The 222,660-nt window shown below is 67.0% G+C and carries 217 protein-coding genes, 2 tRNA genes and 2 pseudogenes (1 of these 221 only partly in view); 123 read left to right on the top strand and 98 right to left on the bottom strand.

The genetic code is table 11. The features are described 5' to 3' along the window. From AC1DF3_RS01105 to ygfZ, 5 genes are all read right to left on the bottom strand, one after another. Positions 1–40, bottom strand: the 5' end (the start) of a protein-coding gene (locus AC1DF3_RS01105; RefSeq protein WP_478138598.1) for a competence protein CoiA. Its footprint begins 722 nt before the window's first position; 40 of the gene's 762 nt are visible here — the first part of the coding sequence; it begins with the start codon at positions 38–40; its stop codon lies beyond the left edge, outside the window. Positions 41–102: 62 nt separating this feature from the next. Beyond that, positions 103–432, bottom strand: a complete 330-nt coding sequence (locus tag AC1DF3_RS01100) for a CcdB family protein (RefSeq protein ID WP_478138597.1) — start codon at positions 430–432, stop codon at positions 103–105. Between the two features lie 8 nt (positions 433–440). After that, positions 441–704, bottom strand: a complete 264-nt coding sequence (locus AC1DF3_RS01095) for a type II toxin-antitoxin system Phd/YefM family antitoxin (RefSeq protein WP_286531875.1) — start codon at positions 702–704, stop codon at positions 441–443. An 81-nt stretch (positions 705–785) separates the two neighbouring features. Then, the gene (locus AC1DF3_RS01090) at positions 786–1,301 is read right to left on the bottom strand and encodes a DUF1697 domain-containing protein (RefSeq protein ID WP_478138596.1); all 516 of its coding nucleotides are present in this window, start codon (positions 1,299–1,301) and stop codon (positions 786–788) included. 1 nt (position 1,302) lies between these two features. Next, positions 1,303–2,226, bottom strand: coding sequence for a CAF17-like 4Fe-4S cluster assembly/insertion protein YgfZ (gene ygfZ / locus AC1DF3_RS01085; RefSeq protein WP_286531873.1), 924 nt, complete (start codon positions 2,224–2,226; stop codon positions 1,303–1,305). Positions 2,227–2,319: 93 nt separating this feature from the next. On the opposite strand from ygfZ, the gene mltG reads away from it, so the two are divergent. From mltG to AC1DF3_RS01055, 6 genes are all read left to right on the top strand, one after another. Then, entirely contained in the window at positions 2,320–3,345 is a 1,026-nt protein-coding gene (mltG, locus tag AC1DF3_RS01080) for an endolytic transglycosylase MltG (protein WP_286528958.1), read from the top strand. Then, positions 3,342–3,989: a dTMP kinase gene (tmk, locus tag AC1DF3_RS01075; RefSeq protein ID WP_478138595.1), complete on the top strand. Its 648-nt coding sequence runs from the start codon at positions 3,342–3,344 to the stop codon at positions 3,987–3,989. Before mltG ends, tmk begins: the two co-directional genes overlap by 4 nt. Then, complete coding sequence (locus AC1DF3_RS01070) at positions 3,986–5,005, top strand: DNA polymerase III subunit delta' (protein ID WP_286531871.1); 1,020 nt, start codon at positions 3,986–3,988, stop codon at positions 5,003–5,005. Before tmk ends, AC1DF3_RS01070 begins: the two co-directional genes overlap by 4 nt. Continuing rightward, the gene (locus tag AC1DF3_RS01065; RefSeq protein WP_286528963.1) at positions 5,002–5,376 is read left to right on the top strand and encodes a PilZ domain-containing protein; all 375 of its coding nucleotides are present in this window, start codon (positions 5,002–5,004) and stop codon (positions 5,374–5,376) included. Before AC1DF3_RS01070 ends, AC1DF3_RS01065 begins: the two co-directional genes overlap by 4 nt. 66 nt (positions 5,377–5,442) lie before the next feature. Beyond that, positions 5,443–6,249 (top strand): TatD family hydrolase, encoded by an 807-nt coding sequence (locus tag AC1DF3_RS01060; protein WP_286531870.1) that lies wholly within the window; start codon positions 5,443–5,445, stop codon positions 6,247–6,249. After that, positions 6,246–6,908, top strand: coding sequence for an ankyrin repeat domain-containing protein (locus tag AC1DF3_RS01055; RefSeq protein WP_286531869.1), 663 nt, complete (start codon positions 6,246–6,248; stop codon positions 6,906–6,908). The genes AC1DF3_RS01060 and AC1DF3_RS01055 overlap by 4 nt, the downstream gene beginning before the upstream one ends. Before the next feature lie 6 nt (positions 6,909–6,914). Here AC1DF3_RS01055 and AC1DF3_RS01050 read toward each other — a convergent pair whose 3' ends face one another. Together AC1DF3_RS01050 and AC1DF3_RS01045 are read right to left on the bottom strand one after the other, a co-directional pair. Next, on the bottom strand, positions 6,915–8,969 hold the full coding sequence (locus tag AC1DF3_RS01050; protein ID WP_478138594.1) for an AsmA family protein: 2,055 nt from the start codon (positions 8,967–8,969) through the stop codon (positions 6,915–6,917). Between the two features lie 81 nt (positions 8,970–9,050). Beyond that, positions 9,051–9,242, bottom strand: a complete 192-nt coding sequence (locus tag AC1DF3_RS01045; RefSeq protein ID WP_478138593.1) for a hypothetical protein — start codon at positions 9,240–9,242, stop codon at positions 9,051–9,053. Positions 9,243–9,514: 272 nt separating this feature from the next. On the opposite strand from AC1DF3_RS01045, the gene AC1DF3_RS01040 reads away from it, so the two are divergent. From AC1DF3_RS01040 to AC1DF3_RS01030, 3 genes are all read left to right on the top strand, one after another. Beyond that, the gene (locus tag AC1DF3_RS01040) at positions 9,515–9,796 is read left to right on the top strand and encodes a hypothetical protein (RefSeq protein WP_286531866.1); all 282 of its coding nucleotides are present in this window, start codon (positions 9,515–9,517) and stop codon (positions 9,794–9,796) included. Positions 9,797–9,996: 200 nt separating this feature from the next. Further along, complete coding sequence (locus tag AC1DF3_RS01035) at positions 9,997–10,410, top strand: hypothetical protein (protein ID WP_478138592.1); 414 nt, start codon at positions 9,997–9,999, stop codon at positions 10,408–10,410. 208 nt (positions 10,411–10,618) lie between these two features. Beyond that, on the top strand, positions 10,619–11,431 hold the full coding sequence (locus tag AC1DF3_RS01030; protein ID WP_478138591.1) for a methyltransferase, TIGR04325 family: 813 nt from the start codon (positions 10,619–10,621) through the stop codon (positions 11,429–11,431). Between the two features lie 45 nt (positions 11,432–11,476). On the opposite strand, the gene AC1DF3_RS01025 is transcribed toward AC1DF3_RS01030, so the two are convergent. Then, complete coding sequence (locus AC1DF3_RS01025; RefSeq protein ID WP_286531863.1) at positions 11,477–12,508, bottom strand: isocitrate/isopropylmalate dehydrogenase family protein; 1,032 nt, start codon at positions 12,506–12,508, stop codon at positions 11,477–11,479. A 166-nt stretch (positions 12,509–12,674) separates the two neighbouring features. On the opposite strand from AC1DF3_RS01025, the gene tkt reads away from it, so the two are divergent. Continuing rightward, positions 12,675–14,741 carry a transketolase gene (gene tkt / locus AC1DF3_RS01020; RefSeq protein WP_478138590.1) on the top strand — a complete coding sequence of 689 codons (2,067 nt, stop codon included), beginning with the start codon at positions 12,675–12,677 and terminating at the stop codon, positions 14,739–14,741. Between the two features lie 19 nt (positions 14,742–14,760). Here tkt and AC1DF3_RS01015 read toward each other — a convergent pair whose 3' ends face one another. Together AC1DF3_RS01015 and AC1DF3_RS01010 are read right to left on the bottom strand one after the other, a co-directional pair. Next, a complete protein-coding gene (locus tag AC1DF3_RS01015) occupies positions 14,761–15,066 on the bottom strand; it encodes a hypothetical protein (RefSeq protein WP_478138589.1) in 306 nt (101 codons plus the stop codon). 105 nt (positions 15,067–15,171) lie between these two features. Continuing rightward, a complete protein-coding gene (locus tag AC1DF3_RS01010) occupies positions 15,172–16,620 on the bottom strand; it encodes a sensor histidine kinase (protein ID WP_478138588.1) in 1,449 nt (482 codons plus the stop codon). Positions 16,621–16,844: 224 nt separating this feature from the next. Here AC1DF3_RS01010 and AC1DF3_RS01005 point away from each other — a divergent pair, with 224 nt between their 5' ends. From AC1DF3_RS01005 to AC1DF3_RS00985, 5 genes are all read left to right on the top strand, one after another. Then, positions 16,845–17,342: a hypothetical protein gene (locus tag AC1DF3_RS01005; RefSeq protein WP_478138587.1), complete on the top strand. Its 498-nt coding sequence runs from the start codon at positions 16,845–16,847 to the stop codon at positions 17,340–17,342. 158 nt (positions 17,343–17,500) lie between these two features. Continuing rightward, positions 17,501–18,133, top strand: coding sequence for a response regulator (locus AC1DF3_RS01000; protein WP_286504479.1), 633 nt, complete (start codon positions 17,501–17,503; stop codon positions 18,131–18,133). Between the two features lie 85 nt (positions 18,134–18,218). Further along, positions 18,219–18,689 (top strand): MarR family winged helix-turn-helix transcriptional regulator, encoded by a 471-nt coding sequence (locus AC1DF3_RS00995; protein ID WP_478138586.1) that lies wholly within the window; start codon positions 18,219–18,221, stop codon positions 18,687–18,689. Continuing rightward, positions 18,686–19,696 carry an FUSC family protein gene (locus AC1DF3_RS00990; protein ID WP_478138585.1) on the top strand — a complete coding sequence of 337 codons (1,011 nt, stop codon included), beginning with the start codon at positions 18,686–18,688 and terminating at the stop codon, positions 19,694–19,696. The genes AC1DF3_RS00995 and AC1DF3_RS00990 overlap by 4 nt, the downstream gene beginning before the upstream one ends. A gap of 116 nt (positions 19,697–19,812) precedes the next feature. After that, entirely contained in the window at positions 19,813–20,352 is a 540-nt protein-coding gene (locus tag AC1DF3_RS00985) for a hypothetical protein (protein ID WP_478138584.1), read from the top strand. On the opposite strand, the gene AC1DF3_RS00980 is transcribed toward AC1DF3_RS00985, so the two are convergent. Then, a complete protein-coding gene (locus AC1DF3_RS00980; RefSeq protein ID WP_286531855.1) occupies positions 20,349–21,296 on the bottom strand; it encodes an adenylate/guanylate cyclase domain-containing protein in 948 nt (315 codons plus the stop codon). The genes AC1DF3_RS00985 and AC1DF3_RS00980 overlap by 4 nt on opposite strands. A gap of 376 nt (positions 21,297–21,672) precedes the next feature. Between AC1DF3_RS00980 and AC1DF3_RS00975 the strand changes: the two genes are divergently transcribed. Further along, the gene (locus AC1DF3_RS00975; RefSeq protein WP_286504476.1) at positions 21,673–21,930 is read left to right on the top strand and encodes a hypothetical protein; all 258 of its coding nucleotides are present in this window, start codon (positions 21,673–21,675) and stop codon (positions 21,928–21,930) included. Between the two features lie 41 nt (positions 21,931–21,971). On the opposite strand, the gene AC1DF3_RS00970 is transcribed toward AC1DF3_RS00975, so the two are convergent. The 8 genes from AC1DF3_RS00970 to AC1DF3_RS00935 form a co-directional block, all read right to left on the bottom strand. Beyond that, the gene (locus AC1DF3_RS00970) at positions 21,972–22,907 is read right to left on the bottom strand and encodes an LD-carboxypeptidase (protein ID WP_286531854.1); all 936 of its coding nucleotides are present in this window, start codon (positions 22,905–22,907) and stop codon (positions 21,972–21,974) included. Beyond that, complete coding sequence (gene tadA, locus AC1DF3_RS00965) at positions 22,904–24,007, bottom strand: tRNA adenosine(34) deaminase TadA (protein WP_286531853.1); 1,104 nt, start codon at positions 24,005–24,007, stop codon at positions 22,904–22,906. The genes AC1DF3_RS00970 and tadA overlap by 4 nt, the downstream gene beginning before the upstream one ends. Next, positions 23,997–24,206, bottom strand: coding sequence for a hypothetical protein (locus AC1DF3_RS00960; protein ID WP_436411617.1), 210 nt, complete (start codon positions 24,204–24,206; stop codon positions 23,997–23,999). Before AC1DF3_RS00960 ends, tadA begins: the two co-directional genes overlap by 11 nt. 7 nt (positions 24,207–24,213) lie before the next feature. Continuing rightward, entirely contained in the window at positions 24,214–24,840 is a 627-nt protein-coding gene (locus tag AC1DF3_RS00955) for an FMN-binding negative transcriptional regulator (RefSeq protein WP_478138583.1), read from the bottom strand. 55 nt (positions 24,841–24,895) lie between these two features. Further along, positions 24,896–25,582 carry an ankyrin repeat domain-containing protein gene (locus AC1DF3_RS00950; protein ID WP_478138582.1) on the bottom strand — a complete coding sequence of 229 codons (687 nt, stop codon included), beginning with the start codon at positions 25,580–25,582 and terminating at the stop codon, positions 24,896–24,898. A 5-nt stretch (positions 25,583–25,587) separates the two neighbouring features. After that, positions 25,588–26,115, bottom strand: a complete 528-nt coding sequence (locus tag AC1DF3_RS00945; RefSeq protein ID WP_286528996.1) for a GlcG/HbpS family heme-binding protein — start codon at positions 26,113–26,115, stop codon at positions 25,588–25,590. 140 nt (positions 26,116–26,255) lie between these two features. Continuing rightward, positions 26,256–26,879, bottom strand: a complete 624-nt coding sequence (locus tag AC1DF3_RS00940) for a response regulator transcription factor (protein ID WP_286531849.1) — start codon at positions 26,877–26,879, stop codon at positions 26,256–26,258. Further along, positions 26,876–28,360: a sensor histidine kinase gene (locus AC1DF3_RS00935; protein ID WP_478138581.1), complete on the bottom strand. Its 1,485-nt coding sequence runs from the start codon at positions 28,358–28,360 to the stop codon at positions 26,876–26,878. The genes AC1DF3_RS00940 and AC1DF3_RS00935 overlap by 4 nt, the downstream gene beginning before the upstream one ends. A gap of 102 nt (positions 28,361–28,462) precedes the next feature. Between AC1DF3_RS00935 and AC1DF3_RS00930 the strand changes: the two genes are divergently transcribed. From AC1DF3_RS00930 to AC1DF3_RS00920, 3 genes are read left to right on the top strand one after another with little or no spacing between them, the layout of a single operon-like run. Further along, positions 28,463–30,361: an ABC transporter ATP-binding protein gene (locus AC1DF3_RS00930; protein ID WP_478138580.1), complete on the top strand. Its 1,899-nt coding sequence runs from the start codon at positions 28,463–28,465 to the stop codon at positions 30,359–30,361. 7 nt (positions 30,362–30,368) lie between these two features. Beyond that, positions 30,369–31,397: a phospholipase D-like domain-containing protein gene (locus tag AC1DF3_RS00925; protein WP_286531846.1), complete on the top strand. Its 1,029-nt coding sequence runs from the start codon at positions 30,369–30,371 to the stop codon at positions 31,395–31,397. Positions 31,398–31,404: 7 nt separating this feature from the next. After that, positions 31,405–31,878, top strand: a complete 474-nt coding sequence (locus tag AC1DF3_RS00920; RefSeq protein ID WP_286531845.1) for a tetratricopeptide repeat protein — start codon at positions 31,405–31,407, stop codon at positions 31,876–31,878. Here AC1DF3_RS00920 and AC1DF3_RS00915 read toward each other — a convergent pair. After that, entirely contained in the window at positions 31,869–32,816 is a 948-nt protein-coding gene (locus AC1DF3_RS00915; RefSeq protein WP_478138579.1) for a LysR family transcriptional regulator, read from the bottom strand. The two genes, AC1DF3_RS00920 and AC1DF3_RS00915, sit on opposite strands and share 10 nt — an antisense overlap. Positions 32,817–32,932: 116 nt before the next feature. On the opposite strand from AC1DF3_RS00915, the gene AC1DF3_RS00910 reads away from it, so the two are divergent. Genes AC1DF3_RS00910 through AC1DF3_RS00900 form a run of 3 tightly spaced genes read left to right on the top strand, consistent with a single transcriptional unit; the run spans position 32,933 to position 36,860 of the window. Then, positions 32,933–34,267, top strand: coding sequence for a DUF3100 domain-containing protein (locus AC1DF3_RS00910; RefSeq protein WP_478138578.1), 1,335 nt, complete (start codon positions 32,933–32,935; stop codon positions 34,265–34,267). A 21-nt stretch (positions 34,268–34,288) separates the two neighbouring features. Continuing rightward, a complete protein-coding gene (locus AC1DF3_RS00905) occupies positions 34,289–35,458 on the top strand; it encodes a M20 aminoacylase family protein (RefSeq protein WP_478138577.1) in 1,170 nt (389 codons plus the stop codon). A gap of 4 nt (positions 35,459–35,462) precedes the next feature. Beyond that, a complete protein-coding gene (locus AC1DF3_RS00900; RefSeq protein ID WP_478138711.1) occupies positions 35,463–36,860 on the top strand; it encodes an L-serine ammonia-lyase in 1,398 nt (465 codons plus the stop codon). 13 nt (positions 36,861–36,873) lie between these two features. Here the strand turns inward: AC1DF3_RS00900 and thpR are convergent, their stop codons facing one another. Further along, complete coding sequence (thpR, locus tag AC1DF3_RS00895; protein ID WP_286531841.1) at positions 36,874–37,398, bottom strand: RNA 2',3'-cyclic phosphodiesterase; 525 nt, start codon at positions 37,396–37,398, stop codon at positions 36,874–36,876. Between the two features lie 293 nt (positions 37,399–37,691). After that, positions 37,692–38,498: a hypothetical protein gene (locus AC1DF3_RS00890; protein WP_478138576.1), complete on the bottom strand. Its 807-nt coding sequence runs from the start codon at positions 38,496–38,498 to the stop codon at positions 37,692–37,694. Between the two features lie 212 nt (positions 38,499–38,710). On the opposite strand from AC1DF3_RS00890, the gene AC1DF3_RS00885 reads away from it, so the two are divergent. Both AC1DF3_RS00885 and AC1DF3_RS00880 read left to right on the top strand, forming a co-directional pair. Continuing rightward, positions 38,711–40,288 carry a Shedu immune nuclease family protein gene (locus AC1DF3_RS00885; protein ID WP_478138575.1) on the top strand — a complete coding sequence of 526 codons (1,578 nt, stop codon included), beginning with the start codon at positions 38,711–38,713 and terminating at the stop codon, positions 40,286–40,288. Positions 40,289–40,313: 25 nt separating this feature from the next. Then, positions 40,314–41,195 (top strand): peptide arginase family protein, encoded by an 882-nt coding sequence (locus AC1DF3_RS00880; RefSeq protein WP_478138574.1) that lies wholly within the window; start codon positions 40,314–40,316, stop codon positions 41,193–41,195. A 185-nt stretch (positions 41,196–41,380) separates the two neighbouring features. Here AC1DF3_RS00880 and AC1DF3_RS00875 read toward each other — a convergent pair whose 3' ends face one another. The 5 genes from AC1DF3_RS00875 to AC1DF3_RS00855 are packed head-to-tail and all read right to left on the bottom strand — an operon-like array spanning position 41,381 to position 53,588. Beyond that, positions 41,381–43,360: an ATP-binding protein gene (locus tag AC1DF3_RS00875; RefSeq protein WP_478138573.1), complete on the bottom strand. Its 1,980-nt coding sequence runs from the start codon at positions 43,358–43,360 to the stop codon at positions 41,381–41,383. 50 nt (positions 43,361–43,410) lie between these two features. Beyond that, entirely contained in the window at positions 43,411–46,296 is a 2,886-nt protein-coding gene (locus tag AC1DF3_RS00870; protein WP_478138572.1) for an ATP-binding protein, read from the bottom strand. 10 nt (positions 46,297–46,306) lie between these two features. Then, positions 46,307–49,147, bottom strand: coding sequence for a DUF1156 domain-containing protein (locus tag AC1DF3_RS00865; protein WP_478138571.1), 2,841 nt, complete (start codon positions 49,145–49,147; stop codon positions 46,307–46,309). Continuing rightward, a complete protein-coding gene (locus AC1DF3_RS00860; protein ID WP_478138570.1) occupies positions 49,144–52,665 on the bottom strand; it encodes a helicase-related protein in 3,522 nt (1,173 codons plus the stop codon). Before AC1DF3_RS00860 ends, AC1DF3_RS00865 begins: the two co-directional genes overlap by 4 nt. Before the next feature lie 29 nt (positions 52,666–52,694). After that, a complete protein-coding gene (locus AC1DF3_RS00855; RefSeq protein ID WP_478138569.1) occupies positions 52,695–53,588 on the bottom strand; it encodes a BrxR family transcriptional regulator in 894 nt (297 codons plus the stop codon). A 124-nt stretch (positions 53,589–53,712) separates the two neighbouring features. Between AC1DF3_RS00855 and AC1DF3_RS00850 the strand changes: the two genes are divergently transcribed. The 7 genes from AC1DF3_RS00850 to AC1DF3_RS00820 all read left to right on the top strand — a co-directional run bounded on the left by AC1DF3_RS00850 (position 53,713) and on the right by AC1DF3_RS00820 (position 63,775). Continuing rightward, the gene (locus AC1DF3_RS00850) at positions 53,713–55,530 is read left to right on the top strand and encodes an ATP-dependent nuclease (RefSeq protein WP_478138568.1); all 1,818 of its coding nucleotides are present in this window, start codon (positions 53,713–53,715) and stop codon (positions 55,528–55,530) included. Continuing rightward, positions 55,527–57,290, top strand: a complete 1,764-nt coding sequence (locus tag AC1DF3_RS00845; RefSeq protein WP_478138567.1) for a UvrD-helicase domain-containing protein — start codon at positions 55,527–55,529, stop codon at positions 57,288–57,290. Before AC1DF3_RS00850 ends, AC1DF3_RS00845 begins: the two co-directional genes overlap by 4 nt. Before the next feature lie 74 nt (positions 57,291–57,364). Further along, positions 57,365–58,324: an IS5 family transposase gene (locus tag AC1DF3_RS00840; RefSeq protein ID WP_478138566.1), complete on the top strand. Its 960-nt coding sequence runs from the start codon at positions 57,365–57,367 to the stop codon at positions 58,322–58,324. A 711-nt stretch (positions 58,325–59,035) separates the two neighbouring features. Next, on the top strand, positions 59,036–59,545 hold the full coding sequence (gene radC, locus AC1DF3_RS00835) for a RadC family protein (protein WP_478138565.1): 510 nt from the start codon (positions 59,036–59,038) through the stop codon (positions 59,543–59,545). Positions 59,546–60,185: 640 nt separating this feature from the next. Next, positions 60,186–62,192, top strand: coding sequence for a ParB/RepB/Spo0J family partition protein (locus AC1DF3_RS00830; RefSeq protein ID WP_478138564.1), 2,007 nt, complete (start codon positions 60,186–60,188; stop codon positions 62,190–62,192). Positions 62,193–62,431: 239 nt separating this feature from the next. Then, positions 62,432–62,881 (top strand): thioesterase family protein, encoded by a 450-nt coding sequence (locus tag AC1DF3_RS00825; RefSeq protein ID WP_478138563.1) that lies wholly within the window; start codon positions 62,432–62,434, stop codon positions 62,879–62,881. Between the two features lie 588 nt (positions 62,882–63,469). Continuing rightward, positions 63,470–63,775 carry a DUF736 domain-containing protein gene (locus AC1DF3_RS00820; RefSeq protein ID WP_478138562.1) on the top strand — a complete coding sequence of 102 codons (306 nt, stop codon included), beginning with the start codon at positions 63,470–63,472 and terminating at the stop codon, positions 63,773–63,775. A 53-nt stretch (positions 63,776–63,828) separates the two neighbouring features. Here AC1DF3_RS00820 and AC1DF3_RS00815 read toward each other — a convergent pair whose 3' ends face one another. Then, positions 63,829–64,497, bottom strand: coding sequence for a DUF6988 family protein (locus AC1DF3_RS00815; protein WP_478138561.1), 669 nt, complete (start codon positions 64,495–64,497; stop codon positions 63,829–63,831). A gap of 585 nt (positions 64,498–65,082) precedes the next feature. On the opposite strand from AC1DF3_RS00815, the gene AC1DF3_RS00810 reads away from it, so the two are divergent. Further along, positions 65,083–65,430: a DUF2958 domain-containing protein gene (locus AC1DF3_RS00810; protein WP_478138560.1), complete on the top strand. Its 348-nt coding sequence runs from the start codon at positions 65,083–65,085 to the stop codon at positions 65,428–65,430. Here the strand turns inward: AC1DF3_RS00810 and AC1DF3_RS00805 are convergent, their stop codons facing one another. Further along, positions 65,431–65,760 carry a helix-turn-helix domain-containing protein gene (locus AC1DF3_RS00805; RefSeq protein WP_478138559.1) on the bottom strand — a complete coding sequence of 110 codons (330 nt, stop codon included), beginning with the start codon at positions 65,758–65,760 and terminating at the stop codon, positions 65,431–65,433. 56 nt (positions 65,761–65,816) lie between these two features. On the opposite strand from AC1DF3_RS00805, the gene AC1DF3_RS00800 reads away from it, so the two are divergent. From AC1DF3_RS00800 to AC1DF3_RS00635, 34 genes and pseudogenes are all read left to right on the top strand, one after another. Further along, entirely contained in the window at positions 65,817–66,278 is a 462-nt protein-coding gene (locus AC1DF3_RS00800) for a DUF2958 domain-containing protein (RefSeq protein ID WP_478138558.1), read from the top strand. A gap of 20 nt (positions 66,279–66,298) precedes the next feature. After that, a complete protein-coding gene (locus AC1DF3_RS00795) occupies positions 66,299–66,721 on the top strand; it encodes a transcriptional regulator domain-containing protein (RefSeq protein ID WP_478138557.1) in 423 nt (140 codons plus the stop codon). Beyond that, a complete protein-coding gene (locus AC1DF3_RS00790; protein ID WP_478138710.1) occupies positions 66,639–67,178 on the top strand; it encodes a DNA -binding domain-containing protein in 540 nt (179 codons plus the stop codon). The genes AC1DF3_RS00795 and AC1DF3_RS00790 overlap by 83 nt, the downstream gene beginning before the upstream one ends. Positions 67,179–67,270: 92 nt before the next feature. After that, positions 67,271–67,567, top strand: coding sequence for a helix-turn-helix transcriptional regulator (locus AC1DF3_RS00785; protein WP_478138556.1), 297 nt, complete (start codon positions 67,271–67,273; stop codon positions 67,565–67,567). A gap of 20 nt (positions 67,568–67,587) precedes the next feature. Beyond that, a pseudogene (locus AC1DF3_RS00780) lies at positions 67,588–68,406 on the top strand (replication initiator protein A); the annotation flags it as partial. Positions 68,407–68,639: 233 nt separating this feature from the next. Beyond that, positions 68,640–69,389, top strand: coding sequence for a ParA family partition ATPase (gene parA / locus AC1DF3_RS00775; RefSeq protein WP_478138555.1), 750 nt, complete (start codon positions 68,640–68,642; stop codon positions 69,387–69,389). Then, positions 69,386–69,649, top strand: coding sequence for a chromosome partitioning protein ParB (locus tag AC1DF3_RS00770; RefSeq protein WP_478138554.1), 264 nt, complete (start codon positions 69,386–69,388; stop codon positions 69,647–69,649). The genes parA and AC1DF3_RS00770 overlap by 4 nt, the downstream gene beginning before the upstream one ends. Continuing rightward, complete coding sequence (locus AC1DF3_RS00765) at positions 69,646–70,164, top strand: DUF2840 domain-containing protein (protein WP_478138553.1); 519 nt, start codon at positions 69,646–69,648, stop codon at positions 70,162–70,164. The genes AC1DF3_RS00770 and AC1DF3_RS00765 overlap by 4 nt, the downstream gene beginning before the upstream one ends. Before the next feature lie 23 nt (positions 70,165–70,187). Next, a complete protein-coding gene (locus AC1DF3_RS00760; RefSeq protein ID WP_478138552.1) occupies positions 70,188–70,694 on the top strand; it encodes a S26 family signal peptidase in 507 nt (168 codons plus the stop codon). A gap of 372 nt (positions 70,695–71,066) precedes the next feature. Continuing rightward, positions 71,067–73,016: a DUF3363 domain-containing protein gene (locus AC1DF3_RS00755; RefSeq protein WP_478138551.1), complete on the top strand. Its 1,950-nt coding sequence runs from the start codon at positions 71,067–71,069 to the stop codon at positions 73,014–73,016. A gap of 3 nt (positions 73,017–73,019) precedes the next feature. After that, positions 73,020–73,484: an ATP-binding protein gene (locus AC1DF3_RS00750; protein WP_478138550.1), complete on the top strand. Its 465-nt coding sequence runs from the start codon at positions 73,020–73,022 to the stop codon at positions 73,482–73,484. A gap of 186 nt (positions 73,485–73,670) precedes the next feature. Further along, on the top strand, positions 73,671–74,510 hold the full coding sequence (locus tag AC1DF3_RS00745; protein WP_478138549.1) for an IclR family transcriptional regulator: 840 nt from the start codon (positions 73,671–73,673) through the stop codon (positions 74,508–74,510). Between the two features lie 121 nt (positions 74,511–74,631). After that, positions 74,632–75,612 carry a tripartite tricarboxylate transporter substrate binding protein gene (locus AC1DF3_RS00740; protein ID WP_478138548.1) on the top strand — a complete coding sequence of 327 codons (981 nt, stop codon included), beginning with the start codon at positions 74,632–74,634 and terminating at the stop codon, positions 75,610–75,612. 10 nt (positions 75,613–75,622) lie between these two features. Next, positions 75,623–76,660 (top strand): cyclase family protein, encoded by a 1,038-nt coding sequence (locus AC1DF3_RS00735; RefSeq protein ID WP_478138547.1) that lies wholly within the window; start codon positions 75,623–75,625, stop codon positions 76,658–76,660. A gap of 48 nt (positions 76,661–76,708) precedes the next feature. Beyond that, positions 76,709–77,674 carry a Bug family tripartite tricarboxylate transporter substrate binding protein gene (locus AC1DF3_RS00730; protein ID WP_478138546.1) on the top strand — a complete coding sequence of 322 codons (966 nt, stop codon included), beginning with the start codon at positions 76,709–76,711 and terminating at the stop codon, positions 77,672–77,674. A 4-nt stretch (positions 77,675–77,678) separates the two neighbouring features. Then, complete coding sequence (locus AC1DF3_RS00725) at positions 77,679–78,617, top strand: SMP-30/gluconolactonase/LRE family protein (RefSeq protein ID WP_478138545.1); 939 nt, start codon at positions 77,679–77,681, stop codon at positions 78,615–78,617. Then, a complete protein-coding gene (locus AC1DF3_RS00720; RefSeq protein WP_478138544.1) occupies positions 78,614–79,513 on the top strand; it encodes an isocitrate lyase/PEP mutase family protein in 900 nt (299 codons plus the stop codon). The genes AC1DF3_RS00725 and AC1DF3_RS00720 overlap by 4 nt, the downstream gene beginning before the upstream one ends. Positions 79,514–79,538: 25 nt before the next feature. Further along, complete coding sequence (locus tag AC1DF3_RS00715) at positions 79,539–80,513, top strand: Bug family tripartite tricarboxylate transporter substrate binding protein (protein ID WP_478138543.1); 975 nt, start codon at positions 79,539–79,541, stop codon at positions 80,511–80,513. 8 nt (positions 80,514–80,521) lie between these two features. Continuing rightward, positions 80,522–81,319 carry an HpcH/HpaI aldolase family protein gene (locus AC1DF3_RS00710; RefSeq protein ID WP_478138542.1) on the top strand — a complete coding sequence of 266 codons (798 nt, stop codon included), beginning with the start codon at positions 80,522–80,524 and terminating at the stop codon, positions 81,317–81,319. A 381-nt stretch (positions 81,320–81,700) separates the two neighbouring features. After that, a complete protein-coding gene (locus AC1DF3_RS00705; protein WP_478138541.1) occupies positions 81,701–82,645 on the top strand; it encodes a LysR family transcriptional regulator in 945 nt (314 codons plus the stop codon). Positions 82,646–82,926: 281 nt separating this feature from the next. Next, complete coding sequence (locus AC1DF3_RS00700; RefSeq protein ID WP_478138540.1) at positions 82,927–84,918, top strand: conjugal transfer protein TraG; 1,992 nt, start codon at positions 82,927–82,929, stop codon at positions 84,916–84,918. Further along, the gene (locus tag AC1DF3_RS00695; protein WP_478138539.1) at positions 84,915–85,424 is read left to right on the top strand and encodes a CopG family transcriptional regulator; all 510 of its coding nucleotides are present in this window, start codon (positions 84,915–84,917) and stop codon (positions 85,422–85,424) included. The genes AC1DF3_RS00700 and AC1DF3_RS00695 overlap by 4 nt, the downstream gene beginning before the upstream one ends. Further along, the gene (gene trbB / locus AC1DF3_RS00690; RefSeq protein ID WP_478138538.1) at positions 85,421–86,455 is read left to right on the top strand and encodes a P-type conjugative transfer ATPase TrbB; all 1,035 of its coding nucleotides are present in this window, start codon (positions 85,421–85,423) and stop codon (positions 86,453–86,455) included. The genes AC1DF3_RS00695 and trbB overlap by 4 nt, the downstream gene beginning before the upstream one ends. A gap of 47 nt (positions 86,456–86,502) precedes the next feature. Then, positions 86,503–86,784: pseudogene (locus tag AC1DF3_RS00685) on the top strand (TrbC/VirB2 family type IV secretion system protein); the annotation flags it as partial. Positions 86,785–86,798: 14 nt separating this feature from the next. Then, a complete protein-coding gene (locus AC1DF3_RS00680; protein WP_478138709.1) occupies positions 86,799–87,062 on the top strand; it encodes a VirB3 family type IV secretion system protein in 264 nt (87 codons plus the stop codon). 10 nt (positions 87,063–87,072) lie between these two features. Beyond that, on the top strand, positions 87,073–89,520 hold the full coding sequence (trbE, locus tag AC1DF3_RS00675; protein WP_478138537.1) for a conjugal transfer protein TrbE: 2,448 nt from the start codon (positions 87,073–87,075) through the stop codon (positions 89,518–89,520). Further along, the gene (trbJ, locus tag AC1DF3_RS00670; protein WP_478138536.1) at positions 89,517–90,245 is read left to right on the top strand and encodes a P-type conjugative transfer protein TrbJ; all 729 of its coding nucleotides are present in this window, start codon (positions 89,517–89,519) and stop codon (positions 90,243–90,245) included. The genes trbE and trbJ overlap by 4 nt, the downstream gene beginning before the upstream one ends. 10 nt (positions 90,246–90,255) lie before the next feature. Next, positions 90,256–90,528 (top strand): EexN family lipoprotein, encoded by a 273-nt coding sequence (locus AC1DF3_RS00665; RefSeq protein WP_478138535.1) that lies wholly within the window; start codon positions 90,256–90,258, stop codon positions 90,526–90,528. Between the two features lie 2 nt (positions 90,529–90,530). Then, positions 90,531–91,913, top strand: coding sequence for a P-type conjugative transfer protein TrbL (gene trbL / locus AC1DF3_RS00660; RefSeq protein ID WP_478138534.1), 1,383 nt, complete (start codon positions 90,531–90,533; stop codon positions 91,911–91,913). A 23-nt stretch (positions 91,914–91,936) separates the two neighbouring features. Further along, entirely contained in the window at positions 91,937–92,641 is a 705-nt protein-coding gene (gene trbF / locus AC1DF3_RS00655) for a conjugal transfer protein TrbF (protein ID WP_478138533.1), read from the top strand. Beyond that, positions 92,638–93,663: a P-type conjugative transfer protein TrbG gene (gene trbG / locus AC1DF3_RS00650; protein WP_478138532.1), complete on the top strand. Its 1,026-nt coding sequence runs from the start codon at positions 92,638–92,640 to the stop codon at positions 93,661–93,663. The genes trbF and trbG overlap by 4 nt, the downstream gene beginning before the upstream one ends. Next, complete coding sequence (locus tag AC1DF3_RS00645) at positions 93,660–94,946, top strand: TraB/TrbI/VirB10 family type IV secretion system protein (RefSeq protein ID WP_478138531.1); 1,287 nt, start codon at positions 93,660–93,662, stop codon at positions 94,944–94,946. Before trbG ends, AC1DF3_RS00645 begins: the two co-directional genes overlap by 4 nt. Then, positions 94,943–95,206: a DUF2274 domain-containing protein gene (locus AC1DF3_RS00640; RefSeq protein ID WP_478138530.1), complete on the top strand. Its 264-nt coding sequence runs from the start codon at positions 94,943–94,945 to the stop codon at positions 95,204–95,206. The genes AC1DF3_RS00645 and AC1DF3_RS00640 overlap by 4 nt, the downstream gene beginning before the upstream one ends. 95 nt (positions 95,207–95,301) lie before the next feature. Next, entirely contained in the window at positions 95,302–95,673 is a 372-nt protein-coding gene (locus AC1DF3_RS00635; RefSeq protein ID WP_478138529.1) for a helix-turn-helix transcriptional regulator, read from the top strand. Here the strand turns inward: AC1DF3_RS00635 and AC1DF3_RS00630 are convergent. From AC1DF3_RS00630 to guaB, 5 genes are all read right to left on the bottom strand, one after another. Beyond that, the gene (locus AC1DF3_RS00630; protein ID WP_478138528.1) at positions 95,651–96,907 is read right to left on the bottom strand and encodes a tyrosine-type recombinase/integrase; all 1,257 of its coding nucleotides are present in this window, start codon (positions 96,905–96,907) and stop codon (positions 95,651–95,653) included. The two genes, AC1DF3_RS00635 and AC1DF3_RS00630, sit on opposite strands and share 23 nt — an antisense overlap. Positions 96,908–97,200: 293 nt before the next feature. Then, complete coding sequence (gene guaA / locus AC1DF3_RS00625) at positions 97,201–98,814, bottom strand: glutamine-hydrolyzing GMP synthase (protein ID WP_478138527.1); 1,614 nt, start codon at positions 98,812–98,814, stop codon at positions 97,201–97,203. A 9-nt stretch (positions 98,815–98,823) separates the two neighbouring features. Beyond that, a complete protein-coding gene (locus AC1DF3_RS00620; protein ID WP_478138526.1) occupies positions 98,824–99,258 on the bottom strand; it encodes a type II toxin-antitoxin system VapC family toxin in 435 nt (144 codons plus the stop codon). Then, positions 99,255–99,503 carry a type II toxin-antitoxin system Phd/YefM family antitoxin gene (locus AC1DF3_RS00615; RefSeq protein ID WP_286531838.1) on the bottom strand — a complete coding sequence of 83 codons (249 nt, stop codon included), beginning with the start codon at positions 99,501–99,503 and terminating at the stop codon, positions 99,255–99,257. Before AC1DF3_RS00615 ends, AC1DF3_RS00620 begins: the two co-directional genes overlap by 4 nt. Before the next feature lie 75 nt (positions 99,504–99,578). Further along, on the bottom strand, positions 99,579–101,048 hold the full coding sequence (guaB, locus tag AC1DF3_RS00610; protein WP_286529019.1) for an IMP dehydrogenase: 1,470 nt from the start codon (positions 101,046–101,048) through the stop codon (positions 99,579–99,581). Positions 101,049–101,218: 170 nt separating this feature from the next. On the opposite strand from guaB, the gene AC1DF3_RS00605 reads away from it, so the two are divergent. Further along, a complete protein-coding gene (locus AC1DF3_RS00605; RefSeq protein WP_478138525.1) occupies positions 101,219–101,755 on the top strand; it encodes a DUF4124 domain-containing protein in 537 nt (178 codons plus the stop codon). A gap of 24 nt (positions 101,756–101,779) precedes the next feature. Here AC1DF3_RS00605 and AC1DF3_RS00600 read toward each other — a convergent pair whose 3' ends face one another. Further along, a complete protein-coding gene (locus AC1DF3_RS00600) occupies positions 101,780–102,112 on the bottom strand; it encodes an RnfH family protein (RefSeq protein WP_286531836.1) in 333 nt (110 codons plus the stop codon). Beyond that, on the bottom strand, positions 102,112–102,558 hold the full coding sequence (locus AC1DF3_RS00595; RefSeq protein ID WP_478138524.1) for a type II toxin-antitoxin system RatA family toxin: 447 nt from the start codon (positions 102,556–102,558) through the stop codon (positions 102,112–102,114). The genes AC1DF3_RS00600 and AC1DF3_RS00595 overlap by 1 nt, the downstream gene beginning before the upstream one ends. A gap of 62 nt (positions 102,559–102,620) precedes the next feature. On the opposite strand from AC1DF3_RS00595, the gene smpB reads away from it, so the two are divergent. The 4 genes from smpB to AC1DF3_RS00575 all read left to right on the top strand — a co-directional run bounded on the left by smpB (position 102,621) and on the right by AC1DF3_RS00575 (position 104,864). Then, the gene (gene smpB / locus AC1DF3_RS00590) at positions 102,621–103,100 is read left to right on the top strand and encodes an SsrA-binding protein SmpB (RefSeq protein WP_286504454.1); all 480 of its coding nucleotides are present in this window, start codon (positions 102,621–102,623) and stop codon (positions 103,098–103,100) included. 72 nt (positions 103,101–103,172) lie between these two features. Further along, on the top strand, positions 103,173–103,679 hold the full coding sequence (locus tag AC1DF3_RS00585; protein ID WP_286531834.1) for an RNA polymerase sigma factor: 507 nt from the start codon (positions 103,173–103,175) through the stop codon (positions 103,677–103,679). Between the two features lie 13 nt (positions 103,680–103,692). Further along, the gene (locus tag AC1DF3_RS00580; RefSeq protein WP_286531833.1) at positions 103,693–104,433 is read left to right on the top strand and encodes an anti-sigma factor family protein; all 741 of its coding nucleotides are present in this window, start codon (positions 103,693–103,695) and stop codon (positions 104,431–104,433) included. Between the two features lie 47 nt (positions 104,434–104,480). Then, positions 104,481–104,864, top strand: a complete 384-nt coding sequence (locus AC1DF3_RS00575) for a COG4315 family predicted lipoprotein (protein ID WP_286531832.1) — start codon at positions 104,481–104,483, stop codon at positions 104,862–104,864. A 72-nt stretch (positions 104,865–104,936) separates the two neighbouring features. On the opposite strand, the gene AC1DF3_RS00570 is transcribed toward AC1DF3_RS00575, so the two are convergent. The 12 genes from AC1DF3_RS00570 to AC1DF3_RS00515 form a co-directional block, all read right to left on the bottom strand. Beyond that, positions 104,937–105,851 carry a DMT family transporter gene (locus tag AC1DF3_RS00570; protein WP_301812660.1) on the bottom strand — a complete coding sequence of 305 codons (915 nt, stop codon included), beginning with the start codon at positions 105,849–105,851 and terminating at the stop codon, positions 104,937–104,939. A 13-nt stretch (positions 105,852–105,864) separates the two neighbouring features. Then, a complete protein-coding gene (gene typA, locus AC1DF3_RS00565) occupies positions 105,865–107,688 on the bottom strand; it encodes a translational GTPase TypA (protein ID WP_286531830.1) in 1,824 nt (607 codons plus the stop codon). Beyond that, entirely contained in the window at positions 107,685–108,632 is a 948-nt protein-coding gene (gene truB / locus AC1DF3_RS00560; protein ID WP_478138523.1) for a tRNA pseudouridine(55) synthase TruB, read from the bottom strand. The genes typA and truB overlap by 4 nt, the downstream gene beginning before the upstream one ends. A 2-nt stretch (positions 108,633–108,634) precedes the next feature. Continuing rightward, positions 108,635–109,006: a 30S ribosome-binding factor RbfA gene (rbfA, locus tag AC1DF3_RS00555; RefSeq protein WP_093107543.1), complete on the bottom strand. Its 372-nt coding sequence runs from the start codon at positions 109,004–109,006 to the stop codon at positions 108,635–108,637. A gap of 21 nt (positions 109,007–109,027) precedes the next feature. Continuing rightward, entirely contained in the window at positions 109,028–111,943 is a 2,916-nt protein-coding gene (gene infB / locus AC1DF3_RS00550) for a translation initiation factor IF-2 (RefSeq protein ID WP_286529046.1), read from the bottom strand. A 24-nt stretch (positions 111,944–111,967) separates the two neighbouring features. Then, positions 111,968–113,452 carry a transcription termination factor NusA gene (gene nusA / locus AC1DF3_RS00545; RefSeq protein ID WP_286531828.1) on the bottom strand — a complete coding sequence of 495 codons (1,485 nt, stop codon included), beginning with the start codon at positions 113,450–113,452 and terminating at the stop codon, positions 111,968–111,970. A 17-nt stretch (positions 113,453–113,469) separates the two neighbouring features. Next, positions 113,470–114,081 (bottom strand): ribosome maturation factor RimP, encoded by a 612-nt coding sequence (gene rimP, locus AC1DF3_RS00540; protein ID WP_286531827.1) that lies wholly within the window; start codon positions 114,079–114,081, stop codon positions 113,470–113,472. Between the two features lie 170 nt (positions 114,082–114,251). Continuing rightward, positions 114,252–115,451 carry a YbfB/YjiJ family MFS transporter gene (locus AC1DF3_RS00535; protein ID WP_286531826.1) on the bottom strand — a complete coding sequence of 400 codons (1,200 nt, stop codon included), beginning with the start codon at positions 115,449–115,451 and terminating at the stop codon, positions 114,252–114,254. Between the two features lie 71 nt (positions 115,452–115,522). Beyond that, complete coding sequence (locus tag AC1DF3_RS00530; RefSeq protein WP_286531825.1) at positions 115,523–117,139, bottom strand: ABC transporter ATP-binding protein; 1,617 nt, start codon at positions 117,137–117,139, stop codon at positions 115,523–115,525. Continuing rightward, positions 117,136–118,176 carry an ABC transporter permease gene (locus AC1DF3_RS00525; protein WP_286529057.1) on the bottom strand — a complete coding sequence of 347 codons (1,041 nt, stop codon included), beginning with the start codon at positions 118,174–118,176 and terminating at the stop codon, positions 117,136–117,138. The genes AC1DF3_RS00530 and AC1DF3_RS00525 overlap by 4 nt, the downstream gene beginning before the upstream one ends. Continuing rightward, positions 118,169–119,203, bottom strand: coding sequence for a microcin C ABC transporter permease YejB (locus tag AC1DF3_RS00520; RefSeq protein ID WP_478138522.1), 1,035 nt, complete (start codon positions 119,201–119,203; stop codon positions 118,169–118,171). Before AC1DF3_RS00520 ends, AC1DF3_RS00525 begins: the two co-directional genes overlap by 8 nt. A gap of 7 nt (positions 119,204–119,210) precedes the next feature. Beyond that, positions 119,211–121,007, bottom strand: coding sequence for an extracellular solute-binding protein (locus tag AC1DF3_RS00515; protein ID WP_478138521.1), 1,797 nt, complete (start codon positions 121,005–121,007; stop codon positions 119,211–119,213). 37 nt (positions 121,008–121,044) lie between these two features. Here AC1DF3_RS00515 and fabI point away from each other — a divergent pair, with 37 nt between their 5' ends. The 5 genes from fabI (at position 121,045) to AC1DF3_RS00490 (ending at position 124,909) form a co-directional block, all read left to right on the top strand. Beyond that, complete coding sequence (gene fabI, locus AC1DF3_RS00510) at positions 121,045–121,830, top strand: enoyl-ACP reductase FabI (protein WP_286529062.1); 786 nt, start codon at positions 121,045–121,047, stop codon at positions 121,828–121,830. A gap of 26 nt (positions 121,831–121,856) precedes the next feature. Beyond that, entirely contained in the window at positions 121,857–122,699 is an 843-nt protein-coding gene (locus AC1DF3_RS00505; protein WP_478138520.1) for a DNA ligase, read from the top strand. A gap of 93 nt (positions 122,700–122,792) precedes the next feature. After that, complete coding sequence (locus AC1DF3_RS00500) at positions 122,793–123,485, top strand: phosphonate utilization associated transcriptional regulator (protein WP_478138519.1); 693 nt, start codon at positions 122,793–122,795, stop codon at positions 123,483–123,485. Positions 123,486–123,494: 9 nt separating this feature from the next. Further along, positions 123,495–124,043: a phosphonate degradation HD-domain oxygenase gene (locus AC1DF3_RS00495; RefSeq protein WP_286531819.1), complete on the top strand. Its 549-nt coding sequence runs from the start codon at positions 123,495–123,497 to the stop codon at positions 124,041–124,043. Then, positions 124,040–124,909, top strand: coding sequence for an EamA family transporter (locus tag AC1DF3_RS00490; RefSeq protein ID WP_478138518.1), 870 nt, complete (start codon positions 124,040–124,042; stop codon positions 124,907–124,909). Before AC1DF3_RS00495 ends, AC1DF3_RS00490 begins: the two co-directional genes overlap by 4 nt. Here AC1DF3_RS00490 and AC1DF3_RS00485 read toward each other — a convergent pair. Then, positions 124,872–127,202 (bottom strand): Orn/Lys/Arg family decarboxylase, encoded by a 2,331-nt coding sequence (locus AC1DF3_RS00485; protein ID WP_478138517.1) that lies wholly within the window; start codon positions 127,200–127,202, stop codon positions 124,872–124,874. The two genes, AC1DF3_RS00490 and AC1DF3_RS00485, sit on opposite strands and share 38 nt — an antisense overlap. Before the next feature lie 163 nt (positions 127,203–127,365). On the opposite strand from AC1DF3_RS00485, the gene AC1DF3_RS00480 reads away from it, so the two are divergent. Then, positions 127,366–127,456: transfer RNA gene (locus AC1DF3_RS00480), tRNA-Ser, on the top strand. 203 nt (positions 127,457–127,659) lie between these two features. Next, positions 127,660–128,034, top strand: a complete 375-nt coding sequence (locus tag AC1DF3_RS00475; protein WP_286531816.1) for a response regulator — start codon at positions 127,660–127,662, stop codon at positions 128,032–128,034. A gap of 56 nt (positions 128,035–128,090) precedes the next feature. On the opposite strand, the gene AC1DF3_RS00470 is transcribed toward AC1DF3_RS00475, so the two are convergent. The 4 genes from AC1DF3_RS00470 to AC1DF3_RS00455 all read right to left on the bottom strand — a co-directional run bounded on the left by AC1DF3_RS00470 (position 128,091) and on the right by AC1DF3_RS00455 (position 131,831). Continuing rightward, positions 128,091–129,296 carry a branched-chain amino acid ABC transporter substrate-binding protein gene (locus AC1DF3_RS00470; RefSeq protein ID WP_286531815.1) on the bottom strand — a complete coding sequence of 402 codons (1,206 nt, stop codon included), beginning with the start codon at positions 129,294–129,296 and terminating at the stop codon, positions 128,091–128,093. 126 nt (positions 129,297–129,422) lie between these two features. Further along, positions 129,423–129,842, bottom strand: a complete 420-nt coding sequence (locus AC1DF3_RS00465) for an RAD23 family protein (protein WP_286531814.1) — start codon at positions 129,840–129,842, stop codon at positions 129,423–129,425. Between the two features lie 61 nt (positions 129,843–129,903). Further along, positions 129,904–130,344 (bottom strand): DNA polymerase III subunit chi, encoded by a 441-nt coding sequence (locus tag AC1DF3_RS00460; RefSeq protein WP_286531813.1) that lies wholly within the window; start codon positions 130,342–130,344, stop codon positions 129,904–129,906. Then, positions 130,341–131,831: a leucyl aminopeptidase gene (locus AC1DF3_RS00455; RefSeq protein ID WP_286531812.1), complete on the bottom strand. Its 1,491-nt coding sequence runs from the start codon at positions 131,829–131,831 to the stop codon at positions 130,341–130,343. Before AC1DF3_RS00455 ends, AC1DF3_RS00460 begins: the two co-directional genes overlap by 4 nt. Before the next feature lie 21 nt (positions 131,832–131,852). Between AC1DF3_RS00455 and lptF the strand changes: the two genes are divergently transcribed. The 6 genes from lptF (at position 131,853) to AC1DF3_RS00425 (ending at position 136,884) form a co-directional block, all read left to right on the top strand. Continuing rightward, on the top strand, positions 131,853–132,962 hold the full coding sequence (gene lptF, locus AC1DF3_RS00450; RefSeq protein WP_478138516.1) for an LPS export ABC transporter permease LptF: 1,110 nt from the start codon (positions 131,853–131,855) through the stop codon (positions 132,960–132,962). Further along, complete coding sequence (gene lptG, locus AC1DF3_RS00445) at positions 132,959–134,065, top strand: LPS export ABC transporter permease LptG (protein WP_286531810.1); 1,107 nt, start codon at positions 132,959–132,961, stop codon at positions 134,063–134,065. Before lptF ends, lptG begins: the two co-directional genes overlap by 4 nt. A 13-nt stretch (positions 134,066–134,078) precedes the next feature. Continuing rightward, positions 134,079–134,447 carry a sirohydrochlorin chelatase gene (locus AC1DF3_RS00440; RefSeq protein WP_478138515.1) on the top strand — a complete coding sequence of 123 codons (369 nt, stop codon included), beginning with the start codon at positions 134,079–134,081 and terminating at the stop codon, positions 134,445–134,447. A gap of 63 nt (positions 134,448–134,510) precedes the next feature. Then, positions 134,511–135,452 carry a CysB family HTH-type transcriptional regulator gene (locus AC1DF3_RS00435; RefSeq protein ID WP_286529087.1) on the top strand — a complete coding sequence of 314 codons (942 nt, stop codon included), beginning with the start codon at positions 134,511–134,513 and terminating at the stop codon, positions 135,450–135,452. A gap of 26 nt (positions 135,453–135,478) precedes the next feature. Further along, complete coding sequence (locus AC1DF3_RS00430) at positions 135,479–136,615, top strand: pyridoxal phosphate-dependent aminotransferase (protein WP_478138514.1); 1,137 nt, start codon at positions 135,479–135,481, stop codon at positions 136,613–136,615. Between the two features lie 110 nt (positions 136,616–136,725). Continuing rightward, positions 136,726–136,884 (top strand): DUF3309 family protein, encoded by a 159-nt coding sequence (locus AC1DF3_RS00425; protein WP_214685614.1) that lies wholly within the window; start codon positions 136,726–136,728, stop codon positions 136,882–136,884. A gap of 64 nt (positions 136,885–136,948) precedes the next feature. Here the strand turns inward: AC1DF3_RS00425 and hrpA are convergent, their stop codons facing one another. Further along, positions 136,949–140,827 (bottom strand): ATP-dependent RNA helicase HrpA, encoded by a 3,879-nt coding sequence (gene hrpA, locus AC1DF3_RS00420; RefSeq protein WP_478138513.1) that lies wholly within the window; start codon positions 140,825–140,827, stop codon positions 136,949–136,951. Between the two features lie 75 nt (positions 140,828–140,902). Between hrpA and AC1DF3_RS00415 the strand changes: the two genes are divergently transcribed. The 11 genes from AC1DF3_RS00415 to AC1DF3_RS00365 all read left to right on the top strand — a co-directional run bounded on the left by AC1DF3_RS00415 (position 140,903) and on the right by AC1DF3_RS00365 (position 151,496). Then, positions 140,903–141,148 (top strand): hypothetical protein, encoded by a 246-nt coding sequence (locus tag AC1DF3_RS00415; protein ID WP_286531806.1) that lies wholly within the window; start codon positions 140,903–140,905, stop codon positions 141,146–141,148. After that, entirely contained in the window at positions 141,145–141,564 is a 420-nt protein-coding gene (locus AC1DF3_RS00410; protein ID WP_286531805.1) for a PIN domain-containing protein, read from the top strand. Before AC1DF3_RS00415 ends, AC1DF3_RS00410 begins: the two co-directional genes overlap by 4 nt. Positions 141,565–141,589: 25 nt before the next feature. Beyond that, positions 141,590–142,936, top strand: coding sequence for an amino-acid N-acetyltransferase (gene argA, locus AC1DF3_RS00405; protein WP_286531804.1), 1,347 nt, complete (start codon positions 141,590–141,592; stop codon positions 142,934–142,936). A 58-nt stretch (positions 142,937–142,994) separates the two neighbouring features. Further along, positions 142,995–144,194, top strand: a complete 1,200-nt coding sequence (gene dapC, locus AC1DF3_RS00400) for a succinyldiaminopimelate transaminase (protein ID WP_478138512.1) — start codon at positions 142,995–142,997, stop codon at positions 144,192–144,194. An 8-nt stretch (positions 144,195–144,202) separates the two neighbouring features. Further along, positions 144,203–145,027 (top strand): 2,3,4,5-tetrahydropyridine-2,6-dicarboxylate N-succinyltransferase, encoded by an 825-nt coding sequence (gene dapD / locus AC1DF3_RS00395; protein ID WP_286529099.1) that lies wholly within the window; start codon positions 144,203–144,205, stop codon positions 145,025–145,027. Positions 145,028–145,102: 75 nt separating this feature from the next. Beyond that, positions 145,103–146,251, top strand: coding sequence for a PilT/PilU family type 4a pilus ATPase (locus tag AC1DF3_RS00390; protein WP_286531802.1), 1,149 nt, complete (start codon positions 145,103–145,105; stop codon positions 146,249–146,251). Between the two features lie 17 nt (positions 146,252–146,268). Next, the gene (gene dapE / locus AC1DF3_RS00385) at positions 146,269–147,438 is read left to right on the top strand and encodes a succinyl-diaminopimelate desuccinylase (RefSeq protein ID WP_478138511.1); all 1,170 of its coding nucleotides are present in this window, start codon (positions 146,269–146,271) and stop codon (positions 147,436–147,438) included. Then, entirely contained in the window at positions 147,435–148,316 is an 882-nt protein-coding gene (prmB, locus tag AC1DF3_RS00380; RefSeq protein ID WP_478138510.1) for a 50S ribosomal protein L3 N(5)-glutamine methyltransferase, read from the top strand. The genes dapE and prmB overlap by 4 nt, the downstream gene beginning before the upstream one ends. Positions 148,317–148,448: 132 nt before the next feature. Beyond that, positions 148,449–150,479: an ABC-F family ATP-binding cassette domain-containing protein gene (locus tag AC1DF3_RS00375; RefSeq protein WP_286531799.1), complete on the top strand. Its 2,031-nt coding sequence runs from the start codon at positions 148,449–148,451 to the stop codon at positions 150,477–150,479. 9 nt (positions 150,480–150,488) lie between these two features. Further along, positions 150,489–151,052: a hypothetical protein gene (locus tag AC1DF3_RS00370; RefSeq protein WP_286531798.1), complete on the top strand. Its 564-nt coding sequence runs from the start codon at positions 150,489–150,491 to the stop codon at positions 151,050–151,052. A 213-nt stretch (positions 151,053–151,265) separates the two neighbouring features. Further along, positions 151,266–151,496 carry a hypothetical protein gene (locus AC1DF3_RS00365; RefSeq protein ID WP_286529111.1) on the top strand — a complete coding sequence of 77 codons (231 nt, stop codon included), beginning with the start codon at positions 151,266–151,268 and terminating at the stop codon, positions 151,494–151,496. Positions 151,497–151,561: 65 nt separating this feature from the next. Here the strand turns inward: AC1DF3_RS00365 and AC1DF3_RS00360 are convergent, their stop codons facing one another. Next, positions 151,562–151,957: a hypothetical protein gene (locus AC1DF3_RS00360; RefSeq protein ID WP_286531797.1), complete on the bottom strand. Its 396-nt coding sequence runs from the start codon at positions 151,955–151,957 to the stop codon at positions 151,562–151,564. A 195-nt stretch (positions 151,958–152,152) separates the two neighbouring features. Here AC1DF3_RS00360 and AC1DF3_RS00355 point away from each other — a divergent pair, with 195 nt between their 5' ends. After that, entirely contained in the window at positions 152,153–152,497 is a 345-nt protein-coding gene (locus AC1DF3_RS00355) for a hypothetical protein (RefSeq protein WP_286531796.1), read from the top strand. After that, the gene (locus AC1DF3_RS00350) at positions 152,494–153,339 is read left to right on the top strand and encodes a PA4780 family RIO1-like protein kinase (RefSeq protein WP_286531795.1); all 846 of its coding nucleotides are present in this window, start codon (positions 152,494–152,496) and stop codon (positions 153,337–153,339) included. Before AC1DF3_RS00355 ends, AC1DF3_RS00350 begins: the two co-directional genes overlap by 4 nt. Before the next feature lie 10 nt (positions 153,340–153,349). On the opposite strand, the gene AC1DF3_RS00345 is transcribed toward AC1DF3_RS00350, so the two are convergent. The 6 genes from AC1DF3_RS00345 to tolB all read right to left on the bottom strand — a co-directional run bounded on the left by AC1DF3_RS00345 (position 153,350) and on the right by tolB (position 157,644). Next, a complete protein-coding gene (locus AC1DF3_RS00345) occupies positions 153,350–153,991 on the bottom strand; it encodes a glutathione S-transferase family protein (RefSeq protein WP_286531794.1) in 642 nt (213 codons plus the stop codon). A 113-nt stretch (positions 153,992–154,104) separates the two neighbouring features. Then, positions 154,105–154,180: transfer RNA gene (locus AC1DF3_RS00340), tRNA-Lys, on the bottom strand. Positions 154,181–154,225: 45 nt separating this feature from the next. After that, positions 154,226–155,035: a tRNA threonylcarbamoyladenosine dehydratase gene (locus AC1DF3_RS00335; protein WP_286531793.1), complete on the bottom strand. Its 810-nt coding sequence runs from the start codon at positions 155,033–155,035 to the stop codon at positions 154,226–154,228. 4 nt (positions 155,036–155,039) lie between these two features. Then, complete coding sequence (gene ybgF / locus AC1DF3_RS00330; RefSeq protein WP_478138708.1) at positions 155,040–155,792, bottom strand: tol-pal system protein YbgF; 753 nt, start codon at positions 155,790–155,792, stop codon at positions 155,040–155,042. 2 nt (positions 155,793–155,794) lie between these two features. Beyond that, positions 155,795–156,307, bottom strand: coding sequence for a peptidoglycan-associated lipoprotein Pal (pal, locus tag AC1DF3_RS00325; RefSeq protein WP_286531791.1), 513 nt, complete (start codon positions 156,305–156,307; stop codon positions 155,795–155,797). Between the two features lie 20 nt (positions 156,308–156,327). Continuing rightward, complete coding sequence (gene tolB / locus AC1DF3_RS00320) at positions 156,328–157,644, bottom strand: Tol-Pal system beta propeller repeat protein TolB (protein WP_478138509.1); 1,317 nt, start codon at positions 157,642–157,644, stop codon at positions 156,328–156,330. Between the two features lie 144 nt (positions 157,645–157,788). Here tolB and msbA point away from each other — a divergent pair, with 144 nt between their 5' ends. Further along, on the top strand, positions 157,789–159,573 hold the full coding sequence (gene msbA, locus AC1DF3_RS00315; protein ID WP_478138508.1) for a lipid A export permease/ATP-binding protein MsbA: 1,785 nt from the start codon (positions 157,789–157,791) through the stop codon (positions 159,571–159,573). A 7-nt stretch (positions 159,574–159,580) separates the two neighbouring features. Here msbA and rng read toward each other — a convergent pair whose 3' ends face one another. From rng to AC1DF3_RS00275, 8 genes are all read right to left on the bottom strand, one after another. Next, positions 159,581–161,107 (bottom strand): ribonuclease G, encoded by a 1,527-nt coding sequence (gene rng, locus AC1DF3_RS00310; RefSeq protein ID WP_478138507.1) that lies wholly within the window; start codon positions 161,105–161,107, stop codon positions 159,581–159,583. Positions 161,108–161,173: 66 nt separating this feature from the next. Continuing rightward, positions 161,174–161,788, bottom strand: coding sequence for a Maf family protein (locus AC1DF3_RS00305; protein WP_478138506.1), 615 nt, complete (start codon positions 161,786–161,788; stop codon positions 161,174–161,176). After that, positions 161,785–162,252: a 23S rRNA (pseudouridine(1915)-N(3))-methyltransferase RlmH gene (gene rlmH, locus AC1DF3_RS00300; RefSeq protein ID WP_286609558.1), complete on the bottom strand. Its 468-nt coding sequence runs from the start codon at positions 162,250–162,252 to the stop codon at positions 161,785–161,787. Before rlmH ends, AC1DF3_RS00305 begins: the two co-directional genes overlap by 4 nt. Beyond that, complete coding sequence (rsfS, locus tag AC1DF3_RS00295) at positions 162,249–162,914, bottom strand: ribosome silencing factor (protein WP_286529147.1); 666 nt, start codon at positions 162,912–162,914, stop codon at positions 162,249–162,251. Before rsfS ends, rlmH begins: the two co-directional genes overlap by 4 nt. Continuing rightward, a complete protein-coding gene (gene nadD, locus AC1DF3_RS00290) occupies positions 162,914–163,534 on the bottom strand; it encodes a nicotinate (nicotinamide) nucleotide adenylyltransferase (protein WP_286531787.1) in 621 nt (206 codons plus the stop codon). Before nadD ends, rsfS begins: the two co-directional genes overlap by 1 nt. Beyond that, entirely contained in the window at positions 163,525–164,451 is a 927-nt protein-coding gene (gene hemF / locus AC1DF3_RS00285; protein WP_478138505.1) for an oxygen-dependent coproporphyrinogen oxidase, read from the bottom strand. The genes nadD and hemF overlap by 10 nt, the downstream gene beginning before the upstream one ends. Then, positions 164,451–165,746, bottom strand: coding sequence for a phosphoribosylamine--glycine ligase (gene purD, locus AC1DF3_RS00280; RefSeq protein ID WP_286531785.1), 1,296 nt, complete (start codon positions 165,744–165,746; stop codon positions 164,451–164,453). Before purD ends, hemF begins: the two co-directional genes overlap by 1 nt. 25 nt (positions 165,747–165,771) lie before the next feature. After that, on the bottom strand, positions 165,772–166,497 hold the full coding sequence (locus tag AC1DF3_RS00275; protein WP_286531784.1) for a YebC/PmpR family DNA-binding transcriptional regulator: 726 nt from the start codon (positions 166,495–166,497) through the stop codon (positions 165,772–165,774). 166 nt (positions 166,498–166,663) lie between these two features. On the opposite strand from AC1DF3_RS00275, the gene AC1DF3_RS00270 reads away from it, so the two are divergent. Genes AC1DF3_RS00270 through AC1DF3_RS00255 form a run of 4 tightly spaced genes read left to right on the top strand, consistent with a single transcriptional unit; the run spans position 166,664 to position 170,607 of the window. Next, complete coding sequence (locus AC1DF3_RS00270) at positions 166,664–168,022, top strand: NAD(P)/FAD-dependent oxidoreductase (RefSeq protein ID WP_478138504.1); 1,359 nt, start codon at positions 166,664–166,666, stop codon at positions 168,020–168,022. Then, positions 168,019–169,050, top strand: coding sequence for a chorismate transformation FkbO/Hyg5 family protein (locus AC1DF3_RS00265; protein ID WP_286531782.1), 1,032 nt, complete (start codon positions 168,019–168,021; stop codon positions 169,048–169,050). Before AC1DF3_RS00270 ends, AC1DF3_RS00265 begins: the two co-directional genes overlap by 4 nt. Before the next feature lie 16 nt (positions 169,051–169,066). Then, positions 169,067–169,864, top strand: a complete 798-nt coding sequence (locus AC1DF3_RS00260; protein WP_286529154.1) for a lysophospholipid acyltransferase family protein — start codon at positions 169,067–169,069, stop codon at positions 169,862–169,864. Beyond that, positions 169,831–170,607, top strand: coding sequence for a glycosyltransferase family 2 protein (locus AC1DF3_RS00255; protein WP_286531781.1), 777 nt, complete (start codon positions 169,831–169,833; stop codon positions 170,605–170,607). The genes AC1DF3_RS00260 and AC1DF3_RS00255 overlap by 34 nt, the downstream gene beginning before the upstream one ends. Before the next feature lie 352 nt (positions 170,608–170,959). Here the strand turns inward: AC1DF3_RS00255 and fabG are convergent, their stop codons facing one another. The 10 genes from fabG to AC1DF3_RS00205 are packed head-to-tail and all read right to left on the bottom strand — an operon-like array spanning position 170,960 to position 180,400. Next, on the bottom strand, positions 170,960–171,691 hold the full coding sequence (gene fabG / locus AC1DF3_RS00250) for a 3-oxoacyl-ACP reductase FabG (RefSeq protein ID WP_286531780.1): 732 nt from the start codon (positions 171,689–171,691) through the stop codon (positions 170,960–170,962). Next, complete coding sequence (locus AC1DF3_RS00245) at positions 171,688–172,155, bottom strand: hotdog family protein (RefSeq protein ID WP_478138503.1); 468 nt, start codon at positions 172,153–172,155, stop codon at positions 171,688–171,690. The genes fabG and AC1DF3_RS00245 overlap by 4 nt, the downstream gene beginning before the upstream one ends. Further along, positions 172,152–172,898 (bottom strand): class I SAM-dependent methyltransferase, encoded by a 747-nt coding sequence (locus AC1DF3_RS00240; RefSeq protein ID WP_286531778.1) that lies wholly within the window; start codon positions 172,896–172,898, stop codon positions 172,152–172,154. The genes AC1DF3_RS00245 and AC1DF3_RS00240 overlap by 4 nt, the downstream gene beginning before the upstream one ends. Continuing rightward, positions 172,895–173,746: a polysaccharide deacetylase family protein gene (locus tag AC1DF3_RS00235; RefSeq protein ID WP_478138502.1), complete on the bottom strand. Its 852-nt coding sequence runs from the start codon at positions 173,744–173,746 to the stop codon at positions 172,895–172,897. Before AC1DF3_RS00235 ends, AC1DF3_RS00240 begins: the two co-directional genes overlap by 4 nt. Continuing rightward, positions 173,746–176,136 carry an MMPL family transporter gene (locus tag AC1DF3_RS00230; RefSeq protein ID WP_286531776.1) on the bottom strand — a complete coding sequence of 797 codons (2,391 nt, stop codon included), beginning with the start codon at positions 176,134–176,136 and terminating at the stop codon, positions 173,746–173,748. The genes AC1DF3_RS00235 and AC1DF3_RS00230 overlap by 1 nt, the downstream gene beginning before the upstream one ends. Beyond that, positions 176,133–176,786, bottom strand: a complete 654-nt coding sequence (locus AC1DF3_RS00225; protein WP_301812122.1) for a LolA-related protein — start codon at positions 176,784–176,786, stop codon at positions 176,133–176,135. The genes AC1DF3_RS00230 and AC1DF3_RS00225 overlap by 4 nt, the downstream gene beginning before the upstream one ends. After that, the gene (locus AC1DF3_RS00220) at positions 176,758–177,738 is read right to left on the bottom strand and encodes an acyl-CoA synthetase (RefSeq protein ID WP_478138501.1); all 981 of its coding nucleotides are present in this window, start codon (positions 177,736–177,738) and stop codon (positions 176,758–176,760) included. Before AC1DF3_RS00220 ends, AC1DF3_RS00225 begins: the two co-directional genes overlap by 29 nt. Next, complete coding sequence (locus AC1DF3_RS00215; protein WP_478138500.1) at positions 177,735–179,432, bottom strand: AMP-binding protein; 1,698 nt, start codon at positions 179,430–179,432, stop codon at positions 177,735–177,737. Before AC1DF3_RS00215 ends, AC1DF3_RS00220 begins: the two co-directional genes overlap by 4 nt. A 14-nt stretch (positions 179,433–179,446) precedes the next feature. After that, a complete protein-coding gene (locus AC1DF3_RS00210) occupies positions 179,447–180,085 on the bottom strand; it encodes a COG4648 family protein (RefSeq protein WP_286531772.1) in 639 nt (212 codons plus the stop codon). 3 nt (positions 180,086–180,088) lie between these two features. After that, positions 180,089–180,400 (bottom strand): phosphopantetheine-binding protein, encoded by a 312-nt coding sequence (locus AC1DF3_RS00205; protein ID WP_286504364.1) that lies wholly within the window; start codon positions 180,398–180,400, stop codon positions 180,089–180,091. Positions 180,401–180,544: 144 nt separating this feature from the next. On the opposite strand from AC1DF3_RS00205, the gene AC1DF3_RS00200 reads away from it, so the two are divergent. Continuing rightward, entirely contained in the window at positions 180,545–182,062 is a 1,518-nt protein-coding gene (locus AC1DF3_RS00200) for a helicase HerA-like domain-containing protein (RefSeq protein ID WP_478138499.1), read from the top strand. Between the two features lie 12 nt (positions 182,063–182,074). Here AC1DF3_RS00200 and AC1DF3_RS00195 read toward each other — a convergent pair whose 3' ends face one another. Together AC1DF3_RS00195 and AC1DF3_RS00190 are read right to left on the bottom strand one after the other, a co-directional pair. Further along, complete coding sequence (locus tag AC1DF3_RS00195; protein WP_286531770.1) at positions 182,075–182,716, bottom strand: DUF1109 domain-containing protein; 642 nt, start codon at positions 182,714–182,716, stop codon at positions 182,075–182,077. Next, complete coding sequence (locus tag AC1DF3_RS00190; protein WP_286531769.1) at positions 182,713–183,264, bottom strand: sigma-70 family RNA polymerase sigma factor; 552 nt, start codon at positions 183,262–183,264, stop codon at positions 182,713–182,715. The genes AC1DF3_RS00195 and AC1DF3_RS00190 overlap by 4 nt, the downstream gene beginning before the upstream one ends. Positions 183,265–183,452: 188 nt before the next feature. On the opposite strand from AC1DF3_RS00190, the gene AC1DF3_RS00185 reads away from it, so the two are divergent. From AC1DF3_RS00185 to AC1DF3_RS00150, 8 genes are read left to right on the top strand one after another with little or no spacing between them, the layout of a single operon-like run. Continuing rightward, positions 183,453–184,811 (top strand): GTP cyclohydrolase II, encoded by a 1,359-nt coding sequence (locus tag AC1DF3_RS00185; protein WP_286531768.1) that lies wholly within the window; start codon positions 183,453–183,455, stop codon positions 184,809–184,811. After that, positions 184,808–186,211, top strand: a complete 1,404-nt coding sequence (locus tag AC1DF3_RS00180; protein WP_478138498.1) for a DUF1688 family protein — start codon at positions 184,808–184,810, stop codon at positions 186,209–186,211. Before AC1DF3_RS00185 ends, AC1DF3_RS00180 begins: the two co-directional genes overlap by 4 nt. 56 nt (positions 186,212–186,267) lie before the next feature. Next, positions 186,268–186,897, top strand: a complete 630-nt coding sequence (upp, locus tag AC1DF3_RS00175) for a uracil phosphoribosyltransferase (RefSeq protein ID WP_286367663.1) — start codon at positions 186,268–186,270, stop codon at positions 186,895–186,897. Positions 186,898–186,924: 27 nt separating this feature from the next. Further along, the gene (locus AC1DF3_RS00170) at positions 186,925–187,926 is read left to right on the top strand and encodes a BMP family protein (RefSeq protein ID WP_301812143.1); all 1,002 of its coding nucleotides are present in this window, start codon (positions 186,925–186,927) and stop codon (positions 187,924–187,926) included. Next, positions 187,923–189,464, top strand: a complete 1,542-nt coding sequence (locus tag AC1DF3_RS00165; protein ID WP_478138497.1) for an ABC transporter ATP-binding protein — start codon at positions 187,923–187,925, stop codon at positions 189,462–189,464. The genes AC1DF3_RS00170 and AC1DF3_RS00165 overlap by 4 nt, the downstream gene beginning before the upstream one ends. Beyond that, complete coding sequence (locus tag AC1DF3_RS00160; protein WP_286531764.1) at positions 189,461–190,522, top strand: ABC transporter permease; 1,062 nt, start codon at positions 189,461–189,463, stop codon at positions 190,520–190,522. The genes AC1DF3_RS00165 and AC1DF3_RS00160 overlap by 4 nt, the downstream gene beginning before the upstream one ends. After that, on the top strand, positions 190,519–191,442 hold the full coding sequence (locus AC1DF3_RS00155; protein WP_478138496.1) for an ABC transporter permease: 924 nt from the start codon (positions 190,519–190,521) through the stop codon (positions 191,440–191,442). The genes AC1DF3_RS00160 and AC1DF3_RS00155 overlap by 4 nt, the downstream gene beginning before the upstream one ends. Further along, the gene (locus AC1DF3_RS00150; RefSeq protein WP_478138495.1) at positions 191,442–192,722 is read left to right on the top strand and encodes an amidohydrolase family protein; all 1,281 of its coding nucleotides are present in this window, start codon (positions 191,442–191,444) and stop codon (positions 192,720–192,722) included. The genes AC1DF3_RS00155 and AC1DF3_RS00150 overlap by 1 nt, the downstream gene beginning before the upstream one ends. Before the next feature lie 6 nt (positions 192,723–192,728). On the opposite strand, the gene AC1DF3_RS00145 is transcribed toward AC1DF3_RS00150, so the two are convergent. From AC1DF3_RS00145 to icd, 11 genes are all read right to left on the bottom strand, one after another. Further along, positions 192,729–194,102: a heavy metal sensor histidine kinase gene (locus AC1DF3_RS00145; RefSeq protein WP_478138494.1), complete on the bottom strand. Its 1,374-nt coding sequence runs from the start codon at positions 194,100–194,102 to the stop codon at positions 192,729–192,731. Further along, entirely contained in the window at positions 194,099–194,785 is a 687-nt protein-coding gene (locus AC1DF3_RS00140; RefSeq protein ID WP_286531760.1) for a heavy metal response regulator transcription factor, read from the bottom strand. The genes AC1DF3_RS00145 and AC1DF3_RS00140 overlap by 4 nt, the downstream gene beginning before the upstream one ends. Beyond that, the gene (locus AC1DF3_RS00135; protein WP_478138493.1) at positions 194,782–197,946 is read right to left on the bottom strand and encodes an efflux RND transporter permease subunit; all 3,165 of its coding nucleotides are present in this window, start codon (positions 197,944–197,946) and stop codon (positions 194,782–194,784) included. The genes AC1DF3_RS00140 and AC1DF3_RS00135 overlap by 4 nt, the downstream gene beginning before the upstream one ends. Then, positions 197,943–199,127, bottom strand: coding sequence for an efflux RND transporter periplasmic adaptor subunit (locus tag AC1DF3_RS00130; RefSeq protein ID WP_478138492.1), 1,185 nt, complete (start codon positions 199,125–199,127; stop codon positions 197,943–197,945). The genes AC1DF3_RS00135 and AC1DF3_RS00130 overlap by 4 nt, the downstream gene beginning before the upstream one ends. Before the next feature lie 5 nt (positions 199,128–199,132). Then, positions 199,133–200,584 (bottom strand): efflux transporter outer membrane subunit, encoded by a 1,452-nt coding sequence (locus AC1DF3_RS00125; protein WP_478138491.1) that lies wholly within the window; start codon positions 200,582–200,584, stop codon positions 199,133–199,135. A 58-nt stretch (positions 200,585–200,642) separates the two neighbouring features. After that, on the bottom strand, positions 200,643–201,164 hold the full coding sequence (locus AC1DF3_RS00120) for an N-acetyltransferase family protein (protein ID WP_478138490.1): 522 nt from the start codon (positions 201,162–201,164) through the stop codon (positions 200,643–200,645). Between the two features lie 6 nt (positions 201,165–201,170). Further along, entirely contained in the window at positions 201,171–202,613 is a 1,443-nt protein-coding gene (gene sbcB, locus AC1DF3_RS00115; protein ID WP_286531754.1) for an exodeoxyribonuclease I, read from the bottom strand. Positions 202,614–202,615: 2 nt separating this feature from the next. Next, positions 202,616–204,073: a cardiolipin synthase gene (gene cls / locus AC1DF3_RS00110; RefSeq protein WP_286531752.1), complete on the bottom strand. Its 1,458-nt coding sequence runs from the start codon at positions 204,071–204,073 to the stop codon at positions 202,616–202,618. A gap of 91 nt (positions 204,074–204,164) precedes the next feature. Continuing rightward, on the bottom strand, positions 204,165–206,486 hold the full coding sequence (clpA, locus tag AC1DF3_RS00105; protein ID WP_286504343.1) for an ATP-dependent Clp protease ATP-binding subunit ClpA: 2,322 nt from the start codon (positions 206,484–206,486) through the stop codon (positions 204,165–204,167). 67 nt (positions 206,487–206,553) lie between these two features. Continuing rightward, positions 206,554–206,913 (bottom strand): ATP-dependent Clp protease adapter ClpS, encoded by a 360-nt coding sequence (clpS, locus tag AC1DF3_RS00100; RefSeq protein WP_286504342.1) that lies wholly within the window; start codon positions 206,911–206,913, stop codon positions 206,554–206,556. A gap of 244 nt (positions 206,914–207,157) precedes the next feature. Next, the gene (gene icd / locus AC1DF3_RS00095) at positions 207,158–208,417 is read right to left on the bottom strand and encodes an NADP-dependent isocitrate dehydrogenase (RefSeq protein ID WP_286522317.1); all 1,260 of its coding nucleotides are present in this window, start codon (positions 208,415–208,417) and stop codon (positions 207,158–207,160) included. Positions 208,418–208,518: 101 nt separating this feature from the next. Here icd and AC1DF3_RS00090 point away from each other — a divergent pair, with 101 nt between their 5' ends. Together AC1DF3_RS00090 and AC1DF3_RS00085 are read left to right on the top strand one after the other, a co-directional pair. After that, the gene (locus AC1DF3_RS00090; protein WP_286531751.1) at positions 208,519–208,935 is read left to right on the top strand and encodes a cell envelope biogenesis protein TolA; all 417 of its coding nucleotides are present in this window, start codon (positions 208,519–208,521) and stop codon (positions 208,933–208,935) included. A gap of 179 nt (positions 208,936–209,114) precedes the next feature. After that, the gene (locus AC1DF3_RS00085; RefSeq protein ID WP_286532155.1) at positions 209,115–209,567 is read left to right on the top strand and encodes a DUF192 domain-containing protein; all 453 of its coding nucleotides are present in this window, start codon (positions 209,115–209,117) and stop codon (positions 209,565–209,567) included. Between the two features lie 67 nt (positions 209,568–209,634). Here AC1DF3_RS00085 and AC1DF3_RS00080 read toward each other — a convergent pair whose 3' ends face one another. Then, positions 209,635–210,216, bottom strand: a complete 582-nt coding sequence (locus tag AC1DF3_RS00080; RefSeq protein ID WP_286522320.1) for a superoxide dismutase — start codon at positions 210,214–210,216, stop codon at positions 209,635–209,637. 98 nt (positions 210,217–210,314) lie between these two features. Continuing rightward, positions 210,315–211,592, bottom strand: coding sequence for an exodeoxyribonuclease VII large subunit (xseA, locus tag AC1DF3_RS00075; protein WP_301812172.1), 1,278 nt, complete (start codon positions 211,590–211,592; stop codon positions 210,315–210,317). A 312-nt stretch (positions 211,593–211,904) separates the two neighbouring features. On the opposite strand from xseA, the gene AC1DF3_RS00070 reads away from it, so the two are divergent. From AC1DF3_RS00070 to adk, 6 genes are all read left to right on the top strand, one after another. Next, entirely contained in the window at positions 211,905–212,537 is a 633-nt protein-coding gene (locus tag AC1DF3_RS00070) for a MotA/TolQ/ExbB proton channel family protein (protein WP_286531749.1), read from the top strand. Positions 212,538–212,539: 2 nt separating this feature from the next. Then, positions 212,540–212,965, top strand: coding sequence for an ExbD/TolR family protein (locus tag AC1DF3_RS00065; RefSeq protein ID WP_478138707.1), 426 nt, complete (start codon positions 212,540–212,542; stop codon positions 212,963–212,965). Then, positions 212,966–213,940, top strand: coding sequence for a tetraacyldisaccharide 4'-kinase (gene lpxK, locus AC1DF3_RS00060; protein ID WP_286531748.1), 975 nt, complete (start codon positions 212,966–212,968; stop codon positions 213,938–213,940). Continuing rightward, positions 213,921–214,103: a Trm112 family protein gene (locus AC1DF3_RS00055; RefSeq protein WP_286504333.1), complete on the top strand. Its 183-nt coding sequence runs from the start codon at positions 213,921–213,923 to the stop codon at positions 214,101–214,103. Before lpxK ends, AC1DF3_RS00055 begins: the two co-directional genes overlap by 20 nt. A 7-nt stretch (positions 214,104–214,110) precedes the next feature. After that, the gene (gene kdsB, locus AC1DF3_RS00050; protein ID WP_286531747.1) at positions 214,111–214,878 is read left to right on the top strand and encodes a 3-deoxy-manno-octulosonate cytidylyltransferase; all 768 of its coding nucleotides are present in this window, start codon (positions 214,111–214,113) and stop codon (positions 214,876–214,878) included. Positions 214,879–215,004: 126 nt separating this feature from the next. Continuing rightward, positions 215,005–215,661, top strand: a complete 657-nt coding sequence (gene adk / locus AC1DF3_RS00045) for an adenylate kinase (protein ID WP_286522326.1) — start codon at positions 215,005–215,007, stop codon at positions 215,659–215,661. Here adk and AC1DF3_RS00040 read toward each other — a convergent pair whose 3' ends face one another. From AC1DF3_RS00040 to AC1DF3_RS00030, 3 genes are read right to left on the bottom strand one after another with little or no spacing between them, the layout of a single operon-like run. Then, the gene (locus tag AC1DF3_RS00040; protein ID WP_286531746.1) at positions 215,662–216,135 is read right to left on the bottom strand and encodes a DUF6152 family protein; all 474 of its coding nucleotides are present in this window, start codon (positions 216,133–216,135) and stop codon (positions 215,662–215,664) included. A 31-nt stretch (positions 216,136–216,166) separates the two neighbouring features. After that, on the bottom strand, positions 216,167–216,583 hold the full coding sequence (locus tag AC1DF3_RS00035) for a hypothetical protein (protein WP_286531745.1): 417 nt from the start codon (positions 216,581–216,583) through the stop codon (positions 216,167–216,169). 4 nt (positions 216,584–216,587) lie between these two features. Then, a complete protein-coding gene (locus AC1DF3_RS00030) occupies positions 216,588–217,577 on the bottom strand; it encodes an asparaginase (protein ID WP_478138489.1) in 990 nt (329 codons plus the stop codon). A 74-nt stretch (positions 217,578–217,651) separates the two neighbouring features. Here AC1DF3_RS00030 and lexA point away from each other — a divergent pair, with 74 nt between their 5' ends. From lexA to AC1DF3_RS00010, 4 genes are all read left to right on the top strand, one after another. Continuing rightward, positions 217,652–218,326 carry a transcriptional repressor LexA gene (gene lexA, locus AC1DF3_RS00025; RefSeq protein ID WP_286504326.1) on the top strand — a complete coding sequence of 225 codons (675 nt, stop codon included), beginning with the start codon at positions 217,652–217,654 and terminating at the stop codon, positions 218,324–218,326. 149 nt (positions 218,327–218,475) lie between these two features. Beyond that, on the top strand, positions 218,476–218,823 hold the full coding sequence (locus AC1DF3_RS00020; protein ID WP_301812185.1) for a hypothetical protein: 348 nt from the start codon (positions 218,476–218,478) through the stop codon (positions 218,821–218,823). 83 nt (positions 218,824–218,906) lie between these two features. After that, complete coding sequence (locus tag AC1DF3_RS00015) at positions 218,907–219,914, top strand: D-2-hydroxyacid dehydrogenase family protein (RefSeq protein WP_286531742.1); 1,008 nt, start codon at positions 218,907–218,909, stop codon at positions 219,912–219,914. Then, a complete protein-coding gene (locus tag AC1DF3_RS00010) occupies positions 219,911–221,083 on the top strand; it encodes an MFS transporter (RefSeq protein ID WP_286531741.1) in 1,173 nt (390 codons plus the stop codon). The genes AC1DF3_RS00015 and AC1DF3_RS00010 overlap by 4 nt, the downstream gene beginning before the upstream one ends. On the opposite strand, the gene AC1DF3_RS00005 is transcribed toward AC1DF3_RS00010, so the two are convergent. Continuing rightward, on the bottom strand, positions 221,073–222,660 hold a 1,588-nt coding region (locus AC1DF3_RS00005; RefSeq protein ID WP_478138488.1), incomplete at its 5' end, for a hypothetical protein. The two genes, AC1DF3_RS00010 and AC1DF3_RS00005, sit on opposite strands and share 11 nt — an antisense overlap.

The raw sequence follows: 222,660 nt of genomic DNA, 5'->3' as shown, positions 1-222,660 counted from the left end.
GGACTTTTTCGTTGTCCGAGGTGCGCAGGGCGGTGAGCATGGTGTTCAGGACTCCGGCAACGTTCGCGACGACCCCATCCGATCATCCCGCTCCCGAGCGCTTCATCCCCACGACCGGGTCAGCAACTCGTCCATGGCGTCAGTGATCTGCTGGCCATGTGCGGCCAGCGACCCGACGCGAGGGCCCAGTTCATCGATGGCCACTGAAACCGTGTCCAGCGGATGCAGCACGAGATCCGAGCCATCGAGCACGAAGATCGGGTTCATGCGGGTGCCAGCCACCTGCGCTCCCGCGGGCAACGCGGTGCGCAGGACCAGTGGGACCACGACACGACGGCGGTAACGGTCGAACTGGGCCGACTGAACCACCACGACAAAGGGGATGCTGCCGCTCTGCCTGCCCTTGTTGCGATGGATGTCGAACTGCGGCACGTCTTCGCCTACAGCGTGGAATGCTCGTCGGCGAAAGACCCCAGTTCCTCGTCCACCCTGTTCCATGCCTCCGCGCAGACGGCGGCCCATTCCGGTTTGCTTGGAACTTCGCGAAGGGCGGCTTGCGCTCGTTGAAGCGCTTCCATGTCCTGCGGAGAAATCAGATAGGCCGCAGGGCGCCCGTGGCGGGTAATGATGATCGGCTCGCGCTGGGCCTTGTCGAGCAGTTGCCCGAAACGGTTCTGAGCCTCCACCGACGATACTTGCATCATGATCTGCTTCGGGAGTAGCTAACCTGAACAGTTTATGCGATGACTCTCGGTGCTTGCACAAAAATCCCGGGCCTCGCGGGCTCATGCCGCCGCGCACTTCTTCACCGTCTCCCAAGTCCGCGTCGTCAACTCCGTCCCGAAGGTCTTCTCGATCAGCGTCATGAACACCGGCCCGCGCGGCCCCGGGACATAAGCCGAGAACACCTGCATCTCGTCCATCGCCAGAATCCGCGCCGCTTCGAACTCGATCGGCAGCGCCAGCCGGGTGGCTCGCGGTTCGCGCAGGAAGGTCACGACCCGCTTCGCGCCGGCGGGCAGTTCGTGCGCCGCACAGGGGTCGGCTGCCAGCAGGTCGCGCAGGGCGTCGGACGAACGCACGATGGTGAGAAAGCGCCGTCCGAGCGCCGCTTCCATGGCCGCCTCGGCCTTGCGTTCGAGCGTCGTCCGCGCCGCGGCACGCGCATCGAACGCCACGTTGCCGCTCGACAGCAGGGTCTTCACCTCCGTGAAGCCTGCGCTTTCGAAGCAGCGCTTGAGCTCCGGCATCTTGGCGTTCATCGGACTGACGCCACGAAGAAAGGCGACGTAGCGCGGCACTTCAGATGTCTTCGAGCAGCGGGTAGGGCAATGGCTCCACCGTCAGCGCCGGCCCATCGACCGCCCGCGCATGCAGCCCGCCGGCATCGATCGCCGCGATCTGGATGGAGATCAAGGCCGCCCAGCCGCCACCCGGCGCCGGCGCGGCCTGCGCCACGGTGCCGACCGGCTGCGCCGGATCGTTGACAGCGAAGACTTCCTGGCCGGCCGCCACCTCGCCGTCGGCCTGCACCAGGTAGGTCCGGCGCTTCAGGGTGCCGCGGAACTGGCTGCGGGCCACGATCTCCTGGCCCGGGTAGCAGCCCTTCTTGAAGTTCACGCCGCCGACCGACTCGTAGTTGATCATCTGCGGCACGAAGGCCTCGACCACCGGGCTGGTCAGGGTCACGATGCCGCTGCGCACCTCGCTCCATTCCCAGATCGCCGGATCGAGTTCGGCGCCCTGGGGCGCGGGGCTGGCGGCCGGTGCGATCCACAGGGCGCGAGGCACGCCGTCGGACGGGTAGAGCGACACCACGTGCGCCGCGCCGACCGTGCTGGCGCGCCCCGGGAGCGCCCCGGCATCGACCCCATTGGCGGCCAGGGCGGTGCCGGTCAACCCGTAAAGCGAGAAATCGGCGCTGGCGTCGCTGAGCTTGGCCTTGGACCGCAGCACGTACATTGACAGGCGCTTGAGCGTCGCGGCCAGGATGTCGCTGCTGCAGACCAGCAGGATGCGATCGGGTTCGGGCCGGATGCCGACGAAGCTCGCGATCGCGCGGCCCTTGGCCGTGCAAAGCGCCGCCAGCCGCGCCTCGGAGGCATCGAGCAAGACGAAATCCTGGGTCAGCTGGCCATGCAGGAAGCTCGCTGCATCGGGGCCCTCGGCACGGATCACGCCGAGGTGGGGGAGGGCGGTGACGCCATTCGGAACGACAGAGGTCATCGCTGAATTATCATGGGCGTCTGCGTTCCGTTCGGCCCACAGGGCTTAGCCGTTCTTGCTACCGTCATCCGTCCGCCTCCCTTCCCGGAACCCGTGCGTCGCTTCTTCCTCACACTTTTCCTGCTGGCTGCCCTGATCGTGCTCGGCGCCGGGGCAGCCGGGCTCTGGTGGGTCAACCAGCCCCTCAAGCTGCCGGCCCCCAACGTCGACCTGTCCGTCGAGCCCGGCACCACGCCGCGCGGCATCGCGCAGGCAGTGGCCGATGCCGGCGTCGACGTGCCGCCGCAATTGCTCTACCTGTGGTTTCGCTTCTCCGGCCAGGACCGCCAGATGCGCGCCGGCAGCTACGAGCTCGACCGCGGCGTGACGCCGCGCCTGCTGCTCAACATCCTTGTGCGCGGCGAGGAAGCCACCCGCAGCCTGGTGCTGGTCGAAGGCTGGAACTTCCGCCAGGTGCGCGCGGCGCTGGCCAAGGCCGAGCAGCTCAAGCCCGAGACCGCCGGGCGCAGCGACGAGGAAATCATGGCGCTGGTCGGACGGCCTGGCGTGCATCCCGAAGGGCGCTTCTTTCCCGACACCTACACCTACTCCAAGGGCTCGACCGATATCGCCCTGCTGCAGCGCGCGATGCGCGCCATGGACAAGAAGCTGGACGCCGCCTGGGCCGCCCGGGCCTCCGACCTGCCCCTGAAAACGCCCGATGAGGCGCTGATTCTGGCCAGCATTGTCGAAAAGGAGACAGGCAAGGCGCAGGACCGGGCCGAGATCGCCGCCGTCTTCACCAACCGCCTGCGTCTGGGCATGCCCTTGCAGACCGACCCGACCGTGATCTACGGGCTCGGCACGCGTTTTGACGGCAACCTGCGCAAGCGCGATCTCCAGGCCGACACGCCGTGGAACACCTACACCCGCAACGGGCTGCCGCCGACGCCGATCGCGATGCCCGGCAAGGCGGCCTTGCTGGCGGCGGTGCAGCCGGCACAAAGCAAGTCGCTCTATTTCGTTTCCCGAGGCGACGGCACCAGCCAGTTCAGCAGTTCGCTGGACGACCACAACCGGGCAGTGAACCGCTACCAGCGCGGCGGCAACACCGACCCCAACCAGCGGAGCGGGCAATGAAAGGGCTTTTCCTGACCCTCGAGGGCATCGACGGCGCCGGCAAGTCGAGCCACATCGATGCGCTCGAGGCGTTGTTCAAGGCCCAGGGCCGCGCGGTCACGCGCACCCGCGAGCCCGGCGGCACGCCGCTGGCCGAGAGCCTGCGCACGATGATCCTCGAACAGCCGATGGACCCGCTGACCGAGTCGCTGCTGGTCTTCGCCGCCCGCCGCGACCACGTGGTGCGGGTGATCGATCCGGCGCTGGCACGCGGCGACGTGGTGCTCTGCGACCGTTTCACCGACGCCACCTTCGCCTACCAGGGCGCCGGCCGCGGTTTCGATCCGGCCGTGCTGTCGACGCTCGAAGCCTGGGTGCAGGCGGCACCGCAGGCCCTGCTGCAGCCCGACATCACCCTGTGGTTCGACCTGCCGCCCGAGACCGCGGCCGAGCGCCTGGCCGGGGCCCGGCTGCCGGACAAGTTCGAATCGCAACCGGTCGAGTTCTTTCGCCGGGTGGCGGCCGGCTACGCGGCGCGCGCCGCGGCGGCCCCGCGCTTCGCCCGCATCGACGCCAGCCGCTCGCGCGAGCAGGTCTGGCAGCAGGTCGAGGCCGTGCTGGGCCAGCGCGGGCTGGTTCCGGCCGATTCGGGAGCCAGCGCATGACCGCCGATTCGCTGCCGCCCTGGCTGCGCCAGCCGCTGGTCGAACTGCTGCGCCAGCGCGGCCATGCCTGGCTGCTCCAGGGCCCCTCGGGCCTGGGCCAGTACGAGCTCGGGCTGGCGCTGGCGGCCGCCTGGCTCTGCGAGCAGCCCGAGGAAGCCAAGGCGCAGGGCGCCTGCGGCCATTGCCCGAGCTGCCACGCGATCCAGGTGCGCACCCACGCCGACCTCTGCGTGCTGATGCCCGAGGTCGCGATGCAGGCGCTGGGCTGGCCGCTGGATGAAAAATCGCAGGCCGACATCGACGACAAGAAGCGCAAGCCCAGCCGCGAGATCCGGGTCGAGGCGATGCGCGACGCCATCGGCTTCGCCCAGCGCACCAGCGCCCGCGGCCGCGGCAAAGCGGTGCTGGTCTACCCGGCCGAGCGCATGAACAACATCACGGCCAACGCCCTGCTCAAGACGCTCGAGGAGCCGGTGGGCGAGGTCCGTTTCGTGCTGGCCAGCGAAGCCGCCTGGCAGCTGCTGCCCACCATCCGCAGCCGTTGCCTGGGCTTCACGCTGCCTTGGCCCGACAGCGGCCAGGCGCAGGACTGGCTGGTCGGGCAGGGCGTGCCCGCGGCCGACGCGCCCGGCCTGCTGCGCGCGGCCGGCGGCCGGCCCAGCGACGCCTTGCGGCTGGCCAGCCAGGGCCAATCGCCCAAGGCCTGGTCGCTGCTGCCCAAGGCAATGTCGCGCGGCGAGGTCGGGGCACTGTCCGACCATGCGCCGGCCCAGGCCATCGGTGCGCTGCAGAAGCTCTGCCACGACCTGATGGCAGTCGATTGCGGCGCGCTGCCACGCTTCTTCGAGCCCGCCGACCTGCCGCCGGCGCCGCCGCGGGCTGCATTGGCTCGCTGGTCGCGGTCGCTCGCCAGTGCGGCAAAAACCGCAGAACACCCGTTCAATGCGGGCCTGATGCTCGAAGCGCTTGTGAGCGAGGCGCGAACCACCCTAAACTCGGCACGCCGCCGCCCATGAACACACCTGTCGCCCCCACCCCCTCCGCGCCCGTCCGGCCCAGCGTCATCCAGTTGGCGATCAAGGAAAAGGGCGCGCTCTACGCGGCGTACATCCCGCTGTTCGCCGAAGGCGGGATCTTCATCCCGACCGCGCGCGAGTACCGGCTGGGCGACGACGTCTACGTGCTGCTGACCCTGCCCGACGACCCGCAGCGCTATCCGGTCGCCGGCAAGGTCGCCTGGATCACGCCGGCCCGCGCCGCCGGCAACCGGGCGCCCGGGGTCGGCATCCGTTTTCCTTCCGACGACAAGTCGCGCCAGCTCAAGGCGCGCATCGAAGAGGCTTTGGGCGCCACTCTGGCCTCCGACCGCCCGACCCAAACAATCTGAATTCCGCTCCCAGGGCGCGCAGCCGCTTGCCGCGGCGGCCGCGCCGTTCCGACGACGTTTGCCGAGATGTTCACCGACTCCCACTGCCACCTGACCTTTCCCGAGTTCGCGGACCAGATGCCGCAGATCCGCGCCGCGATGGCAGCCGCCCAGGTCGACCGGGCGCTGTGCATCTGCACCACGCTGGAGGAGTTCCCCGAGGTCCAGGCGCTGGCCGAGCGGCACGACAATTTCTGGGCCAGCGTCGGCGTCCATCCCGACAACGAAGACATCCTCGAGCCCACGGTCGAGGGCCTGGTGCAGCGTGCCGCACTGCCCAAGGTGATCGCCATCGGCGAGACCGGGCTCGACTACTACCAGATGGAAGAACGCAAGGGCGGCCGCAGCATCGCCGACATGGAGTGGCAGCGCGACCGCTTCCGGGTCCATATCCGGGCCGCCCAGCAGACCCGCAAGCCGCTGGTCATCCATACCCGTGAAGCCTCGGCCGACACGCTGGCCATCCTGAAGGAGGAGGGCGAGACCGGCGGCGGCCAGGCCGCCGGCGGCGTCTTCCATTGCTTCACCGAGACCGCCGAGGTGGCGCGAGCAGCGCTCGACCTCGGCTTCTATATTTCGTTCTCGGGCATCCTGACCTTCAAGAAGGCGCAGGACCTTCGCGACGTGGCGGCCTTCGTGCCGCTCGACCGGATGCTGATCGAGACCGACAGCCCCTACCTGGCGCCCGTGCCCTATCGCGGCAAGACCAACAATCCGTCCTACGTGCCCTTCGTCGCGCAGCAGATCGCCCAACTGCGCCAATTGCCGATCGAGGCGATCGCAAAGGCCACCAGCGACAATTTCGAGACCCTGTTCAGCGGGGCCAAGACATGACAAATTACTTTAAAAAATTCATTTATCTCGTTGTCATTGCTTCATCTTTTGCTGCGCACGCCAGCGACTATGACGATTTCTTCCGGGCCGCCCGGGCCGACAACGCCAGCGGCATGAAGCGCCTGCTGGCCAAGGGCTTCGACCCCAACACGCGCGACGACAAGGGCCAGACCGCCTTGCTGATCGCGATGCGCGAGCCCTCGCCGGAGGTGATCGACGTGCTGATCGCCTTCCCGAAGACCAACGTCGAGGCCCGCAACGCGAAGGACGAGAGCCCGCTGATGCTGGCGGCCATCAAGGGCCAGCAGGACCTGGTGACCAAGCTGATCGCGCGCGATGCCGACATCAACAAGCCGGGCTGGACGCCGCTGCACTACGCGGCGACCAGCGGCCAGGTCGCGATCATGAAGCAGTTGCTCGACAAGGATGCCTTCATCAATGCCCAGTCGCCGAACGGCACCACGCCGTTGATGATGGCCGCGATGTACGGTTCGGCGGCCGCGGTGCAGTTGCTGCTCGACGAAGGCGCCGATGTCGCGATGAAGAACGAACAGGGCATGACCGCCGCCGACTTCGCCGAGCGCGCCAAGCGGCCGGACGCCGTCCGGCTGCTCGGCGCAGCCGCCGCGCCGAAGCGGCCGGCCGACGGCAAGTGGTGACGCGACTCAACGCTTCGTTCCTCCCTGCCGCCTCGGCACAGACCCCGCCGCTTGCTTCGCCGCGCCGGCGACCTGCCGTTCGACGCTCGCGCAGTTCGTCTCTTCCCCCGGACCGGTCTCGACCAGGGGAACGAGTGCCGCCAGCGGGTTGACCGCTGCAAGTCCGAGCGCGGCGCCGAGGCGGGTGGCCAGCGGGCCCTTCACGATCTCGAATTCCGGCTGCTTGAACGACCCGTGCAGCCGCACCGGCGTGCGCAGCGACAGCAGGCCGACCTCCTTGGGCTTGGGCGCCACCGTGAGGTCGAAGCGCTCGTGCGCGAGGTCGAAGCTGCCGCTGCCCAAGACCTGCGTCTGCTCGGTATCGATCACGAAGAGGGTCGACTTGCCGCGTCCGCCGGCGACGTCGAAATTCACGCCGCCGCAGCGGATCACGATGTCCTTGTCGCCGCCGAGCAGAAGCGCCAGCACCTTGCCGCCGTTGAGCCCGCTCGCGGCATCCAGCAGGTTCGAGATCCTGCCGTTCACCACCGTCGCGGCGATCCGCCCGTCGGCCTTGGCCGCCGCGTCCGCGATCGAATTGCCCGTGCCCTTGAGCCGCAGCGTGGCGCCGACCCGGCCCGCACCCTTGGCCACGGTCGCCGGCATGGCGGGGAACAATTGGCCGATGCGCACGCGCTGCAGGTCGATCTGCACGTCGGACCGGATCGTCGGCTCGCGGGCGTCGAGGGCGACCTTGGCTGCCAGGGTGCCGCCGGCAAAGGCGAAGTCAAGCGGATCAATCTTCAGCCGCGCGTCCTGCAGGCGCAGCGAGGCCTTGAGACTTTGCAGCGGCAGGGCCTCGGGCACGACGAGTTGGGTGGCGACCAGGTCGACCTCGGCGTCGATCTTCTGCAACCGGCTGCCGTCGAAGCTGCCCGCCGGCAGCAGGTGGTCGGGGTCGATCGCCTTCTCCTTGGACTTGGCGACCGGCCGACTGCTGCTCTCGGCTTGCGACACCGCAGGCTTGCCACCGCTCTCCTGGGTCTGGACACCGATCAGCGGGCCCAGGTCGGCCAGGTTGAGCCGCTTGCTGTGGAGGTCGGCCGTGAGCAGGGGACGCGGCTTGCGCGCCACGTAGGCGCCCTTGCCGCTGACGTCGCTCGAGCCGATGTGGCCGGCCAGGTCGTCCATCGTGTAGCGGTTGCCCTTGAGCACCAGGTGGCCCTGCAGCCGGTACGGCGGCGATGCCGGCAGCGGGAGCAGCAGGAACGGATAGAGGTTGGCCAGCGTCTGGCCTTCGATGCGCAGGTGCACGTCGATGCCCGAGATGTCTGCGGCGTCGGCGATCGTGCCCTCGACCGCCGCGCGCGTGGTTCCGGCGTCGAGCCGGCCTTGCAACGGGAAGGGCACACCGGATTCCTGGAAGCTCAGCACGTCGCCCGTCAGTGCACGGCCCGAGAAGCTGGCGTGGTGGTAGCTGCCCTTGAAGTCGTATTGCGTGGTGTAGCGGTTGTTGTCCGGCCTCGCGTCTGCGTCCTTGGCCTTTTCCTGGGCCGCCGGATCGAAGGTCGTGCCCCGGACTTCGAGCTCGAAGGGCTCGCCGTGGTCGATGTAGCGCAGCCGGCCGTGGTCCACCGAGAGCGTGCTGATGCGCAGCTTGCTCGGCGAGGTGTCGGCGGGATCGGAGAGGATCCAGTTCTTGCGGTTGTCGGGCAGGCGTTCGAAGACCAGGTCGGGACGCGTGAGCGCCACCCGGGGCACCAGGATCTTCTCGGGCAGCTCGCGCAGCGACACCGAGAACTCCACCATCTCGACCTGGGCCATGGCCGGCTCGTCCTTCGCCCAGGCGGCATTGCCGAAGTAGACGTCGCGCATCCGGATGGTCGGTGTCAGGCCGAGCTTCACATGCAAGTCGGAGGTCCGGAACTCACGCTCGGTCTTGTTCGAGATGTAGCGCTCGAGCGAAGGCCGCACCCAGTTCCAGTCGAAGAGTGCGACGAAAACGACGGCCGCAGCGACCAGCAGGGCCAGCCCCATCCAGATCGGATGTCGGCGCAGCAGGGTGCGGCGCGATGGGTTCATGGCGAGCTCGACGCTCGGGCTTTCGCCGCCGACGCGGGTTGGCCGGGCGCCGCTGGGTCTCGGCGAGGATCGGCGGACGAATCAACTGGCCGGAAACTGCTCGGGCAGTGGCCCCGGATCGTCTTCTTCTTTCGCGTCGGCGCGCTTGCCGGAATCGCGGCCCAGCTCCTTCATCATCTGCTCGCCCACCGGGTCCTTCCCGTCGAGCGGAATCGACTCTTCGGCGCCGAGCTCCGGCTCTTCGTTGCTTGCGTCTCTTCGGGGTGTATTCATGGCAATGCTCCTGTGAACGAGCACGTTGACGCCCGGTGAATCCGTGCGGCCTAGGGAGAAAGCCGAAACCCCTGTCAGCGTTGGCCGATCATTGGCATCCGAAGGACCTCGACGTGCCCAAGAGAGGCGACCGCCCGCACAGCCCGGTATCGCCCCCGGAGTCGGAGCTGCGCGGGCGTGCGCGAGGCCGGCATCAGGACAGCGCATTGGCTGACGTTCAGTAACGTCGCGTACAAGAAAAATCAGGCGACAGATCCTTCAGGGGAGCCGCCATGTTCGAAAGGTACAAGGTCAGGATTCAAGCCTATTGCGAGGAAGCGGGCATCGAGGTGCCGGTCGGTTTCGGCCGCCACGCGGCCGCCCGCTACGCGGCCATCGACGAGGAATGTTCGCCACCCAAACTCGTGGCGACGACCTGGCCGACCCGCAAGGAGGCGGTGAACTACCTGGTCAACCTGGCTGCAGGCAAGAGGACCCGGATTCTGGATTTCGAGGATCGGTGCGAACTCAGCTTCGACGGCAAGGCGAGCTTGCTCAGGGGCGCCACGTTCTGAGACCCGCCCGGAACGCGTGCGCGAAGCGGCTTGCTCTCAGATCAGAAAATAACACAATGTTGATTATGTTAAATCAACGAGCAGCAAGAACTCCGGGTGCAAAGCAGCATCTGCAGAAATCTGTTCGCCACCTCATCCCCCTCCCGCCAGTCCCAGGCAATTCGTTGGCAAAGGCCAGGCAAGCTCCTACAATTTTCTCGATGGCCAGTCTCCGCGCATTTCTGCTGTGGTTTGTGGTGCTCGCAGTGCCCTTTCAGGGCTACGCGGCGGCTGCCATGACGTTTTGCACGCCTCAGCCGGCGCACGCGAACTCGGGAGCCGTCCACGACCACAATCGGCACGATCAAGGCGCACAAGGCGTTGAGCATCACCATGCAAAGGTGACCAGCGATAACAGCTCGGGCCACCATGATGCCCTGGGTTCGCAGCACGACGATTCCTCGGACGCGCCTCACCACAAATGCGGCAATTGCGCCGCGTGTCATTCGGTCGGAATGACGCCGACCCTCGGCACGGCCATTCTTCGCGGTCTGCCTCAGGCCGATTTCGCCGAGCCCTTGCGCGCTTTGGCGACCGTGTCACCTAGCGTTCCCCACAAACCACCTCGCGTCTGACCGCGTCTGAACCGTCAGCGATCATCGGTTGCTGACGCGTCGACGCGCATGTACCCGCCGCCGAAGCTGCGTCCCCATCTTCCTTGCGATCGGTGATGGACGGCCTCAGGCCCTGCGCCGACGAAACCCTGAGGAGAAACCGCAAAGCGGCTGCACAACACGTGTCGATCACGCGCGCTGTACAGGCTCTGAGAACTAGGAGGCGAGGATGACGATCCTCAATTGGGCGAGACGGTTGCAGCAGCTGCCGAATGCCCCGGTGCTTCGCTCGGCAATCCTCCGGTTGAAAGCCCGGGAGTTCCTCACGCCGGAAGGATTCTGCAAGTATTTTGGCGTCTTCGAGAGTTTCGACGCGGCACGTGCCTGGCTGCCCCGAAATGATGGATTCGATCATGCTGCATTGGCCCAAGGCTACGATGAGCATGTCCGTCACGTGTTTGCCTATGACTATCCCGCCATGTGGTGGCTTCAGCACGCTTTTGGCGATGGCTTCAGAAAGTTGCTGGACATCGGAGGCGCCTATGGCGTGCACTACTATGCCTATCGGCGCTATATCGAAATGCCGGATGACCTGATATGGGAGGTAGCCGAGTTGCCGGCAATGATCGCCATCGGCAAGGAATATGCCGCTCAGAAGGAAACCGCGCTTCGTTTCACTGGCGATGTCCAGGAGGCCGGAAGGCGCGCCAGCATCTGGCTCTCGTCTGGCACCCTCCAGTACATGGACGGAGGTCGAATAAGTCGCTTGCTCGGGGTGTCCGGGGCGCGACCGTCTCACATCCTTCTAAACAAACTTCCAATTTATGAAGGAAGCGACTTCGTCACGGCTCAGAACATCGGCTATGGCTGCTACTCGCCGGTGCAGGTCTACAACCGCGCTAGCTTCATCCGCGAGGTCGAGGACCTTGGCTACACGCTGAGGGACGAATGGAAGGTTCATGAGAGAAGCATGTGGATTCCAGGACACCCGGAGTGCACCATACAGGCCTTCTCCGGATTCTATTTTTTGCTGGCAGGCTAGTTTCTCTCGTTGCACGGGTCGAATCCTGTCGGCGGCCCCTTGCGCTCACCCGCCAGAAATCCGGCTCACCAGCGCCTTGGCGTAGGCCGCGGTCCCCGCGCTGCCGCCGAGGTCCCCGGTGCGCACCTTGTCGATGTTGAGCGTCTCGTCGATCGCGCGCCGCAGGCGCGCCGCGAGTTCGGGCAGCTTGCAGTGGTCGAGCATCAGTGCGGCCGCGAGCATCAGCGCGGTCGGATTGGCGATGCCCTTGCCCGCGATATCGGGCGCCGACCCATGGACCGCCTCGAAGATCGCCGCGTCGGCGCCGATGTTGGCGCCCGGCGCCATCCCCAGCCCGCCGACCAGCCCGGCCACCAGGTCCGACAGGATGTCGCCGAACAGATTGGTCGTCACCAGCACGTCGAACTGCCACGGGTTCAGCACCAGCTTCATGGCACAGGCGTCGATGATGACCGTGTCGAGTTCGAACTTGCCCTTGTACTTGCGTTCGTAGAGCTCGAGCCCGGTCTCCAGGAAGATGCCGGTCAGGGCCTTCATGATGTTGGCCTTGTGGACGATCGTGACCTTCTTGCGGCCGGTCGCGATCGCGGTCTCGAAGGCGAACTCGAGCAGCCGCCGGCTGCCCTGGCGCGTGTTGATGCCGGTGGCCATGGCGACCGCATGCGGGTCGCCGTCGATCGGCACGTAGTGCTCGTGCCCGATGTAGAGGCCCTCCAGGTTCTCGCGCACCACCACGAGGTCGATGTCGTCGAAGCGGCCGCCAGGAATCAGGGTGCGCGCCGGCCGCAGGTTGGCATAGAGCCCGAACTCTTCGCGCAGGCGCACGTTCGAGGATCGATAGCCGCCGCCGGATGGCGTCTCCAGCGGCCCCTTGAGCGCCAGGCGCGTGCGACGGATGCTGGCCAGCGTGGCGGCGGGCAATGGGTCGCCGGCGGCTTGCACGCCGGCCAGGCCGCCGAGCTGGCGATCCCATTCGAAAGGCGCGCCCAGGGCGTCGAGGACGGCGAGCGTGGCATCCACGATCTCGGGGCCGATGCCGTCGCCGGGGATCAGGGTGGCAGGGATGGGAGTGGACATTCGCGTGGATCCCGAAAAGTGAGTGAGGGCCGAGGACCGGACGGACGATTATGGGATGACCGGCGGCAGCAGGCCATCCCGGTTCGGTGCATGATGACTCCCCTCGTCCCATGCCTTGCTTCTCGTTCGTCCGCGCCCTCGAAAGGCACACCCCACGGAGCCCCCGATGACCGACGCCGAGCTCGACACCCTGTGCATCAACACCATCCGCACGCTGTCGATCGACGCCGTGCAGGCCGCCAACTCCGGCCATCCGGGCACACCGATGGCCCTTGCGCCGCTGGTCTACACCCTGTGGAACCGGGTGATGCGCTTCGACCCGAAGGACCCGATCTGGCCCGGTCGCGACCGCTTCGTGCTGTCGAACGGCCATGCCTCGATGCTGCTCTGGTCGGCGCTGCACCTCAGCGGCACGGTGGCCGTCAACGCCGAGTACGAACTGCTCGGCGCGCCCGCCGTGACGCTGGACGACATCCGGCGTTTTCGCCAGTTCGGCAGCAAGGCGCCCGGCCACCCTGAATACCACTGGGTGTCGGGCGTCGAGACCACTACCGGCCCGCTCGGCCAGGGGATCGCCACCAGTGTCGGCATGGCGATGGCGCAGCGCTGGCTGGCCAACCGCTACGACCAGGACGGCCCTGCCCTGTTCGACTACAACGTCTATGCGGTCTGCGGCGACGGTTGTCTGATGGAAGGTGTCGGCTCCGAAGCCGCGTCGCTGGCCGGCCACCTCGGGCTCGACCGGCTGTGCTGGATTTACGACAACAACCACATCACGATCGAAGGGCGCACCGAGATCACCTTCACCGAGGACGTGGCGATGCGCTTCGCCGCCTATGGCTGGAAGGTGCTGCGGGTCGGCGACGCCAACGACATCGCGCTGATCGAGGCGGCGCTGGCCACCTTCAGGCAAACGCGCGGCCAGCCGACGCTGATCATCCTCGACAGCCATATCGGCTGGGGCTCTCCGCACCGCCAGGACACGGCCGCCGCGCACGGCGAGCCGCTCGGCGAGGACGAGGTCCGGCTGGTCAAGCGCGCCTACGGTTGGCCGGAGGACGCGAAGTTCCTGGTGCCCGACGGCGTGCGTGCGCATTTCGATGCCGGCATCGGCGCCCGGGGCGCCGCAGCGCGCGCGGCCTGGAACGAGGCCGCCGCCGCCTTGCGCGCGCGCTCCCCTGCCCTGGCGCTCGAGATCGACCAGATGCAGCGCCGCGAGCTGCCAGCCGGCTGGGACAGCCAGCTGCCGGTCTTTGCGGCCGACCCGAAGGGCCTGGCAGGGCGCGACGCCTCGGGCCAGGTGCTCAACCTTCTTGCACAGAGCGTGCCCTGGCTGATCGGTGGCTCGGCCGACCTCGGCTCGTCGAACAAGACCACGCTCAAGTACCCGGGCGCCGGCGATTTCCAGCCCGGCAACCCGGGCGGCAAGAACCTCCACTTCGGCATTCGCGAGCATGCGATGGCGGCGGCCGTCAACGGCATGGCGCTGTCCAAGCTGCGTCCTTTCGGCGCCACCTTCTTCATCTTCAGCGACTACGCGCGGCCGGCGATCCGGCTGGCGGCGCTGATGGAGCTGCCATCGCTGTTCGTCTTCACCCACGATGCGATGGGCGACGGCGAGGATGGGCCGACCCACCAGCCGATCGAGCAGCTGGCCTCGCTGCGCGCGATGCCCGGCCTCACGGTGCTGCGCCCGGGCGATGCCAACGAGGTGGTGGAAGCCTGGCGCGTGGCGCTTCAGTCGCCGCACCGCCCGACCGCACTTGTGCTGTCGCGCCAGGCCCTGCCGACCCTCGACCGCAGCCGGCTCGCGCCCGCCGCCGGCGTCTCCAGAGGCGCCTATGTGCTGGCCGACGCCGCGGACGACGCCGAGCCCGAGCTGATCCTCATCGCGAGCGGCAGCGAAGTCTCGCTGGCGCTGGAGGCGCACGATCAGCTCGTGGCCCAGGGCGTGCGTGCGCGACTGGTGTCGATGCCTTCGTGGGACCTGTTCGAGCAGCAGACGCCCGACTATCGGAACAGCGTTCTGCCGCCTGGCGCGAGGGCGCGGGTGGCCATCGAACAGGCATCGGCCTTCGGCTGGGAGCGCTACGTCGGCGCGATCGGCAAGGTCGTGGGCATGCAGACCTTCGGCGCCTCGGCACCGCTGGCGGCGTTGCAGCGGGAGTTCGGCTTCACGGTCGACAACGTTGTGGCCGTGGCCTTGTCGGTGCGCGCGGCGGCCAGTCCATAGGCCGCGCGCGGCGGAGCTTTCAGCGCCGGCTGCCACGCAGCGCGGCGAGCATCAAGGTGGTCACGGCGGCACCGCCCGCGGCTGCCATCACCATCGAGCGGACCGGCCGATCCGAGACATAGTGGCCGCCCTGCTCCCGCCACTCACGGCCCCGGGCCCGGAGATCGTCCATCACCTGCCGGGCCCGGCGTCTTGAAGGCCCGGCCGCATGCGCGACGCCCGCGGTATAGGCGTCTGCCCCGTCGGCGGTCTCGCGCACGGCCTGGCGCGTCGCCTCGGCGATCTGTTCGGGGCTCTTGTAGTCGGTGAAATTCGTGCTCTGCATGGAAGTCCTTTCAAGAAGTGCAACGCGACCACGTCGCACTGCATTCATTGAAGGTTCCTGCTCGGCCCAGGCGTGTCGGCACCGTTGTCCAGGCGGCGTAGGTCGTCACCCACCCGGCGGGTTCGCAGTGCCGCCGCCGCGCAGGTCGCCCAGGCGGATCGAGCAGCGGGTGCCGCGCCCCGCCACCGAGTCGAGCCGGACCTCCGACTTGAGCGCCTTCGCCAGCCGCGCGACCAGCGACAAGCCGAGCCCGACACCGTCGGCTGCCGGCGTGGCCGCGTCATTGACGCGATAGAACTCCTCGAACACCTTCTCGATCTGGTCGGCCGGGATGCCGATGCCCTGGTCGAAGACCTCGACCACGACATCGCCCCGCTGCAGCCGCGCGGCCAGCAGGATCTTCTTGCCGGGCGGGCTGTACTTGATCGCGTTCGACAGCACGTTGCCGACCATGCGCCGCAGCCGCACCGGGTCCGACTGGATCGTCGCCTGCCCGGTGCGCACGCGCAGCCGGATGTTCTTCGCCTCCGCCAGCGGCTCGTACTGCAGCTGCAGGTCGCGCACCACATCGGCGATCTGCACCGGCTCGACCGACAGCTGGACCTTGCCGCTGTCGAGCACCGACAGGTCGAACAGCGAATCGAACAGATGGCTCACAGCGGCCGTGGCCTTGGCGATCTTGGGCGCCAGTTCGGCATGCGTCTCCGGGTTCTCCTTCAGGAAGTCGGCATAGAGCGCCAGCGCCGACACCGGCTGGCGCAGGTCGTGGGTCGCGGCGGCAAGAAAACGGTTCTTGGTGCTGACCGCCTCGGTCGCTTGGCGTTCCCTGAGGGCGAGGTCGTATTGAAGACCGAAGTGCTCTTCCTGGTTGGCGTGGATCGCCCTGCCGAGGCCGAGGATCACGACCCAGTGCAGCAAGGTGAGCCCCACGAACCAGTAGTTGAGCGATCCCTGCATCGGCCCGAGGAACACGCCATACAGCACGCAGACCAGCATCACGACGAAGAATCCGTTCATCGACCAGTAGAGCAGGAAGGGCACCAGCGCCAGGCGGGTGATCGGTCCGTAGACCACCAGCGTCAGGACCAGCCAGCAGCCGAGCTGGTTCGCCTCCGGAATGCGAGCGAAGAACAGCAGCACCGAGACGCCCCAGAACGGGGCCTCGAGGATGAAGACCGGCGCCGCCCGGGCGAGAAAGAGATTGAGCGATTCGGAACTGGCGCCCTGGTGGTCGCGGGCATGGAGGTTCACCACGCGACGGCGCATCGCGGCGATCAGCAAGCCGACCGCCAGCCAGGCCGACACGGCCAGATGGCTGCCGCTGCCCCAGCACAGTGCGGCCATGGTCAGGATCAGCAGCAGCCCCAGCGGCTGGCGCGCGCGCGATTGGCGCATGAAGCTGCGCGTCAGCTGGCCCTGGATCCAGCGGGCGCGCAGGCCGGGCGCATCGTCCTCGATGTCACCGGGGGCCGGGTCGTGAGCGGATCGGGCGTGCGCGGAGACCTGGGCGCGTGCGAATGCCGGGCTTGGGTGGAGCGACGCCTCGGAGGCCATCCCGGAGTCCAGAGTTTCAGAGTCTTGAAGACTCCCTGTTTGTCAACGAGATCGCAACTCGGGATCACCCCGGGTTGTGTGCGTTATTACCGCAATCGCCGGCGGAGCGAAGGCCATTCGATGGCCGCCTGCGCCGTCAAATCGCCACCACACGACAAATCCGCCGCAGATGAGGGCTTGTTCCTCTCGCGCTGGCGCCTGTTCGCGGGAATAATTTGATCGCCATGGGACAAGCGCTTTCAGACCACGAGACCGTTGCCGGCGTGTTGATGATGCTGGTTCGCCAACGGGCGGCCGCGTCGGGGGGTGGCAAGACCTCGCGCACCGGCCTGCAGGCCAGCGTGCCTGTCAACGAGCGGCCCGGCGTGCGACGCGGACTCGACGCCCTGATCGAGCACGGACTGCTCGCGATGAGCGGCGAAGATATCGGCGTGACCGCCAAGGGCAAGCTCTTCCTGGCCCACGTGCAGCGGGCGCGCGGCGAGACCCCGACCGCCTACGAGCACGACGACAAGAGCCCTGCCTTGCTGGCGGCGACCCTGCAAGCGATCAATGCCGAGGACCGCCTGGGCCCCCAGGGCCCGATCGAAGACCTGCGCACCCTCCCCGCCCGGCTCGAAGGCTATCGCTCCGAACGTGCGTCTCGCTTTTCCAAGGCCAAGGGCCTGCTGGTGCTCGGTGGCGTGGCGGCCGCGGTGGCTGCCTTCAGGCTGCTGCGCTGACGCCTGGCTGTTGCACCGGGGCCTTGTCCCCGCCGCCTGTCATCCAATTGCCCGAGTTGCATTCGCGTCTTTCCTACGCGGAGTCGGCCTGTCGGCAGACGCGAGCCGGCCGCATCCGCCCGCATGCTCCCGCCACACCATCATTCGAGGAGCAATAAATGATCAAGATCGGAATCGTGGACGACCATGCCATCGTTCGTTCGGGCCTGCGCGACTTCTTTTCGCAGCACGTCGACCTGCGCGTGGTCGGCGAAGCCGCCAGCGGGCGCGAAGCCATCGACCTGGTGCGCAACCACGAGATCGATGTCCTGGTGATGGACCTCTCGATGCCGGGCCAGAGCGGCATCGACGCCATCGCGATGGTGAGGGCGAAGGCGCCCGACACCGGCATCCTGATCCTGAGCGGCTATCCGGAAGAACACTACGCCATGAGCCTGATCCGCCAGGGCGCGAGCGGCTACCTCAACAAGGAATGCGACCCGAAAGAAATCGTCGAAGCGATCCGCACGATTTCGCTCGGTCGCCGCTACATCACGCCGGGCGTGGCCGAATTGCTGGCCCGCCAGCTCGACCGCAACACCGACACCGCGCCGCACGAGCAGCTCTCCGAGCGCGAGTTCCAGGTCTTCCTGAAGCTCGCCACCGGCGAGACCGCGGGCAGCATCGCCGAGCACCTGTCGCTGTCGGTCAAGACCGTGAGCACCTACCGCAGCCGGCTGATGGAGAAGATGAACCTGGCCTCCAACAGCGACCTCACCTACTACGCGCTCAAGAACCAGCTGATCAGTTGAGGCATCGGCGGCCGCCGGCTGCCTGGCGATCAAGCAAGACTTGTCTTAGTATCTGGGTACCAAGACAAGTCTTTTCATTTTCGCGATGCAGCCTTCCTCTTCCGACGCGGCGCAATGCGCGAACCGCCTGCGCGGCGCCGTCACTCTGCTGTCCCGGCGCCTGCGGCCGGCCCTGCAGGATGCCGGCCTGAGCGTGGCCAAACTGAGCGTCATCGGCCGTCTCTACCGTACCGGGCCGATGACACCGACCGAGCTCGCCCATCGCGAGGGCGTCATGCCCCAGTCGCTGACCCGCCTGCTGGCCGAACTCGAAGCCGATGGCTGGCTGGCCCGCAAGGCGGACGCCGCCGACGGGCGGCGCTCGCTGCTGCGCCTGACCCCGTCGGGTGCCCGGCGACTGGTCACCGCGGTCCAGGCCGGTGAAGCTTCCCTGGCCGAGATCATCGACGCCCGCCTGAACCCGCGGCAGCGCGCGCTGCTGCTCGAGGCCTGCGCCTTGCTCGACGACATCGCCGGCGTCCTCGACCCCGCGGCGGCCGCCGCACGGCGCGAATGAGCTTCGCCGCGCTGGCCGCGCGCCTGCCCTTCGATGCCGAGCGGCGGCATCATGGGCTGCAACTGGCCGCGGCGGTGCTGCTGGCCTCCGCACTGTCGGCGCTGCTCGCCCTGCCCGAGCACCTGTGGGCCGTGATGAGCGCGCTGATCGTGCTGCGCCCGAGCAGCGGCGCGACCTGGGAGGCCAGTTGGGACCGCACGCGGGCCACGTTGATCGGTGCCGTGGCCGGCCTGCTCGGCGTCTTCCTGCAACACCATGGAAGCCATCCGCAGGCCACCTTGCTCGCCATCGTGACCGGACTCGCCTTCGCGAGCGCCGCCAGCCCCGCCTTTCGAAGCGCGCCGGTGGCCGCCTTGATCATCCTGGCCGCCGGCGACCTCCCGGGCCATTCCGCCTTGCAGGTGGCGGCGCTGCGGGTGGCGCAGATCCTGATCGGCGTCGCGGTGGCCATGGCGGTCGCATTGGTTTCGTCGCGCTACCGCGCCGCCGATCGCTTCTGTGCCGGCTGCGCCGCGCTGCTGCGGCAGGTGGGGCGGCAATTCCAGCAGCCGCCGGCCGCCCGGACCGAGGCGCAGGCCGAGCAATCGGCCGCTGCCGTGCGCCATGCGCTCGCCCGGCTGAGCTTGCTGGCCGGCGGCGCCGACCATGAAGGACGCCCGTTCGGCCGCGCGCGCAATGCCCCTGGCGCCGATCGCCACCGCCGGACGGCCGCGCTGACAGCCCGCATCGTGCAGGACGCGCTGCTGCTGAAGCGCCTGCTCCGCGCCGAGGCCGGTGCATCGCGCGACGCCGACAACCGCGAAGTGGCCCGCATCGCGGGTGCCGCGCTGGCGGCCATCGCCGCGCGGGTGGAGCGCCGTGGGCAGCCGGTCGACGGCAGCGTCGTAACGCCGAGCCGCGAAGTCCCTTCGGTCGCTGCCGCCTTGGCCGCCCCGCTGCGCCTGCTGCTCGACGACGTGCGACAGCTCGATGACTTGTTCCGGCTTTCTGTGGATAACACTGTGTGAAGCGCCGGGACGGCCAGGCGCGAAGCGTGGCCCCACGCGGGCTCCCGCCCCGTTGCCTGCAAAACAGGCACCCGCTGCGGCGCCTGGCGCCGGGCCGGATTGTTAAGCTCGGGGCCATGACGACCATCCAGTCCCGGCGCAAGCTCATCGTGATCATCCTGCTGTGCGTCGCCTTGGGAGGCGCGGCGATGCGGCAGCTCGCCGCGCCCGGCTCGACGCTGCGGGACATCGGCACCCTGCTGATGCTGTTGTGGGTGCCGATCATCGGCAACGTGATCTCGTGGCTGATCTCACGCCTGCGCCGGCCGGCACCGATGGCGCCCTCCCCCTTCGACGAACGGCCCGCCTTCGAGCCCCAGTTGCTGGTCGAACTCACGCTGCGTCCGCCGAAGCTGCCGGCCGAAGACATCCCGGTGCCTGCCGGCGAGCATCGCTGCGCGCTGGTGGTCGGCAACGAGGCGTTCTCGGCCCGCTGGCGGGTTCCGCCGGACCGGTCGTTCCGGCGTGGCATCCCGCAGGCGCTCGAAGTGGAGTTTCTCGCGCCCCAGCTGGCGATGCCCAAGTTTCAGGCCGAAGCCGGCTTCAGGATGCTGGTGGGCGAGTCGTTCATCGGCGATGGCCGCGTGCTGCGGCCGGTCGAACCGACCCGTCTCTAGCGCAGGTCGCGGCGCGCCAGCAGCACGTTGCCGCCGGTGGTGTTGAACGAAATGGTCGGCGCGCTGAAATCGCTGAGCGGCGCACCCAGGCCGATCTCGCCGCTGCCGTGCAGCACGCACTCGTCGCGCCGCAGCGCGATCTCGCCGCTGGCGCCGGCAGTGCCATGAAAGCGCACCCAGGTGCCGTAGGTGCTGACGTCGACCAGCACACAACTGCCCTGGCGGGCTTCGATGCGCGCATGCAGCCGCGACACCCGCGGGTCGTTGACCACGAACTGCGCCTCGTCGACCCGGCCCAGGTGGATCGGGAGTTCGGCGGCGCGGAACATCGAGCGGACGTCGAGCCAGGCCAGCTCGATCTGTCCGAAGGACGAATCGGGTCCGCGCGGCTGATGCACCAGCGAGGCCGGCATCGTCAGGAACTCGGACACCTCGTCCTGCCAGTCGACCCGGTGCACCACCGGCATCTCGTTCTTGCCGCGGATGTTGATCGGCCCCAGGCTGCGGTGGCGAACCTCGCCGCCATGCAACTGCTCGATCACCGACTCGGTCGCCCAGATCTGTCCCGGCCCGGCCAGGTCGCTCAGGCGCGAGGCCAGGTTGACCGCGTCGCCGTAGCAGTCGCCATCGACCTCCACCACCTCCCCGCTGGCGACGCCAATCTGCAGTTCCATGCGCAGCGGCGCGGGCCAGGTTTGCAGGCGCTTCTGGTGGTTGCGCTGCATTTCGAGCACGGCCCGGGTGGCGCTGATGCCTTCGGCGAATATCGCAAAGACGCCATCGCCCAGCGATTTGACGACACGGCCCCCATGCGCTTCGCAGACACCGCCGATCCACTGCGTCAGCCGCGTCACGGTCTCGGTGGCGCGCGCGTTCCCCATAGCCTCGAAGACTCTGGTACTTCCCGTCAGATCGGCAAATACGACAGTGGAATTGGCGCCCATGTTGTGCAGTTTTTGGTAGCTCTCGCCGTTCGATTATGGCAAAGCGGCGCCGAAACACGGTCCCGGAAGCTCAAATCGGGCCGCTGGCGCACCAAGCTGTTGCTTTTTCATTTCGACACACGCTGTACGTTTACTTTTCTCCTTAAAAGTAGAACTTAGGCATTAGTTCTTCAAGCGCTTCATGAGCAGTTTCGTGAAGTATGTTGTTTTTGAACATGAAATGTCGTGTCGATGCTTGTGCGGCTCGGGGGCCAGCCTTAACGTAGCACCTGTCCAGGTTTTGGCAATACGCCTTCCGTCCATGGTGTCACCCAGCAGTCTCCTTCGCTTTCTGAGCTTCCCCGGCTTCGGCTTTCGCCGTTCCGCGGATCGTCAGATGGGGCAGATCCGCACGGCGATGCTGTCACTGCTGCAGGTCCACGGCGGCCACACGATGCAGCGCGTGGCGCAGCGCGTGCGTTTCGCAGGCGACCTCGAAGCACTCTGGTACCTCCGCCAGGACGTGCTGACCGCCCTCAGCGCGGTCGACGGCGAAGTCGCCGCCCGGCGCCAGATGCGCCAGATCAACCGCCTGTTCAAGGGCGGGCTTCCCGGCAGCATGGAGCCCCGTACCCACCACAGGGTCCACGGCTGACCCGGCATTGAGCGGCCCGCGCCAGCGGGCCAGCCCTGTTTTCAGTGATGGTGAGGGTGCCGGTGGCCCCAGACCATGAAGACGTCCCGGCCGTCGGCGGCCACTTCCACCTTCGCGCCCACGGGCAACAGCACCTTGGTCGGCACGTGGCCGAACGGCAGTCCGGTCAGCACCGGCGGCTTGACCAGGCCGCGCAGACGGGCGACGACCCCCTGCATGCCGAAGCCTCGATCGTGCGGAACCTTGCGGATGCCCGTGAACTGCCCCAGCACGATCGCCTTCTGGCGCCCCAGCACCCCCGCGTGACGCAACTGGTCGAGCATGCGCTCGACCCGGTAAGGATGTTCGTTGACGTCCTCCAGGAACAGCACGCCCTTGTCGATGGCGGGAAACCACGGCGTACCTAGCAGGCTGGTCAGCACGCACAGGTTGCCGCCCCACAGCACCGCGTCGTGGATGGACCGGAAGGCCGGCAGGTCGGCGCTGTCGCGCGCCGGCATGCGCCATCCGGTGCCCTCGCCTTGCCCGCCCAGCAGGTCGTCGAAGCAGGCTTCCATGATGTCGTCGGCACCGGCTTCGGCGCCGAAGTCCTCGCCGACCGCGGGCCCGGCCCAGGTGACGGCGCCGGTCTTGGCCAGCAGCGCGCTCTGGAAGGCGGTGAAGTCGCTGAGCCCGACGAACTCGGTGCCGCGATCGATCGCCTTGGCCACCGCCTTGTAGGGAATCTGGTCGAGGATGCGCGTGAGTCCGTAACCGCCGCGCGAAATCAGCGCCACGTCGGCGCCGCTGGCCGCGGCGCGCGCAATGGCCGCCAGCCGCGTGGCGTCGTCGCCTGCGAAGCGCTGGTGGGTGGCAAGAACGGCCTCGTCGAGTTCGACCTCGTGGCCCAGGGCCTGGAGCCGCTTGACGCCGCGCTTGAAGGCGGCCTTGTCGCGCACGGCGCTGGAGGGCGAATAGATGTAGATGTGTTTTTTCACGGGCCGAAGTATCCCATTGCCTCGCGCACCCGCTGGGCCAGGGCGCTCGCCTGCGCCGGCGTCGGGCCGGAGGCGCGCTTCGGGATCGGGCCCAGGGCCCGCAGCCCGGCCTCGTAGCCGCGGTCGGGGAATGGAGCGTGCCAGGCGTCCGGCACCGGGGCGGCGCCGTCCGGCACGGCCATCACGGGCGCAAAGCGGGTTGGCAGGGTTTCGGCCAGCGATGCGGCCCAGGCGGCGGCGCCGGGGCTGTGCAGCAGCGCCAGCGGACCGGGCGCGAGCTGTTGCGTTCGTTCGAGCCACGCCAGCCATTCGGCCAGCAGGCGCCAGTGCCATTCGAGTCGGTGCACCGCTTCGCGCTTGGGCTTGTCGCTCTGCCCGAAGCCGATCAGGTCGGGCACCAGCAGCCGCAAGCCCGCGGCGCCTGCCAGGTGGCGGAAGAAGTAGCGCCACTCGCCCGGCCCGTGCAGACAGAGACAGGTGCAGGGCGCATCCCGTGGGCCCTCGTCGAGATAGCGCATCCGCCAGCCGCGCTGGCTCGGCAGCTCGCTCACCTGGCGCGGCGCGGGGCCCAGATCGGCCAGTCCGGCGAAACGCTCGTCGGGCGTGCGCAAGGCGTCGTCGCGCAAGGGCTCGGCCGCCTCGCGCGCGGCGCAGCGACGGGCCTGGAAGAAGTCCTGGAGCAGCGCCTGCGATTCGGCGGCGAGCAATCCGCCCTGCACGGCCGTGCGGTGGTTGAGCCGGCTCTCGCGGAACAGGTCGATCACCGAGCCGGCGGCGCCGGTCTTCGGATCGGCGGCGCCGAACACGACCCGCGCCAGCCGTGCATGCAGCATGGCGCCGGCGCACATCGCGCAGGGCTCCAGGGTCACGAACAGCTCGCAGCCGTCGAGCCGGTAGTTGCCGAGCGCGGCCCCGCCGGCGCGCAGCGCATTGACCTCGGCATGCGCGCTCGGGTCGTGCAGCGCGATCGGCGCATTGCGTCCGCTGGCGACGAGCCGGCCGTCCTTGACCAGCACGGCGCCGATCGGCACTTCGCCGGCCTCCGCCGCCTGGCGCGCCTCGGCCAGCGCGAGCGCCATCCAGTCGGCGTCAGTTGTCATCGGGGACCGGCCGCGCCTGCATCGCGGCATCGAGCGACTGCTTGAACTGCTGCTGGATCTGCTGCGGGTTCGGCGCCCGTGCCTCACCCGCCCCAGCGCTGGCGGCCGGCAGCACCGGCGCGGCGACGCCGCCCAGTTGCTTCCTGGCCAGCAGCCCGACGACGACCAGCGCGACCAGCAATCCTGCCAACCCCAACATGCGCATCTCAGGCCTCCCCGGTGATGCCGAGCGTCTTCATCCAGTCCGCCAGCGCGCGCTCGTCGGGCGTGCCGTTGCGGTAGACCTCGTAGGTCGCGGCATGCGATTCCTTGCGATGCTGGTTGAGCTTGACCTTGCATTGCAGCGCGGTCACGGTCAGCTCGAAACCGACGATGCCGTTGAGCATCTTGTGCTGGAAGTCCTGGCCAAGGTCGCGCCATTGCTGCGCGTACGTGGGCTCGTGCTGGCCGATCAGGCGCTTGAGCAGCGCGTCCTTCTCGTCGGCGCCCTCGACCAGGCGCGCCTCGACCGTGCAGTGCACGGCCAGGTAGTTCCAGGTCGGCACCCGCGCCAGGTCGGGGTAGACCGAAGGCGACAGGTAGGCATGCGGGCCGAGAAAGCTCACCAGCGCCCGTGGCCGCGCCTGCAGGTAGCGCCACTGCGCATTGGGCTTGGCGCAGTGGCCCCAGAGCACGAAGTCATCCGTGCCCCGTTCCTCCAGCACCAGCGGCAGGTGCGTGACGTAGGGAAGGCCCTGGTCGTCGTTCGAGATCAGGCTGGCGAACGGATGGTCGCGCATGAGCCGCGCGGCGATGGCGCGGTCGGTGACGTTGAACTGCGGAGGCATGTACATGGGGCTTGATCCTGCGATCCGTCATAAGGACCGCCCGATTGTCCCCGAGCCGCCCCTATCTCGCGCCTGCGGCCCGCAGCTTTTCGACCATCGCGGTGTAGCCGCGCGCGGTCGCGAGCTGCAGCGGCGTATGGCCCTGGCGATCGGCCAGCTGCAGGTTGGCGCCGGCGTCGACCAGCGCAATGAGGGTGCGCTGGTGGCGCGGTCCGCCGTCGCCGAGCACGATGGCTTCGATCAGCGCGGTCCAGTGCAGGTTGTTGACATGGTCGAGCGGTGCGCCGGCCGCGATCAGCCGGCGCACCACCTCGTCGTGCCCGAGATGGGCCGCGGCGATCAGCGCCGTGCCGTCGTAGCGGCTGGTGGTCTGGCCGGGGTTGGCGCCGAGCGACAGCAGCAGCGCCAACGTGGGCACGTCGTCGGCGACCGCGGCGATGGTGACGGCGTCGTAGCGGTCGTTCTCGAACGCGTCGAGCCTGGCGCCGGCCCGGGCCAGCACGCCGATGGCCTCGCGTTGACGCGCGTAGGTGGCCACGTGGAGCGGCGTGCGGCCCATGGCGTCGCGCGCCTCGAGGTCGGCGCCGCCGGCGATCAGCGCCTTCAGCTGCGGCAGGTCGCCACGCCAGGCGGCGCGGTGCAGGCCCTGGTAGGCCTGCGCCTCGACGGCGGCCGGCGCCACCTGGGCCGCCGCCGGAGCGGCCAGCCCAGCGGCCAGCAGTGCCAGAGCGACAGCAACGGCCTTCATCGGAATCAACCCAGCTGGCCCTTGACCTTGTCGAGCGCCGCGTTGGCGCATTGCTCGTCGAGGTGGCCACCCGGCGCGCCGCCGACGCCGACGGCGCCGATGACCTCGTTGCCCGACTTGACCGGCACGCCGCCGCCCAGCAACAGGAAGCCCGGGATGTTCACGAGGTTGGCGGCGGCGGGGTTCTTCTGGGCGTTTTCCATCATCGCCAGGGTCGGCGTCTTGGCCGAGGCCGAGGTCCAGGCCTTGCGCTCGCTGGCGCCGAGCGTGTGCGAGCCGGCGTTGTTGGCGCGCTGGACGGCACGCACGGTGCCGGCGCGATCGACCACGGTGGCCGCGACCGCGTAGCCGTTGGCCGCGCAGGCGGCCACCGCCGCACCGGCGATCTCGTTCGCCAGTTCGAGCGACATGTTCTTCTCGGCGCGCACGGCCGGGCTCGGCGCCGGTGCCGGCGTCGCGGTCTGGGCCTGGACGCCCAGGGCGGAAGCGGCGAGCAGGACGGCGAGGCTGCCGAGGCGAAGGGACGGGTTCATGGGGTTCTCCGGAAGGTTGGGATCGAATCGCGCCGGCACATCGCCGACGGTGGCGCAACTTTAGGAACTGCAGCCCCCGCCGCCCATTCGTACGGCTACCCTCGCCGCTCCGTAGAAATACGGAGCGGAACGATGACCGTTCAGCCAGTGGCTTCGACCAACCCCGCGTAGCGCCGGATCAGCTGCGCCAGCGAATCGCATTCGAGCTTGGCGAAGAGATTGGCCCGGTGGGTCTCGACGGTGCGCGGCGAAAGCGCCAGCGCGCGCGCGATCTCCTTGTTGGTGAGCCCGGCGACGATGAAACCCAGCACCTCCCGCTCGCGCTCGGACAGCTGCTGGTAGCGCTCGCGGGCGGCCTGGTCGGCTTGCGTGCGTTCGCGCGAATCGACGTGCCGGCGCACCGCCTGCTGCAGCGCCTCGAGCAGTTGTTCGTCGTCGACCGGCTTCTCGAGGAACTCCGCCGCCCCGGCCTTGAAGGCGCGGCGGCACATCTCCACAGTGCCATGGCCGGTGAGCATGATCACCGGCTGGTCGACGCCCTGCCCCACCAGCGCATCGAGCAGGGCGAGCCCGCCGATGCCGGGCATGCGGACGTCGAGCACGATGGCGCCGATGCTCGCCCGGTCGAACTGGTCGAGGAAGGCTTGCGGATCGCCCCAGGTCTGGGTGCGCAAGCCGACTGTGCCGATCAGCAGCGCCAGGCTCTCGCGCACCGCGAGGTCGTCGTCGATCAGGTGGATCAGCGGGGACAAGGGTCCGCTCATCGATGCATCTCCTGGGCGCTGGTGCCGGCGAGCGGCAGCCGCAGCGTGAAACGGGCGCCGCGCGGCTCGGCATGTGCCGCTTCGAGCGCGCCGCCCATTCCGCTCGCCAGTGTCTCGGACAGGCTCAGGCCGAGCCCGAGCCCGCCCTCGCGCGTGCTGAAGAAAGGCTCGAAGACGCGCGGCAGGGCCTCCGGCGACAACCCGGCGCCGTTGTCGCTGACGGCGAGCAGGCCGCGGCCGGCCTGGATGCCGATGGACAGCTGCAGGCGGCGCTCGCCGGCGGGCACCTCCTCGAGCGCCTGCAGCGCGTTCATCAGCAGGTTGTGGACGATCTGCTCGAGCGCGACCGGCTCGGCCAGCACCCAGACCGGCGCCGCCGTCGCGTCGTCGATGGACGGCGTCACGGTACGCCTGGCCATCTCGGGCGCCAGCAGGTGCAGCGCGCTGCGCAGCACATCCTGCAGCGCCACGGGCCGCAGCTCGGCCTGCCGGTCGGGGCGCTCGATCACCCGCCGCAGCCGGCCCACCACGTCGGCGGCCCGGCGCGCCTGTTCGGCCGCCTGCTTCATCGCCGAGCGCGCGGTCGCCAGTTCGGGCGGCTCCTCGGCCAGCAGCCGCTGGGCGGCCTGGGTGTTGGCCAGCACCGCGGTCAGCGGCTGGTTCAGCTCGTGGGCCATCCCGGCCGCCAACTCGCCGAGCGCGTTGAGCCGCGCGACCTGCCCCAGCCGCAGCAGTTCCTCGGCGCGGCGCCGCGCGATGCGCTGGCGCCGCAGCGCGTAGGCGCCGCCCAGCGCGGCGGCCATGGCGAGCGACCATGCAGCCATCGCGGTCCAGGGCAGTCCGGTCCAGGGGACCCGCTGTTCGGCCACCAGCTCGAAGGCCTGGCTGTCCGAGGCGAGCACCTTGCGGAAGTCGAAATGCCAACCGCCCTCGGCGGCCGCGGCGCCCGGCTGGACCACGAAGCGCTGCCCCGCGTACTCGAGCGTCACCCGCACCGGGCTGGTCTTCGGGTCCATCGGCCAGTCGCGCCAGGGCACGGCCGTGGCGAGGTCGATGGCCAGCGCATAGCTGATCGGCAAGGCGCCGATCACGAGCCGGTAGCGCCCGCTCGCGAAGTCGTCGGCGACGAATTCGGGACGCTGCAACTGGCGCGAGCGGGCCTCGGCGGGGGCCAGCGACGGGTCCGGCCACGACCCGCCGGCCTCGCGCCGCTCGACATCGAGGATCGACGGGTAGACCGACGGCAGGCGACGCTCGGAGCGGGCCGCGCCCGGCGCCGGCTCCAGCAGCGCCAGCGTGGCCAGCACGGCGTCGTACTGCACCACCTGCTGGCTCATGAGCCGGTGGGCGATGCGGCCATTGACCTCGAAATCCTCGCGCAGCTGCCGGAGCTCGCCGCGCGCGAGCCAGACCGCGCCGGCGCCGGAGACCAGCAGCCATGCGAGCCACCAGCCCCCTTGCGTACGCAACCATTGCCTCATGGCGGGGGATTGTGCCCGGGCCCGCGGGGCCGGGTCCGGTGCTTGCGTCGGCTGCGGACCTGAGTCCACAATCCCAGGCGCCGTCCACCCTCCAGGCTCCGCATGTCAACACCTCCTCTACCCGCAGAACTGCCGGCGGCCCCGGAGACGCCGCAGCATTCGGCCACCCGGGTGGCCCGGCATGCCGCCCTGTCGCAGGGCCAGGACACCACGCGCCTGGTGCTGGGCCTGCTCAAGCCCTACCGCGGCTGGCTGGCGATCGTGCTGGCGGCGATGCTGGTCGAAATCGCGATGAGCCTGGCCGCACCCTGGCCGCTGAAGCTGGTGCTCGACGACGCGCTCGGCACGCACCACTTGCCGGCCTGGCTCGAATGGGCGCACGACCTGGGCATCGGCCGCCACACGCTCGGCGTCGCGCTGTTCGCCGGCATCGCGACACTGGCGATCGCGGTCATCGGCGGCATCGCGACCTACATCGACAACTACTTCACGACCAGCATCGGGCAGTGGGTCGCCAACGACCTCCGGCTGCGCATCTACGAGCACCTGCACCGGCTTTCGCTGGCTTTCTACGACACCGCCAAGACCGGCACCCTGATGTCGACCATCACCAGCGACGTGGCGACGGTGCAGAGCTTCGCCTCGTCCTCGACGCTGTCGATCGTCGTCGACATCGTCACGATCGTCTTCATGCTGGGGCTGATGATCTGGCTCGACTGGGACTTCACGCTGATCGCGATCGCGGTGATGCCCTTCCTGCTGCTGTTCGTGTTCCGCTTCAAGAAGGCCGTGAAGGACGTGACGCGCGAGGTGCGCGTCAAGCAGAGCGAGATCGTCGCCGTGGTGCAGGAGGGCCTGGGCTCGGTGCGCGCGATCAAGGCCTTCGGCCGCCAGGATCTCGAGCTGACGCACATGACGGCGGCCAGCCACGCCAGCACCGAGGCCGCACTGAAGGCCCGGCGCATCAAGTCGCTGCTGTCGCCGGTGGTGGCGGTGGTGGTGGCGCTGTGCACCGGCATCGTGCTCTGGAAGGGCACCTCGCTGATCATCGCCGGCACCATGACGGCCGGCGCGCTGACCGTCTACCTCGCCTACCTGAGCAAGTTCTTCAAGCCCGTGAAGGACCTGGCCGGGATGGCCAGCACCATCGCGCAGACCACGGTGGCACTGGAGCGGATCCAGAAGATCCTCGGCGCCGACGACATCATCCGCGAGCATCCCGGCGCCACCGATCCCGGCCGCACGCGGGGCGAGATCAGTTTCGAGCACGTGGCCTTCGGCTACGGCAGCGAGCCGCCGGTGCTGCGCGATGTCTCGTTCAACATCAAGCCGGGCCAGGTGGTCGGCATCGTCGGGCCCACGGGCAGCGGCAAGTCGACGGTCGTGAGCCTGATGCCGCGCTTCTACGAGCCGAGCAGCGGCCGCGTGCTGATCGACGGCGTCGACATCGCGACCCACAAGCTCGCGGCGCTGCGCGCGCAGATCGGCTTCGTGCTGCAGGAGACGGTGCTGTTCCGCGGCACCATCGGCGAGAACATCGCCTACGGCAAGCCGGGCGCGACCCGCGAGGAGATCGTCGCCGCCGCCAAGCTCGCCAACGCCGACGAGTTCATCGCCCGCATGCCGCACGGCTACGACTCGCTGGTCGGCGAGCGCGGCGACACGCTGTCGGGCGGCCAGCGCCAGCGCATCGGCATCGCGCGCGCCGTGATCCGCAACAGCCCGATCATGATCCTGGACGAACCCACCGCCGCCCTCGACACCGAGTCCGAGCGCCTGGTGATCGAGGGCCTGGAGCGGCTGATGGAAGGCCGCACCGTGATCATGATCGCCCATCGCCTGAGCACCCTGCGCAACGCCGACAAGATCATCGTGCTGAAGGACGGCGTGGTGGTCGAGGAAGGCACCAACGACGAGCTGGTGGCCCTCGGCGGCGTCTATGCCGAGCTGCATCGCATCCAGTACGAAGACCCGGCGGCCCACGCGGCCGCCACCTCATGAGGCCGCCATGTCCCACCGACTGATCGTTCTGCCCGACGACACCGCCAAGCCGATCCTGGACGCGATCAACGCGGCCAAGTCGGCGTTGAACATCCGGATGTTCCTGTTCACCGACGATACGCTGATCGGCGCGGTGATCGCCGCCAAGCAGCGCGGCGTCAAGGTGCGCGTGATGCTGAACCCGGCACGGCGAACCGGCGAGACCGAGAACGAAGCCGCGCGCCAGGCGCTCGTGGACGCGGGCATCGAGGTCCGCGACAGCAATCCGAAGTTCGACCTCACGCACCAGAAGTCGATGGTGGTGGACGACCAGGTGGGCTTCGTCGAATCGCTCAACTGGGAGCCCAAGGACCTGACCGAGACCCGCGACTACGCGGTCGTCACGACCCACGACCTCGAGACCCGCCAGATGGTCGACTGCTTCGACGCCGACTGGGCGCACGAGGACTTCACGCCGCATCCCGAGTCGCGCCTGATCTGGTGCCCCGACAACGGCCGCCAGCGCGTCGCCGCGTTCATCGACGGCGCCCAGGACTCGCTCTGGGTGCAGAACGAGCGCTATCAAGACATGGTCATCATCGAGCGGCTGGTGCGGGCGGCGACCCGGGGCGTGAAGGTCCACATCCTGACCAAGCCCCCGCATTCCCTCAAGGCCGAGAAGCTGATCGAGGGCGTCGGCGGCCTGCGCATCCTGCAGGACGTGGGTGCCAAGGTGCACACCATGAAGCACCTCAAGCTGCACGCCAAGATGATGCTGGCCGACGGCAAGCGCGCCATCGTGGGCTCGATCAACCTGGCGCCGGGCAGCTTTGACGGCCGGCGCGAACTGGCGATCGAGACCGAGCACGAAGGCACGGTGCAGCGGCTGGCGGAGACCGCCCAGCGCGACTGGACCGCCTCGCACAAGATCGACCTCAGCGATGCGGGCCTGCTGCACGACCTGCAGAAGCGCCAGCTGGATCCGAGCAAGCTGGTGCTCGACGGCGTCGACGAACCGGCGCCGGACAAGCCGAAAAAGCACAAGTCGAAGGAGTGAGCGCACCATGAACAAGCCCCTTGCTTCCGCCTGCGGAGCGGTGCTGGCCGCGATGGCCATGCAGGCTGCGCAGGCGGCCGACACTTTCTCGGCGCCACCGACCTTGCAGCTGGCCGGCGCCCGCTCGCAGATCGCCGCCAAGAACTGGCCGGCGGCGATCGCCGAACTCGAGCGCGTCAAGGACACCCGCAGTGCCGACTGGAACAACCTGATGGGCTACAGCGTGCGCAAGGGCCCCAACCCCGACTATGCGGCCGCCGGACGCTATTACGACGCCGCTCTGCGGATCGACCCGATGCACCGGGGCGCGCTCGAATACTCGGGTGAGCTGTTCCTGATCCTGGGCGACCTGCCGCGGGCCGAGGAGCGGCAGGCCAGACTGACCAAGATCTGCACCGTGCCCTGCGAGGAACTCGAAGACCTGCAGGCGGCGATCGCCCGCTACAAGGCGGCCGGCAACAAGTACGTGCCTCAGCCCTGACCGGGCTGCGCTTCGCGGGTGGCCGCGCCCATCGTGCGGACCATGTCGTCCACGATGAGCCGCAGCAGTTCGGTCGCGGCCGGCGCCAGCATCCGGCCGTGGCGCGAGATCACGTGCGAGCGGCCCTGGTGCAGCAGCGGATTGCGCATCGGCAGTTCGACCACCGCGGCCGTGTCGAGGTGCGGCGGCAGCGACATGCGGGTGCTCAGCGCATAGCCCAGGCCGGCGACGACGAAGTAGCCCAGCGCGCTGAACGAAGTGGTCGTCAGCAGGGTCGGCAGCCGCACGCCTTCGCCGATCTCGGCCGCCTCGATGTGCTGCCGCACCCCGAAGCTGCGCTGCAGCGTGGCCCCCGGGTACGGCAGCAGGTCGGCCAGCCGGAGCGGCCGGCCCAGGCGCGCCAGCGGATGGGTCTCGAGCACCAGCGCCTGGATCGGCTGCGGGTGCGAATGGTGCGAGCGCAGCCGCTCGTCCCTGGGCGGCTGGAACAAGAGCCCGATGTGGGCCCGCTCGTCGATCACCCGGCGCACGATCTCGTCGCTGCTGCCGACTTCGAGCGAGACCGTGATCGCCGGATGCGAGCGCATGAAGGCCTGCAGGCTGTTGCGCATCAGCCAGTCGATGTAGCCCTCCCCGGCGACGATGTCGATGTGGCCGCGCTCGACCTTTCGGATGGCGTCCATCTGGGCCAGCAGGTGCTGCTTCTGGCTCTCCTGGCGGCGCAGGTAGACCGAGAGCAGCTCGCCGGCATCGGTCGGCGCCACGCCGCGCCCGCGGCGCTCGAGCAGCACCGTGCCGCATTCCTTCTCGAGCAGGCTCACGGCCCGGCTGACGGCCGAGGGGTCCATGTCGAGCACCTCGGCCGCGCCGCGCACCGAGCCGCTTTCCAGCACCTGCATGAAGTAGCGCAAACGCCGCGTGTCCAGCTTGTCGTCCATGGTCGGATCCGGTGAGTGTTGCATTCAATGCAACAAAGATCCTGGATTTTAGTCATTGATGCAACGGCTTCTTTCTCTGAGACTTGCCGGGCATCCACTCCAGCCACTCGAATTCCATGACCTCCGCCACTGCCGCGCTCGCGTCCGAACCGTCGGGCACCTCCGTCCCGGGCAAACTCAAGCTCGTTGCCGTGGCCCTGATCGTGGTCGCGGTCGCCGAGCTCATCGGCTCCGCGCAGTTCAAGCTCGGCCCGGGCAAGGTGGTGCTGCTGCCGATGCTTTGGGCCCTGCTGCTGGCGGCGGCCTGGGGCATCGCCGCGCGCCGCACGCCGTCGATGGCGCGCATCGACACCGGCCTCCAGGCCTATGCCGGCGGCCTGCTCAACGCCGGCCTGCTGTTGTTCATCGTCAAGCTCGGCCTGACGGTCGGCGCCGCCCTGCCCTATGTGCGCGAGGCCGGCTGGGCCCTGGTGTTCCAGGAATTCGGCCATGCCTTCGGCACTCTGGCGCTGGGCCTGCCGCTGGCCCTGCTGCTGGGCATCAAGCGCGAGGCGGTGGGCGCGACCTTCTCGGTCGGCCGCGAGGGCAACCTGGCCATCATCGGAGAAAAGTACGGCATGACCTCGGCCGAAGGCCGCGGCGTGCTGGCCGAGTACATCACCGGGACCGTGCTCGGCGCCCTCTTCATCGCGGTGCTGGCCGGCTTCGTCACCAGCCTGCACATCTTCGATCCGCGCTCGCTCGCCATGGGCGCGGGCGTCGGCTCGGGCAGCCTGATGGCGGCGGCGATCGGCGCCATCAGCGCCCAGCAGCCGCCCGAGATGGTCAAGCAGCTCACCGCCATCGCTGCCGCCTCCAACCTGCTGACCACGGTGGTCGGCTTCTACTTCACGCTGTTCCTCTCGCTGCCGGTGTGCGTCTGGCTCTACGGCAAGCTGGAGCCGGTGCTGGGCCGCTTCTCGAAACGGCCGCAGGCCGACACCGCGGCGCTCTCCGGCATGGCCGGCGTCGCCGCCCCCGACATGCGCTTCGCCGACACCTTGGTCGCCTGGGTCGTGATGACCGGCGGCGTCATGATCGGCAACCTGCTGTCGTTCAAGGTGCCGGTGCTGCAGTCGCTGGCCGGCATGCTCGCCGTCATCGCCGTGGTGGCGGTGGTCGGGCTGGTCAAGCGCCTGCTGCCGAAGATGCCGATGGTGCTGGTGCTCTCGCTGGTCGCCACAGTGGCCGGCATTCCGGGGCTGCTGCCGTTTTCGGATGCGCTGATCGCGGTCACGGCCAAGCTCAACTTTCTGGCCTTCACCACGCCGGTGCTGGCACTCGCCGGCTTCTCGGTCGCCAAGGACCTGCCGATGTTCCGCCAGCTCGGCTGGCGCATCGTGGTGGTCTCGCTGACCGCCACCGCCGGCACCTTCCTCGGCGCGACCCTGATCGCCGAATTCTTCCACTGACCCCATCGAGACGAAACGCCCATGTACCGCGAAACCGAGATTGCCGAAGACACCCGCCAGCGCATGCTGGCCTGGCGCCACGACATCCACGCCAACCCCGAGACCGCCTTCGAGGAGCACCGCACCGCGAACGTGGTGGCCAATGCCCTGATGCTGATGGGCATCCCGGTGCACCGCGGGCTGGCCGGGACCGGCGTGGTCGGCACGCTCACAAACGGCGATGGCCCCAGCATCGCGCTGCGCGCGGACCTCGACGCGCTCAACATGACCGAGCTCGGCGAGCGCGCCCACAAGTCCACCTGCGTGGGCAAGATGCACGGCTGCGGCCACGACGGCCACACCGCGATGCTGCTCGGCGCGGCCGACCACCTGGCGCGGCACAAGCCCTTCAAGGGCACGGTGCACTTCGTCTTCCAGCCGGCCGAGGAGAACGAAGGCGGCGGCCGCCGGATGGTCGACGAAGGCCTGTTCGAGCAGTTCCCGGCCGACGCGGTCTACGGCATGCACAACTTTCCCGGCATGCCGCGCGGCCAGTTCGGCATTCGCACCGGCACCATGACCGCCTTCCTCGACACCTTCGAGATCGTGATCACCGGCAAGGGGTGCCACGGCGCGATGCCCGAGACCGGGATCGACCCGGTGATGATCTCGGCGCAGCTGGTCAACGCCTTGCAGACCATCGTGAGCCGGCGCGTCGCCGCCACCGATTCGGCGGTGGTCAGCGTGACCCAGATCCACGGCGGCGACACCTGGAACGTGGTGCCCGAGAGCGTGGTGCTGCGCGGCACGGCGCGCACGCTCGACGCCGCGATCCAGGACAGGCTCGAGGCCGCCATGGGACAGATCTGCGCCGGCATGGCCCAGACCCATGGCGCCGAGGTGGCGCTCAGGTACATGCGCGGCTACCCCGGCGTGGTCAACACGGCCGCCGAGACCGCGGCCGCCGCCGCCGCCGCCGCCAGCCTGGTCGGCGAGGCCCAGGTCCACACCGACATCAAGCCGGCGATGGGTTCGGAAGACTTCGCCTTCATGCTGCAGAAGCGGCCCGGCGCCTACATCGGCATCGGCGCCGGCGAGGGGCCGGACGATCCGCCGATCCACAACCCCTACTACGACTTCAACGACCGGATCCTGCCGCTCGGCGCCGCCTACTGGGTGGCACTGGTCAAGCAGCAGCTTTCGGCCGCATAGTGCGCTGATGCTGTCTGTCTTCGACATCTTCAAGGTCGGCATCGGTCCGTCGAGTTCGCACACCGTCGGGCCGATGCGGGCAGCGCTGATGTTCGCCCGCGCGCTCGATGCCGAAGGACTGCTGGCGGCGACGGCCGGCGTGCGGGTTCGGCTCTACGGCTCGCTCGGTGCGACCGGGCACGGCCATGCGACGGACGTGGGCGCGATGCTCGGCCTGATGGGCGAGGCGCCCGACAGCGTCGACCCGGCCAGCGTCCGGCCGCGGCTCGATGCCCTGCGCCGCAGCGGCCAGCTGGCCCTGCTGGGCCGCCATCCGATCGGCTTCGAAGCGGGCCGCGACATCGCGTTCGTCGGCCACGAATCGCTGGCCGAGCATCCCAACGGCATGCGGATGGTGGCGCTCGATGCCGCGGGCTCGGTGCTGGCCGACCGCTGCTATTTCTCGGTCGGCGGCGGCTTCGTGGTCGAAGGCGGGGTTGCCGCGGCGCCGGCCGATACCTCGGCCGGCCTCGCATGGCCCCATCCCTTCCGCACCGGCGACGAGCTCATCTCGCGCGCCAGCCAGCAGGGCCTGAGCGTGGCGCGGCTCATGCTGGACAACGAAGGCGCCTGGCGCGCCCCGGGCGAGGTCCGCGCCGGTGTCCTGCGCATTTGGGAGGTCATGCAGCAGTGCGTGCGGCGCGGCCTCGGCATCGACAACGCCAGCGCTTCCGAGCGCCTGCCCGGCAACCTCAACATCCGCCGCCGTGCCCCGCAGCTGTACCGGGAGCTGCTGGCGCGCGATGCGGGTGCCGCTGGCGCCGACCCGCTGGCCGCGATGGACTGGGTCAATGCCTTCGCGATGGCGGTCAACGAGGAAAACGCCGCCGGCGGCCGCGTGGTCACGGCGCCGACCAACGGCGCGGCGGGCGTGATTCCCGCGGTGCTGCACTACTACCGGAAGTTCTGCCCCGGCGCCTCGGACGATGGCGTGGTCGACTTCCTGCTCACCGCGGCCGCAATCGGCATGCTCTACAAGGCCAACGCGTCGATCTCGGGTGCCGAAGTCGGCTGTCAGGGCGAAGTCGGTGTCGCCTGTTCGATGGCCGCCGGGGCACTGGCGGCCGTGCTCGGCGGCACGCCGGCGCAAGTCGAGAACGCGGCCGAGATCGGCATGGAGCACAACCTGGGCCTGACCTGCGACCCGGTCGGCGGGCTGGTGCAGATCCCGTGCATCGAACGCAACGCCATGGGCGCGGTCAAGGCCATCAATGCGGCGCGGCTTGCGCTGCGCGGCGACGGCAGCCACTACGTGTCGCTCGACGCCGTCATCAAGACCATGATGCAGACCGGCGAGGACATGAAGTCGAAGTACAAGGAGACGTCGCTGGGGGGGCTGGCTGTGAATGTGGTGGAGTGCTGAGCGGCCGCGATCTTCAACCGTTCAAGGGCCAGCGCCCGAGCACCACATACCGCCCCTGGCCGACGAGGCTCTGGAGCAGGACGAATTCGCGGGCCTTCCAGGCCACGGGCCCCACCGGCTGCTCAGGCACTGCACGCGCGTCGCGAAGTAGCGTGAGGTGCGGGGTGAAGCTTCCAGTGTCGACATCCACCCCGTGCAGGGACAGCGCAACCCCCAGGGTGGACCGGAAATCCTGCAGCGGTTGCAGTGCTTCCCGGTTGAGCAGGACGAGCGGGCGCTTCTTCGCGCCGGACTTGAAGCTCGTGGCCATGTCGAAGCGAACTTCGAATGCCGGGCAGTCCAGGGTCGCGGCGGCACGCAGCGCGCGGGCCAGGGTTTCTTGCCGCAGCGCGCCCAGGTGATGCAGCGTGACATGCAGCCGCTGCGCGTCGGTCGCCTGCGCCTTCAGGTCATGGGCGGCGCGCAGGCCCTCGGCCAATTCGACGGCCCGGCCAGCGGCTGCGGGCTCCGGCTGAAGGGCGAAGAACAGGCTGTCCATCGGCCCGCCCAGCGTCGAAACTCACTCCCACTCAATGGTTTCCGAGAGCTGGAAACCCGTATGAATGCTAGCTTTGTGGAATCGGGACATCGTACTTTACCGTCACTTCTACCGTCGAAAAACGAGCGCTTTTGCTGGCGCGGGAGATGGACTCGGTCTGCGGGGCGACTACTCCAGCGCATCAATCGTCAACGATCGCCGGAGTTTGCAACAGCACTCTGCGCGTCTTCGTTACCCGCTTCCGAACTTCAGACCGGCAGTTGTGCCGAGCTATCGCGCGCGTGTGGCCCGCTCTACATTAGTTCAAAAGGCGACAGCACGCCCGCCAGGCGATCCTCACGCCCGTCTTCCACCACCAGCCAGAGGGTCGGGCCTCCGATGGCCTTCGCGCCCTGTAGCACTTCGCTGATGGTGGTTTGCGCCGCAAGCAGCCGATCCTGCGCCACCGGCACCAGTTCCAGGATCGGCGCATGATCGGCGGCCTCTTCGATCGTCAACCCCAACCGCGTCCTCCTGGCTGTCTGGCTGGCGTTCAGGAACTGGGCCAAAGCTAACTCTGACAGCAGATGCCACGCCTGCCGATGCCGCACCGGGAGAAAGGAGAAAGAGTGCATGAGCATTAGCTGCCGCGCATGGGCAACGGGTTGCCAGGGTTCCACCGTGATCGGCGACTTGACCATTACATAGCCGACCGTGGGTTTCACATCCACCATCAAAGCGTCCTCCAGACCGATGCACAGCTCGATGGCCGCGACCGTCGCATGGCGCGCATAGGCGCCTAGATGCATGTTGTCGTTTCGGGCCTTGCGCACCGTGTCGTAGAGCGCCTCGAAGGACTTGAAGCCCGAGGGGTGCGTCTTGGCGAGTTCGGTCAGTATTGGCGACAGCCGGGCATAGAAGGCAATCCGGTCCTCATACTGACCGAGGTCACCCTGCAGGCCCAACAGGCGGAGGCCAAGCGCCTCCAGCGAGAAGCAGATCTGCTCAAAGCCCTCGGCATCCGCCAAGGCGGCGTACCGCCCTGACCTGAGCTCATCGCGGTAGTGGCGGCGCTCGAGATCGGTGAGCGGCCGCAGGGGCGGGGGATCTTTGCGGCTCATGTGTGGTGGTCCTCTTCTTGTGGTCGTGACCGGCATCGTACGTGAGCGCCCCACCGCGAACGCCGGCAAACACGGCAACTCGTCGTCGGGCACGTTCGCGCAAAATATCGATTGCGAAGCCTGTTTCGATACCGCCTGCCACCATCCGAGCATCTTTGCACTTGTCGAGGCGCGCCGCACCCCGACTTTCGCCGCTGAATGGAACCAGGGTAATGAACAAAAAGACGACCGCGCCGATCGATGCACCCGACGATTTCGATTGGGACTTGGACAACGACACCGAAAACAACGAATCGCAACAGCCCGACGACAATCCTGAGCGTGAAGAGGTGGGCAGGAACCGAGACCCCAACGGGCTTCTCGTTACTCTGCAGCCCTCCAACGCAAACGGCGAAGATTGCGTGGAGCTTTACGCTCATGGTGAAACTCGCTCGTTCGAGACGAATGAGATGGTCAAGCGGACCGTGCTGCTCGCTCGGGTGACCCGCCGAGAGCTCACCATGTATCCGCTTGTGGCGGCGTCACACCGACACGAATTCCTTGACCCGAAATATGACGAACTAACATCCATCACAGTCGTCGCAGAGGACCGCAAGCTCTGGGCGCTGCCAGAATCTGTCGAAGACTTTGACGGCATGCTCAAAAGGCTTCCGACAGGTTTTGGGCGGCACGCCAAGTATGGGCTTGGTTTGAAATGGGAATACAGGCTCATCCCCGAAGCCATCCTCGAGCTGGTCGGTGTGACGCAGCTGGTCATCGAACCAGGCGACGGTGCTAGTGTTGAGCTTCCAGTATTTCGGCTCGGCGTCGATCGCTTTACGTCGATCCGCCAAGCCATCGACACGATCACGGGTCGGGCCAGCGGGAGATCACTGCGCGACCGCAGGCTCGCCGCATACAACGCAACGCTCCACGCCGCGCTTCCCGATCAGTTTGCGCGGCGCTTTCCGAACGTCAAACCGGGCGAAATCTACGATCTTGTCCAATTGCGTGGCCGCAATCCTAGCCGCAACGCAAAGGATGGACTCGCCGCCGCACAAGTAGTTCGGGACGATGCCGAGAAAATCGCCGCCGAGCGGCCATCTGAACTGCTCAGACTCAAGGCAGTCATCGAACAGGTCACGTTGAAGGAGCTCATTGGCAAGTTTGAAGAAATGTTGTCCAAAAACCTGCCAGAACCAAAGTGGCAAGCTTTTTTCAAAGCCAACCCCTTCATCCTCGGCCTCGCGTTTCCCTTTCCGGTCATCTTGTTTCAGGACCAGGCAAACGTTGGGGGAACAACCATCCGGGGCGATGGCGAAAGCATCGTGGACTTCCTGATGGCCCAGCGATTCACCGGGAACCTAGCCCTCATTGAAATCAAGCGTCCATCCGCAGGCCTTGTGGATGCCAAGCCTTACCGTGGCGACCTGCACGCGCCACACAAGGACTTGACGGCATCGATGGCGCAGGTCCTCGACCAACGCGCCCAGTTGCTTCACTACTTCGCCTCGAAGGTGTCGCAAGACACGTCAATGGAGGGCATGCATGTCTCTTCCGTTAGTTGCATCGTGATCGTCGGGACGGTGCCGACCGAACTCGCGCAAACGCGCTCGCTGGACCTGTTTCGGCACTCCTCGAAAGACGTGGCGGTTATCACATTCGATGAACTTCTTGAAAAGCTCATACAGCTCCATCGGCTGATGTCTGCCGGTGAAGCAACGCTCCCTGAGGCAGATGCTTCCTACGAACCAGAAAACCCAACCGTCGAATTTGGAGACGCTGAAGACGCCAACGACGACCTGTTTTGATTGCATTTTCTGGTGAGGAGAAAACATGCCGCTAAGCCAGTTCTTCACGCTACACGCTATTAAGGGTAAGGACATCTTTGTGGTGGACGACCACCACAAGGCGCTCGCAGCTTGGGCGCTTGTCCGGCGTTCGATGGCTAACGCTCCCAACCTGATTACCATCGACCATCACACAGACACCTATGAAGCATTCCTGGGCCATGCTCATTGGGAAGCCCACGAAGGCCGCGTGAGTGACCAAGAGGCGTTTCGGCTTAGCCTTGTGTCCCAGATCGATTGGCGAGGCGATCAGAGCGTCATCGACGCCATCACCAAGCTCAAATACGACGAGCACATCGACGCGGCCACATGCTCAGGCACGCTCGATAGCGCTTTCTGCATCCAACTGAGCGATTCTGGGGCCACGCCGTCGGTCGAGCAGATTGCCTACGAAAAGAGCCGGGGTGAGAACTGGCCCAATCCTCCATCAGTCCCAGTGCCGCAGCGGCCGATGTCTTACACGCCAACATCGAACCGGATCTATGCCCTTCCCTTCGACTGCTTCATCGGATGCCACGCCATGCCGCACAACGATGCTTGCAATCTCCAGCAATCCCACGAGATCATCGAGAGCAAATACCTCGACGACCAACTCGCTCGCGGCTCGGAGATTTCAAGCTGCATTGGATTGGCGAATCTGGAAGCCGCGCCCTACATCCTCGACATCGACCTGGATGCTTTCCACACCCGGCGAGCCATATCGCCACAGGATTCTGCGACGTTCTACCGGCTGATCAAGAACGCCGCCGCCATCACCATCGCCACAGAAGCCGAATGCGTAAAAGAGCTCTGGCTCGACGATGACGACGTGATGGACGCGGACGATCTTCTCCAAGAGCTGCTGGCCCATATTGATCACGCCTTGTGACCACCCGGGGCGCAAGCGGGGGAACGCTGGTTCCGCGACTCAATGAAGAACCCCTCACCCATCGCTGGAGGAGTGGATTGAAACCATCAGGCATGGACCTGCTCAGGGAGTAAAAGCAGGGGAACTCGCGTTCGGACGGACTATTGCGGGCAGCAAGAAGCGCCGTTTCTGGGCCGTCGACTGCGTCAAGCCTTTGGTTGATCAGCGCTCGTCGAGACAAGCGACAAGGGGGCTTGTGTCGCCGCCTGCATGACCCTGGCCGACAGGTCGGCGCCCGACACGTCCTCATACCGCGCCGGAATCCGCTCTTTGAGGCGGAAGAGCCGCTGATGCGCCGTTCTGGTGAGCTGCCCGTAGGTGGTCGCCATCACCTTGCCGCGAAGGACACTCTCTTCCTTAATTTCCTTTTCCCGAGCGGTCTTTGGCGCGATCTCGTAACCGACGACAAAGGCTCTGAACGTGGGCGTGCCGTCCAACGCGCCGCTGCCCAGAAAGTCTTGGATGTAGCCGTCCGCCTGGTTCATCTCTTCGCGTCCGATGGCCGACTTGCCCTTTTTGAGCTCGATGATCAGCACGTCCTGGATGCGCATCAAACTGGAGTTCGCCGAGTCAAATGCCTCGGTGCCCACCACGGAGCAAGTGGCATCGGCCAGCGACACGATGTCGGGCCGCTGCCTGGCGTTGGCAAAAGCAGTGGTGGAAACGCGCTTACCGAAAATCTTTGCTGTGGCCGTGCGCAGGCTCACGTTGGAGGCGTATTCACTGCTGTCGAACTCGGGGCCAAAGAGCCATCGGGCCTGAGTGACCAGCGGATGCAGCGTGTGCAGCTCGTCGGTCGCCGGATCGCCGCAAAGCTTCTCGATGGCCGTCACTACGGCCAGTCGGTGGTCGATCTCGTCGAGCACCGACAGCGCGTCCCGAACCGTCCATTGGCTGAGCAGGCGGTCGAGCCCTTCGATGTCGGAGTCATCGAGCTTGGTGAGCTTCTCAAGCAGGCCCGCGCCGCCTCTGGACTTCTCCAAATTGATCAACGCCTGGACGGCTGCTGACAGCGTGTCCGGGTGGACCGTCGGATTGGATTTGACGAGGTCGCGCGCAAAGCTTGCGACTTCGATGCGCCCGAGCTGCGAGAGCCCCTTGAACTCCTCTCGGTTGCGGACCAAGGCCTCCTCGGAGCTCTCCTCCACCAAATCCGACGATAGCTTACCGAAGACCTGCTGCGCGTATTGGCGCACGGCCTCGAAAAGCGCGTCTGTCTTGGCGCCTGCCTTGAAGCGAGCCCAATCGGGCTCGATCTCGCTGGTCCAACCATCGTCGGTCTTGACCACGATGGAGTAGCGCTTGGCAAAGCGTGCTCGGCCATCAATAACGGCCTCGGAGCCAACCACCCAGCTTGGAGAGCCGACAAGCCGGCCATTGACCCAAAACGCGACGCCCTGGTAGATCGTCGATTTGGCGGCCCGCGACGAATCCACCACGAAGGCCTCCGCGGAAGGGCAGCCCGGAATGCTCAGCGGAGCCCGCTCGATCAGTCCCGATTGGTCGGCCAGCGAAACCGATTGCCCATTCACCCTGAGGACGAACTGCGGGTCGTGAAGAAATCGGGCCGACAGGATTTCTCGTATGCGGCCTTCGTCGGGCAGATGCCGCTCGACGACAACCGACAGCCGCGTGCCGTGGCTGGACCGCAGGAATGTCGTCTCTTTCATGATTTTGAAGGGCGTCTCGCTGCTCTGGGTGCCGATCTCGAAGCCCGCGCCCTTCCCTTCGCGCCAGGTCTCGACTTCGTAGTGGTCGGCGAAGCACAGCAGACCATGTCTGCCGACGCCATTGCGGCCATAGGCTTTGCGCCGCCAGTCGGCGCGCTCCGGAGGGAATTCCACTTGTACGCCTTGGTGCTTGATCCGGTCGTAGCCCAGGCGCATCCACCTGCCCTTAAATTGGGCTGCGCTCATGCCGTGCCCGTCGTCCTGAACGACCAAAGCCGTCTCCCTCACGCCGGGCACCGTGATATCCACCAGAGAAGCGCCCGCGTCCCACGCGTTAGCGACCAATTCCGTCAGCGCGACCTCGGGGTCGTGGGCGATGCGCCCGAGAGTGCGAACAAGATAGTCCTCCTCGAAGAACGATCCTGTCGATGTGTCTGCCTTCTTGGGCCTAGCCATGGTTGATCTCTCCCAAAAATGTCGATGCTGGACCCATGGCGCTCCCCGCGTCAGTCTTCGAATGACCGGTTCTTGAACTTCAACTGGTCGCAGTTCTCGCGCACCGAGCGTTGGAGGCCATCGTCAAATCCAGCGGGAGATTCAGCCTCGACTTCAATAGAGATGCGAATCTTCACGCCAGGCTTCTTCATGAACAGCATCAGCACATCGTCGGCAATATTGGAGAACTGCATCTTGGCTTTGAGCGGGTCAAGATCGACCGAACCGAAGAACATGGTCTTCTTGGCCGATCCGCCACTCGTGGGCGTTTCCGACGTGTCTTCGGGGCCTGGGGGGCTGCCACGATCAGGAGCGACGGTCGTAGTGTTTGATCCGCCACCCGTTTCGGCCTTGCCGCCTTCGCCGGCTGAACTGCCGCCAGCATTCTTTGCCTTGGCCTCTGCGTCTCGCGCAGCGGCCTCCTCAGCCAAAATGGCGGCAAAGGCTGAAGCTCCCTTTGGCTCGATCAACAGCAACGCGTCATCGAAAATAACAGGCGTGGGCTGATCGAAATGGAAGCCCTGGTAGCGTTCCCCATCTTGCCCATAGGCGATGCCGAAGAAGTCCCTCGAATCGACGCCTGCGCCAATGGTGGCTCGAAGCGTCTCAGCCTCGCGGAGGCGCGGGAGATAGAGGTAGGAGCACGACTTCTGCCACACATCGACAGCGCCAGCCGTGGATGCCCCATCCTTCCAAAACCAAGCTTGCAGCATCTTGGAAAGATGTATGGGCGCCCACTCGGTAATGAGTAGCTCGTTCTCTTTCAGAATCTTCTCAATCTCCTCCGAGCGATTGACGACGGCCGGATTAATCTGGAAGTGATCCCATTCAATGTCGCCGATGCCGGAGCTGGCCTTGACCTCCTGCGACGGCGCGAGCAGCCACTTGTATGTCTCTCGAACCATGCGCCCTAGAGCCTCGCTCGTTTGATCAAAGCTGTTCGAGGCCAACTTGGTCTGGTGCTGGTCAAGGTTGAGGCGGCCCTCCTTCACGTCCGCAACAATCGATTTCCAGGCCAACGCCGAAGTGACCTGGTCCTTCAGCCGCGCGAGGCTATCGGTGTCGGGAGCAACGAAGATCAGGCGGTTCTGTCTCTGGCGCAGAGAATCACCACGGTTCTTCAAGATGGCCGAGGCGGCGTCGATCGCGGCCGACTGCGCGCCCTTGCTGAACGTGGCTTCGGGAGGCAAGACCACGAGGCGCAACTGCAGGTCGTCAGGCACGTCCGACGACGACGTGAAGACATGCACGCCGTCGAACACGCCTCCTGCAAAGCGAAGCTTCTCCCTGATGAAGGGGTAGACATCGTCGCGCAGGTCGAACCGGCGCTTTCGGTCTTCCATTTCCCGGCGCAGGTTCGGCCGGGTGTCGAACCAGAAGCGGTTGCTGGCGCTGTTGATGTATTGCAGCTTGTCCACCAACGCCCGCATGCCATCCTTGTAATGCCCGACCACCTGACCGGGCTGGGCGCACCCAAGCAGCACTCGCTCAAGTTCAATGCCGCGATGGTGCTTGGCTCCGCCGACCGCGCCGGAATCAGGCGCCGACCCCAGGAACACCGCTCGCGCCAATCGGCGGCAAGCGTGGATGGAACCGAAGAGAGGCTTGGAGTTGTCGATCTCAGTCGTCGCCGCGCGCTCGCCGTCGATGTCGCGTTCGAGAACCGGGTCCCACCCCTGCGGCAAATAATAGATTGCCTCGTTTCTGGTGTCAGGGTCGAACAGCGGCAAGCTACCCGGTTGGATCATCAAGTCGTTGTTGCCAGATGTCCAAAGGCGATGGATCACCTTGGCCATCAGTTTCAAAACGCCGCGCGTGCGCTGGAAACTGTCGAGTGAAGACCAGTCTTCATACAGGCGGTCGAACACCTCCGGGTGAATGGGGTAGGCGTGCTTCAACCGCTCCAAATAGTTGCCCTCTTGGGTCTCCGGCGGGAGGTCGGCCGCATTGGCCGCGTAGTAGTCGGCATAGGCGCGGCACACCTCCTCCGCCGCGAGGCGGTCTGACACAGAAGCGAAAAGCCGCCGGCGCACGATCTCAAACGACTCTTCGGTCGCCACCGGCTTCCACAAGGCCTGCACGCGGCCGAAGTAGTGCTCCAACGCGCGAAGCGCCTTCACCCCTTGCTGGCTGCCCGCCTCGCGGTCCGAATACGGTAACGACGCCAGCAAGATGGCCGTCGGGACCGCCTTCAAGGCCTCGGTCAGCGATTGGATGAACGAGAGCTGCGTGTCGTAGGTGCCGCCCGAGAGCGTCTTGCCTTCTTCAAACTGCGAGAAATAGCGGACGAGCTCGTCTATCAGGATGATGCACGGGGAGTTGCCCGCCAGCAGTTCTGTCAGCGTCGTTTTGCCCGGAGCGGTTCCGCTCTCATCGGCCTCCTTGACGATGGCGAAGGACTCGTCGACGCCGAGTTGCCATGCGAGCTCGCCCCAGATGGTCTTGATCGTGGACTTGCCGCGCTTACGCGGCTTGCTCGCCAGGTCGAGCAGGTCCACTCCATCGAGCACAGCCACGCGGGCTTTGGGCAGCTCAGCGATCCCAGCCGCATCCAAGATGGGGGGAATGCCCTGCAACTTGCCGGCCGGCGTCTCACCCTTAGCCAAGTGATACACCGCGAGAAGCGTGTGGGTCTTGCCACCGCCGAAAGCGGTTTGCAGTTGAACGACTGGATCGCCGCCTTTGCCCGCCAGGCGTTTGACCACCGAATCCAGCAGAAGCCGCATGCCCTCGGTGATGAATGTGCGCTGGAAGAAGAGCGCAGCATCCTGGTATTCCGGCGTCGCGGTTCCTTGATGGACTCGAGAGATGTCGGCTGCGAACTCGGCTTGTTGAAAAGTACCCTTGAGGACATCTTCATGAGGAATTGCGATTTCGCGCCAAGGCTTCAATTTCATTGTTGTCCCCTTAAATCTCAAAGTTCCGTTGCGATCCAAAGTGCCCCACCTCATGGGATGCGGACTCGATGCCAATCCACGAGGTGATCAGGTCGTTGTAGGCTCTCGCCTCTTCTGCCCACTTATTCCGCTCGCAAAGCGTATAGAGACGATAGGCCAAGTTGCGGATATGTTCGGCGCGCGCCGGCATCCCCGCCAGAAGAGCCCCCGACGCCGACTCTCCTTCCGCCTGCAAGGCGCGGATCATTTGATGCAACGCCTCCCACACAGGAGTGTCGTTGTCGTTCTGCGGCGACCAATCTGCCGGATATTCGCCGGGCTTGAAGAGGCGCACATTTCCCGACCCCGACTCGATCACTCCCGCAGTAGCCACGCCTTGAACGCTTGTGCCTTTAGCTCGCGCCAAGACATCGGCTTGCCCGAAATCGCCTGGAGCCCAGCCTTTCTCGTCGAACCAAGCAAGGCAGAACTGGGTGTCAGCGTCAAAGTCATCACCGCCCTCTGTCAACATCTTGTTTATCAGCGTCAGCGCGGTATGAACCGTCATGGGACGGCCATCGGCTTCAAGGACTGCAGAGTATTTGGAGAAGATGGCCATGCCAGGACCGATTACGGCCTGGGCCAAGTCAACTGGCGCGACGGGAGACACCCCTTCCGCGCCTCCAATCATTGCGTCAAGGGCATCAGCCATCTGATCCTTCAATTCGCGCTGGAACTCCCTGCGAGACACAGTCTGAGCATCACTGTCCCGCTTTCGGCAGACCAGAACGATGGACGATGCCAAGGCATTTGCGCCGATAGCAAGGCTGCGAGTGCTTCGCTCAGTTCTGACCGGCCAAGTGCCAGTAATCACGAATTCCGCCTGGATCACCGACTCCAAGAAGCTTTCCCAGCCTGACGAAGCCGTGCCTGCGGCGCCAGTGCTGCTCTGCTTGAACGCGTAGTAGATCGTTACCGGGATGGCCTCGTTTGACTTGTCGTGTATTTGTCTCAGCGCCAATGTCATGCCATCGGTGAAATGACGCATGGCGTCATTGATGTCGGCATAGAGGCTGTGAGACGCCACCAATTCATCGGCCTTGGGCGTCTGTCGCGTCGCGAAGATGTCGGGAAAGACTTCGCGCAAGCATGGCCGCATCCAGATGTAGAAGAAGTCCGACAGGTTCGAATACGGAACGTTGTCGTAATACGGCGGGTCCGTCGAGACCACTGACATGGAATCAATGGGAATGGTCGCCTTTGCAGCGTCTAGTTGCAAGGCATGCCCGCGCGCATATGCAGGTAGCAAATCGACGACGCGCGCGATCCACCCCAACGCGCTCACCCAGGTGCCTCCACCATCTCGCAGAGGATTGACTTCGCCGTAGTCCCAAACCATCGGCAGCGCATGCGTGGTGAAGGCTCCCTTGACAAATTCACCCCCGGACTCCCACGAGGACAACGTGTTCCAGTAGTTCGCAACTCGTCCGATGGCGCAGGTGAGATAAACGGAGATGGCCTCCGCGTAGGCTGTCGCCCCGGCTCCGCCTTGGTCCAAGCCCACCCCGTCGTCTTCAAGGCCCGACTTGACGGCATCTGCCCGAATAATTTCTCGCGCCTCTATGACCAGTGAGCTGAACACTGACAACGCGTGTTGCTGCCGAAGATTGAAAAGACTCTCGAACGTCTTCATTCCATAGACGACGACGTTAGTGCAGCTCTTCCAATGAAGAATTTCTGCATCGGGCGCCGACGCTGCAAGCATCGAGAAGTCAGGGGCATCGATTTCGCTGGCTGCGACATATGCCTTGCCCTTCGGAGTTTCGATGACGGCCGCCATCAGCCGCTGGCCCAATCGACCCGCCTGCCCTTCCGCCTGGATATATGGGAGCGGCATGAGCGATTCTGTCAAGATGCACAGACCACCGCGTCCTCCGACGGTGGACGAGACTTTGGGTTGCCCGCCCTCCTGCAACACAAAATCGTAACTACGCTTGTCCGCCGAAACCTCAGGGACGACATGAATCTTTCGGCCTTCCTTGGTGGAAAGCTGAAATGACTTCGCCAGAGGCACATGGGCGCCCTCGGCAGCCGGATTTGGACTGGCGACGGTTCGGCACCAGAGCCAGGTGAGAACGGTCCCCTTTCCACCACCCAAACGCTTGGGAAGATCGACTTGGGGATAGAGGGCTTCCAAACGCTCGAAGGCGGCCTTGCCAATCCAAGTTCCGTAGCGCCTCAGATCCTCGGCTAAACCTTGCGCTCCGGCCCAGTGCTCTTCTATCCGCTCCTGATGGGCTGCCAACGCCTTCGGTCCCACAGGAGGGCGGTCTTTGAACCGCGGCGGAATCTCGATCATTGCCTTGTTGAGGACCACAGGGACAGGATTCAGGTCTGTCGCATAGCTCTCAAAGCCAAGCCGTTGTGCCTCCAACGGCAGCGATCCGCCACCGGCAAACGGATCGTGAAATACCGGCAGCCTTTCGGGATCAAAACCCGGCAGTCCTGCGTTGAGTTCGCAGGTCTCTCTCCATGACTTCTTGATCTCGTCGCGCGCTCGATTCAGAACCTCTTGGTTGTCCGTGTTTTCCCACTTCACCAAGTCTCGAATGATGTTGAAAAGCCGCTCGCGTTCAACCTTTGCTCGATCTTTGCTCATGCCACGGCCAAGGTGGCGTTCGTAGCCAGGGTCATTGACCATTTGAGCGAACAACACCGCCCTTGCCGCCGCTAGAGGACGCCGAGCAAACCAGATGTGGAGCGTGGACGGATGGCCGTGACGAATTGACTTCTCTTTTGACGATGCCGCGTTGATGTCGTCCAGTGGCAATGCCACTTCAATGAGTTTTTTGGGTATTTTTATTGTTGTCATGCTGCTTGCGCCCTTTCAAGAAGGGACGCCAGGTCCAGGTTGATGCTCGTCACGGCCCAGTCGGGCTCTTGGGTAAACGGATTGCGGATGTAGTGCGGACCTTCATGGCTTTCGCCATCGACCACCACGATGGCCAAAAGGAACTTGTCGGCCTGGTTGAGGCCGTAGAGGATTTCGTTGCGGGTGACAGTGATGGTGGACTGCCCCTTGGCTCGTCCCTTCACTTCGATATGGCGGGCCTGCGGCAGCTTGCCGTCCTCGACGGGAAGCACCGATGTCAGGTCCCAGCCGCACTTCTCGGCCGACACGTCGATAACCGCGTGCCCCATCGCCTCCTCGGCCTTGCGAACGGCTGCCATCGCGACGCGCTCGACGCGCGCGCGGGCCTTCGCATCGGCGGACCACGTCGGGCCTTCGGCGTCGCCGCTGCGCATCGCAATCAGCCCGGCGGGGATCACCAGCGCGCCGCCAACAACAACCGGCATGCTCGACACGACATGGCGCATGGCTTGAAGGTCCTTGGTCCGCGATTCGAGGCGGACGCTGAGCTCGTCGATGGTGCGGCGAACGTTTTCGAGCGGCAGGCGCACGTCCTTGCCAGCGGCCAGGTCCGTTTTGAGCTTCTCGTGGCGGTCCTGCCAGTAGTCGATTTCCTTTACCAGGCGCTCGTGGATCGCGGCCAGGTTCTTATCGACCTGATGCTCGCGGCGCAGGCGCACTTCCTCGAAGTGCTCGGGCACAAGCTTGTCGGAAGAGTGGCTCAGCGCCGCCTCCTCCAAATCCTTCTTGATCCAGTCGGCATCGATCTCCGGCGCGACCATGGCGCGCTGGCCAGGCTCGATCGGGTTGAGGTCCAAGTGAGGCGCCCAGCCGGCGTTGCAGATGGYGCCGAGCCTGTCGATGGTCACGAACTGCAAGCGGCGCGAGACGACGAGTCCCGGCTCGCCGCCCTCCTTCACCGAATGGTCAAGCAGGAACAGCAGCTTGGGCTCAATACCCTCGTCGTTGGGATCGACCAACACGGCGCCCTGCTTTAACTTGCCGCGATGCTGCTCGAGCATGAGGTCCACGACGGACTGCATGAGCGGATGGGCGGGGTGGATCAGGCTCGCGACTGCCTCACCAGGCTTGTCCTCGACACGGACCTTGCCCTTTTCAAAGCAGACCCGTTCATATTTGCTCACGACGGGATTCATGTTCCGGCGGTCGCGGCCAGTGATCTGGCGGTCGCGCTCGCGGATGGTCGCCGGCACGAACGTGATCTCGTAGCGGCCCGAGCCGCGCGGACGCAGTTCGCCGCCTAGGCGCTCAAAAGCTTGGGCGAAGAACGACCGGATGAAGTAGGGCTGAAGCTTGCGGGCCTCGGCCTTCTCCATCTCTTCTTTGAGCGCGAAGAGCCGCTGCTCGTCCATGACCTCTTCGGCCAACGCGTTGCGGCTGATGATCTCGCGCAGCTTCTCGGTCTCGAGGGCAGTGGCGACCACCTCGCGCAAGTGCGCCTTGCGCGCCGGATCCTCACCGTAGCGGATCGCCTCGATGAGCAACTCGCGCAAGCTGACGCCGTCAAAGACCTCGCCCAGGATGTCGAACACCCGGCCGCCCAAGGCCTTGCGCTCAATCTCGATCTTGTCGAAGAGCTTCTGGAAGACATCGCCCTCGCGGGTCTCGGCAGCGACCATGTTCCATAGATGGCAGACCTGCGTCTGCCCGATGCGGTGAATGCGCCCGAAGCGCTGCTCCAAGCGATTGGGGTTCCAAGGCAAGTCGTAGTTCACCATCAGGTGGGCGTTCTGCAAGTTCACACCTTCGCCTGCCGCGTCGGTGGCAACCAGGACGCGCGTGTCCTTGTCGTTGCGGAACAGCTCCTGGACCTTGCGCCGGTCCTCGCGGTGGACGCCTCCGTGGATCATGACGACGGCCTCGTGGCGGCCCAGCAGGCCGCGGATGCGGTCTGCCAAGTAGTTCAACGTGTCGCGATGCTCGGTGAAGATGATGAGCTTGCGCTGCAAGCCATCGGGGCCGCGCATCGCAGGCGTGTTCTGCAAGAGTTCGCGGAGCTCCTCCCATTTGCGGTCCTGGCCCGAATGCACCAGCGCCTTGGCTTGGTGCTCGAGGTGGCCCAGAGTGAAGACTTCGGCTTCGAGCTCGGTGATGGTCTGAGCGGCGGTGGCCTGGTCCACGACCTCCTCTTCAAACTCTTCGTAGGCCTCCGGGGCCATGTCGTCGGCAGAGTCCCAAATGTCTTCGGACGCCTGCTCGGCATAAGTCTCGGCCAGGGCCTTGCCGCCGCCGCGCTGCTTGGCTTTCTCCTCCTCGATCCGGCGCTTCAACTTTTCACGGCGCCGCTTCAAGGACTGGTAGATGGCCTCGGGACTCGACGCGAGCCGGCGCTGGAGAGCGGTCAACGCGAAGCCCACAGTCCCCTTGCGCTTGCCATCAAGCTGGTCGGCTCGGTTCATCTCCTCTTTGACGTAGGTCGTAACGTCGTTGTAGAGCTGAGCCTCGGACTCGGAGAGTTTGTAGTTGGCTGTATAGGCCACGCGCTCAGGAAACAGCCGCGTGCCGTCGAACTTCAACAGGTCTTCTTTGACCATCCGGCGCATCATGTCGCTGACATCGACCTTGTGCGCGCCATCGCGGAACTTGCCATAGAAGCGGTCCGAGTCGAGCAGCGACATAAAGAGCTGGAAGTCCTCCTCCTTGCCGTTGTGAGGCGTGGCCGTCATCAGCAGGAAGTGGCGAGTGACCGAGCCCAGGAGCTGGCCGAGCTTGAACCGCTTGGTTTCGTTGATCTTGGCGCCGAACCAAGTGGCCGAAAGCTTGTGGGCTTCGTCCACGACGATCAGGTCCCAATGGGAATTTCGAATCTTCTCTTGGAGCTCCTCGCTGCGCGAGAGCTGGTCGAGCCGAGCCACGAGCAAGTCGTGGTCGTCGAAAGGGTTGCCCGTACGGCTTTGGTCCAGCAGGTCGCGCGTGAACAGCGAGAACGAGAGGCCGAACTTCTCGAACAATTCGTCCTGCCACTGCTCGACCAGGCTGCCCGGCGAGACGATTAGGACACGGGCCGCGTCGGCTCGCATCAGCAATTCGCGGATCAGCAGGCCCGCCATGATTGTCTTGCCGGCGCCCGGATCGTCGGCGAGCACGTAGCGAAGCGGCTGCCGAGGTAGCATCGACTCGTAAACCGCCGTGATCTGATGGGGCAGCGGCTCCACGTTTGACGTGTGGACGGCCATCATCGGGTCAAAAATGTGCGCGAGGTTGATCCGGTAGGCCTCGGCTGCGAGCTTGAAGTCTGCGCCGTCAGAGTCGAAGCTCCACGGCCGGCCGACAGAGGCGATGCTGAGCTCCGACTCGTTAGAGCGAAACAACACCCGCTCCCCCAAGCGCCCGTCGTCGGTCTTGTAGACGACGGTGACGGCGTTGTCGCCCAGAGGGTCGGCGCTGACCACGCGAACGACCCTGCTCTCCTCAATGCCGGAGACCAGCGCGCCTTTGGCGATGGATTCGAGTTTCATGTTGTGTTCCCTGACTTCTTTCTTGCCGTCTATGCGACCTCGGCGCTTGCCGCCGCGAAGCCTGGGGCCAATGCGGCGCTCTCCACGCCATACAGGGTCTGTGGGTTTCGCAGCCAAAGATGGTGGAGCGACGGATCGAGCCGATGATCCGGTGTGCTGTCAATGTTCCAGCGGCGCAGGACATAGCCGGCCAGCGCTGCGCGCGACTTCACGCGCAGCAAGCCATCTTGCATACCGTAGTCGGCCTCGACCGCCTTGGGCCAGGCTACGCCAGGATGCGGAGCGAGCTCGAGATCCACGATGCGCGCCCACTGCTCGTCGGCGCCCAAGAGCTCACGCTCTTCGGCGATCCCGTCGATCTCCTGGGCCTTCGCGATCCGTGTCAGCACAAAGTCCCCAAATCTTTGCTTTTCCCTGTCATATCCCCGCACATGCCAGCGTAGCCCGTTGTCCGCCAACGCCACCGGCACGAGGTCGCGCCGCTTCTGGCCTGACGAAAGCGACAGGTAGCTCAGCCTCACCGCCCGCTTGCCATTTATGGCTCGCGTCAGCGTGGCGAGCACGCCCAAATCCGGCTTAACCAAGTTGCCCGGCCCCTCGCACGGCGCGACTTGGCGCAGCTTCAAATCCAGGCCATCGCCAAACCCCTGCAATAGCCACGCGAGCACGCGCTCGGACTGAAACTCGAAGACCGGCTTGAAGGCCGGCGTGGGGCGGTAGCAGCGCTCCGCCGTGTCGTATTCGAGGTTCGCCCCTGCGCATTCCCGATAAGCGCTGAGGTCCCGCGACGCCGCCGCAGGCTTGACGCCGAACCGAGCCTCGATGTCCCCGCGCCGCAGCTCCCCGGTAAAAAAGGCTCGCAGTTCCAAGAACGCGAGCCTTTCCCGTTGGGTTTGCGACAAGCCCTGTGCCGAAGCCTTCAAGTGTTTCTCCTGCATCCGCTCGCGCGCGACGCAACCTTTGCGCCAAATGTCACAAGAATACCATGCGCGTATCATAATGATGACCACAACAAGATCATTCTCAGAAGATCAAAAGAGGAGCCGCATGAAAGTCGTCCGCCTGTCCATCACGAATTTCCGTGGCGTCAAGTGCGCACAACTCCTCTTCGATGGGCACACGCTCATGGTGGGCGCGAACAACGTGGGCAAGAGCACGCTATGCGACGCGCTTGACCTCGTTCTGGGGCCTGACCGGCTCAACCGCTTCCCGCCCATCGATGAGTTCGACTTCTACAACGCCCAATACCTTGCGCCGCCAGTCGAGGAAGGCGCCCTACCCCAGCCCATTCCCCTTCGCGTCGAGGCTGTGCTGATCGACCTAAGCGCCGAAGTTGACGCCAAGTGCGGCGGCAACACCGAGTTTTGGCACGTGGTAGAGAAGCGTCTGCTTGGCGCGGGAGAAGCAGAGCAGGCCAATCCACCCGATGTCGTTCCTTGCCTGCGCCTGGAAACCATCGGCAAATACGACCCGGTCGAGGACGAGTTCGAGGCCAAGACCTTCTTCTCGCGAAGCCCCGACGCGCCGGCCGGCGAATTGACGGCCGTCTCAAAGTCGATCAAGCGCCAGTTCGGCTTCCTCTACCTGCGGGCGCTGCGAACTGGATCGCGAGCGCTCAGCCTTGAGCGCGGCTCGCTTCTAGACATCATCCTGCGCACCAAGGGGGTCCGCACCACCCTTTGGGAAAAGACCATCGAACGCTTGCGCGGCCTCGACATTGAGGCTGATGCCGGCGAGCTCGCGCCGGTACTGCGATCCATCGAGAAGCGCCTGTCGCGCTACATCCCGATGCAGGCTCCAGGCAATGCCACCAAGCTCCACGTCTCCGAACTCACGCGAGAGCACTTGCGAAAGACCATGACGTTCTTTCTCGCGCTCTCCGCAGACCAGGGCCACGTCCCTTTCGCGCATGCAGGGACCGGCACCATCAACACATTGGTGCTTGCCCTGCTCTCGTTCATCGCCGACCTCAAGCCCGAGACGGTAATCTTTGCGATGGAAGAGCCAGAGATCGCAGTCCCGCCGCACACGCAGCGGCGCATTGCCGACTATCTGCTGACGAAGACAACGCAGGCCTTCGTGACTTCCCACTCGCCGTTTGTGATCGAGCGGTTCGAGCCGTCGCAGACGCTGCTGCTCTCACGCGCAGACGGCGTAGTGACTTCCAAGAAAGTGTCAGAAGCCACCGGGCTCAAGGACAATGAGTTCAAGCGCTACGCCCGCTGGGGCCTGTCGGAGTGCATGCTCGGCAAGGCTGCGATTGTGGTCGAGGGCCTCACGGAATTCCACGCGTTGCCGGTGGCCGCGCGGCGCATGGAAGAGAACGACGACGCCTTGCAGCCCCTGGACATCGCGGGCGCCGCGTTTTTCAACTCGGATGGCGATGGGAACGGACCGAAGTTCGGAAAGTTCTTCAAGACCCTTGGGTTGAAGACCATCGCGTTCTACGACCACAAGGCCAATCGCCCCCCAGAGCAAACGGCCAACTACGCCGCCAGCTTCGACATCAACAGCGAACACGCCCACAAAGGCTTTGAAGATCTCGTGTCCGCGGAGATGCCGGCCGACCGCCTCTGGACATTCTTGTCCGAGCTCAAAGAGAGCGGCGAGGCTGGCAACGTGGGCATCCCCGCCGTAAAGCCGGACGAGGCAGGCATTCGGGCCACCGCGAAGAAGGCGTTGGCCAGCAACAAGGGTGCGGGATGGGCCGCGCGCTTGTTTGAGCAATGCGACTTTGCGGAGCTGCCGGCGACCGTCACGCAATTTCTCTCGTCGGTCTACGCAATGTTCCCCGCGCCGCCGGCCATCGACGACGATGAGGCCGCAGATCCAGGAGACCAAGGCGAGCTGCCCATCGCGCTATGAACGAGCCCTGCCCGCTTCGCGACAGCGTCCTGGCTTGCGAAGGACACGCTTTGGTCACGGGCGGACCTGGCAGTGGCAAGACCACAATTGCCCTGCGCAAAGCGGTCAAGCGCATTCAGGAAGGCATGGCGCCGGGGCAGTCAGCCCTCTTCCTGAGCTTCTCTCGCGCGGCGGTGGCGCGCATCCTCGATGCTGCCAAGCTCGAAGCCAACAAGACCGAGCGCGACCAACTGTCGATCCAGACTTTTCATTCTTTTTTCTGGGACATCCTCAAAGCCCATGCCTACCTGTTGGGCGCACCAGACAAGCTCTCCATCCTGCTGCCGCAAGATGAAAAGGCCATCTGCGGCGGCATCGACGACGAAGATGAAGGATGGGGGCAGTGGCTGGTGGAGCGCGAGCGTCTGTTTCGCGAAGACGGACGCATCGCCTTCGACCTATTCGCCCCGAACGCCACCAAGCTCCTTGCCACCAGCAGCTACCTGCTTTCATCGCTCGCGCGGCGCCATCCGATCATCATCGTCGATGAAGCCCAGGACACGGGCCAATTCGCCTGGCGGTGCATCGAATTGCTCGCTCCGCACGCGCAGATCATCTGTCTCGCCGACCTCGAGCAGCAAATCTTTGACTATCTCCCCGGAGTCGGCCCTGAGCGGGTCGCTGCCATTAGAGCCGTGCTCAACCCGCTTGAAGTCGATCTAGGCACGCAGAATCACCGCAGTCCCGACTCTGAAATTCTGATCTTCGGAAACGACATTCTTGCCGGGCATGCGCGCGGCACGCCTTACAAGGGCGTCTCAGCCATCTCCTATCGCCCAGAGAATCCCACGCCCAACTGGAATCACCTGCTGCGACGGGCGATGGCCCAGGTGCTCAAGGCTATCCGCACCGAGACCGACGCCCCGGTTGAAACGCTGGCAATACTGGTCTCGAACAACCGAAGCGCGCTGCGCATGTCGAACGCCCTCAACGCCATCGAGCCCAACGTGGGCAAGGTTGTGCGCCACAAGCTTCTATTCGACGAGGCCGAGGCCTTGCTCTCGGCCCGGCTCGCGGCGTTTCTCTTGGAGCCCAAAGACCTCGCGCGCCTCGAGCTCGATGTGGCGACCAGCATGGAGTTGATCGCCGCCGCGCGGCGAGCGACAGGCCAAGGCAAGGCGGCGGTCACCAAGCTCTTGGAGCAAGTGGGAAAGATTCGGGCCGGCAAGACCCTCACCATCAACATCGTCAAAGCCTTGCGAGGGCTGATCGTCGCACTGCACATCGACGGCTTCACGGGCGACCCCGCCACTGATTGGCTCACAGTCAAGCATGCGCTGCGGGCCACCGGCCAAGACGAACTGCTGCGCGTGGCCGCCCAGCTCGACTTCCTGGTAGCCTTCCGCCGGGGACATCGAATCTCGGCTGGCCTATCCAATGAGTGGCTGCGCAATGGAGCCTATACCCACGCTCGGTTGGCGCTGGACCAAGCTCTCGCGCAAGAGCAAATTCTTGACGGCGTTGACACCCCTGCGGGCCTACAGGTGATGAATTTCCACAAGGCCAAGGGTAAGCAATTCGACGGCGTCATCATCGTCCGTGAAGCGCGTCGGACTGCCGCTGGCGTCGAGTCCTCGTTCATTTGGCGAGGCGACGACGCGCCGTATCCCAAAAGCAGGAAGGTCTTACGCGTGGGCATTACAAGAGCGCGAACTCATATGCTCATCATTAATCCTCAGTGGCCGAACTGTCCCCTACTCGGTGGGCACAAACTCATTTAGGACGCTTAAGGAAGGTCTGCATAAATCACCCGTCGATGTGCTTGGCGAGCTGACGCGCTGAGAAAATCCGAAGCATGAAGCAAGCGGACCTGGGCCTGAACCTGACGACCAAGCGCACGCGCAAGCGCGAGTTCCTGGCAGAGATGGAGCGCGTGGTGCCGTGGGCGGCGCTGGTAGCCCTGATCACCCCGTACGCGCCAGAAGGCAAACGTGGCCGCCCGCCCTTCGCCGTGGAGACCATGCTGCGCGTGCACTTCATGCAGCAATGGTTCACGCTGAGCGACCCGGCGATGGAAGAGTCCCTGCACGACGTGCCGCTGTTCCGCGAGTTCGCAGGCCTGAACTGGGACACCGCCGTGCCCGACGAGACGACGATCCTGCGGTTCCGCCGGCTGCTGGAAGAACACAAGCTGGCCCCACAGATCTTCGCGCTGGTCAACGAGTTGCTAGGCGCCAAGGGCCTGCTGCTGCGCGCCGGCACCGTGGTCGATGCCACGCTGATCGCAGCGCCCAGTTCGACCAAGAACGCCTCGGGCGAGCGCGACCCGCAGATGAAGCAGAGCAAGAAAGGCAACCAGTGGTACTTCGGCATGAAGGCTCACATCGGGGTGGATGCCGACTCGGGCCTGGTGCACACGGTGCGCGGCACCGCTGGCAGCGTCAACGACGTGGTCGAGGCCAACACGCTGCTGCACGGCGAAGAAACCGAAGCCTGGGGCGACGCCGGCTACCAGGGTGCAGCCAAGCGGCCTGACGCCAAGGACGGCGTGCGCTGGAACATCGCAATGCGCCCGGGCAAACGCTGCGAACTGGACAAGACCCGCCTGGTCGAAGACCTGACGGACCAACTCGAACGCCTCAAGGCCAGCATCCGGGCCAAAGTCGAGCATCCGTTCCGGGTGATCAAGCGCCAGTTCGGCCACGCGAAGGTGCGCTACCGCGGGCTGGCCAAGAACACGGCGCAGCTGCACACGCTGTTTGCGCTGTCCAACCTGTGGATGGTGCGGCGAACGTTGATGGGAGCGCAGGCATGAGTGCGCCTGCGAACGGCCAACGGGCCGCAAAGCAGGCCGAAAGCGGCACGGTACTGGCCTGGCGACCGGCCAAACCGTGCTCGGCAAGGTCTGAAGTTTGAAACGGGTTCGACAGCGCGCCATCAGCACATCTCAAAGCGCTTTACGCAGACGTTCCTTAACAGAAATTACCTGCAACGGCACTAAAGAATCAAGGCCGACTTCTCTACCTGCCATCGAGGCTTTGCTTCTGCACGGAAACCCTCGTCCGTTCGTTAATGGTTCTGCGCATGCCATGCAAATCGCAGATGCTGCCTTTGTGTTTGCGCGGTTTCGTGAGAACGCAGATTTGAGGTTTCCGGCGATGCGGCTTCGAGGGCTTGGGGGTTCTGCACGGATTAACCATGCCGGACGTCCCCCGGCATAGCCGGGTCGCGCTGTCGTGCTGCGCATCGAGCCGCTGGCGGCGTCTCGCCCATTCGGCATCCATCGCTGACGCCTTCGCGCGTGGTCGCGCTGCGCGCTTCGCTTGCCAATCCGGCAACGAGGTGTGTCGGTGGGCTGGCTTGCTGTTCCCTTCACCGTATCACACCGTTCTCGTCGTCAAGGTCTGCGCGCCCTGCCCTGCGGTTGTGCGCTTGCGTCCTGGCGGCCGTCTTCGAACCCTGACCACTGCGCTGCGCCGTGCTTGTGCCGGTCTCGGGCAATCCCGCCCGATTCACGGAGCCGACAATGGCGCACGATCTCTTCCCTTTCGATTCTTCCGTTCTTCTGGTTCGCGATGTCGCGGGCGACTACCGGCCGGCCGATGCCGGCGAGGTGCTGCAGGCCGCGCAGCGGCTACTGGGACAGCAGTTGCAGGGGCGCGAGGTACTGTCGTCGCCGCAGGCGGTGCGCGACTTCCTGCGGGTCAAGCTCGGGGCGTTGGAGCACGAGGTGTTTGCCGTGTTGATGCTCGATGCGCAGAACCGGTTAATCGAATATGTCGAACTGTTCCGCGGCACGGTGAGCCAAGCGTCGGTCTATCCACGGGAGGTGGTCAAGGAATCGCTGGCGCGCAATGCGGCGGCGCTGGTCCTGGTGCACAACCATCCGTCAGGGGTTGCTGAGCCGTCGCGGGCCGATGAGCACCTGACGCAAACGTTGAAGGCTGCGCTAGCGCTGGTGGACGTGCGCGTGCTGGACCACCTGATCGTCGCGGGCCGCGACGTGCTCAGCTTTGCGGAGCGCGGGTTGCTGTGACACAAAGGGCCTGCGGGCCCTTTGATTCTTTCGTCATCGTGCGCGCTGCGCGCGTGGCAGGGGTTCTCCAGGGACTGGCTGGCGCCAATCCCCGCCGCGCGGGCTTGGCGCACCTCGATACCGTCGACCAGGCAGCGCCTGATCGGCCAGCGCATGGCGCCGATGCGCGCTACGCGTTTGTTCACCTCCAGCTAGGCGTGCCTGCGGCATGCGGGGGCGCTCGCCGCGCGGCCGTGGGTTCGTCGCTCCCCTGGCCGTTGGCCGGGTTTTCGTCTTTCCCTCCTTCATCGCTGATCCCGCGACCGTAGCCGCCGGGGCCTGGCCGTCAAGGCGCGCAGGGCCGTGTCCTCGCCTTCGGCTGCGGGCCGCACCAACCCTGCGCTTGTTTCCTTGACGGCCAGGCACCGCCGGCCCGGTTGTTCGCGGGCGATGAACTCAGGAAAGACGGCGGCAACGGCGACCAGCCCAGGTCACTGCGCCGAACCCACGAAGCCAACACCGGGCTTCGAATCTTGGAATCCGGCCGGTGTGGGAAACCACAGGAGAGCCGCGCATGCAGATACCAACACCCTGAACCCCTCCCCTCTTTTCTCCCCCTTTTCCCTTTCAACGTCCCGGTTCGGGACAGGAGTTTTTCACCATGAACATCGCTAGCCTTCACGAAACCACCGCCATCGCCACCGCTGTCGCCGCCGTCGTGGCCTCGCAGGAACTGCTGCTGATTCCACTGTCCAAGCTGCGGCCGTCCAGCCGCAACGTGCGCAAGAGCGGAGGCACGTCAATTCCCGAACTTGCTGCCAGCATCGCTCGCGTGGGCTTGCTGCAAAACCTCAATGTGGTGCTGGCCGCGGATGGCGAGCACTACGAGGTCGTGGCTGGTCGCCGCCGCCTCGCCGCGCTCAAGCTTCTGGTTAAGCGGCGCAAGCTTGCCAAGGACTTCAAGGTGCCCTGCCTGCTGGGGTCCGATGCGGCGGCACGCACCGTCAGCCTGACCGAGAACGTGCAGCGAGAGGCCATGCACCCCGCCGACCAGTTCGAGGCCTTCGCTGATCTGGTGGCCGAGGGACGCCCGATCGAGGACATTGCCGCCGACTTCGGCGTGACGCCCTTGGTGGTGCAGCGGCGCTTGAAGCTCGCCAACGTCTCGCCGCGCCTGTTGGCTGACTACCGGGCTGACGCCGTCACGCTGGAGCAATTGATGGCCCTTGCTATCACCGACGACCATGCGGCGCAGGAAGCGGCGTTTTATGAGTCGCCGCAGTGGCAGCGCAGCCCGGAGGCGCTGCGCGATCACCTCACGCATGAAGAGATCGACGCGGGCCGCGATGCGCTCGCGAAGTTCGTGGGCGTTGAGGTCTACGAGCAGGCTGGCGGGGCTGTGCGGCGCGACCTGTTCGCGGACGAGCAGAACGGCATCTTCCTCACGGATGCAGCGCTGCTGGAGTCGCTGACGAAGGAAGGGCTCATGCCGGTGGCTGAGCAGGTGCGGGCCGAGGGCTGGGGTTGGGTGGACGTGGCGCCGCGTGCCACCTACGCGGACCTGCACCAGTTCCAGCGGATGCGCAGCAAGCGGCGCGAGCCGAGCAAGGCCGAAGCCAAGCGCATCGCCAAGCTCGAAGCGCAGCAACGCAAGCTGCAAGACCGCCTGGACGACGAGAACGAGGACATGACGGACGAGCAGGCGCAGGCCATGCAGGACGAGATGGACAGCCTGGGCAATGAGCTGGAAGCCTTCGAGCGCACGCTGGTGGTCTATCCGCCGCGCGGGATGGCGATGGCGGGGGCCGTGGTGTCACTCGACCACATGGGCGGCGTGATCGTGCATCGCGGGCTGCTGCGCGAGGAACAGGCCAAGGCGTTGCGGGAGCAGGAACGCGACAGGCACAGTGCGGATGACGAAGCCGAAGACGGCAGCGGGCGGCAGGAGGCCAAGCTCACCATTTCGGAGAAGCTGGTCAAGCGCCTGAGTGCCCATCGCACCGCCGCCCTGCAGGCCGAGGTCGTTCGGCATCCGCATGTGGCGCTGGTGGCCGTGGTGCACCGGCTTGCGTTGCGCGTCATCCATGACGCGCACTACGGTTCGCCCATCAACATCACCGCCAACCCGCAGGACCGGCTGGAGCAGTACGCGCCGGACGTAGCCGAGGCACCGGCTGCCGTGGGCATGCGACAGGTGCGAGAGGCTTGGGGCAAGCGCCTGCCCAGCGAGCCGGATGCGCTGTTCGCCGAGTTGTTGGCAATGCCACAGCAGGAGCTGCTGTCGCTGCTGGCAGTTTGCGTGGGTTTCACGGTGACGGCCATCGCTTCGCGTGAGGACGACGCCCCGGCCGCTGCACTGGCACACGCCGTTGGGCTGGACATGCATGCATGGTGGACGCCGACCGCAGCCGGCTACTTCGATCACGTCTCCAAGGCCAAGGCCCTGGAAGGGTTGCAGGCCTTCGCACCCGGTGAAGTGAACCGGCTCGGCAAGCTCAAGAAGGCGCAGATTTCTAGCGAGGCCGAGCGGCTGGCAGCGGGTACAGGCTGGCTGCCTGCGATGTTCCGCGCCCCGGAGGTAACGCCGGCTGACGTCGCAAGCGCTGAACCGATTGGTGAGGTGCAGGCCGATGCCGAAAACCACGAGGACGCGCACGCAACGGCGTGATCCTTATGACTCCCCGGCAGCGAGGCCGGGGATCAAGAAATCGGCGCGACGCGCGCGGCAAGTCTGCCGCGCGCGTTTTGACTTCCGGAACACCCTGCCCTCTGCTCCATAAGTGGCGCTCTACGCCAATGTTCGCCGCGGTGGGTTGGGAATGCCTGCCCGATACGGGAGCATCGAACAGCACCGGTCGCCCGCATTCCAGCGCGCGGATCGAGCCTTCACAACGCACCCGGATACCCATGAACCACCAAGGCGTCAGCGAGATATTCTTTGAAGAGTCCTACACCGTGCCAGCGGACCAGACGGCGAAGTCGCTTTTCGCGCGGCTTCCGCACGGAAGCGGGTTTGCGGAGCGCTTGATCGAATGTCTTGGCACCGGCTACCTGGTGGCAGTGGTCGAATCCATTTGCATTCGCGAGATGCAGCARCACGTCGATGCCACCACAGAAGTGGTGGTCGGTCGAACCATCCGTATCGACCATCGAGGGCAAATGCCGCCAGGGTCGCCGCTGCGGCTGCGCGGATGGCTCGAACGCCTGGGAGACCGAAGCGCGACTTTCCGCGTCCAGGCCCACGACGCGCACGAAGTCGTCTGCGAAGCGACTGTCACGCTGGTGGCTGTCCAGCGGGCACAGATGGAATCGCGCATCGCGACAAAGGTTTCGGCGCTCCAATTCCCTGGAACCTAGAAATGCACGCCCCGCCAGTGGCGGAGCGCGGACACGACGCAACTTGCTGCGCTCGAATTTCGCGCGAGCCGTTTTGAACGGAGCGGACGAACAGTCCGCCAGACGCCGGTGGCTCACAGAGAGCGTTCCGATGCGCAGCTTCTTCCCTGCCACATATGCCGATCCCTTGGCAGAGCCGATGCGGTGGGATCGTTCCTTCCTTTTCATTGCGCAGTTGGCATGGACTGGGATCGCTTCGGGGCCGTGCCGGAAACGCTGTTGCAGCGGTGACGGTGCTGAGCCATGCGTCCTTCGCGACAGGATCACACCCACAGCGGCCTTGCATTTGTCGTGAATCCTGGCGAGGGCACGGCGGCGCTGCACTGCTTTGCGCGCCGCCTCGGGCTAGTTCGCCGCAACCGTCCGGCCCGACAAGTTTCCCCGACCTGCGGTCTTCCTCGCGAGGCAAATTTCTCGGGCCTCCCGGTCCTTCACTGCGTTGCGGCCCCTTCGCTTCGCTGTGGGATGTGGCGCGCCCGGACCCTCGCCCATCGGGTCACGCCAAGGCCGCGATGGGCGCGACCTGGTCAACTTCAAAAGGACTTCATCATGGCCAACATCGGCACCTTCACCGCACAGAACGACAGCTACACCGGCACGGTTCGCACCCTTACGCTCAACGTCAAGGTCAAGATCGTGCCCAACGACAAGGAAAGCGAGAACGCCCCGGACTACCGCATCGTCGCCGGGAACTTTGAGATCGGCGCGGCGTGGAAGAAGCTCAGCCGGGCTGAACGCTCCTACCTCTCGGTGACCCTGGATGACCCGTCGTTCCCGGCAACGATCTACGCCCGTCTGGTCGAAGGCGAAGACGGCGCGCACAACCTGATCTGGTCGCGCAGCAAGGGCGACTGAGCGTCGCCCTCGGCGCCCCGCCACCGGCGGGGCGCTTTTCTTCTGCCACTTCGCTACTTCAACAGGTCGGGCAGGCAGTCGGCGAACGCAGGCTGGATCTTGCTCATGGGCTTGGCGACCGCTTCATCCGATGTCAGGACCGCCAAGGTCATGGCGGTCATCGTGAGCAATCCATTGGAATTGCGCAGGATCTGCAGGGCTAGGTGGACCGGAAAGCCCTCGGACTGGCGGCGCAATGGGTGGATGCCGCCGTGCACGAACGAGTTCAAGGAGTGCCACGACACCTCCTTGAAATGCGCCAGCATCTGATGCGCGGCCGCGGGCACGCTTGGTCCGACACGTTTGCCAATCTGCTCGATCATCTCGCTGGCCGAGGGGAGGTTCTTCGCGGCCTGCTCGCTCTGCAGGGTCAGCGGTGCGCTGAGCTTCTCGATGGCCAGATCGCTGGCGGCATATTGCAGCCACATGGCGCGGGTCAAGGCCTCGAACTGAAGCCGCATAAGGCCGACCGCCGACGTGGCCAATCCCATCGCCATCAAGGCGCGCAGGCTGAGCCCATGCTCGAGCGCCACGGAGCACATGCCGAAGGCTGCCTCGCCACGAGGTGAGGGATCGAACTCGGCGCCGTCGAGCAGGTGCAGCAGCGCTTCGTGCAGCTCGTCGGACCGACGGAGCATGACTTCCAGGGGATCGTCCGAGGGTTCTTGTTGGGGAGCTTCCATGCAGGCATCGTATTCGCTCGGTGCTGTTATTGAGCGACAGCAGATCGGCGCAGGCAGGCACCTGTCTAGCGGCTTTGCGGATGTTCCCGAATGAGTAAACACGTATCTGCGTCTGCTCGCCAATCCACTTTCACGGCTTTGCGCTTCCACGGTTCAACGGCGATGCGTGAAGGCGGCTTTACGCTTCCGAGGGTTTTGTTGAATGCCGGATCGCCGGCTCTACGACTCTCCAGATATCCGTCATCCAGACCAAGCGTTTTTGTGCGTCTCCGGCGATGCCGGCCGCGCTGTCGTGCTGCGCATCGAGCCGCCAGTGGCGTCTCGTCCCTTCGGGCTTCCATCGCTGACGCCTTCGCGCCTGTCGGCGCTGCGCGCTGCGCTTGCCAAGTCAGGTCGGTGGAGCTGGTGGGCGGGGGCTGGCTTGCTGTTCCCTTCACCGTATCACGCCGTTCTCACCGTCAAGGTCTGCGCGTGCTGTGCACGCTGGCGGCCTGGCGGCCGTCTGCCGAACCCTGACGGCTGCGCTGCGCCGTGCTGCTTCCGGTCTCGGGCAATCCCGCCCTGATTCCTTTCAAGGAGAAGACCATGACGAAGCTCATCACGGACGAACAACGCGCGCAGCTGCTGGCCAACGGCCGGCAGTCCCTCGAACAGGACAACTTCGATCCCGCGCCGGTGGTCAAGCTGTTCACCCCGGACGCCGCTGCGACCTGGCTTCTGACCGAGATCGACCCGGACGACCACGACCATGCATTCGGGCTGTGCGACCTGGGCCTGGGCTACCCTGAGCTGGGGTGGGTCAGCCTGGCAGAAATCGCAACTGTGCGCGGCCGGCTCGGGCTTCCCATCGAACGGGACTTGCACTTCGAGGCGCAGAAACGCTTGAGCACCTATGCGCGAGAGGCACGTCTCGCCGGTCGAATCGTGGCCTAGCTACGTCGAATTGGCCGCCGGCGACGGTCGGCGGCCGATCTCACCCTCTTCCTTGGGCAGACGTGCTTCGGTTTCCAGCATCAGTTCGCCAGCGCTACGGCCCAACGCTCGCGCTATCTTCAGGATCATGGCCAAGGTCGGCATGTGCTCGCCACGCTCGATCTTGCCCATGTGCGAACGCTCGATGCCAGCCTGGTGCGCCAGGGTTTCCTGGGCAACGCCATCCTCGGTGCGCAAGGCGCGCACCGCATCTCCAAAGGCCCGTGCAGGGCCTGCCTCAAATGTCGTCGCGCCGGTCGGCCGCCCGCGCTGTATTCCCTGCTTCTGCATGCACAGAAGCGTTACGTTTTAAAGCAATTAAAACCACGTTATCTTTAACTCATAAAATGCCCGCTTCTCGCAGCTGGGGCGGCGCAGATGCATTCGCTGCAGCACTCCATCTGCCGCTTTCCCGACTTGCACAGTTCTATCTGAAAGCTATATTCGTATTCATCCCGGCGATAACGATGACATTCCTAACCGACGAACAGCGCCTTCGAATGCTGGCAAATGGCGCCGCGCGCACGCGTGGCGAAACCATTGACCCGCTGCCCGTGGTCAAGCTCTACACCCTCGACGCAGGAGCCGCCTGGTTGCTGACTGAACTCGATGCCGACGCGGATCACGCCTTCGGGCTGTGCGATGCCGGCACCGGTAGCCCGGAGCTGGGTCAAGTCAGCCTCTTGGCGCTCGAAGGCGTCCGCGGCCCGCGCGGCATGCGCATCGTGGCTGATCCACACTTCAAGCCGCGCCAGCCACTCTCGGGCTACCTGGCAGACGCACAACGGGACGGGTCGATCAACGACTGACCGATCGCAGGTAGTCGCCGATGGCGCGACGCAGTGTCGCTTCGAAAGCGAGCCTGTGCGGCCTCCCCTGTGGCAGGTTTCTTCTTCAAAGGAGGATTCCTGTGACCAAGCCTAACCCCGAAGATCTGCCTAGCGCCCCGTGGGCCCTCACCGCCGCCTATCTGTACGTATTGGACCTTGACGACTCGAGCGTCGCATGGGAGTACCTTCGCCGCCACCCGGGTTACGGCCTGGATTGGGCACGTCGCAGGCGCGTAGTTTCATTCGCCCGCTGGGGGTTACGATGTCGCCGAAGATCCAAGTCTCGACGGGCGCTCTGCGCGTCCGCAGTGGCTGTCCTTCCAGGACGGATTGCTGCAGGTGCGGGCCGCGCATGGCCACGACGCCGCAGCCCACCGTTTCGACCTGTGGCGCATTCCCGGCCGCAAGCGCTTGGCGCTTGACGGCCCGGACCTGTCGCTCACTGCCGACCTCAGCGCACGGCGCATGCGCTTGTTGCTGTCGGGCACCGTGGCTGATGGTGCTGCCTATGTGAGCGCAGTGCCGCTGACATCGCGCCTGCGGGGCCAGCTCGATACCTTCCATGCGCAGGCACAGGCCCTCGAAGGCCATGCGCCTCGGGTCGATCCTGCGCGGGCGGTCACCCGCGCCGCGCTGCTGCACCTGCGCGCCCTGCAGGCGCTCGATGCCGCGCAGGCGGGCGCGTCTCACCGGGACATCGCCCAGGCCTTGTTTGGCCTTGAAGCCGTCGCCCTACGCTGGCACGAGGATGGCGAACTGCGCGCGCAAGTGCGCCACCTGCTGCGGCGTGCGCAGGGATACGTGACCGGCGGCTATTTGGCTCTCGCCGGCGTGCCGCACATCACAGCAGACCACCCTGGAGACGAGCCGGTGCGCTAAATCTCTCCCTGCCTTGGTCGGGCCTGATTCCCGAGACTGCCTCCATCGGGCCGCGAATGGTTTGCGGCCCATCGACAGCGATGGAGTCCGTCATGGCAGTTGGCAGTTCGTTTCCTCTCCGCACGACCGCGGCGGCTGCGCCGCAGCCTGCTGCGGTTCCGGCTGCGCCGGTCAATCCCGAGTTCCTCACGACCGACGAGGCGGGCGCCTTTCTGCGCCTGTCGCCGCGGACGCTGGAGAAGCAGCGTGTGCTCGGCGGCGGTCCGCGCTTTCGCAAATTCGGGGCGCGCGTGGTCTACGCCGCCGCCGATCTGCGCGCTTGGGCGGACAGCCACACCTACGGCATGACCTCGGATCCGGGCTACGTGCAGCGCGACTCCGTCCGCTGACAGACTTTGGGCAACGCCGCATGTCCAAGCGCATGAGCGAACGCGAACAGCTCTCGCTGTTCCGCGCGCTGCCGCACGACGGCATGGCGCTGCGTGATGCGCAGGACCTGATGGCCTACCCCTTCTTTTCGCTGGCCAAGTCGCCGCGCATCGTGCCGATCCGCTTCGAGGCCGGTGGCATTTCGCTCACCGTAGAGGGCGTGCCCGAGCACGGCATTGCCACCATCTGGGACGCCGACGTGCTGATCTGGGCTGCCAGCCAGATCATCCAGGCCAAGAAAGAAGGCATCGCCCCTTCGCGGCTGATGGTGGCCACGCCCTACGAGATCCTGCGCTTTGCGCAGCGTGGCACCGGTCGCAGCGACTACCTCGCGCTGCGCGCCGCGCTGGACCGCCTTCAGTCCACCACCGTCGCTACGACGCTGCGCCAGCGCGAGCGCCCAAACGGCGGCAAGCGGGTGCACCGCTTCTCCTGGATCAACGAGTGGAAGGAGTACATCCGGCCGGATGGACGCTCCGACGGCATCGAGCTGATCCTGGCCGACTGGTTCTTCACCGGCGTGATGGAAGAAGCGCTCGTACTCACGCTTGATCCCACGTATTTCCGGCTTTCAGGCGGCATTGAACGCTGGCTGTACCGGCTCGTGCGAAAGCACGGCGGGCGGCAACCCAATGGTTGGCGCTTCGAGATGCGGCACCTGTACTTGAAGTCCGGCGCGCTCCAGCGCTCCCGAGACTTCGCCGCCCACGTGCGCGGCCTGGCACTGCGCCAAGCGCTGCCGGGCTACCGCTTGTCCGTCGAACGCAGGGGCGGAATCGAGTGGTTGGTCTTTCACCCTTGCGTCGACAACTCCCCGAAAAACGACTTATCCACTTCTCGTATCGACCGAGACTTATCCACAGCTTCTGTTGAAGAACCTGTGGATTTCATGGGGACGGGCTCGGTGGATCACCGGCGCGGGACTCGGGTGATCACCGGCGCAATCATCGGTGGATCACCGGCGCAAAACGGCCCGCAACCCGCGCCCAGCAACGGTTTCGGGCCTCCCTAAACATCTAAAGGGATACATAAATGGAAGTCACGCGCGCGCGAACCGAAGCTGCCCAACAAGTAGGCAGTGCCTCGCTGGAGGCAGTCCGAACATCCGAAAACCGCTTGCCAGGAAGACAAGACGGGCCTGGCAAGGTGATCGCGTTGCTCAACCAGAAAGGCGGCGCGGGCAAGACGACGCTCGCCACGCACCTGGCCGGCGAACTGGCGATGGCGGGAAGGCGCGTGACGCTGCTCGACGCGGATCCGCAGGGGTCGGCCCTTGACTGGGCACAACGGCGCCTTCAAAACGGCCAGGGACGGCTCTATGGCGTGTTCGGGCTGGCCCGGGACTCGCTGCACCAGGAGGCGCCACAGATCGCCCTGGAAGCGGATTACGTGGTGATCGACGGGCCGCCCCGCGTAGCGGCCCTTGCGCGCTCCGCGCTGCTGGCCGCCGACCTGGTGCTGATCCCCGTCCAGCCCAGCGCCTACGACGTGTGGGCCAGCCACGAGATGGTGACGCTCATCGCCGAAGCCCGGGTGTTCAGGCCGCAGCTTCGCGCGGCCTTCGTGATCAACCGGCGCGTGGTCGGCACGGTGATCGGCCGCGAAGCGCGCGCCGCCCTGGCGGATCAGCCTTTTGCCGCGCTGCAGACCGAAGTCTCGCAGCGCATCGTGTTCGCCGACAGCGTGGCCGCCGGGCGGCTCGCATGCGAGGCCGCGCCGAAGTGCGCCGCCGCGCGCGAGATCGCGGCACTGGCGCAGGCAGTGCAGGAGATGCTGCAATGACGGCATCCGCGCCTTCTGCCGTACCGAAGCGGGCATCCATCGGCCGCAAACCTGCCGCCGACCCGGCATCGACGTGGGTGCGCCAGGCGGACGCACCGRAGAGCCTCGCGAAGGCGTCGATCTACACCGCACGCCTCACCGTCGACGTGACGCCGGCGCTGCGGGGCCGCATCAAGGTGATTGCCTTCCAACGTGGCGTCACGGCGGCCGAAATGCTGCGCGAGCTGCTGGAGCGCGAATACGGTGGAGGCAAGTCATGACGCAGCCGTCGCCCATTGCCGCGCAGACCTGGCCACACGCAGCGCTGCCGCCACGGCCTGCCCCTATGCGCGTCTCGCTCGCCTTCGTCGAGCATCGCGTGAACGTCTGGCTGCGCTTCGGCCAGCCGGTGCGCGAGACGGTGCTCGACCGATGGCGGCGCGTGGCAATCTTCGAGCCCAACGCGGTGTGCTGTCGCGTCAAATGGATCGGCAACGACTACGGCACGGCGCTCTGGCAGCTCATGGTGCTGCAAGCACCGATGCCGTTCGACGGCGCGCAGCGCATCGCCGGCGTAGTGCCTGGCGCACGCATCCTGCTGCGCGCCGATGGCGAGCAGCAGGTCAAGGCGTTGCTCGAAGTGATCGACGCCATCGAAGCACTCGGCATTGAACCGGCCGCGGTTGCCGCTACGTACTGGCACACTGTTGGCAACCGGCTGGCTGCACGCCAGCCGCTGCCGGACTACACCAGCGAGCGCCATGCGGCGCATCTTGCGCGCGGGGCGCTGCGATGAGCCGGCGGGTACTTTTTGCTGCCATGGGCATCGGCTTGGCTGCGCTGTGCGCGCCGGCCTTCATGCCGGCGTCGGTGCATGAACATGTGTTCCTGGTCTACAACCCGACGGACAGTGTGCCGCGCGGCTGGTACCAGGTCGGCAGCATCGACAGCGCAGCTGCGCTGCACGTCGGCGGCATCGTGCTCGCCCGGCTTCCTGTCGACGTGGCAGCGTTCGCAGGACAACGCCGCTACCTGCCGAACGGTGTCCCGATCCTTAAGCGCATTGGCGCCATTGCTCCGCAGTCGGTGTGCGTTCGAGAACAGGTCGTGCTGATTGATGGCGCAGTGGCTGCGACCGCACGCACACATGACGGCGCGCGCCGACCACTGCACGTCTGGCAGCAATGCCGCCCCCTTGCCAGCGGCGAACTGTTCCTGCTCAGCGACACGAACCCGGCGTCTTTCGACAGCCGCTACTTCGGTCCCATCGCGACGTCTGCCGTGCTCGGCATCGCGCGACCCCTGTGGACATGGACCACGCCATGAGATCTGCCTCATCGCATCACCAAAGATGCCTCCAGACTGCAGCCGGGCATGCGCCCGCGCTGCACTCCATCGTGCAGGGGGCCCGCCGCCAGCGTGCAGCACGGGCTGCATTGCCGCTGCCCCTCAAGCAGCGCTGCGCACCCGGTGCGCCGCTGGCGGCAGGTCGGAGCCGGGAGCGGATGCGGAAGGCGGAGACGGAGGGCCAGATAAAAGGGGTGGCACGCCGTGCCCCTCCAAGCCTGTCTGCACGTAGGTTTGCGGCGGCACCGCAATGGGTCTTGCGCGTGCTGCACAGAAACTGGAATCCGCGTGGCAGCGGCGGTCCCCGCGTGCTGTCTCCGATGCGCTGCGCTACCGTGCGCCGGAGTCCTTATGGCTGGCAATGATGAGGATCGCTTTCGCATCAAGCCCGCCGCACCTAAATCGCGAGCAGGCCCGCGCTCGCAGCGCTTCGTTTCGCAGGTGCTTAAACAGGTATCGAAGACAGGCGCGAAGTCCGCCAGCAAGAGCCTGGGAAGACCCGCCAACACGTTTGGACGCGGTCGTGTCGCTTCCACTATGGCCTGCCAGCGCCTGGGACCGAACGCGCGACGCGTGGTCATCAAGTCCCGCTTCGTGGTTTTGCGGCGCGCCAGCCCGAACTCGGCGGCCGTTCACCTGCGCTACATCGAGCGTGATGGCGTCACACGGGACGGGCAAAAGGGCCAGGCCTACGGCGCTGACACCGACGTTGCCGATCTCAAGGTTTTTCAGGAACGCGGGCAGAACGATCGCCACCAGTTCCGGTTCATCGTCTCGGCTGAGGATGGCCTGGAGCTGAAGGATTTGAAGGGCTTCACCCGCCAGTTGATGCGCCAAATGGAGATCGATCTGGAAACCCGATTGGATTGGGTGGCCGTGGACCACTGGGACACAGACAACCCGCACACTCACATCGTGTTGAACGGCCATACTGGCGGGCCTGCAAGCGGCAGAGAAGATCTCGTTATTGCCTCCGACTATATGGCCCACGGCATGCGCTCGCGCGCGAGTGAGATCGCCACCGAATGGCTGGGGCCGCGCACCGAAGCGGAGATCCGTCGGAGCCTGCTGCGGGAGGTCGACCAGCATCGGCTAACCGGCTTGGACCGGGTGCTGATGCTGCAAGCTGGTCCCAATGGCATCGACTTGACGGACAACTCGCGACATCCGCAGAGTCAGAACGCACTGCGGGCACGGTTGCAGCGGCTCGAAAGCATGGGTTTGGCCGAGCGGATGGATGTAAATCGCTGGAAGCTTGAGCTCGGCATGGCCACCACGCTTGAGGCCATGGGCCAGCGCGAGGACGCACTGAAGACGGTGAGCCGTGCGCTCAAGGGTCAGCTGCGCGAATGCGTGGTCCACGAGCAACCGACTTACCCCGTCACGGGTCGGATTGCGGGCAAGGGTCTCGCCGACGAACTGCATGACCGCGCCTATCTGGTGGTCGACGGCGTCGACGGACGGGCGCACTACCTGAAGTTGCCAGCGAGCACCGACTTCACAGGCCTGCCGACAAATGGCATCGTGGAGGCGCGGCCACCAGCCCAGGAGAAGACTGTGGATCGCAACATCGTGACCGTCGCGAAAGACGGCGTTTACCAGACGGCCGACCACTTGGCCCAGCTGACGCGGGCGAAGGCCCGTGACCCTCGATCTGCTGTCGATGCACACGTGCGCAGACTCGAAGCGCTGCGCAGCGTCGGCATCGTGGAGCGCGTCGCCGATGGCATCTGGAAAGTGCCAACAGACCTAATGCAGAAGGCCCGCACTCATGATGCACAGAAAAACAAGGGGGTGGCACTCGAGCTGCGATCACATCTGCCCATCGACCAGCAGATGCGCGCCATAGGCGCCACTTGGCTTGACAGCCAACTGGTGGGCAATGGGCCGATCGCGTCGGGCATAGGCTTTGGGGCCGAAGTGCGGGATGCCATGCGCGACCGTCTTGATTTTCTTACTACCCAGGGGCTAGTTGAATGGCGTGGTCAGCGTTTCGTCTTGGCCAGCAACCTGCTTGCGACATTGCAACAGCGCGAACTTGCGGTCGTGGGAAATTCGTTGCAAGTACAAACTGGTCTGGCTTACCGGCCGTTGCAAGACGGACAGAAGATCAGCGGCATCTACAGAAAATCTGTGCAACTGCTTAGCGGCCGCTTTGCAGTGCTCGAGGACGGCATGGGTTTCCAACTTGTCCCGTGGAAGCCCGTGATCGACCGGCGGCTGGGTCAGCACCTCACCGGAGCATTTGAAAGGTCTGCTGTGACATGGAATGTCGGCCTTGGTCACGCCGTCGGCAATTGAGAGGTGGCCGTGACCCTTGGGCGCGAAGCCATTGTGCGGGGCCATTCCAATTTGTTCGTGCCGGCTACAGGACTGCCAACGCAACTGGCACGGGCGCATGCAGAGGGTCGGCTTGTGAAGAAGCTGTTGCACTTCACCAAGCCCAAGCTGCTGGTGGTCTATGAGCTGTGCCACCGGTCGTACGAGGCGAGTGCGGCGTACCTGTTCTTGCAGCTGATAAGCCGGCGTGACGAGCGCGGCTCGATGTTGGTGACCAGCAACCGCTCCGTGGCCAAATGGTGTACGGTGTTCGGCTATGCCTTGGTTGCCACGGAAATTTTGGATCAGCCCCGCACAACAGCCACATCTTCACGATTCGCAGCGACAGCTACTGGCTTAGCTCAGAGCGCCGTTACCGTACAGGAAAAAACACGGAGTCAGTGCTTCATTTCGCCCAGAGGTCATTGCTGGTGTCGCTTGACAGCATGAGCTCTAAGCTTAGTGCCATCCCGCGACCGTTTGAAGCCGCGCTTCCGTTGGACCGTAGCGGGCTTGGTCGCCCAAGACAGTTGTACGCGATCCTTACAGCAACGCGAGTGCAGAAAAACTTGGACTAACATAAAGCTCCACTTTTTTATCAGACGGTGGGAATTGCCTGCAGCCCTGCGCTAATCAATGTCAAACTTCAGAAGCACAAAGCGAGAGAGCGGGAGTCTGGTTGAGACCGACCTTTCCAGGGAGCGTGGTCGGAGCGGCACCCAAAGCATTGAGCGAGCCGTGGATCTTCTTCGCGTCGTTGCCATGGGGGGGCGCACCGGCATGCGACTGAAGGATATCGTCGCCGCATCCGGCCTTGCGGAGGCAACCGTGATTCGTATCGTCCGGGGCTTGACCGCTTGCGGCATGCTCGTACGCAATGATCGTTCGGGGCGATTCGCATTCGGTCAGTTGGCCCAGGAGTTTGCTCTCCTTTCCATCGGTGAGCACGCGCCCCACGTCGAGCATTGGCACCAAGTGTTGCGCGATTTGGCAGTGGTCACTGGCGAAACGCTGTACCTCAACCGACGGAACGGCTTTGACTCAGTCTGTTTGGATATGGTGAGGGGCGCGCAACCGGTGCAGTCTCATCCCATCGATGTCGGCGTGCGCCGTCCGCTTGGTGCCGGCGCCGGGGGGCTGGCCATGCTGGCGGTCATGCCGGAAGCGGAAGTCGATGCCTGCATTGCGCATAACGCACCACGCTACGGCTACTACGGTTTGGATACAGATGCTGTCCGCCATCTTGTTGGCGCGGCACGCGTGCATGGCTACTCTTTGCTAACCGGGCTCACGATACGTGGCGTCTCGGTCGTCGCACTCCCTGTTCCAGGCTCCGATGCGCGACTTTCGGTGGGCGTTGCCGGCATGACGGCGCGCTTCGTTCCGGAGCAATTGGCCGTCATCGTTCGCCAAGTTCAGGAGCGACTGACCAACGCCGCGTTGGCGGCGTCCCGGCCCCCAAATGCGACGGAATAGCTGAACTCCACATTGTGGAGTCTGCGCGATCGAGCGACGCGCGGGCTGGAATTATTCGCTCGATACTGCCGTCCAGCCGTGCATCGTCACGGCGTTCGACCACAAGAGCCGAGACAAAGATATGCCCCAATTTCGTTCGTTTTGCGCTGCCTACGCAACGCTGGCTGCCGCACTCATAGCCATCGCAGGAAATGCTTTCGCGCAAAGCTACCCCGCTCACCCGATACGTATTGTTGTCCCGTTCACGCCTGCGGGCGCGACAGATTTGGCCGCACGCGTGTTGGCAGATCGGATGGCGCCACTGCTAGGCCAGCCGGTGGTCATCGACAACAAGCCCGGTGCCGCTTCGGCCATCGGAATGGCTTTGGTGGCCAATTCGCAACCCGATGGCTATACCTTGGGTTTTGCAGGCGCCGGAACCTACAGTGTTCTACCTGCGGTGCGAACACTCTCCTTTGACATGCAGAAAGATCTTGCACCGCTAGCGCTGGTAGCGCGTATTCCACTAGTCATCGTAGTGCCGGCTTCGTCTCCTTACCGAAACCTTGCCGATCTTGCTGCAGCGGCGCGCAAACGATCCGACGGCATTCCCTACTATACGTATGGACCGGGATCTTCACCTCAACTGGTCGGCGCGATGCTGGCACGCGAAGGCAAGTTCAAGGTCATGGCCGTGCCGTACAAAGGCAGCTCCGAGGCTACCCTTGCTCTGATGCGGGGCGACGTTGAGATGGGCGTGGACACAGTCGCAGCACTTGCCGCCTACATCCGGGCGGGAAAGATGCGTCCGCTGGCGATCACAGGGAGTCGCCGCACCCCTTTCCTTGCCGACGTGCCGACGGTGGCTGAGGCCGGGTTCCCGGGAACGACCTGGGACGGCTACCTGGCAGCCTCTGCGCCAGCGGGGACCAGCCCGGCTATCCGAGCGCGGCTCACCGAAGCCATGCTGGAGATCATGAAGCGACCGGACGTGCGTGCCGCCTATGAGAACCAGTCGCTAGAGCCGGTGGCTGTCGGGCCGGACGAGTTCGGTCGTCAGATGGCGCAAGAAATCAAGCAGTTCCGCCAATTGTCCCTTGAGCTAGGTTTGAAGCTGGACTGAACGAGGATCCATGAACACACAGACCGCGTCTCCCCGCTGGACACGACGACCCGACGGAAGTAACTGGGGAGATTTTGGGCCCAACGACCGGCTCGGCCGCCTGAACCTATTGACGCCGACCAAGGTTCTCGAAGGCATCGCAGAAGTTCGTGAGGGTCGCATCTTTTCTCTGACGCTCCCCTTGGACAGGCCTGCGCCTGGACGCCTAAATGCTAGGCGCTCACCGCCAAAACTTCACGCGCATAAGCGAGGTAATGGATCAATCACATTTGCCTATCCGATCGCCAGCGACATTCCTGGCGCGACCGACGTCTTCTCTGACGAGGACGTCACTCTGTCTCCACAGTATTCCACCCAATGGGATGCTTTGGGGCACGTGGGCAGTCTGTACGACGCGGATGGAACCGGGCAACCACGGCTCCTTGGGTACAACGGTCACGCGCTGGGCAGTGGGCACTCGGCGGATGGACATTTCATTGGGGCCGAAGCGCTCTCGGTGCTGCCGATGGCAATGCGTGGCATTCAGGGCCGCGGCGTGCTGTTGGACTTGGAGCACACCTTCGGAAAAGGGCGCATGGCGATTGGGTACGACGGCCTGATGCGAGCCGCGGACGCGAGCGGCGCAGACATACGCCCGGGCGACATGCTGTGCCTGCATACCGGCTTCGCAGAGCGCGCCATGCTGGCAGCCTCGTCGAGCGACCCTGACCCAGGCTGGCATCTCGAAGGCGCGGTGCTTGACGGCACCGATGAACGGTTGTTGCGCTGGTTAGACGACGCGGGCATTGCTGCGCTGGCGGCCGACAACCATGCGGTCGAAGCGCGTCGCGACGTAGGTCCGGACTGCGGCTGCGCTGAAGGCGCGGTGCTCCCGCTACATGAGTTCTGCCTCTTCAAGATGGGCATTCCGATGGGTGAGCTCTGGCGCCTTACGCCGCTTGCACTGTGGCTGCGTCAAGCACGCCGGAGCAGCTTTCTGCTAACTGCTCCGCCGCTCGCACTGCCCGGCGCGGTTGGCTCACCGGTTACTCCTATCGCGACAGTTTGACTACTCGAATTCAACGACAGGTGGCAATCGGCCACCGAGGATCAACTCATGAATACTCACCGCCGCACCCTGCTGATGGCATTGCCGTTCGCAATCTCCTGTTTTGCGAATGCACAGACCAAAACGCCTTCCAAACCTGTACGAATTGTGGTGCCCTACGCCCCCGGGGGCGGCGTCGACGCGATGACCCGCCGTGTCGCCCAAAAGCTCACGGAGCAGACTGGCACGACATATTTTATTGAGAACAAGGCCGGTGCAAGCGGAACGATAGGCACCGCGCAGGTCGCACGCGCGGCACCAGACGGCACGACGCTACTGGCCAATGATGGGACTTATGCCATCCTTCCATACGTTTTCAAGTCGCTCCCTTGGGATCATGCGAACGATCTAGTCCCGGTGACCACGACGTCAGTCTCCCCGGCCGTGCTCGCTGTCACGCCCGGGCCGCGGTTTGCCGATCTTGCTGAGCTGATTCGCTATGCCAAGGCGCACCCCGGAGAGCTGACCTACGGCACTGGCGGCGTTGGAAGTTCTTTGCACTTCGCAACCGAACTGTTCGCCCAATCGGCCGGCATTGCGCTGCGCCATATTCCCTTTAAGGGTGCGGGCGAAGCGATTGCTGCCGTGGCGGCGGGCACCGTCGACCTCGGCATTGGCGGTCCTTCTTCCGTATTGGCTTTGACCCAGGGCGGCAAGCTTAAAGCGCTGGCCGTCAGCGGTTCGCGCCGCCTATCAGCATTGCCCACGGTCCCGACCTTCGACGAGGGCGGCATTCGCTACGAAATGAGCTACTGGACGGGCTTGGCGGCTCCGAAAGGAACGTCACCCGACACCGTGGCCTTCCTGCAGCAGCAGGTAGCTCGATCCATGGAATCGCCGGATGTCCGCAGCTACTTCAGTTCGATCGGCGCCGAGCCGGGAGGCATGCCGAGCGCTCAGTTCGCGCACTTTATCAAAGACGACGTGATGCGCTGGAAGGATGTGGCTGCACGCGCGGGCATCAGGCCGGAGTAGCGCCATGTACTTTCCGCAACCGCCCGCCATGCAAGAAATGCGAATCTTCAGCCGTCTGCCTGATCGCTTCCGCTCCCCAGCGCGTACCGACTGGAGTGAAGCCAATCGTGCGGGCCAGCCCATCGACTCCTTTCTTGAGGGACCAGTCTTCGATCAGGCGGGCAACCTCTATGTTTGCGACATTCTCTTGGGCCGCATCTTCCGGGTCCGAACGGATGGTGATTGGACACTCGTCGTGCAATACGATGGCGAACCCAACGGGCTAAAGTTTCTCGACGAACATCACCTGATTGCCGCCGACTACCGCCGTGGTCTTATGCGCATTGACGTACGTGACGGTAGCGTTGAGTCGCACCTGTCGCGGCGTCACAGCGAGAGCTTCCGCGGACTGAACGACCTAGTCTTCGATAGCGCTGGCAACTTGTATTTTACCGACCAAGGCCAGTCTGGCCTGCACGATCCCGCAGGTCGCCTGTTTCGGCTGCAACCGGACGGGAAGCTCGACGTCCTGCTCGATGGCATTCCCAGTCCCAACGGCGTTTGTCTTTCTGTCGACGAGAAGGTACTTTTTCTCGCGGTCACGCGGGCCAATGCGGTGTGGCGCGTGCCGCTGATGTCCGACGGAGGCGTGGCAAAAGTGGGACTTTTCTTCAGTTCATATGGGCCTGCCGGCCCCGATGGACTCGCGATGAGCCGAGACGGTGCGCTACTCGTGGCGAACCCCGGACTTGGCTACGTTTGGATTCTCAACAAACGCGCAGAACCCACACACGTACTACGAAGTCCTGACGGGCTTTCCCTTACCAACCTGGCTTTTGGCGGACACGACCGAAAAACTTTGTTCTGTACGGAATCATCGACCGGAACGATCCTACAAGCGCAGCTGGAGATTGAAGGACTTCCAATAGCCACCCGCAGCAGTTCGTTCCCGGAAATCTTATGAACCCCCTTGCTCCTTTTACTTCCGGCGCCACAGACCACCGCAAACGCATGAGGGAAAGGCTTCGATCAGGGCGTACGCTATGGGTACCCGGCGCCTATGACGTGCTGAGTGCACGACTGATCGCAGAAGCCGGCTTCGATGCCGTAGTGGTGACTGGCTTTGGCGTATCGGCTTCGATGCTTGGACTGCCTGACACCGAGCTTTACACGATGACCGAGAACCTCTCCGTGGTGCGCGCCGTCTGCTCGGCGATCGACCTGCCGGTAATGGCCGACTGCGACACTGGCTATGGCAATGCGATCAACGTGATGCGCACGGTGCGCGAATTTGAAGCTGCCGGAGCTTCGTCGGTCACGTTCGAGGATCAGGTCACGCCAAAAAAGTGCCCAGCCGTCAGTGACGCTACACCGCTACTTCCACTGGAAGAAGCCGCCGGCAAAATTCGCGCAGCGGTTGAAGCACGGCGCGACCCCGCGCTCGTAATCATTGCGCGTACCGATGCGCGTACGCCAGAGGAATCGATCCGCCGTGCACGTGCCTATGTTGAGGCGGGCGCCGACGTCGTGAAACCCATCAGCAAGTGCTTTGACTCATTCGACGGTTTAGTGCGATTCCGCGAGGCTACAGGCAGCCCGATCGCGATCTCCCTTCTGGGGCCGCTGCAGCGCAACCTGTCCAGCTCGCAGATCGAACAGCTGGGCGGGATCTGCACGTTTCCGCTCCTGCCCTTGCTGACCGCAGCCGCCGCGCTGCGAAAGAATCTCTCGGTCCTCCGAAGCACCCTCAGTCCGACTGAGGTCCCGCTGACGCCCATGCCCGAGATGGAGTTCAAGCGCTTCATCGGATTCGAAGAGATTGAGGCGCTCGAACCGCGCTTCATGCTGTCGCCTCGCTGATCTGTCTAAAACTAGGAGACAACCAATGGGCACCAATCGCCTGCTTACCTTTGCCCTCTTGCTCAGCATTGCTATTGCAATGCCTGCTAGTGCGGCGGATGTATACCCAAATCGACCTATTCGGATCATCGTGCCATTTACAGGCGGTAGCGGCTCTGATGCTAGCGCGCGCTACTTTGCTGAAAAGATGGCGCCGATCCTCGGCCAAGCCTTTATTGTGGAGAACCGCCCTGGTGCCGATGGCGCGATTGGAATGATGGCTGCGAAATCAGCACCCGCCGACGGCTATACCGTTGTTCAAGGCGGCATCTCACCCTCAGTTGTCAATGCCGTGCTTGTTCCCAACTTGGGCTATGACCCACTTAAGGACTTCGTGCCTTTGACCGGTTACGGCCGCAACATGAACGTGATCATTGTCTCCAACGAGGCGAAGCAACACAGCTTTAAGGAGCTGCTCGCCGATGCTCGGACCTCGTCTCGGCCACTCAACATGGGTACTTTCTCAACCACGCTAGCCTTGTCCGGCGCGTGGATGGCCAAGTTGGCAAACGTTAAGTTGAACAACATCCCTTACCGGGGTCAAGGTCCGGTTATGACTGAGGTCATCGGCAACCAGCTGGACTTCGGCATGGTTGATCTTGGAGGTGCTTCACCACTGATTCGCGCTGGGAAGTTACGCGCGCTAGCGGTCACGGGGGAAAAACGCCATCCAGATTTTCCAGAGATCCCCACGGTGCAGGAAAGTGGTGTGGCCAACTATTCGCAGTACAGCTGGAACGCTTTTTACGTGCGCGCCGAGACGCCCGCTCCGATACGCGCAATGCTGGGAGAAGCGATTCGCCAAGTGATGACCCGGGAGGAAACTGTCCGTAGTTTTTACGCCCCAAAGGGCACGGAAGGCATTCCGTTAACGCCTGCTCAGATGCAGAAGCTGCAGGAAGACGAGATCGCACGATTCCGGCGCATCGCCGCACAAGTCGGGCCCATTGATAAGAATTGAGAGTTGCCGTGTATCCCGACCAAAATCCTTTGCTCAAAAAATTGGCGGCCGACGCTGTTATTACCGGTATGTACGTTCAGACCGCAAGCCCCGACATCGTCGAGATAGCGGGCGCTAGCGGGATTGACTATGTAATCATCGACCAAGAGCATGGCGGCTTTGGCTATGAAGAGATGGTGAATTTGATTCGTGCTGCCGAAGCAGCAGGTGTCTGCCCTGTTGTGCGGGTCGAGAATCACGGCGCCTCTGGTTTACGTAAGGCTGTAGAGGCTGGTGCGCTCGGGGTCTATGTGCCGGACGTACGCACAGCCGAGCAAGCTCGCGCCGCCATCGCTGCTGTCAAGTTCCGCGATGCAGACAACGGAGGCATGCGTGGCGCCTGCCCAACCGTCCGGGCGGCACGCTCTCGAGGAGCCGCGGAGTGGTCACGCTATGTGGCTTGGTCTAACGCCAATGTCACAGTGTCGATTTTGGTTGAGAGTGAAGAAGGTCTGCACCACCTCGATGAGATTCTTGCCGTACCTGGCATCGACACCATTGTGCTTGGAAGATTCGATCTAGCGCATGAGATGGGGCTTGGCAGCGATCGCTACGGAGCCTTGATCAGCGGTCTGTTCGACAAGTTCGTATCGCGCGCCGACCGTGCGGGCGTGAGATATGTCACGCGACTGCGTCCAGGGCAAAGAGAGGAGATGCGGCGCGAACGCGATTCATGGATAAAGCGCGGTGCACGCAATTTCACCATCGGATCCGACAGAGAGTTTATCGCTTGGGCATTTGGTGAGGCTCTGCAATCTCTTAAGTGAGAGCTAAGTATGTGCAGCCACTCGCATGGTCAGAGCTAGTGTTTGGACTAGTTGCTGAAGCGAAGTGCGCCCGCACGCGCGACCAAGCGCAGTGCCAATCGCCTCAGAAGATTTTTGACTAGTCGTGCGGCGGAGGGCGTATGTCGTTGAGATTGCGCTGCGCTGCTGGGGGGGCGTGTGCTCGCGAGCCCCTCTTTCGGCGCTCAGCACGCCTTCGCACCGCCAATGGCAATGGCAATGGCAATGGCAATGGCAATGGCAATGGCAATGGCTATCACAAGAATGAACAATCGAAAGTTAAGTTAACAAAGCCGAGGAGGCATAGGCCAAATTTATCCCGAGAAAGCACCTGCGTTGCGCAGCAGCATAGGTTGACCGCATTTGTCCGAATTTTTTATTTTGGTCAGTTCGCCCCCCTTTACGCCATTGCAACTGACCATGATCGAGCTTAGACACTTGCGCTATTTCGCTGCTGTTGCGGAGGAACTCAACTTTCGCCGCGCCGCGGAGCGGATCCACATCGACCAGACGCCGTTGTCGCGCACCATCCGCGATCTGGAAGACCAGCTGGGCGTCCAGCTCTTCATGCGTATGCCGCGCAAGCTGCGCCTCACGCCAGCCGGCACACGCTTGCTCAAAGAATCCCACAAACTATTCATCCGACTTGAGCGCACGCGACGCGTTGTGCGCGCGACCGATGCCCGACACCGCGCACCGCTTCGCATCGGCATTGCGGATGGCATAGCCCAGCCCAAGTTGTCCGAATGTTTCACCGGCTGGCAAGCACTAGCGCCAGAGACGCCACTCGAGTTGTCGGAAATGAGCGCCGATGAACTTGCCACCGCGCTGCGGCGTGAAGAGATCGATGCCGGCGTATCTTTCGGTCTGCCGGAAGACGAGGCCATCGCTCAGGAGCCGGCCTGGAACTATCCGCTGGTGGCGATGCTGCCATTTGGGCACGAGCTCGCGTCCTTGGAGAAGGTGGCGCTGGCCGACCTTCTGGCCTTCCCTTTGATTTCATGCAGGGTTGACCGGCAGCCGGGCCTGGTGCAGCAGATGCGGGACATCGTGCGGCGCCATCGGACGGAACTCACGATCACCAGCGAAGCGAGCAGCTTGGCTGGCTACGTCACACGCATCGCCGCTGGCATGGGTGTCGGCTTGGCAGATGCTGGTCATGCTGCCACACTGCACCGCACCGACGTGGTCTCGGTACCGCTCCAAGAGGACGAGCGCATCATCACTTGGGTGCTTCACAAGCACCAGCGCTTCGGCCTACACGAAGATCTTCAGCGCTTCCTGACCCACGCCAAGAACCTGCACTGATCGTTACAAGGCCGGCCGAATCGCAGCGTTGCGTCGCGCCATCGGCCTTGGACAAGCTGCTCATGCTTTGCAATGCTGCAGGCTCGACGGCCTTTAGGGCGCGTTGATCGGGCCAGCCACTTGCGTTTTCACGTACCCGCCAGCGTACGCCGTGCCACGCCTTGTTGGGTGTGCGTCGCGGCGATCCGATTCCAGACTCAAGCACTTGTGCAGGAGCAGCACATGCGTGCTGGAACCAGGACGCAATCAATGACGGAAGTAAGACGTAAAGGGGGTGGACGATGCCCACAGGCATCCTCTTCGGACAGATCTTCATCGTGCTGGGTGTGGCCTTCGGCGGCGTGTGGTTGGCAACGCAGTGGACGGCTCATGCGCTGGGCTATCAACCGCGCCTCGGAGCTGCATGGTTCGATATTTCCGACTTGCCCGTTTACGAGCCCTGGAAGCTCTTCGAGTGGTGGTACTTCTACGATGCCTACGCACCCGACGTGTTCGTTCGCGGCGGCACCATCGCGGCATCGAGCGGCCTGTTTGCCACCGGCGCGGCCATCGGCATGGCGGTCTGGCGCTCACGTCTGGCCAAACGCGTCACGACTTACGGGTCGGCCCGCTGGGCCGACGCGGATGAGATCCAGCGGGCAGGCTTGATCCGCGCCACGGGCGTGTTCCTCGGCAAGCTGAGCGGAAAGGCTCTCGCATACCTGCGCCACGACGGCCCGGAGCACGTGATGGTCTTTGCCCCCACGCGCTCAGGTAAGGGTGTTGGTCTCGTCATCCCCACGCTGCTGTCATGGACCGGTTCGGCCGTGATCCACGACATCAAGGGCGAGAACTGGAACCTCACCGCAGGCTGGCGCACACGCTTTAGCCACTGTCTGCTGTTCAACCCGACCGACGCGAAGAGCACTGCGTACAACCCGCTGCTCGAAGTGCGACGCGGCATGCACGAAGTCCGCGACGTGCAGAACATCGCCGACATCCTGGTTGACCCGGAAGGCGCGTTGGAGCGTCGCAACCACTGGGAGAAGACCAGCCATGCGCTGCTGGTCGGCGCGATCCTGCACGTGCTCTACGCAGGGGAGGACAAAACGCTGCGCGGCGTTGCCAACTTCCTGTCCGATCCGGCATGCGCGTTCGAGGTGACGCTGCATCGGATGATGACCACCAAGCACCTTGGCAATGGGGTGCATCCCGTCGTCGCATCGGCCGCCCGCGAAGTCCTCAACAAGAGTGACAACGAGCGATCTGGCGTCCTGTCCACCGCCATGAGCTTCCTGGGCCTCTACCGCGACCCCACGGTGGCCAAAGTCACGTCGCGTTGCGACTGGCGCATCGCTGACCTGATCTCGGCCGAGCATCCGGTTTCGCTGTATCTCGTCGTGCCGCCCTCGGACATCAGCCGTACCAAACCGCTGATCCGTCTGATCCTTAACCAAGTCGGCCGGCGATTGACGGAGTCGCTCGATGGCTCGGATGGCATCGCGCGCAAACACAAGCTGCTTTTGATGCTCGACGAGTTCCCGGCGCTGGGACGGCTGGACTTCTTCGAGAGCGCCCTCGCCTTCATGGCCGGCTACGGCCTGCGTGCCTTTCTGATCGCACAGTCCCTGAACCAGATCGACAAGGCCTACGGCCAGAACCATTCGATCCTGGACAACTGCCATGTGCGCATCGCGTTCGCCACGAACGATGAACGCACGGCCAAGCGCATCTCGGAGGCGCTGGGAACCGGCACTGAATTGCGCGCGCAGCGCAACTACGCCGGCCACCGGCTGGCACCCTGGCTCGGCCACCTCATGGTGTCGCGGCAGGAGACGGCTCGACCGCTGCTCACGCCCGGTGAAGTGATGCAGCTTCCGCCCGATGACTCCGTGGTGATGGTCTCGGGCCATCCGCCGATCAAGGCGAAGAAACTCCGCTACTACCAGGACCGGAACTTCACTGCACGGGTGCTTCCGCCGCCCGTGTTGGCATCGGGTGGCTATGCGGATCGCCCTACGGCACGCACTGACGATTGGAGCGGGCTGGCGCCGCTTGCAGTGAGCGAATCCACTTTCAGTGGCGAAGAAGGCGGCTTTGCCGACGCGGGAGGTCACCAGCTCAAGCCCGATCTCGACGTGGCACCCGACACGCCGGTCTTGCCGGATGACGATGGACTGCTGGTGCTCGACGACGAGGACGACATGCCACTGCGTCCGCAGGACGTGGACCGGCAACTTACGCGCAGCGCACGTCTTGCCACCATGGACCCCGACGACGGGATCGCCCTATGAGTCGGACACGCCTGAACATCTTCATCGAGCCAGCGCACGCCAAGCGCCTGGACCAGGTCTCCGCGCACAAGGGAGTTTCGAAGTCCGCCGTGATCGCGGCGGCACTGGCGTCATTCCTTTCGCCGGACGGCGAGGATCAGCGCGAGGCGGCCCTGGCCAAACGTCTGGATCGCCTCTCGCGGCAGTTCGACCGTCTGGAACGCGACCAGGGCGTGCTGATCGAGACCGTTGCCTTGTACCTGCGCCACTACCTGACCGTGGCGCTGCCGGTGCCCGAACACCAGCACGAGGCCATGCGCGCTCAGGGTCGCGCCCGCTACGCGCAGTTCATCGAGCAGCTGGCCCGCCACATCCAGCGCGGGCGCAGCCTGATTCGCGAAGTCCATCAAGACATCGAGCCGATTGCACCGGCACAGCAAACGAGTGAAGGCCGCCAGCCGCCCTCCTCTGACGGCGCGATTCATGGAAACGACCCAGCCATGTCCAGTGAAGGAGAAAGACCATGAGGCCCATCAACATCGCTCAGGGCGGAGGCGTAGGCGACGGCGGCGAATACATCGGCCGACGCATCCGCATGCTGCGCACCGCCATGGGCCCGGAGATCACGGCGGCGCTCGACGACCCGGAGGTCGTCGAAGTGCTGCTGAACCCGGACGGCTCGCTGTGGGTGGATCGGCTTGGAACGGGCCGCGCGCCGACCGGCACTTCGCTGCCAGCGCCCGTGGCCGAGCGGATCATCCGGCTCGTGGCTGCGCACGTTCGCACCGAGGTGCATGCCGGCGCACCGATCCTTTCGGCGGAGCTGCCTGAGACCGGCGAGCGTTTCCTTGGCGTGCTGCCGCCCGTTGTGCGGGCGCCTTCGTTCGCGATCCGCAAGCGCGCACTGCGCATTATGAATCTCGCACGCTATGTAGAGGACGGCGTGATGACGGCCGAGCAGGCGGCATTTCTCCGCTCGGCGGTGCAGGAGCGGCAAAACATCGTCGTCGTGGGCGGGACCAGTACCGGCAAGACGACTCTCGCCAACGCCTTGCTCGACGAGATCGCCAAGACGCGTGATCGCGTGCTGATCCTCGAGGACACCGTGGAACTGCAGTGCCGCAGTGACGACCACGTCGGCATGCGCACCGAGCCCGGCGTCAGCACCATGGCCGACCTGGTGCGCGCGACCCTGCGGCTAAGGCCGGACCGCATCGTCGTCGGCGAAGTGCGCGGCGCCGAAGCGCTGGACCTGCTCAAGGCCTGGGGCACAGGGCATCCGGGTGGCATCGCCACCGTACACGCCGGCTCCGCCGCTGGCGCGCTCACCCGGCTCGAACAGCTCGTGCAGGAGGTGAGCGTCACCGTCCCGCGCGCCCTCATCGCCGAGACCGTCAACGCGATCGTCTTCATCGCAGGCCGCGGCCGCGCGCGTCGCGTGCGCGAGATCGCGCGTGTCATCGGCTTCGACAGCCATGGCTACCAGCTCGATACCTCGCCCGGGCCAGGCTTTCCTTCGATTTCCCCCAACCCGTCATCCACAGGAGAACCGACATGACGAATCTGCGTACTTCCGTAAAGCTGCTTCTGTTCGCCGCCACTGCTGCAGCGGTGTTGCTCACCGTTGCGCTGCCCGCGCACGCTGCCGGCTCCAGCATGCCCTGGGAGGCACCACTGCAATCCATCCTCGATTCAATCCAGGGACCGGTGGCGCGCATCGTCGCGGTGATCGTCATCATCGCCACCGGGCTGGCGCTGGCGTTCGGCGACACCTCTGGAGGCTTCCGCAAGCTGATCCAGATTGTTTTCGGTCTGTCCATCGCGTTCGCGGCTTCCTCGTTCTTCCTGACCTTCTTCAGCTTCACGGGCGGAGCGGTGTTGGCATGAATGCCACTGCACAGATGCATGGCTCGGCGCCGGGCTTCGAGGTGCCGCTGCACCGATCGCTGACCGAACCGATCCTGATGGGGGGCGCGCCGCGTACCGTGGCGATCGCCAACGGCACGCTGGCCGCAGCGGTCGGGCTGGGGCTGCAGCTTTGGTTGCCCGGTATCGCACTAGGGCTCGTCGGGCACTCACTCGCTGTCTGGGGCGCCCGCGTGGACCCGCAGTTCATGCAGGTGTTCGCGCGGCACATCAAACACCGGCAACTGCTGGACGTGTGAGGACATCACGATGATGAACCTCACCGAATACCGCAAGCGTCCGGCGCTGCTGGCCGACTGGCTTCCCTGGGCAGGGCTTGTCGCTCCCGGAGTCGTGCTCAACAAGGACGGCTCGTTCCAGCGCACGGCGCGTTTCCGCGGGCCAGACCTGGACAGCGCGACACAGGGCGAGCTGGTCGCCACGTCAGCGCGCCTCAACAACGCACTGCGCCGGCTCGGCTCGGACTGGGCGCTGTTCGTCGAGGCCGAGCGGCGCGAAGCTGCCGACTACCCGGAGTGCTCGTTTCCCGAACCGCTCTCCTGGCTCATCGACGAAGAGCGGCGCGCCGCCTTCGAGGAAGACGCCAGCCACTTCGAGAGTAGCTACCACCTCTCGCTGCTGTATCTGCCGCCGGAGGAATCGCGTGCGCGTGCGGGCCGGCTGCTCTACGAGAACCAGAAAACCGAAGGCGTAGATTGGCGTGAACGGCTGGGGACCTTCGTGTCCGAGACCGAACGTTTCTTCGGCCTGCTCGAAGGCGTGATGCCAGAGATCCGCTGGCTCGACGACGGTCAGACCTTGACCTACTTGCATGGGTGCGTTTCGACGCGCCGGCATGCCGTCACGGTGCCCGAGGTACCGATCCACCTCGATACCTTGCTGGCGGATGAGCCGTTGGTGGGTGGACTGGCACCGATGCTGGGTAACTCACATCTTCGGGTACTGACAGTGCGAGGCTTTCCGACGTCGACGTGGCCCGGCCTGCTCGACGACCTGAATCGCCTGGGCTTTGCCTACCGCTGGAGCACGCGGTTCATCTGTCTGGACAAGGCGGAATCGGAGAAGGAACTGAGCCGCCTACGCCGCCAGTGGTTCGTCAAGCGCAAGAACATAGTGGCGCTGCTGCGCGAAACGATCTTCCAGCAGGAATCGCCGCTTGTGGATAGCGATGCATCGAACAAGGCGTCGGACGCGGATGCAGCCTTGCAGGAGCTGGGCAGCGACCAGGTAGCGTTCGGCTACGTCACTGCGACGGTGACTGTGCTCGATGCCGATGCAACCGCAGCCGATGAGAAGTTGCGGCAGGTAGAGCGTGCGATCCAGGGACGTGGCTTCGTGACGATCCCGGAGACCCTGAATGCGGTCGATGCCTGGCTGTCGTCGATCCCCGGCCATGCCTATGCGAACGTGCGCCAACCCATCGTCTCGACGCTGAACCTGGCACACATGATGCCGGTCTCGGCCGTCTGGGCTGGGCCTGAGCGCAATGCACATCTCGATGGCCCTCCACTCATCGTCACCCGTACCGATGGCGCGACACCATTCCGGCTGGTCACGCACATCGGCGATGTGGGCCACACGCTGGTGGTCGGGCCGACCGGCATGGGCAAGTCGGTGCTGCTCGCCACATTGGCGATGCAGTTCCGGCGCTACGCAGGTTCCCAGTTGCTCGTCTTCGACATGGGGCGCTCGATGCGCGCCACCGTGCTCGGTCTTGGCGGCGAACACTACGACCTTGGTGCGGACGGAGCCATTGCGTTCCAGCCCTTGGCTCGCATCGACCAGTACGCCTACCGGACCTGGGCAGCCGAGTGGATCGAAGGACGCTTGGTTCAGGAAGGCGTCGCTGTCGGGCCGGCCGAGAAGGACGCCGTGTGGTCTGCGCTCAACAGCCTAGCGAGCGCGCCGGTCGAACAGCGCACCATGACCGGCCTGTCGGTGCTGCTGCAGTCCAACGCGCTGCGCCAGGCGCTGCAGCCCTACGTGCTGGATGGTGCGCACGGCACGCTGCTCGACGCGGACTCGGACCGGCTCGGCACGGGTTCGATCCAGTGCTTCGAGATGGAAGAGCTGATGCAAAGCAAAGCAGCGGTGCTGGCCGTGCTGGGGTATCTGTTCGCGCGCTTCGATGAGCGCTTCGACGGAGCGCCGACCTTGTTGATCCTTGACGAGGCGTGGCTGTTCCTCGACGACCCCGTGTTCGCGTCGCGCATCCGCCAGTGGCTCAAGACGCTGCGCAAGAAGAACGTCTCGGTGATTTTCGCGACGCAGTCACTCGCCGACATCCAAAACTCGTCGATTGCGCCGGCCATCGTGGAGAGCTGCGCGAGCCGCATTTTCCTGCCAAACCCGCAGGCGACCGAGCCGCAGATCCGCTCGATCTACGAGGGCTTCGGCCTGAACACACGGCAGATCGACATCGTCGCGACCTCGCAGCCGAAGCGGGACTACTACTACCAGTCGCGGCTCGGCAACCGCGTCTTCGATCTCGGCCTGGGGCCGGCGGCGCTGGCTTTCGCCGGGGCCTCCTCGTCGGAAGACCAGCGCGCCATCGATGCCGAGCTTGCCAATGGCGATACCGGTGCATTCGCCGCCACCTGGTTGCGCCATCGCGGCCTCGACTGGGCGGCCGATCTCATCCCCTCGTTTCCTTCCTTTCCACCCTTTGCGTCCACACCTCAGGAGAACACGCCATGAAGAAGACCATGCTTGCCGTCGCCACAGCGGCCTTGATGAGCGCGCTGCCCGCTGCGCATGCGCAGTGGGTCGTGATCGATCCCACCAACCTCGCGCAGAACCTCATGACGGCTGCCAACACGCTGGAGCAGATCAACAACCAGATCAAGCAGTTGCAGAACCAGGCGCAGTCGCTGACGAACCAGGCGAAGAACCTGACCGGTCTGGACTTCAGCGCCCTGAACGAACTGCGCGCCGCGCTGTCGGCGACGAACCGATTGATCCAGCAGGCGCAGGGCCTGGCCTTCAACGTGCAGCAGATGGAAACGCAGTTTCAACAGCTGTATCCCGAGTCGTTCAGCGCCACCGTCTCCAGCGGACAGATGGTGCTGGATGCGCGCAAGCGCTGGACGAACTCGCTCGACGCGCTTCGCACCGCGACCAAGGTGCAGTCGCAGGCGGTACAGAACTTCGCCTCGGACGAATCGACGCTGACGGATCTGGTGAACCGCAGCCAGTCGGCCGTGGGCGCCTTGCAAGCCACGCAGGCGACCAATCAGCTGCTGGCCTTGCAGGCGCGGCAGTCGATCCAGGCGCAGCAGCTTCAGATCACGCAGGACCGGGCAGCGGCACTGGAACAGGCACGGCAAGTCGCCGTCCAAGAGCGTGCGCGCGAGGTGCGCCGCCGGTTCATGGGTGCGGGCACGCCATACACGCCTGCCGCGGTGAATTTCTACAGCGAATGAGGAGACTGCCATGAACAAGCTCTTCATCCTTGCAGCCTCGGCTTCAACCTTGCTGATGGCGGCCTGCGGCAAGCCGGGATCCATCGAATCCGTCGAATCACTCGTGGCAAACCCTGAGCACCTGAAGGAACTGCGTGCGCAGTGTAAGGCCGACCATGCCAAGGTCGGCGATGCGCAGTGCAACGCAGTGGCCGAGGCCACGCGCCGGCGCTTCTTCGGCAGCGGTGGCCCGTCGTACACGCCGCCCGCTTTATCGCCAGCGTCGCCGGCACCGAAGGAATAGCCGTGCAGGACGTGGCGGTCATCGACCGGTTCCTCGACGTCTTCTCGCGCTATATCGATTCGGGCTTCGGGCTGTTGCGCGGTGAGGTGGCCTTCCTCACGGCCACTCTGATCGCGATCGACATGACGCTCGCAGGCTTGTTCTGGGCGATGAGCCATGCCTCCGGCCAGGGCGATGACGTGATAGCCAAGCTGATCAAGAAGGTGCTGTACGTCGGAGCCTTCGCCTACATCATCGGCAACTTCAACAGCTTGGCGGGCATTCTTTTCCGCTCCTTCGCCGGGCTGGGCTTGACGGCTTCGGGGTCGGGCATGAGCCAGGCGCAACTGCTGCAGCCGGGCCGGCTCGCCAAGGTTGGCATCGACGCCGGCCGGCCGATCATGGAGCAGATCGGCACCATGACGGGCTTCCCGGAGGTGTTCGCGAACCTCGACACCATCGCAGTGCTGTTCCTCGCATGGCTCGTCCTGATCGTGGCGTTCTTCGTGCTGGCGGTGCAGCTCTTCGTCACGCTGATCGAGTTCAAGCTGACCACGCTCGCGGGCTTCGTGCTGGTGCCATTCGCGCTGTGGAACAAGACCTCGTTCCTGGCTGAAAAGGTTTTGGGCAACGTGGTGTCGTCGGGGATCAAGGTGCTGGTGCTCGCGGTGATCGTGGGCATCGGCTCTGGGCTGTTCGCAGAATTCACAGTGCCACCAGGTGCGGACCCGAGCATTGACCATGCGCTGGTGATCATGCTGGCATCGCTGGCGATGCTCGGATTGGGGATCTTCGGCCCCGGGATCGCGACGGGGCTGGTATCTGGTGCGCCGCAGTTGGGCGCGGGTGCTGCGGCGGGCACCGCGATGGGTGCAGCAGGGCTGGCCGTGGCTGGAGGTGCGGCTGTAGCTGGCGCTGGTTCCGCAGTCGCGGCGGGTGCGCGTATGGCGCCCGGCGCGGCGCAGGCGGCCATCAGCGGCGGCGCGACCACCGCGCGCTCGGCCAGCGCCCTGGCCAGCGGTGCGAAGTCTGCTTACCAGACGGGCGCTGCCGCATCGGACGGTAGTGGCGTGCGTGCTGCCGGTGCTGGACTCGCCAACGTCGCCAAGGCCGGGGCGAGTGCAGCGGGCCAGCGCGTCGCTTCCGGCGCCAAGGCCGCCAAAAACCGCGCTGCGAGCTTCGTGGCCGATGCTGCCGCGCCTGCCTCTCCTTCTGCCTTCGCCTCTGGTTCAGCTGCCGAAGGCAATGTGTCGTCCCCTTCAGCAGCAGAGCCCGCATGGGCGCAGCGCATGCGCCGCAAGCAGCAGGTGACTCAAGCCGCGACGACTGCCGCCCACGTGCTGCGCTCGGGCGACCACGCCGGTGGCGGCGCCAGCCCCAGCCTGCGGGACAGCTCCAACCCCTGAACCCTTTTTTGAAAGGAAACATTGTGCGTTTCAAACGACCCCAGGTTCGGTACTCGGACACGCCCGAGCCCGTCACCCCCTATCAAGCCGCCGCGCAGGTCTGGGACCAGCGCATCGGCGACAGCCGCGTGCAGGCGAAGAACTGGCGCTTGATGGCCTTCGGCAGTTTGGCGCTGGCGCTCCTGATGGCTGGCGGGCTGGTCTGGCGCTCTGCGCAGTCCATCGTCACGCCCTATGTCATCGAGGTGGACAACGCCGGTCAGGTGCGCGCCGTCGGCGAAGCTGCCGCACCGTACAAGCCGGCCGATGCGCAGATCGCTTTTCACCTGGCGCGCTTCATCGGCGACGTGCGGTCGCTCTCCATCGACCCGATCGTGGTGCGGCGCAACTGGCTCGAAGCCTACGACTACACGACCGACCGCGGTGCCGCGACGCTGAACGACTACGCGCGAACCAACGATCCGTTCTCTCGCATCGGGCAGAGCTCGGTGGCCGTGGAAGTGACCAGCGTGGTCCGAGCCAGCGACACCTCGTTCCAGGTGCGCTGGATCGAGCGCAGCTACACGAATGGATCGCCTTCGGGCACCGAGCGCTGGACGGCGGTGCTGTCCGTCGTGCTGCAGCCGCCACGCACCGAAGAACGACTGCGCAAGAACCCACTGGGCATCTACGTCAACGGCCTGTCCTGGAGCCGTGAACTCGAATCAACGCAAGGAGCAAAACCGTGAAGCCACATTTCCGTAGAACCACATCGCCTTTGATCCTGCTGGCCGCGCTGGCATCTGTGACGGGCTGCGCTACGCAGGGCAAGGCGCCGCCGGTGATCTCGCTCGACGAGCCCGTTGCCGTCGCTGCGAAGGTCTCGCCCGAGCCTGCGAAGCCCATCGAAGTGGTGGCCGTTCCTGAGCCACTGCCGTTGCCCGAACAAATGAAGGCGTTGCCGGCCGAAGGTGAGGCGAAGCCGACACAGGAGCCGGCCGACGACAAGGTGCGTGTCTCCCGCGCGAATGAGGAAGCCCGCATCGCGCCGACGCGCGAGGGGTACGTGAATGCGATCCAGGTCTGGCCCTACGCGGACGGAGCGCTGTATCAGGTCTACACCAGCCCGGGTCGTGTCACCGTGATCGCGCTGCAGGAGGGCGAGGAACTGGTGACAATCTCCGCCGGCGATACGGTGCGCTGGATCGTGGGAGATACCGCCAGCGGTGCTGGTGCAACTCTGCGCGTCAACATCCTGGTGAAGCCAACCCGCGTGGGGCTGAAGACGAATCTCGTCGTCACCACGAACCGCCGCACCTACTTGCTGGAGCTGTCCTCGACGCCGCAGGCCTGGATGGCTTCGGTGTCGTGGGACTACCCAAAGGATCGGATGCTTGCGCTGCAGAAGCAGGCGCGCGAAGCCCAAGCGGCCACGCCGGTGGACTCGGGTCTGTCGCTGGAGCAGATCAAGTTCCGTTACGCGATCACGGGCGACGGGCCCTCGTGGAAGCCGCTGCGTGCGTTCGACGACGGGCAGCGGGTCTACATTCAATTCCCGGGCGGTATTGCGCAGGGCGAGCTGCCGCCCCTGTTCGTGAGTGGGCCGCAGGGGGACGGGCAGCTGGTGAACTACCGCTTCCGGTCGCCGTACTACGTCGTTGATCGGCTCTTCGGTGCCGCCGAACTACGGCTGGGTGGGTTCAAGGGCGGCAAGGCCGAAGTCGTACGCATTGAGCGCACGGATGGCGTTCAACGCGGGAGCGGATCGTGAGCGAGGCCGGCGCAGCATCCATCAAGGCCGATCCTGAAACGCTGGCGCTACGCGCGCAGCCGCGCCCTGTGGTTCGCCTGAATCGCCGCGTGCTGGCAGTAGGAGCCGGCACGCTCGCCGCGGCGGTGCTGGGCGGCACGCTGTGGTCGTTGCAGTCGCAGCAGCGCTCCCGCGCTCCTGCGAATGAGTTGTTCAACGTTGATCGCATCGCGAAGTCGGAGAGCCTGGACCGGCTGCCCAAGGACTATGCGGCACTTCCGCCGGTGCCGAAGGCTGCGCCGCCCGTGCTGGGTGAACCGTTGCCCGGCGATCTCGGGCCGGCGATCGTGAAATCGCAACAGCCGATAGAACAGCGGAGGGCGCCGCCTGGTACCGATCCGGCGCAATTGGCCGCCGAAGAAGCGGCGCGGTCGTCGGTGTTTTTCCGGGGGGCCGGAAGCGGGGCCGGTGGGTCCAGGCCGGTGGCTGCCGCTCCACCTACGACATCACTAGCCAATCCGAATGCAGGCATGGCCGCTCCGACCCAGAATCCGTTCAACGCAACCGCCGGCGGCATGCTGCCCGCGGTGCCGACCGATCCGACTGCAGCGCAGAACCGGCAGGACTCGAAAGAGGCCTTCCTGACGAGAGCGGGAGACGGGGTCACCCGCAATCCAGGAAGTCTGCAGCTGCCCGCATCGCCGTACCAGGTGATGGCGGGCACCGTGATTTCTGCAGCGCTGGTGACGGGGATCAATTCGGATCTGCCGGGGCAAGTGATCGCCAACGTGACGGAGGCGGTCTACGACACCTCCACGGGGCGGCATCTGTTGGTCCCGCAGGGCTCGCGACTGATTGGGCGCTACGACAGCCAGGTTTCCTTTGGCCAGCGGCGCGTGCTGCTGGTGTGGACGCGGCTGATCCTGCCAGACACGTCGTCGGTGGCGCTGGACCGCTTGCCGGGGATCGATCCAGCGGGCTATGCCGGGCTCGAGGATGGGGTCGACTGGCACTGGGACCGCATCCTGGCCGGCGCGGCGCTGTCGACGCTACTGGGCGTGGGGGCAGAGCTGGCAGCGCCGGAGGGTCGTACTGACCAGAACGGCGACCGAACGGTGATCGCCATTCGGGGGGGCACGCAGGACTCGATCAACCAGGTCGGGCAGGAGATTACGAAGCGCAACGCGAGCATCCAGCCCACGCTGACCATCCGTCCGGGGTTTCCGATGCGGGTGATGGTGAGCAAGGACTTGGTGCTACGGCCGTATCAGCCGCTGTTTTTTAAGCGGGGATCGTCGCAATGAGCGCAGCCAAGCTCCGCCTTGGACCATTGCCAAAGGCAACGACGGTGAAGCTTGCCGTGACCATGCCTGCCGACCTGAAGGACAAGCTCGACCGCTATGCGGCTCAGCATTCGCAGTCCTACGGCGAGCCGGTTGACGCAGCTTCTCTCATTCCGCACATGCTGGAAGCCTTCATGGCACGCGATCGCGCTTTCAGCAGAGGCGCTGGCAAGCGACCGCCGCCCCAAACTACGACCGGGCACGCTGCAGCAGGTTCTTGATAGATGTCGACTCCTGCACGATGAGTGCATCAACAGTTGCAGTGCAATCAGCGTGACCGGACTTCCGTGACGCTGTGGCACGGATGGAGTCGATCATGAGAAAAGGCGAAGAGTCAGCCGCTGTCGGGGCCTTTCACCGCGGGCACGTCGAACGCTTGGAGAGCCCCGAACAGCGACCCCAATCGGAGGTTCCAAGCGCCGTGTCCTTCCGGCGCACGATCCGGCGGACGGAATTGCACAAGATGGTGCCGCTCTCCGGAACCACGATCTACGACATGGAGCGTCGAGGCGAGTTTCCGCGCCGCTTCAACCTGACCTCGCGCTGCGTGGTGTGGGATCTTGCAGAGGTCGAGGCCTGGATCGAGACACGCCGCCAGGTCTCGGACGCCGCGCAGATGAAGCGTGCGCCCTCCCCCGACGTGCGTCAGCGCAAGCGCCGTCCGGTCAAAGCAATGCTTGCGTCGTGATGACCTTCATCGACGGCGGCAGCAAGGTGGGCGTGTGGGACTTGCCTGCCACCCAGGCGTCGATCATGTCCGCCCACTCTTGCAGCATGTGGCGGCGCTGCTCGGCGTACTCGGCCTTGTTGTAGACCCCGCGCGACGAGCGGCCGTCTTCGTGGGCGAGGCACTTCTCGATCCAGTCACTATTGAAGCCCAGTTCGTTCAGGATGGTCGAGCCGGTACGGCGCAGGTCATGCACGGTAAAGCCGTCCAAGGGCAGGCCCTTCTCCTTCGCTCGCGCGGCCACCAGCTGCGTCACGCGGTTAAGGGTCGCATTAGACATGCACTTGTCAGGCTGGTAACGCGAAGGCAGCACGTACCTGGAACCGCCAGCGCAAGTGCGCAGCGCGACCATGATGTCGAGCGCCTGCTGCGACAGATAGACGTTGTGCGCCTTGGAACCCTTCATGCGCTCCTTGGGGATAGTCCACAGCGCGTTCTCGAAGTCGATCTCGTTCCAGGTGGCATGGATCAGCTCACCCTTGCGCACGAGGGTAAGCAGGATGAGCCGGAGTGCCAGACGGATGGTCGGGTACGACGCCACCGTTTCCAACTGATGGTGCATCAGTCGGATTTCGACAGGCGACAAGGCGCGGTCTTTCGGCACGAAGGTCGCGATCGAGGACGGCCCGACGTCATCGGCCGGATTGGCGACCTTCTCGCCGTGCAGGATGGCAAACCCATAGATCTGCTTGACGATGTCTCGCACGTGGACGGCCGTAGCCGGAGCCCCCCTGCCCTTGACCTTGTTGCAGAGGTCGCGCAGGTCGTCCGACGTGATTTCGGTCAAGAGGCGGTTCTTGAAGACGGGCAGGATGTCGCGGTCGAGGATGCTCTTGCGCATCGAGCGAGTGCTGTCCGCCATCCTGGCGCCCTTGGCCCATCTGTCGGTGAATTCCTGGAAGTTCTTTGCCTCCGACAGACGGCGCTTTTCGCGCTGTTTCTCCTGCGCCGGAGATTTACCGTCAGACACCGCGCGCCGGGCGTCTATGCACCTCTCGCGGGCCCTGGCCAACGACAAGCCGTCCGCTCCATAACGCCCGATCGTCAGGGTCTCACGGCGACCGTTCATGCGGTAGTCGTAGCGGAAAGTGACAGTTCCAACCGGCGACACGGTGACGTACATCCCGTCCCGGTCGGTCACCTTGTAGAGCGCCGGCTTGGGCTTGAGGTTCTTGAGCGCGGTGTCGGTGAGCATGCGTTCTCCTGGGTGAGAGCGCCTTTACCGTCAAGCACGCTCAAACTGCAAACACGCCCGGAACCCGCATGAAACCTAGCTTTTCGCCTTCTTTTTTACCGTCATGCGTCGAAACGGGCTGACGATAGAAATTTTAGACCAGTTAAACGAACTTTGGCTACCGACAGATCAACCGACAACTTGAGTTGCTTGCCACCAATAGTTGTCGATAGACACCGAGGATAAAATATTTATAAATCAACAACTTACGTCGATTTTGCGATAGTTGGCGATCATCCGCGAGAAGCGGCAAATCATTCCCACTCGATCGTCGCCGGCGGCTTGCTGCTCACGTCGTAGGTCACGCGGTTGATCCCGCGCACCTCGTTGATGATTCGCCCCGACACCTTCTTCAGCAGCGCGTAGGGCAGCTCGGCCCAGTCGGCGGTCATGAAGTCGCTGGTCTGCACCGCGCGCAGCGCCACCACGTAGTCGTAGGTGCGGCCGTCGCCCATCACGCCGACGCTCTTCACCGGCAGGAACACCGTGAAGGCCTGGCTCGTGAGGTCGTACCAGCTATTGCCGCTCGCCGGGTCGATGAAGTTGTGCAGTTCCTCGATGAAGATCGCGTCGGCGCGGCGCAGCAGGTCGGCGTATTCCTTCTTGACCTCGCCGAGGATGCGCACGCCCAGGCCCGGGCCCGGGAACGGATGGCGGTACACCATGCCGGGCGGCAGGCCGAGTGCCACGCCAAGCTCGCGGACCTCGTCCTTGAACAGGTCGCGCAGCGGCTCCAGCAGCTTCAGGCCCAATTGCTCGGGCAAGCCGCCGACGTTGTGGTGGCTCTTGATCGTCACGGCCTTCTTGCTCTTGGCGCCGCCCGACTCGATCACGTCCGGATAGATGGTGCCCTGCGCCAGCCATTTCGCGCCCTTGGCGCCCGCGCTCGTGAGCTTGGCCGCCTCCTGCTTGAACACCGTGACGAATTCGCCGCCGATGATCTTGCGCTTGGCTTCGGGGTCGCTCACGCCGGCCAGCTTGCCGAGGAACAGCTCGCTGGCATCGACGCGGATCACCTTGGCATGCAGCTGGCCGACGAACATGTCCATCACCATGTCGCCCTCGTTCAGCCGCAGCAGGCCGTGGTCGACGAAGACGCAAGTCAGCTGGTCGCCGATGGCGCGATGGATCAGCGCCGCGGCCACCGACGAATCGACGCCGCCCGAGAGGCCGAGGATCACCTCCTCGTCGCCCACCTGCTGGCGGATCGACTCCACCGCCTCGGCAATGTGGTCGCGCATCACCCAGTCGCGCCGCGCCGCGCAGATGTCGACCACGAAGCGGTCGAGGATCGCCTTGCCCTGCTGCGTGTGCGTGACTTCGGGGTGGAACTGCACCGCATAGAAGTGCCGCGCCTCGTCGGCCATGCCGGCGATCGGGCAGCTCTCGGTCGACGCCATCAGCTTGAAGCCAGGCGGCAATTCGGTGACCTTGTCGCCGTGGCTCATCCAGACGTTGAGCATGCCGTGCCCGTCCTCGGTCGTGAAGTCGGCAATGTCGCGCAGCAGCTCGGTGTGGCCGCGCGCACGCACCGCCGCGAAACCGAACTCGCGCTTGTGGCCGCCCTCGACCTTGCCGCCCAGCTGGTGCGCCATGGTCTGCATGCCGTAGCAGATGCCGAGCACCGGCACGCCGAGCTCGAACACCGCCTGCGGCGCCTTGTCGGTGGTCTCCTCGTACACACTCGCATGGCTGCCCGAGAGGATCACGCCCTTCAGCGTGCCGTCCTTGGCGAACTCGCGCACCCATTCGTCGGTCACGTCGCAGGGATGGACTTCAGAGAACACATGCGCCTCGCGCACGCGGCGCGCGATCAGCTGGGTGACTTGCGAGCCGAAATCGAGGATGAGGATCTTGTCGTGTTGCATGGCGATGACTCAGAGCATTGAAATGTCGAAGAGGCGGACACCCGCTTGCGGCGCCGCCTGGATAAGTTGCGGGTCGAAGGTGGCGAGCGGAAGGTCGAGCGATCGGGCCAGCCAGAGATAGCCCGCGTCGTATTGCGAGACACCGGCGTCGATGGCCACGGCGAGCACCGCCTTGTGCTGGGCCGGCGCCAGGTCATGGAGCTCGACGCGGTGCCGGATGGCGTCGAGGACGCTCCACAGCCCTTCGACCGCCGACGACGGAATGCGTCCGCTGCGCACGCCGTTGGCGAGGATGTTGGCGCACTCCCACTGCCAGGCATTGGGCGCCTGCGGCTCGACCTCGTCGCGGCGGATCGCGGCGTAGAGCTTGCGGGTGTCTTCGCTGGCCTGGTCGGGCAGCAGCCAGGCCGCGGTGACCGATGCGTCCATGACGAAGGCCGTCATGACTGTCGCCCTTCATCGCGCAGGGCCCGGACCGCGGTGCCAGGCTTGATGGTGGCGTGCAGCGCATCGATCTGCCCCAGTTCGCGGGCGATCTGCTCGTCGGTGATGACCGGCTTGCGCCGCACCGGCAGCATGCGCACGACTTCCTTGCCGTGGCGCGTGATGCGCACTTCCTCGCCCTTCTCGACCAGGTCGATCAGGGCCGAGAAGTTGTTCTTGGCTTCGGAGATACCGAGGGATTGCATTGGGGCCAGAAAAAATAATCTGGCCCGAATTCTAGCGCGATCTGGCCCGATTTTCAGATTCGGGCCAGATTAGCCTCATTCGGCCCGGTAGTTCGGGGCTTCCTTGGTGATCTGCACGTCGTGCACATGGCTCTCGCGAATGCCCGCCGTGGTGATCTCGACGAACTCCGCCTTGTTCTTCATGTCGTCGATCGTGGCGCAGCCGCAGTAGCCCATGCTGGCGCGCAGGCCGCCGGACATCTGGTAGACGATCGAGACCATCGAGCCCTTGTACGGCACGCGGCCCTCGATGCCTTCGGGCACCAGCTTGTCGGCATTCGGATTGCCGGTGCTCGACTCCTGGAAGTAGCGGTCGGCGCTGCCCTGCTGCATCGCGCCGATCGAGCCCATGCCGCGGTAGCTCTTGTAGCTGCGGCCCTGGAACAGCACGATCTCGCCCGGCGCCTCTTCGGTGCCGGCGAACATGCCGCCCATCATCACGGTGCTGGCGCCGGCCGCGATCGCCTTGGCGATGTCACCCGAATAGCGCACGCCGCCGTCGGCGATCAGCGGCACGCCCGTGCCCTGCAGTGCGGTGGCGACGTTGTCGATTGCCATGATCTGCGGCACGCCCACGCCGGCCACGATGCGGGTGGTGCAGATCGAGCCGGGGCCGATGCCGACCTTGACCGCGTCGGCGCCGGCATCGGCCAGCGCCCGGGCGGCGTCGCCGGTGGCGATGTTGCCGCCGATGACGTCGACCTGCGGATAGTTCTGCTTGACCCAGCGCACGCGCTCGATGACGCCGGCGCTGTGGCCGTGCGCGGTGTCGACCACGATGGCATCGACGCCGGCCCTGACCAGCGCCTCGACGCGCTCCTCGGTGCCCTCGCCCACGCCCACCGCCGCGCCCACACGCAGCCGGCCGCTGCCGTCGCGCGCCGCGTTCGGGAAGCTGGTCTGCTTGGTGATGTCCTTGACGGTGATCAGGCCCTTGAGCTCCCAGGCCTCGTTGATGACCAGCAGTCGCTCGAGCTTGTGCTTGTTGAGGAGCGCCTTGGCATCGGCCAGCGTGGTGCCGTCGGGCACCGTGATGAGTCGGTCGCGCCGGGTCATGATCTCGCTGACCGGAACGTCGTAGCGGCTCTCGAATCGCAGGTCGCGCCCGGTGACGATGCCGACCACCTTGCCGGCGTCGCAGACCGGGAAGCCCGAGATGCCCAATTGGTCGGACAGCGCCATCACCTGCCGCACGGTGTGGGTGGGGGTGATCACGACCGGGTCGCGCAGCACGCCGGATTCGTAGCGCTTCACCTTGGCCACCTGCGCCGCCTGCTCGGTCGGCGTGAGGTTCTTGTGGACGATGCCGATGCCGCCTTCCTGTGCGATGGCGATCGCGAGGCGTGCTTCGGTCACGGTGTCCATCGCTGCCGACACGAGCGGCAGGTTGAGCGTGATGTTGCGGGAGAGCCGGGTGGCGAGGGAGGTGTCCTTGGGAAGGACCTGGGAGAACGCTGGCACCAGCAACACGTCGTCGAAGGTGAGCGCTTTGCCGAGAAGGCGCATGGGTGAAGCTCCAAAAGACGGATTGTAACGATGGCTCGGCGTCCGGGCAGGCAAAGGGACATGCCGCTTCCGGTTCCCCGACGCTCCGGGTGCGGCCAAAATGCCGCGCGAGCGTTGCAAATACGCCAGCGAGCACGTTGCAAAACGTAAGGCGGCGCTAAACTTGGCGCATGAAGCTCGCGCAGTTGCTCGTCATCGGGTCGGTTTTCCTGTTGCCCCTGGGTGCGCACGCCCAATGGCAATGGCTCGACAAGGACAACAAGAAGGTCTTCAGCGACCAGGCGCCGCCACCGGACATCCCCGAAAAGAACATCCTGCGCCGGCCCAGCCCGCCGCCCAAGCGGCTGAACTTCAGCGCGCCGCCGGCAGCGGGCGACGCGACCGACACTGCGGCGGCCTCGCCGCCGGCCGCCCCTGCACCTGTCCCGGCGGCACCGGCCAAGGGCGCCGGTGTCGACAAGGAGCTCGAAGAGAAGGCCCGCAAGGCCGAGGAAGCCGAGAAAGCCAAGCAAGCCGCCGAGGCGCAGAAGATCGCCCAGGCGAAGGCCGAGAACTGCAACCGGGCGCGCCAGGGCAAGGCGACCATGGACAGCGGCATCCGCGTCGCCCGCGTCAATGCCCAGGGCGAGCGCATCATCATGGACGACGAGGCGCGCGCGAACGAGCAGAAACGCCTCGATTCCGTCATCGCCGCCGACTGCAAGTAGCGAGTGCCGCCCACGGCGGCCGCTTCAGTACCCGGCCTTGCCGCCCTTGCGTCGGTTCGCGAACAGCCCGGTGCCGCGCGCGCCCTGCTGGCGAAAGCGCTCGCGGCGCGCGACCTTGGGGTCGACCGTGAGCGGGCGGCACAGCTCGACCCGGTCGAGGTCGCGCACGGCCTGCTCCCATGCCACCGCGCGGCCCCAGATGCCCGGCGACAGCGAGGCCCAGTCGAGACCGGGCAGCGCCTGCGCCAGGCCGCTGGCCATGACGGCATCGCGCACGGTCGCGCCCGGCGCGACATCGAGGACCTGCTCGAAAACCTCGCGCGCTGCCGGCGAACAGGCCACAGTGACCCGCGGCATCACACGTCCCCGTAGACCTGCTCGGCGCGCTTCACGAAAGCCTCCACCAGGTTCGAGGCGACCTTGTCGAACACCGGGCCGACCAGCGCCTGCAGCGCGAAGTTGCTGAAGCCGTAGCTCAGGTTGAGCTCGACCCGGCAGGCGCGTTCGCCCTCCTCGCCGACCGGCGTGAAGGTCCAGACGCCATCGAGGTTGGAGAACGGGCCGTCGACCAGCTTCAGGTGCACCTCGCGGCCCGGCACGTGGGTGTTTCGGGTGGTGAAGCTGTGGTGAAAGCCGCTGAACGCCAGGCCGACCTCGGCCGTCATGCCATGCTCGCCCTGCTCGATGACCTTGGAGCGGTCGCACCACGGCAGGAACTCGGGATACTTCGCCACGTCGGTGACGAGCGCGTACATCTCTTCGGCGCTGTACCAGATCAGAACGGACTTGTGGACTGTTTTCATAGAATCGGCACAGCGTGCGCGACGGATTGTATTGAAGCCATGCAGCCCTCACCTGAAACACCATGGCCACCAAAAAGAAGCAAGACCCCTCCTCCCGCATCGCCGACAACAAGAAGGCCGCCTACAACTACTTCTTCGAAGAGCGCTTCGAGGCCGGCATGGTGCTCGAAGGCTGGGAGGTCAAGTCCCTGCGCGAAGGCAAGGTGCAGCTGACCGACGGCTACGTCGTGATCCGCGAAGGCGAGCTCTACGTGATCGGCTGCCAGATCAATCCGCTCAAGTCGGCCTCGACCCACATCAACCCCGACTCGGTGCGCACCAAGAAGCTGCTGCTGCACAAGGAGCAGATCCGCCGCTTGATCGGCAAGGTCGAGCAGAAGGGCTACACGCTGGTGCCGCTCAACCTCCACTGGAAGGCCGGCAAGGTCAAGTGCGAGATCGCCCTGGCCAAGGGGAAGGCCGAGCACGACAAGCGCGACACCATCAAGGACCGAGAAGGCAAGCGCGAGGTCGAGCGCGCCATGAAGAGCCGCAGCCGTTGACGAAGAATTTTTTTTCGCGGCCGGTGGAATAAACGGCGGCCCGGCGGCGTTCGTGCATCAGGTACACCCGACATGGATCCACGCGCCCTCGTCCCCCACATCCCGAGCCTGCGGCGCTACGCCCGCGCGCTGACCGGCGACGCCTGGGCGGCCGACGACCTGGTGCAGGACACGCTGGAGCGCGCCTGCGGCAAATGGCGGCTCTGGAGCCTGGGGACCGACCTGCGGGCCTGGCTGTTCACGATCATGCACAACCAGTTCGCCAGCCAGATGCGGCGCGCGCCGCAGCGCGCCATGGTCGACATCGACGACGCCGCGCATGAACTGCGCGCGCCTGACGGGCAACGCGACCAAGCGATCGACCTGCAGCGCTGCCTGCTGCTGCTGCCCGAAGACCAGCGCGCGGTGCTGCTGCTGGTCGCGCTCGAGGACCTGTCCTACGCCCAGGTGGCGAAGGTCCTCGGCATCCCGGCCGGCACCGTGATGTCGCGCCTGTCGCGGGCGCGTACCCGCCTGCAGGCCCTGATGGACGAGGCGCCACCGGTCGCCGGCCGCACGGCCCTGCGCCGCCTCAAGTAACCGGCTGCCCGCCATGAACACCCCGCCTCCGCCCCTCGACGACGACGATCCGAACGCCTGGCTGGCCCAGCGCGACGCCCTGCGCCAACTGCATCGCGAGGTGCTCGACGAGCCCGTGCCCGCGACCCTGCTGGCGGCGGCGGGCGCCGGGGGCGGGCCGCGCCGCGCCGACGCCACTTGGCTGCGCTGGGGCGGCATGGCGGCTGCCGTGCTGATCGCCTTCGGCGCCGGCTGGATCGCCAATTCGCAGTGGCTGCGCGCCACCGGCAGCAGCGCGCGGATGGCCCGCGCCGTTCCGGCCGCGCGGGAGTTCGTGCACGCGGCAACGGTCGCGCATGCGGTCTACGCCCCCGAGAAGCGGCATCCGGTGGAGGTCGCCGCGGCCGAGCAGCAGCACCTGCTCCAGTGGCTCTCCAAACGGCTCGAACGGCCCTTGAGACTGCCCGATCTGTCGGCCCAGGGCTACACGCTCGTCGGCGGCCGCCTGCTGCCGGGCAGCCAGGGGCCCAGGGCACAGTTCATGTTCGAAGGTGCCGGCGGCGAACGCGTGACGCTGTACCTCGGCAGCCTCGACGGCGCTGCGGCGTCGGGGTCGGACGAAACCGCCTTCAGCTTCGCCACCGAGGGCCCGGTGCCGAGCTTCTACTGGGTCGATCGCGGCTTCGGCTACGCTCTGGCGGGCGCGCTTCCGCGCGATGCCTTGCTGGCCCTGGCGACCGCCGTGTACCGTCAACTCGAAAGTACCGGCGGCTAGACTGTCCGGGCTGCATTCCGATTTTTTTAACCGAAGGAGAAAACTTCATGAAACTGCTCAGCGCCTCGATTCTTGCCGCTGCCCTGCTCGCCGGTTGCGGCAGCATGTCCAGCAAGGCGCCGGACACTCCGACCCGCACCGCCGACGGCGTGCTGATCGGCCCCACCGGCATGACGCTCTACACCTTCGACCGCGACGTCGTCGGCAGCGGCAAGTCCGCCTGCAACGGCCCCTGCATCACCGCCTGGCCGGCACTCAAGGTGGCCGACACGGCCAAGCCGATGGGTGCCTACACCATCATCACGCGCGAGGACGGCACCAAGCAATGGGCCTACAAGGGCGCGCCGCTGTACTACTGGTCGAAGGACACCAAGACCGGCGACAAGACCGGCGACGGCTTCAACGGCGTCTGGAAGGTGGCCCGGCCCTGAGGCCGAAGACGCGCCTGAACGGCGTGTCGATGAAGAATGCCGGCGCTGGACGCCGGCATTTTTTTGCGCGCCTCAGCGCGCCGCAGTCAGCGCCTGGCGCGAGGCGTCCCGCCGCTCCCTCAGACCCAGCAGTTCGTTGAAGACCAGGGCGCCGATGACCAGCGCGCCGCCCGTCAGCACGCTCGGCTCGGGCTCCTCGCCGGCGCCGATCCAGGCCAGCGCGATGCCGAAGATCACTTCGAGCAGCGCCAGCAGCGCCACTTCGGGCGCCTTCAGCACGCGCGCGCACAACACCGAGAGAACGCAGGGAATCGCCAGCTGGAACAGGCCCAGGAAGGCCAGCAGTCCGAGGTCGTGCGCATTGGCCTGGAACGGCCAGGCCAGCGGCAGCGTGACCAGCGTGGAGATCGCGGCCCCGATCAGCACGGCCGGCACCAGGTCGATGTCGTGCCCCTTGGCATGCGCATGCTGGACCACGGTCCAGTTGCAGGCGCCGGCCAGCGGCACGCAGAGCGCCACCAGGGTGCCGAGCAGTTGACCTTCGCCGAGCTGGGTGCCGTACATCCAGCCGATGCCGAGGCCCGCCACCACGATCGCCGCCCAGGTCCGCGCCGGCAGCTTGTGGCCGATGAAGATCCGGGCGCCGAGCGCCGTCAGCAATGGACCGAGCGCCATTGTGACCAGCACGTTGGCGACGCTGGTCAGGGTGAGCGCGACCATGAAGGCCGTGAACATCACGCTCCAGCAAACGCCGGAGATCCACAGTTCGCGCCCGCCCTGGCGAAGCTTCGCGAACACCGCGCGGCCCTGCCAGAGCGGCAGGATCACGACCAGCGAAACCAGCGTGAAGAAGCTGCGCCAGAACGTCACCTCGAAGCTGCGCGCGTGCTCCAGATGCCGCGTGACGACTCCGGCCGTGGCCCACATCAAGGTGACGCAGACCATCAGCCAGACGGCACGCCCGTGGGTCAGACCACGTCCGCTCATGGCCTTGTGGCGCTTACTCGCGCGAAGCGCGCTTGCGCTCGTGTTCCTTCAGGTAGCGCTTGCGCAGGCGCACGCTCTTGGGCGTGATCTCGACCAGTTCGTCGTCCTCGATGAACTCGACGCCGTATTCGAGCGTGAGCTCGATCGGGGGCGTGATCTTGATCGCGTCTTCCTTGCCCGAGACACGGAAGTTGGTCAGCTGCTTGGTGCGCGTGGCGTTGACCACCAGGTCGTTGTCGCGGCTGTGGATGCCGACGATCATGCCTTCGTACACCGGATCGTTGGCACGCACGAACATGCGGCCGCGGTCGTCCAGCTTGCCCAGCGCGTAGGTGAAGATCTCGCCGTCGTCCATCGAGATCAGCACGCCGTTCTTGCGGCTGCCGATCTCGCCCTTGAAGGGTTCGTAGCGGTCGAAGATGTTCGAGATCAGGCCCGAGCCGCGCGTCAGGTTCAGGAATTCGTTGGTGAAGCCGATCAGGCCGCGCGCCGGAATCCGGTACTCGAGGCGCACGCGGCCGCGGCCGTCCGGTTCCATGTTGACGAGTTCGCCCTTGCGCTCGCCCAGCGCCTGCATCACGCCGCCCTGGTGCTGGTCCTCGATGTCGGCCGTGACGAGCTCGATCGGCTCGTGCTTCTCGCCRTTGATCTCGCGGAACACCACGCGCGGCTTGGACACGGCCATTTCGAAGCCCTCGCGGCGCATGTTCTCCAGCAGGATGGTCAGGTGCAGTTCACCGCGGCCCATCACTTCGAAGATGCCTTCCTCGTCGGTCTCGCTCACGCGCAACGCCACGTTGTGCTGCAGTTCCTTTTGCAGGCGGTCCCAGATCTGGCGGCTGGTGACGTACTTGCCTTCGCGGCCGGCCAGCGGGCTGGTGTTGACGCAGAAGTTCATGGTCAGCGTCGGCTCGTCGACCTTGAGCATCGGCAGCGGCGCCGGGTTCGTCGGGTCGGTCACGGTGACGCCGATGCCGATGTCGGAGATGCCGTTGATCAGCACGATCTCGCCCGGGCCGGCCTCGGTGGCCTGCACGCGCTCCAGGCCCTGGAAGGTCAGCACCTGGTTGACGCGGCCCTTGACGGTCTTGCCGTCCGGGCCTTCCATGACGACCACGTCCATCATGGGCTTGATGGTGCCCTGGCTGATGCGGCCGACGCCGATGCGGCCGACGAAGGTCGAGAAGTCGAGCGCCGAGATCTGCAGCTGCAGCGGCGCCTTCGGGTCGCCCTTCTGGGCCGGCACGTGCTTCAGGATGGTGTTGAACAGGGCCGACATGTCGGGACCCCACTGCTCGCCCTGGCCGCCTTCTTCGAGCGACGACCAGCCGTTGATGCCCGAGGCATAGACCACGGGGAAGTCGAGTTGCTCGTCGGTTGCGCCGAGCTTGTCGAACAGGTCGAAGGCCGCGTTCACCACGTAGTCGGGACGCGCGCCCGGCTTGTCGACCTTGTTCACCACCAGGATCGGCTTCAGGCCCAGGGCCAGCGCCTTCTTGGTCACGAAGCGGGTCTGGGGCATCGGGCCTTCCTGGGCGTCGATCAGCAGCACCACACCGTCCACCATGCTCAGCGCACGCTCGACCTCGCCGCCGAAGTCCGCGTGGCCGGGGGTGTCGACGATGTTGATGTGCGTGCCTTCCCAGGTCACGGCGCAGTTCTTGGCCAGGATCGTGATGCCGCGCTCTTTTTCGATCGCGTTGTTGTCCATCACGGTGTCTACCACCTTCTCGTGCTCGGCGAAGGTGCCGGACTGGCGCAGCAGCTGGTCGACCATGGTGGTCTTGCCATGGTCCACGTGGGCGATGATGGCGATGTTGCGAATCTGTTGGGTCATGGTGTCGCTTCGGTCAAAAGTAATGTCTGCTGGATTTCGATGGGGCTCAGCAGCCGCCCCGGTATCAGTTCGCCGGCCTTCACGTGGGCCGTGCCAAGGAAGGCCTCGGGCTCGTTGCCGAACACCGCCACGGCGGGCGCGTCGGCCCAGCTGCCGCGCCGGCGCAGGCCCGACAGGAAGCGCCCGGCATCTTCGGCGCCGAGCGTGACGCGCGTGTGATCGGCCACCAAGGCTTCGGTCGGCAGCAGGCAGGCCAGCCGCTCGTCCTCATTCATGGCTTCGAGGGCCTCGAGCGTGATGCACTGCGAGACATCGAAGCCGCCGGTGGCGGTGCGGCGCAGCGAAGTGAGGTGGGCGCCGCAGCCGAGGGCTTCGCCGATGTCCTCGCCGAGCGTCCGGATGTAGGTGCCCTTGCTGACGGACGCCTCGATGCGGATGTCGATGTCCGAGAGCGCCGCCAGTGCGAGCTTGTAGATCACGACGTCGCGCGGCGCGCGCTCGACCTCGATGCCCTCGCGGGCGTATTCGTAGAGCGCGCGGCCGTCCTTCTTGAGCGCGCTGTGCATCGGCGGCACCTGGCGGATCGGGCCGGTGAACTGCGACTGCACGCGCGCCAGGTCGTCGGCGGCGACGGCCACCGGCCGTTCGGCGATCACATCGCCCTCGGCATCGCCGGTGGCGGTCTTCACGCCCAGGCGGGCGCGCGCCTCATAGGTCTTGTCGGCGTCGAGGTGGAGCTGGCTGAACTTGGTGGCCGAGCCGAAGCACAACGGCAGCACGCCGGTCGCGAGCGGATCGAGCGTGCCGGTGTGGCCGGCTTTTTCGGCGCGCAGCAACCACTTGGCCTTCTGCAAGGCCTGGTTGCTGGAGAGACCCAGCGGTTTGTCGAGCAGCAACACCCCATGCACAGGGCGCCGCTGCACCCTTGTGCGTGGCGCGTTCATCTTCAGTCGTCTTTCGAGCGAGAAGCGACGGCCTGCGCGATCAGCGCATTCATGTCGGCCGCACGCTCGGTGGTGCGGTCGAACTGGAAATGCAGGGTCGGCACGGTGTGGATGTGCAGGCGCTTGAACAGGCCGTTGCGCAGGAAGCCCGCGGCCTGGTTCAAGGCTTCGGTGGTCTCGACCGGATCGCCCACGAGCAGGCTGAAGAAGACCTTCGCATGCGCGTAGTCGGGCGTGACCTCGACCGCCTGGATCGTGACCATGCCCACCCGCGGGTCCTTCAGTTCGCGCGCGATCAATTCCGTCAGATCGCGCTGGATCTGGTCGGCGACCTTGAAGGCGCGGTTTGGGGCTGCGGCTTTGCGTTTGGGCATGGCGGGGGTCGCTTCGGTCGCTTACAGCGTCCGGGCGATTTCCTTGATCTCGAAGAACTCCAGCTGATCACCTTCTTTGATGTCGTTGTAGTTCTTGAGCTTGATACCGCACTCGAAGCCTTCGCGGACTTCGCGGACGTCGTCCTTGAGGCGCTTGATCGAGTCGACTTCGCCGGTGTAGATCACCACGTTGTCGCGCAGCAGGCGGAAATGCGCGCTGCGGTTGACCGAGCCGGCGGTGACCATACAACCCGCGACCGTACCGATCTTGGAGGCCACGAACACGGTGCGGATCTCGGCCGAGCCGATGATCTCTTCGCGCCGCTCGGGAGCCAGCATGCCGGACATGGCGACCTTGATGTCGTCCACAGCGTCGTAGATGATGCTGTAGTAGTGCAGCTGGACGCCGTTGCTTTCGGCCAGCTTGCGCGCACCGGCATCGGCCCGCACGTTGAAGCCGATCACGATGGCCTTCGAGGCGATCGCGAGGTTGATGTCGCTTTCGCTGATGCCGCCGACCCCCGCGTACACCATCTGCACCTTGACTTCCTCGGTCGCCAGCTTGAGCAGCGACTGCGCCAGTGCTTCCTGCGAGCCCTGGACGTCGGCCTTGATGATGATCCGCAGCGTCTGGACTTCGCCGGCCGAGAGGTCGGTGAACATGTTCTGCAGGTTCGCCGCCTGGGCCTTCGCCAGCTTGGTGTTGCGGAACTTGCCGGCACGGTAGGTGGCGATCTCGCGCGCCCGGCGCTCGTCGGCCATCACCATGAACTCGTCGCCCGCTTGCGGCACTTCGGTCAGGCCCTGGATCTCGACCGGGATCGACGGACCCGCGGACTTGATGGTCTTGCCGTCCTCGTCGATCATGGCGCGCACGCGGCCATAGGTCGAGCCGGCCAGCACCACGTCGCCGGTCTTGAGCGTGCCGGACTGGACCAGCACGGTCGCCACCGGGCCACGGCCCTTGTCAAGCTGGGCTTCGATGACCAGGCCCTTGGCGGCGGCATCGACCGGCGCCTTGAGTTCCAGCACTTCGGCCTGCAGCAGCACTTGTTCGAGCAGGTCGTCGACGCCCTGCCCCGTCTTGGCCGAGACCGGCACGAACGGGACGTCGCCGCCGTACTCTTCGGGCACGACTTCTTCAGCCACCAGTTCCTGCTTGACGCGGTCGAGGTTGGCATCAGGCTTGTCGATCTTGTTGATCGCGACCACGATCGGCACACCCGCCGCCTTCGCGTGCTTGATGGCTTCCTTGGTCTGCGGCATGACGCCGTCGTCGGCCGCCACCACCAGGATCACGATGTCGGTGGCCTGCGCACCGCGGGCCCGCATGGCGGTGAACGCCTCGTGGCCCGGGGTGTCCAGGAAGGACACCATGCCGCGAGCGGTCTGGACGTGGTACGCCCCGATGTGCTGCGTGATGCCGCCGGCTTCGCCCGCAGCGACCTTGGCGCGGCGGATGTAGTCCAGCAGCGAGGTCTTGCCGTGGTCGACGTGGCCCATGACGGTCACGACCGGTGCGCGCGGCAAGGCTTCGGCCTGCGTTGCCGAGACGTCGTCGTCGGTGAAGGCTTCCGGATCGTCCAGCGCGGCGACCACGGCCGTGTGGCCCATGTCTTCCACGATGATCATCGCGGTGTCCTGGTCGAGCGACTGGTTGATGGTCGCCATCTGGCCGAGCTTCATCAGTTGCTTGATGACTTCCGACGCCTTGACAGCCATCTTGTGCGCGAGCTCCGCCACCGTGATGGTCTCGGGCACGTGCACTTCGAGCACGCGCGCCTCGACCGGTGCCGCCGGCATGCGCTCCTCGTGGCCGCCACGGTCGTTGCCACGACGCCCACGCGGGCCTCCGCGCCAGTTGCCGCGGCCGACGCCCCCGCTGGCATCGCCGCGGGTCTTGATTTCCTTCTTCTTGGCCGTGTCGCCAGCCCAGCTCGACGAGAGCTTGGCCGACTTGACTTCCTTGCCGGCGCCGGGGGCGGCCGCGGCGCCAGGCGCAGCGGGCGCACCGGGGCGCGCCGGCGGTGCGGTCGGCTTGTGCAGCGTGCCCTTGACCGCCGCCTTTTCGGGCGCGGGCTTCTCGGGCGCCTTGTGCGGCACCAGCACGCGGGCCGGCGCGTTCATCATGGCGCGGATGGCTTCGGCTTCGGCCAGCGCCTTGCGGCGGCGTTCGTCGAGGTCCTTGGCGCGGGCGGCTTCCTCGTCGGCACGGGCCTTCGATTCGGCGGCGGCCTTGGCCTTGGCATCGTCCTTGGCTTGCGCCGCGGCGGCTTCAGCGGCGACCTTGCGGTCGGTCACGGCCGGGGCTTCCTCGGGCGCTTCGGGCGCGCCTTCGGTCACCGGGGTCGCGGCTTCGGCGGCCTTCTTGCGGGCGGCCTTGGCCTCCTTCTCGGCCTGCTCGGCCTGCTCGGCGCGCTCGGCCTTCTCGCGTTCGCGGGCTTCGGCTTCTTCGCGCAGGCGGCGCTTCTCGACCAGTTCTTCTTCCTGGCGGCGGATCAGTTCGGCCTGGCGACGTGCGTCCTCCTCGCGGCGGGCGAGTTCGGCCTCGTCGATCTGGGGCGCGGCGGGCGCGGCGGCGACCGGTGCCTCGGCCTCGGCCGCGGCGGTTGCCTCGGACACGGCGGGATGACCTTCATCGCGCTGGATGAAGGTGCGCTTCTTGCGCACCTCGACCTGGATGGTGCGGGCGCGGCCGGTGGCGTCGGCCTGCTTGATCTCGCTGGTCGACTTCTTGGTCAGCGTGATCTTCTTGCGCTCGGGCTCGACCGTGCCGTGGCTGGCCTTCAGGAAGCCGAGCAGGCGCTGCTTGTCGGCCTCGCTCAGCGCATCGGTGACGGCCTGCTTGGGCACGCCTGCGCTCTTGAGCTGGTCAAGCAAGGTTTCGGGAGTCTTCTTGAGTTCGTTCGCGAACTCGGCGACAGTGGTACTGGACATATTGGTTTCGTGCCTCCATGACCGTCACTCTTGGCCGGCGAACCAATGTTCGCGGGCTTTCAAGATCAGGTTCTTGGCCTCATCGGCGCTCTGGCCGGTGATTTCGGTGAGTTCATCGACCGCGAGGTCGGCCAGGTCGTCACGGGTATGCACACCCGCCTCGGCCAATTTGGGAATCAGGGCCGGGTCGAGGCCGGCGAGGTCGCGCAGATCCTGCGAAACGCTCTCGACGTCCTCTTCACGGGCGATCTCCGCCGTCAACAACGCATCCTTGGCGCGCGAACGCAGCTCGTTGATGGTGTCTTCGTCGAAGCTCTCGATCTCGAGCAGCTCGGAGATCGGCACGTAGGCCACTTCCTCGAGGCTGGTGAAACCTTCGGAGATCAGGATGTCGGCGATTTCCTCGTCGACGTCGAGCTTCTCCATGAACAGCTTGCGGCTGGCATCGGTTTCGGTCGCCTGCTTCTGGGCCGACTCGTTGGCGTCCATGATGTTGATCTTCCAGCCGGTCAGGTCGGAGGCGAGCCTCACGTTCTGGCCGCCACGGCCGATCGCGATCGCGAGGTTTTCCTCGTCGACCACCACGTCCATTGCATGCTTTTCTTCGTCGACCACGATCGACGACACATTGGCCGGCGCCAGGGCGCCGATCACGAACTGGGCCGGGTCCTCGCTCCACAGCACGATGTCGACACGCTCGCCGGCGAGTTCGTTGGTGACCGCGTTGACCCGGGTGCCGCGCACGCCGACGCAGGTGCCGATCGGATCGACCCGCTTGTCGTGCGAGAGCACCGCGATCTTGGCGCGCGAACCGGGGTCGCGGGCGCAGCTCTTGATTTCGAGCAGGCCCTGTTCGATCTCGGGCACTTCCTGGCGGAACAGCTCGATCATGAACTCGGGCGCCGAGCGCGACAGGATGATCGGCGCCCCGCGCAGCGTGAGATCGACCTCCATGATCATGGCCCGCACGCGGTCGCCGTTGCGCAGGTTTTCCTTGGCGATCATCTCGCTGCGGCGCAGGCGGCCTTCGACCCGGCCCGCTTCCACGATGATGTCGCCCTTGTCCAGGCGCTTGACGGTGCCGGTGAAGATCCTCTCGCCGCGCGACATGAAGTCGTTGAGCAGCATCTCGCGCTCGGCGTCGCGGATCTTTTGCAGGATCACCTGCTTGGCGGCCATGGCGCCGATGCGGCCGATCGGCACCGAGTCCACCGCTTCTTCGATGTATTCGTCGACCTCGATGTCGGGCATCTCTTCCTTGGCTTCGAACAGCAGGATTTCCTGGTCGGGCAGCTGCAGGCCGGCTTCGTCCGGAACGACATGCCAGCGGCGGAAGGTCTCGTAGTCGCCGCTGTCGCGGTCGACGGCGACGCGAATGTCCACGTCGCCCTGGTAGAGCTTCTTGGTGGCTTGCGCCAGGGCGGATTCGACCGCGCCGAAGACGACGTCGCGCTCGACGTTCTTCTCGCGCGAGATCGCATCCACCAACATCAACATTTCGCGATTCATGCCACCACTCTCCTCATTCAGTCCGACACCGCGGTGCCGGGTTTTGGCCTGCGCCCATTGAAATCCACTATCGGGGCGAGCCGCGCTTCGCGCAACTCGTCCAAAGCAAAACCGAGCGCCTGCAGGGGGGCAGGCACGCGCTTCTTGCTGATCTTCTGGCCGGGCTTCGCCGCCGGCTCCTCGCTCCAGACGATCTGCCATCCGGGCGTACCGTCTGCGGCTGCGACACGCTCCAGCGTGCCGCGAAATTTCTTGCGGTTGGCGGACACCTGACCCGCCGCCGCCGCGCCCATCGGGGCTTTCAGCGTGATGTCGATCACCTCGCCGGCAAAACGCTCGAAATCCTGTTCGTTGCGCAACGGCCGATCGATGCCCGGCGATGACACCTCGAGCCGCTTGTACTCGGCGCCGTCGACCTCGAGCGCGAACTGCAACTGGCGCGTGACCTTTTCGCAATCCTCGACCGTGATGAAGGGCTCGGGCGCCCCGGCGGCGGCAGCTTCAGAGTTGGGGCCGGTCCAGGGCAAATCAATCGTGACGCGCAGCAGTCCTCCGGCCGAGCGCTCGATCTCGACCAGGTCGTAGCCGAGACCGGCCACGGTTTGTTCCACTGTCTGCTGCAATGCCACGTGTCTTTGTTCGCCTTTGAGTTCACACGATGCCGCCGGGTTTCCCACTCGCCCTGGGGCGCCGGCCGCATCGAAAATGCTTCGACCAATAAAAAACGGGCGGTTGGTACCCGCCCGTTTGGTCGTGAGCCTCGAATTATATGCCAAATGCGTTACAGAAACAGGGGTTTCTACGGCTTTTGGAGCGCTTTGGCCCTTGCCGAGCGCCACCAAACCATTGCAAAAAGCAACGCTCCCGCCGTCAGGACCGCCGCGGCGACCCACAGTGGCACCGCGAACGATCCCGTGCGCTGCGCCAGCGGCGCCGCAAACAAGGGGCCGAGGATCTGGCCGACGCCATAGGAGGCGGTCGCGTAGCCGATCAGGCCCGCCGATGCGTTCCCGCGAAGCCGGCGCGCATCCCGCATTGCGAAAAGGGTGATCGCGGTGAAGGGCATGCCCAGCAGCAGGCTGCCGAGGCCGAAACCCCAGATCGTCGGCCAGGCCACCGACAGCACGACGCCGACGGCCTGCAACGCGTAGGCGGCCGCAAGGAGCAGCCGGTTGTCCCAGTGCGGCGGCGCCCGGGCGCCGATCAGCGCGCCAGGGACGATGGCCAGGCCGAACAGCGGCCAGAAGAAGTCCGGCCAGGGCGAACCCGGCAGCGCCTGGCGGGCGATCACCGGCAGGAAGGTCGCGGTGATGATGTAGCCGAAGCCCGCCAGCCCGTAGAGCCCGACCAGCCAGCGCGCGTCGCTGCGCGCGGCCGCCGATGCGCTGGCCGACGGCGGGGCCGCTGCGACCGCAGGAGCGCCGGCGTGGACGTGTTCGCCATCGCCGAAGATGCGCCAGATGGCCGCGATCAGCACCAGCGACAGCAATCCGAAGCCGATCCAGCCGGCCTCGGAGCCCCAGCGTCCGAGTGCGCCGCCCAGCAGGCCGGTGGCGGCGATGCCGATGCCGGGGCCGGTGTAAATCACGCCGGCGAGCGCCGGCGCGCCGGTCTCCGCCAGCCGCCGCAGGCCCCAGCCGGAGGCGAAGACGAAGGTCCAGGCACTCATCACGCCGGCCGCGGTCCGCAGCACGCCCCAGGCGCTGAAGCCCTGCAGCAGGCCCATGCCGAGCAGCAGCACGGCGGTGGCCACCAGGCCGCCGCGCACCATGTGCGCAGGCTTGGCCCGGATCGCGGCGCAGCTCAGGGCGCCCAGGAAATAGCCGAGGTAGTTGAGCGAGGCCAGCACGCCGCCGGCCTGCAGGTCGAGCTTGCCCTCGTGCAGCATGACCGGCAGCATCGGCGTGAAGGCGAAACGGCCCAGGCCCATGGCCACAGCCAGCGTGACCATGCAGGCCAGCGCCGCGCGCCAGGCGGCGCGCCTGTCGTAGGTAGACATGAAGATTTTTCTAGTCAGTTGGGGACAGCGCAAAAACTGCTGCGCAGTTTCTTGGTCTGTCCCGCAAGGTTTCAGGTTGCAGCCGCCGCCACCAGCTTCTGCGTGTACGGATGGACGGGCGCATCGAGCACCTGCCCGACCGGACCCGATTCGAGGATCGCGCCGTCCTTCATGACGATGACCTGGTGCGCCATGGCGCGGATCACCTCGACGTCGTGGGTGATCAGCAGGTAGCTCAGCCCGCGCTCGCGCTGCAAGCGCTGCAGCAGGCCCAGCACCTGCTTCTGGATCGTGACGTCGAGGGCGCTGGTCGGCTCGTCGAGCACCAGCAGCTTGGGCTCGACGATCAAGGCCCGCGCGATCGCCAGGCGCTGCCGCTGGCCGCCGGAGAATTCGTGCGGATAGCGCTCGAGCAGGGCCGGGAACTGGTCCTCGGTCAGGCCGACCTCGGCCAGCGCCGCGAGCGACCGGGCGCGGCGGGCGCGGACGTCGAGTTCGGGCGCATGCACCGTCAGGCCCTCGCCGACGATCTGCTCGACCGTCATGCGCGGCGACAGGGACGAGAACGGGTCCTGGAAGACGACCTGCATCAGGCGCCGCAGGCCACGGTCGCTGGCGCCGCCCGCGGCCCATTGCCGGCCGGCGACGTCGAGCTGCCCCTGGTGCTTCAGCAGGCCGAGCGCCGCCAGCGCCAGCGTCGACTTGCCAGAGCCGGACTCGCCGACCACGCCCAGGGTCTGGCCCGGCGCGATGCGGAAGTCAGCGCCCTGGACCGCCACGAACTCGCCCTTGGTGAACCACCCCTTGATGCCGGGCCGCGGCACCGGGTAGATCACGCGCAGCCCGCTGGCCGCGAGCACCGGCAGCGCCGCCGGATCGACCGGCACGGGTGCCACGTCGCGCGTCGGGCGGCTGTCGATCAGCCGGCGCGTGTAGGGATGCCGCGGTGCGCCGAAGACCGTCGCCACGGGGCCGTGCTCGACCAGATGGCCGTTCTCCATCACCGCCACCCGGTCGGCGAATCGCCGCACCAGGTTCAGGTCGTGGGTGATCAGCAGCACCGCCATGCCGTGCTGGCGCTGAAGATCGGCCAGCAGGTCGAGGATCTGCGCGCGCACCGTGACGTCGAGCGCGGTGGTCGGCTCGTCGGCCAGCAGCAGCCGCGGCTTGCAGGCCAGGGCCATCGCGATCATCGCGCGCTGGCGCTGGCCGCCCGAGAGCTGGTGCGGGAACGCCCTCGCCCGCCGCGCCGGTTCCGGAATGCCGGTGTCGGCCAGCAGTTGCACCGCTGCCTCGCGCGCCGCCTGCGCCGACAGGCCCTGGTGCAGTTCGAGCACCTCCGCGATCTGGTCGCCGACCGCGTAGAGCGCATTGAGCGCGGTCATGGGCTCCTGGAAGATCATCGCGATCTCCTTGCCGCGGATGCCGCGCAGCGTGCGTTCGGGCAGCGAGAGCAGATCGCGCGCCGCCGCGCCCGCTTCGTCGTGCTCGAAGCGCGCCGTGCCGGAGATGTCGGCGTTCTGCACCAGCCGCAGCAGGCTCAGCGCGGTGACCGTCTTGCCCGAGCCCGACTCGCCGACCAGCGCCAGCTTCTCGCCAGGCGCGATCTCGAAGTCGATGCCGTGCACGACTTCCTTGGCGCCGAAGGCGACGCGCAGGCCCTGGACTTTCAGCAGTGCGCCGTTCATTGGTCGGCCTTCCGCGGATCGAGCGCATCGCGCAAGGCATCGCCCATGAAGGTCAGCAGCATCAAGGTGACCACCAGCACGCCGAAGGTCGACATCGAGATCCACCAGGCGTCGATGTTGGCCTTGCCCTGGCTCAGCAGTTCGCCGAGCGAAGGCGTGCCCGGCGGCACGCCGAGGCCGAGGAAGTCGAGCGAGGTCAACGCCAGGATGGCGGCGCTCATGCGAAACGGCAGGAAGGTGACGACCGGCGTCATGCTGTTGGGGAGGATGTGCTTCCACATGATCTGCAGATTGCCGACGCCGAGCGCGCGCGCGGCGCGCACGTAGTCCATTTGCCGGTTGCGCAGGAACTCGGCCCGCACGTAGTCCGACAGGCCCATCCAGCCGAACAGGCTCAGCAGGATCAGCAGCAGCGCGACGCTGGGCGCGAAGACGGCACTGAAGATGATCAACAGGTACAGCTCGGGCATCGAGCCCCAGATCTCGATGAAGCGCTGGAAGGCCAGGTCGGTCTTGCCGGCGAAGAAGCCCTGGACCGCGCCCGTGACGATGCCCAGCACGGTGCCGATCGCCGTCAGCGCCAGCGCGAACAGCACGCTGACCCGGAAACCGTAGATCAGCTGCGCCAGCAGGTCCCGGCCACGGTCGTCGCTGCCCAGCAGGTTCTGGGCCGAAGGCGCCGCCGGATTGGGGGACTTGGCGAAGTAGTTGAGCGTCTTGGGCCCGTAGGGATTCGGCGCGTAGACCGCCCAGTTGCCGCCCGACGTGATCCGCTCGCGGATGAAGGGGTCCAGGTAGTCGGCCGGGGTCTCGAAGTCGCCGCCGAAGGTTTTCTCGGAATAGTCCCGCAGCACCGGAAAGTAGGTCTGGCCGTCGTAGCGCACCACCAGCGGCTTGTCGGTGGAGAGCAGCTCGGCGAACAGGCTCAGCACCACCAGCAGCGTGAACAGGACGAGGCTCCAGTAGCCGATGCGGTTGCGCCTGAAGCGCAGCCAGGCGCGGCGCCCGGGCGACACGGTGACGCCGCCGCTAGTCAAACTTCACCCTCGGATCCACCATCACGTAGCAGAGATCGCTGATCAGCTTGGTCAGCAGGCCGATCAATGTAAACAAATAGAGCGTGCCCAGCACCACCGGATAGTCGCGGCGGATCACGCTTTCGTAGCTCAGCAGGCCCAGGCCGTCGAGCGAGAACAAGGTCTCGATCAGCAGCGAGCCCGTGAAGAAGGCGCCGATGAAGGCCGCCGGGAAACCGGTGACGATCGGGATCAGCGCGTTGCGGAAGACGTGCTTCCACAGCACGTCGCGTTCGCTCAGCCCCTTGGCGCGCGCGGTCAGCACGTACTGCTTGCGGATCTCCTCGAGGAAGGAGTTCTTGGTCAGCATGGCCGTGACCGCGAAGCTGCCGAGCACCATCGCCGTCACCGGCAGCGCGATGTGCCAGAGGTAGTCGACGATCCGCGCGCCCCACCCCATCGACTCCCAGCTCGGCGAGGTCAGTCCGCGCAGCGGGAACCACTGCAGCTGGCCGCCGAAGATCACGAGCAGGGCGACGCCGAGCACGAAGCCCGGGATCGCATAGCCGACCAGCACCACCAGCGTGGTCAGGAAGTCGAATCGGGTGCCGGCCCGCACCGCCTTCGCGACGCCCAGGGGCACGGCGATCAGGTAGCTGATGAAGAAGGTCCAGAGCCCGAGGCTGATCGACACCGGCATCTTTTCCTTGACCAGGTCCCAGACCGCCTTGCGCTGGTAGAAGCTGGTGCCGAGGTCGAAGCGCGCATAGGACTTCAGCATCTGCCAGAAGCGCGCCAACGGCGGCTTGTCGAAGCCGTACAGCTGCTTGATCTCCTCGATGCGCTGCGGATCGAGCCCTTGCCGACCACGGTAGCCCGCACCGCTCGTGGCCGCGCGCTCGCCGCCGGAATCGCGCCCCTGCAGCTGGGACACCATCTGCTCGACCGGGCCGCCCGGCACGAACTGGATCACGACGAAAGTCAGCAGCAGCACGCCGAACAGCGTGGGCACCATCAGCAGCAGGCGTTTGAGGATGTAGCTGGCCATGGCCTTCCTATTTGTTGGCGGGCGATGCCCACCAGGTGCTCATGGCCCAACCATCCGCATCGTAGTAGGGCGGAATCACGTCGGGCAGGACGAAGGGCTTCGGACGGTAGCCGATCAGGAACGCACCGCCGTAGTACTGCGGGATCGAGTAGTAGCCATGCGACAGCACGCGGTCCAGCGCCCGCATCGCGGCACTGAGCTCGGGCCGGGTCGTGGCGCTCACGACCTTCTGCACCAGCGCGTCGACGGCGGGGTCGGAAATGCCCCAGATGTTGCGCGACCCCGGCGTGGTGGCCGCCTCGGAGCCGAACAACTCCAGCAGTTCGCCGCCGGGCGCCGTGCTGCCCGGCAGCCGCACGGTCGTCATCTCGAAATCGAAGTTGTCCATGCGTTGCTGGGCGAGCGAAAAATCGACCGTCCGGAAGGTCATCTGGATGCCGAGCTTCTGCAGCGCGGTCTGGAACGGCGTCGCGACGCGGATCAGCGACGGCTGGTCGTTCAGGAACTCGATCGTGAACGGTTCGCCCTTGTCATTGCGCAAGGCGCCGTCCCGGTAGGTCCATCCGGCTTGCGCGAGCAATTCGCGTGCCTTTCGCAGGTTGTCGCGCAGGCTGCCCGGCGGCGCCGTGCTCGGCGACACCACGGCCGGGCCGAAGACTTCGGGCCGCAGCTTGTCCCGCAAGGGTTCGAGGAGCGCCAGTTCTTCGGGCGTCGGCAGGCCTTCGGCATGGAACTCGCTGTTCGGGAAATAGCCCTCGACCCGCTTGTACAGCCCATAGAACAGCTGCCGGTTGAGCCATTCGAAGTCCACCGCCAGCCCGATCGCCTGGCGCACCCGGATGTCCTTGAACTTCGGATTGCGCGCATTGAACACGTAGCCCTGGAAATCGCCAGGATTCTTGTTCTCGAAGGCGCGCTTCACGATCTCGCCCGAATCGAACTGCTTGCCCTTGTACTGCCGCGCCCAGTTGCGCGAAGTGAACTCGCGCATGTAGTCGAACTCGCCGGCCTTGAGGCCTTCGAACTTGGCGGTCTCGTCCAGGTAGATGCGGTAGGTCACGCGATCGAAATTGAAGAAGCCCTTGCGCACCGGCAGGTCGGCGCCCCAGTAGTTCGGATCGCGGGTGTAGGTGATGTCCCGTCCCATGCGCGGGTTGACCAGCTTGTAGGGGCCCGAGCCGATCGGCACGTCGGTGGTGATCTGATCGAAAGGCTTGCCGCCGCCCCAGGCCCGGCTGAACACCGGCATGCCGCCGACCACCAGCGGCAACTCGGGGTTGGGGTTCTTGAAATCGAAGCGCACGGTGCGTTCGCCGACCGCCGTGACGCCTTTGACTTCGGCGTAGATCGTCTTGAACTGGGGGGCGGCCAGCTTGCCGGTGAGCGTCGTGAACGAATGGACCACGTCGGCCGCCAGCACCGGGCTGCCGTCGTTGAAGCGTGCCTTGGGGTTGATCCTGAAGGTGGCCGATTTCTTGTCGGCAGCCACCTCGACATCCTCGGCGAGCAGGCCGTAGGCCGTCGTCGGCTCCTCCGAATTGCCGGTCAGCAGGCTCTCGAACATCAGGCCGCCGATGCCGTACGGCGCCGTGCCCTTGAGCGTGAAAGGATTGAACTTGTCGAAGTTGGTCGGCCGCGTCGGCGGCACCATGCGGATCTCCCCGCCCTTGGGGGCCTGGGGATTGACGTAGTCGAAATGAGTGAAGCCCGGCGGGTACTTGATGTCGCCGAACTGGGCGTAGGCATGCGCCGCCCAGGTGGGACCGACCCACAACGCCAACACGAAAAGAAGCCAGGCTCGCATGCGAGAATTCTGCCCAAGATTTACACGAGGTCGTCCCATGGGCTTTCTTTCCGGCAAAAAACTTCTGATCACGGGCGTTCTGAGCAACCGCTCGATCGCCTACGGCATCGCCAAGGCCTGCCACGCGCAAGGCGCCGAACTGGCCTTCAGCTACGTGGGCGAGCGCTTCAAGGACCGGATCACCGAGTTCGCGGCCGATTTCGGCTCCAAGCTGGTGTTCGACTGCGATGTCGGCGACGACGCCCAGATCGAGAAGCTGTTCGCCGACCTGGCGCAGACCTGGCCCACCTTCGACGGCTTCGTCCACAGCATCGGATTCGCGCCGCGCGAGGCCATCGCAGGCGACTTCCTCGAGGGCCTGTCGCGCGAAGGCTTCAAGATCGCGCACGACATCAGCGCCTACAGCTTCCCGGCGATGGCCAAGGCGGCCCTGCCCTATCTCAACGACAAGTCGGCCCTTCTCACGCTGACCTACCTGGGCGCCATCCGTGCGCTGCCCAACTACAACACCATGGGCCTGGCCAAGGCCTCGCTCGAGGCCTCGGTGCGCTACCTGGCCGAGTCGCTGGGCCCCAAGGGCATGCGCGTCAACGGCATCAGCGCCGGCCCGATCAAGACGCTGGCGGCCAGCGGCATCAAGGACTTCGGCAAGCTCTTGTCGGCGATCTCCAAGGTCGCGCCGATGCGCCGCAACGTGACCATCGACGAGGTCGGCAACGTGGCCGCCTTCCTGCTGAGCGACCTGGCCAGCGGCGTGACCGCCGAGATCACCTACGTCGACGGCGGCTTCAGCCAGGTCGTGGGCGGCGTGTCGGAAGGCTAGCGGCAGGTCGGGCCCGGGGACGCAGGATGGATCGACGGGCTTTCGTTCTCGCGGCGCTGGCTTTGCTGGCGCCCGCGGCAATGGCCGGCAAGGCGCCGCCGTTGATGCTGGCCGAGGTGTATCGCCGCGGCTTGCCGCTGGCGGACTACTGGGTCAGCGAGAAGTACGACGGTGTCCGCGCCTACTGGGACGGCAAGCAGCTGTGGACCCGCGGCGGCGAGCGGATCGCGGCACCGGCCTGGTTCACCGCGGCACTGCCGGCGATGCCCATGGATGGCGAGCTGTGGGCGGGTCGTGGCCGCTTCGCCCACGCGGTCTCCACCGCGCGCAGCGACAAGCCGGTCGATGCCGCCTGGCGCGAGATGCGCTTCATGGTGTTCGACCTGCCCGCGTCGCCCGGCGACTTCACGACCCGGCTCGCGGCCTTGCGCAAGCTGCTGCCGATTACCGAGGCGCCCTGGATCGTGGCGGTGCCGCAACTGCGCGCGACCACCGACGAAGACCTGCAGGCGCTGCTCGACAAGACGGTGCGCATGGGCGGCGAAGGCCTGATGCTGCATCGCGGAGGGTCGCTCTACCGCGCCGAGCGCAACACCGACCTGATCAAGGTCAAGCCCTTCGAGGACGCCGATGCGCGCGTCGTTTCCTACGTGCCGGGCCGCGGCAAGCATGCCGCGCGGATGGGCGCGATGTGGGTCGAGACCGAGGACGGCAAGCGCTTCAAGCTCGGCACCGGCTTCAGCGACGCCGATCGCGAGAAGCCACCGGCGATCGGCAGCTGGGTGAGCTACCGCTACAACGGCACCAATCCGAGCGGGCTGCCGCGCTTCGCGCGCTTCCTGCGCGAGCGCCCGGACCTGGGCGACTGAGCTCGCAACGGGCTCTCGGGGCCCGAGGTCGTGGCGCCGCCTGCGGTATTGTTCATCGTAGACAATCTACAAAGTGTGGCATACGATCGAAGGATGTCCCCGACGCCATCGACCCAGGCTGCCATCGCACAACTGCAGGGCAACTCGCTCGCCAACCTGGTGCAGACCGAGATCGAACGCATGATCCTGGACGGCGAGATCGGCCCCGGCGAAAAGCTCACCGAAGCCGCGCTGGCCGACCCGCTCGGGGTCTCTCGCGGTCCCGTGCGCGAGGCCTTCCGGATGCTCGAGGAAGCCGGGCTGGTGCGCACCGAGAAGAACCGCGGCGTCTTCGTGCGCGACGTACCGATCGAGGAAGCACTCGAGATCTTCGAGGTCCGTGCCGCGATGGACCTGTATGTCGGGCGCAAGCTCGCCCAGACCCTTCGTCCGGCCGAGGTGCGCGAGCTGCGCCAGCTTGCCGATGCGATGGACCGCTCGGCCAAGGCCGGCAACGCACCCGACTACCATCGGATCAATCTGCAGTTCCACGATCGGCTGCTGGCCCTGGCGGGCAATGCCAAGCTGGTCGCCACCTACCGCAAATTGATCAAGGAGCTGTCGCTGTTCCGGCGCAAGAACCTCACCGACGAGGCGATGACCGTCTCTGCGCGCGAGCACCGCCAGATCGTCAAGGCGATCGCCGCCGGCGATGCAGAGGCCGCGGGCCTGGCGATGTACCAGCACGTGATGAACAGCCGAGAACGCACGCTGCGCAACCACGAGAAAAGCAAGATCCCAGCTTGAGGAAACCCTGTGGCTTTGAACCTGGAAGATATCGAGACTCTCTTCGCGCGCCGTGGCGGCGAGCAGTACAGCGGCGAGCCGGTCACCCAGCGCGAGCATGCGCTGCAGACCGCGCTGCGCGCCGAACGCGACGGCGCCGACGACGAACTGGTCACGGCGGCCCTGCTGCACGACCTTGGCCACCTGCTCAACGAACAGGGTGAATCACCAAGCCTGCGCGGCATCGACGACCTGCACCAGTACTACGCCCTGCCCTTCCTGCGCGGTGTGTTCAGCGACCGGGTGCTGACGCCGATCCAGTGGCACGTGGATGCCAAGCGCTACCTCTGCGCCACCCGCGAGCACTACTGGGCCGGCCTGTCGGCCGACTCGAAGCGCAGCCTCGAACTGCAAGGCGGCGTCTTCTCCGCCGACCAGGCCGAGCGCTTCATCGGCCAGCCCCATGCGGCCGAGGCGGTCCGGCTGCGCCTGTGGGACGACCTCGCCAAGGAAGCCGACTGCCCCACGCCGCCGCTCGCGCACTTCCTGGCGCGCGCGCAGCGCTGCATGCTCAAGTGACGCTGGGCGCCTCGATCGTCGGCGCCGTGCTGTTCGGCGCGCTGCTGCATGCGGGCTGGAACGCGCTCATCAAATCGGGCGGCGACAAGTCGCTCGACACCGCGCTGATCCACAGCCTGGGCTTCTTCATCTCCGTTCCGCTGCTGTACCACACCGGCCTGCCGGCGCCCGCCGCCTGGCCCTACATGGCGGCCTCACTGGTGATCCACCTCGGCTACTACATCGCGCTCGCCGGGGCCTACAAGCACGGCGACCTCGGGCTCACCTATCCGGTGATGCGCGGCTGCGCGCCGCTGCTGGTGGCGATGGGCAGCCTGCCCTTCATCGGCGAAGGCATCTCGGCGGCGGGCTGGGCCGGCGTGATCGTGATCTGCGCCGGCGTGGTGACCCTGGGCCTGTCGCGCTCGGCCCTGCGCGACAGCGACGAAAGGCAGCGCCGCAAGGCGCTCGGCTTCGCGCTGGCGAACGCCGCGATCATCGCGCTCTACACCGTGGTCGATGGCATCGGCGTGCGCGCCTCGGGCGACGCCCTCGCCTACGTGGCCGGCCTGTTCGTGTTCGACGGCCTGCCCTACCTGCTGCTCGTGCTGTGGCGGCGCCCCGGCCGGCGGCGCGCCGCGCTGGCCTACATGGCGGGGCGCTGGAAGATCGCGCTGGTCGGCACGGCGGCGTCGCTGGGCAGCTACGGCATCGCCCTGTGGGCGATGACCCAGGCGCCGGTCGCCGTCGTCGCGGCGCTGCGCGAGACCTCGGTGCTGTTCGCCGCGGTCATCGGCACCCTCTTCCTGCGCGAGCCCTTCGGCTGGCAGCGTGCCGTCGGCACCGTGGTCATCGTCGCGGGCGTGATGGCTTTGCGGCTGGCTTGACGCTGGCCACCACCACCGGCGGCTCGGCCCGCACGCAGTCGGCGTAGTAGCGCTTCTTGCCGGTCGTCTCGTCGATGCGCCCGACCAGCCCGTGGATGTCGGTCTCGAAGCCCGGGCACTCGGTGTTGAACTCGCGCGCGAACTTGAGGTAGTCGACGATCTTCTTGTTGAAGACCTCGCCCGGGATCAGCAGCGGAATGCCCGGCGGGTACGGCGTGATCAGGCTGGTCGTGATGCGGCCTTCGAGGTGGTCGATCTCGACCCGCTCGGTCTTGCGGTGCGCGATGTGGGCGAAGGCATCGCTCGGCTTCATCGCCGGCGTCAGGTCGCTCAGGTACATCTCGGTGGTCAGGCGCGCGACGTCGAAGCGCGCATAGAGCTCGTGGATGTGGTGGCACAGGTCGCGCAGGCCCAGGCGCTCGTACTTGGGATGCGCCTGGCAGAACTCCGGCATGATCCGCCACATCGGCTGGTTGCGCGCGTAGTCGTCCTTGAACTGCTGCAGCGCCGTCAACAGCGTGTTCCAGCGGCCCTTGGTGATGCCGATCGTGAACATGATGAAGAAGCTGTAGAGCCCGGTCTTCTCGACGATCACGCCGTGCTCGGCCAGGAACTTGGTCACGATGCTGGCCGGGATGCCGGTCTTGGCGAACTTGCCGTTGAGGTCGAGCCCCGGCGTCACGATGGTCGACTTGATCGGGTCCAGCATGTTGAAGCCGTCCGCCAGCTTGCCGAAGCCGTGCCACTTGGCGGTGCGCGACTCGCCCTTGATGATCCAGTCGTCGGCGCGGCCGATGCCCTCGTCGACCAGCTTCTCGGGGCCCCAGACCTTGAACCACCACTCGTCCTTGCCGAACTCGGCCTCGACCTTGCGCATGGCACGGCGGAAGTCGAGCGCCTCGAGGATGCTCTCCTCGACCAGCGCGGTGCCGCCGGGCGGCTCCATCATCGCGGCGGCGACGTCGCAGCTGGCGATGATCGCGTACTGCGGGCTGGTCGACGAATGCATCAGGTAGGCCTCGTTGAACAGGTCGCGGTCGAGCGCCCGGTTCTGCGAATCCTGGACCAGCACGTGGCTGGCCTGGCTGATGCCGGCCAGGAGCTTGTGCGTCGACTGGGTCGCGAACACCAGCGAGTCCCGCGGCCGGACCCGGCGCTTGCCCATCGCGTGGTAGGCGCCGTAGAACGGATGGAAGGCCGCGTGCGGCAGCCAGGCCTCGTCGAAGTGCAGCGTGTCGACGTAGCCGTCGAGCATGTTCTTGATGGTCTCTGTGTTGTAGATCACGCCGTCGTAGGTCGACTGCGTGAGCGTCATCACGCGCGGCTTGACCTTGTTGGCGTCGACGTGCGAGAGCAGCGGGTTGGCCGCGATCTTGGCCTTGATCGCCGCCGGCTCGAACTCGCTCTTCGGGATCGGGCCGATGATGCCGAAGTGGTTGCGCGTCGGCTTCATGAAGACCGGAATCGCGCCGGTCATGATGATCGCGTGCAGGATCGACTTGTGGCAGTTGCGGTCGACCACCACCACGTCGTCCGGCGCCACGGTGTGGTGCCAGACCATCTTGTTGCTGGTGCTGGTGCCGTTGGTGACGAAGAAGCAGTGGTCGGCGTTGAAGATCCGTGCCGCGTTGCGCTCGCTGGCGGCCACCGGGCCGGTATGGTCGAGCAGCTGGCCGAGTTCCTCGACCGCGTTGCAGACGTCGGCGCGCAGCATGTTCTCGCCGAAGAACTGGTGAAACATCTGGCCCACCGGGCTCTTCAGGAAGGCGACGCCGCCCGAGTGGCCGGGGCAGTGCCACGAGTACGAACCGTCTTCGGCGTAGTCGATCAGCGCCTTGAAGAACGGCGGCTGCACGCCTTCCAGATAGCTCTTCGCTTCCCGGATGATGTGGCGCGCCACAAACTCCGGCGTGTCCTCGAACATGTGGATGAAGCCATGCAGCTCGCGCAGGATGTCGTTCGGGATGTGGCGCGAGGTCTTCGTCTCGCCGTAGATGTAGATCGGCACGTCGGCGTTCTTGCGCCGCACTTCGCCGATGAAGCTGCGCAGGCTCAGCACTGCCGGGTCGAGGTCCGGGCCGACCGTGAACTCCTCGTCGTCGATCGACAGGATGAAGGCACTGGCGCGGCTTTGCTGCTGCGCGAACTGGCTGAGGTCGCCGTAGCTGGTGACGCCCAACACCTCGAAGCCTTCGCTCTCGAAGGCCTGCGCCAGGGCGCGAATACCCAGGCCCGACGTGTTCTCGGAGCGGAAGTCCTCGTCGATGATGACGATGGGAAAGCGGAATTTCATGGGGCAAGGCTCCGGACTGGCAAATAGGCGCGAAGTGTACGGAATTCAGATGAAGGATCCGGTCAGCCGGCCGGAGAAGTTGACGACCGGGCGTTCGCGCCCGTGTCCGGCGCCCCCGTCGGCGGGCGAAATCGCCCTCTGTCACTGCTACAATCTGAGGCTCGGAGCGGTGGATGAGCGGTTTAAGTCGCACGCCTGGAAAGCGTGTGAGGGTTAATAGCCCTCCGCGGGTTCGAATCCCGCCTGCTCCGCCAGAAAAATCGTCTCCGGCAGCTTCCAACTGCCCTTCACATCGAAATGGACACGTCCTGAAAGCCCCGCATGTCGGGGCTTTTTTGTGCCTGGCGCCCGCGCCAGCGACCCCGTCCGCTTTCTCCTACGCCATCGCAAGCCCTGTGGCCATGGCCGCGGGGCCCCGGACGGCTAGGCTTGCAGATTGGCACTCGCAAGACCCGGCATGTCGCAACTCACCTACCTCGTCGAAGACAACCGGACCATCCGAGACAACCTGATTCCGGCGCTCGAAGATCTGGCCGGCGCGCGCGTGCTCGGCATGGCCGAGACCGAAACCGACGCCGCCGCCTGGCTCGCGGCCCATGCCGACGAGTGGCAGCTCCTGATCGTGGACCTGTTCCTCAAGGAAGGCTCCGGCCTGGGCGTGCTCAAGGCATGCCTCGACCGGCGGGCCGCACAGCGCGCGGTGGTGCTGAGCAACTTCGTCAGCTCGGACATCCGTGCCCGCTGCATGGCGCTCGGTGCCGACGCGGTGTTCGACAAGTCCAGGGATCTCGAGGCCTTCTTCGAGTACTGCACCCAATCGGCTGCCGCCTGATCGCGTCCAAGAAAAAAGGGGCCCGAAGGCCCCTTTTCGTTGCGAGCGCGAAGCGCTCAGCGCACCACTGCGATCTGCGTGCGCGCACCGTTCTTGTAGGTGTAGAGCGTCAGCGCGCCGTTCTTGATGTCGCCCTTTTCGTCGAAGGCGATCGGGCCGGTCAGGCCGTTGTACTGGACCTTGCCGACTTCGGGCAGGTACTTCTCGGGATCGGCCGAGCCGGCCTTGGCCATCGCCGCTGCGAGCACCTGAACGGCGTCGTAGACGTACGGTGCATAGATCTGCACATCGACGCCGTTCTTTTCCTTGAACTTGGTCTTCCAGGCTTCCAGCGGCGCCTTGAAGTCGCCGTCCACGCCGCCGGCTTCGGCACAGACCACCATGTCTTCGCCGATCGCGTCGCCGGCCAGCTTGGCCAGTTCGCCGGTGCACAGGCCGTCGCCGCCCATGAACTTGACGTTCATGCCGAGTTGCTTGACCTGCTTGAGCATCGGGCCGCCGACGGCGTCCATGCCGCCGAAGAACAGGATGTCGGGCTGGGCGCCCTTCAGCTTGGTCAGGATGGCGTTGAAGTCGGTCGACTTGTCGGTCGTGAACTCGTGGCCGACGATGGTGCCGCCGGCGGCCTTGGCGGCCTTCTCGAATTCTTCGGCGACGCCCTGGCCGTAGGCCGTGCGGTCGTCGATCACGGCGATGTTCTTGCCCTTCAGCGTCTCGACGGCGTACTTGCCGAGCGTGCCGCCCAGCTGCGTGTCGTCAGCCACCACGCGGAACGTGGTCTTGAAGCCCTGGCGGGTGTACTTGGGGTTGGTCGCCGACGGCGAGATCTGCGGAATGCCAGCGTCGCTGTAGAGCTTGGATGCAGGGATGGTGGTGCCGGAATTCAGGTGGCCGACGACGCCGTTGACCTTGCTGTCGACCAGCTTCTGGGCCACGGCCGTGCCTTGCTTCGGATCGGCTGCGTCGTCTTCGGCGAGCAGTTCGAACTTGGCGACCTTGTCGCCGATCTTGATGCCCTTGGCGTTGAGGTCCTCGATCGCCATGCGCGCGCCGAATTCGTTGTCCTTGCCGAGGTGGGCGATGGCGCCGCTGGTGGGAGCGACGTGGCCGATCTTGACGACCAGCGCATCGGCCGGGGGTGCGGCGGGAGCGGGAGCGGCTGCGGTCGGTGCAGGCGCCGCGGGTGCCGCGGCTTCTTCCTTCTTGCCACAGGCCACGAGCGCGAGAGCGGCCAGGGCGACAGCAGTCCATTTCAATTGCATGGGAAACCTCCAGAACATTGATGAAGTGAGAGTTGAAAACCGGTCTTTGGATCCGGGCACAACCCTTGAGCAAGTATCGCGCCGCGGATGCGCAGCGCCCCCGCGCTTTTCGACCCGGCGCGCAGTTTAGCCCAAGGTTTCGCGTCCGAATGCTGGCGTAGACCCGGGGTTGTCCGAAAGCTCGCGGGCCAGCGCTTCGCTCACCAAAGCACGCAAAACGGCCTCGATTTCACGGCGCAGACCGGGGATCATCGTGTCGAGGTGCTGCTGAACGGCAGCTGACACGGCATCGCTCACGCGCTCCTCGAGCGACAGGTCGACGCGCTGCAGCACGCGGTGCAGCAATTGCTCTTCGAGGCGGAAGGCTTCGGCCTCCGACAGCTTGGCTTCGGGGCTCAGCGCGACGGCCTGCGAGGGCTCGGTCACGGTCGCCTGCGCGGCGACGGATGCGGTCGGCGACTCGGCGGCTGCATCCGGCGGCGCCGGCTCGAGCACCGTCGTCAAGGTGGGCACGAAGCGCGGCGGCGTACGGGGCGCACCGGTCACAGGGCAACCTCCGTGCTTCGCACTGCGGTGCGAGCCCCCTTCGGAACGGCCGGGCGGGAGCTCATGTGTTCGCACCCCCCGCGTAGGCATGGGTGCGGATCGCGTAGCCGCGGTCCTTGTAGTGACGCCAGCGGGCGCGGCCGGCCTGGCGGTCGGCGTCGTCGCTGCCGACGATGTCGATCAGCCGCTCGAAGCGCTCGAAGCGTGCGGGCAGCTCGGCGCCGAGATTGACGAGGATCGGCCGGTCGGGCAGCGCGCCCGCGGCGCTGTCCACCAGCACCACCGGCGAACGCTCGACGATGGAGGGCGCATCGTCGCCGCGGCAGTGGGCAACGAAATCGGTCGGCGAGAGCGTCCACAAGGCCGTGTCGATCGCCTCCAGCAGGGCCGCGTCCGCCACCACCACCAGCCGCGCGCCATGGGCGCTCACCGCCTTGCGCAGCAGCCGGCAGGCGTAGCCCACCTTGTCGGGCATGTTGTAGTGGCCGTCGATCTCGGTCACTTGCGCGACCGCGGCTTGGCGGCCTTCGGCGTCCGGGCGGGCGCCGCCTTGGCGCCCTGTGTCAGGAGATAGCTCAGCAGCAGGCCCACCGGCCGGCCGGTGGACCCCTTGGCGGCACCGCTCTTCCAGGCCGTGCCGGCGATGTCCAGGTGCGCCCAGGGGTAGTCGCCCGCGAAGCGCTGCAGGAACTTGGCCGCCGTGACGGCACCGCCCGCCCGTCCGGCCACGTTGGCGACGTCCGCGAAATGGGTCTTGAGCCCTTCGGCGTAGTCGTCGTCGAGCGGCATCCGCCAGCAGCGGTCCTGCGACGCCTCGCCGGCCGCCTCGAGGGCGCCGGCCAGTGCGTCGTCGCTCGAGAAGAGCCCGCTGCGCACGCCGCCCAGGGCCACCACGCAGGCCCCGGTGAGGGTGGCGATGTCGATCACCGCCGCCGGCGCGAAGCGCTTGGCGTAGGTCAGCGCATCGCACAGGATCAGGCGCCCCTCGGCGTCGGTGTTGAGCACCTCGATGGTCTGGCCGCTCATGCTGGTGACGACGTCGCCCGGCTTGATCGCCCGGCCGTCGTTCATGTTCTCGCACGAGGGCACCAGCCCGACCACGTTGATCGGAGGCTGGATGTCGCCGAGGGCACGGAACACGCCCAGCACGCTGGCGGCGCCGCACATGTCGAACTTCATTTCGTCCATTTCGGCGGCCGGCTTGAGCGAGACGCCGCCGGTGTCGAAGGTGATGCCCTTGCCGACCAGCACCACGGGCGCCTGGTCCTTGGGGGCCCCGTGGTAGTTCAGCACGATGAAGCGCAGCGGCTCGGCCGACCCTTGCGACACGGCGGCGAAGGCGCCCATGCCGAGCTTGGCCACTTCCTTCGGGCCCAGCACTTCGCACTTCACGTTCGGCAGCTCGGCCAGCTTCTTCGCGGCATCGGCCAGCATCGTGGGCGTGCAGTAGTTTCCGGGTCGGTTGCCCCATTCCTTGGCCAGTTCGACCCCGGCGACCGTCGCGGTGGCCTGGTCGAAGGCCTCGCGCAGCGCGGCCGCGTCCGGCACGCCAACGGTCAACTGGCGGATCGTGCGCGGCTCGGGCTTGGACTTGGTCTCGGTGTAGACATAGCTGGCGTCGGCCGAGGCCAGCACCGCGCTGCCCAGGCTGGCCGCGTCGGGCGCGCCGGCGAAGACGATCGCCACCCGCTTCGGGCTCGCGCCCTTGGCGGCGTTGACCGCCGCCAGGACCGCGGTCCGGACCGCAGGCGCGCCGCCGTCCCCCACGGCCGCCAGCAGCACGCGCGCCGCCGCGATGCCGGCCGGCCGATACAGCGCGAGCAGCTTGCCCGCCTTGTCGGGCAGGTCGCCGGCCTTGCGGGCCTCGGCTGCCAGGGTGGAGAGCGCATCTTTGGCGCTGCTGGTTCCGGCGGCCACCAGCACGATGAGGACATCGGCTTTCTCGGTGGCGGCCTGGGCGATGGAGAGGGTCTTGAGTTGAAAGTCCATAATCCTTTTTTTCCCTCGACGATGTTATTCCATTCCTCTCTACGCAAGGAGCTGTCGCGCAGCTTCGGCGCCACGCTGGTGGTGCTGGTCACCATCGTGATGACGATGATGCTGATCCGCACCCTCGGACTGGCGGCCAAGGGCAGCGTGAATCCCTCCGAGGTCTTCCTCGTGATGACCTACACCGTGCTCGGCTACATGCCGACCATCCTCAGCCTCTGCCTGTTCATTTCGATCGTCGGCACGCTGTCGCGCATGTACCGCGACAGCGAGATGGTGATCTGGTTCTCGAGCGGGCGCGGCCTGGCGGAGTTCCTGCGCCCGCTGTTCGGCTTCGCCTGGCCGATCCTGCTGCTGATCGCCCTGTTCTCCCTGGTCGGCTGGCCCTGGGCCAATTCGCAGACCCAGAACATGCGCGAGCGCTACGAGCGGCGCAGCGACATCGAGCGGGTCGCGCCCGGTGAGTTCCGCGAATCGGCCGGCCGGCTGCGGGTTTTCTTCATCGACAAGGACGCCCCGGACAGCGCCACCGCCAGCAACGTGTTCATCTCGTCGATCGAGCGCAACCTGCGCATCGTGACCTCGGCGCGCAGCGGCCGCATGGAGGACCTGGACGGCATCCGCTACCTGATGCTGAGCAACGGCCAGCGCATCGAGGAGCCGCTGCAGCCGACCGGCATCAAGGTCAGCGAATTCGAGACCTACGGCGCCCGGGTCGGCGGCCGTTCGGGCGACCCGCTGGACGTGATGCCGGTGCGCGCCCGCACCACGCTGGCCCTGCTGCGCGAGCCGAATCCGGTCAACCGCGCCGAGCTCGCCTGGCGCATCGGCCTGCTGTTCGCGGGCGCCAATTTCGTGCTGCTGGCGCTGGCGCTGTCGAGCGTCAATCCGCGCGTCGGCCGCAGCGGCAACCTGCTGTTCGCGCTGTTCGCCTTCGTCCTCTACTTCAACCTGCTCAATCTCGGCCAGAGCTGGGTCGGGGCGGGGCGCTTCGGCGTCGGCGGCTTCCTGCTCGCACTGCACGGCGGCGTCCTGGTGCTGGGCCTGCTCTGGCTCGCCAAGCGACATTTCAACTGGGGCTTCCCGACGCGCCGCGTCCCGGCGCAGCCTGCAACCACATCGAACGCGTGAAAACCATCCGCCGCCTGATCTACGCGGAGGTGCTGAAGTCGGTCGCCTTCGTCGCCCTGGGCTTCCTGAGCCTGTTCTTCTTCTTCGACTTCGTCGACGAGCTGCAGTCCATCGCCAGTCCCGATTCACTTGGCTACGGCGCGCCCCAGGCGCTCCTCTACGTGGCGCTGCTGATTCCCAGCCATCTCTACGAACTGCTGCCGATCGCGGTGCTGATCGGCACCATCTTCGTCATGGCCCGGCTGGCTCAGAGCTCCGAATTCACGATCCTTCGCACCAGCGGCCTCGGCCCCTGGCGGGCCCTGCGCACGCTGCTGCTGCTCGGGGCCGCCTTCGTGGTGCTGACCTTCGCGGTCGGCGACTACGTGGCGCCCGTGACGGACCGCGCGGCCCAGTTGCTCAAGGCCCGCTACCAGGGTCCGCTCGCGCTGATCGGCAACACCGGCGCCTGGCTCAAGGAGCGCCAGGGCGACACCTCCTTCGCGGTCAACGTGGTGTCGATGGGGCGCAACGGCATCCTGAAGGATCCCCGGATCCTCGAGTTCGACGGCCAGGGCTTCCTGGTCTCGCAAACCTCCGCGCCCGGCGCAACGGTCGACCGCGGCCACTGGACCCTGATCAACGCCGAGCGCCAGCTGTATGAAACGCGGGGCCCCGGGGCCCCGCGCATCGTCCGCACCACGGTGCCGGTGCTCGAGTGGCCGACTTCGCTGAGCAACGAGATGGTGTCAGTCGCGCTGCTGCGCCCGGAGCGCATGCGCACGCTGGACCTGTTCGACTACATCCGCCACCTCGACGCCAACGGACAAACCGCGCAACGCTACGAGATCGAGTTCTGGCGCAAGGTCTTCTATCCCCTGTCCTGCCTGGTGATGATCGTTCTGGCCCTGCCCTTCGCCTACCTGCACTTCCGGCAGACCGGCATCGCCACCTACATGTTCGGCGGGGTGATGATCGGCATCAGCTTCTTCCTGTTGAACAACGTCTTCGGCTACCTGGGCAACCTCGGCAACTGGTGGCCATGGATCACGGCGGCGGCACCCGGCCTGATCTATTCCGTGATGTCGCTCGGCGCCTTCACCTGGCTGGTGCTGAGACGCTAGCGACCGAAGCGCCATGCAGACACCCTTGGGCATCGTGCTGTTCGCGCACGGTTCGCGCGACGAACGCTGGCGAGCGCCGGTGGAGGCGGTGGCGCGCCAGGTGGCCGTGCTCGACCCCACGGCCCGGGTCGCCTGCGCCTATCTCGAACTGGTCGCGCCCGACCTGCGCACCGCGGTGCAGGCGCTGATCGCCGCCGGCGCCCGGCGCATCCGGATCGTCCCGCTGTTCCTGGGCATGGGCCGGCACGTGCGCGAAGACTTGCCGCGGCTGGTCGACGAACTCCAGGCCCTCCATCCGGACGTCGCGTTCTCGCTTCGCCAGGCCGTTGGCGAGGACCCCGAAGTGATCGCCCTGCTGGCAAAGAAAGCATTCGAATCCTGAACTTGCGGTGATTTTCATAGACCAAGAAGGCATAATGAATCCGAAAATAATACGGAATCTGTTATGAATCTTCATCAGTTCAAGTTTGTTCAGGAAGCCGTCAGGCGCAACCTGAACCTGACCGAAGCTGCCAAGGCGCTCCACACCTCGCAGCCGGGCGTGTCGAAGGCGATCATCGAGCTCGAGGAAGAACTCGGCGTCGAGATCTTCGCCCGCCACGGCAAGCGCCTGAAGCGCGTCACCGAACCCGGCCAGCATGTGCTGGCCAGCATCGAACTCATCATGCGCGAAGTCGGCAATCTCAAGCGCATCGGCGAGCAGTTCAGCGCCCAGGACAGCGGCACCCTGTCGATCGCCACCACCCACACCCAGGCCCGCTACGTCCTGCCGGTGCCGGTCGCGAAGCTGCGCGAAGCCTATCCGAAGGTCAACGTAAGCCTGCACCAGGGCTCGCCCGACCAGGTGGCGCGGATGGTGATCGACGAGGTGGCCGAGATCGGCATCGCCACCGAATCGCTGGCCGACTACGCCGAGCTCGTGACCATGCCCTGCTACGAATGGCAGCACGTGCTGGTGCTGCCGCAGGGCCATCCGCTCGCGGACAAGGAGCGCATCTCGCTCGAGGACCTGGCCAACGAGCCGATCATCACCTACCACCCGTCGTTCACCGGGCGCACCCGCATCGACCACGCCTTCGCGCAAAAGAAGCTGACCCCGCGCATCGCGCTCGAGGCGATCGACTCTGACGTCATCAAGACCTATGTGCGGCTCGGCCTGGGCGTCGGCATCGTGGCCGAGATGGCGGTGCGCGACGACACCAACGCCGACCTCGTGGTGCGGCCGATGGGCCACATCTTCGGGGTCAACATCGCCCGCGTCGCCTTCAAGCGCAGCGCCTATCTGCGCAACTTCGTCTTCAAATTCGCCGAGCTGCTCTCCGACCGGCTCGATCGCAACCTGATCGCCAAGGCCTTGAGCGGTCAACACCAGGACTACGAACTGTGAGCCGAGCGACCGTCCGCACTCCCGAAGTGCAAACCAAGCTGCCCGCCGTGGGCACGACGATCTTTACCGTGATGTCGGCACTCGCCGCCGAGAAGAACGCGGTCAACCTCGGCCAGGGCTTCCCGGATTTCAATTGCGATCCGCAACTGCTGCAGGCCGTGACCGACGCCATGGCGGCGGGCCACAACCAGTATCCGCCGATGCCCGGCATCCTTGCGTTGCGAGAGGCGATCGCGGCCAAGATCGAAACCCTGTACGGCCATCGCTACGACCCGCAGACCGAGATCACCGTGACCGCCGGCGCCACCCAGGCCATCATCACGGCGATCCTGGCCGTGGTCCGGCCAGGCGACGAGGTGATCGTGCTGGAACCCTGCTACGACAGCTACGTGCCGAACATCGACCTGGCCGGCGGCACCGTTGTGCGCGTGCCGCTCACGCCGGGCAGCTTCCGTCCCGACTTCGCGAAGATCGCGGCGGCGCTCACGCCGCGCACCCGCGCCATCATCGTCAACACGCCGCACAACCCGAGCGCCACGGTCTGGACCGAGGCCGAGATGCGCCAGCTCGAAGACCTGCTGGCGCCGACCGAGGTGCCGGTGATCAGCGACGAGGTCTACGAGCACATGGTCTACGCCGGTGCCCGCCACGAGAGCGCGGCGCGCTTCCCGGGCCTGGCGGCGCGCAGTTTCATCGTCAGCAGCTTCGGCAAGACCTACCACGTGACCGGCTGGAAGGTCGGCTACGTGGCGGCGCCGGCCGCGCTGAGCGCCGAGTTCCGCAAGGTGCACCAGTTCAACGTCTTCACGGTCAACACGCCGATGCAGCATGCGCTGGCCCGCTACATGGCAGATCCGACGCCGTACCTGGAGCTGCCGGCCTTCTACCAGCGCAAGCGCGACCTGTTCGCCGAGGGCCTGGCGAAGACGCGCTTCAAGCTGCTGCCCAGCGCCGGCACCTATTTCCAGTGCGTCGACATCAGCGAGGTCAGCGCGCTCGGCGAATCGGATTTCTGCCAGTGGCTCACGAGCGAGATCGGGGTCGCGGCGATCCCGCTGTCGGCCTTCTACGGCGACGGCTTCGACCAGCGCGTGGTGCGCTTCTGCTTCGCCAAGAAGGACGAAACCCTGCAGGCCGCGATCGGCCGACTGGCCCGGCTCTGACACGAACGGTAGGAGAGTCCTGACCGCGGGAGGGGGCCGCTTCCCGCGATCGCCGGGCGCCCGGGGGCAGAGGATGAGGGCTTCAAAACATACCGCCCTAGGAGAAGTCCATGTCCCTCTCGTTGATTCTGCTGATCGTCCTGATCCTGCTGCTGGTGGGCGCGCTGCCGAGCTGGGGCTACAGCCGCAGCTGGGGCTATGGGCCCAGCGGCGGTCTTGGCCTGGTGCTGCTTGTGGTGATCGTGCTGCTGCTGATGGGTCGGATATAGCCCTCGGCGCCTGCCGCACGGAAAGCCCGCTTCGGCGGGCTTTTTGCTGTCTGGCTGCAAAGGCTCAATGCCCCAGCTGGGCCCAGAGCTTGTCCAGCCGCTTCACGCTGACCGGCTGCGGCGTGCGCAGCTCCTGGGCGAAGAAGCTCACGCGCAGTTCCTCGAGCAGCCAGCGGAACTCGCTCATGCGCTCGTCGGCCGCGCCCTTGCGCTCGGCGAGCAGGCGCCAGTAGCGCTGCTCCTGCGGCCGCAGTTCGGCCAGTCGCTGGGCATCGCGCGCCGGGTCGGCGCGCAGCTTGTCGAGCCGCAGGGTGATCGCCTTCAGGTAGCGCGCGAAGTGCTGCAACCGCGGCCAGGGCGTGTCGGCGATGAAGCGCTTGCCCACCAGCCGCTGCAGTTGCTGCGCCGCGTCGCCAGTGGCCTCGGGCTGCACCTTGGTGTCCTTGATCTTGCGCAGCGCCAACCCGTATTCGACCAGGATCGTGCCGGCCAGCCGGGCCACCTCGTTGGCGATCAGCGTCAGGCGCCCGCGGCCCTCCTCCAGCCGCCGCTTGAAGGCGAACTCGTCGGTCGGCAGCGGCTCCTGCAGGAAGGCGCGGTCGATCGCCACCTCGATGATCTGCGCCCGCAGTTCCTCGGCGGTGCCGAGCGGCATGAAGGCAACCGCCATCTTCTGCAGGTCGGGGATGTTCTTCTCGAGGTACTTCAGGGCATCCTTGAGCTGCAGGGCGAACAACCGGCGCAGGCCCGCCCGATGCTTCGCGGCGGCAACGGCCGGCTCGTCGAAGACCTCGATCGTCACCGCGTCGCTGCCGTCGACCAGCGCCGGGAACCCGATCAGCGATTGCGCTCCGCGCCGGACTTCCATCAGCTCGGGAAGCTCGCCGAAGGTCCAGGCGGTGTAGCGTTGGCCGGCCGGGAGGGCGGGCGTCGCCGGCGCCTCGACCGCGGCTTTCGCTGCGGGCCGGGCCTGTCCGCCTGCGCCGGCCTGGGCCGGCTCCGGCGAAGCCCGCACGTTGAGCCCGGCCAGCGCCTGGAAGGCACCGCGCGCCTGCGTGCCCAGCTCGGCCTTCAGCGCGCCCAGGTTGCGCCCCATGCCGAGCTGCCGGCCATGCTCGTCGACCACCCGCAGGTTCATGAAGAGGTGCGGCGGCAGCATGTCGAGCTTGAAGTCGGCGCGCTTGACGTCGAGGCTGGTCTGGTCGCGCACCCGCTTCAGGAGCGCGTCGGTCAGCGACCCGTGGCCGAAGACCTCGGGCGCCGACAGCACCTCGGTGAAGCGCGCGGCCGATTCGGGCAGCGGCACCAGCCGCGCGCGAGGCTTCTGCGGCAGGCTCTTGAGCAGGGCCTGGATCTTGTCCTTCAGCATGCCGCTCACCAGCCACTCGCAGCGTTCGTCGCTGACCTGGTTCAGCACGAACAGCGGCACGCTGACGGTCAGCCCGTCCTTGGCATCGCCCGGCTCGTGCAGGTAGGTGGCCGCGCAATCGACGCCGCCCAGGCGCACGGTCGGCGGAAAGGATTGGGTCGTGATGCCGGCCGCCTGGTGGCGCATCAGCTCGTCGCGCGTCAGGTAGAGCAGCCTGGGCTGTTCGCGCGACTGGCCGCGATACCAGTTCTCGAAGGTGAGGCCGCTCGACACGTCGGCCGGCAGCTGGGCGTCGTAGAAGGCGTAGATCAGTTCGTCGTCGACCAGCACGTCCTGGCGCCGCGACTTGTGCTCCAGGCCCTCGACCTCGCGCACCAGCTTGCGGTTGGCCGCGAGGAACGGCAGCTTGCTTTCCCACTGCCCGCCGACCAGCGCCTCGCGGATGAAGATCTCGCGCGCCGCGACCGGATCCACCTTGCTGAAATCGACCCGGCGCCCGCTGTAGACCACCAGTCCGTAGAGCGTGGCGCGCTCCAGCGCCGCGACCTGGGCGCCCTTCTTCTCCCAGTGCGGGTCGAGCAGCTGCTTCTTCAGCAGGTGGCCCGCCACCTGTTCGAGCCACTGCGGCTCGATGTTGGCGATGCCGCGGCCGAACAGCCGCGTGGTCTCGACCAGCTCGGAAGCGACGATCCAGCGGCCCGGCTTCTTCTTCAGGTGGGCGCCCGGATGGCGGTAGAACTTGATGCCGCGCGCACCCAGGTAGGCCTCGTCGTCCTCGAGCTTCCAGCCGATGTTGCCGAGCAGGCCCGAGAGCATCGACAGGTGCAGCGGCTCGTAGCCGGCCGGCTGGGTGTTGATGCGCCACTTGTGCTCGGTCACCACCGTCAGCAGCTGCGAATGGATGTCGCGCCACTCGCGCACCCGGCGGATGTTGATGAAGTTCTGGCGCAGCAGTTGCTCGTATTGCCGGTTGCTGAGCTTGTGCGTGTCACCATGGCCGCCGCGCGCATCCAGGATCCACTTCCACAGCCGCAGGTAGCCGCTGAACTCGCTCTTCTCGTCGTCGAACTTCGAATGCGCCTGGTCGGCCTGCTGCTGCATCTCCATCGGCCGGTCGCGCACGTCCTGCACCGACAGGGCGCTGGCGATCACCAGCACCTCCTCGAGCGCGCCGCGCGTGCGGGCCTCGATGATCATGCGCGCGACCCGCGGGTCGAGCGGCAGCCGGGCCAGCTCGGCGCCCATCGGCGTCAGCTCGTTGGCATCGTCGACCGCGCCGAGTTCGTTCAGCAGCTGGTAGCCGTCGGCGATCGCGCGCCGCTGCGGCGCCTCCAGGAACGGAAAGCGCTCGACATCGCCCAGGTGCAGCGACTTCATGCGCAGGATCACGCCGGCCAGCGAGGAGCGCAGGATTTCCGGGTCGGTGAAGCGCGGCCGACCCTCGAAGTCCTTCTCGTCGTAGAGCCGGATGCAGATGCCGTTGGCGACCCGCCCGCAGCGTCCGGCGCGCTGGTTGGCCGCCGCCTGGCTGATCGGCTCGACCAGCAGCTGCTCGACCTTGCTGCGGAACGAATAGCGCTTGACCCGCGCCGTGCCGGTGTCGATCACGTAGCGGATGCCCGGCACGGTCAGCGAAGTCTCGGCCACGTTGGTGGCCAGCACGATGCGCCGACCGCTGTGGCTGTCGAAGATGCGCTCCTGCTCGGCCTGCGACAGCCGCGCGAACAGGGGCAGCACCTCTGCGCTGCGCATCAGCGGCTGGTGGCTGAGGTGGCGGCGCAAATGGTCGGCGGCCTCGCGGATCTCGCGCTCGCCGGGCAGGAAGACCAGGATGTCGCCGGCGTTGTGCGGGTCGCGCCAGAGTTCGTCGACCCCGTCGGCGATGGCGTCGTTGAGGTCGTGGTCGCGCGACTCCTCGAAGGGACGGTATCGCTGCTCGACCGGGAAGGTCCGCCCCGACACCATGATCGTCGGCGCCGGCCCCTTCGCGGATGCAAAGTGCTGCGCGAAGCGGTCGGCATCGATGGTGGCCGAGGTCACGATCACCTTCAGATCCGGCCGCCGCGGCAGGATCTCGCGCAGGTAGCCGAGCAGGAAGTCGATGTTCAGCGAGCGCTCGTGGGCCTCGTCGATGATGATCGTGTCGTAGGCCTTGAGCAGCGGGTCGGTCTGGGTCTCGGCCAGCAGGATGCCGTCGGTCATCAGCTTGACCGAGGCCTCGCGGGACAACCGGTCCTGGAAGCGCACCTTGTAGCCGACCACCTCGCCCAGCGGCGTCTTCAGCTCCTCGGCGATGCGCTTGGCGACCGAGGTCGCGGCGATCCGGCGCGGCTGGGTGTGGCCGATCAGCCGGCCCTTGCCTGGCGGGGCGTTCAGCTTGCCGCGGCCGAGCTCCAGCACGATCTTSGGCAGCTGCGTGGTCTTGCCCGAGCCGGTCTCGCCGCAGACGATGACGACCTGGTGGGCAGCGATGGCCTTGGCGATTTCGTCTCGGCGAGCCGAAACCGGCAGCGTTTCGGGGAATTCGATGGCGAGCGGACTGGCGCGGCGGGTTTCTGGCGGGAGGGAACTCATGGGAAGGCGCATTATCGCACTTCACGGGTTCACGTGCTACACTTGTTCTCGTGGAGCCTTCCGGAGTCGTCTGACATGACCAACCTCACCATCGCCATCGACGAGACCATCGTGCGCAAGGCGCGCGTGCGCGCCATCAACGAAGGCACCTCCGTGAGCGCGCGCGTGCGCGAATTCCTGGCCGACTATGCGCAGGGCAATGACCGCCGCCAGATCGCCGGCGAGGCCTTCATTGCCGCGGCGCGGCGCAGCAAGGCCAACAGCGAGGGCGCGAGCTGGTCGCGCGACGATGCCCACGATCGGCCCTACCCCGCCGAATGAACATTTTCTTCGACACCAACGTGCTGGTGTACGCCGTCGATGCCGGCGATCCGGTGCGCAAGGAAATCGCCATCGACCGCTTCGCCCGGGCGGTCAAGGACGACACGGTCATGCTCAGCACCCAGGTGCTGCAGGAGTTCTACAACATCACGACCCGCAAGCTGAAGCCGCCGCTGAGCGCGCGCGAAGCGGCCGGCCAGCTGTCCCAGCTGTGCGCCTTCGAGGTCGTCGGATCGAGCGCCGACAGCGTGCTAGCCGCTTCCGAACTGGCGCAGAAGCACCGCCTCCAGTGGTGGGATGCGCTGATCCTCGAAGCCGCGATTCGCGGCAACGCCGACGTCCTGGTGTCGCAGAACGGCCAGCACGGCCAGCGCTTCGGCAAGCTTGTCGTCGAGAATCCGTTCTCGCCGACCTGACACACGCCTCATTCACAGTCCCTTCATGTCCACTGTCTTCAACTTCACCTTCGTCCCCTGGTTCCGCTCGGTCGCGCCCTACATCCACATGCATCGCGGCAAGACCTTCGTGGTCGCGATGGCCGGCGAGGCGATCGCCGCCGGCAAGCTGGCCAGCATCGCCCAGGACCTGGCACTGATCCAGAGCATGGGCGTCAAGGTCGTGCTGGTGCACGGCTTCCGGCCTCAGGTCAACGAGCAGCTGCGCGCCAAGGGCCATGAGGCGAAGTACTCGCACGGCATCCGCATCACCGACGAGGTGGCGCTCGACTGCGCCCAGGAGGCGGCCGGCCAGCTGCGCTACGAGATCGAGGCCGCCTTCAGCCAGGGCCTGCCCAACACCCCGATGGCCGGCTCCACCATCCGCGTCATCTCCGGCAACTTCATCACCGCCCGGCCGGTCGGTGTGGTCGACGGCGTCGACTTCCAGCATTCGGGGCTGGTGCGCAAGGTCGACGCCGCCGGCATTCGCCGCGCGCTCGACTTCGGCTCGATGGTGCTGATGTCGCCGTTCGGCTTCTCGCCCACCGGCGAGGCCTTCAACCTCACGATGGAGGAAGTCGCGACCAGCGTGGCGATCTCGATCCAGGCCGACAAGCTGATCTTCATGACCGAGGTGCCGGGCATCGCCCAGGACCCGGCCCTGCCGATCAGCGAGGACAACCCCATCGACACCGAACTGCCGCTCGACGCCGCCCGCAAGCTGCTGGCGGCGCTGCCGCCCGCCCAGCGCCCGACCGACACCGCGTTCTACCTGCAGCACTGCGTCAAGGCCTGCGAGGCCGGCATCGAGCGCAACCACATCCTGCCCTTCTCGGTCGACGGCTCGCTGCTGCTCGAGGTCTACGTGCACGACGGCATCGGCACCATGGTGATCGACGAAAAGCTCGAATCGCTGCGCGAGGCCACCGCCGACGACATCGGCGGCATCCTGCAGCTGATCGAGCCCTTCGAGCGCGACGGCACGCTGGTCAAGCGCAGCCGCACCGAGATCGAGCGCGACATCGGCCAGTACACCGTGATCGAGCACGACGGCGTGATCTTCGGCTGCGCCGCGCTGTACCCCTACCCCGAGGCGCGCACCGCCGAGATGGCCGCCTTGACCGTGTCCCCGCAATCGCAGGCCCAGGGCGACGGCGAGCGCATCCTGAAACGGGTCGAGCAGCGCGCCAAGGCGTCGGGACTGGACAGCATCTTCGTGCTCACCACCCGCACCATGCACTGGTTCCTCAAGCGCGGCTTCCAGCAGGTCAACCCCGACTGGCTTCCCGAGGCCCGCAAGCGCAAGTACAACTGGGACCGCAAGAGCCAGGTGCTGGTGAAGAAACTCTAGGAATCAACACGATGATCGCCCGCTCCTGGTTCCGGCGCTGCCACGATAATCGAGGATCATGAATCCCCTGCTCGCCAAACTGCAGCCCTACCCCTTCGAGCGGCTGCGACAACTGTTCGCCGGCGTCACCCCGAACCCCGCATTCGCGCCGATCAGCCTCGGCATCGGCGAACCCAAGCACCCGACCCCGGCCTTCATCCAGGATGCGCTGGCGGCCGGCATGGGCGCCCTCGCGACCTACCCGGCCACCGCCGGCGACCTGCCGCTGCGCCAGTCGTTCACCGGCTGGCTGGAGCGTCGCTATGGCCTGGCGCTCGATCCGGCCACCCAGGTGCTGCCGGTCAACGGCTCGCGCGAGGCCCTGTTCGCCCTGGCCCAGACCGTGGTCGACGCCAGCCGGACGCCGGCGCCGGTGGTGCTGTCGCCCAACCCGTTCTATCAAATCTACGAAGGCGCGGCGCTGCTTTCGGGCGCCGAGCCGTACTACGTGCCGAGCGTGCCGGCGCGCAATTTCGCGGTCGACTGGGACAGCGTGCCGGATGCGATCTGGGCCCGCACGCAACTGGTCTTCGTCTGCTCGCCGGGCAATCCGACCGGTGCCGTGATGCCGATCGGCGAGTGGGAAAAGCTCTTCGCCCTGTCCGACCGGCACGGTTTCGTGATCGCGGCCGACGAGTGCTACAGCGAGATCTACTTCCGCGACGAACCCCCGCTCGGCGGGCTCGAGGCCGCAGCCAGGCTCGGCCGCAGCGACTTCCGCAACCTGATCGCCCTGACCTCGCTGTCCAAGCGCAGCAACGTGCCGGGTCTGCGCAGCGGCTTCGTGGCCGGCGACGCCGCGATCATCAAGTCCTTCCTGCTCTATCGCACCTACCACGGCAGCGCCATGAGCGGCACCGTGGCCGCCGCCAGCATCGCGGCCTGGAACGACGAGCTCCACGTGGTCGACAACCGCGCCCAGTACCGCTCCAAGTTCGCCGCCGTGACGCCGCTGCTCGAGCCGGTGCTCGACGTCCGCCTGCCCGACGCCAGCTTCTACCTCTGGGCCGGCATTCCGCCCGCGTGGCAAGGCGACGACGCCGCCTTCGCCCGGGCGCTCTACGCTCAATACAATGTGACGGTGCTGCCCGGCAGCTACCTCGCGCGCGAGGTCGGCGGCGCCAACCCGGGCCGCGGGCGCATCCGCATGGCGCTGGTCGCCGACACGGCCGAATGCACCGAGGCCGCGAAACGCATCGTGAATTTCATCCAGAACTGAGTTTTTCCATGACCCAACAACTCCAGCAGACCATCGACGCCGCGTGGGAAGACCGCGCCAACATCTCCGCCTCCAGCGCCTCCAAGGAAGTGCGCGACGCCGTCGACCACGTGATCGCCGAGCTCAACAACGGCCACCTGCGGGTCGCCACCCGCGAAGCCGTCGGTCAGTGGACCGTGCACCAGTGGATCAAGAAGGCCGTGCTGCTGTCCTTCCGCCTCAAGGACAACGAACAGATCCAGGCCGGCGCGCTGGGCTTCTACGACAAGGTGCCGACCAAGTTCTCGCACCTGTCGGCCAACGAGCTCAAGGAAGCCGGCGTTCGCATCGTCCCGCCGGCCGTGGCGCGCCGCGGCAGCTACATCGCCAAGGGCGCGATCCTGATGCCCTCCTACGTCAACATCGGCGCCTACGTCGGCGAAGGCACGATGGTCGACACCTGGGCCACGGTCGGCTCCTGCGCCCAGATCGGCGCCAACGTCCACCTGTCGGGCGGCGTCGGCATCGGCGGCGTGCTCGAGCCGCTGCAGGCCGGCCCGACCATCATCGAGGACAACTGCTTCATCGGCGCCCGTTCCGAGGTGGTCGAGGGCGTCATCGTCGAAGAGAACTCGGTGCTGTCGATGGGCGTCTTCATCGGCCAGAGCACCCCCATCTACGACCGCGCCACCGACACCGTCAGCTTCGGCCGCGTTCCGGCGGGCTCGGTGGTCGTCGCCGGCACCTTGCCCAAGCCGGGCGGCAAGTACAGCACCTACGCCGCCATCATCATGAAGAAGGTCGATGCCAAGACACGCTCGTCGACTTCTCTGAACGACCTGCTGCGCGACTGACCACCCGGGCCGCCTGAGGGGGCGGCCCCTGTGAGCCACCCGATCCAGAACCACAACGCCGAGGAGAGAGAGCCGATGAACACGATGGAGCGAATTCTTCGTCTGATGGCCGAGCGCAAGGCATCGGACATCTATCTTTCGGCCAACTCCCCGGCCCTGATCCGGATCAACGGCAACTGCATGCCGATCAACGCCCAGGTGCTGCCGCCCGAGGCACCGCTCAGCCTGCTGTCCGAGGTGGTGCACGAGAACCGCATCGCCGAACTGGAGCGCACCGGCGAGCTCAACATGGCGATCGCGCTCGAAGGCTCCGGCAACTTCCGCATCAGCGCCATGCGCCAGCGCGGCAGCTACGCGGTGGTCGTGCGGCACATCGCCTCGACCATCCCGAGCTTCGAGGATCTCAACCTGCCCGAGATCCTCAAGACCCTGGTCATGGAAAAGCGCGGCCTGATCCTCATGGTCGGCTCGACCGGCGCCGGCAAGAGCACCACCCTGGCCTCGATGCTCGACTACCGCAACGAGAACGCCACCGGCCACATCCTCACGGTCGAGGAGCCGATCGAATTCACCTTCACCAACAAGAAGTCGATGGTGAACCAGCGCGACGTCGGCAGCGACACCCAGTCGCTGCAGATCGCGCTCAAGAACGCGCTGCGCCAGGCGCCCGACGTGATCCAGATCGGCGAGATCCGCGACCGCGAGACCATGACCGCCGCGATCGCCTACGCACAGTCGGGCCACCTGTGCGTGGCCACGCTGCACGCCAACAACAGCTACCGGGCGCTGAACCGCATCCTGAGCTTCTACCCGGTCGAAGTGCGCGCCACGCTGCTGGGCGACCTCGGCGGCGCGCTGCGCGCCATCGTGGCCCAGCGCCTGCTGCGCACGCCCAGCGGTGCCCGCGTGCCGGCGCTCGAAGTGCTGCTGAACACCGCGCTGGTGGCCGAACTGATCGGCAAGGGCGACTTCTCGGCGGTCAAGGAAGCCATGGAACAATCGATGGCCGAAGGCTCCCAGACCTTCGAGGAAGACATCGCGCGGCTCATCACCGAAGACCTGGTGACGCGCGAGGAAGGCCTGTCCCAGGCCGATTCGCCGACCAACCTGATGTGGCGCCTGCAGAACCGCAAGGCGCCGCCCGCGCGCAACGAAGAACGCTCCCTCCTCGACCAGGTCGAGGAACCCACCTTCACGGACATCACGCTCGACGTGCGTCCCTGAGCCACCTGCCCCTGTCGATGTCCCGAACGCTCCAGCTCGCCGAACAACTGATCTCCCGCCCCTCGGTCACCCCCGACGACGGCGGCTGCCAGCAGATCCTCGGCGAGCGCCTGGCGCGGCTCGGATTCCGGCTCGAGACCATCGAAAGCGGCCCTGCCGACTTCCGCGTCACGAACCTGTGGGCGGTGCGGCCAGGCGGCGCAGACCAGCCGAAGACCATGGCCTTCGCTGGCCATACCGACGTCGTGCCGACCGGTCCGATCGAGCAGTGGAGCAGCCACCCGTTCACCCCGACCCACCGTGACGGCCGCCTCTACGGCCGCGGCGCCTGCGACATGAAGACCTCGCTGGCCGCCTTCGTGGTCGCCATCGAGGAGTTCCTGGCCGCCACGCCCGACCCGCGTCTCACCCTGGCGCTGCTCCTCACCAGCGACGAGGAAGGCCCCGGCATCGACGGCACGGTGGTGGTCTGCAACCAGCTGGCGGCGCGCGGCGAGTCGATCGACTACTGCATCGTCGGCGAGCCGACCTCGGTCGAGCGCTGCGGCGACATGATCAAGAACGGCCGCCGCGGGACCATGAGCGGCCGGCTGACGGTCAACGGCGTCCAGGGCCACATTGCCTACCCGCACCTGGCGAAGAACCCGGTGCACGCCTTCGCGCCGGCGCTGGCCGAACTGGTCGCGCTCAACGCGGCGGGCGGCTGGGATGCCGGCAACGATCATTTCCAGCCGACCAGCTGGCAGATCAGCAACATCCATGCGGGCACCGGCGCCAGCAACGTGATCCCGGGCGCGGCCGTGATCGATTTCAACTTCCGCTTCTCGACCGAGTCGACCCCCGAGTCGCTGCAGCAGCGCGTGGCCTCGGTGCTCGACGCCCACGGCCTCGACTACACACTGGCCTGGACGATCGGCGGCCTGCCCTTCCTCACCGTGCCCGGCGCGCTGGTCGAAGCCGTGCAGCAGGCGATCCGCGACGAGACCGGCCTCCAGACCGAGCTGTCGACCAGCGGCGGCACCAGCGATGCGCGCTTCATCGCCAAGATCTGCCGGCAGGTGGTCGAACTCGGCCCGGTCAACGCCAGCATCCACAAGATCGACGAGCACATCGCGGTGGCCGACATCGAGCCGCTCAAGAACATCTACCGCCGCACGCTCGAACGGCTCGAAGCGCTGACCGTATGAGCACGGTCATCGCCTTGATCCAGGCCGGCGCCAGGCAGTTGGCCGAAGCCGGCGTGGCGTTCGGCCACGGCACCGACAACGCCTTCGACGAAGCGGTCTGGCTGGTGCTGTGGCGCCTTGGCCTGCCGCTCGACGAACTCGACGCGGTGGCCGAGCGGCCGGTGTCGCCCGCCGACGCGGCGCGCATCGGCGAGCTGTTCGCGCAGCGCATCGCGACCCGCAAGCCGGCGGCCTATCTGACCCGGGAGGCCTGGCTGCAGGGCGTTCCCTTCTACGTCGACGAACGCGCCATCGTGCCGCGCAGCTTCATCGCCGAACTGATCGCCGACGGCTCCATCGACTACTGGCTCGGCGACCACACCCGGCGCGTGCTCGACCTGTGCACCGGCAACGGCAGCCTCGCGATCCTCGCCGCCCTGACCTATCCGGAGGTGAGCGTGGACGCCGCCGACCTGTCGCTCGAGGCGCTCGAGGTGGCGGCGATCAACGTCACCCGGCACCAGCTCGACGCCCGCGTCCGCCTGATCCATTCCGATGGCCTGGCCGAAGTGCCCGGTCCGTACGACCTGGTGCTGTGCAACCCGCCCTACGTCAACAGCGCGAGCATGGCCGCCCTGCCGGCCGAATACCGGGCCGAGCCCGAACTCGCGCTGGCCGGCGGCAGCGACGGCATGGACTTCGTGCGCCGGCTGTTCGCCGACGCGCCGTCGCGCATGAGCGAGCAGGCCGTGCTGGTGCTCGAGATCGGCAACGAGCGGGCGAACTTCGAAGCCGCGTTTGCGCAGCTCGAAGTCGTCTGGCTCGAAAGCTCGGCCGGCGAGGACCAGGTCCTGCTGGTGACCCGCGAGGCCCTGCTGGCGGGTGCCGGCCAGCCTTAGCGGCGCCCGTCCTTCGCCGCCTTCCCCGCAGCCTCGGCTGCGCCCCCCTTCATCGGGCTGTTGTCCCCTATGCCCCCTCGCGCCAGGCCGCCTGGACGCGCACGGGATAATCGCCCCTACGGTCCCCTATCCATGATCACTCTCAGAAACGTCATTCTTCGCCGCAGCGCCAAGGTCCTGCTCGACGGCGCCACCGTCACCCTCAACCCGGGCGAGAAGGTCGGCCTGGTGGGGCGCAACGGCGCCGGCAAGTCCACCTTGTTCGCCCTGCTCAACGGCACGCTGCACGAGGACGGCGGCGACTTTTCCGTGCCCAGGCACTGGCGCATGGCCCAGGTGGCGCAGAACATGCCCGAGACCGACGAATCGGCAACCGACTTCGTGGTCGGCGGCGACACCCGGCTCGGCGAACTGCGCGCGGCGCTGGCGGCCATCGAAGCCGCCTACGAAGCCAACCCGGACGACCCCGACATCGGCATGGAGCTGGCCCACGCCTACACCGACCTGGCCGACGCCGGCGAGCACGACGCCGTGCCGCGCGCCCAGGCACTGATCCTCGGCCTGGGCTTCAAGTCGCACGAGCTCGACGAGCCCGTCAACAGCTTCTCGGGCGGCTGGCGCATGCGGCTGCAACTGGCGCGCGCCCTGATGTGCCCGAGCGACCTGCTGCTGCTCGACGAACCCACCAACCACCTGGACCTCGACGCGCTGGTCTGGCTCGAAGCCTGGCTGCAGCGCTATGCCGGCACCATGATCGTGATCAGCCACGACCGCGAGTTCCTCGACGCCGTGACCGATGTCACCCTGCACATCGCCAACGCCCAGCTCACGCGCTACGGCGGCAACTACAGCAAGTTCGAGGACATGCGCGCGCTGCAGATGGAGCAGCAGCAAGTCGCCTTCAGCAAGCAGCAGGACAAGATCGCCCACCTGCAGAAGTTCATCGACCGCTTCAAGGCCAAGGCCAGCAAGGCCAAGCAGGCACAGAGCCGGGTCAAGGCGCTCGAGCGCATGGAGCGGGTCGCGCCGCTGCTGGCCGAGGCCGACTTCACCTTCGAATTCAAGGAGCCGGGCAACATCCCGAATCCGATGCTGTCGATCAGCGACGCCAGCTTCGGCTACGAGATCGAGGACGAGCCGCCGAAGACCATCCTGCGCGGCGTCAACCGCTCGGTGCTGGCCGGCCAGCGGATCGGCATCCTGGGCGCCAACGGCCAGGGCAAGTCGACGCTGGTGAAGACCATCGCGCGCGAAATGGGCGCGCTCGCCGGCACCGTCACCGAGGGCAAGGGCCTCAACATCGGCTACTTCGCGCAGCAGGAACTCGACGTGCTGCGCCCCCAGGACAACCCGTTGGAGCATATGGTGCGCATGGCGCGCGAACTCGGCAGCGCCGCCCGGGAAGGCACTGGCGAGCAGGCGCTGCGCGGCTTCCTCGGCAGCTTCAACTTCAGCGGCGACATGGTCAAGCAGCCGGTCGGCACCATGAGCGGCGGCGAAAAGGCGCGGCTGGTGCTGGCCATGATGGTCTGGCAGCGCCCCAACCTGCTGCTGCTCGACGAGCCCACCAACCACCTGGACCTGGCGACGCGCGAGGCGCTGGCCGTGGCGCTCAACGAGTTCGAAGGCACCCTGATGCTGGTCAGCCACGACCGCGCGCTGCTGCGCTCGGTCTGCGACGAGTTCTGGCTGGTCGGCCGGGGCGTGGTCACGGATTTCGACGGCGACCTCGACGACTACCAGCGCTACCTGCTCGACGAGGCCAAGCGGCTGCGCGAGGAGGCCAAGGTGGCGACCCGCGATGCCGCGGCGGTCGAAGCCGCCGCCGCTCCGGCCGAAGCCCCGGTGGCGAGCGCACCGGCGCCCAGGGCGGCCGACAGCGCCCCCGGGGGCAAGAACCAGCGCAAGCAGGACGCGCAGGATCGCCAGCAGCGCAGCGACCAGGCCAAGCCCCTGAAGCGCGAGCTGACCCAGGTCGACCAGCGCCTGGCGGCCGCCAGCAGCGAGAAGGCGACGCTGGAAGCACGGCTCGCCCAGGCCCTGCCGGCGCCCGAAATCGCCGAGGCAGGCAAGCGCCTGAAGGCGCTCGGCGACGAGATCGCGAGCCTCGAGGAGCGCTGGCTGGCGCTGTCGGACCAGCTCGAGGCCCTCGCCACCTCATAATGGGGCGGAATGTCTTCCGCCATCGAACTCGCGCAAGGTGACCCCCAACTGATTGCCGCCATCCGGCGCAGTCGCCGCCTGCTGGGCCGCAAGGCGATGATGGCGGCCGCCGTCGGCGCGATGCCCATTCCGGGCCTCGACTGGGCTGCCGACGCGGCCCTGCTGGCCCGCGTGGTGCCGCAGATCAGCACCGAGTTCGGGCTTTCGGTGACCCAGGTCGAGCGCCTGGCGCCGCACGAGCGCGAGCGCATCCGCAAGGCCGCGGCCACCGTCGGCGCCCTGCTGGTCGGGCGCCTGGTCACCCGCGACCTGCTGGTCGCGCTGGCGCGCCATGCCGGCGTCAAGCTGACCGCCAGCCAGGCGGCCCGTTTCGTTCCCCTTGCCGGGCAAGTGGTCTCTGCCACGCTCAGCTATGCCGCGCTCCGCTCGCTGGGCGAACTGCACATCAAGGACTGCGTCCGGGTGGCGCAGGCCGTGCGGCATCAGTTGCCGTCGCCGCAGGGCGAGCGACCGGCGCCGCCCGTGCGCCCTTCCAGATTGAGCAGCGCATGGAATCGACTCCGGCTTCGCTAGGGGCGTTTTCACCCTAATACCAAAGAATTCGAAAATTATCAATCTGAACGAGTTGTTGGCCTGCGACGACATCGGATGGGGAGCTATTGCGCAAGCAGGCGGATAATGCGATGACTTGCACACTTGGCTGCCGGATGCGTCAAGCGTGTGACAAAAGGGAAGTCGAGATCAAACCAAGGTCGTATCCGCGCGACTGGTTCGGAGGAGCGGAATATGAACGAGACAGACCTCGCAGCGTCGGTCGAGAGGCTCATGGCCAGGGTCGACTACTACCTGCATTGCGAGTTGGACGAAGAGTACGACCACGACCGGCCGGACACGGCGCGCAGGTTGCTCGAGGCCGCCTTGCGGCAAGAACTGCTGCGTGCCAGCGCCGTCGGCGTGGTGTCGTCGATCGCGGGCTCGCGCCACTCCGCCGCGCTGGACGGCAGCGACGCCGCCTAGGCCCCGATCAAGCAAGCAAAAGGCCGTCTCGAACGGCCTTTTTGTTGTGCGGCTTCAGGTCTCGATCAGTCGCGATCGCCCCATCCCCGACGCTCTTCACGGCGCTCATGCCGCCAGTCGCGATGGTCCCAGCGGCGACCATCGTTCCACTCGGAGCGATAGAAGCGCCGCCCCTCGCCGCGATACCCCGGCTCATAGTAGACGGGCGCCGGCGCGTAGGCCACAGGCGGGGCCGCGCGATACACCGGCGCCGGCTGGTAGTACACCGGCGCCGGAGGCGCGTAGACAGGCGCCGGCTCGTAGTAGCGCGCCGGCTCGCCCGCGCCGACGACCACGCCGGGGACTGCGATGCCCACTGACCAGTTGGTGCCTGCGCTGGCTGAAGCGGCACCTGCGAGGGCTGCGACGGCGAGGACGCCGACCGCTGCCAACTTGACCAACACTGAACGACCTGCCTGCATGTGAATCTCCTGTTCGAGGCAATTGCCCCGTGCACATTCAACGCCGGTGCGTCGAACAGCGTGCACCGAGGGATTGCAAAGCTGGCGTAAACCCACGCAACCGACCCTGACACCGCCTCCATTCGCGCGTCATGCGTTGCCTACAGACAAAGTAACCCAAATGTATTACTTTGCAATGTCACTAAAGGACGCGCCGTGGACTCGAATGACCGGGCTGAACTCGCCCGCCTCTGGGCGGCGTGGCTCGAGTGCAGGGCCAGCGCAGCCGCCGAGCGGGAGCGCCTGATCGAACAGGCCGGCGACCACCTGTGCACCGGGAGCCCGGCCCCGAGCGAGAAGGAGGTCGCGGCCCTCGATGCGCTGGAATACCGGCACCGCGCCGCGTGGGCGGCGTACTCGGCCTGCCTGCTTCGCATCTATGCCGTCGCGTCATGGGTGTCCGGACTCGACCTGGACAAGCCCTCAGCGCCCTTGCCACCGAAACAGGCGTCGGCCTCATTGGCGCGAGGCGAAGCGCCGGACAGGCAGAATGCGCCATGAAAGCACCCCCTCGACTACAGACACTCATCGACGAAGGACTGATCGACAGCGTGGTTCGCCAGCTCATGAGCGGCAAGGAAGCGACGGTCTACGTGGTGCGCTGCGGCGACGACACGCGCTGCGCCAAGATCTACAAGGAAGCGACCCAGCGCAGCTTTCGCCAGGCCGTCGACTACACCGAGAATCGCAAGGTCAAGAACACGCGCCTACAGCGCGCGATGGCCAAGGGCACGAAATTCGGACGGCAGGCGACCGAGGCCGCGTGGCAAAGCGCCGAGGTCGACGCCCTCTACAGGCTGGCCGCGGCCGGCGTCCGCGTGCCCGAGCCCTACAACTTCTGCGACGGCGTGCTGCTGATGGAATTGGTCGCGGACGCCCAGGGCGATGCCGCACCGCGCCTGAACGACGTGGTGTTCTCGCCCGAGGACGCGCGGCTGCACCACGCGACGCTGCTGGCGGAAGTGGTCCGCATGCTGTGTGCGGGCGTGGTGCATGGCGACCTCTCGGAGTTCAATGTGTTGCTGGCCGCCGATGGCCCTGTGATCATCGACTTGCCGCAGGCGGTCGATGCCGCGGGCAACAATCACGCGCGGCGGATGCTCCTGCGCGACGTCGCGAACCTCGCGGACTTCTTCGGTCAGGTGGCGCCCGAGCTGCGTTCCACCCGCTATGGCGAGGAGATATGGAACCTCTATGAACGTGGCGAGCTGCACACCGGCTCGGCGCTGACAGGCAGCTTCGTGCGCCCGAGCGGGCCGGTGGATCTGGGCGGCGTACTGCGCGAGGTCGACGACGCGCGCGCCGAAGAGGCGGCCCGACTCGTGCGCATGGCAGCGCGCTGAATGCCGGTCTTCAGGTCAGCAAGAGTGGCATGCCCGGGTCGCCCTTGCGCATGGCGCGCTGGTAGGCGTCTCGCCCTGCAATGCGCTGCAGGTAGGCCAGGATGTTCGGATAAGGCGTGAGGTCGAAGGGCATGAAGTACCGCATCGTCGTCAGCGAGAAGAACGTCATGATGTCGGCCGCGGTGAAGTTCTCTCCGGCCAGGAACGGCACGTCGCCGAGGCGCTTCTCGATCAGCGCGAACGCCCCCTCGAGCCGGCCGTTCAGGCGGGCAGCGATGGGATTGTCAGGCGGCAGGTGCAGTCTCCGCAGGAGCATGTTGCGCCCCATGTTCGGCTGGAAGTTCCCGTTGGCGTAGTGCCACCAGAAGATGTAGTCGACGTAGTCCGGATGGTCCGGGCCGAGCGCGAGCCGGCCATGGCCGTATTTCGCGATGATGTATTCGACGATGGCGCCCGACTCGGCAAGCAGGACATCCCCGTCGCTGATCACGGGCGCGGTGCCGAGCGGATGCAGCGCGACGAGTTCTGGTGGGGCCAACGCGGTGACCGGATCCCGCACATGGTGCCTCAGCTCGTACGTCAGGCCGAGCTCCTCGCAAAGCCACACGATTCGCTCTGATTGCGATTTGCCGAGATGGTGGACGGTCAGCACGGTGCTTCCTTGAAACTGAGTGCTCGATCATGGCAGATGCGTTTGGAGGCTACTTGGCCCCCAAAAAGAAAAAGCCCGCTATCGATTAGATAGCGGACTCTTCTTGCAACGATTGGTAGGACGTACAAGATTCGAACTTGTGACCAACGGATTAAAAGTCCGCTGCTCTACCAACTGAGCTAACGTCCCGATACCAGTGTTCTTGGCCGGCGTCGAATCCGGCAAAGCCTGAAATTATAGCGTGACATTTCGGGCAATCCGATCGAGGAGCCACCCTGCCGCACATTGACCGAATGTGGCGGTCACCGCCACCACCGATCCATAGCCATGGCAGTTGAGCGAACCGTCGCCCTCGATCGCGCAGGAGGCGTCCGGCGGCGCGACGCTCTCGCGACTGAAGACGCATGCGACGCCGATCTTGCGGCCTTCGCGCGGTGCGCCGTGAGCCTTGCGCAGTCGCTGGCGAAGCTGCGCCAGCAAGGGGTCGTGCGTGACCAGGGCTAGATCGTCGATCTCGACCCGGTGCGCCAGGCGCTTGCCCCCGGCGGCGCCGACGGTGACGAAGCCTGCGTCCGCGCCGCGTGCCCAGGCGGCCATCGCGAGCTTGGCCTTCACCTGGTCGCAGGCATCGAGAACCGCGGTCACCGGCCCGTTGGCGGCCTCGGCGGTGGCCAGCAGGGCCTGCCAGTTGTCGGGCTCGACGAACTCGTCGATCGCCAGCACGCTGCAGGCCGGATTGATGTGCGCGATGCGATCCCGCATGGCTTCCACCTTGGCCTGGCCGACGGTCGAATCGAGCGCATGGATCTGGCGGTTGATGTTGGATTCGGCGATGTGATCGAGGTCGACCAGCGACAGCCGCCCGACTCCGCTGCGCGCCAGCGCCTCGACGGCCCATGAGCCGACGCCACCAATGCCCGCCACCAGCACGTGCGCCTCGCGGATGCGGGCCGCGCCCGCCACCCCGTACAAGCGCTCCAGCCCGCCGAAACGGCGGGCCAGGTCGGCGTCGTCCGTGGCGACGACGGGGCTCGCGGCGGTCAAGGGGCTAGCGCAGCCGCGACAGCCGTTCGCGGCCGGCTTGCGCTGCCTCCGACTGCGGATAGGCCTTGGTCAGGTCCTCGAGCGTGCGGCGTGCGGCCTTGGTGTCCTTCAGCTCGATCTGGCAATTCGCGATCGACAGCACGGCCTCGGGTGCCTTCGCATGGTCGGGCGCCAGCGAGAGCATCGACCTGAAATTGGCGATGGCCTCGTTGTAGTTGCGCGTCGCGTACTGCGCATTGCCGAGCCAGAACAGCGCCGAGGCGTTGTAGCCGCTCTGCGGATAGCGCTTGACGAAGTCGGCGAACGCCGTCTGCGCCTGCGCGAACTGGCCCGCACGGAAGATGCCGAGGGCCGCGTCGAAGTCGGCCTTTTCCTTTGGATCGGCATTGAACTCGCGGCCGTCGACCGCGACCTTGGACGGCTCGTTGCTCTTGGCTCGGCTGTCGGTGTCGGTCTGGCGCTGCTGCTGAAGATCGGTGACGGTCTTCGTGAGCTGCTCGTTCTGACCCGTCAAGCGCGCCATGTCGCCGCGCATCTGCTCGATCTGGTTCTGCAGATCGAGCAGGCTGCGGCGCAGTTGCGCGCTTTCCTCGCTTTGACGCTGCTCGGCCTGCTGGCGCATGGTCTCGACCCGCTGGCGCAGGTCGAGGATGGCGCGCCGCGCCTCGTCGTCTTCGAACAGCGCGGCCTGGGCCCCCAGCGAAGCGCACAGCAACGCGGCTGCGAGGACTGTGCCTCGCAAAGTAAGGCCGCGCATCATCAGCGGTACGTGATCTCGGCGCGGCGGTTCTGCGCCCAGACGTCCTCGCCGCTGCCCTGCGCCGCCGGCTTTTCCTTGCCGAAGCTCACGGCCTCGATCTGGGAATCGCTGACACCGACCAGGACCAGTGCGCGGCGCACGGCCTCGGAGCGCTTCTGGCCGAGTGCGAGGTTGTACTCGCGGCCGCCGCGTTCGTCGGTGTGTCCTTCGATCGACACGCGACGGTTCGGATTGGCCTTGAGGAAGCGCGCATGGCCGTCGATGAGTTGCTGGAACTCGGGCTTGACGGTGTAGCTGTCGAAGTCGAAATAGATGATCCGTGCCACGCCGACCGGGCCTTGCGCGTTCTGCGCATTCGGGTCGATGGTGACCGGCGCCACGCCGCTGGCAGCGCCGCCGCCCTGGCCCGCCGCACCGCGGTCGACCACCGGGGTGTCGTTCAGCTTGGTGCCGGACGAGCAGCCAGCGATCAGGGCCACGATGGCCAGCGAATAAATCGTACGTTTCAACATTTTCGGACTCCTCAAGTTAATCATTGCTTTTGAAACGGACCCCAGTCCGGTTCCCGGATGTCTCCGGCCTGCCCCGCCAACCGCGCCTTGATCTTGCCGTCGAGCGTCGTGGTCATCAGTGCCTCGCGGCCCTGCAGCTTGGTGGCGTAGACGATCAATTTGCTGTTCGGCGCAAAACTCGGGCGCTCGTCGGCCGTGGTGTCCGTGATCGCCTGCACGTTGCCGGTCGCCAACTCCATCACATGGAGTTTGAACGCCCCGCCGACGCGCGAGATGTAGGCCAACCACCGGCCATCGCCGCTGATCGACGGAGAAATGTTGTAGGTTCCGCTGAAGGTGACCCGGGTCGGGTTGCCGCCGCCGGCGCCCATCTTGTAGATCTGCGGCGCACCGCCGCGATCGCTGACGAAGTAGATCGTGCCGCCGTCGGCCGAGAACACCGGCTCGGTGTCGATGCTGTTGCTCTGCGTGAGACGGCGCGGCTCGCCGCCGCTGGACGAGATGGTGTAGAGCTGCGAGCCGCCGTCGCGGCTCAGGGTGACGGCCAGCGTGCTGCCGTCCGGGGCCCAGGCCGGCGCGCTGTTGGAGCCGCGGAAGTTCGCCACCAGCCGCCGCTGGCCGCTGGCGACGTTGTGGACGTACACCACCGGCTTGCGCGACTCGAAGGACACGTAGGCGAGTTGGCTGCCGTTGGACGACCAGCGCGGCGAAATGATCGGTTCGGGACTGGCGAGTGCCGCCTGGGCGTTCTCGCCGTCCGAGTCGGCCACCCACAGCGTGTAGCGGCTCCCGCCCTTGGTGACATAGGCGATGCGGGTCGAGAAGATGCCCTTCTCGCCGGTCAGCTTCTCGTAGATGTAGTCGGCGATGCGGTGCGAGGCCAGCCGCAGGTCGCCCTGGGGCACGGTGTAGCTCTGGCCGCCGAGGTCTTGCCCGCGCACCACGTCCCAGAGGCGGAAGCGGACGTCGAAACGGCCATCGGCCAGCCGAGTGACGCTGCCGACCGCGAGCGAATCGGCGGTGCGCTGGCGCCAGAAGCTGAGGTCGGGGCGGGAGCTTTCATCGAGGGCCTGGCCGGACGCGTCGACGCCGCGGAACTGTCCGCTGCGCTCGAGGTCGGCCAGCACGATCGCCGAGATCTTCTGCGGCGAGGACTCCTCGCCCCGGAAGGGCGCGATCGCGATCGGCAACTGCGTCACGCCCACACCCGAGACCTCGACCCGGAACTGAGCCAGGGCGGGAATCACGGGGGTGGCAGCGAGGGCCGCGACCAAGGCGCGGCGTGCGAAGAACGATGAAGAAGGGGTTGGGGGAAAGTCTTGCAACGGCTTTTTCATGCAGTTCGGAGAGGTTTCCGAGGTTTAAGTTTCTTGTCTCGGACAAAAACAGTGCACATGGTACATGTTGCGATGGCCCTGTCGTCACAAAACGTGTATGAGGCGGTCGGGTCCTACAGGTTCCGGCCCGTAGAATTCGCCGCCATGCAGCCCTCCCCCGCCACCGACACGGTGCGCCTCCCCCTGACGCGACGACTCGCGCGCCTGATGACCTGGTTCGGCAGTTCGCGCCGCTGGTGGGCGCTGGGCATCGCGACCGCCGCGGTCGCCGCGCTCACCGAACCCCTGCTGGCCGCGATGCTGAAGCCGCTCTTCGATCGCGGCTTCACGCGCGGACAGCTGGCGCTGTGGATCGTGCCGGTGGCGATCATCCTGCTCTTCCTGGTGCGCGGCGTGGCGCAGTTCATCTCGCAATATGCCCTTGCGCGGATCGCCAACGAAGGCATGCAGGGACTGCGGCGCATGCTGTTCAAGCGCCTGCTCGAAGCGGAACTCGCGCTGTTCTCGCGCCAGTCGGCCAGCACCCTGTCGAACACGGTGGTCTACGAGGTGCAGACCGGCGCCATGCTGCTGGTGCAGGCGCTGCTGAGCCTGTCGCGCGACGGCTTCGTGACGATTGCGCTGCTGTTCTACCTGGTCTACCTGAACTGGAAACTGACGCTGATCGTCGGCGTGATGGTGCCCGGCGTGGCCTGGATCATGAAGGTGCTGTCCAAGCGGCTCTACCACCTGACACGCCTGGGGCAGCATGCCACCGACGAACTGGCCTATGTGGTCGAGGAGAACGTCCTCGCCCACAAGATGGTGCGCCTGCACCGCGCCGAAGCCAGCCAGAGCGAGCGCTTCGAACGCCTGAGCCACAGCCTCAACCGCCTGGCCGTGAAATCGACCATCGCCCAGGCCGCGATGACCCCGCTGACGCAGCTCTTCGCTGCCTTCGCGCTGTCGATCGTGGTGATGATCGCGCTCTGGCAGGCCGGCGAGAAAGGGCTGACCGTCGGCGGCTTCATCTCGTACGTGACGGCGATGCTGATGCTGATCGCGCCGATCCGGCGCCTCGCCGACATGGCCAATCCGATCACACGCGGACTGGCGGCGCTCGAGCGCGGCCTCGCGTTGATCGACGAGGTTCCGTCGGAAACGCAGGGCCGGTTCGTGCTCGAACGCGCGGCCGGCCACATCGAACTGCGCCGCGTCTGCGTCAACTACCGAGGCGACGACGAGGCGCGCGCGCTCGACGGCGTCAGCCTGGCGATCGAGCCCGGCGAGGTGATTGCCTTCGTCGGGCCCTCCGGCTCGGGCAAGACGACGCTGGTCAACCTGCTGCCGCGCTTCGTGCTGCCGAGCGCCGGCGAGGTGCTGCTCGATGGCCACGAGGTCGGCGAATGGCAGCTCGCGAGCCTGCGCTCGCAGTTCGCGATGGTCAGCCAGGACGTGGTGATGCTCAACGACAGCCTGGCGGCGAACGTCGCGCTCGGTGCCGCGATCGACCGCGAGCGCGTGCTCGAATGCGTCGCTGCCGCCAACCTGGCGGTCCACGTGGAAGGCCTGCCGCAGGGCATCGACACCGTGCTGGGCCACAACGCGACCCAGTTGTCGGGCGGCCAGCGGCAGCGCCTGGCGATCGCGCGCGCGCTCTACAAGAACGCGCCGATATTGCTGCTCGACGAAGCCACCTCGGCGCTCGACACCGAATCCGAGCGGCAGGTGCAGGAGGCGCTGCAGCGGCTCATGCAGGGCCGCACGACGCTGATCGTGGCCCACCGCCTCTCGACCATCCAGCATGCCGACCGCATCGTCGTGATGGAGCATGGCCGCATCGCCGAGCACGGCTCGCACGAACAGCTGATGGCGCTCGACGGCCTGTATGCGCGGCTGCAGAACAATGCCGTGCGCACCGCGCCGGCGGGCCAGCCGGCCATTCTCTGAACGGCCGCTAGAGCAAGACGATGTCGTACTGGCCCTGCCCCATCGCGGGCTCGGCCTGGAGCGAAATGGGCTTGCCGATGAAATCGCTCAGGCCGGCCAGGTGCTGGCTCTCTTCGTCGAGGAAAAGCTCGATCACCTGCGGCGACGAGACGATGCGGAACTCGCGCGGCGTGAACTGCCGGGCCTCGCGCAGGATCTCGCGCAGCACGTCATAGGCCACGCTGCGCGCAGTCTTCACGATGCCCTGGCCGTTGCAGGCCAGGCAGGGCTCGCACAGCATGTGGGCCAGCGACTCGCGCGTGCGCTTGCGCGTCATCTCGACCAGGCCCAGCTGCGAGAAGCCGCCGGCCGTGGTCTTGACCCGGTCGCGCGCCAGCTGCTTGCGGAATTCGGCCAGCACCTGCTCCCGGTGGTCGTCGCGCGCCATGTCGATGAAGTCGACGATCACGATGCCGCCCAGGTTGCGCAGCCGCAATTGCCGGGCGATCGCCTGCGCCGCCTCCAGGTTGGTCTTGAAGATCGTGTCGTCGAAATTGCGCGCACCGACGAAGCCGCCGGTGTTGACGTCGACAGTGGTCAGGGCCTCGGTCTGGTCGACCACCAGGTAGCCGCCGGACTTGAGGTCGACCCGGYGGCCCAGCGCCTTGGCGATCTCCTCGTCGATCGAATAGAGGTCGAAGATCGGCCGCTCGCCCTTGTACAGCTGCAGCTTGCCGGCCGCCTGCGGCATGAATTCGAGACCGAACTTGAGGAGCACATCGAACTGTTCGCGCGAGTCGATGCGGATGGTCTGGGTGTCCTCGCTGGTCATGTCGCGCAGCACGCGCTGCAGCAGGCTCAGGTCCTGGTGCAGCAGCGACATCGGCGGCATCCGCGCCGACAGTTCGCGGATCCGGGTCCAGGTCTTGCGCAGATAGGCGATGTCCTCGGCCAGTTCGGCATCGCTCGAATCCTCGCCGTTGGTGCGCAGGATGAAGCCGCCGGTGTTGGCCGGCACCACGCCGCCGCTGTCGGCGGCCGCGGCGGCCTCGATCAGGGCCTGCATGCGGTTGCGCAGCGCATCGCGCAGGTCGGGCGGGATCTTCTGCGAGACGCCGATGTGGTTGTCCTGCGGCAGGAAGACCAGCAGCCGCCCGGCGATGCTGATCTGGGTCGACAGCCGCGCGCCCTTGGTGCCGATCGGGTCCTTGATGACCTGCACGAGCAGCGACTGGCCCTCGAACACCTGCTTCTCGATCGGCACCATGGCGCCGCCGTTGCGATGGTCGCGGTCGGCCACCTGGGTGCTCGGCCGCGAGCCGGGCGTGAACGGGGCGACGATGTCGGCCACATGCAGAAAGGCGGTGCGGTCGAGGCCGATGTCGATGAAGGCCGACTGCATGCCCGGCAGCACCCGCGACACCTTGCCCAGGTAGATGTTGCCGACCAGCCCGCGCTCCAGCGTGCGCTCCACGTGGAGCTCCTGCACCGCGCCGTGCTCGACCAGCGCGACGCGGGTCTCCTGGGGGGACCAGTTGATCAGGATGTCTTGCATGTTTTCTAGTCAGTTGAGGACAGAGCAAAAACTGCCGCGCAGTTTCCTGGTCTGTCCTGCAAGGTCTCAATAGCTCTCGAAGCCGGCTTGGCGCAGCAGTTCGGCGGTCTCGAACATCGGGAGGCCCATGATGCCCGAATGCGAGCCGCTGATGTGTTCGATGAAGGCCGCGGCACGGCCCTGGATGCCGTAGGCGCCGGCCTTGCCCAGAGGCTCGCCGCTGGCGACGTAGGCGGCGATGCGCGCCGGACCGACCGCCGCGAAGCGGACATGCGAGACGTTCAAGGCCGCCAGCCGCCGATCGCCATGCTGCAGCGCGATCGCGGTCATCACGCGGTGGGTGCGCCCGGCCAGCGAGGCCAGCATGCGGGCGGCATCGGCAGCGTCCTCCGGCTTGCCGAGGATGGTGCGGCCGATCGCCACCGTGGTGTCGGCGCACAGGATCGGCGCCGGCGGCAGGCCGCGCTCCAGGCGGCGCCGCACGGCGGCATCGAGCTTCAGCGCCGTGACGCGCTGCACGTAGGCGGTCGGCGATTCGCCGGCCAGCACGGCCTCCAGCGACTCGGCATCTTCCTCGGCGGTGGCCAGCAGCAGCTCGTGCCGTACGCCGAGTTGCCCGAGCAACTGGGCGCGGCGCGGGCTTTGCGAGGCCAGATAGATGAACGGTGGCTGAGGACTCATTCGCGGTGGTACGGATGGCCGGCATTGACCGACCACGCGCGATACAGCTGCTCGACGAGCAGCACGCGCGCCATCGCATGCGGCAGGGTGAGGTCGGACAACCGGATGCGCTCGTGCGCAGCCGCCTTGAATGCGGGGTCGAGGCCGTCGGGGCCGCCGATCACCAGCGCCACGTCGTCGCCCTCGCCTTGCCAGGCCGAAAGCCGCGCCGCCAGGGCCTTGGTGGTCAGCGCCGTGCCGCGCTCGTCGAGCGCGACGATTCGCATGCCCTTGGCGATCGCGCCCTCGATGCGCTCGCGCTCGGCCGCATAGAGGGTTTCGAGCGTCTTGGAGCCGCGCGGCTCGGTCTTGACCGCGCGCAGTTCGAGCTTGAGCTCGGGCGGGAAGCGCTTGGCGTAGTCGTCCCAGGCGGTCTGCGCCCAGTCGGGCATGCGTTGCCCGACCGCGACCACCAGCAGTTTCATGACCTCGGCGAGGTCGTCTTGCGTGCGGCCTTCTTCGCTGCCGGCGCGGCCTTCTTGGCGGCAGCCTTCTTGGCCGGCGCCTTGTTGACCACCACGGTCTTCACGGGGGACTTGGCCGCGGTCGTCTTGCGGGCGGCGGTCTTCTTGGCGGCGGGCTTCTGCTTTTCCGCCTTGGCGGCCTGCTCGGCCGAGCGGATCGCTGTCTTGGCGGCACTGGAGCGGCGCAGCGAGGTCGGCACCTTCTTGGCCGCGGGCGCCTTCTCTTCGGAGGCCTGGGCCACGGCCGGCTTGGCGGCACCGAGCTTGGTGCGAACCGGCTTGTCGCCCCAGATCTCTTCGAGGTGGTAGTAGCGCCGGATGGCCGGCTGCATGATGTGGGCCACGGCTGCGCCGCAGTCGACGATGATCCACTCGCCGTTCGCCTCGCCCTCGACCCGCGGCTTGTGGAAGCCGGCATCGCGCACCGCATCCCGCACGCTGGAGGCCAGCGCCTTGGTCTGGCGGTTGGAGGTGCCCGAGGCGACGATCACGCGCTCGAACAGCGGCGACAGATGTTCAGTGTCGAAAACCTGGATGTCCTGCGCCTTGACGTCCTCGAGTCCGTCGACGATGGCCCTCTGGAGTTTCTGGATGTCTTTTTTTGCGGCGGCTTCAGTGGTCATCAGGCGGGTCGGTAGAGGTGGTGTCTGTCAATATAGCGTGCAACCGCCGCCGGAACCAGACCATCGAGGTCCTCGCCACGCGCAGCGCGCGCCCGGATGTCGGTCGCGCTGGTGTCCATCGGCTGGATTTGGAGTTGCTCGAATCGCGCGCCGGACGGCAGGGGTGCCAGCGTTCCGGGATCGAATGGGCCGGAGGGGCCCGTGGGCAGTGCGCGATCAGCTACCGAAATTATAGCGGTCGCGAGAATCTCTTCGTAACCGTGCCAGCGCGGCAGCGAACGCGCCTGGTCGGCGCCCACGATCAGCACCAGTTGCACGCCGGGATGCGCCCGCTGCAACTCGCGCAGCGTGTCGAGCGTGTAGGTCGGCCCGGGGCGCTCGATCTCGCGGGTGTCGACCACGGCGCCTTCGATGCCCTCGAAGGCCAGCCGCGCCATCGCGAGGCGGTCGGCCGCGGCGCTCAACGGACGCGCCTTGTGCCACGCCTGCCCGGTCGGGAAGATGCGCAGCTCGGCCAGATCCAGCTGTGCCAGCGCCGATCGCACCAGGGCCACGTGCGCGTTGTGCGGCGGGTCGAAGGCCCCGCCGAAGACACCGACGCGCAGCGGAGTCAGAGCCATTCGCGCCGGACGATGAAGTCGCTGTAGAGCGCCGCCTCGGGGCTGCCCGGCTCGGGCTGGAGGCGATAGGCCCAGCTGGCCAGCGGCGGCATCGACAGCAGGATCGACTCGGTGCGCCCGCCCGACTGCAGGCCGAAATGCGTGCCGCGGTCCCAGACCAGGTTGAACTCGACGTAGCGGCCGCGGCGGTGGAGCTGGAAGGCCCGCTCGCGCTCGCCGTAGGGCATGTTGCGGCGGCGCTCGACGATCGGCAGGTAGGCCGGCAGGAAGGCATCGCCGACCGAACGCAGCAGCGCGAAGCTCTGGTCGAAGTCCGGCTCGGCGAAGTCGTCGAAGAAGATCCCGCCGACGCCGCGCTGCTCGTTGCGGTGCTTGAGCGTGAAGTAGTCGTCGCACCAGGACTTGAAGCGCGGGTACTTGTCGTCGCCGAAAGGCGCCAGGGCATCGCGGCAGCTGCGGTGGAAATGCACCACGTCCTCCTCGAAGCCGTAGCACGGCGTCAGGTCCATGCCGCCGCCGAACCAGCACACCGGCGCGCCATCGGCCGGCAGCGCGGCGAGCATGCGGACATTCATGTGGACGATCGGCACGTAGGGGTTGCGCGGATGAAAGACCAGCGACACGCCCATCGCCTCGAACGGCGCCCCGGCCAGCTCGGGCCGGTGCTGGGTCGCCGAGGGCGGCAGCCGCGGCCCGCGCACCTGCGAGAAGCCGCAGCCGGCGCGCTCGAACAGCGCGCCGCCTTCGAGGATGCAGGTCAGGCCGCTGCCCTGCAGCGGCTCGCCCGGCGCCTTGTGCCACGGGTCGCGGACGCAGCGCCCGCCGTCGGCGGTCTCGACCGCCTCCACGATGCGCCTCTGCAGCCCGCGCAGGTAGGCGGCCACCGCCTCGGGTCGGCTGTCGTCGGCGGCTGGCATCAGGCCTCGCGGCCGCGCGCCTGGACCGCGCGATGCCCGATGTCCTTGCGGTACTGGGCGCCGTCGAACTGGATCCGCGCCGCCACCGCATAGGCCCGCTGCTGCGCCAGCTTGACACTGTCGGCCAGCACCGTGACGCAGAGCACGCGGCCGCCGCTGGTCGTGAGCTCGCCGCCGTCGAGCGTGGTGCCCGCGTGGAACACCACGGCGTCCGGCGCCTCCGGCGGAATGCCCGTGATGCGGTCGCCCTTGCGCGGCGCCAGCGGATAGCCGTGCGCGGCCATCACGACGCCGAGGGCGACCCGGCGGTCCCACTCGAGCTCAACCTGGTCGAGCGTGCCGTCGGTGGCGTGCCAGAAGACCTCGAACAGATCGGACTTGAGCCGCAGCATGATCGGCTGGGTCTCGGGGTCGCCCATGCGGCAGTTGAACTCGAGCGTCTTGGGGTGGCCCTTGGCGTCGATCATGAGGCCGGCGTAGAGGAAGCCGGTGTAGGGAATGCCGTCCTTCTCCATGCCGCGGATGGTCGGCAGGATGATTTCGCGCATCGCGCGGGCGTGCACCTCGGCCGTCACCACGGGGGCCGGCGAATAGGCGCCCATGCCGCCGGTGTTCGGGCCTTCGTCGCCGTCGAGCAGGCGCTTGTGGTCCTGGCTGGTGGCCAGCGCCGTGACGTTCTGGCCGTCGCACAGCACGATGAAGCTGGCCTCTTCGCCGGTCAGGAACTCCTCGATCACGACGCGCGCCCCGCCCTCGTTGTGCGAGACGCCGAACTTGTTGTCGAGCAGCATGAAGTCGATCGCCTCGTGCGCCTCGGCGGCCGTCATCGCGACCACCACGCCCTTGCCGGCGGCCAGGCCGTCGGCCTTGACCACGATCGGCGCACCCTTGGCGTCGACGTAGGCATGCGCCGCCGCGGCGTCGGTGAAGGCCTCGTATTCGGCGGTCGGGATCGCATGCCGCTTCATGAAGGCCTTCGAGAAGGCCTTCGAGCTTTCGAGCTGCGCCGCGGCCTGGGTCGGACCGAAGATGCGCAGGCCGTGGGCACGGAACTCGTCGACCACGCCAGCCGCCAGCGGCGCTTCGGGGCCGACCACGGTCAGGCCGATCTTTTCCTTCTGGGCCCAGGCCCGCAGGTCAGCCGGCGCCGTGATGTCGACGCATTCGTAGCGCGTATCGGAGCGGGTGCCGCCGTTGCCCGGCGCCACGTAGACCCGGCTGACCCGGTCTGACTGCGCCAGTCGCCACGCCAGGGCGTGCTCGCGGCCGCCGCCTCCAATCACCAGTACCTTCATTCGCGGGCTTTCGTTCGCCAAGCCGTCATTCGGACAGCGCGGCGTTGTGATAGACATCCTGCACGTCGTCCAGGTCTTCCAGGACGTCGAGCAGCTTCTGCATGCGGGCGGCTTCCTCGCCGGCGAGCTCGATGGTGTTCTCGGCCCGCATGGTGACTTCGGCCACCTCGGGCTTCAGGCCGGCGGCCTCGAGCGCGTTCTTGACGGCCTCGAAATCGCCGACCGCGGTCAGCACCTCGATGGCGCCGTCGTCGTCGGTGACGACATCCTCGGCGCCGGCCTCGAGCGCGACTTCCATCACCTTGTCCTCGCTGGTGCCGGGCCCGAACACGAGCTGGCCGCAATGCTTGAACTGGAAGGCCACCGAGCCTTCGGTGCCCATGTTTCCGCCATGCTTGGAAAAGGCATGGCGCACCTCGGCGACGGTGCGCACGCGGTTGTCGGTCATGGTATCGACGATGATCGCGGCGCCGCCGATGCCGTAGCCCTCGTAGCGGATTTCCTCGTAGTTCACACCTTCGAGGTTGCCGGTGGCCTTGTCGATGTTGCGCTTGATCGTGTCGATCGGCAGGTTGACCGCCTTGGCTTTCTCGACCGCCAGCCGGAGCCGCGGGTTGCCGCCCAGGTCGCCGCCGCCGGTGCGCGCGGCGACCATGATTTCACGGATGGCGCGGGTCCAGAGCTTGCCGCGCTTTTCGTCCTGACGGCCCTTCCGGTGCTGAATGTTCGCCCATTTGCTATGTCCGGCCATGGCTCTATCTCTCGCAATCTTGTGTTTTCAAACCAGGCAGCGAGTTTACTGTCCGGCGGACGCAACTGCCGGGACCGTCCGACAGGAGCGCCAGTGCCTTTTGGGGATAATCCGAGCCTGATGCGCGTCTGCGCGACCCTCTTTTCCAGTCTTCCAGCCCACGCGCATGAACAATCCCCCGCCGACCGCCGATCCCGGCTCGCCCGAACCCGCGCAGTGCGACGTGCTCGTCATCGGCGGCGGCCCGGCCGGCGCCACGGCCGCCGCCCTGCTGGCCCGCCAGGGCCGCAGCGTCGTGGTGCTCGAGAAGGCGCACCATCCGCGTTTCCACATCGGTGAATCGCTGCTGCCGGCCAACGTGGCGCTGTTCGACAAGCTCGGCCTGCGCGACGAACTGGAGCGCATCGGCATGCCCAAATGGGGCGTCGAGTTCGTCTCGCCGGACCACGACCACATCACCCGGCTCGAGTTTTCCGAGGCCTGGGACAAGACCATGCCCTATGCCTGGCAGGTACGGCGCTCCGAGATGGACGAGATCCTGTTCCGCCATGCCGCCGCCCAGGGCGCCCAGGCCGTCGAAGGCTGCCGGGTGCGCGAGGTCGCCTTTGACGCCGACGGCGCCGATGTGCTGGCGGTGCTGGACGACGGCGCGCAGCGCCGGTGGCGCGCGCGCTTCGTCGTCGATGCCTCGGGCCGCGACACCTTCCTGTCGAACAAGCTCAAGGCCAAGCAGAAGAACCCGAAGCACAACAGCTCGGCGCTGTTCGGCCACTTCACCAACGCCGAGCGGGCGCCGGGCAAGCTCGAAGGCAACATCACGATCTTCTGGTTCCAGCACGGCTGGTTCTGGTACATCCCGCTGGCCGACGGCAGCACCAGCGTGGGCGCGGTCTGCTGGCCCTACTACCTGAAGTCGCGCAAGAAGCCGCTGAAGGATTTCTTCGCCGACACGATCGCGATGTGCGAGCCGCTGGTGCAGCGCCTGAAAGACGCCGCGCTGGTCGACGACGCGGTCTACGCCACCGGCAACTACTCCTACACCAGCACCCATTGCAGCGGCGAGCGCTACCTGATGCTGGGCGATGCCTATGCCTTCATCGATCCGGTGTTCTCCTCCGGCGTCTACCTGGCGATGCACAGTGCCTTCGTCGGCGCCGAGGTGGTCGCCACGGCGCTCGACCAGCCCGTCCAAGCCGCGGCCGAACGGCGGCGCTTCGAGGCGGAAATGCGCAAGGGTCCGCGGGAGTTCTCGTGGTTCATCTTCCGCGTCACGAACCCGACCATGCGCGAGTTCTTCATGTATCCATCGAACCCCCTGCGCGTCAAGGAGGCGCTGATGTCGCTGCTGGCCGGCGACATCTACGGCAAGACGCCCATCTGGCGCTCGCTGCGCGTCCTCAAGACAATCTACTTCGCGGTCTGCGCCGCGCATCCGCGCCGGACCTGGAACGCCTGGCAGCGCCGCCGGCGCAACATCCGCGATCTCGGGCCGCTCGCCGGCGAAAACATCGTCGAGGCCCAGTGACCGCACGACTCCCCCTGACCACCCCGCCCCTGCGCGTGCAGCGCCTCAGCCTGGCGCAGGGCCTGGCCCTCGCCGCCGACAGCCCGGCACTGTTCGGCGCATTGGGCTACGGCACGCCCGACGGGCTCGCCTGGATGCCGACCGTGAACGCCCGCGTGCTGACCAACGGCCCCCCGATGGCCGATGTCTGGCATGCCAGCGAACACATCGAGTCCGGCACCACCGGCGTGGTGCGCTGGCGCTGCGACGGCCACTGGATGCTCGGCGCCATCGACCTCGACGAGAACGTGGAGCGCAGCGGCGTCGCCGCCCTGGCCGAGCGCGCCTATCGCGATCTCTTCGCCGCGCTGGAAGCCACCGGCTGCGCCCACCTGCTGCGGATCTGGAACTACCTGCCGCAGATCAACGGCGACGGCGGCGGACTGGAGCGCTACCGGCAGTTCAATGCCGGCCGGCAGCAGGCCTTCGTCGACGCCGGCCAGGCGGCCTTCGACGGCGCTCCGGCGGCCTGCGCGCTGGGCATCCACCAGGGCGCGCTGAGCATCCGCTTCCTCGCCGGCCGCACGGCCCCGCTGGCGGTCGAGAACCCGCGCCAGGTCTCCGCCTACCGCTACCCGCCGGCCTACGGGCCCCGCGCACCGACCTTCTCGCGCGCGGCGCTGGCCGAGATCGGCGGCGGCGACGTCGCGCTCTTCATCTCGGGCACGGCCAGCATCGTCGGCCACGAGACCGTGCACGTGGGCCAGCTGCTGCCGCAGCTCGAGGAGACGCTGCGCAACCTCGCCGCCGTGATCGCGGCCGCCAACGCGCGCACCAGCGCCGTCTTCGATCTGTCGGCGCTCGACTGCGTGGTCTACGTGCGCCATGCCGCCGATGCGCCCCTGGTGCGTCAGGCGCTCGAAGCGGCGCTGGGCCCGGCGGCGCACACGGTGAGCCACGCGGTCTACCTCGAAGCCGATATCTGCCGCCAGGACCTGCTGGTGGAGATCGAGGCCCATGCGGTGGCACGCGGCGCCCTGCTCCCCTGATGGGTCGAGGCCATCGATGAACCGGCTGCTTCGTCTGGGACTGTCGATCCCGTTCGCGCTGCCGCTGTATGCGCTGCTGGTGCTGCTCGGTGCCATCTCGCTGCCATGGAACATCGCCGCGATGCTGCTCTACCCGGTGCTGCCGGTGGCCACCGGGCGCGCGCTCGGCCGCCGCGCCATCGCCTTCGCCTACCGCTTCTTCTGGGCCGCCGCTTCGCTGAGCGGCATGATGCGCATCGACGCCGATTGCCTCGACGCCCTGCGCGACGAACGCGGCCTGATCCTGGTGGCCAACCATCCGACGATGCTCGACGCGTTGCTGCTGGTGGCCCGCCTGCCGCGGAGCGCGTGCATCATGAAGGCCGACCTGATGCGCAACATCTTCCTGGGCGCGGGCGCCCGGCTGGCGCGCTACATCCGCAACGACTCGGCGCGCACGATGGTGCGGCTGGCGGTCGACGACCTGCGCAACGGCGGCCAGCTGGTGATCTTTCCCGAAGGCACGCGCACCGTCACGCCCCCGCTCAACAGCTTCCGGCCGGGCGTCACGCTGATCGCCAAGCTCGCGCAGGCGCCGATCCAGACCGTGTTCATCGACACCGACTCGCCTTACCTGGGCAAGGGCTGGCCCTTGTGGCGGGTGCCGCCGCTGCCGATCGTGTTCCGCCTGAGCCTGGGCCAGCGTTTCGCGCCCTCGCAGGACAGCAACGCGCTGCTGCAGCAGATCGAACTCTATTACCGCCAATCCATGGAACAGCGCGCCCCCGACGCGCAGCCCGCATGCCAGACGTCTCGCGCACCCACCTTGTCCTGATCCCCAGCTACAACACAGGAGAACGCCTGTTCTCGACGGTCAAGGCGGCACGTGCGCAATGGAACCCGGTGTGGGTGGTGATCGACGGCAGCACCGACGGCACCGGCGAGCGGCTGCAGCGAATGGCCGCGGAAGACCCGGGGCTGCGCGTGCGGGTGTTGCCGCACAACCAGGGCAAGGGTGCCGCCGTGCTGCATGGCTTGCGCGAGGCGCAGCAGGCCGGCTACACCCACGCACTGACCATGGACTCCGACGGCCAGCATCCGGCCGACCTGATCCCGACGTTCATGCAGGCCTCGCAGGCGCGGCCCGAGACGATGGTGCTCGGCCGTCCGGTCTTCGATGCCAGCGCCCCGCTGCTGCGGGTGCGCGGGCGCAGGGTCTCGAACGGCTGGACGCAGCTGGAGACGCTGTTTGCGGGCGTGGGCGATTCGCTCTACGGCTTTCGCGTGTACCCGGTGGCGGACCTGATCGCGGTCATGGCGCGGCAGCCATGGATGCGCCGCTTCGACTTCGACACCGAAGCGGTGGTCCGGCTGGCCTGGCGCGGCGTCAAGCCGGTCAACATCGATGCGCCGGTGAAGTACCTCACGGCGGAAGAAGGCGGCGTGTCGCACTTCCGCTATGGGCGGGACAACCTGCTGCTGACCTGGATGCACACGCGGCTGATGGTGGAGTTCGTGCTGCGGCTGCCGGGGTTGATGATTCGCAAGCTGCGGGGGGTGGCGCCGTTTCAGGCGTAAGCTTGCTTGCTCGCTTGAGCGGGGCGGCGAATGGCGGGGGCGGCGGCGGCAGGCGGTATGCCCCGGGCCGGCCGACGTCACCGGCCGCTTCGCGGCTTCCCTGCGCTGCTCGCGACAGGCGGGGTCCGCGCAAACTCGCTCCGCTGCGCTCCACTCAAACACGCGCGGCCCTGATCCGCCTGCCGCTCCGCTGCTCGGCGGTGCCTCAACGGCCAGCCCGGGGCATACCGCCCGCCACCGCTGACACGTCGGGGTTGCATCGGCGTTGGAGACGACACGGATCTTTGATCACCCCCTGAGCCCGGCCCGCACCGCGTGCCGGGCGCCCGTCCCAATGGGCCAAGGCCAACCTCTAAATCATCCCGCCGTTGATCGAGATCACCTGCCCCGTGATGTAGGCCGCCTCGTCGCTCGCCAGGAACCCGGCCAACGATGCGACCTCATCCGGCGTCCCGGCCCGCTTCGCAGGCACCATCTGGTTGATCATCGCCGCGTCGAACACGCCATCCGCCATCGGCGAGGCGATGATCCCCGGCGCGATCGCATTCACAGTCACCCCACGCGCCGCCACTTCGAGCGACAAGGCCTTGGTCGCACTGTTGAGCGCACCCTTGGCCGCCGCATAGTTGACCTGCCCGCGATTGCCGGTCAATGAGGCCACCGAAGAGATGTTGATGATGCGCCCCCAGCGCGTGCGCAGCATCGGCAGCAGCAGCGGCTGCGTGACGCGGAAGAAGCCGTTGAGCGAGACGTCGATCACCTTGTGCCACTGCTCGGGCCGCATGCCCGGCAACACGGCGTCGTCGTGGACGCCGGCATTGTTGACGATGACTTGCACCGGTCCGCCCTCGAGCAGGCGCTGGCAGGCCGCCTGCGCGGCGTCGTCGCTGCGCAGGTCGAAGACCACGCACTCGGCCTTGCCGCCGGCGGCCGCGATGGTGGCGGCAAGCTGCTCCACCGACTCCGGCCGCGAGTTGGCGTGCAGCAGCACGGTGGCGCCGTCGCGCGCCAGTCGCTGCGCAATGGCGGCGCCCAGGGCGCCGCTGGCGCCGGTGATCAGGGCGCGTTTTCCGATGAGACTCATGCGTTGGTTTCCATGGCAAGCGGGGTGTTCAGGACGACGACCGCCCGGCCCTCGGCCAGCGGCCGCCCGGTGGCGTCAGTGACTGCGAATTGATAGAGGACCTGGCTCTGATCGCCGGTGAGCCGCTGCGCGTGCACCTGCAGTTCGCCCGCGATGTCGTCGATGCGGGCCACGCTCAGGCGCACATTTCGCGCACTCGCCAGGAACCCGGCGGAGGGCTCGCTGCCCTCCGCCGCCAGCAGGCCGCCGTGCAGCGCCATGGCCTGCGCCGCATACTCGATCAGGTTCGGCGACAGCAGGCCGGAGGCGGTGCGCAGCGGGTTGTCCGGATGCGCATGCGAGGCGGTCGTGCAGTGGATGGATTCGGCGTCCCATGCGGCGAGACGGTCGAGCAGGCACATGCTGCCGCTGTGCGGAATGCGCCGCGCAATGCCGCCGCGGTCGAGGGTCTGGGGTGCGGTCATTCGGCTTCCTTGATATCAGCCACCAGCAGCACGTTGGCAAAGGGCGTGCCTGCGCTCATCGGGATGCTGTGGACCTTGAATCCGAGCCGCTCCAGCAGCAGCATCCAGTCGTCGAGCGGCCGGCCCCAGGTCGGCGACGCGCGGTGGCCGCGGATCCGGGTCACGGTGCGGTCGACCCACTGACTGATCGCAAAGCCGCGCCGGCTGGCGGCATCGCCGACCCGCAGCAGGAGACGTCCGCCGGGCTGCAGGGCGTCGCGCACGCGGCGCAGCACGCCCTCCTGGGCGTCGAGGTCGACGTAGTGCAGCACATCGAGGATCACGACCAGGTCGCTGGGCGGCAAGGCGGCCCGGCACATGTCGGCGCAGACGAACTCCGGCGCCGGCTGCAGGTGGCCGATCGACGCCTGGGCGCGCGCCACGTCCTTCGGCATCAGCTCGATGCCGGTGTAGCGGATCGCGGCCGGCGCTGCGCTCCAGGTGGCGGGCCATGCACCCGGGCGCGACTGCAGCGTGCCGAGGGCCGACAGCAGGCTCGCGAACAGTCCCTGCCCGCAGCCGATGTCGACCACCCGGCGGCGATGCGCGCCGATCAGGCCGCGCTCGACCAGGCCACGGAAGACCGGGTCGCGGCCCAGTTTGCCGCGCGCGAAATGCCAGGCGAACTTGCCGGCCTTGCGGTACGGCGCGCTCGCGTGCTCGTGGATCTGACGCCACGCGGCGTCGGTGGAAACCGGGTTCATCGTTCAGCCAGGGCCTCGGGCAGGGTCACGGCACGCAGGCCGTCGGATCGGATTCTGGCCAGCAGCGACGGCAGCACCTCCAGGACGACCGCGCGGCCGCCCTCGGTGCGCGCGGCATGCCCGTCGTGCAGCAGCAATATGTCGCCGGCCTTCAGGCCCTTCTCGAGTCGCGCCAGCACGATCACGGGATCGCCCTCGCGGGTGTCGAAGCCGCGCCGCGTCCAGCTCACCAGCGACAGGCCCAGCCGGTGCAGCACCGGCGCCAGGAAAGGGTTGCGCAACCCGGCCGGAGCCCGGAAGCAGCTCGCCCGCTCGCCCGTGACCTCGAACAGCAGGGCCTGGGCGCGCGCGATCTCGGCCTCGAAACCGCGCGGCCCCAGGAGCGAGAAGTCGTGGCGGTGCCCCGCCGTGTGGTTCTGGATGCTGTGGCCGCGGGCGACGATCTCGCGCGCCAGCGCCGGATGCGCGGCCACCCGCTCCGCGATGCAAAAGAAGGTGGCGCGCTGGCCGTGGGCGTCCAGCAGGTCGAGCACCTGGGGCGTGACCTCCGGGTCGGGCCCGTCGTCGATCGTGAGCGCGATCTCGTGGCGCGCCGCGGCGGCGGCGGGCAGCCGCGTCATGTTCGGCCCCAGCAGGCTGCTGCGCGGAGTCAGCCCGGCGGCGGTGATCAGCACATGGTTCAACACCACCGCGGCAATGGCCCAGGGCAGCGCACCGGGCACCGTCACCGCGGCCCCGAGGGCGAGCAGGTGCCAGCCGATGCTGGCGCGCACCAGCGGCGGCCACGACCAGCGGGTCGCGGAAGGAGGAGCAGGAACGACGGCAGCCATGGGGGTCGATTTTCCCATCAGCGCGGGCCGGTCCCGGAAGGAGCGGCGGTGCGCGCGAAGGCCGCCGACAACAGCAGTGCCAGCAAGGCGCCGGGCGCCACCACCCGGCCGATCGAGGACAGCGCCGGAATGTCGGAGATCGCGATCAGCCCGAACGACACCACGGTCGTCAGGTTGGCCAGCATCAGCGAGGCCAGGGTGTCCTCGTCGGCCCGGCCGGTCTCGCGCAGCTGGTCGAAGAACAGCGCGTAGTTCGACCCCACCGCCACGATCAGCAGCAGGCCGACCAGGTGCAGGATGCCCAGCGGCACGTGCAAGGCCGCCATGCCGCCGAGGGTCAGCACCACGGCGACCACCAGCGGCAGGCAGACAGCCAGCAGGCGGCGCCCCGAGCGCAGCCAGGCGGCCAGCAGCACCACCACCGCGAGAGCACCCAGCATCACCTGGACGAACGCATCGCGCAGATAGCGCTTGTAGAGCCCGGACAGTTCGTCGCCGACATTGACCACCTGCACGTCGGGCAGGCCGTCGAGCGCGGCCGCCAGTCGGGCGGGGTCGAAGCTGGCGCCCGGGTGCAGCGAGATCAGCGTCGACCAGCCGCCGGCGGTGCGCTCGAACATCAGTGCTCCGACCACCGCGTCGAGCGGCGTGCCCGCCAGGTCGGCGCGCCGGATCATGGGCAGCGCCCGGGCGGCCTGCACGTCGGCGATGAAGGGCTCGAGGCGCGCAGCCGGCAGCGGCAGGCCCTGCGTCGCTTCGGCCAGGCGGCTGCGCAAGGTCGCGGCGTCCGGCAGGCTGGCGATGCGCGCCGCCTGCGACGCCTCGCTCGGCAGCACGCGGGTGACGGTCTCGAAGCCCGACAGATCGCCCTTGTCGACCAGCGCCTCGAGACGCTGGCCGGCCGCCTCGGTGCTGCGCAGCGTGGCCTGCATGTCGCTGCCATGGACCACGACCAGGGTGCCGCCGTCGCTGGCGCCGACGTCTTCGCGCAGTTCGGCGTCGAGCGATTGCATCGCCTTCGGCACCGGGCTCATCGCCCCGAGGTTGGCGCGCCAGAGATAGCCGCCCTGCCACAGCACCAGCGCCAGTGCCGCCACGCCGAGGCCCGAGAGCAGCCAGCGCAGGCGCGGCAGTCCGCGCACGAGGAAGCCTGCCAGCTGGGCCATCTGGCGCCGCATGCCCATGCCGGTGGCGCCGTCGGGGGCCAGCACCGGCAGCACGAAGCGCGCGACCAGCGCCGCCGCGACCAGGCCGGCGATCGAGAACACGCCGAGCTGCGCCAGCCCCGGGAAGCCCGAGAACACCAGCGCCGCGAAGCCGCAGACCGAGGTCAGCAGCCCGAGCCGCACCGTGGGCCAATGGATGTCGCGCCAGCGCTGCCAGCCGGTGCCGGCGACGGCGGCGCCGCGGGCCTGGATCAGGTAGTAGATCGCGTAGTCGACGGTTTCGCCGATCAGCGTGCTGCCGAAGCCCATCGTCAGGCCGTGCACTTCGCCGAAGACCAGGCTCACCGCCGCGGTGCCGCCGACCACGCCGGTGGCGACCGGCAGCAGCGCGATCACCAGCGCCCGCGGCGAGGCGAAGGCCAGCAGCAGCAAGGCGCCCATGACGATGCCGCCGACCACCGCCAGGTGGATCGCCTCGCCCTTGATCTGGTCGCGGCTCTGGACCGAGAACACGGGCGCGCCTGTCATCTCGAGGCTCGGACCGTCGCCGGCCATCTCGCGCGTGGCCTCGTCGAAGGCGCCCTGCACGCGCGCGATCGCCAGGGCGATGGCGTCGAGGTCGCCGCCGGCAGCATGCGTGGTGGCGAGGATCAGCGCCCGCGGCGCGGTGCGCGACACCCAGACGCCCTCCTCGCTGCGCGGCGAGCTGGCGGGAATCAGGCCTTCGGCGATGCGCTGGGTCTCGCCGGTGGGATCGCGGTCGAGCAGCGGCTTGAGCGCGTTGCCGGCCGGCGTGCCGAGCATCGACAGGCTGTCGAGGATCGCGTCGCGCAGCCCGGCGGCACTGAAGCGCTCGGGCGTCAGCCCGGCCGCCAGCAGGTAGCGGTGGTCGAAGACCCAGGTGCCGGTGTCCTTCCAGTCGCTGGTGTCGCCGTTCTGGACCAGGTCGAATAGCCGGCTGTCGCGCATCGCACGCGCGACCGCGCGCGACACCACCGCCCGCTGCGCCGCGTCCCGCCCGCCCTCGATGCCGATGAAGATCGTGCGCGAGGCGATGCCGCTCTGCAGCTGCTCGATCAGGATCTGCTGCCGCGCGTCGGGGCTGGCCGGCAGGAAGGCCGACAGGTCGGCGCTGAAATGGGTGCGCGCGATCAGCGTGGCACCGGCCAGCAGCGCCAGCAGCCAGAGACCCAGGGTCAACGCGACACGGCGGCGACCGGGCGCGGCAGCGGCTCGGGTCACGGGGTGGTGCGCGCCGATGCCGCGGAGGGGGCGGACGGAACGGCCGCCGTGCCGGCGCCGCGTTCGGGCGTGATCGCCATCACCGAGCGGTCGCCGCCGATGAACTCCATGTCGATGCCCAGCACCTCGCCGCCGCGTCCGCTCAGGCGCATCGAGCGCACCTGGGCCGCCAGCCGCGGGTCGATCGGCTCCAGGTCCAGGCGCCAGCCGGTGGCCGAGCCGGAGAGCGTGCTGCGAAAGTAGCGCTGCAGGCTCTGGCCGTTGCCGCTCAGCGTGCCGCGCATGGCCTCGACCATGCCGAGCAGCTCGGGCATGCTGTCCAGGGCCAGCGTGCGCGTGCGGCCGCCGCGCGACAGGGTCAGCGTATTGCCCTCGACGCTCATCGTCTCCGGCCGCGGCGACAGCGTGCGGCGGACCAGGCGGTCGGGGGCCGTGAAACTCAGCACGCCGCTGGCGTCCAGCGGGCCTTCCAGGCCCCGCACGAAGCGCTGCTCGGTGAAGCGGGCCTCGCCGCTCTTCTGCTGCGCCAGCAGGCCCATCAGCTCGGGCAGGTCGAAAGCCCAGGCTGACGAGGCGAAAAGCCAGGACAGCATCAGCGCGGCCAGCGCCCTGCCCCAGCGTTCAATGCGGATCTTCGAGCCAGAAATCATGAAAGTTGAACCAGTTGTACGGGTAGGCGCGACACAGCGCCTCGAGCCGGGCCACGTAGGCTTCGAGCGCCGCGCGGATGCGCCGTTCCCGTTCGGCCGGGTCGCTCGCGCGCTCGCTGAAATCGGCCAGCGGCTCGAACAGCACATCGTAGCGGGCGCCGCCCACGTAGAGGCCGGCCATGAAGAAGACCTTGCGGCGCAGCAAGGCGGCGAGCCGGAACGGCCCGTCGTTGAACAGCGCCGGTCGGCCGAGAAAAGGCACCTCGATGCTGCTGCCGCGCTGCTGGCCCGCCTCCTCGGGCCCGGCCAGGGTGCGGTCGGCCAGCAAGCCGGCGAGGCCCCCGGAATCGAGCCAGTCGCGCAGGTCCAGCATCGAATGCGGCCGCCCGAGCGCGATCATGTGCGGCCGCAGCTCGGGCAGGCTGATGGCGTTGAGCACCGCGTTGATCTGCTGCGCGTTGTCGGGGTACATCACCATCGCGGGCCGCAGGTCGGCCGGCGCACCGGCGCGGTGCTTGCACGCGCCCAGCGCCTCGAAGCTGCCGACATGGGCGCCGAGCATGAAGGCGCCGCGGCCGGCGTTGACCTCGACTTCGACCGGCGCATTGCCGAAGACCCGGATGTCGAACAGGTCCATCCGCCCGCGCAGGAAATAGAGCCGGTCGAGCACGGTGGAGGCGAAGGCGTGCAGCAGGCGATAGCCGTCGGCCCAGCCGGCCTTGGGACCGATCGCGCGGAACAGGTAGCGCTTGATGTGGCGCCGCGGGGTCGGCGAGAACAGCAGGAAGTAGAGCGAGATCGGATGCAGGATCAGCCGCGTCAACGGCCGCCCGCACAGGATCGCGATGGCGCAGATGACGCGCAGCGCGAGCATGTTGCTGCGCTCGGGCGCGCGCGACCAGTCGGCTTGGCGCGACTTCGCATCGCCCGGCTCGGGCGGCGTTGCGCTCATAGCGTAGCGCCAGGCACCCAGCGTCCGCTGACCGCCACCACCGTGCCGCTGCGGACCTCGAAGCGCAGGCCCCGGGCGGCGCCGGTCTCGGGCACCAGGTCGATCACCAGCGTGCTGCCCGGGCGCACCGGCGCCAGGAACTTGGCCGCGGCCAGGGTCGGCTCGGTGCCGAGGCGCGCGGCCAGTGCGGGCACGCCGTGCACCGCTTCCAGAACCTCGGCCAGCAGCAAGGCGCCCGGCATCAGCGGCTGGCCCGGAAAGTGGCCGGCAAAGGCCGGGTGGTCCGCGGCCACTTCGCGCGTGACCTGCACCGGCGTGCCGTCGGCGGCCAGCTGGGCCAGCGCGAACTCGCGCAGCGAGCGCGCCGTGAGCTTGCCCGTGCCCTCGCGCGGGAAGGCCGCCACGTGCACCACCCGGCGCGGCACGAAGACCGCCTCGATCCGTTCGCGCAGGGCCGCGATGATCGCCGCGGCATCGAGCCCGGGCGCGACCACGAAGGCCACCGGCCGCACCACGCCGTCCGCCACGTCGTCCGGCAGCCAGAAGGCGCCGTCGACCACGCCCGGGATGCTGTTCAGGTGATGGTTCAGGTAGCCCAGCGAACTGCGCCGCCCGGCCACGTGGATCAGGTCGTTGGCCCGGCCGAGCAGCCGGAAGCGCCGGTCGTCGACCAGTTCCAGGATGTCGGCCATCGGCGTCGGCTCGGGAATGAAATCACCCGAGAAGATGAAGCGCTCTACGCCGGCCGCGTCATGCTCGGCCTGGACCCGGATCTCGCCGAAGGTCTCCCAGACTTCGCTCTGGGTCGGCCGGCGGGTCGCGACCTGGCCCGATTCGGTACTGCCGTAGATCTCGATCAGCGCGCCGCCCATCGCCTGCTCGGCCTGGGCCGCCAACTGGGGCGACAAGGGGGCCGTGGCCGACAGGATCAGGTCGACCGGCGGCAGCGCGATGCCGGACAGCAGCAGCGTCTTGAGGTGGAACGGCGTCGTCACGAGCGCCCGCGGCTGCGGCACCGAGACCAGCGCCTCGGCCACGTCGGCGGGAAAGAACGGCCGTCCGCTGTCGAAGGCGGCGCCGCCCAGCAGCGCGAGCAGCACCGAGGACTCGATGCCGTAGCTGTGCTGGACCGGCACGGTGGCGACCAGCGTCAGCCCGGCCAGCGACGGCCGTCCGAGCAGGCCGGCCAGGCGGCCGACCGCGGCCTGGACATCGCCGAACAGCGTGCCCCAGGTCTTGGAATGCGGCTGCGGTGCGCCGGTCGAACCCGAGGTCAGCAGGCTCACCGCATGCATGCCGGCGGCGAAGGACGGCAGCGGCGGCTCCGGGCCATCGACCGTCGGCGCACGGTCTTCGACCTGCACCCGCGGCAGGCCGGGGGTCTCGAGCGCCGGGTCGTCGATCACCGCATAGGCGGGGTCGCCGATCTCGTGCAGCCGCGCCAGCGTGTCGGGGCGCGCATCCGGGGGCAGCAGGCTGGCTTCGCCGCGCACCAGGGCCGCGGCCAGCGCGACCGCGAAGGCGTAGCGGTCGACGCACAGGTTCACGACCGGACCACCCGGCAGCAGCGCCGGCGCGAAGCGGGCGACATCGGCCAGGAACTCGCGCGCGCTCACCGGGGTGCCGGCGCGCCAGGCCAGGGGTTGGTCGAGGTCGCGCTGCGTCAGCAGCGGCAGGAAGGTGTCGGGACTCAAGGGATTCGCCAGGTTCAGTGCCGCGCGGAGGGGTCCGCCGGCGCACCATAGAAGGCGCGCACCGCGTCGATCATGCGGGTGCGCTCGAATTCGGGATGCAGCCGGTAGCGCATCAGGTGCTCGCCGACGAACAGGCCGGCCACCAGCAGCGGCGTCAGCAGGTTGGCCAGCACCGACCAGGCCGCGAACGACAGGCTCGCGTAGACCGCGATCGACGCCACCACCATCAAGGCGAAGTACAGCGTCCAGACCCGCGTGACCTGGGCGGTGTAGATGCGCATCGCCGGCGACAGCGGATGCACGCGCTGGGCGAACTGGCCGATCAGCGACAGCCGGTCGCCCCGCAGCGTGCTGCCGAACCAGCCGCAGAGCAAGGCGTTGATGCCGGCATGCTGCAGCACATAGAGACGATTCGGGTCACCGGCCTCACCCAGCAGCACCAGCGCGAAGCCCGCTACCCCGGCCAGGCCGGCCAGCGCCAGCCCCCAGCGGCCGAAGCGGCTGCCTGCGAGACCGAGCGCGGTGAGCCACAGCGGGCCCAGCAAGACCACGACGGCCCAGGGCTCGGCCGCGTGATAGAGCATCATCCAGTGCGACACGCAGGCATAGCTCACCCCCGCCAGCAGCAGGAGCGCCATGCGCCATCGGGACATGGATCAGGACGTGCCGCGGTGCGCCGCGACATGCGCGGCCAGGCTGCGCAGCGATTCGAAGATCTGCTGGTTGCGCTCGTCGTCCGAGCGCAGCTGGAAGCCGTACTTGCGCGACACCTCCAACGCGACTTCCAGGATGTCGATCGAATCGAGCCCGAGGCCTTCGCCGTACAGCGGTGCGGTCGGCACGATGTCGGCCGGGGCCACTTCCAGGTTGAGCGACTCGACCAGGAGGACAGCCAATTCATTCTCGAGGGGTGACTGTTCGGAGGCGTCGCCAGCGGCGGGAACGGGGGATTGGGCAGTCGATGACAAAGGAGAACTCCGGGTCTTGGGGAATTGTCGCAAAGAGATACGCGAAGACGCCTTCGGTCACACCGGAGGAAGCTTCGCATGGGGTCGCGATTATAGGAGGCCGGCTTCGCTAGACTGGGCCCCTTCGAACGACCGGAAAACCCCATGGCCGACCCTCTCCTCATCGCCCGCCACGGCAGCATCGAATGCACCCTGCTCCCGGGGCTGGCCAATCGACACGGCCTGATCACCGGCGCCACCGGCACCGGCAAGACCGTCACGCTCCAGACCATCGCCGAAAAGCTGTCGTCGATCGGGGTGCCGGTGTTCATGGCCGACGTCAAGGGCGACCTCACCGGCGCCAGCCAGGCCGGCAGCATCGGCGCCAAGATGGCGGGCATCCTGAAAGAGCGCGGGCTCGACCTGCCGACGCCCCTCGCCTGCCCGGTCACGCTGTGGGACGTCTTCGGCGAGCAGGGCCATCCGGTACGCGCCACGGTGTCCGACATGGGCCCGCTGCTGCTGGGCCGGATGCTCAACCTGAACGAGACCCAGTCGGGCGTGCTGAACCTGGTGTTCAAGATCGCCGACGACAACGGCCTGCTGCTGCTCGACCTCAAGGACCTGCGGGCGATGCTGCAGCACGTGGGCGAGAACGCCAGCCAGTTCACGACCGAATACGGCAACATCAGCGCCGCCAGCGTGGGCGCGATCCAGCGCGGCCTGCTCGCGATCGAGAGCCAGGGCGGCGACAAGTTCTTCGGCGAGCCGATGCTCAACATCGCCGACTTCATGCAGTCGGTGGATGGCAAGGGCGTGATCAACATCCTGGCGGCCGACAAGCTCATGAACTCGCCGCGGCTCTACGCCACCTTCCTGCTGTGGATGCTGTCGGAACTGTTCGAACAGCTGCCCGAGATCGGCGACCCCGAGCAGCCCAAGCTGGCGTTCTTCTTCGACGAGGCCCACCTGCTGTTCAACGAGGCACCCAAGGCCCTGGTCGAGCGGATCGAACTGGTGGTGCGGCTGGTGCGCTCCAAGGGCGTGGGCGTGTTCTTCGTCACGCAGAACCCGCTGGACATCCCGGATTCGGTCCTGGCCCAGCTCGGCAACCGGGTGCAGCATGCCTTGCGGGCGTTCACGCCGCGCGACCAGAAGGCGGTGAAGGCGACCGCCACCACGATGCGCCAGAAGCCGGGGCTGGACATCGAGGCGGCGATCACCGAGCTCGCGGTCGGCGAGGCGCTGGTGAGCTTCCTCGACGACAAGGGCCGCCCGAGCGTCACCGAACGCGTCTTCGTGCTGCCGCCGGGCAGCCAGATCGGCCCGATCACGCCGGCCCAGCGGCAGGCCCTGATCGCCAATTCGCTGGTGGCGGGCGTCTACGAGAAAGCCGTCGACCGCGAGTCGGCCTACGAGAAGCTCAAGGGCCGCGCCGCGACCGCGCCCGATGCGCCCGCCACCGCCGGCAAGCCCGGCGCGCCGGCGGCGCCGGAGTCGGGCGGTGTCATGGGCAGCCTCAACGAGTTGCTGTTCGGCTCCACCGGGCCACGCGGCGGCAAGCACGACGGCCTGGCGCAGACCATGGCGAAATCGGCCGTGCGGACCATGGGCACGACGGTGGGGCGCGAGATCCTGCGCGGGGTGCTGGGCGGGATCTTCGGCTCGAAGACCAGGCGATAGCCTGCGGCCAGCTCACCAGCGCAGCAGCCGGGGCCCGATCAGGGCGCCGGCGACCACCGGCAGCGCGATGCCCGCCACGTACCAGACCGCGATGTACGGCGCCGCCAGCTCCGGGCAATGGAGGGCGTAGACCATCGCCCCGGCGCCGCCGGCCAGCGCGCCGGCCGCCGCGCCGGCCAGCGCCGGCCGGGTCGGCGCGAGGCCCTTGAGCGCCCACAGCAGGGCCGCGAACATCGGCAGCGACACCACGGCGATGTCGATGGCGCAGCTGCGCCAGGTGTGCCCCATGACCAGCGCCGCGCGCTCTTCGACCGGCGCGGAGAGCAACGCCACCAGGGCCAGCAGCCAGATCAGCAGCACCGGCGCCGCCAGCCCCAGCCACGCGCCCCGAACCCGCACGCCCGGACGCGCCAGCCGCTGCACCACCACGAACGCTGCCAGGGCGATGCCGGCGCCGAACAGCAGGCGAACCCAGAACATCGGCCAGAACATGGCCTCGATCAGGTCGCGCCGCACGCCGTAGGCCATCAGCATCCAGGCCGCCGAGACCGGCAGTGCGATCGCCAGCGCCACCCCCAGCCGGCGCGACACCGCGCGCCGGCGCACCGGGGCGGCATCCGCCGCCAGCAGGGCGACCAGTTGGTCGGTTCTCATCGGCTCCCCCTGATCTTCTGCGCCAGCGCCTTCAGTCCGCGGTGAACGCCCACCTTGACCGCCGATTCCGACATGCCGGTCAGGCGCGCGGTCTCGGCGACCGACAGCCCTTCGAGCCGGGTGTGGACGATCGGCAGCCGATGGCGGTCCGGCAGCGTCGCCAGCAGGCCCGCCAGGTCGCGCCGCGCATCGCTGGCCTCGGTGGCCGACTCGGCGAACACGGCGAGGTCGTCGTCCAGCGGGTCGTGCAGCGCCTCGCGACCGGCCCGCGCCCGCAGCAGGTCGATCATCTTGTAGCGCGCGATCGCATGCACCCAGGCGGTCAGGGGCTGGTCGGGCTGGTAGGTGTGGCGCTGGTTGTGCATGGCGAGAAGACATTCCTGGACCAGGTCCTCGACCTCGTCGGGCCAGCCGAACAGTCGCCGGGCCAGGAAGGCGCGAAGGTGCGAGGCAAGCTGCTCCAGGAAGCTGCGATAGGCGGCCGCGTCGCCGGCGAGCCCGCGCACGAACAACCCGTGCAGCCGCAACTCCGCTTCGCTTTTCGCCATCGGGCTTCTCTCTGACATTCGGGCAACGGCCGCGGCCGGTTACAGGCGCAGCCAAAAAAAGAAGACCGCCGGATTGTGCCGTGACGGCAAGCACGAACCGCGAGGCCCCGGGTTTACGGCAAATGGCGTATGCGCCAGCTTGCCAGTTCCCGGAGCCATCGGTACATTGTGTTTTTTGAGGGCCCGCAATGTCCGTAGACACCGTTCCGACTCCTTCTTCCGCTTCCGTTCCGACCGCTTCCCAGCCCTCCCCCGACGCCGTGCCGCCCGAGCCGGCCGCGCTCTCCCCGACCCTTCCCGGGACCCCTCCCCCTCGCAGCCACATCCGCCTGACCTCGCATGCCGGCGGTTTCGGCGCCCTGCCGATCCAGTGGGGCGCGGCGACCGCAGCCGAGCGCGGCCCGGTGGTCGGCACCACCACCAAGCGCGCGCATCGCAACGTCATCGGCACCCACAGCGGGTCCTACAGCGTCTACCGGGCGCTGGCCGTGGCCGCCGGGGCCCTCTCGCCGCACCACAAGGCCGACCTCACCAACACCTCGCCGACCGACGCCATCGGGCCCTACCCGCAATGGAGCGAGCCCGGCCGGATCGTCTCGCTCGACCCCTGGGGCGCGGTGGTGGCCGACGCCTTCGCAACCGAACTCGCGGCCGGCTACGACATCCGCCCGACCATCGCGATCACCAAGGCCCACGTGATCCTGCCCGAGGTGATCGAGGCCCTTCAGAGCGGCCGCCTGAAGGCCGACGGCAAGTTCCTGACCGCCGGCGGCGCGGCGATGGTCACCAAGGCCGCCATCGAGCCGGTCTGGTACCTGCCCGCGGTGGCCCAGCGCTTCGGCTGCTCCGAGACCGACCTGCGCCGCGTGCTGTTCGAGGAGACCGGCGGCATGTACCCCGAACTCGTCACCCGCTCCGACCTCGAGGTGTTCCTGCCGCCCATCGGCGGCCAGACCCTCTACATCTTCGGCAACGCGCGGGACCTCGCCAACCCTGAAGTCGAGCTCACCGCCCGCATCCACGACGAATGCAACGGCTCGGACGTGTTCGGCTCCGACATCTGCACCTGCCGCCCCTACCTGACACATGCCATCGAGGAGTGCATCCAGGGTGCCCAGCGCGGCGGCGTCGGCCTGATCGCCTACTCGCGCAAGGAGGGCCGGGCGCTCGGCGAAGTCACCAAGTTCCTGGTCTACAACGCGCGCAAGCGCCAGGTCGGCGGCGACACCGCCGACCAGTACTTCGCCCGCACGGAGTGCGTGGCCGGCGTCCAGGACATGCGCTTCCAGGAGCTGATGCCCGATGTCTTCCATTGGCTCGGCATCCGCAAGATCCACCGCCTGGTGTCGATGAGCAACATGAAGTTCGACGCCATCACGGGCTCGGGCATCGAGATCGGCACCCGGGTCAACATCCCCGACGAACTGATCCCGGCCGACGCCCGGGTCGAGATGGACGCCAAGATGGCGGCCGGCTACTTCACGCCCGGCGCGGTGCCCGACGCCGAGGAACTCAAGAAGGCCAAGGGCCGGGGGCTCGACCAATGAGCGGCAGCAACTACGGGGTCGACCCCGAACGGCCGACCGCCAATCCCGGCGTGCTGAGCGCCGACGCCGAAGGCCATGTCGACCCGGCGGTCGAATTCGTCGGCGACACCGCGCACCCGGCCGGTGCCGCTGCCTTCCTGCGCACCACGCAGGCGGTGCGCAGCCGCGCGGCGGCGCTGCTGGCACGGGCCCGCGCGGGCGAATCCGAATGGTTCACGATCGGCAACGACGATGCCCTCGAGGACACGGCCCGCACGGTGGCCGAGGTCACGCGCGACCGCTATGCCTGGGGCCCGATCCCCTACCACAGCCGCTGGCGTCATTTCGAGGCCGGCGGCGTCAACCGTGTGGCGGCCCTCGACCAGCTGCTCGGCGATGTCACGGCGCGCCAGCGCGCCCGCGCCCACCTCGACCTGGTGCTGGTCAGCGTGCTGCTCGACGCCGGTGCCGGCCCCGACTGGCACTACTTCGAGGCCACCAGCGGCCAGCGCTTCACGCGCTCCGAGGGCCTGGGCATCGCCAGCTTCCATGCCTTCACCATCGGACTGTTCTCGTCCGACCCCGCCCATCCGCTGCAGGCCGATGCCGCCGGCCTGCGCGCCCTGGTCACCGACCGGCTGGGCGACGCCTTCCAGGTCAGCTCGGTCAATCCGCTGGTCGGGCTGGCGGGCAGGGCCACGCTGCTGCGCCGGCTCGGCGAAGCGATGCAGGAGCGGCCCGAGGTGTTCGGCGACGACGGCCGGCCTGGGGGCCTGTTCGATGCGCTGATCGGGCCGTACGGGCCGGCGGCGCCGCCCACCGCCGAGATCGCGGCCCACGACATCCTGTCCCTGCTGCTCGAATCGCTGTCGGGCATCTGGCCGGCGGCCAACGCGATCGACAGCATCGCGGCCGACGGCAGCGATGCTGCGATCGGCTCGGGCGATCCGGCGCTGGCACTGGGCGATTGCTGGCGCCACCGTGCCGTGCGCGGGCCCGGCCTCACGAACGGCTGGATGCCTTTCCACAAGCTGTCGCAGTGGCTCACCTACTCGATGCTCGAGCCCTTCGAGTGGGCCGGCGTCAAGGTGCGCCACGTCGAGGCCCTGACCGCGCTGCCCGAGTACCGCAACGGCGGCCTGCTGATCGACAGCGGCCTGATCGTGCCGCGCAGCCCGGCGTTTCTGCAGCGCTCGTGGAAGGTCGGCGACGAGTTCATCGTCGAGTGGCGGGCGCTGACCGTGGCCCTGCTCGACGAGGTCGCGGCGCGGGTGCGCCGGGTGATGGAACTCAGCGAAGAAGACCTGCCCCTGGCCCGCGTGCTCGAAGGCGGCACCTGGGCCGCCGGCCGTGTCATGGCACAGCGCTTGCGTGAGGGCGCGCCACCCCTGCGCATCGAGAGCGACGGCACCGTCTTCTAGACTTCACATCCTTTTTTCACAACGACAAGAACGCCCTCGCGCCTTCCTGCAAATCCATGAGCAACGTCCACCTCGTCGACCACCCACTCGTCCAGCACAAGCTCACGCTGATGCGCCGCAAGGAGGCCAGCACCAACAGCTTCCGCCGGCTTCTCAACGAGATCAGCATGCTCATGGCCTACGAGGTCACGCGCGACATGGCCATGCAGGACATCGAGATCGAGACGCCGTTGGAGACCATGCATGCCAAGGTGATCGACGGCAAGAAGGTGGTGCTGGTGTCGATCCTGCGCGCGGGCACCGGCATCCTCGACGGCATGCTGAGCGTCATCCCGGGCGCCCGCGTCGGCCACATCGGCCTGTACCGCGACCCCAAGACGCTCACCGCGGTCGAGTACTACTTCAAGATGCCCGGCGGCATGGAGGAACGCGATGCGATCGTGGTCGACCCGATGCTGGCGACCGGCAACTCGGCCGTGGCGGCGGTCGAACGGCTCAAGGAGCTGAACCCCAAGTCGATCAAGTTCGTCTGCCTGCTGACCTGCCCCGAGGGCGTCAAGACCATGCAGGACGCGCACCCGGACGTTCCGATCTACACCGCCGCGATCGACCGCGAACTCAACAGCCACGGCTACATCCTGCCCGGCCTCGGCGACGCCGGCGACAGAATCTTCGGCACCAAATAACTTCAACTCAAGAACGAGGAGTCCACTGTGTCCCTACGCCGCCATCTGATCATCCGTTCGGTCGCCATCGCAGCCGCGCTCGCCGCGGGGGCACCGGGCCTCGCGCTGGCGCAGGCCAAGCTCAAGGTCGCGGCGGTGTACACCGTGCCCTTCGAACAGCAATGGGTGGGGCGCATCCACAAGGCGCTCAAGGCGGCCGAGGCGCGCGGCGAGATCGAGTACACGGCCACCGAGAACGTCGCCAACGCCGACTACGAGCGCGTGATGCGCGAGTACGCGACCGCCGGCAACCAGCTGATCCTCGGCGAGGTCTTCGGCGTCGAGGCGGCGGCGCGCAAGGTCGCCAAGGACTTTCCCAAGACCGCCTTCCTGATGGGCTCCTCGCTGAAGCCGCAGGCGCCCAACTTCTCGGTCTTCGACAACTACATCCAGGAGCCGGCCTACCTGTCGGGCATGGTCGCCGGCGGCATGACCAAGAGCAACAAGATCGGCATGGTCGGCGGCTTCCCGATCCCCGAGGTGAACCGCCTCATGAACGCCTTCATGGCCGGCGCCAAGGAGACCAATCCGAAGGTCGAGTTCAGCGTCAGCTTCATCAACAGCTGGTTCGATCCGCCGAAGGCCAAGGAAGCCGCCTTCGCGATGATCGACAAGGGCGCCGACGTGATGTACGCCGAGCGCTTCGGCGTCAGCGATGCGGCCAAGGAAAAGGGCAAGCTCGCGATCGGCAACGTGATCAACACGCAGGACAAGTACCCCGACACCGTGGTCGCCTCCGCGCTCTGGAACTTCGAGCCCTCGGCCGACCGCGCGATCAAGCTCGTGAAAGAAGGCAAGTTCACGGCCGAGGACTACGGCCCCTATTCGATGATGAAGCACAAGGGCTCGGAGCTCGCCCCGCTCGGCACCTTCGAGGCCAAGGTGCCGGCCGACATCGTCGCCAAGGTGAAGGCCAAGCAGGCCGACATCCTCTCGGGCAAGACCACCATCAAGGTGGACGACAGCCAGCCCAAGTCGACCGCCAAGTGAGCGGCGGGACGCCGCCCGCCGCGGTGCTGTCGCTGCGCGGCATCACCAAGCGCTTCGGCACACTGGTGGCCAACGACGGCATCTCGCTCACGCTGCAGGGCGGCGAGGTGCTGGCGCTGCTCGGCGAGAACGGCGCCGGCAAGTCGACCCTGATGTCGATCCTGTTCGGGCACTACGTGGCCGACGCGGGCGAGATCGAGGTCTTCGGGCGGCCACTCGCGCCCGGCAATCCGAAGGCGGCGCTGGCCGCCGGCATCGGCATGGTGCACCAGCATTTCACGCTGGCCGACAACCTCAGCGTCCTCGACAACGTGCTGATCGGGACCGAGCCGCTCTGGCAGCCCTTCTCGCGCCGCCATGCGGCACGCACCCGGCTGCTGGCGGTGGCGAAGCGCTTCGGACTGCCGGTGCAGCCGGAGGCCCGGGTCGGCAGTCTGTCGGTCGGCGAACGGCAGCGGGTCGAGATCCTCAAGGCGCTGTACCGCGACGCCCGCATCCTGATCCTCGACGAGCCGACCGCGGTGCTGACGCCGCAGGAAAGCGAGGCGCTGTTCGCCACCCTGGCCCAGATGGCGGCCCAGGGCCTGTCGATCATCTTCATCAGCCACAAGCTGCCCGAGGTGCTGCGGGTGTCGCACCGGATCGCGGTGCTGCGCGGCGGCCGGCTGGTGGCCGAGGCCCGCGCCGGCGACACCACGCAGGCGCAGCTTGCGCTGTGGATGGTCGGCCATGCGATCGAGAACACGGTACGCCGGCCGGCCGGCCGGGTCGGCGACGCGGTCTGCGTGCTCGACCACGTGCGCACCGGGGGCAGCGGACACGATCGACTGTTGGACGTCAGCCTTTCGCTGCGGGCGGGCGAGATCGTCGCGGTGGCAGGTGTCTCCGGCAATGGCCAGGTGGCGCTGGCCGAGCTGCTGAGCGGCACCCGGCGAGCCATCGCCGGCACGGTCCGGCTGATGGGCCGCGAACTGCCGCCCACGCCGGCCCGGCTGGTGCAGCGCGGCGTGGCCCGGATTCCGGAGGACCGCCATGCGGTCGGTGTGGTGGGCGACCTGCCCGTGTGGGAGAACGCGGTCTCGGAGCGCCTGCGCAGCCGGGCTTTCTCGCGCTGGCTGTGGGTCCGGCGCGGCGCCGCGAAGGCCCATGCGCGCAGCGTCGAGAAGGCCTACGACGTGCGCGGCGCCGGCCTCGACGCACCGGCCCGGGCCCTGTCGGGCGGCAACATGCAGAAGCTGATCCTCGGCCGGGCGCTGATGGCGCCGGCCTCGGCCAGCGCGAAGCAGCGCACGCCGCGGCTGATCGTCGCGCACCAGCCGACCTGGGGCCTGGACATCGGTGCCGTCGCCTACGTGCAGCAGCAGCTGATCGCGGCACGCGATGCCGGCGCGGCGGTGCTGCTGATCTCCGATGACCTCGACGAGGTGCTGACCCTGGGCGACCGGGTCGCCGTGATGCATGGCGGCGAACTCGGCGAGCCGCGGCCCGCCGCCGCCTGGACGCGCGAGGCCATCGGCCTGGCGATGGCGGGCTCATGAGGCTCGAGCGCCGGCATCGAAGCTCGCGCGCCGCGCTGCTGCTGGCGCCGGTCGGCGCGGTCGCGTTCACCCTTCTGGTGAGCGCCCTGCTCGTGCTCTGGGCCGGCGCGCCGGTCGGACGCACCTATGCGCTGCTGCTGCAAGGCGGCTTCGGCTCGGTCTTCGCCTGGAGCGAGACCCTGACCCGCGCCGTGCCGCTGATCCTCACCGGCCTGGCGGCCACCGTGGCCTTCAAGGCCCGGCTTTTCAACATCGGCGCCGAAGGCCAGCTCTATGCCGGGGCGCTGGCCGCGGTGGCGGTCGGCGGCCTGCATGGCGGCACCGGCTTCGAGCTGCCGACCTGGCTGCTGTTCCCGCTCATGATGGCGGCGGCGGCGCTCGCCGGCGCGCTGCTGCTGCTGGGGCCGGCGCTCATGAAGAGCCGGCTCGGCGTCGACGAGGTGGTGACCACGCTGCTGATCAACTTCATCGTGCTGCTCGGGGTCTCGGCGATGCTCGACGGCCCGATGAAGGACCCGAGCGCGATGGGCTGGCCGCAGAGCGTCTCGCTGCAGTCGGAGCTGGAGCTGGCCAAGCTGGTCGTCCAGACCCGGATCCACACCGGGCTGCTGTGGGCCGCCGGGCTGGCGGTGCTGGTCTGGCTGCTGTTCAAGTACACCGTGATCGGCTTCGACATCCGCGCGGTCGGCGCCAACGCCCGCGCCGCGGCCTTCGCGGGCGTTCCGGTGACGCGCACCGTGGTGTGGGTGGCGCTGCTGTCGGGTGCCCTGGCCGGCCTCGCAGGCGCGATCGAGGTCGCCGGGCGCACCAGTTACGTCACCCTGGACATGTCGCCCGGCTATGGCTACAGCGGCATCGTGATCGCGATGCTGGCCGGGCTCCATCCGCTCGGCGTGCTGGCGGCGGGCGTGTTCGTCGCCGGCGTGCTGGTCGGTGCCGACACGATGAGCCGCGCGATCGGCGTGCCGACCTACATCGCCGACGTGATCGTCGCCGCCTCGCTGATCGCTGTGCTGGTCGCCACGCTGCTGACGCAGTACCGGGTGCGCCTGAAATGACCGACATCGCCGACATCCTGTCGAACGCCTCGTTCTGGGTCGCGGTGCTGCGCATCGCCACGCCGCTGATCTTCGGCACCCTGGGCGTGCTGCTCTGCGAGCGGGCTGGCGTGCTGAACCTCGGCATCGAGGGCATCATGGTCGCCGGTGCCTTCGCCGGCTGGCTCGCGGTCTACGCCGGCGCGCCGCTGTGGGCCGGGGTCGGCGTCGCGGCGCTGGCGGGTGCGCTGTTCGGCCTGCTGCATGCGTTCCTGACGGTCGGCCTGGCGCTGTCGCAGCATGTGTCGGGGCTGGGCATCACGCTGCTGGCGACCGCGCTGAGCTACTACGGCTACCGCGTGAGCTTCCCGAAGGTCAACACGCCGCCGACCGTGACGCCGTTCGCGCCGATGGACTGGCTTCAGGTGCCGGTGCTCTCGGCGCAGACGCCACTCACCTTGCTGGCGTTGCTGCTGGTGCCGCTGCTCGCCTGGGTGCTGTACCGCACGCCGGTCGGGCTGGCGGTGCGCATGGTCGGCGAGAACCCGCAGGCGGCCGAAGGCCAGGGCGTGTCGGTCGCGGCCACGCGCACCGGCGCCATCGTCGCCGGCTCGGCGCTGATGGGCGTCGCGGGCTCGTTCCTCACGGCGTCGGCCTTCAACGCCTTTTTCTTCAACATGGTCAACGGCCGCGGCTGGATCTGCGTGGCACTGGTGGTGTTCGCATCCTGGCGGCCGGGCAAGGCGCTGCTGGGCGCGCTGCTGTTCGCCTTCTTCGATGCGCTGCAGCTGCGGCTGCAGCAGTCGGGCGATGCCGTGCTGCCCTACCAGCTCTACCTGATGCTGCCCTACCTGCTGTCGATCCTGGCGCTGGTGCTGGTTGCGCGCAAGGCGAGCTACCCGCAGGCACTGATGAAACCCTACCGAAAAGGAGAGCGCTGATGCTCGACCTCCTCGTCCACGACGCCACTCTCTCCGACGGCCGCACCGGCATGTCGATCGCGGTGCAGGACGGCCGCATCGCCGAAGTGACGGCGGGCCTCGATGTACCGGCGGCGCAGAAGCTCGATGCCCAAGGCTTTCTCGTCGCCCCCCATTTCGTCGACCCGCACTTCCACATGGACGCCACGCTGAGCTACGGCCTGCCGCGCATCAACCAGAGCGGCACGCTGCTCGAAGGCATCGCGCTGTGGGGCGAGCTCAAGCCGCTGCTCAAGGCCGAGGCCCTGATCGAGCGGGCGCTGGCCTATTGCGACTGGGCCGTGGCCAAGGGGCTGCTCGCGATCCGCAGTCATGTCGACACCAGCGATGCCAGCCTGCTGGCGGTCGACGCGCTGCTGGAGGTCAAGCGGCTGGTGGCGCCGTACCTCGACCTGCAGCTGGTGGCCTTTCCGCAGGACGGCGTGCTGCGTTCGCCCGGCGGCGTCGACAACCTGAAGCGCGCGCTCGACAAGGGCGTCGATGTGGTCGGCGGCATTCCGCATTTCGAACGCACGATGGCCGACGGCGCCGCCAGCGTGAAGCTGCTGTGCGAGATCGCCGCCGAGCGCGGCACGCTGGTCGACATGCACTGCGACGAATCCGACGACCCGCTGTCGCGCCACATCGAGACCCTGGCCTTCGAGGCCCAGCGGCTCGGACTGCAAGGCCGGGTCACGGGCTCGCACTGCACCTCGATGCACTCGATGGACAACTACTACGTCAGCAAGCTGCTGCCGCTGATCGCCGAGAGCGGCGTCGCCGTGGTCTCGAACCCGCTGATCAACATCACGCTGCAGGGCCGCCACGACAGCTACCCCAAGCGCCGCGGCATGACCCGGGTGCCCGAGCTGATGGCCGCCGGCGTCAACGTCGCCTTCGGCCACGACTGCGTGATGGACCCCTGGTACGGCATGGGCTCGGGCGACATGCTGGAGGTCGCGCACATGGGCCTGCACGTGGCCCAGATGACCAGCCAGGCCGGCATCCGGCAGTGCTTCGACGCCGTGACCGTCAACGCCGCCCGCGTGATGCACCTCGAAGGCTACGGCCTGGAGGCCGGCTGCGACGCCAGCTTTGTCCTGCTTCAGGCGCGCGATCCGGTCGAGGCAATCCGGCTGCGGGCGACGCGGCTCAAGGTCTATCGCAAAGGCAGGCTGATCGCCGAAACGCCGGCCGCCACGGCCGCGCTGCACCTGCCGGGCCGGGCGCCGGCCACCAGCTGGATGAACCCGCGGGCCTGATCCGGTTCAGGCTTTCAGCGCCACGCTGAAGCCCACCGTCGTGATGCCGTTGTCCGAGCGCGCGAACACGGTGCCGTTGTGCATCACCGCCACCGCCTTGACGATCGACAGCCCGAGCCCGTGGTTCTCGCCGCTGTTGCGGCGCGAAGAGTCGACGCGATAGAAGCGGTCGAACAGCCGCGGCAGCTGTTCGGGTGCGATCGGCGCGCTCGGGTTCGAGAAGCTGACCGCCGCCGAACGCTCGTCGCCACCGATCCGGACCACGACGCGGCTGCCGGGCCGCGAATGCTGGATCGCGTTCTGCAGCAGGTTGGTCAGCGCGCGCCGGAACAGCGAGGTCTCGATCGGCGCCACCGCATCGCCCTCCACCTGCACCGACATGCCGGCCTCGTCGAGCAGCAGGTCGAGGAATTCCACCGTCTTGCCGACCTCCTGCGCGAGGGACGACGCCACCAGGTCGCGCGCGCGAACGCCCTGCTCGGCCCGCGCCAGGAACAGCATGTCGGCGACGATCGCGCGCAGCCGTTCGAGCTCCTCGAGATTCGACTGCAGCACCTCGCGCAGCGCGTCCGCATTGCGCTCGCGGGCCAGCGCCACCTGGGTCTGGCCGATCAGGTTGGCCAGCGGCGTGCGCAGTTCGTGCGCGACGTCGTCGCTGAAGGTCGCGAGCTGCCGGTAGGCGGCATCGAGCCGGTCCAGCGCGGCATTGAAGGAGCTGCCGAGATCGGACAGTTCCCGCGGCAGCGCCGGCAGCTGCAGGCGCCGCGCACGGTCGTCCGGCCCGATGCGCTGGGCATCGGCCGACAGCCGCTGGACCGGGCCGAGCCCGATGCGGGCGATCCAGTAGCCGAGCGCCGCCGCCAGCGCCGTGCCGGCCAAGGTCAGCAGCACCACCGCCGTCTCGAAAGTGCGCAGGGTGTCGCCGAAGGGCTCGGCATCCACGCCGGCGATATAGCGCACCGCGGGCCGGGCCCCGTTGGCCGCCAGCTCTCCGCCGCGGATCCGCATCCGGGTCAGCCGGGGCGGCGTGCCGACCGGCAGCTCGACGCTGTCGCGCCCGGCCGTGATCGCAGCTTCGACCAGCGGCAGGTCCTCGCCGTAGCGGAAGGCCGGGTCGTCGCTGGCCAGCCACGAACGGGTGCGCGGATCGGCGGCCCCCAGCGTGTCGAGCTTGTCGCGGATGCGCTCGCCGAGGCCGACGGCACGCCCATGCTCGAGCATGTAGGCCATGTCCTCCAGCCGGCCATCGATCTGTGCCTGCTGGTGGCGCGCCAGCTCGACCGACAGCACCCGGTGCAGCGCGCCGCCCAGCAGCGCGAAGGCCACCAGCGCCGCGGCCGCGAACATCGCGGCCAGCCTGATCGCGATCGAGTTCCTCATTCCGGCTCCGGACCGATGCGGTTCTCCAGCACGTAGCCCATGCCACGGATGGTGTGCAGCAGGTTCTTGCCGAAGGGTGCATCGATCTTGGCGCGCAGGCGCTTGATCGCGACTTCGACCACGTTGGTGTTGCTGTCGAAATTCATGTCCCAGACCAGCTCCGCGATCACCGTCTTCGACAGGATCTCGCCCTGGCGCCGTGCCAGCACCGCCAGCAGCGCGAACTCCTTGGCCGTCAGGTCGATCCGTTGCTCCTGCCGGATCGCCTTGCGGCTCAGCAGGTCGACCCGCAGGTCGCCGACCCGCAGCAGGGTCGTTTCCTGGCTGCGGCCGCGCCGCGTGAGCGCCTGCAGCCGGGCCAGCAGTTCGAGGAAAGAAAAGGGCTTGACCAGATAGTCGTCGGCGCCGTCCTGCAGCCCGCGCACCCGGTCGGCCACGCCGTCCCTGGCCGTCAGCATGATCACGGGCGTGTTCTTCACGCTGCGCAACGACTTGAGCACGCTGAATCCGTCCAGTCCGGGCAGCATCACGTCGAGCACGATCACGTCGAAGTCGTAGTGCAAGGCCAGGTGCTGGCCGTCGATGCCGTCGAAGGCGAGGTCGACGGTGCAGCCCTGCTCGGTCAGGCCCTGATACAGGTAGTCGGCCGTCTTGCGCTCGTCCTCGACGATCAGGACCTTCATTCGATCAGCACTCCGCCCGCCACCGGCGGCAGCCGGCGCTGCTGGCGCGCCGCCTTGCGCCGCACGTACCAGTGATGGGCACGGTCGAGATAGAGATAGATCACCGGCGTCGTGAAGAGGGTCAGCATCTGCGACAGGATCAGGCCGCCGACCATCGCGTAGCCCAGCGGCCGGCGCAGCTCGGAGCCGGCGCCGTGGCCGAGCATCAGCGGCAGCCCGCTCAGCAGTGCGCACATGGTGGTCATCATGATCGGGCGGAAACGCAGGATGCAGGCTTCGAAGATCGCATCGCGCGGCGACATGCCGCGGTCGCGCTCGGCGTGCAGGGCGAAATCCACGATCATGATGCCGTTCTTTTTCACGATCCCGATCAACAGGATGATCCCGATCAGTGCGATCACGCTGAGATCGTAACCGCCGGCCATCAGGATCAGCAATGCGCCCACGCCGGCCGACGGCAGGGTCGACAGGATGGTCAGCGGATGGATGTAGCTCTCGTAGAGCAGCCCCAGCACGATGTAGACCGAGATCAGCGCTGCCAGGATCAGGTAGGGCTGGGTCCGCAGCGAATCGCCGAAGGCCTGCGCCGTGCCCTGGAATGTGCCGCTCAAGGTGGCCGGCACGCCCATCCGGGCCTGGGCCGCGTTGATCGCATCGACCGCCGGGCCCAGCGAGGTGCCCGGCTTGAGGTTGAAGGACACCGTCACCGCCGGGAACTGCCCCTGGTGGCTGATCGACAGGTAGCCGGTCTTGCTGGTGTCGAGCTTGACGAAGGTCGACAGCGGCACCTGCTGGCCGTTGATCGGCGAGGTCAGGTACAGGCGATCGAACAGCGAGGGATCGCGCTGCAGCTCCGGCGTGACCTCCAGCACCACGTTGTAGCTGTTGAGCTGCGTGAAGTACTGCGCCACCTGGCGCTGGCCGATGGCGTCGTAGATCACGGCGTCGATCATCGCCGGCGTGATGCCGTAGCTCGATGCCCGCTGGCGGTCGATCGTCACCTGGGCCGTCGGCGCGGCGTTCTGCTGGTCGGAGGTCACGTCGGTCAGCTGCGGCAGCTCGCGCAGTTGCGCCAGCACCTTCGGCGCCCAGGTGTTGAGCTCGTTCAGGTCGGTGTCGGTCAGCGTGTACTGGTATTGCGTGCGCGAGGGCCGGCCGCCGACGCTGATGTCCTGCCCGGCCTGCATGAACAGCGTGATGCCCTGCACCGGCGCCAGCTTCGGCCGCAGCCGGGCGATGACCTCGTCGGCGTTGGCGGTGCGGCCCTCGTCCTTCGGTCGGAGGCCGATGAAGAAATTGCCCGAGTTGAAGGTGCTCGCGCCGGCCTGCATGCCGAAGCTCGTGACATCCGGGTCCTGGCGGATGATGTCGGCGATCTTGAGCATCCGGTCGCGCATCGCGTTGGACGACGAGTCCTGTGCCGCGTCGGCCGTGCCGAAGAGAAAGCCGGTGTCCTGCTGCGGGAAGAAGCCCTTGGGGATCACGATGAACAGCGCCACCGTCGCCGCCACCGTCGCGATGAAACTCATCAAGGTGATGAAGGGATGGCGCAGCACCACGCCGAGCCCGCGCTTGTAGCCATCGAGCATGGCGTCGAAGCCGCGTTCCAGCAGCAGGTAGAGCCGGCCGTGCCGCTCGTTCGGCACGTGCGGCTTCAGGAAGCGCGCGCAGAGCATCGGCGTCAAGGTGAGCGAGATCAGCACCGACACCACGATGGTCAGCGTCACCGTGACCGCGAACTCGCGGAACAGCCGCCCGACGATGCCGCCCATCAGCAGCAGCGGGATGAACACCGCCACCAGCGAGACCGAGATCGAGATGATCGTGAAGCCGATCTCGCCGGCCCCTTTCAGCGCCGCCTCCATCGGCGCCATGCCGTCCTCGATGTGGCGGTAGATGTTCTCCAGCATCACGATCGCGTCGTCGACCACGAAGCCGACCGCGATCGTCAGCGCCATCAGCGAGAGGTTGTCCAGGCTGTAGCCGACCACGTACATCACGGCCGCGGTGCCGAGCAGCGCCAGCGGCACGGTCACGCTCGGGATCAGCGTCACCGTGACGTTGCGCAGGAAGACGAAGATCACCGCCACCACCAGCGCGATCGACAGCAGCAGCGTGAACTCGACGTCCTTGACCGAGGCCCGGATGGTCTGCGTGCGGTCGACCAGCGTGTTGACGCTGATGCTGGGCGGAATCGCCGCCTTCAGCTTCGGCATCGCCGCCTGGATGCGGTCGACCGTCTCGATCACGTTGGCACCCGGCGATTTGGTGATCGCCAGCATGATCGCGCGGCCGTTGGCGATGTCGCTGCCAACGGCTGCCGCCGGCCCGGCAAAGCCCCAGGCCGCGACCTTGCTGTTCTCCGGCCCGTCGACCGCGACGCCGATGTCGCGGACCCGGATCGGCGCCCCGTTGCGCCAGGCCAGCACCATGTCGTTCCAGGGCGCGGCCTTGAGCAGCTGGTCGTTGGTGTAGACGTTGAAAGCCTGGCGCTCGCCGTCGATGGTGCCGGTCGGCGCGCTGACGGTGGTGGCGGCGATCACGCCGCGCACGTCCTCCAGGCTCAAGCCGACCGCCTTGATCTTGGCCGGATCGACCTGGATCCGCACCGACGGCTTCTGGACGCCGAAGATGTTGACCAGCCCGACCCCCGAGATGCGCGAGATCTGCTGCGCCAGCACGTTGTCGGCGTAGTCGTTGACCTGCACCAGCGGCAGCACCTTGGACTGCACGCCGAGGATCAGCACCGGCGAGTCGGCCGGATTGATCTTGCGGAAGCTCGGCGGGCTCGGCAGGTTATTGGGCAACTGGCCCTGCGCCGCATTGATCGCGGTCTGGACGTCGAGCGCGGCACCGTCGATGTTGCGGTCGAGGTCGAACTGCAAGGTGATCTGGGTCAGTCCGAGCGAGCTGCTCGAGGTCATCTGCGACAGCCCGGCGATCAGCGAGAACTGGCGTTCCAGCGGCTGGGCCACGTTGGACGCCATCGTCTCGGGGCTGGCGCCGGGCAGCCGGCCCGTCACCTGCAAGGTCGGGAAGTCGACCTGCGGCAGCGGCGCCACCGGCAGCATCGGCCAGGCGACCAGCCCGATCAGCAGCACGGCCGCGGCCAGCAGCGAGGTGCCGATCGGGCGCTTGATGAAGGCGGCCGAGATGTTCAAGGCTTGGCTCCCGAGGACGCGACCGGCACGACGGCGGCCTTCTCGACGATCCGTGCGCCGGGTGTCAGGCGGTACTGGCCGTCCAGCACCACCCGGTCGCCGGCCGCCAGGCCGGTCTCGATCACCGACTTGCCCTTCACCGTGTCGGCCACCGTCAGCGGCTGCGCCCGGACCTTGTCGTCGGGCCCGACCACGTAGGCGAAGAAGCCTTCCTGGTTGCGCTGCACCACCGCCGAAGGCACTGTCAGCGCGTCGGCCCGCTCGCCGAGCACCACCCGGGCGTCGACCGACTGGCCCGGCCACAGCGCATGGCCGGCATTGGCGAACTGCGCCTTCAGCGAGATGGTGCCGGTGGCGGTGTCGATCTGGTTGTTCAGCAGCACCAGCTTGCCGGTCGCCAGCACGTCGCGGGTGTCGCGGTCGATCGCCTCGACCGCCAGCGGCTCATGGCTGCCGTTCAGCGCCTTGTTGACCGCCTGGAAGCTGCTTTCGGGCAGGGTGAACTGGACCGCGATCGGATCGATCTGGTTGATCACCAGCAGGCCGTTCGCGTCCGCCGCATGCACGATGTTGCCCGGGTCGACCAGCCGGGCGCCGATCCGCCCGCTGATCGGCGCGGCGATCGTGGTGAAGCCGAGCTGCACCTGGGCCAGGTGGATCTGCGCCTCGTCGCTCTTCAGGGAAGCCTGCAGCTGGTTGACCAGCGCGCGCTGGGTGTCCAGCGTCTGCTGGGTGGTGGCGTCCTCCTTGATCAGCTCGCCGTAGCGCTGCAGGTCGGCGCGCGCATTGGCCAGCGTGGCCTCGTCCTTGGCCTTCTGCGCCACCAGCTGCTCGAGCTGCGCCTGGAAGGTGCGCGGATCGATGCGCACCAGCACCTGGCCGGCCTTGACGTCCTGCCCTTCCTTGAACTCGACGCTGTCGAGCTGCCCGTCGACCCGCGTGCGCACCGTCACCGAGGCCACCGGCAGCACGGTGCCGACGCCGCTGCGTGCGATCGGCACCGTCTCGCTGGCGACCTGGACGGTGGTCGCGGGGACGCCCGCAGGCCCTGCGGCCACCGGCTGGGCCGGATGCCGCATCAGGCGCCAGGCGCCCGCGGCGAGCAGCACGGCGAGCAGCAGCCAGCCGGCATGAAGCAGCCAGCGCGGACGCTGGCGGGATGTTGAAGAAGGACTGTCCATGAGGTTCACTTGGAATTCGAAGATGCGTAGGCGGCCGCCGGGCTGGCGTCGGCGCTGGCCTGCAGCTGGCTGGCGTCCCAGCCGCCGCCGAGCGCCTTGACCAGGGCCACCTGGGCGGCGAACTGCCGGCTCTGCAGCTGCAGCGCGGTGCGCTCGTTGTTGAGCGCCAGCGTTTGCGAGGTGATGACCGCCAGGTAAGTGGTCGTGCCGGCGCGGAACTGGCTCAACGACACGCGCTCGGCGTTGCGCGCCGAGGCGACCGCGCCGTCCTGCACCTGGCGCTCCTGCGCGAGCAGGTCGAGCGCGGCCAGGTTGTCCTCGACTTCCTGAAAGCCGGCCAGCACGGTCTGGCGGTAGCTGGCCGACGAGGCATCGAAGGCCGCCCGCGCCTGTGCCACCTGGGCGTTGCGCTGGCCGCCGTCGAACAGGTTTTGCGCCACCGCCGCGCCCAGCGCCCAGACCTTGCCCGGCGCGGCGAACCAGTTGCCGAAGCCGGCACCGGCGAAGCCGCCCGCGGCGCTCAGCGACAGGCTCGGGTAGTAGGCGGCCTGCGCATAGCCGATGCCCGCGTTGGCCGACGCCGCCCGGCGTTCGGCGCCCGCGATGTCGGGCCGGCGCTCGAGCAGTTCCGACGGCACGGCCATCGGCACCGCGGGCAGGCTGGGCAGGCTGTCGTCCGCCGCGATGGAAAACTGCGAGGGCGTCTTGCCCAGCAGCACCGCGATCGCGTGCTCGAGCTGCCGGCGCGTCAGCTGGGTGTCGAGGGCCAGCGCCTGGGTCGATTGCAGGGTGGTGTCGGCCAGGTCGACATCGGCCCGCGTCACCACGCCCGCGCGGTACTGGCTCCGGGTGATCTGCAGCGACTTGCGGTAGGCCTCGATGGTCCGGTCGTAGAGCCGCTGCTGGGCATCGGTCATGCGCAGCTGGATGTAGTCGTTGGCCACCGCGGCCTGCACCGCGAGCCGTGCCGCGGCCAGGTCGGCGTCGCTGGCCTGCGCGCTGTCCGCGGCGCCTTCGACGGCACGCCGCACCCGGCCCCAGAGGTCGGGCTCCCAGGCCGCCTGAAGCGACCAGGCATGCGTGTTGCCCTGCACCGGCGCGCCGGTCGAATTCTGGCTGCGCGCGCGCTGGCCCGAGAGGTCCAGCCCGAGCGTCGGCGCCCAGCCCGCCTGCGCGTTCTGCACCAGCGCCTGGGCCTCCCGGTACTGGGCCTCGGCCAGCCGAAGGCTCTGGTTCGCGCCGTTCGCTTCCTCGATCAGCGCGTCGAGGCGCGGGTCGCCAAATCCGGTCCACCAGGGATGGGCCGCATCGACGGTGGCGGGCGCCGCGGTCTTCCAGGCGCCGCTTTCCTTGAAGGCCGGCGCCGACACGCCTTCGGGCAATGAGGGTCGCCGGTAGTCGGGCCCGACGGCGCAGCCTGCCAGGGATGCCGCCAGGGCCAGACACAGTATTCGCATGCCGCCCACTGTAGGCACCCGCCCGGGACGGCAAGCTGACGCAAGGATGACATTCCTGTCAGCTGGGCTCGCCCCCGAGCAGCCGCCACATGTGGCACTTCGACAGGTAGCGGCCATCGAGCGCAACCGCGAAGGGCTCGACGCCGAACACCGCGAACCCGCAGCGTTCGTAGAGCGACTGCGCCGCGGCATTGCCTTCGGTCACGGTCAGCTGGACGAGCTTGACGCCCTCCCTGGCGGCCGCCACGTCCAGCAGGCCCTGCACCAGCTGCCGGCCGTGGCCGCCCGTCCGGGCATCGGGCGCCACGTACATCCCGAAGAGATGCGCCTTGTGACGGGCCTTGGCGCGCGACTCGAATTCGAGCCCGGCGGCACCGGCCAGCCGGTCGCCGTCGAAGGCACCGAGCACGACCTGGCCGGCCCGCGGCGATTCGTCGAGCCGCGCTTCCCACCAGGCCAGCGGCAGCGCCGCGCGCTCCTCGGCGCTGGAGGTGAAGGCGTCCGGATGGCGCGCGTAGGCTTCGAGCATCAAGGCCCGGTAGGCAGCGGCATCGGCGGGGAGCAGTCGGCGCACGGTCATGATCGTTCAGACCTCCGGGGCGATCGCCTCGGCGTACTCGTACAGCGCGCCCAGGATGGCTTCGGCGCGCTCGTCCGCGGTCTCGGCCAGCGCATCGATCTCGGCGAACAGGGCATCGACATTGCGCGCACCGCCCTCGCCTTCGAGCAGCCGCGCGGCCCGGTGCGCCTCCCAGCGCCCGGCCTCGTCTTCGTTCAGCGTATCGAGGAAATTGCGCGCCCGGTAGCGGAACACCAGCTCTTCCAGCCGCGGGTCGTCGAAGCCGGTGCGGGCACGCCCGAGCTCGCCCGGCGACAGCCCACGCAACTGGTTCAGGCGGCGCCGGTCGCCGTTGCCGACGAAGCCGCCGTAGAGATCCTCGTCGACGTCCGGCGCGCCTTCGCGGGGCCGCTCGTAGACCTGTGGCCAGATCGCGCTCATGTCGGGCAAGGCAGCCGCGAGCGCGGCATTCTTCAGTGCCGCCTCGATGTCGATGCCCCAGCGCGCCGCCATCGCCGGCGCCAGCGTCTTCAGGTTGCCGACCACCATCGGTGATTTGTTCAGGTGGATGCCCTTGAGCGGCAGCCGGCGCACGCCCTCGGGCAGGTCGGCGCTGCGCGTGAACAGGCGCAGCCGCAGGGTCTCGACGTCGAGGTCGCGCAGCTCGCCCGGGTCGTGGGCCAGGTCCCAGGCCAGCAGTTCGTTCTTGTTGGTCGGATGACTGGCCAGCGGCCACATCACAGCCAGGCAGCCCCGCTCGGCCGGGAACATGCCCGACACGTGGAGGAAGGGCCGAGCGCTCTCGCGCGTCGCCGGCAGGCCGAGCTCGGCCGCCACCCGGTCCTTGCGGTGCAGCCCGAACGCGAAGTCGAACAGCCGGGGCTGCTTGTCGCGGATCAGCCGGGCCAGCGCGATCGTGGCGCGCACGTCCGACAGCGCATCGTGCGCCGCCTCGTGCAGCAGTCCGTTGGCCCGCGCCAGGTCCTCGAGCTTGAAGCTCTGGCTGCCGTCCGCCTTGGTCGGCCAGACGATACCGTCGGGGCGCAGCGCATAAGTCAGCCGCACCACGTCGAGCAGGTCCCAGCGGCCGCAGTCGTTCTGCCACTCGCGCGCGTAGGGATCGATCAGGTTGCGCCAGAACAGAAAGCGGGTCACTTCGTCGTCGAAGCGGATCGTGTTGTAGCCGACGCCGATGGTGCCGGGCTGCGAGAAGGCCTGCTCGATGCGGGCCGCGAATTCATGCTCGGGAATGCCGAGCTCCAGGCACTGCTGCGGCGTGATGCCGGTGATAAGACAGGCCTCCGGGCTCGGCAGGTAGTCGGGCGCGGGCTGGCAATAGACCATCAACGGCTCGCCGACCTCGTTGAGCTCGGCGTCGGTGCGGATCGCGGCGAACTGCGAAGGCCGGTCGCGGCGCGGCACCGCGCCGAAGGTTTCGTAGTCGTGCCAGAGGAAGGTGTGTGGAGGCATGTTCAAAGCAAAGGAGAAAACAGGCGGGCGGTGGCGTCGGCCAGGCGGCGCAGGAACTTCTGGCGCCGGTTGGCCCGGATCGGCGAGGCGCTTCGGAGGTCGGTCTCGAACTGCGCCGCCAGGGGTTCGGCCAAGGTCGTCCCGTAGATCACGGCCATCACCTCGAAATTGAGCCTGAAGCTGCGATTGTCGAAGTTGGCTGTGCCGATCATCGCGCAGTGATCGTCCACCACCAGCGTCTTGGAGTGCAGCATGCGGGCCTTGTACTCCCAGACCTTGACGCCGGCGGCGATCAGCTCGTCGTAGTAGGAGCGCGCCGCCGCGCTCACGACCAGCGAATCGCTGCGCCGCGGCACCAGCAGCCGGACGTCGACGCCGCGCAGGGCGGCACTGGTCAATGCCATCAGGGCGGGCTCGCCGGGCACGAAGTAAGGGGTGGTGAGCCAGGCGCGCCGCTCCGAGGATTGGATCGCTGCGAGATGCATGCGGTGGATCGCCTCGAGCGGGCTGTCGGGCCCGCTGGTGATGATCTGGACCGGGATCTCGCCGGTTGCCTCGCCCAGCGGCAGGTCCGGCAGCAGCAGGGGCAGCGCGTTGTCGATCTGGCGCGGGTCCTCGCCGGTCGCGTAGGTCCAGTCTTCGAGAAATGTGGTCTGCAGCCAGCGCACCGCGCTGCCTTCGATCCGCAGATGGACGTCGTGGTAGGCGTCGGGCCGGGTGCGGGCGTCTTCCTCGTCGGTGATGTTGACGCCCCCGGTGAAGCCCACCAGCCCGTCGCAGACCACGATCTTGCGGTGGGTCCGGTAGTTGGTCACCGGCCGCAGCCGCCGGCCGATGCGGGTCTCGTGGAACAGCGCCACATGGACACCGGCCGCCTGCATCGGCGCCATGAACTTCCGCCCGACCCGCTTGGAGCCGAGCGCATCGAGCAGCAGCCGCACCTTGACGCCGGCCCGGGCGCGCTCGATGAGCAGGTCGCGCAGTGCCGTGCCGATCCGGTCGGGCTCGAAGATGTAGTACTCGAGATGGACGTGGTCGCGCGCCGCGCGGATCGCATCGAAGATCGCATCGAAGGTGGTCGCGCCGCCGGACAGCAGCACGGCCGAGGTCGCGCTCGACACCGGCAGCCCGCAGGCCGCCATCCCGAGCGCGGCCATCTGGCGCAAGGCAGGCGGCGCATGCGCCCTCGCCTCGCGCAGCATCACAACGTCGGCGGGCGCCAGTGCGCTGGCCCGGCTGCGAAGCCGCTTGAGGCGCTGCTTCTTGAGCCGCTGCGGCCCCAGGAAGTAGTAGATGAGAAAGCCCGCGAAAGGCAGCAGCGCCAGCGACAGGATCCAGCTCATGGTCGAGACCGGTGCGCGCTTCTGCATCACGATCCAGACCGAAAGCACTGCGATGTAGCCGCTCCATGCGAGGGAGAGGCCGGTCTTCCATTCCTGGCTGAGCTCGGGGACGATCAAGGGGAGAAATCTCGAGGTGAAACGAAAAAGGCCGGTAGCAATGCTACCGGCCTTCCGATCGGATGCTTCCGCCGCAGTGGGCGGAAGGCGCTCAACCCGTCGCCGCTTCTTCGGCCTCGGGCTTGGCCCGGCCTTCCTTCTTCGGCAGCGGCTGGATGTCCAGCTGCACTTCTTCCTTGTCGTCGAGGTCGACGGTCAGGCGTCCGCCCTCCTGCAGGCGACCGAAGAGCAGTTCGTCGGCCAGGGCGCGACGGATCGTGTCCTGGATCAGGCGCTGCATCGGCCGCGCACCCATCAGCGGATCGAAGCCCTTCTTCGCCAGGTGCTTGCGCAGGGCGTCGGTGAAGGTCACGTCGACCTTCTTCTCGGCCAGCTGCGTCTCCAGCTGCAGCAGGAACTTGTCCACCACGCGCAGGATGATCTGCTCGTCGAGCGCCTTGAAGCTCACGGTCGCATCGAGGCGGTTGCGGAACTCCGGCGTGAACAGGCGCTTGATGTCGGCCATCTCGTCGCCCGCCTGGCGCGGGTTGGTGAAGCCGATGGTCGCCTTGTTCATGGTCTCGGCACCCGCATTGGTGGTCATCACGATGATCACGTTGCGGAAGTCGGCCTTGCGTCCGTTGTTGTCCGTCAGGGTGCCATGGTCCATGACCTGCAGCAGCACGTTGAAGATATCCGGATGCGCCTTCTCGATTTCGTCGAGCAGAAGCACCGCGTGCGGCTTCTTCGTGATGGCCTCGGTCAGCAGGCCGCCCTGGTCGAATCCGACATAGCCCGGAGGCGCGCCGATGAGACGGCTCACCGCATGGCGCTCCATGTACTCCGACATGTCGAAGCGGATCAGCTCGATGCCCATGATGTAGGCCAGCTGCTTGGCTGCTTCGGTCTTGCCGACGCCGGTCGGGCCGCTGAACAGGAAGGAGCCGATCGGCTTGTCTTCGCGGCCCAGGCCCGAACGCGCCATCTTGACGGCAGAAGCCAGCACTTCGAGCGCCTTGTCCTGGCCGAACACCACGCTCTTCAGGTCGCGCTCGATGGTCTGCAGCTTGCCGCGGTCGTCGTTCGAGACGTTGGCCGGGGGAATGCGCGCGATCTTCGCGACGATTTCCTCAACCTCGGTCTTGCTGATGGTCTTCTTGCGCTTGTTGGCGGGCAGGATGCGCTGGGCAGCGCCGGCTTCATCGATGACGTCGATCGCCTTGTCGGGCAGGTGACGGTCGTTGATGTACTTGGCGCTCAGCTCGGCCGCGGCCTGCAGTGCGGCCACGCCGTACTTCACGCCATGGTGCTCCTCGAAGCGCGACTTCAGGCCCTTCAGGATGTCGACGGTTTCCTGCACCGTCGGCTCGACCACGTCGACCTTCTGGAAGCGACGCGACAGGGCCGCGTCCTTCTCGAAGATGCCGCGGTACTCGGTGAAGGTGGTGGCGCCGATGCACTTGAGCTGGCCGCTGGAGAGCGCCGGCTTGAGCAGGTTCGAGGCGTCGAGCGTGCCGCCCGATGCCGCGCCGGCGCCGATCAGCGTGTGGATCTCGTCGATGAACAGGATCGCGTTCGGCTTGTCCTTGAGCGACTTGAGCACGCCCTTCAGGCGCTGCTCGAAATCGCCGCGGTACTTGGTGCCGGCCAAGAGCGCGCCCATGTCGAGCGAGTACACGTTCGACTCGGCCAGGATCTCGGGCACGTCGTTCTGGGTGATGCGCCAGGCCAGGCCCTCGGCGATCGCGGTCTTGCCGACGCCGGCCTCGCCGACCAGCAGCGGATTGTTCTTGCGCCGGCGGCACAGGATCTGGATCACGCGCTCGACCTCGTACTCGCGGCCGATCAGCGGATCGATCTTGCCGTCCTTGGCGAGCTGGTTCAGGTTCTGCGTGAACTGCTCGAGCGGAGACGACTTCTCGTTCTTCTCGCCGCCGCCCTCTTCGCTTTCGCCCGAGGAGGCGTCGCTGCTGCCCTTGGCGGCTTCAGGCGGATCGCTCTTCTTGATGCCGTGGGCGATGAAGTTCACGACGTCGAGGCGCGTCACGCCCTGCTGGTGCAGGTAGTACACGGCATGCGAATCCTTCTCGCCGAAGATCGCGACCAGCACGTTGGCGCCGGTCACTTCCTTCTTGCCGTTGCCGGTGGACTGCACATGCATGATGGCGCGCTGGATCACGCGCTGGAAACCCAGCGTCGGCTGGGTGTCGACATCGTCGGTACCCGCCACCTGGGGCGTGTTGTCCTTGATGAAGTTGGTGAGCGACGCCCGCAGGTCGTCGACATTGGCCGAGCAGGCGCGCAGCACCTCCGCGGCACTCGGGTTGTCCAGCAAAGCGAGCAGCAGGTGCTCCACCGTGATGAACTCGTGGCGCTGCTGCCTGGCTTCTACAAAAGCCATGTGCAGGCTGACTTCCAGTTCCTGGGCAATCATGTGATTTCCTTTTGCCTTGCTGTAAATAATTTCTCAGATGGGTTGGAGCGCGCCCAATTCAACTGGTTCATTCGACCGGTTCGCTGACGCACTGCAGCGGATGCCCCGCCTGATGCGCCGCTTCCATCACCTGATTGACCTTGGTGGCCGCCATGTCGCGCGAGTAGACGCCGCAGACACCGCGGCCATCGAGGTGGATCTTGAGCATGATCTGGGTCGCGGTTTCGCGGTCCTTGCTGAAGAACTCCTGGATCACGACGATCACGAATTCCATCGGCGTGTAGTCGTCGTTCAGCATCACGACCTGGAACATCTGGGGCGGCGCGGTCTTCTGCGGTCGCCGCTCGAGCACGACCGCGTCACCATCGTCCCGCCTCGGCTTGGCAGCCGGCGGCGTCTTGGGGGTCGAAGGGATTCTGGTAGCCATGGAATTCATTTTATAGAGCCGCCGCGGGTTGCACTCGACGATGTGACACAACTGGTGGCGGCTTTGTGACATTCAAGGCGAATGCGGCCGGATCAGCAGTTCACGCCCATGCAAGCAGCATGCCCCGAAGGCGCGGAGGCTGCTGGCTCAGGGGTTTTTCCGGCCCATGAAAAAGCCCCGGCACCTGGGGTCCCGGGGCTGCGTGGGCAAGGCGTCGGGCCGGACGCCGCCGCCGCCGTCATCTTTACATGTTGTCGATCATCACCTGCCCGAAGCCCGAGCAGCTGACCTGCGTGGCGCCCTCCATGAGGCGCGCGAAGTCGTAGGTGACCCTTTTGCTGGCGATCGATTTTTCCATCGAGCTGATGACCAGGTCGGCGGCCTCGGTCCAGCCCATGTGGCGCAGCATCATTTCGGCCGAGAGGATCTCGGAACCCGGGTTCACGTAGTCCTTGCCGGCGTATTTCGGCGCCGTGCCGTGCGTCGCCTCGAACATCGCGACCGTGTCGCTGAGATTGGCGCCGGGGGCGATCCCGATGCCGCCGACCTGGGCCGCCAGGGCGTCGGAAATGTAGTCGCCGTTCAGGTTGAGGGTCGCGATGACGCTGTATTCGGCCGGTCGCAGCAAAATCTGTTGCAGGAAAGCATCAGCGATCGAATCTTTCACGGTTATTTCTTTGCCCGTTTTCGGGCTCTTGAACCGCATCCAGGGACCGCCGTCGATCAGTTCGGCGCCGAATTCCTTGGCCGCCAGACCGTAGGCCCAGTCGCGGAAACTGCCCTCGGTGAACTTCATGATGTTGCCCTTGTGGACGATCGTGACGCTCGGTTTGTCGTTGTCGATCGCGTACTGGATCGCCTTGCGGACCAGCCGCTCGGTACCTTCGCGGGACACCGGCTTGATGCCGATGCCGGAGGTGTTCGGGAAGCGGATCTTCTTGACCCCGAACTCCTCCTGCAGGAACTTGATCAGCCGCTTGGCCTTGTCGCTTTCGGCCTCGAATTCGATGCCGGCATAGATGTCCTCGGAGTTCTCCCGGAAGATCACCATGTTGGTCTTCTGGGGCTCCTTCACGGGGCTGGGGACACCCTCGAAATACTGGATCGGCCGCAGGCAAACGTACAGATCGAGCTCCTGGCGCAGCGCCACGTTGAGCGAGCGGATGCCGCCGCCCACCGGGGTCGTCAGGGGGCCCTTGATCGAGACCACGTAGTCGCGCACGGCGTGCAGCGTTTCTTCGGGGAGCCAGACGTCGGGACCGTAGATCCGGGTCGCTTTTTCGCCGGCGTAGACCTCCATCCACTGGATCTTCCGCTTGCCGCCGTAGGCCTTGGCGACCGCCGCGTCGACCACCTTCAACATGACCGGCGTGATGTCCAGTCCGGTGCCGTCGCCCTCGATGAAAGGAATGATCGGCTGGTCCGGCACCTGGAGCGAGTTGTCGGCGTTGACCGTGACCTTCTGGCCTTCGGTCGGGACTTTGATGTGCTGGTACCTGGACATGGGGACGAGGACTCCGGGTGAGGAAAGACGGGAAGACAATGAGTTTGCAATCGTCTGAATACCCTTAGAATTTTAGACGCAACCGGAGGAGCCCGAAGGATGTGTCAACCACCGCCGGCCCGGCTCCGTTGTTGGCAGACCTTCTGCTGGCCGGGAGGCGTTTTCAAACCATTTCCATTGAGGAATCCGTAATGAGCAAAGTTCTCGCAGTCATGATGGCCGGCCTGTTCGCAGTTGGTGCCTATGCGCAAAATCCGGCTGGCACCTCGTCGGAACAACAACCGATCACGAACTCCAAGCCGCAGCAGCGCGCTGTCGAGCGCCGTGCATCGAAGCCGCAAGGCGAAGTGCGTCCTCAAGGTGGCGACGCCCCCAAGACCGCTGAAGGCAGCGGCGGCCTGGCCCCGAGCCGTGCCGCAACCGCCGGCCAGGCACGCGCCGAAACCCGCAGCGACCGTCGCCGCAACAAGGACGGCAGCGTTCGCAAGATGAACCCGCAAGGCGGCACGCCGAACTGATCGGATTCGTTCCGTATTGAAAGAGCGCTCCACGGAGCGCTTTTTTTCGTCCTGGCGAAGCGATCCTGTCCTTTTGGGTCAGGCAATCCTGGCCAATAGAAGGTAAGCTTTGCGTTCAATCGATCATGCCCGCCTGCGCGGGCATTCTTGTTTGCGTTGCCGTCCCCGAAAGTCGACCCATGTTCTTGCGATTTTTCAGTCTTCTCGCGCTGTCTGTTTCATTGACGGCTATTTCCCATGCCCAGGAACCGCAAAGCCAATTGCCGCGGACCCGCATATCGGCCGGCATGTACCAGATCGACGCCCAGGTGGCGCAGTCGCCAAAGGAACGCGAAATCGGCCTGATGTACCGCAAGGAAATGCCGCCGACCGAAGGCATGGTGTTCGTCTTCGAACAGCCCGCCACCCAGTGCTTCTGGATGAGGAACACGCTGCTGCCCCTGACCGCCGCCTTCGTCGCCGACGATGGCCGCATCGTCAACCTGGTCGACATGCAGCCGATGACCGAGAATTCGCACTGCTCGAAGGAGCCGGTGCGCTTCGTCCTGGAAATGAACCAGGGCTGGTTCGCGCGCAAGAACATCAAGGCCGGCAGCAAGCTCGGCGGAGAGTTGTTCGCCGGCCGGCGCTGAGGCGCGGCCGCCCCAACGAAAAAGCCGACCCGCGGGTCGGCTTTTTCGCGTCGGCGCAGAACCCGGATCAGCCGAAGTTCTTGGCCACGAAGTCCCAGTTGACGAGCTTCGCAAGGAAGGTCTCGACGAACTTGGGGCGCAGGTTGCGGTAGTCGATGTAGTAGGCGTGTTCCCAGACGTCGACCGTCAGCAGCGCCTTGTCGGCGGTGGTCAACGGCGTGCCGGCGGCGCCGGTATTGACGATGTCGACCGAACCGTCGGCCTTCTTGACGAGCCAGGTCCAGCCGGAGCCGAAATTGCCCACGGCCGACTTCACGAAGGCTTCCTTGAAGGCCGCGTAGCTGCCCCACTTGGCATCGATCGCCTTGGCCAGGGCGCCGCTGGGTTCGCCGCCGCCGGCGGGCTTCATGCAGTTCCAGAAGAAGGTGTGGTTCCAGATCTGGGCCGCGTTGTTGTAGATCCCGCCGCTGGACTTCTTGACGATTTCCTCGAGCGTCATGCTCTCGAATTCGGTGCCCTTCTGCAGGTTGTTCAGGTTCACGACGTAAGCGTTGTGGTGCTTGCCGTAGTGGTACTCCATCGTTTCCTTCGAATACTCGGGCGCCAGGGCGTCGAGCGGATACGGCAGGGGAGGAAGAACGTGTTCCATGGTGTTTTTCTCGCGGGTTGGTTGAAGGAATCGAAGATTCTAGGAAGGATTCGGGCAAGGGGCGTCGGACGCGGTCGCGTTTGTCCCCGGTGCACCCGCTATTGCAGCACTTTCAGGGCCACCGTGCCGTCGGAAAGCCGCGCCGTCACATGGTCATCGGGCGCCAGCTCGGCGGCGTGCATGACCGGCCGACCATCGGCATCGGTCAGCCAGGCGTAGCCGCGCTGCAGCACCAGCGCCGGGTCGAGCAGCTGCAGGCGCAGAGCCGCGCGATCGAGCCGCTCGTGGTGGCGCGCCAGCGTGGCGCGCAGGCCGAGCGGCCCCCTCGCTGCCAGGGCCTGCTGGGCCTGCGCGAAGCGACCGGTCCGCGCCAGCACCGCGAAGTGCAGCCGCTGGGCCTGGTGCGCCAGCCCCAGACGCTGGCGGGCCACCAGCGCCGACGGGCGCCCGAGCCGGCCGGTGGCCTGGTCCAGGCGCTGGCCCAGCAGGTCGACGCGCGCCGCTACGGCGTCGCGCAGGCGCTCTTCGATCAGGTCCAGTGCGCCGAGCCACACCTCGCGCGGCGCGGCGACCAGTTCGGCGGCGGCGGTCGGGGTGGGCGCGCGCAGGTCGGCGCAGAAATCGGCGATCGTGAAGTCGGTCTCGTGGCCGACGCCGCTGATCACGGGCACCGGGCTCTGCACGATGGTGCGGGCCAGGGTCTCGTCGTTGAAGGCCCACAGGTCCTCGATCGAGCCGCCGCCGCGCACCAGCAGGATCACATCGACCTTGGGTTCGAGCGCGTAGAGGCCCTGCAGCGACCGCACCAGTTCGGCCGGCGCGGCGGCGCCCTGCACCGCCGCCGGCGCCAGCACGACCGGGATGTGCGGCGCGCGCCGGCGCAGCGCGGTGACGACATCGTGCAACGCCGCGGCACCGAGCGAGGTCACGAGCCCGATCGCACGCGGCAGCGTCGGCAGCGCCCGCTTGCGGGCCGGATCGAACAGGCCTTCGGCCTCCAGCCGGGCCTTGCGCTGCATGAACTGCTCGAACAGCGCGCCCTGTCCCGCTCGGCGCAGGCTCTCGACCACCAGTTGCAGGTCGCCGCGCGGCTCATAGACCGCGAGCCGGCCGCGCACTTCGACCTGGTCGCCGTCGCGCGGCGAGAAATCGAGCAGGCTCGCCGCCCGGCGGAACATGGCGCAGCGCAACTGCCCGGATTCGTCCTTCAGCGAGAAGTAGCAATGGCCGCTGGCCGCCCGGGAAAAGCCAGAGATCTCACCGCGCACGCTGACCGGGTTGAAGCGCGCATCGAGCGCGTCGGCGATCGCCCGGCACAAGGCGCCGACGGCCCAGACTCTCGCGCCGGACGAGGGCGGTTGCTCACGTTCCGCCATGGCTCATCTCACTTTCGGCTAACGATTCGTCCACAAGAGGCCCGATGACCCTGCCCGAGGGGCGGAGCCGGCACCACGGGCACATGTTGTCGTGCAAGCCTTTGATTTGATTGAAGAAAGTGCTGCTCAAAATTCAGTCGATCCAACGAGATGCCCGGCCCGTGCGGCTCCGGGCGAGTTGCCCTGCGTGTTAGTCACAAAGTTATCCACAGTTTCTGTGCGTCTGGGCCTACATGAAAGTCATGTCGTGACCCGGTGCCGCCTCGGTGGATAATCGCCGCGCATTTGCAGTCCACGGGCCGGAGGATTTTTTTGTTTTCCATCATAGTTGCTGCGGGTTGGCCGATCTGGCCGCTGCTCGCTTGTTCGGTGATCGGGATGGCGCTCGTCATCGAACGCTTCACCAGTCTCAAGACCTCCAAGGTGCTGCCGCCCAAGCTGCTCGACGAAGCCATCACGGTCTCGCGCACATCCATTCCCGGTCCCGACGTCGTCACCAAGCTCGAGAAGAACTCCGGCCTCGGCGAGGTGCTCGCGGCCGGCTTTCGGGCCCTCAACACCAACCCGATGGCCACCGAGGACGACCTGCGCGTCTCGATGGAATCCGCCGGCCGCGTGGTGGCGCACCGGCTCGAGCGCTACCTGCCGGCGCTGGCGACCATCGCCTCGGCGGCGCCCCTGCTCGGCCTGCTCGGTACCGTGATCGGGATGATCGAGATCTTCGGCTCCCAGTCGCCGGCCAACGGCGCGGTCGGCTCGGGCAATCCGGCGCAGCTGGCGCACGGGATCTCGATCGCGCTCTACAACACGGCCTTCGGCCTGATCATCGCCATTCCGGCGCTGATCTTCTGGCGCTACTTCCGCAGCCGGGTCGACGAGTACCTGCTGAACCTCGAACTGGCCGGCGAGCGCTTCGCCCGCCACCTGGACACGCTGCGCCGATGAGGATGCATTTCCGCCACGGCTCGCGCGACGAGCCCGAGATCAACCTGATCCCGTTCATCGACGTGCTGCTGGTCGTGCTGATCTTCCTGATGCTGTCGACCACCTACAGCAAGTTCACCGAAATGCAGCTGCGGCTGCCGGTGGCCGACGTCGAGGCCCAGCGCGACTACCCGAAGGAAGTCATCGTCGCGGTGTCGGCCGATGGCCGCTATTCGATCAACAGGACCGTGCTGCCGGACCGCAGCGTCGAGACCGTGACCGCCGCGCTGGCGGCGGCGGCCGGCGGCGCCAAGGACAATGTCGTGATCATCAGCGCCGACGCCAGCGCCGCCCATCAATCGGTCATCACCGTGATGGAAGCAGCGCGCCGGGCCGGCCTGATGCAGATCACCTTCGCCACCCAGTCGGCCGCGCAGGCGGGGCGCTAGTTGCCGCAAGCCTGGCTGCAACGCGGCGCGCTGGCGCGCTTGTTGTGGCCGCTGTCGCTGTTGTACGGCGCCCTGGCCGCGCTGCGCCGAGGCTTCTACCGCCAGGGCCTGCTGCGCACCGAGCGCGTCGGCGTACCGGTGGTCATCGTCGGCAACGTGATCGCCGGCGGCTCGGGCAAGACGCCCGTGGTGATGGCGGTGGTCCGGCACCTGGAGGCGCGCGGCCTGCGCACCGGCGTGGTGTCGCGCGGCTATGGCCGCAGCACCCGGGATTGCCGGGAGGTGCAAGAAGACAGCGACCCGGCGGAGGTCGGCGACGAGCCGGCGCTGATCCGCCGCGCCACCGGCGTGCCGGTGTTCGTGGCCCGGCGCCGCATCGAGGCGGCCCGCACCCTGCTCGCCCGGCACCCGGCCACCCAGGTCATCGTGAGCGATGACGGCCTGCAGCATCTCGCGCTGGGCCGCGACCTGGAGATCTGCGTGTTCGACGACCGCGGCGTCGGCAACGGCTGGCTGCTGCCGGCCGGCCTGCTGCGCGAGCCCTGGCCGCGGCGCTGCGACCTGGTCCTCCATACCGGCGACCGGCCGGCCTTTGCCGGCTTCCGGGCCCGCCGCTCGCTCGCCGACCATGCGCTCCGGCAGGACGGGTCCCGGGTGCCGCTGGCCTCCCTGGCCGGACGGCCGTTGATCGCGGTCGCAGCGATCGCCAAGCCCGAGGCCTTCTTCCAGATGCTGCGCGCGCGCGGACTGGCGCTGGCGCAGAGCATCGCCCTGCCCGACCACGACGATTTCAGCCGCTGGCAGCCGCCGGCGGACACCGGCCAGGTCCTGCTGTGCACCGAGAAGGACGCCGTCAAGCTGTGGCGCCGGGCCCCGGCGGCGCTGGCCGTGCCACTGGTGTTCGAACCCGAGCCGGGCTTCTTCGCCGCCCTCGACGCAAAGCTATCATCGAACGATGGACACCAAGCTGCTTGAATTGCTCGTCTGCCCCGTCACCAAGGGGCCGCTGACCTGGAACCCCGAAAAGCAGGAACTGGCTTCGCGCAGCGCCCGCCTGGCCTACCCGGTGCGCGACGGCATCCCGGTGCTGCTCGAGACCGAGGCCCGCACCCTGTCCGACGAAGAACTCGGACTTTGAGCTGTTCATGCGCACCGCATTCACGGTCCTGATCCCGGCCCGGCTGGCCTCGACACGGCTGCCCGACAAGCCCTTGGCCGACATCGCCGGTGTGCCGATGGTGGTGCGGGTCGCCCAGCAGGCCGCGCTTTCAAGCGCCGCCAGCGTGGTGGTGGCCGCCGACGACGCGCGCATCGTCGATGCCTGCCGTGCCCATGGCGTGCGGGTGCTGCTGACCCGCACCGACCATGCGAGCGGCAGCGACCGGCTGGCCGAAGCCTGCACCCAGCTCGGGCTGGCCGACGACGCGATCGTCGTCAACGTCCAGGGCGACGAGCCGCTGATCGCGCCCGATCTGATCGATGCGGTGGCCGACACGCTGGCCGCCCACCCCGACGCTGCGATGAGCACCGCGGCGCACGCCATCGACTCGCTCGAGGACTTCGTCAATCCGAACGTGGTCAAGACCGTGCTCGACGCCCGTGGCCATGCGCTCTATTTCAGCCGCGCGCCGATCCCCTGGTGGCGCGACGGCTTCGCGGCCAGCGGCCCGACCTCGCTGCCGAGCGCGCCGGCGCCGTTGCGCCATATCGGCATCTACGGCTACCGGGCCGGCTTCGTGCGCGGCTTTCCCGGCCTGCCGCCGGCGCCGGTCGAAACCACCGAAGCGCTCGAGCAGATGCGGGCCCTCTGGCACGGCCACCGGATCGCGGTCCATGTCAGCGCCCACGCCCCCGGCCCCGGCATCGACACGCCCGAGGATCTGGCCCGGGTCCGCGCCCTCTTCGCCGCCTGACCTCGCCCGTGCGGGGCTCCGAAACGGCCCGAACCCCATGCTATCCTCGAAGCAACTCCGCCTTTTCGTTGCGCCTCGTGCGCGCGACCTGGCGCGACAGAAATCGAAGAACCTTCCGAGGACACCATGAGACTGATTTTGTTGGGCGCCCCCGGGGCAGGAAAAGGCACGCAAGCGGCCTTCATTTGCCAGAAATACGGCATCCCCCAGATCTCCACCGGCGACATGCTGCGCGCCGCCGTCAAGGCCGGCACGCCGCTCGGGCTGCAGGCCCAGGCCGTGATGGCATCCGGCGCGCTGGTCAGCGACGACCTGATCATCAACCTGGTCAAGGAACGGATCGCGCTGCCGGATTGCGCCCAGGGCTTCCTGTTCGACGGCTTCCCGCGCACCATTCCGCAGGCCGAAGCGATGCGCGCGGCCGGCGTCCGGCTCGACTACGTGCTCGAAATCGACGTGCCCTTCAGCGACATCATCGAACGCATGAGCGGACGACGTTCGCACCCTGCCTCGGGACGCATCTACCACCTGAAGTTCAATCCGCCGAAGACCGAAGGCAAGGACGACCTCACCGGCGAAGACCTGATCCAGCGCGAGGACGACAAGGAAGAAACCGTGCGCAAGCGGCTCGAGGTCTACAGCCAGCAGACGCGTCCGCTGGTCGACTACTACTCGAACTGGGCCAAGGCCGAGCCGGCCGCAGCGCCGAAGTACCGCGCAATCAGCGGCGTCGGCAGCGTCGACGACATCACGCAGCGCGCCCTGGCCGCCCTGTCCAGCTGATCAGGCCGGGCTGGAACGCAGCCCGTAGGCCTTGCCGTCGACGAACAGGTACTCGACCCGCATCACGGCATCGCCTTTCTCTTCCTTGGTGCCGAAGCCGATGGCCGAGACCAGGGTCCCGGGCTTGATTTCGCGCACCTGCCAGGCCTCCATGCGCGTGAGCGGCGCCAGTTCGAGCTCCCATTGGCGGTCCTTGCGCCGCGGCAGCGCCGCCTTGGCGAGCAGGCCGGGTCCATCGACCGGCGCGCTCTGCGCCGGCAGCGCACGCTTCGGCAGGTCGGCAGGCAAGCGCAGATCGGCGGGCACCTCGATCATCAGTTCGGCATGCGGGTTCTGCCAGCGCGAACTCACCACCTTCCCTTCCAGGTAGAGCGGGCGGTCCTGGTCGAAACCGCTCCACCCGTGGTGGGCCCAGGCGAAGGGCATGGCGCCCGGCAAGGTGACGGCGGCGAACATGAGGCTGCGACGTTTCATGCGGGAACTCCTTTCGGGCTGCGCGAGGTCATCAATAGGCGATCCAGCGGCCGCAAAACACGACCGCCAGCCAGATCGCAGTGGACGACAACATCTGTACCCGCGCCAGCAGGTCGAGTTTGGCCAGTGAGCGGCGGGCATGGAACCACAGCGCGTTGGCGCCGGCCACCCCTAGCAGGCCCATCTTGACCAGAAACACCGGGTTCGCGAGCAACTCGGCCGGCTGGGTGGCGAACATCAACGATCCGCTGGCGGCCGCCAGCGCGAAGCCGGACAGCGCGAGGGTCAGCGACAGCCTGGCCAACCCCTGCACCGGCAGCACGGCAGCGCGGCCGAGGACGCGGGCCTCGAGGGCCACCAGGTTGCCCAGCAGCAAGGCGATGCCGACGATGTGCACGACCTCCAGGGCCGGGTAGGCCCAGGGGGTCGAGCGCAACGCCTCGAGCACGGGATCAGCCGGCGGAGGCGTCCGCCAGCAGTTCCAGCATGAGTGAGATGCGCGCCTTGACCGGCGTCAGCGCGCCGGCGTCGCGCAGGCGCTGGCCGGGCTTCGGGAGGATCCGCCCCTCGGCGCAGCGCGTCGCACGCAGCACCGAGACGCCCTCGGCCTGGGCCCGCAGCGCCGCCGCCTCCAGCGCCTGGTGCACGGTGCCGTTGCCGGTTGCCGCGAGCACGATCCCCTGCACCGGCTCGGCACCGCCACGGCGGCGCTCCTCGAGCAGCATCTCGACCAGGGAGCCGCGTGCCTCGGCGTGGCTCAGCAGGATCTCGACCCGCGGCCAGGCGGTGGCCGCGGCGATCCGATCGAACGACGAGCGCGCGGTCGGGTCCGCCTGCGGCCAGTCCCTGAGTTGCCTGACGGCCCCTTCCTCGACATAGGCCAGCGGACCGGCATCGCCGGAATCGAAGGCGTCGAGACGGTAGGTGTGGACTTTCTGAACCTCGACGGCGCTGTGAACCGTACCGGCGCACACCACGACCACGCCCCGGGCGTCCGGTGCTGTGGCGACCGCGATCGCATCGCGCAGGTTCTGCGGCCCGTCGGGCGCCAGTGCGCTCGCCGGCCGCATCGCACAGGTCAGGACCACCGGCTTCGAAGGCGCGAGCACGGCCTGCAGGAAGAACGCGGTCTCTTCCAGCGTATCGGTGCCGTGGGTGATGACCAGGCCGGCGACGTCCGGCTGGGCGAGCCAGTGGGCACAGCGCTGTGCCAGGGTGCGCCAGATCGCGAAACTCATGTCCTTGCTGTCCACCTGCGCCACCTGCTCGGCCGCGAGCGCGATGCCCGCCGGAGCGTCGATGCCGTGCAGCAGGTCGGCGACGCCGACTTCCCCGGCCGTGTAGCCGATGTTGTCGTTCGCCGCACCGGCGCGGCCCGAGATGGTGCCGCCGGTGCCCAGCACCACGACGCGACGGGCGGAATTCCCCGAGATGTGATCCATGTCTTGCCAACTTCTCGAAACTGGTTAAAAATACAGGTACTGGACGTTTAGCCAGTGCCTCCACAGGAGCCTACATGCAGTTCGCCGTCAAGCTTACAGCCCGCCAGCAGCAGATCCTCGACTTGATCCAGAGTGCCATCGCGCGCACCGGCGCGCCTCCCACGCGGGCCGAGATCGCCGCCGAGCTCGGCTTCAAGTCGGCCAACGCGGCCGAAGAACACCTGCAGGCGCTGGCCCGCAAGGGCGTCATCGAGCTGGTCAGCGGCACTTCCCGCGGCATCCGCCTCAAGGGCGACGCCCTGCGCTCGCTCAACGAATCCCGCAACAACCAGTTCTCGCTGTCGCTGCCCGGCATGGCGCAGCTGGCGCTGCCGCTGATCGGCCGCGTGGCGGCCGGTTCGCCGATCCTGGCCCAGGAGCACGTCGACCAGACCTACTACGTCGAGAACACCCTCTTCCAGCGCCAGCCCGACTACCTGCTCAAGGTGCGCGGCATGTCCATGCGCGATGCCGGCATCATGGACGGCGACCTGCTGGCGGTCCAGTCCACCAAGGAAGCCCGCAACGGGCAGATCGTGGTGGCCCGCCTCGGCGACGAGGTCACGGTCAAGCGCCTCAAGCGCAACAAGCAGGTCATCGAGCTGCACGCCGAGAACCCCGACTACCCCACCATCGTGGTCCAGCCCGGCGAGCCCTTCGAGATCGAGGGCCTGGCGGTCGGCCTGATCCGCAACACGATGCTGATGTAAGCCCGCCTTTTCGTTCACGCACGCGGTCCTGCGTGCGCACCCGGTCCGGCCGCGACAGGTGGCGGGCGTATGGCCAAGAGCCATCACCCTGTCCTGGCCGATGAAAGCAATCCTGCCTGTGTTCAACCTCTGACTTTTCTGGAGTTCACATGGGAATCGCTCTACTCAGCATCGCTGACTTTCTGACGCCGTTGCAATCGCTGGCCGACCGCTGGATGCCCCGGCGCCGCTCGAGCCGGGCGATGTCCTCGGGCCTGCGCTACGTCGGGATTCGCCCGAGCTGCCCGCTGCGCCAGGGCACGGCCGGTCCGGCGGCCGCCGCTGGGGCCACGGCACGCCCGCTGCGCGTGGTCCGCATGGTCGACGCACAGCAGCCGGGCCGCGCGGCCGGCCGCATGGTGATCTCCGGACGCATGGCCGATGTCTGCGCCGAGCTCGACCGCCTGGTCGCGCTGGAGGCCGCCCAGGCGCTGCCGCAGGCCGCCCACCTGCACTGATAGCTGCACTGAAGCACCGAAGCGCGACACAAAGTCGCCGCGCTGGCACAGCATGCCGTTCGTGCAAGGCACAATGGCATGCCATGAACATTGTGATCCTCGACGACTATCAGGACGCCGTGCGCAAGCTGAATTGCGCTGCCAAGCTCGACGCCTATGCAGCCAAGGTGTACACGAACACGGTCAAGGGCATCGGCCAGCTGTCGGTCCGGCTCAAGGACGCCGACGTGATCGTGCTGATCCGCGAGCGCACCCAGATCACCCGGCAACTGATCGAGAAGCTGCCCAAGCTCAAGCTGATCTCGCAGACCGGCCGGGCCGGCGGGCACATCGACATCAACGCCTGCACCGAGCAGGGCGTCGCCGTCGCCGAGGGGTCGGGCTCCCCGCTGGCGCCCGCCGAACTCACCTGGGCGCTGATCATGGCCGCGATGCGGCGCCTGCCGCAGTACATCAGCAACCTGAAGCACGGCGCCTGGCAGCAGGCCGGCCTCAAGTCGGCATCGATGCCGCCGAACTTCGGCCTCGGCTCGGTGTTGAAGGGCAAGACCCTGTGCATCTGGGGCTACGGGCGCATTGGCCAGCTGGTGGCGCGCTACGGCCAGGCCTTCGGCATGCAGGTCGTGATCTGGGGGCGTGAGCAGAGTTGCACCAAGGCGCGCTCCGACGGCTTCCAGGTGGCACCCAACCGCGAAGCCTTCTTTGCCGCGGCCGACGTTCTGTCGGTGCACCTGCGGCTCAGCGACGAGACCCGCGGCCTGGTGACGCTCGAAGACCTGTCGCGCATGAAGCCGACCGCGCTGTTCGTCAATACCTCGCGTGCCGAGCTGGTCGAGCAGGATGCCTTGCTGGCCGCCCTCAACCGCGGGCGCCCCGGGCTGGCGGCCATCGACGTCTTCGAGAGCGAGCCGCCGCTGCAGGGCCACGCGCTGCTGCGGCTCGAGAACTGCATCTGCACGCCGCACATCGGCTACGTCGAGCAAGACAGCTACGAGATGTACTTCGGCCAGGCCTTCGACAACGTCGTGAGCTTCATCAAGGGCAACCCGACCAACATCGTCAATCCCGGCGCGCTGCAGGTCCGTCGTTGAGCCGGCCTGCTCTGCCGGCCACCTTGTGGGCCTTGCTGGCAGGCAATTTCGTGATCGGCACCGGGGTGATGGTGGTGCCGGGCACGCTCAACGAGCTGAGCCAGTCGCTCCAGGTCGGCGCGGCCACCGCCGGCCAGCTGATCACCGCCGGCGCGATCGTCATGTGCCTCGGTGCGCCGCTGCTGGCCGCGCTGGTCGCCGGCTGGGATCGCCGCCGGCTGCTGGCCTTCACCATGCTCTGGTATGCCGCCGGCCACCTGCTGGCGACGCAGATGCCGAATTTCGGCAGCCTGCTGCTGGTGCGCATGCTGACCGTCGTCGCGCCGGCGGTCTTCACCGCGCAGGCCGCGGCCTGCGCCGGGCTGCTGGTGCCGGCCGAGCAGCGCGGCCGCGCCGTCACCTTCGTCTTCCTCGGCTGGTCGATGGCCTCGGTGCTGGGCCTGCCGATCGGTGCGCTGGTCGGCGGGCACTTCGGCTGGCGGGCGGCCTTCGGCGTGATCGCCGGACTGTCGGTGGTGAGCGCGGCCTGGATCTGGCGCCAGTTGCCCACCGGCATCCGCCCCGCGGCGCTGTCCCGCGAGGCCTGGGGCCGCGTCTTCAGGAGCCCGCTGCTGATGGGCGTGGTCTGCGTCACGGCCCTGCAGGGCGCCGGCCAGTTCGTGCTGTTCAGCTACTTCGCACCGATCGTGCGAGAGAGCCTGGGCGCCGACGCGACGCAGATGGGCCTGCTGTGGGGCTGGTTCGGCCTCTGCGGCCTGCTGGGCAACATGGCCGTGAGCCGCTACATCGACCGCATCGGGGCAGCGCGCATGGTGCTGGTCACCACGGTGCTGATCGCAACGAGCCTGCTGCTGTGGCCGCTGGCGGTCAGCTTCGCGACGCTGGCGCTGATCCTGGTGCCTTGGGGCCTGGGTTGCTTCGCCACCAACTCGGCCCAGCAGGCGCGACTGGTCTCGCTCTCGCCGGCACTGGCGCCGGGCTCGGTGGCGCTGAACAGTTCCGGCATCTATGTCGGCCAGGCAGTGGGCGCGGCGGCCGGGGGCTGGCTGCTGGCCCACGACGCCGCCCCGTGGATGAACTGGGCCGGGCTGGTCACCATGCTGCTGGCGCTGGCACTGAGCATGGCGGTCGACCGCGCGCAGCGCCGCGCGCCCGCATTCAGCGCTTGATCGGCCGCGGGGCGATTTCCGCTTCGGTGCTCGGATCGAACAGCTCGAAGTCGATCACATGCGGATCGTTCGAGGGCGTCGGCGCCTTGGCCGGCTCGAGCGGTGTCGGCATCGTCTCGTAGGCCGTCTTGTCGAAGGCGCCGAGGTCCATCTCCAGGTCGGGCAGCACGGCCGGACGGACGGTCGGGGCCGGGGCGGCCGGCGACAGCTGCGCATCCGGGTCGATCACCGTCTCGTGCTGCATGCCCTGGTCGATCGAGCCATAAATAGAGGGCGGCAGCACCGGGCCGCCAGCGATCGCCGGCGGCGCCAGTTCGGTGTCCGGCGGGGCGGTCACGGTCGGTGGCCCTTCGCGCACCTGCGTGTCGGCGAAGGCATGGGGCTCGAAGGCGGCAGCGGGCGCGCTGGCGGGATCGATGACTTCCTTGGCCACCGAATAGAGCAGCAGCAGTTCCTGGTAGGCGGCCAGGTCGAAGGCTTCGTCGTTGTGGCCGGGCCTGCGGAACACCAGCTCCTCGATCAGCGCCAGGGTCCCCGGCGCGGGCCACAGCGCCTCGATGCGCGCCAACGCGCTGCGGTAGTGCTCGAGGCCTTTGCCGGTGTCGGTGAAGTGGGCGAAAGACGGCACATCGGCATTGAAGACGCGTTCGAAGTCCTCGGCCAGCCGTGTGTAGTCGTCTTCGCGTTCGAGCGAATGGAAGATCCTCAGCAGATCGAGATAGGCCAGCGCGCTGGTGCCGGGATTGGCGGCGATGTGCTCGCGCAGGACTGCGATCGCCTGGTCGTGCTGGCCCAGCGACAGAAAGAAATCGGATTGCTGCTGGACGTCGAACAGCTCTTCTGTGTTGACCGGCCGCACAGGGGTACCTTCGGCCAGCTGGGCCGGGTGCGGCAGCGGTGCGTGCGGGCCGCTGTCGAGGTCGTCGTCGGGCTCGAGCGGCGCGAACGGCGTCGGCCCGAAGGTCCTGGGGCCGACGTTGCGCCGCTTGCCGGGCGGCTCCGAGTCCAGGTCCATCTCGTCGTCGAGCAGACCGCCGTGCGGGCGCGGACGGCGCGGGTCGTCGACACCAGGCGGCGCTTCGCCCCACCACGCCGGTGCACTCGCTCGGCGCGCCAGGCGCCACAGCATGAACATGCCGATCAATGCCAGCAACAGGAGCGCCACGAGGGCATAGACCAGCGGATTGGCGTAGCGGCTTTCGCGCGCTTCGGCCAGTTCGCTGCGCATCTCGAGCAGGGTCCGCTGGTTCTGGGCGGCCTGCTCGCGCAGCGCGGCCAGCGCGGCTTCCGTGTCCTTGGCGCGCTTGGCCTCGCGCTGCGCTTCTTCGGCGGCGGGATCGAGCGCATTCCAGAGCGCCGCGGCGGCGGCACGGCGGACCGGGTCCGGCGCGTCGGGCAGGGTCAGTTCGGGCGTCGCCCTCAGGTTGCCGGCCCGCGCCGGTGCCGGCTCCAGCGCCTCCACCTGCAGTCGCGGCCGTCCCGCGCCGGCCTCGCGCGGCGCTGCTTCAGACGCTGCGGGAGGCGAAGGCGGCGGCGTGACGCGCGTGGCGGGCGCAGGCACCGCGGCTGCCGTGCGC

It is taken from the genome of Variovorax sp. 10N432, assembly GCF_056394465.1.
Note: the sequence above shows the minus strand (reverse complement) of the source record. Positions and strands in the feature narration are given on the sequence as shown.

Excerpts from the sequence above, each read along its gene's own strand:
- AC1DF3_RS01095 (WP_286531875.1), bottom strand. The coding sequence starts at position 704 with ATGATGCAAGTATCGTCGGTGGAGGCTCAGAACCGTTTCGGGCAACTG.
- ygfZ (WP_286531873.1), bottom strand. The coding sequence starts at position 2,226 with ATGACCTCTGTCGTTCCGAATGGCGTCACCGCCCTCCCCCACCTCGGC.
- tmk (WP_478138595.1), top strand. The coding sequence starts at position 3,342 with ATGAAAGGGCTTTTCCTGACCCTCGAGGGCATCGACGGCGCCGGCAAG.
- AC1DF3_RS01070 (WP_286531871.1), top strand. The coding sequence starts at position 3,986 with ATGACCGCCGATTCGCTGCCGCCCTGGCTGCGCCAGCCGCTGGTCGAA.
- AC1DF3_RS01065 (WP_286528963.1), top strand. The coding sequence starts at position 5,002 with ATGAACACACCTGTCGCCCCCACCCCCTCCGCGCCCGTCCGGCCCAGC.
- AC1DF3_RS01060 (WP_286531870.1), top strand. The coding sequence starts at position 5,443 with ATGTTCACCGACTCCCACTGCCACCTGACCTTTCCCGAGTTCGCGGAC.
- AC1DF3_RS01055 (WP_286531869.1), top strand. The coding sequence starts at position 6,246 with ATGACAAATTACTTTAAAAAATTCATTTATCTCGTTGTCATTGCTTCA.
- AC1DF3_RS01050 (WP_478138594.1), bottom strand. The coding sequence starts at position 8,969 with ATGAACCCATCGCGCCGCACCCTGCTGCGCCGACATCCGATCTGGATG.
- AC1DF3_RS01045 (WP_478138593.1), bottom strand. The coding sequence starts at position 9,242 with ATGAATACACCCCGAAGAGACGCAAGCAACGAAGAGCCGGAGCTCGGC.
- AC1DF3_RS01040 (WP_286531866.1), top strand. The coding sequence starts at position 9,515 with ATGTTCGAAAGGTACAAGGTCAGGATTCAAGCCTATTGCGAGGAAGCG.
- AC1DF3_RS01035 (WP_478138592.1), top strand. The coding sequence starts at position 9,997 with ATGGCCAGTCTCCGCGCATTTCTGCTGTGGTTTGTGGTGCTCGCAGTG.
- AC1DF3_RS01030 (WP_478138591.1), top strand. The coding sequence starts at position 10,619 with ATGACGATCCTCAATTGGGCGAGACGGTTGCAGCAGCTGCCGAATGCC.
- AC1DF3_RS01025 (WP_286531863.1), bottom strand. The coding sequence starts at position 12,508 with ATGTCCACTCCCATCCCTGCCACCCTGATCCCCGGCGACGGCATCGGC.
- tkt (WP_478138590.1), top strand. The coding sequence starts at position 12,675 with ATGACCGACGCCGAGCTCGACACCCTGTGCATCAACACCATCCGCACG.
- AC1DF3_RS01015 (WP_478138589.1), bottom strand. The coding sequence starts at position 15,066 with ATGCAGAGCACGAATTTCACCGACTACAAGAGCCCCGAACAGATCGCC.
- AC1DF3_RS01010 (WP_478138588.1), bottom strand. The coding sequence starts at position 16,620 with ATGGCCTCCGAGGCGTCGCTCCACCCAAGCCCGGCATTCGCACGCGCC.
- AC1DF3_RS01005 (WP_478138587.1), top strand. The coding sequence starts at position 16,845 with ATGGGACAAGCGCTTTCAGACCACGAGACCGTTGCCGGCGTGTTGATG.
- AC1DF3_RS01000 (WP_286504479.1), top strand. The coding sequence starts at position 17,501 with ATGATCAAGATCGGAATCGTGGACGACCATGCCATCGTTCGTTCGGGC.
- AC1DF3_RS00995 (WP_478138586.1), top strand. The coding sequence starts at position 18,219 with ATGCAGCCTTCCTCTTCCGACGCGGCGCAATGCGCGAACCGCCTGCGC.
- AC1DF3_RS00990 (WP_478138585.1), top strand. The coding sequence starts at position 18,686 with ATGAGCTTCGCCGCGCTGGCCGCGCGCCTGCCCTTCGATGCCGAGCGG.
- AC1DF3_RS00985 (WP_478138584.1), top strand. The coding sequence starts at position 19,813 with ATGACGACCATCCAGTCCCGGCGCAAGCTCATCGTGATCATCCTGCTG.
- AC1DF3_RS00980 (WP_286531855.1), bottom strand. The coding sequence starts at position 21,296 with ATGGGCGCCAATTCCACTGTCGTATTTGCCGATCTGACGGGAAGTACC.
- AC1DF3_RS00975 (WP_286504476.1), top strand. The coding sequence starts at position 21,673 with ATGGGGCAGATCCGCACGGCGATGCTGTCACTGCTGCAGGTCCACGGC.
- tadA (WP_286531853.1), bottom strand. The coding sequence starts at position 24,007 with ATGACAACTGACGCCGACTGGATGGCGCTCGCGCTGGCCGAGGCGCGC.
- AC1DF3_RS00960 (WP_436411617.1), bottom strand. The coding sequence starts at position 24,206 with ATGTTGGGGTTGGCAGGATTGCTGGTCGCGCTGGTCGTCGTCGGGCTG.
- AC1DF3_RS00955 (WP_478138583.1), bottom strand. The coding sequence starts at position 24,840 with ATGTACATGCCTCCGCAGTTCAACGTCACCGACCGCGCCATCGCCGCG.
- AC1DF3_RS00950 (WP_478138582.1), bottom strand. The coding sequence starts at position 25,582 with ATGAAGGCCGTTGCTGTCGCTCTGGCACTGCTGGCCGCTGGGCTGGCC.
- AC1DF3_RS00945 (WP_286528996.1), bottom strand. The coding sequence starts at position 26,115 with ATGAACCCGTCCCTTCGCCTCGGCAGCCTCGCCGTCCTGCTCGCCGCT.
- AC1DF3_RS00940 (WP_286531849.1), bottom strand. The coding sequence starts at position 26,879 with ATGAGCGGACCCTTGTCCCCGCTGATCCACCTGATCGACGACGACCTC.
- AC1DF3_RS00935 (WP_478138581.1), bottom strand. The coding sequence starts at position 28,360 with ATGAGGCAATGGTTGCGTACGCAAGGGGGCTGGTGGCTCGCATGGCTG.
- AC1DF3_RS00930 (WP_478138580.1), top strand. The coding sequence starts at position 28,463 with ATGTCAACACCTCCTCTACCCGCAGAACTGCCGGCGGCCCCGGAGACG.
- AC1DF3_RS00925 (WP_286531846.1), top strand. The coding sequence starts at position 30,369 with ATGTCCCACCGACTGATCGTTCTGCCCGACGACACCGCCAAGCCGATC.
- AC1DF3_RS00920 (WP_286531845.1), top strand. The coding sequence starts at position 31,405 with ATGAACAAGCCCCTTGCTTCCGCCTGCGGAGCGGTGCTGGCCGCGATG.
- AC1DF3_RS00915 (WP_478138579.1), bottom strand. The coding sequence starts at position 32,816 with ATGGACGACAAGCTGGACACGCGGCGTTTGCGCTACTTCATGCAGGTG.
- AC1DF3_RS00910 (WP_478138578.1), top strand. The coding sequence starts at position 32,933 with ATGACCTCCGCCACTGCCGCGCTCGCGTCCGAACCGTCGGGCACCTCC.
- AC1DF3_RS00905 (WP_478138577.1), top strand. The coding sequence starts at position 34,289 with ATGTACCGCGAAACCGAGATTGCCGAAGACACCCGCCAGCGCATGCTG.
- thpR (WP_286531841.1), bottom strand. The coding sequence starts at position 37,398 with ATGGACAGCCTGTTCTTCGCCCTTCAGCCGGAGCCCGCAGCCGCTGGC.
- AC1DF3_RS00890 (WP_478138576.1), bottom strand. The coding sequence starts at position 38,498 with ATGAGCCGCAAAGATCCCCCGCCCCTGCGGCCGCTCACCGATCTCGAG.
- AC1DF3_RS00885 (WP_478138575.1), top strand. The coding sequence starts at position 38,711 with ATGAACAAAAAGACGACCGCGCCGATCGATGCACCCGACGATTTCGAT.
- AC1DF3_RS00880 (WP_478138574.1), top strand. The coding sequence starts at position 40,314 with ATGCCGCTAAGCCAGTTCTTCACGCTACACGCTATTAAGGGTAAGGAC.
- AC1DF3_RS00875 (WP_478138573.1), bottom strand. The coding sequence starts at position 43,360 with ATGGCTAGGCCCAAGAAGGCAGACACATCGACAGGATCGTTCTTCGAG.
- AC1DF3_RS00870 (WP_478138572.1), bottom strand. The coding sequence starts at position 46,296 with ATGAAATTGAAGCCTTGGCGCGAAATCGCAATTCCTCATGAAGATGTC.
- AC1DF3_RS00865 (WP_478138571.1), bottom strand. The coding sequence starts at position 49,147 with ATGACAACAATAAAAATACCCAAAAAACTCATTGAAGTGGCATTGCCA.
- AC1DF3_RS00850 (WP_478138568.1), top strand. The coding sequence starts at position 53,713 with ATGAAAGTCGTCCGCCTGTCCATCACGAATTTCCGTGGCGTCAAGTGC.
- AC1DF3_RS00845 (WP_478138567.1), top strand. The coding sequence starts at position 55,527 with ATGAACGAGCCCTGCCCGCTTCGCGACAGCGTCCTGGCTTGCGAAGGA.
- AC1DF3_RS00840 (WP_478138566.1), top strand. The coding sequence starts at position 57,365 with ATGAAGCAAGCGGACCTGGGCCTGAACCTGACGACCAAGCGCACGCGC.
- radC (WP_478138565.1), top strand. The coding sequence starts at position 59,036 with ATGGCGCACGATCTCTTCCCTTTCGATTCTTCCGTTCTTCTGGTTCGC.
- AC1DF3_RS00830 (WP_478138564.1), top strand. The coding sequence starts at position 60,186 with ATGAACATCGCTAGCCTTCACGAAACCACCGCCATCGCCACCGCTGTC.
- AC1DF3_RS00820 (WP_478138562.1), top strand. The coding sequence starts at position 63,470 with ATGGCCAACATCGGCACCTTCACCGCACAGAACGACAGCTACACCGGC.
- AC1DF3_RS00815 (WP_478138561.1), bottom strand. The coding sequence starts at position 64,497 with ATGGAAGCTCCCCAACAAGAACCCTCGGACGATCCCCTGGAAGTCATG.
- AC1DF3_RS00810 (WP_478138560.1), top strand. The coding sequence starts at position 65,083 with ATGACGAAGCTCATCACGGACGAACAACGCGCGCAGCTGCTGGCCAAC.
- AC1DF3_RS00805 (WP_478138559.1), bottom strand. The coding sequence starts at position 65,760 with ATGCAGAAGCAGGGAATACAGCGCGGGCGGCCGACCGGCGCGACGACA.
- AC1DF3_RS00800 (WP_478138558.1), top strand. The coding sequence starts at position 65,817 with ATGCCCGCTTCTCGCAGCTGGGGCGGCGCAGATGCATTCGCTGCAGCA.
- AC1DF3_RS00795 (WP_478138557.1), top strand. The coding sequence starts at position 66,299 with ATGGCGCGACGCAGTGTCGCTTCGAAAGCGAGCCTGTGCGGCCTCCCC.
- AC1DF3_RS00785 (WP_478138556.1), top strand. The coding sequence starts at position 67,271 with ATGGCAGTTGGCAGTTCGTTTCCTCTCCGCACGACCGCGGCGGCTGCG.
- parA (WP_478138555.1), top strand. The coding sequence starts at position 68,640 with ATGGAAGTCACGCGCGCGCGAACCGAAGCTGCCCAACAAGTAGGCAGT.
- AC1DF3_RS00765 (WP_478138553.1), top strand. The coding sequence starts at position 69,646 with ATGACGCAGCCGTCGCCCATTGCCGCGCAGACCTGGCCACACGCAGCG.
- AC1DF3_RS00760 (WP_478138552.1), top strand. The coding sequence starts at position 70,188 with ATGGGCATCGGCTTGGCTGCGCTGTGCGCGCCGGCCTTCATGCCGGCG.
- AC1DF3_RS00755 (WP_478138551.1), top strand. The coding sequence starts at position 71,067 with ATGGCTGGCAATGATGAGGATCGCTTTCGCATCAAGCCCGCCGCACCT.
- AC1DF3_RS00745 (WP_478138549.1), top strand. The coding sequence starts at position 73,671 with ATGTCAAACTTCAGAAGCACAAAGCGAGAGAGCGGGAGTCTGGTTGAG.
- AC1DF3_RS00740 (WP_478138548.1), top strand. The coding sequence starts at position 74,632 with ATGCCCCAATTTCGTTCGTTTTGCGCTGCCTACGCAACGCTGGCTGCC.
- AC1DF3_RS00735 (WP_478138547.1), top strand. The coding sequence starts at position 75,623 with ATGAACACACAGACCGCGTCTCCCCGCTGGACACGACGACCCGACGGA.
- AC1DF3_RS00730 (WP_478138546.1), top strand. The coding sequence starts at position 76,709 with ATGAATACTCACCGCCGCACCCTGCTGATGGCATTGCCGTTCGCAATC.
- AC1DF3_RS00725 (WP_478138545.1), top strand. The coding sequence starts at position 77,679 with ATGTACTTTCCGCAACCGCCCGCCATGCAAGAAATGCGAATCTTCAGC.
- AC1DF3_RS00720 (WP_478138544.1), top strand. The coding sequence starts at position 78,614 with ATGAACCCCCTTGCTCCTTTTACTTCCGGCGCCACAGACCACCGCAAA.
- AC1DF3_RS00715 (WP_478138543.1), top strand. The coding sequence starts at position 79,539 with ATGGGCACCAATCGCCTGCTTACCTTTGCCCTCTTGCTCAGCATTGCT.
- AC1DF3_RS00700 (WP_478138540.1), top strand. The coding sequence starts at position 82,927 with ATGCCCACAGGCATCCTCTTCGGACAGATCTTCATCGTGCTGGGTGTG.
- AC1DF3_RS00695 (WP_478138539.1), top strand. The coding sequence starts at position 84,915 with ATGAGTCGGACACGCCTGAACATCTTCATCGAGCCAGCGCACGCCAAG.
- trbB (WP_478138538.1), top strand. The coding sequence starts at position 85,421 with ATGAGGCCCATCAACATCGCTCAGGGCGGAGGCGTAGGCGACGGCGGC.
- AC1DF3_RS00680 (WP_478138709.1), top strand. The coding sequence starts at position 86,799 with ATGCATGGCTCGGCGCCGGGCTTCGAGGTGCCGCTGCACCGATCGCTG.
- trbE (WP_478138537.1), top strand. The coding sequence starts at position 87,073 with ATGATGAACCTCACCGAATACCGCAAGCGTCCGGCGCTGCTGGCCGAC.
- trbJ (WP_478138536.1), top strand. The coding sequence starts at position 89,517 with ATGAAGAAGACCATGCTTGCCGTCGCCACAGCGGCCTTGATGAGCGCG.
- AC1DF3_RS00665 (WP_478138535.1), top strand. The coding sequence starts at position 90,256 with ATGAACAAGCTCTTCATCCTTGCAGCCTCGGCTTCAACCTTGCTGATG.
- AC1DF3_RS00640 (WP_478138530.1), top strand. The coding sequence starts at position 94,943 with ATGAGCGCAGCCAAGCTCCGCCTTGGACCATTGCCAAAGGCAACGACG.
- AC1DF3_RS00635 (WP_478138529.1), top strand. The coding sequence starts at position 95,302 with ATGAGAAAAGGCGAAGAGTCAGCCGCTGTCGGGGCCTTTCACCGCGGG.
- AC1DF3_RS00630 (WP_478138528.1), bottom strand. The coding sequence starts at position 96,907 with ATGCTCACCGACACCGCGCTCAAGAACCTCAAGCCCAAGCCGGCGCTC.
- guaA (WP_478138527.1), bottom strand. The coding sequence starts at position 98,814 with ATGCAACACGACAAGATCCTCATCCTCGATTTCGGCTCGCAAGTCACC.
- AC1DF3_RS00620 (WP_478138526.1), bottom strand. The coding sequence starts at position 99,258 with ATGACGGCCTTCGTCATGGACGCATCGGTCACCGCGGCCTGGCTGCTG.
- AC1DF3_RS00615 (WP_286531838.1), bottom strand. The coding sequence starts at position 99,503 with ATGCAATCCCTCGGTATCTCCGAAGCCAAGAACAACTTCTCGGCCCTG.
- guaB (WP_286529019.1), bottom strand. The coding sequence starts at position 101,048 with ATGCGCCTTCTCGGCAAAGCGCTCACCTTCGACGACGTGTTGCTGGTG.
- AC1DF3_RS00605 (WP_478138525.1), top strand. The coding sequence starts at position 101,219 with ATGAAGCTCGCGCAGTTGCTCGTCATCGGGTCGGTTTTCCTGTTGCCC.
- AC1DF3_RS00600 (WP_286531836.1), bottom strand. The coding sequence starts at position 102,112 with ATGCCGCGGGTCACTGTGGCCTGTTCGCCGGCAGCGCGCGAGGTTTTC.
- AC1DF3_RS00595 (WP_478138524.1), bottom strand. The coding sequence starts at position 102,558 with ATGAAAACAGTCCACAAGTCCGTTCTGATCTGGTACAGCGCCGAAGAG.
- smpB (WP_286504454.1), top strand. The coding sequence starts at position 102,621 with ATGGCCACCAAAAAGAAGCAAGACCCCTCCTCCCGCATCGCCGACAAC.
- AC1DF3_RS00585 (WP_286531834.1), top strand. The coding sequence starts at position 103,173 with ATGGATCCACGCGCCCTCGTCCCCCACATCCCGAGCCTGCGGCGCTAC.
- AC1DF3_RS00580 (WP_286531833.1), top strand. The coding sequence starts at position 103,693 with ATGAACACCCCGCCTCCGCCCCTCGACGACGACGATCCGAACGCCTGG.
- AC1DF3_RS00575 (WP_286531832.1), top strand. The coding sequence starts at position 104,481 with ATGAAACTGCTCAGCGCCTCGATTCTTGCCGCTGCCCTGCTCGCCGGT.
- AC1DF3_RS00570 (WP_301812660.1), bottom strand. The coding sequence starts at position 105,851 with ATGAGCGGACGTGGTCTGACCCACGGGCGTGCCGTCTGGCTGATGGTC.
- truB (WP_478138523.1), bottom strand. The coding sequence starts at position 108,632 with ATGAACGCGCCACGCACAAGGGTGCAGCGGCGCCCTGTGCATGGGGTG.
- rbfA (WP_093107543.1), bottom strand. The coding sequence starts at position 109,006 with ATGCCCAAACGCAAAGCCGCAGCCCCAAACCGCGCCTTCAAGGTCGCC.
- infB (WP_286529046.1), bottom strand. The coding sequence starts at position 111,943 with ATGTCCAGTACCACTGTCGCCGAGTTCGCGAACGAACTCAAGAAGACT.
- nusA (WP_286531828.1), bottom strand. The coding sequence starts at position 113,452 with ATGAATCGCGAAATGTTGATGTTGGTGGATGCGATCTCGCGCGAGAAG.
- AC1DF3_RS00535 (WP_286531826.1), bottom strand. The coding sequence starts at position 115,451 with ATGTCTACCTACGACAGGCGCGCCGCCTGGCGCGCGGCGCTGGCCTGC.
- AC1DF3_RS00530 (WP_286531825.1), bottom strand. The coding sequence starts at position 117,139 with ATGAACGGCGCACTGCTGAAAGTCCAGGGCCTGCGCGTCGCCTTCGGC.
- AC1DF3_RS00520 (WP_478138522.1), bottom strand. The coding sequence starts at position 119,203 with ATGGCCAGCTACATCCTCAAACGCCTGCTGCTGATGGTGCCCACGCTG.
- AC1DF3_RS00515 (WP_478138521.1), bottom strand. The coding sequence starts at position 121,007 with ATGCGAGCCTGGCTTCTTTTCGTGTTGGCGTTGTGGGTCGGTCCCACC.
- fabI (WP_286529062.1), top strand. The coding sequence starts at position 121,045 with ATGGGCTTTCTTTCCGGCAAAAAACTTCTGATCACGGGCGTTCTGAGC.
- AC1DF3_RS00505 (WP_478138520.1), top strand. The coding sequence starts at position 121,857 with ATGGATCGACGGGCTTTCGTTCTCGCGGCGCTGGCTTTGCTGGCGCCC.
- AC1DF3_RS00500 (WP_478138519.1), top strand. The coding sequence starts at position 122,793 with ATGTCCCCGACGCCATCGACCCAGGCTGCCATCGCACAACTGCAGGGC.
- AC1DF3_RS00485 (WP_478138517.1), bottom strand. The coding sequence starts at position 127,202 with ATGAAATTCCGCTTTCCCATCGTCATCATCGACGAGGACTTCCGCTCC.
- AC1DF3_RS00475 (WP_286531816.1), top strand. The coding sequence starts at position 127,660 with ATGTCGCAACTCACCTACCTCGTCGAAGACAACCGGACCATCCGAGAC.
- AC1DF3_RS00470 (WP_286531815.1), bottom strand. The coding sequence starts at position 129,296 with ATGCAATTGAAATGGACTGCTGTCGCCCTGGCCGCTCTCGCGCTCGTG.
- AC1DF3_RS00455 (WP_286531812.1), bottom strand. The coding sequence starts at position 131,831 with ATGGACTTTCAACTCAAGACCCTCTCCATCGCCCAGGCCGCCACCGAG.
- lptF (WP_478138516.1), top strand. The coding sequence starts at position 131,853 with ATGTTATTCCATTCCTCTCTACGCAAGGAGCTGTCGCGCAGCTTCGGC.
- AC1DF3_RS00440 (WP_478138515.1), top strand. The coding sequence starts at position 134,079 with ATGCAGACACCCTTGGGCATCGTGCTGTTCGCGCACGGTTCGCGCGAC.
- AC1DF3_RS00435 (WP_286529087.1), top strand. The coding sequence starts at position 134,511 with ATGAATCTTCATCAGTTCAAGTTTGTTCAGGAAGCCGTCAGGCGCAAC.
- AC1DF3_RS00425 (WP_214685614.1), top strand. The coding sequence starts at position 136,726 with ATGTCCCTCTCGTTGATTCTGCTGATCGTCCTGATCCTGCTGCTGGTG.
- AC1DF3_RS00415 (WP_286531806.1), top strand. The coding sequence starts at position 140,903 with ATGACCAACCTCACCATCGCCATCGACGAGACCATCGTGCGCAAGGCG.
- AC1DF3_RS00410 (WP_286531805.1), top strand. The coding sequence starts at position 141,145 with ATGAACATTTTCTTCGACACCAACGTGCTGGTGTACGCCGTCGATGCC.
- argA (WP_286531804.1), top strand. The coding sequence starts at position 141,590 with ATGTCCACTGTCTTCAACTTCACCTTCGTCCCCTGGTTCCGCTCGGTC.
- dapC (WP_478138512.1), top strand. The coding sequence starts at position 142,995 with ATGAATCCCCTGCTCGCCAAACTGCAGCCCTACCCCTTCGAGCGGCTG.
- dapD (WP_286529099.1), top strand. The coding sequence starts at position 144,203 with ATGACCCAACAACTCCAGCAGACCATCGACGCCGCGTGGGAAGACCGC.
- AC1DF3_RS00390 (WP_286531802.1), top strand. The coding sequence starts at position 145,103 with ATGAACACGATGGAGCGAATTCTTCGTCTGATGGCCGAGCGCAAGGCA.
- dapE (WP_478138511.1), top strand. The coding sequence starts at position 146,269 with ATGTCCCGAACGCTCCAGCTCGCCGAACAACTGATCTCCCGCCCCTCG.
- prmB (WP_478138510.1), top strand. The coding sequence starts at position 147,435 with ATGAGCACGGTCATCGCCTTGATCCAGGCCGGCGCCAGGCAGTTGGCC.
- AC1DF3_RS00375 (WP_286531799.1), top strand. The coding sequence starts at position 148,449 with ATGATCACTCTCAGAAACGTCATTCTTCGCCGCAGCGCCAAGGTCCTG.
- AC1DF3_RS00370 (WP_286531798.1), top strand. The coding sequence starts at position 150,489 with ATGTCTTCCGCCATCGAACTCGCGCAAGGTGACCCCCAACTGATTGCC.
- AC1DF3_RS00365 (WP_286529111.1), top strand. The coding sequence starts at position 151,266 with ATGAACGAGACAGACCTCGCAGCGTCGGTCGAGAGGCTCATGGCCAGG.
- AC1DF3_RS00360 (WP_286531797.1), bottom strand. The coding sequence starts at position 151,957 with ATGCAGGCAGGTCGTTCAGTGTTGGTCAAGTTGGCAGCGGTCGGCGTC.
- AC1DF3_RS00350 (WP_286531795.1), top strand. The coding sequence starts at position 152,494 with ATGAAAGCACCCCCTCGACTACAGACACTCATCGACGAAGGACTGATC.
- ybgF (WP_478138708.1), bottom strand. The coding sequence starts at position 155,792 with ATGCGCGGCCTTACTTTGCGAGGCACAGTCCTCGCAGCCGCGTTGCTG.
- pal (WP_286531791.1), bottom strand. The coding sequence starts at position 156,307 with ATGTTGAAACGTACGATTTATTCGCTGGCCATCGTGGCCCTGATCGCT.
- tolB (WP_478138509.1), bottom strand. The coding sequence starts at position 157,644 with ATGAAAAAGCCGTTGCAAGACTTTCCCCCAACCCCTTCTTCATCGTTC.
- msbA (WP_478138508.1), top strand. The coding sequence starts at position 157,789 with ATGCAGCCCTCCCCCGCCACCGACACGGTGCGCCTCCCCCTGACGCGA.
- AC1DF3_RS00305 (WP_478138506.1), bottom strand. The coding sequence starts at position 161,788 with ATGAGTCCTCAGCCACCGTTCATCTATCTGGCCTCGCAAAGCCCGCGC.
- rlmH (WP_286609558.1), bottom strand. The coding sequence starts at position 162,252 with ATGAAACTGCTGGTGGTCGCGGTCGGGCAACGCATGCCCGACTGGGCG.
- rsfS (WP_286529147.1), bottom strand. The coding sequence starts at position 162,914 with ATGACCACTGAAGCCGCCGCAAAAAAAGACATCCAGAAACTCCAGAGG.
- nadD (WP_286531787.1), bottom strand. The coding sequence starts at position 163,534 with ATGGCTCTGACTCCGCTGCGCGTCGGTGTCTTCGGCGGGGCCTTCGAC.
- hemF (WP_478138505.1), bottom strand. The coding sequence starts at position 164,451 with ATGCCAGCCGCCGACGACAGCCGACCCGAGGCGGTGGCCGCCTACCTG.
- purD (WP_286531785.1), bottom strand. The coding sequence starts at position 165,746 with ATGAAGGTACTGGTGATTGGAGGCGGCGGCCGCGAGCACGCCCTGGCG.
- AC1DF3_RS00275 (WP_286531784.1), bottom strand. The coding sequence starts at position 166,497 with ATGGCCGGACATAGCAAATGGGCGAACATTCAGCACCGGAAGGGCCGT.
- AC1DF3_RS00270 (WP_478138504.1), top strand. The coding sequence starts at position 166,664 with ATGAACAATCCCCCGCCGACCGCCGATCCCGGCTCGCCCGAACCCGCG.
- AC1DF3_RS00260 (WP_286529154.1), top strand. The coding sequence starts at position 169,067 with ATGAACCGGCTGCTTCGTCTGGGACTGTCGATCCCGTTCGCGCTGCCG.
- AC1DF3_RS00255 (WP_286531781.1), top strand. The coding sequence starts at position 169,831 with ATGCCAGACGTCTCGCGCACCCACCTTGTCCTGATCCCCAGCTACAAC.
- fabG (WP_286531780.1), bottom strand. The coding sequence starts at position 171,691 with ATGAGTCTCATCGGAAAACGCGCCCTGATCACCGGCGCCAGCGGCGCC.
- AC1DF3_RS00245 (WP_478138503.1), bottom strand. The coding sequence starts at position 172,155 with ATGACCGCACCCCAGACCCTCGACCGCGGCGGCATTGCGCGGCGCATT.
- AC1DF3_RS00240 (WP_286531778.1), bottom strand. The coding sequence starts at position 172,898 with ATGAACCCGGTTTCCACCGACGCCGCGTGGCGTCAGATCCACGAGCAC.
- AC1DF3_RS00235 (WP_478138502.1), bottom strand. The coding sequence starts at position 173,746 with ATGGGAAAATCGACCCCCATGGCTGCCGTCGTTCCTGCTCCTCCTTCC.
- AC1DF3_RS00225 (WP_301812122.1), bottom strand. The coding sequence starts at position 176,786 with ATGATTTCTGGCTCGAAGATCCGCATTGAACGCTGGGGCAGGGCGCTG.
- AC1DF3_RS00220 (WP_478138501.1), bottom strand. The coding sequence starts at position 177,738 with ATGAGCGCAACGCCGCCCGAGCCGGGCGATGCGAAGTCGCGCCAAGCC.
- AC1DF3_RS00210 (WP_286531772.1), bottom strand. The coding sequence starts at position 180,085 with ATGTCCCGATGGCGCATGGCGCTCCTGCTGCTGGCGGGGGTGAGCTAT.
- AC1DF3_RS00200 (WP_478138499.1), top strand. The coding sequence starts at position 180,545 with ATGGCCGACCCTCTCCTCATCGCCCGCCACGGCAGCATCGAATGCACC.
- AC1DF3_RS00195 (WP_286531770.1), bottom strand. The coding sequence starts at position 182,716 with ATGAGAACCGACCAACTGGTCGCCCTGCTGGCGGCGGATGCCGCCCCG.
- AC1DF3_RS00190 (WP_286531769.1), bottom strand. The coding sequence starts at position 183,264 with ATGGCGAAAAGCGAAGCGGAGTTGCGGCTGCACGGGTTGTTCGTGCGC.
- AC1DF3_RS00185 (WP_286531768.1), top strand. The coding sequence starts at position 183,453 with ATGTCCGTAGACACCGTTCCGACTCCTTCTTCCGCTTCCGTTCCGACC.
- AC1DF3_RS00180 (WP_478138498.1), top strand. The coding sequence starts at position 184,808 with ATGAGCGGCAGCAACTACGGGGTCGACCCCGAACGGCCGACCGCCAAT.
- upp (WP_286367663.1), top strand. The coding sequence starts at position 186,268 with ATGAGCAACGTCCACCTCGTCGACCACCCACTCGTCCAGCACAAGCTC.
- AC1DF3_RS00160 (WP_286531764.1), top strand. The coding sequence starts at position 189,461 with ATGAGGCTCGAGCGCCGGCATCGAAGCTCGCGCGCCGCGCTGCTGCTG.
- AC1DF3_RS00155 (WP_478138496.1), top strand. The coding sequence starts at position 190,519 with ATGACCGACATCGCCGACATCCTGTCGAACGCCTCGTTCTGGGTCGCG.
- AC1DF3_RS00150 (WP_478138495.1), top strand. The coding sequence starts at position 191,442 with ATGCTCGACCTCCTCGTCCACGACGCCACTCTCTCCGACGGCCGCACC.
- AC1DF3_RS00145 (WP_478138494.1), bottom strand. The coding sequence starts at position 194,102 with ATGAGGAACTCGATCGCGATCAGGCTGGCCGCGATGTTCGCGGCCGCG.
- AC1DF3_RS00140 (WP_286531760.1), bottom strand. The coding sequence starts at position 194,785 with ATGAAGGTCCTGATCGTCGAGGACGAGCGCAAGACGGCCGACTACCTG.
- AC1DF3_RS00130 (WP_478138492.1), bottom strand. The coding sequence starts at position 199,127 with ATGGACAGTCCTTCTTCAACATCCCGCCAGCGTCCGCGCTGGCTGCTT.
- AC1DF3_RS00125 (WP_478138491.1), bottom strand. The coding sequence starts at position 200,584 with ATGCGAATACTGTGTCTGGCCCTGGCGGCATCCCTGGCAGGCTGCGCC.
- AC1DF3_RS00120 (WP_478138490.1), bottom strand. The coding sequence starts at position 201,164 with ATGACCGTGCGCCGACTGCTCCCCGCCGATGCCGCTGCCTACCGGGCC.
- sbcB (WP_286531754.1), bottom strand. The coding sequence starts at position 202,613 with ATGCCTCCACACACCTTCCTCTGGCACGACTACGAAACCTTCGGCGCG.
- clpA (WP_286504343.1), bottom strand. The coding sequence starts at position 206,486 with ATGATTGCCCAGGAACTGGAAGTCAGCCTGCACATGGCTTTTGTAGAA.
- clpS (WP_286504342.1), bottom strand. The coding sequence starts at position 206,913 with ATGGCTACCAGAATCCCTTCGACCCCCAAGACGCCGCCGGCTGCCAAG.
- icd (WP_286522317.1), bottom strand. The coding sequence starts at position 208,417 with ATGTCCAGGTACCAGCACATCAAAGTCCCGACCGAAGGCCAGAAGGTC.
- AC1DF3_RS00085 (WP_286532155.1), top strand. The coding sequence starts at position 209,115 with ATGTTCTTGCGATTTTTCAGTCTTCTCGCGCTGTCTGTTTCATTGACG.
- AC1DF3_RS00080 (WP_286522320.1), bottom strand. The coding sequence starts at position 210,216 with ATGGAACACGTTCTTCCTCCCCTGCCGTATCCGCTCGACGCCCTGGCG.
- xseA (WP_301812172.1), bottom strand. The coding sequence starts at position 211,592 with ATGGCGGAACGTGAGCAACCGCCCTCGTCCGGCGCGAGAGTCTGGGCC.
- AC1DF3_RS00065 (WP_478138707.1), top strand. The coding sequence starts at position 212,540 with ATGCATTTCCGCCACGGCTCGCGCGACGAGCCCGAGATCAACCTGATC.
- AC1DF3_RS00055 (WP_286504333.1), top strand. The coding sequence starts at position 213,921 with ATGGACACCAAGCTGCTTGAATTGCTCGTCTGCCCCGTCACCAAGGGG.
- kdsB (WP_286531747.1), top strand. The coding sequence starts at position 214,111 with ATGCGCACCGCATTCACGGTCCTGATCCCGGCCCGGCTGGCCTCGACA.
- adk (WP_286522326.1), top strand. The coding sequence starts at position 215,005 with ATGAGACTGATTTTGTTGGGCGCCCCCGGGGCAGGAAAAGGCACGCAA.
- AC1DF3_RS00040 (WP_286531746.1), bottom strand. The coding sequence starts at position 216,135 with ATGAAACGTCGCAGCCTCATGTTCGCCGCCGTCACCTTGCCGGGCGCC.
- AC1DF3_RS00030 (WP_478138489.1), bottom strand. The coding sequence starts at position 217,577 with ATGGATCACATCTCGGGGAATTCCGCCCGTCGCGTCGTGGTGCTGGGC.
- lexA (WP_286504326.1), top strand. The coding sequence starts at position 217,652 with ATGCAGTTCGCCGTCAAGCTTACAGCCCGCCAGCAGCAGATCCTCGAC.
- AC1DF3_RS00020 (WP_301812185.1), top strand. The coding sequence starts at position 218,476 with ATGGGAATCGCTCTACTCAGCATCGCTGACTTTCTGACGCCGTTGCAA.
- AC1DF3_RS00015 (WP_286531742.1), top strand. The coding sequence starts at position 218,907 with ATGAACATTGTGATCCTCGACGACTATCAGGACGCCGTGCGCAAGCTG.